At 72.2% G+C, this 230,686-nt stretch carries 202 protein-coding genes, 1 pseudogene and 2 riboswitches (2 of these 205 cut by a window edge); of the genes and pseudogenes, 119 read left to right on the top strand and 84 right to left on the bottom strand.

The window, feature by feature from the left end:
- The 3 genes from OG552_RS09130 to OG552_RS09120 form a co-directional block, all read right to left on the bottom strand.
- On the bottom strand, positions 1 to 139 hold the beginning of the coding sequence (locus tag OG552_RS09130) for a sugar ABC transporter permease (protein ID WP_443070896.1). It extends 776 nt beyond the left edge of the window; only the first 139 of its 915 coding nucleotides appear in the window; the start codon lies at positions 137 to 139; its stop codon lies off the left edge, out of view.
- 11 nt (positions 140 to 150) lie between these two features.
- Positions 151 to 1,143 (bottom strand): carbohydrate ABC transporter permease, encoded by a 993-nt coding sequence (locus OG552_RS09125; RefSeq protein ID WP_329131088.1) that lies wholly within the window; start codon positions 1,141 to 1,143, stop codon positions 151 to 153.
- 159 nt (positions 1,144 to 1,302) lie between these two features.
- A complete protein-coding gene (locus OG552_RS09120; protein ID WP_329131086.1) occupies positions 1,303 to 2,601 on the bottom strand; it encodes an extracellular solute-binding protein in 1,299 nt (432 codons plus the stop codon).
- Positions 2,602 to 2,976: 375 nt separating this feature from the next.
- Here OG552_RS09120 and pulA point away from each other — a divergent pair, with 375 nt between their 5' ends.
- A complete protein-coding gene (gene pulA / locus OG552_RS09115) occupies positions 2,977 to 8,472 on the top strand; it encodes a pullulanase-type alpha-1,6-glucosidase (RefSeq protein ID WP_329131084.1) in 5,496 nt (1,831 codons plus the stop codon).
- 146 nt (positions 8,473 to 8,618) lie between these two features.
- The gene (locus tag OG552_RS09110) at positions 8,619 to 9,107 is read left to right on the top strand and encodes a GNAT family N-acetyltransferase (RefSeq protein WP_329131082.1); all 489 of its coding nucleotides are present in this window, start codon (positions 8,619 to 8,621) and stop codon (positions 9,105 to 9,107) included.
- A 21-nt stretch (positions 9,108 to 9,128) separates the two neighbouring features.
- Here OG552_RS09110 and OG552_RS09105 read toward each other — a convergent pair whose 3' ends face one another.
- Both OG552_RS09105 and glnII read right to left on the bottom strand, forming a co-directional pair.
- Positions 9,129 to 11,081: a hypothetical protein gene (locus tag OG552_RS09105; RefSeq protein WP_329131079.1), complete on the bottom strand. Its 1,953-nt coding sequence runs from the start codon at positions 11,079 to 11,081 to the stop codon at positions 9,129 to 9,131.
- Between the two features lie 180 nt (positions 11,082 to 11,261).
- Positions 11,262 to 12,281 carry a glutamine synthetase gene (gene glnII / locus OG552_RS09100; RefSeq protein ID WP_329131077.1) on the bottom strand — a complete coding sequence of 340 codons (1,020 nt, stop codon included), beginning with the start codon at positions 12,279 to 12,281 and terminating at the stop codon, positions 11,262 to 11,264.
- Between the two features lie 250 nt (positions 12,282 to 12,531).
- Here glnII and OG552_RS09095 point away from each other — a divergent pair, with 250 nt between their 5' ends.
- The 4 genes from OG552_RS09095 (at position 12,532) to OG552_RS09080 (ending at position 15,413) form a co-directional block, all read left to right on the top strand.
- A complete protein-coding gene (locus tag OG552_RS09095; RefSeq protein ID WP_329131075.1) occupies positions 12,532 to 12,906 on the top strand; it encodes a 5-carboxymethyl-2-hydroxymuconate Delta-isomerase in 375 nt (124 codons plus the stop codon).
- 2 nt (positions 12,907 to 12,908) lie between these two features.
- On the top strand, positions 12,909 to 13,784 hold the full coding sequence (locus OG552_RS09090; RefSeq protein ID WP_329140683.1) for a Gfo/Idh/MocA family protein: 876 nt from the start codon (positions 12,909 to 12,911) through the stop codon (positions 13,782 to 13,784).
- Positions 13,785 to 13,907: 123 nt separating this feature from the next.
- Entirely contained in the window at positions 13,908 to 14,273 is a 366-nt protein-coding gene (locus tag OG552_RS09085; protein WP_329131072.1) for a hypothetical protein, read from the top strand.
- 132 nt (positions 14,274 to 14,405) lie between these two features.
- Positions 14,406 to 15,413 (top strand): NADPH:quinone reductase, encoded by a 1,008-nt coding sequence (locus OG552_RS09080; RefSeq protein WP_329131070.1) that lies wholly within the window; start codon positions 14,406 to 14,408, stop codon positions 15,411 to 15,413.
- A gap of 51 nt (positions 15,414 to 15,464) precedes the next feature.
- Here the strand turns inward: OG552_RS09080 and OG552_RS09075 are convergent, their stop codons facing one another.
- From OG552_RS09075 to OG552_RS09065, 3 genes are all read right to left on the bottom strand, one after another.
- Positions 15,465 to 15,932: a Clp protease N-terminal domain-containing protein gene (locus OG552_RS09075; RefSeq protein WP_329131068.1), complete on the bottom strand. Its 468-nt coding sequence runs from the start codon at positions 15,930 to 15,932 to the stop codon at positions 15,465 to 15,467.
- 8 nt (positions 15,933 to 15,940) lie between these two features.
- Positions 15,941 to 16,135, bottom strand: a complete 195-nt coding sequence (locus OG552_RS09070; RefSeq protein WP_329131066.1) for a helix-turn-helix domain-containing protein — start codon at positions 16,133 to 16,135, stop codon at positions 15,941 to 15,943.
- Positions 16,136 to 16,348: 213 nt separating this feature from the next.
- On the bottom strand, positions 16,349 to 17,593 hold the full coding sequence (locus OG552_RS09065) for a serine hydrolase (RefSeq protein ID WP_329131064.1): 1,245 nt from the start codon (positions 17,591 to 17,593) through the stop codon (positions 16,349 to 16,351).
- A gap of 248 nt (positions 17,594 to 17,841) precedes the next feature.
- Here OG552_RS09065 and OG552_RS09060 point away from each other — a divergent pair, with 248 nt between their 5' ends.
- On the top strand, positions 17,842 to 19,833 hold the full coding sequence (locus OG552_RS09060) for a galactose-binding domain-containing protein (RefSeq protein ID WP_329131062.1): 1,992 nt from the start codon (positions 17,842 to 17,844) through the stop codon (positions 19,831 to 19,833).
- Positions 19,834 to 19,974: 141 nt separating this feature from the next.
- Here the strand turns inward: OG552_RS09060 and OG552_RS09055 are convergent, their stop codons facing one another.
- Positions 19,975 to 22,299, bottom strand: coding sequence for a DEAD/DEAH box helicase (locus OG552_RS09055; protein ID WP_443071152.1), 2,325 nt, complete (start codon positions 22,297 to 22,299; stop codon positions 19,975 to 19,977).
- Between the two features lie 84 nt (positions 22,300 to 22,383).
- Positions 22,384 to 22,626, bottom strand: a complete 243-nt coding sequence (locus tag OG552_RS09050; protein ID WP_329131060.1) for a hypothetical protein — start codon at positions 22,624 to 22,626, stop codon at positions 22,384 to 22,386.
- A 150-nt stretch (positions 22,627 to 22,776) separates the two neighbouring features.
- On the opposite strand from OG552_RS09050, the gene OG552_RS09045 reads away from it, so the two are divergent.
- Positions 22,777 to 23,646 carry an NAD-dependent epimerase/dehydratase family protein gene (locus OG552_RS09045; RefSeq protein ID WP_329131058.1) on the top strand — a complete coding sequence of 290 codons (870 nt, stop codon included), beginning with the start codon at positions 22,777 to 22,779 and terminating at the stop codon, positions 23,644 to 23,646.
- Positions 23,647 to 23,795: 149 nt separating this feature from the next.
- Positions 23,796 to 24,194: a TOBE domain-containing protein gene (locus OG552_RS09040; protein WP_329131056.1), complete on the top strand. Its 399-nt coding sequence runs from the start codon at positions 23,796 to 23,798 to the stop codon at positions 24,192 to 24,194.
- A gap of 163 nt (positions 24,195 to 24,357) precedes the next feature.
- Here the strand turns inward: OG552_RS09040 and OG552_RS09035 are convergent, their stop codons facing one another.
- The 3 genes from OG552_RS09035 to OG552_RS09025 all read right to left on the bottom strand — a co-directional run bounded on the left by OG552_RS09035 (position 24,358) and on the right by OG552_RS09025 (position 26,372).
- The gene (locus OG552_RS09035) at positions 24,358 to 25,218 is read right to left on the bottom strand and encodes an Fpg/Nei family DNA glycosylase (protein WP_329131054.1); all 861 of its coding nucleotides are present in this window, start codon (positions 25,216 to 25,218) and stop codon (positions 24,358 to 24,360) included.
- Positions 25,219 to 25,281: 63 nt separating this feature from the next.
- Positions 25,282 to 26,001, bottom strand: coding sequence for a Fic family protein (locus OG552_RS09030; protein ID WP_329131052.1), 720 nt, complete (start codon positions 25,999 to 26,001; stop codon positions 25,282 to 25,284).
- Complete coding sequence (locus OG552_RS09025) at positions 25,998 to 26,372, bottom strand: hypothetical protein (protein WP_329131050.1); 375 nt, start codon at positions 26,370 to 26,372, stop codon at positions 25,998 to 26,000. Before OG552_RS09025 ends, OG552_RS09030 begins: the two co-directional genes overlap by 4 nt.
- 133 nt (positions 26,373 to 26,505) lie before the next feature.
- Between OG552_RS09025 and OG552_RS09020 the strand changes: the two genes are divergently transcribed.
- Positions 26,506 to 27,096, top strand: coding sequence for a flavoprotein (locus OG552_RS09020; protein WP_329140679.1), 591 nt, complete (start codon positions 26,506 to 26,508; stop codon positions 27,094 to 27,096).
- 138 nt (positions 27,097 to 27,234) lie between these two features.
- On the opposite strand, the gene glnA is transcribed toward OG552_RS09020, so the two are convergent.
- The gene (gene glnA, locus OG552_RS09015; RefSeq protein ID WP_329131048.1) at positions 27,235 to 28,644 is read right to left on the bottom strand and encodes a type I glutamate--ammonia ligase; all 1,410 of its coding nucleotides are present in this window, start codon (positions 28,642 to 28,644) and stop codon (positions 27,235 to 27,237) included.
- Positions 28,645 to 28,840: 196 nt separating this feature from the next.
- On the opposite strand from glnA, the gene OG552_RS09010 reads away from it, so the two are divergent.
- Entirely contained in the window at positions 28,841 to 29,308 is a 468-nt protein-coding gene (locus tag OG552_RS09010; protein ID WP_329131046.1) for an RDD family protein, read from the top strand.
- A gap of 188 nt (positions 29,309 to 29,496) precedes the next feature.
- On the opposite strand, the gene OG552_RS09005 is transcribed toward OG552_RS09010, so the two are convergent.
- From OG552_RS09005 to lipB, 4 genes are all read right to left on the bottom strand, one after another.
- The gene (locus tag OG552_RS09005; RefSeq protein ID WP_329131043.1) at positions 29,497 to 30,174 is read right to left on the bottom strand and encodes a DUF4191 domain-containing protein; all 678 of its coding nucleotides are present in this window, start codon (positions 30,172 to 30,174) and stop codon (positions 29,497 to 29,499) included.
- Positions 30,175 to 30,256: 82 nt separating this feature from the next.
- On the bottom strand, positions 30,257 to 30,484 hold the full coding sequence (locus OG552_RS09000) for a hypothetical protein (protein ID WP_329131041.1): 228 nt from the start codon (positions 30,482 to 30,484) through the stop codon (positions 30,257 to 30,259).
- A gap of 116 nt (positions 30,485 to 30,600) precedes the next feature.
- The gene (gene lipA / locus OG552_RS08995; RefSeq protein WP_329131039.1) at positions 30,601 to 31,557 is read right to left on the bottom strand and encodes a lipoyl synthase; all 957 of its coding nucleotides are present in this window, start codon (positions 31,555 to 31,557) and stop codon (positions 30,601 to 30,603) included.
- Positions 31,558 to 31,704: 147 nt separating this feature from the next.
- Complete coding sequence (gene lipB / locus OG552_RS08990) at positions 31,705 to 32,484, bottom strand: lipoyl(octanoyl) transferase LipB (protein WP_329131037.1); 780 nt, start codon at positions 32,482 to 32,484, stop codon at positions 31,705 to 31,707.
- A gap of 396 nt (positions 32,485 to 32,880) precedes the next feature.
- Between lipB and OG552_RS08985 the strand changes: the two genes are divergently transcribed.
- Positions 32,881 to 34,362 carry a regulator gene (locus OG552_RS08985; RefSeq protein WP_329131035.1) on the top strand — a complete coding sequence of 494 codons (1,482 nt, stop codon included), beginning with the start codon at positions 32,881 to 32,883 and terminating at the stop codon, positions 34,360 to 34,362.
- 373 nt (positions 34,363 to 34,735) lie between these two features.
- Here OG552_RS08985 and OG552_RS08980 read toward each other — a convergent pair whose 3' ends face one another.
- From OG552_RS08980 to OG552_RS08915, 14 genes are all read right to left on the bottom strand, one after another.
- Positions 34,736 to 36,031, bottom strand: coding sequence for an NAD(P)/FAD-dependent oxidoreductase (locus tag OG552_RS08980; RefSeq protein ID WP_329131033.1), 1,296 nt, complete (start codon positions 36,029 to 36,031; stop codon positions 34,736 to 34,738).
- Positions 36,032 to 36,237: 206 nt separating this feature from the next.
- Complete coding sequence (locus OG552_RS08975) at positions 36,238 to 37,140, bottom strand: TIGR01777 family oxidoreductase (RefSeq protein ID WP_329131031.1); 903 nt, start codon at positions 37,138 to 37,140, stop codon at positions 36,238 to 36,240.
- Between the two features lie 558 nt (positions 37,141 to 37,698).
- Positions 37,699 to 38,211 (bottom strand): DUF4240 domain-containing protein, encoded by a 513-nt coding sequence (locus tag OG552_RS08970; RefSeq protein ID WP_329140677.1) that lies wholly within the window; start codon positions 38,209 to 38,211, stop codon positions 37,699 to 37,701.
- Between the two features lie 118 nt (positions 38,212 to 38,329).
- The gene (locus tag OG552_RS08965; RefSeq protein WP_329131029.1) at positions 38,330 to 39,325 is read right to left on the bottom strand and encodes a GNAT family N-acetyltransferase; all 996 of its coding nucleotides are present in this window, start codon (positions 39,323 to 39,325) and stop codon (positions 38,330 to 38,332) included.
- A gap of 275 nt (positions 39,326 to 39,600) precedes the next feature.
- Positions 39,601 to 42,291, bottom strand: coding sequence for a pyruvate dehydrogenase (acetyl-transferring), homodimeric type (gene aceE, locus OG552_RS08960; RefSeq protein WP_329131027.1), 2,691 nt, complete (start codon positions 42,289 to 42,291; stop codon positions 39,601 to 39,603).
- A gap of 497 nt (positions 42,292 to 42,788) precedes the next feature.
- A complete protein-coding gene (locus OG552_RS08955) occupies positions 42,789 to 43,430 on the bottom strand; it encodes a GntR family transcriptional regulator (RefSeq protein WP_329131025.1) in 642 nt (213 codons plus the stop codon).
- A gap of 155 nt (positions 43,431 to 43,585) precedes the next feature.
- Entirely contained in the window at positions 43,586 to 45,427 is a 1,842-nt protein-coding gene (gene sucB / locus OG552_RS08950) for a 2-oxoglutarate dehydrogenase, E2 component, dihydrolipoamide succinyltransferase (protein WP_329131024.1), read from the bottom strand.
- Positions 45,428 to 45,479: 52 nt separating this feature from the next.
- Positions 45,480 to 46,868 (bottom strand): dihydrolipoyl dehydrogenase, encoded by a 1,389-nt coding sequence (gene lpdA / locus OG552_RS08945; protein WP_329131022.1) that lies wholly within the window; start codon positions 46,866 to 46,868, stop codon positions 45,480 to 45,482.
- Between the two features lie 236 nt (positions 46,869 to 47,104).
- Positions 47,105 to 48,613 (bottom strand): leucyl aminopeptidase, encoded by a 1,509-nt coding sequence (locus OG552_RS08940; RefSeq protein WP_329131020.1) that lies wholly within the window; start codon positions 48,611 to 48,613, stop codon positions 47,105 to 47,107.
- Positions 48,614 to 48,761: 148 nt separating this feature from the next.
- Positions 48,762 to 49,517 (bottom strand): adenosylcobinamide-GDP ribazoletransferase, encoded by a 756-nt coding sequence (locus tag OG552_RS08935; protein ID WP_329131019.1) that lies wholly within the window; start codon positions 49,515 to 49,517, stop codon positions 48,762 to 48,764.
- 143 nt (positions 49,518 to 49,660) lie between these two features.
- Positions 49,661 to 50,308, bottom strand: coding sequence for a hypothetical protein (locus OG552_RS08930; protein ID WP_329131017.1), 648 nt, complete (start codon positions 50,306 to 50,308; stop codon positions 49,661 to 49,663).
- Positions 50,309 to 50,369: 61 nt separating this feature from the next.
- Complete coding sequence (locus tag OG552_RS08925; RefSeq protein ID WP_329131015.1) at positions 50,370 to 52,103, bottom strand: phosphatidylglycerol lysyltransferase domain-containing protein; 1,734 nt, start codon at positions 52,101 to 52,103, stop codon at positions 50,370 to 50,372.
- 63 nt (positions 52,104 to 52,166) lie between these two features.
- Positions 52,167 to 53,246 carry a nicotinate-nucleotide--dimethylbenzimidazole phosphoribosyltransferase gene (locus OG552_RS08920; RefSeq protein WP_329131013.1) on the bottom strand — a complete coding sequence of 360 codons (1,080 nt, stop codon included), beginning with the start codon at positions 53,244 to 53,246 and terminating at the stop codon, positions 52,167 to 52,169.
- 186 nt (positions 53,247 to 53,432) lie between these two features.
- Positions 53,433 to 54,626, bottom strand: a complete 1,194-nt coding sequence (locus OG552_RS08915; protein ID WP_329131011.1) for a bifunctional adenosylcobinamide kinase/adenosylcobinamide-phosphate guanylyltransferase — start codon at positions 54,624 to 54,626, stop codon at positions 53,433 to 53,435.
- A 135-nt stretch (positions 54,627 to 54,761) separates the two neighbouring features.
- Here OG552_RS08915 and OG552_RS08910 point away from each other — a divergent pair, with 135 nt between their 5' ends.
- Positions 54,762 to 55,019: a hypothetical protein gene (locus OG552_RS08910; protein WP_329131009.1), complete on the top strand. Its 258-nt coding sequence runs from the start codon at positions 54,762 to 54,764 to the stop codon at positions 55,017 to 55,019.
- A gap of 151 nt (positions 55,020 to 55,170) precedes the next feature.
- Here the strand turns inward: OG552_RS08910 and OG552_RS08905 are convergent, their stop codons facing one another.
- The 3 genes from OG552_RS08905 to OG552_RS08895 form a co-directional block, all read right to left on the bottom strand.
- Positions 55,171 to 56,271 (bottom strand): S1C family serine protease, encoded by a 1,101-nt coding sequence (locus OG552_RS08905; RefSeq protein WP_329131007.1) that lies wholly within the window; start codon positions 56,269 to 56,271, stop codon positions 55,171 to 55,173.
- A gap of 423 nt (positions 56,272 to 56,694) precedes the next feature.
- The gene (locus OG552_RS08900; RefSeq protein ID WP_443071151.1) at positions 56,695 to 57,426 is read right to left on the bottom strand and encodes a class I SAM-dependent methyltransferase; all 732 of its coding nucleotides are present in this window, start codon (positions 57,424 to 57,426) and stop codon (positions 56,695 to 56,697) included.
- A 338-nt stretch (positions 57,427 to 57,764) separates the two neighbouring features.
- On the bottom strand, positions 57,765 to 58,358 hold the full coding sequence (locus tag OG552_RS08895) for a DUF3043 domain-containing protein (protein ID WP_443070895.1): 594 nt from the start codon (positions 58,356 to 58,358) through the stop codon (positions 57,765 to 57,767).
- 195 nt (positions 58,359 to 58,553) lie between these two features.
- Between OG552_RS08895 and OG552_RS08890 the strand changes: the two genes are divergently transcribed.
- From OG552_RS08890 to OG552_RS08875, 4 genes are all read left to right on the top strand, one after another.
- On the top strand, positions 58,554 to 59,345 hold the full coding sequence (locus OG552_RS08890; protein ID WP_329131003.1) for a PspA/IM30 family protein: 792 nt from the start codon (positions 58,554 to 58,556) through the stop codon (positions 59,343 to 59,345).
- A gap of 207 nt (positions 59,346 to 59,552) precedes the next feature.
- Complete coding sequence (gene pspAA, locus OG552_RS08885; protein WP_329131001.1) at positions 59,553 to 59,831, top strand: PspA-associated protein PspAA; 279 nt, start codon at positions 59,553 to 59,555, stop codon at positions 59,829 to 59,831.
- A 75-nt stretch (positions 59,832 to 59,906) separates the two neighbouring features.
- Positions 59,907 to 61,175 (top strand): sensor histidine kinase, encoded by a 1,269-nt coding sequence (locus OG552_RS08880; protein WP_329131000.1) that lies wholly within the window; start codon positions 59,907 to 59,909, stop codon positions 61,173 to 61,175.
- Between the two features lie 121 nt (positions 61,176 to 61,296).
- A complete protein-coding gene (locus OG552_RS08875) occupies positions 61,297 to 62,010 on the top strand; it encodes a response regulator transcription factor (protein ID WP_329130998.1) in 714 nt (237 codons plus the stop codon).
- Here OG552_RS08875 and OG552_RS08870 read toward each other — a convergent pair.
- Positions 61,974 to 62,465: an ATP-binding protein gene (locus tag OG552_RS08870; protein ID WP_329130997.1), complete on the bottom strand. Its 492-nt coding sequence runs from the start codon at positions 62,463 to 62,465 to the stop codon at positions 61,974 to 61,976. The genes OG552_RS08875 and OG552_RS08870 overlap by 37 nt on opposite strands.
- Before the next feature lie 51 nt (positions 62,466 to 62,516).
- Positions 62,517 to 62,903 (bottom strand): hypothetical protein, encoded by a 387-nt coding sequence (locus OG552_RS08865; RefSeq protein WP_329130995.1) that lies wholly within the window; start codon positions 62,901 to 62,903, stop codon positions 62,517 to 62,519.
- A 308-nt stretch (positions 62,904 to 63,211) separates the two neighbouring features.
- Between OG552_RS08865 and OG552_RS08860 the strand changes: the two genes are divergently transcribed.
- On the top strand, positions 63,212 to 64,096 hold the full coding sequence (locus tag OG552_RS08860) for a helix-turn-helix domain-containing protein (protein ID WP_329130993.1): 885 nt from the start codon (positions 63,212 to 63,214) through the stop codon (positions 64,094 to 64,096).
- 5 nt (positions 64,097 to 64,101) lie between these two features.
- A complete protein-coding gene (locus OG552_RS08855; RefSeq protein ID WP_329130991.1) occupies positions 64,102 to 64,317 on the top strand; it encodes a DUF397 domain-containing protein in 216 nt (71 codons plus the stop codon).
- A 92-nt stretch (positions 64,318 to 64,409) separates the two neighbouring features.
- On the opposite strand, the gene OG552_RS08850 is transcribed toward OG552_RS08855, so the two are convergent.
- Positions 64,410 to 64,994 (bottom strand): RBBP9/YdeN family alpha/beta hydrolase, encoded by a 585-nt coding sequence (locus tag OG552_RS08850; protein ID WP_329130989.1) that lies wholly within the window; start codon positions 64,992 to 64,994, stop codon positions 64,410 to 64,412.
- Positions 64,995 to 65,198: 204 nt separating this feature from the next.
- Here OG552_RS08850 and OG552_RS08845 point away from each other — a divergent pair, with 204 nt between their 5' ends.
- On the top strand, positions 65,199 to 66,089 hold the full coding sequence (locus tag OG552_RS08845) for a hypothetical protein (RefSeq protein WP_329130988.1): 891 nt from the start codon (positions 65,199 to 65,201) through the stop codon (positions 66,087 to 66,089).
- 123 nt (positions 66,090 to 66,212) lie between these two features.
- On the opposite strand, the gene OG552_RS08840 is transcribed toward OG552_RS08845, so the two are convergent.
- The 3 genes from OG552_RS08840 to OG552_RS08830 are packed head-to-tail and all read right to left on the bottom strand — an operon-like array spanning position 66,213 to position 68,235.
- Positions 66,213 to 66,911 (bottom strand): hypothetical protein, encoded by a 699-nt coding sequence (locus OG552_RS08840; protein ID WP_329130986.1) that lies wholly within the window; start codon positions 66,909 to 66,911, stop codon positions 66,213 to 66,215.
- A complete protein-coding gene (locus OG552_RS08835) occupies positions 66,911 to 67,846 on the bottom strand; it encodes an ABC transporter ATP-binding protein (RefSeq protein WP_329130984.1) in 936 nt (311 codons plus the stop codon). Before OG552_RS08835 ends, OG552_RS08840 begins: the two co-directional genes overlap by 1 nt.
- Entirely contained in the window at positions 67,843 to 68,235 is a 393-nt protein-coding gene (locus tag OG552_RS08830) for a GntR family transcriptional regulator (protein WP_329130982.1), read from the bottom strand. The genes OG552_RS08835 and OG552_RS08830 overlap by 4 nt, the downstream gene beginning before the upstream one ends.
- 461 nt (positions 68,236 to 68,696) lie before the next feature.
- Between OG552_RS08830 and OG552_RS08825 the strand changes: the two genes are divergently transcribed.
- Complete coding sequence (locus OG552_RS08825; protein WP_329130980.1) at positions 68,697 to 68,984, top strand: hypothetical protein; 288 nt, start codon at positions 68,697 to 68,699, stop codon at positions 68,982 to 68,984.
- Between the two features lie 104 nt (positions 68,985 to 69,088).
- Here OG552_RS08825 and OG552_RS08820 read toward each other — a convergent pair whose 3' ends face one another.
- A complete protein-coding gene (locus tag OG552_RS08820; RefSeq protein WP_329130978.1) occupies positions 69,089 to 70,021 on the bottom strand; it encodes a GNAT family N-acetyltransferase in 933 nt (310 codons plus the stop codon).
- A 181-nt stretch (positions 70,022 to 70,202) separates the two neighbouring features.
- A complete protein-coding gene (nadA, locus tag OG552_RS08815) occupies positions 70,203 to 71,375 on the bottom strand; it encodes a quinolinate synthase NadA (RefSeq protein WP_329130977.1) in 1,173 nt (390 codons plus the stop codon).
- A gap of 395 nt (positions 71,376 to 71,770) precedes the next feature.
- Between nadA and OG552_RS08810 the strand changes: the two genes are divergently transcribed.
- Positions 71,771 to 72,124 carry a HesB/IscA family protein gene (locus tag OG552_RS08810; RefSeq protein ID WP_329130975.1) on the top strand — a complete coding sequence of 118 codons (354 nt, stop codon included), beginning with the start codon at positions 71,771 to 71,773 and terminating at the stop codon, positions 72,122 to 72,124.
- A gap of 108 nt (positions 72,125 to 72,232) precedes the next feature.
- Here the strand turns inward: OG552_RS08810 and OG552_RS08805 are convergent, their stop codons facing one another.
- Both OG552_RS08805 and OG552_RS08800 read right to left on the bottom strand, forming a co-directional pair.
- The gene (locus tag OG552_RS08805) at positions 72,233 to 73,807 is read right to left on the bottom strand and encodes a hypothetical protein (protein ID WP_329130974.1); all 1,575 of its coding nucleotides are present in this window, start codon (positions 73,805 to 73,807) and stop codon (positions 72,233 to 72,235) included.
- Between the two features lie 98 nt (positions 73,808 to 73,905).
- Entirely contained in the window at positions 73,906 to 74,121 is a 216-nt protein-coding gene (locus OG552_RS08800) for a hypothetical protein (RefSeq protein ID WP_329130972.1), read from the bottom strand.
- 95 nt (positions 74,122 to 74,216) lie between these two features.
- Here OG552_RS08800 and OG552_RS08795 point away from each other — a divergent pair, with 95 nt between their 5' ends.
- Complete coding sequence (locus OG552_RS08795) at positions 74,217 to 75,194, top strand: carbohydrate kinase family protein (RefSeq protein WP_329130970.1); 978 nt, start codon at positions 74,217 to 74,219, stop codon at positions 75,192 to 75,194.
- Between the two features lie 26 nt (positions 75,195 to 75,220).
- Here OG552_RS08795 and OG552_RS08790 read toward each other — a convergent pair whose 3' ends face one another.
- A complete protein-coding gene (locus tag OG552_RS08790) occupies positions 75,221 to 76,609 on the bottom strand; it encodes a cysteine desulfurase/sulfurtransferase TusA family protein (protein ID WP_329130968.1) in 1,389 nt (462 codons plus the stop codon).
- 261 nt (positions 76,610 to 76,870) lie between these two features.
- On the opposite strand from OG552_RS08790, the gene ctaC reads away from it, so the two are divergent.
- The 4 genes from ctaC to OG552_RS08770 all read left to right on the top strand — a co-directional run bounded on the left by ctaC (position 76,871) and on the right by OG552_RS08770 (position 81,393).
- Positions 76,871 to 77,830: an aa3-type cytochrome oxidase subunit II gene (gene ctaC / locus OG552_RS08785; RefSeq protein ID WP_329130966.1), complete on the top strand. Its 960-nt coding sequence runs from the start codon at positions 76,871 to 76,873 to the stop codon at positions 77,828 to 77,830.
- Positions 77,827 to 79,566 carry an aa3-type cytochrome oxidase subunit I gene (gene ctaD / locus OG552_RS08780; protein WP_329130964.1) on the top strand — a complete coding sequence of 580 codons (1,740 nt, stop codon included), beginning with the start codon at positions 77,827 to 77,829 and terminating at the stop codon, positions 79,564 to 79,566. The genes ctaC and ctaD overlap by 4 nt, the downstream gene beginning before the upstream one ends.
- Positions 79,563 to 79,961, top strand: a complete 399-nt coding sequence (locus tag OG552_RS08775) for a cytochrome c oxidase subunit 4 (protein ID WP_329130962.1) — start codon at positions 79,563 to 79,565, stop codon at positions 79,959 to 79,961. Before ctaD ends, OG552_RS08775 begins: the two co-directional genes overlap by 4 nt.
- A gap of 145 nt (positions 79,962 to 80,106) precedes the next feature.
- Positions 80,107 to 81,393: a L,D-transpeptidase gene (locus tag OG552_RS08770; protein WP_329130960.1), complete on the top strand. Its 1,287-nt coding sequence runs from the start codon at positions 80,107 to 80,109 to the stop codon at positions 81,391 to 81,393.
- Positions 81,394 to 81,447: 54 nt separating this feature from the next.
- On the opposite strand, the gene OG552_RS08765 is transcribed toward OG552_RS08770, so the two are convergent.
- Entirely contained in the window at positions 81,448 to 81,867 is a 420-nt protein-coding gene (locus tag OG552_RS08765; protein ID WP_329130958.1) for a hypothetical protein, read from the bottom strand.
- Positions 81,868 to 82,044: 177 nt separating this feature from the next.
- On the opposite strand from OG552_RS08765, the gene ctaE reads away from it, so the two are divergent.
- The 6 genes from ctaE (at position 82,045) to OG552_RS08735 (ending at position 89,127) form a co-directional block, all read left to right on the top strand.
- Positions 82,045 to 82,665 carry an aa3-type cytochrome oxidase subunit III gene (ctaE, locus tag OG552_RS08760; protein WP_329130956.1) on the top strand — a complete coding sequence of 207 codons (621 nt, stop codon included), beginning with the start codon at positions 82,045 to 82,047 and terminating at the stop codon, positions 82,663 to 82,665.
- 87 nt (positions 82,666 to 82,752) lie between these two features.
- Complete coding sequence (qcrC, locus tag OG552_RS08755; protein ID WP_329130954.1) at positions 82,753 to 83,562, top strand: cytochrome bc1 complex diheme cytochrome c subunit; 810 nt, start codon at positions 82,753 to 82,755, stop codon at positions 83,560 to 83,562.
- Complete coding sequence (gene qcrA, locus OG552_RS08750; RefSeq protein ID WP_329130952.1) at positions 83,559 to 84,617, top strand: cytochrome bc1 complex Rieske iron-sulfur subunit; 1,059 nt, start codon at positions 83,559 to 83,561, stop codon at positions 84,615 to 84,617. The genes qcrC and qcrA overlap by 4 nt, the downstream gene beginning before the upstream one ends.
- Positions 84,617 to 86,251, top strand: a complete 1,635-nt coding sequence (gene qcrB, locus OG552_RS08745; protein ID WP_329130950.1) for a cytochrome bc1 complex cytochrome b subunit — start codon at positions 84,617 to 84,619, stop codon at positions 86,249 to 86,251. Before qcrA ends, qcrB begins: the two co-directional genes overlap by 1 nt.
- 207 nt (positions 86,252 to 86,458) lie before the next feature.
- Complete coding sequence (gene trpD, locus OG552_RS08740; RefSeq protein ID WP_329130948.1) at positions 86,459 to 87,511, top strand: anthranilate phosphoribosyltransferase; 1,053 nt, start codon at positions 86,459 to 86,461, stop codon at positions 87,509 to 87,511.
- An 87-nt stretch (positions 87,512 to 87,598) separates the two neighbouring features.
- Positions 87,599 to 87,716: riboswitch (SAM riboswitch) on the top strand.
- 13 nt (positions 87,717 to 87,729) lie between these two features.
- Positions 87,730 to 89,127 carry an aminotransferase class V-fold PLP-dependent enzyme gene (locus OG552_RS08735; RefSeq protein ID WP_329130946.1) on the top strand — a complete coding sequence of 466 codons (1,398 nt, stop codon included), beginning with the start codon at positions 87,730 to 87,732 and terminating at the stop codon, positions 89,125 to 89,127.
- Between the two features lie 101 nt (positions 89,128 to 89,228).
- On the opposite strand, the gene OG552_RS08730 is transcribed toward OG552_RS08735, so the two are convergent.
- Both OG552_RS08730 and OG552_RS08725 read right to left on the bottom strand, forming a co-directional pair.
- Positions 89,229 to 89,510 (bottom strand): Lrp/AsnC family transcriptional regulator, encoded by a 282-nt coding sequence (locus OG552_RS08730; protein WP_329130944.1) that lies wholly within the window; start codon positions 89,508 to 89,510, stop codon positions 89,229 to 89,231.
- Positions 89,507 to 90,286 carry a rhomboid family intramembrane serine protease gene (locus tag OG552_RS08725; protein WP_329130942.1) on the bottom strand — a complete coding sequence of 260 codons (780 nt, stop codon included), beginning with the start codon at positions 90,284 to 90,286 and terminating at the stop codon, positions 89,507 to 89,509. Before OG552_RS08725 ends, OG552_RS08730 begins: the two co-directional genes overlap by 4 nt.
- A 239-nt stretch (positions 90,287 to 90,525) precedes the next feature.
- Between OG552_RS08725 and OG552_RS08720 the strand changes: the two genes are divergently transcribed.
- The 5 genes from OG552_RS08720 (at position 90,526) to OG552_RS08700 (ending at position 97,010) form a co-directional block, all read left to right on the top strand.
- Complete coding sequence (locus tag OG552_RS08720) at positions 90,526 to 91,902, top strand: NYN domain-containing protein (RefSeq protein WP_329140674.1); 1,377 nt, start codon at positions 90,526 to 90,528, stop codon at positions 91,900 to 91,902.
- A 327-nt stretch (positions 91,903 to 92,229) separates the two neighbouring features.
- On the top strand, positions 92,230 to 93,261 hold the full coding sequence (locus tag OG552_RS08715) for a C40 family peptidase (protein ID WP_329130940.1): 1,032 nt from the start codon (positions 92,230 to 92,232) through the stop codon (positions 93,259 to 93,261).
- Between the two features lie 250 nt (positions 93,262 to 93,511).
- Positions 93,512 to 94,573, top strand: coding sequence for a C40 family peptidase (locus OG552_RS08710; protein ID WP_329130938.1), 1,062 nt, complete (start codon positions 93,512 to 93,514; stop codon positions 94,571 to 94,573).
- Positions 94,574 to 94,608: 35 nt separating this feature from the next.
- Positions 94,609 to 95,871, top strand: coding sequence for a hypothetical protein (locus OG552_RS08705; RefSeq protein ID WP_329130936.1), 1,263 nt, complete (start codon positions 94,609 to 94,611; stop codon positions 95,869 to 95,871).
- Positions 95,868 to 97,010 carry a M48 family metalloprotease gene (locus OG552_RS08700; RefSeq protein WP_329130934.1) on the top strand — a complete coding sequence of 381 codons (1,143 nt, stop codon included), beginning with the start codon at positions 95,868 to 95,870 and terminating at the stop codon, positions 97,008 to 97,010. The genes OG552_RS08705 and OG552_RS08700 overlap by 4 nt, the downstream gene beginning before the upstream one ends.
- 85 nt (positions 97,011 to 97,095) lie before the next feature.
- Here the strand turns inward: OG552_RS08700 and OG552_RS08695 are convergent, their stop codons facing one another.
- Complete coding sequence (locus tag OG552_RS08695; protein WP_443070894.1) at positions 97,096 to 98,346, bottom strand: glycosyltransferase 87 family protein; 1,251 nt, start codon at positions 98,344 to 98,346, stop codon at positions 97,096 to 97,098.
- Positions 98,347 to 98,444: 98 nt separating this feature from the next.
- Between OG552_RS08695 and OG552_RS08690 the strand changes: the two genes are divergently transcribed.
- On the top strand, positions 98,445 to 99,575 hold the full coding sequence (locus OG552_RS08690) for a glycosyltransferase family 4 protein (protein WP_329130929.1): 1,131 nt from the start codon (positions 98,445 to 98,447) through the stop codon (positions 99,573 to 99,575).
- A 96-nt stretch (positions 99,576 to 99,671) separates the two neighbouring features.
- On the opposite strand, the gene OG552_RS08685 is transcribed toward OG552_RS08690, so the two are convergent.
- Entirely contained in the window at positions 99,672 to 101,468 is a 1,797-nt protein-coding gene (locus OG552_RS08685) for an AMP-dependent synthetase/ligase (RefSeq protein WP_329130927.1), read from the bottom strand.
- 224 nt (positions 101,469 to 101,692) lie between these two features.
- Between OG552_RS08685 and OG552_RS08680 the strand changes: the two genes are divergently transcribed.
- The 6 genes from OG552_RS08680 to OG552_RS08655 all read left to right on the top strand — a co-directional run bounded on the left by OG552_RS08680 (position 101,693) and on the right by OG552_RS08655 (position 106,507).
- Positions 101,693 to 102,454 carry a metallophosphoesterase family protein gene (locus tag OG552_RS08680; RefSeq protein WP_329130925.1) on the top strand — a complete coding sequence of 254 codons (762 nt, stop codon included), beginning with the start codon at positions 101,693 to 101,695 and terminating at the stop codon, positions 102,452 to 102,454.
- Positions 102,455 to 102,540: 86 nt separating this feature from the next.
- Positions 102,541 to 103,032 carry an SRPBCC family protein gene (locus OG552_RS08675; protein ID WP_329130924.1) on the top strand — a complete coding sequence of 164 codons (492 nt, stop codon included), beginning with the start codon at positions 102,541 to 102,543 and terminating at the stop codon, positions 103,030 to 103,032.
- 3 nt (positions 103,033 to 103,035) lie between these two features.
- Positions 103,036 to 104,238, top strand: a complete 1,203-nt coding sequence (locus OG552_RS08670; protein WP_329130922.1) for an ArsA family ATPase — start codon at positions 103,036 to 103,038, stop codon at positions 104,236 to 104,238.
- A gap of 92 nt (positions 104,239 to 104,330) precedes the next feature.
- Positions 104,331 to 104,735 (top strand): DUF5304 family protein, encoded by a 405-nt coding sequence (locus tag OG552_RS08665; protein ID WP_329130920.1) that lies wholly within the window; start codon positions 104,331 to 104,333, stop codon positions 104,733 to 104,735.
- 54 nt (positions 104,736 to 104,789) lie between these two features.
- Positions 104,790 to 105,731: an ROK family glucokinase gene (locus OG552_RS08660; protein WP_329130918.1), complete on the top strand. Its 942-nt coding sequence runs from the start codon at positions 104,790 to 104,792 to the stop codon at positions 105,729 to 105,731.
- 23 nt (positions 105,732 to 105,754) lie between these two features.
- Positions 105,755 to 106,507 (top strand): endonuclease/exonuclease/phosphatase family protein, encoded by a 753-nt coding sequence (locus OG552_RS08655; protein ID WP_329130916.1) that lies wholly within the window; start codon positions 105,755 to 105,757, stop codon positions 106,505 to 106,507.
- Between the two features lie 57 nt (positions 106,508 to 106,564).
- On the opposite strand, the gene OG552_RS08650 is transcribed toward OG552_RS08655, so the two are convergent.
- Both OG552_RS08650 and OG552_RS08645 read right to left on the bottom strand, forming a co-directional pair.
- On the bottom strand, positions 106,565 to 107,080 hold the full coding sequence (locus OG552_RS08650) for a hypothetical protein (protein ID WP_329130914.1): 516 nt from the start codon (positions 107,078 to 107,080) through the stop codon (positions 106,565 to 106,567).
- Entirely contained in the window at positions 107,073 to 107,858 is a 786-nt protein-coding gene (locus OG552_RS08645) for an alpha/beta hydrolase (RefSeq protein ID WP_329130912.1), read from the bottom strand. Before OG552_RS08645 ends, OG552_RS08650 begins: the two co-directional genes overlap by 8 nt.
- A 268-nt stretch (positions 107,859 to 108,126) precedes the next feature.
- Between OG552_RS08645 and OG552_RS08640 the strand changes: the two genes are divergently transcribed.
- The 5 genes from OG552_RS08640 to OG552_RS08620 all read left to right on the top strand — a co-directional run bounded on the left by OG552_RS08640 (position 108,127) and on the right by OG552_RS08620 (position 112,771).
- Positions 108,127 to 108,870: a lysophospholipid acyltransferase family protein gene (locus OG552_RS08640; protein WP_329130910.1), complete on the top strand. Its 744-nt coding sequence runs from the start codon at positions 108,127 to 108,129 to the stop codon at positions 108,868 to 108,870.
- A gap of 26 nt (positions 108,871 to 108,896) precedes the next feature.
- Positions 108,897 to 110,120 (top strand): MacS family sensor histidine kinase, encoded by a 1,224-nt coding sequence (gene macS / locus OG552_RS08635; RefSeq protein ID WP_443070893.1) that lies wholly within the window; start codon positions 108,897 to 108,899, stop codon positions 110,118 to 110,120.
- Entirely contained in the window at positions 110,117 to 110,860 is a 744-nt protein-coding gene (locus OG552_RS08630; RefSeq protein ID WP_329130908.1) for a response regulator transcription factor, read from the top strand. The genes macS and OG552_RS08630 overlap by 4 nt, the downstream gene beginning before the upstream one ends.
- Before the next feature lie 69 nt (positions 110,861 to 110,929).
- Positions 110,930 to 111,958: a 6-phosphofructokinase gene (locus tag OG552_RS08625; protein WP_329130906.1), complete on the top strand. Its 1,029-nt coding sequence runs from the start codon at positions 110,930 to 110,932 to the stop codon at positions 111,956 to 111,958.
- Between the two features lie 207 nt (positions 111,959 to 112,165).
- Positions 112,166 to 112,771 (top strand): uridine kinase family protein, encoded by a 606-nt coding sequence (locus tag OG552_RS08620; protein WP_329130904.1) that lies wholly within the window; start codon positions 112,166 to 112,168, stop codon positions 112,769 to 112,771.
- A 68-nt stretch (positions 112,772 to 112,839) separates the two neighbouring features.
- Here the strand turns inward: OG552_RS08620 and OG552_RS08615 are convergent, their stop codons facing one another.
- Together OG552_RS08615 and OG552_RS08610 are read right to left on the bottom strand one after the other, a co-directional pair.
- Entirely contained in the window at positions 112,840 to 114,747 is a 1,908-nt protein-coding gene (locus OG552_RS08615) for an anthranilate synthase family protein (RefSeq protein ID WP_329130902.1), read from the bottom strand.
- A gap of 219 nt (positions 114,748 to 114,966) precedes the next feature.
- Complete coding sequence (locus OG552_RS08610; RefSeq protein ID WP_329130900.1) at positions 114,967 to 117,042, bottom strand: N-acetylmuramoyl-L-alanine amidase; 2,076 nt, start codon at positions 117,040 to 117,042, stop codon at positions 114,967 to 114,969.
- Between the two features lie 218 nt (positions 117,043 to 117,260).
- Here OG552_RS08610 and OG552_RS08605 point away from each other — a divergent pair, with 218 nt between their 5' ends.
- On the top strand, positions 117,261 to 118,610 hold the full coding sequence (locus tag OG552_RS08605) for a class II 3-deoxy-7-phosphoheptulonate synthase (RefSeq protein ID WP_329130898.1): 1,350 nt from the start codon (positions 117,261 to 117,263) through the stop codon (positions 118,608 to 118,610).
- 162 nt (positions 118,611 to 118,772) lie between these two features.
- Positions 118,773 to 119,036, top strand: a complete 264-nt coding sequence (locus OG552_RS08600; RefSeq protein WP_329130896.1) for a (2Fe-2S)-binding protein — start codon at positions 118,773 to 118,775, stop codon at positions 119,034 to 119,036.
- Positions 119,037 to 119,063: 27 nt separating this feature from the next.
- On the opposite strand, the gene bfr is transcribed toward OG552_RS08600, so the two are convergent.
- Positions 119,064 to 119,555 carry a bacterioferritin gene (gene bfr, locus OG552_RS08595; protein WP_329130894.1) on the bottom strand — a complete coding sequence of 164 codons (492 nt, stop codon included), beginning with the start codon at positions 119,553 to 119,555 and terminating at the stop codon, positions 119,064 to 119,066.
- Between the two features lie 171 nt (positions 119,556 to 119,726).
- On the opposite strand from bfr, the gene OG552_RS08590 reads away from it, so the two are divergent.
- A complete protein-coding gene (locus OG552_RS08590; RefSeq protein ID WP_329130892.1) occupies positions 119,727 to 120,341 on the top strand; it encodes a sulfite oxidase-like oxidoreductase in 615 nt (204 codons plus the stop codon).
- Positions 120,342 to 120,344: 3 nt separating this feature from the next.
- On the opposite strand, the gene OG552_RS08585 is transcribed toward OG552_RS08590, so the two are convergent.
- Entirely contained in the window at positions 120,345 to 121,199 is an 855-nt protein-coding gene (locus OG552_RS08585) for a deoxyribonuclease IV (RefSeq protein WP_329140669.1), read from the bottom strand.
- 12 nt (positions 121,200 to 121,211) lie between these two features.
- Entirely contained in the window at positions 121,212 to 123,134 is a 1,923-nt protein-coding gene (pknB, locus tag OG552_RS08580; protein WP_329130890.1) for a Stk1 family PASTA domain-containing Ser/Thr kinase, read from the bottom strand.
- Between the two features lie 162 nt (positions 123,135 to 123,296).
- Between pknB and OG552_RS08575 the strand changes: the two genes are divergently transcribed.
- Positions 123,297 to 124,580 (top strand): amidase, encoded by a 1,284-nt coding sequence (locus tag OG552_RS08575; protein WP_329130888.1) that lies wholly within the window; start codon positions 123,297 to 123,299, stop codon positions 124,578 to 124,580.
- A gap of 7 nt (positions 124,581 to 124,587) precedes the next feature.
- Here the strand turns inward: OG552_RS08575 and OG552_RS08570 are convergent, their stop codons facing one another.
- From OG552_RS08570 to thiO, 3 genes are all read right to left on the bottom strand, one after another.
- A complete protein-coding gene (locus OG552_RS08570) occupies positions 124,588 to 125,328 on the bottom strand; it encodes a thiazole synthase (protein WP_443071150.1) in 741 nt (246 codons plus the stop codon).
- Positions 125,329 to 125,406: 78 nt separating this feature from the next.
- Entirely contained in the window at positions 125,407 to 125,613 is a 207-nt protein-coding gene (thiS, locus tag OG552_RS08565) for a sulfur carrier protein ThiS (protein ID WP_443070892.1), read from the bottom strand.
- A complete protein-coding gene (gene thiO / locus OG552_RS08560; RefSeq protein ID WP_329130886.1) occupies positions 125,610 to 126,779 on the bottom strand; it encodes a glycine oxidase ThiO in 1,170 nt (389 codons plus the stop codon). Before thiO ends, thiS begins: the two co-directional genes overlap by 4 nt.
- A 10-nt stretch (positions 126,780 to 126,789) precedes the next feature.
- A riboswitch (TPP riboswitch) is annotated at positions 126,790 to 126,877 on the bottom strand.
- Positions 126,878 to 127,207: 330 nt separating this feature from the next.
- Here thiO and OG552_RS08555 point away from each other — a divergent pair.
- The 5 genes from OG552_RS08555 (at position 127,208) to OG552_RS08535 (ending at position 131,897) form a co-directional block, all read left to right on the top strand.
- Positions 127,208 to 128,377, top strand: a complete 1,170-nt coding sequence (locus OG552_RS08555) for an NAD(P)/FAD-dependent oxidoreductase (protein WP_443071149.1) — start codon at positions 127,208 to 127,210, stop codon at positions 128,375 to 128,377.
- Positions 128,378 to 128,446: 69 nt separating this feature from the next.
- Positions 128,447 to 128,821: an Rv2175c family DNA-binding protein gene (locus OG552_RS08550; protein ID WP_329130881.1), complete on the top strand. Its 375-nt coding sequence runs from the start codon at positions 128,447 to 128,449 to the stop codon at positions 128,819 to 128,821.
- Between the two features lie 57 nt (positions 128,822 to 128,878).
- Positions 128,879 to 129,526: a thiamine phosphate synthase gene (gene thiE, locus OG552_RS08545; protein ID WP_329130879.1), complete on the top strand. Its 648-nt coding sequence runs from the start codon at positions 128,879 to 128,881 to the stop codon at positions 129,524 to 129,526.
- Positions 129,527 to 129,900: 374 nt separating this feature from the next.
- Entirely contained in the window at positions 129,901 to 130,821 is a 921-nt protein-coding gene (gene metF, locus OG552_RS08540) for a methylenetetrahydrofolate reductase [NAD(P)H] (RefSeq protein ID WP_329130877.1), read from the top strand.
- A gap of 26 nt (positions 130,822 to 130,847) precedes the next feature.
- Positions 130,848 to 131,897, top strand: a complete 1,050-nt coding sequence (locus OG552_RS08535) for a hypothetical protein (RefSeq protein ID WP_329130875.1) — start codon at positions 130,848 to 130,850, stop codon at positions 131,895 to 131,897.
- A 28-nt stretch (positions 131,898 to 131,925) separates the two neighbouring features.
- Here the strand turns inward: OG552_RS08535 and OG552_RS08530 are convergent, their stop codons facing one another.
- The 4 genes from OG552_RS08530 to OG552_RS08515 form a co-directional block, all read right to left on the bottom strand.
- Positions 131,926 to 134,193, bottom strand: coding sequence for a terpene synthase family protein (locus OG552_RS08530; RefSeq protein ID WP_329130873.1), 2,268 nt, complete (start codon positions 134,191 to 134,193; stop codon positions 131,926 to 131,928).
- A gap of 225 nt (positions 134,194 to 134,418) precedes the next feature.
- The gene (locus OG552_RS08525; protein WP_329130871.1) at positions 134,419 to 135,933 is read right to left on the bottom strand and encodes a phytoene desaturase family protein; all 1,515 of its coding nucleotides are present in this window, start codon (positions 135,931 to 135,933) and stop codon (positions 134,419 to 134,421) included.
- Positions 135,934 to 135,962: 29 nt separating this feature from the next.
- Positions 135,963 to 136,568, bottom strand: coding sequence for a DUF4126 domain-containing protein (locus tag OG552_RS08520; protein WP_329130868.1), 606 nt, complete (start codon positions 136,566 to 136,568; stop codon positions 135,963 to 135,965).
- 227 nt (positions 136,569 to 136,795) lie between these two features.
- On the bottom strand, positions 136,796 to 137,422 hold the full coding sequence (locus OG552_RS08515; RefSeq protein WP_329130866.1) for a TetR/AcrR family transcriptional regulator: 627 nt from the start codon (positions 137,420 to 137,422) through the stop codon (positions 136,796 to 136,798).
- Positions 137,423 to 137,588: 166 nt separating this feature from the next.
- On the opposite strand from OG552_RS08515, the gene OG552_RS08510 reads away from it, so the two are divergent.
- The 3 genes from OG552_RS08510 to OG552_RS08500 all read left to right on the top strand — a co-directional run bounded on the left by OG552_RS08510 (position 137,589) and on the right by OG552_RS08500 (position 139,493).
- Positions 137,589 to 138,041: an SAV_6107 family HEPN domain-containing protein gene (locus OG552_RS08510; protein ID WP_329130864.1), complete on the top strand. Its 453-nt coding sequence runs from the start codon at positions 137,589 to 137,591 to the stop codon at positions 138,039 to 138,041.
- A gap of 58 nt (positions 138,042 to 138,099) precedes the next feature.
- Complete coding sequence (locus tag OG552_RS08505; protein WP_329130862.1) at positions 138,100 to 138,870, top strand: methyltransferase; 771 nt, start codon at positions 138,100 to 138,102, stop codon at positions 138,868 to 138,870.
- A 212-nt stretch (positions 138,871 to 139,082) separates the two neighbouring features.
- Positions 139,083 to 139,493, top strand: coding sequence for a DUF3040 domain-containing protein (locus OG552_RS08500; protein ID WP_329130860.1), 411 nt, complete (start codon positions 139,083 to 139,085; stop codon positions 139,491 to 139,493).
- Positions 139,494 to 139,624: 131 nt separating this feature from the next.
- Here OG552_RS08500 and OG552_RS08495 read toward each other — a convergent pair whose 3' ends face one another.
- The 4 genes from OG552_RS08495 to OG552_RS08480 form a co-directional block, all read right to left on the bottom strand.
- On the bottom strand, positions 139,625 to 142,126 hold the full coding sequence (locus OG552_RS08495; RefSeq protein ID WP_329130858.1) for a transglutaminase TgpA family protein: 2,502 nt from the start codon (positions 142,124 to 142,126) through the stop codon (positions 139,625 to 139,627).
- Positions 142,123 to 143,571 (bottom strand): DUF58 domain-containing protein, encoded by a 1,449-nt coding sequence (locus tag OG552_RS08490; RefSeq protein WP_329130856.1) that lies wholly within the window; start codon positions 143,569 to 143,571, stop codon positions 142,123 to 142,125. The genes OG552_RS08495 and OG552_RS08490 overlap by 4 nt, the downstream gene beginning before the upstream one ends.
- The gene (locus OG552_RS08485) at positions 143,571 to 144,599 is read right to left on the bottom strand and encodes an AAA family ATPase (RefSeq protein ID WP_329130854.1); all 1,029 of its coding nucleotides are present in this window, start codon (positions 144,597 to 144,599) and stop codon (positions 143,571 to 143,573) included. Before OG552_RS08485 ends, OG552_RS08490 begins: the two co-directional genes overlap by 1 nt.
- Positions 144,600 to 144,739: 140 nt before the next feature.
- On the bottom strand, positions 144,740 to 145,306 hold the full coding sequence (locus tag OG552_RS08480) for a beta-class carbonic anhydrase (RefSeq protein WP_329130852.1): 567 nt from the start codon (positions 145,304 to 145,306) through the stop codon (positions 144,740 to 144,742).
- A 127-nt stretch (positions 145,307 to 145,433) separates the two neighbouring features.
- Here OG552_RS08480 and mraZ point away from each other — a divergent pair, with 127 nt between their 5' ends.
- The 17 genes from mraZ (at position 145,434) to OG552_RS08395 (ending at position 164,644) form a co-directional block, all read left to right on the top strand.
- Positions 145,434 to 145,865 carry a division/cell wall cluster transcriptional repressor MraZ gene (gene mraZ / locus OG552_RS08475; RefSeq protein WP_329130851.1) on the top strand — a complete coding sequence of 144 codons (432 nt, stop codon included), beginning with the start codon at positions 145,434 to 145,436 and terminating at the stop codon, positions 145,863 to 145,865.
- 187 nt (positions 145,866 to 146,052) lie between these two features.
- Positions 146,053 to 147,027, top strand: coding sequence for a 16S rRNA (cytosine(1402)-N(4))-methyltransferase RsmH (gene rsmH / locus OG552_RS08470; protein ID WP_329130848.1), 975 nt, complete (start codon positions 146,053 to 146,055; stop codon positions 147,025 to 147,027).
- 464 nt (positions 147,028 to 147,491) lie between these two features.
- The gene (locus OG552_RS08465) at positions 147,492 to 147,857 is read left to right on the top strand and encodes a hypothetical protein (RefSeq protein WP_443070891.1); all 366 of its coding nucleotides are present in this window, start codon (positions 147,492 to 147,494) and stop codon (positions 147,855 to 147,857) included.
- A gap of 56 nt (positions 147,858 to 147,913) precedes the next feature.
- The gene (locus tag OG552_RS08460; protein WP_443070890.1) at positions 147,914 to 149,890 is read left to right on the top strand and encodes a peptidoglycan D,D-transpeptidase FtsI family protein; all 1,977 of its coding nucleotides are present in this window, start codon (positions 147,914 to 147,916) and stop codon (positions 149,888 to 149,890) included.
- Between the two features lie 2 nt (positions 149,891 to 149,892).
- Positions 149,893 to 151,578, top strand: coding sequence for a UDP-N-acetylmuramoyl-L-alanyl-D-glutamate--2,6-diaminopimelate ligase (locus OG552_RS08455; RefSeq protein WP_329130846.1), 1,686 nt, complete (start codon positions 149,893 to 149,895; stop codon positions 151,576 to 151,578).
- Positions 151,575 to 153,026 (top strand): UDP-N-acetylmuramoyl-tripeptide--D-alanyl-D-alanine ligase, encoded by a 1,452-nt coding sequence (locus OG552_RS08450; protein WP_329130844.1) that lies wholly within the window; start codon positions 151,575 to 151,577, stop codon positions 153,024 to 153,026. Before OG552_RS08455 ends, OG552_RS08450 begins: the two co-directional genes overlap by 4 nt.
- Positions 153,023 to 154,087, top strand: a complete 1,065-nt coding sequence (mraY, locus tag OG552_RS08445; protein WP_329130842.1) for a phospho-N-acetylmuramoyl-pentapeptide-transferase — start codon at positions 153,023 to 153,025, stop codon at positions 154,085 to 154,087. Before OG552_RS08450 ends, mraY begins: the two co-directional genes overlap by 4 nt.
- Entirely contained in the window at positions 154,084 to 155,514 is a 1,431-nt protein-coding gene (gene murD, locus OG552_RS08440; protein ID WP_329130840.1) for a UDP-N-acetylmuramoyl-L-alanine--D-glutamate ligase, read from the top strand. Before mraY ends, murD begins: the two co-directional genes overlap by 4 nt.
- A 415-nt stretch (positions 155,515 to 155,929) precedes the next feature.
- Positions 155,930 to 157,396 (top strand): putative lipid II flippase FtsW, encoded by a 1,467-nt coding sequence (ftsW, locus tag OG552_RS08435; RefSeq protein WP_329130838.1) that lies wholly within the window; start codon positions 155,930 to 155,932, stop codon positions 157,394 to 157,396.
- A gap of 6 nt (positions 157,397 to 157,402) precedes the next feature.
- Entirely contained in the window at positions 157,403 to 158,497 is a 1,095-nt protein-coding gene (murG, locus tag OG552_RS08430; RefSeq protein WP_329130835.1) for an undecaprenyldiphospho-muramoylpentapeptide beta-N-acetylglucosaminyltransferase, read from the top strand.
- Positions 158,498 to 158,566: 69 nt separating this feature from the next.
- A complete protein-coding gene (locus tag OG552_RS08425; RefSeq protein WP_329130833.1) occupies positions 158,567 to 159,352 on the top strand; it encodes a cell division protein FtsQ/DivIB in 786 nt (261 codons plus the stop codon).
- A gap of 260 nt (positions 159,353 to 159,612) precedes the next feature.
- On the top strand, positions 159,613 to 160,833 hold the full coding sequence (gene ftsZ / locus OG552_RS08420) for a cell division protein FtsZ (protein ID WP_329130831.1): 1,221 nt from the start codon (positions 159,613 to 159,615) through the stop codon (positions 160,831 to 160,833).
- 10 nt (positions 160,834 to 160,843) lie between these two features.
- Positions 160,844 to 161,581 carry a peptidoglycan editing factor PgeF gene (pgeF, locus tag OG552_RS08415; protein ID WP_329130829.1) on the top strand — a complete coding sequence of 246 codons (738 nt, stop codon included), beginning with the start codon at positions 160,844 to 160,846 and terminating at the stop codon, positions 161,579 to 161,581.
- Entirely contained in the window at positions 161,578 to 162,309 is a 732-nt protein-coding gene (locus tag OG552_RS08410; protein ID WP_329130827.1) for a YggS family pyridoxal phosphate-dependent enzyme, read from the top strand. The genes pgeF and OG552_RS08410 overlap by 4 nt, the downstream gene beginning before the upstream one ends.
- 94 nt (positions 162,310 to 162,403) lie before the next feature.
- Positions 162,404 to 163,018, top strand: coding sequence for a cell division protein SepF (locus OG552_RS08405; RefSeq protein WP_329130825.1), 615 nt, complete (start codon positions 162,404 to 162,406; stop codon positions 163,016 to 163,018).
- A 59-nt stretch (positions 163,019 to 163,077) separates the two neighbouring features.
- Entirely contained in the window at positions 163,078 to 163,368 is a 291-nt protein-coding gene (locus OG552_RS08400; protein WP_329130823.1) for a YggT family protein, read from the top strand.
- A 46-nt stretch (positions 163,369 to 163,414) separates the two neighbouring features.
- Positions 163,415 to 164,644: a DivIVA domain-containing protein gene (locus OG552_RS08395; protein WP_329130821.1), complete on the top strand. Its 1,230-nt coding sequence runs from the start codon at positions 163,415 to 163,417 to the stop codon at positions 164,642 to 164,644.
- 81 nt (positions 164,645 to 164,725) lie between these two features.
- Here the strand turns inward: OG552_RS08395 and ileS are convergent, their stop codons facing one another.
- Positions 164,726 to 167,872 (bottom strand): isoleucine--tRNA ligase, encoded by a 3,147-nt coding sequence (ileS, locus tag OG552_RS08390; RefSeq protein ID WP_329130819.1) that lies wholly within the window; start codon positions 167,870 to 167,872, stop codon positions 164,726 to 164,728.
- 557 nt (positions 167,873 to 168,429) lie between these two features.
- Between ileS and OG552_RS08385 the strand changes: the two genes are divergently transcribed.
- From OG552_RS08385 to OG552_RS08365, 5 genes are all read left to right on the top strand, one after another.
- A complete protein-coding gene (locus OG552_RS08385) occupies positions 168,430 to 169,227 on the top strand; it encodes a TraR/DksA family transcriptional regulator (RefSeq protein WP_329130817.1) in 798 nt (265 codons plus the stop codon).
- Between the two features lie 98 nt (positions 169,228 to 169,325).
- Positions 169,326 to 170,129: a signal peptidase II gene (gene lspA / locus OG552_RS08380; RefSeq protein ID WP_329130815.1), complete on the top strand. Its 804-nt coding sequence runs from the start codon at positions 169,326 to 169,328 to the stop codon at positions 170,127 to 170,129.
- Between the two features lie 18 nt (positions 170,130 to 170,147).
- Positions 170,148 to 171,089 (top strand): RluA family pseudouridine synthase, encoded by a 942-nt coding sequence (locus tag OG552_RS08375; protein WP_329130813.1) that lies wholly within the window; start codon positions 170,148 to 170,150, stop codon positions 171,087 to 171,089.
- A gap of 50 nt (positions 171,090 to 171,139) precedes the next feature.
- On the top strand, positions 171,140 to 171,622 hold the full coding sequence (locus tag OG552_RS08370; RefSeq protein WP_329140660.1) for a GNAT family N-acetyltransferase: 483 nt from the start codon (positions 171,140 to 171,142) through the stop codon (positions 171,620 to 171,622).
- Positions 171,623 to 171,679: 57 nt separating this feature from the next.
- A complete protein-coding gene (locus OG552_RS08365; RefSeq protein ID WP_329130811.1) occupies positions 171,680 to 173,272 on the top strand; it encodes a Na+/H+ antiporter in 1,593 nt (530 codons plus the stop codon).
- Positions 173,273 to 173,324: 52 nt separating this feature from the next.
- Here OG552_RS08365 and OG552_RS08360 read toward each other — a convergent pair whose 3' ends face one another.
- Positions 173,325 to 174,434 (bottom strand): mechanosensitive ion channel family protein, encoded by a 1,110-nt coding sequence (locus tag OG552_RS08360; RefSeq protein ID WP_329130809.1) that lies wholly within the window; start codon positions 174,432 to 174,434, stop codon positions 173,325 to 173,327.
- A 47-nt stretch (positions 174,435 to 174,481) separates the two neighbouring features.
- Between OG552_RS08360 and OG552_RS08355 the strand changes: the two genes are divergently transcribed.
- Entirely contained in the window at positions 174,482 to 175,102 is a 621-nt protein-coding gene (locus tag OG552_RS08355) for a dienelactone hydrolase family protein (protein WP_329130807.1), read from the top strand.
- A 30-nt stretch (positions 175,103 to 175,132) separates the two neighbouring features.
- Here the strand turns inward: OG552_RS08355 and OG552_RS08350 are convergent, their stop codons facing one another.
- The 3 genes and pseudogenes from OG552_RS08350 to OG552_RS08340 all read right to left on the bottom strand — a co-directional run bounded on the left by OG552_RS08350 (position 175,133) and on the right by OG552_RS08340 (position 178,118).
- A complete protein-coding gene (locus tag OG552_RS08350) occupies positions 175,133 to 175,930 on the bottom strand; it encodes a thioredoxin domain-containing protein (RefSeq protein ID WP_329130805.1) in 798 nt (265 codons plus the stop codon).
- A 54-nt stretch (positions 175,931 to 175,984) separates the two neighbouring features.
- Positions 175,985 to 176,665: a hypothetical protein gene (locus OG552_RS08345; protein WP_329130803.1), complete on the bottom strand. Its 681-nt coding sequence runs from the start codon at positions 176,663 to 176,665 to the stop codon at positions 175,985 to 175,987.
- Between the two features lie 104 nt (positions 176,666 to 176,769).
- Positions 176,770 to 178,118 (bottom strand): annotated as a pseudogene (locus tag OG552_RS08340) (DUF2252 domain-containing protein).
- Between the two features lie 143 nt (positions 178,119 to 178,261).
- On the opposite strand from OG552_RS08340, the gene OG552_RS08335 reads away from it, so the two are divergent.
- Positions 178,262 to 178,705, top strand: a complete 444-nt coding sequence (locus tag OG552_RS08335) for a universal stress protein (protein ID WP_329130801.1) — start codon at positions 178,262 to 178,264, stop codon at positions 178,703 to 178,705.
- A gap of 82 nt (positions 178,706 to 178,787) precedes the next feature.
- Here the strand turns inward: OG552_RS08335 and dnaE are convergent, their stop codons facing one another.
- Positions 178,788 to 182,348, bottom strand: a complete 3,561-nt coding sequence (gene dnaE / locus OG552_RS08330; RefSeq protein WP_329130799.1) for a DNA polymerase III subunit alpha — start codon at positions 182,346 to 182,348, stop codon at positions 178,788 to 178,790.
- 244 nt (positions 182,349 to 182,592) lie between these two features.
- Positions 182,593 to 182,769, bottom strand: coding sequence for a hypothetical protein (locus OG552_RS08325; RefSeq protein ID WP_329130797.1), 177 nt, complete (start codon positions 182,767 to 182,769; stop codon positions 182,593 to 182,595).
- Positions 182,770 to 183,037: 268 nt separating this feature from the next.
- On the opposite strand from OG552_RS08325, the gene OG552_RS08320 reads away from it, so the two are divergent.
- The 4 genes from OG552_RS08320 to OG552_RS08305 all read left to right on the top strand — a co-directional run bounded on the left by OG552_RS08320 (position 183,038) and on the right by OG552_RS08305 (position 186,901).
- Entirely contained in the window at positions 183,038 to 184,285 is a 1,248-nt protein-coding gene (locus OG552_RS08320) for an NYN domain-containing protein (RefSeq protein ID WP_329130795.1), read from the top strand.
- Positions 184,286 to 184,399: 114 nt separating this feature from the next.
- Positions 184,400 to 185,443, top strand: coding sequence for an ABC transporter ATP-binding protein (locus OG552_RS08315; RefSeq protein WP_329130793.1), 1,044 nt, complete (start codon positions 184,400 to 184,402; stop codon positions 185,441 to 185,443).
- A complete protein-coding gene (locus OG552_RS08310) occupies positions 185,440 to 186,258 on the top strand; it encodes an ABC transporter permease (protein WP_443070889.1) in 819 nt (272 codons plus the stop codon). The genes OG552_RS08315 and OG552_RS08310 overlap by 4 nt, the downstream gene beginning before the upstream one ends.
- Before the next feature lie 34 nt (positions 186,259 to 186,292).
- On the top strand, positions 186,293 to 186,901 hold the full coding sequence (locus OG552_RS08305) for an ABC transporter permease (protein ID WP_329130791.1): 609 nt from the start codon (positions 186,293 to 186,295) through the stop codon (positions 186,899 to 186,901).
- A gap of 77 nt (positions 186,902 to 186,978) precedes the next feature.
- Here the strand turns inward: OG552_RS08305 and ybaK are convergent, their stop codons facing one another.
- The 3 genes from ybaK to OG552_RS08290 form a co-directional block, all read right to left on the bottom strand.
- Positions 186,979 to 187,479: a Cys-tRNA(Pro) deacylase gene (gene ybaK / locus OG552_RS08300; RefSeq protein WP_329130789.1), complete on the bottom strand. Its 501-nt coding sequence runs from the start codon at positions 187,477 to 187,479 to the stop codon at positions 186,979 to 186,981.
- The gene (locus tag OG552_RS08295) at positions 187,479 to 188,198 is read right to left on the bottom strand and encodes an LON peptidase substrate-binding domain-containing protein (protein WP_329130786.1); all 720 of its coding nucleotides are present in this window, start codon (positions 188,196 to 188,198) and stop codon (positions 187,479 to 187,481) included. Before OG552_RS08295 ends, ybaK begins: the two co-directional genes overlap by 1 nt.
- 99 nt (positions 188,199 to 188,297) lie before the next feature.
- Positions 188,298 to 189,821: an oxidoreductase gene (locus OG552_RS08290; protein ID WP_329140656.1), complete on the bottom strand. Its 1,524-nt coding sequence runs from the start codon at positions 189,819 to 189,821 to the stop codon at positions 188,298 to 188,300.
- Between the two features lie 296 nt (positions 189,822 to 190,117).
- Here OG552_RS08290 and hisD point away from each other — a divergent pair, with 296 nt between their 5' ends.
- The 8 genes from hisD to hisF all read left to right on the top strand — a co-directional run bounded on the left by hisD (position 190,118) and on the right by hisF (position 196,029).
- Positions 190,118 to 191,428: a histidinol dehydrogenase gene (gene hisD / locus OG552_RS08285; RefSeq protein ID WP_329130784.1), complete on the top strand. Its 1,311-nt coding sequence runs from the start codon at positions 190,118 to 190,120 to the stop codon at positions 191,426 to 191,428.
- Positions 191,425 to 192,594 carry a histidinol-phosphate transaminase gene (locus tag OG552_RS08280; protein WP_329130782.1) on the top strand — a complete coding sequence of 390 codons (1,170 nt, stop codon included), beginning with the start codon at positions 191,425 to 191,427 and terminating at the stop codon, positions 192,592 to 192,594. The genes hisD and OG552_RS08280 overlap by 4 nt, the downstream gene beginning before the upstream one ends.
- On the top strand, positions 192,591 to 193,184 hold the full coding sequence (gene hisB, locus OG552_RS08275; protein WP_329130780.1) for an imidazoleglycerol-phosphate dehydratase HisB: 594 nt from the start codon (positions 192,591 to 192,593) through the stop codon (positions 193,182 to 193,184). Before OG552_RS08280 ends, hisB begins: the two co-directional genes overlap by 4 nt.
- Before the next feature lie 85 nt (positions 193,185 to 193,269).
- Entirely contained in the window at positions 193,270 to 193,422 is a 153-nt protein-coding gene (locus OG552_RS08270) for a hypothetical protein (RefSeq protein WP_329130778.1), read from the top strand.
- 13 nt (positions 193,423 to 193,435) lie between these two features.
- A complete protein-coding gene (gene hisH / locus OG552_RS08265) occupies positions 193,436 to 194,071 on the top strand; it encodes an imidazole glycerol phosphate synthase subunit HisH (RefSeq protein WP_329130776.1) in 636 nt (211 codons plus the stop codon).
- A gap of 58 nt (positions 194,072 to 194,129) precedes the next feature.
- Positions 194,130 to 194,855 carry a bifunctional 1-(5-phosphoribosyl)-5-((5-phosphoribosylamino)methylideneamino)imidazole-4-carboxamide isomerase/phosphoribosylanthranilate isomerase PriA gene (gene priA, locus OG552_RS08260; protein ID WP_329130774.1) on the top strand — a complete coding sequence of 242 codons (726 nt, stop codon included), beginning with the start codon at positions 194,130 to 194,132 and terminating at the stop codon, positions 194,853 to 194,855.
- Positions 194,852 to 195,277: a Rid family hydrolase gene (locus OG552_RS08255; protein ID WP_329130772.1), complete on the top strand. Its 426-nt coding sequence runs from the start codon at positions 194,852 to 194,854 to the stop codon at positions 195,275 to 195,277. Before priA ends, OG552_RS08255 begins: the two co-directional genes overlap by 4 nt.
- The gene (gene hisF / locus OG552_RS08250) at positions 195,274 to 196,029 is read left to right on the top strand and encodes an imidazole glycerol phosphate synthase subunit HisF (protein ID WP_329130770.1); all 756 of its coding nucleotides are present in this window, start codon (positions 195,274 to 195,276) and stop codon (positions 196,027 to 196,029) included. Before OG552_RS08255 ends, hisF begins: the two co-directional genes overlap by 4 nt.
- Before the next feature lie 139 nt (positions 196,030 to 196,168).
- On the opposite strand, the gene OG552_RS08245 is transcribed toward hisF, so the two are convergent.
- Both OG552_RS08245 and OG552_RS08240 read right to left on the bottom strand, forming a co-directional pair.
- Entirely contained in the window at positions 196,169 to 196,801 is a 633-nt protein-coding gene (locus OG552_RS08245) for a TIGR03085 family metal-binding protein (RefSeq protein ID WP_329130768.1), read from the bottom strand.
- Positions 196,802 to 196,855: 54 nt separating this feature from the next.
- Positions 196,856 to 197,851 (bottom strand): hypothetical protein, encoded by a 996-nt coding sequence (locus OG552_RS08240; protein WP_329130766.1) that lies wholly within the window; start codon positions 197,849 to 197,851, stop codon positions 196,856 to 196,858.
- 125 nt (positions 197,852 to 197,976) lie between these two features.
- On the opposite strand from OG552_RS08240, the gene hisI reads away from it, so the two are divergent.
- A complete protein-coding gene (gene hisI, locus OG552_RS08235; RefSeq protein ID WP_329130765.1) occupies positions 197,977 to 198,342 on the top strand; it encodes a phosphoribosyl-AMP cyclohydrolase in 366 nt (121 codons plus the stop codon).
- Between the two features lie 141 nt (positions 198,343 to 198,483).
- Positions 198,484 to 200,019: an anthranilate synthase component I gene (locus tag OG552_RS08230; RefSeq protein WP_329130764.1), complete on the top strand. Its 1,536-nt coding sequence runs from the start codon at positions 198,484 to 198,486 to the stop codon at positions 200,017 to 200,019.
- 97 nt (positions 200,020 to 200,116) lie between these two features.
- Here the strand turns inward: OG552_RS08230 and OG552_RS08225 are convergent, their stop codons facing one another.
- Positions 200,117 to 201,340, bottom strand: coding sequence for a S53 family peptidase (locus OG552_RS08225; RefSeq protein ID WP_329130763.1), 1,224 nt, complete (start codon positions 201,338 to 201,340; stop codon positions 200,117 to 200,119).
- 439 nt (positions 201,341 to 201,779) lie between these two features.
- On the opposite strand from OG552_RS08225, the gene OG552_RS08220 reads away from it, so the two are divergent.
- The 12 genes from OG552_RS08220 (at position 201,780) to OG552_RS08165 (ending at position 216,636) form a co-directional block, all read left to right on the top strand.
- Positions 201,780 to 202,373: a TIGR02234 family membrane protein gene (locus OG552_RS08220; RefSeq protein ID WP_329140655.1), complete on the top strand. Its 594-nt coding sequence runs from the start codon at positions 201,780 to 201,782 to the stop codon at positions 202,371 to 202,373.
- A gap of 139 nt (positions 202,374 to 202,512) precedes the next feature.
- Positions 202,513 to 202,782, top strand: coding sequence for an HGxxPAAW family protein (locus OG552_RS08215; protein WP_329130761.1), 270 nt, complete (start codon positions 202,513 to 202,515; stop codon positions 202,780 to 202,782).
- A gap of 82 nt (positions 202,783 to 202,864) precedes the next feature.
- Positions 202,865 to 203,332, top strand: a complete 468-nt coding sequence (locus OG552_RS08210) for a DUF2752 domain-containing protein (RefSeq protein ID WP_443071148.1) — start codon at positions 202,865 to 202,867, stop codon at positions 203,330 to 203,332.
- A 171-nt stretch (positions 203,333 to 203,503) separates the two neighbouring features.
- The gene (gene trpC / locus OG552_RS08205; RefSeq protein WP_329130759.1) at positions 203,504 to 204,313 is read left to right on the top strand and encodes an indole-3-glycerol phosphate synthase TrpC; all 810 of its coding nucleotides are present in this window, start codon (positions 203,504 to 203,506) and stop codon (positions 204,311 to 204,313) included.
- Between the two features lie 539 nt (positions 204,314 to 204,852).
- Positions 204,853 to 204,996 carry a tryptophan biosynthesis modulator TrpM gene (gene trpM, locus OG552_RS08200; protein ID WP_329130757.1) on the top strand — a complete coding sequence of 48 codons (144 nt, stop codon included), beginning with the start codon at positions 204,853 to 204,855 and terminating at the stop codon, positions 204,994 to 204,996.
- Positions 204,997 to 205,108: 112 nt separating this feature from the next.
- Entirely contained in the window at positions 205,109 to 206,380 is a 1,272-nt protein-coding gene (trpB, locus tag OG552_RS08195) for a tryptophan synthase subunit beta (RefSeq protein ID WP_329130755.1), read from the top strand.
- Positions 206,377 to 207,195: a tryptophan synthase subunit alpha gene (gene trpA / locus OG552_RS08190; RefSeq protein ID WP_329130754.1), complete on the top strand. Its 819-nt coding sequence runs from the start codon at positions 206,377 to 206,379 to the stop codon at positions 207,193 to 207,195. Before trpB ends, trpA begins: the two co-directional genes overlap by 4 nt.
- Positions 207,196 to 207,353: 158 nt before the next feature.
- The gene (locus OG552_RS08185) at positions 207,354 to 208,178 is read left to right on the top strand and encodes a DsbA family protein (protein ID WP_329130752.1); all 825 of its coding nucleotides are present in this window, start codon (positions 207,354 to 207,356) and stop codon (positions 208,176 to 208,178) included.
- 219 nt (positions 208,179 to 208,397) lie between these two features.
- Complete coding sequence (gene lgt / locus OG552_RS08180; RefSeq protein ID WP_329130750.1) at positions 208,398 to 209,426, top strand: prolipoprotein diacylglyceryl transferase; 1,029 nt, start codon at positions 208,398 to 208,400, stop codon at positions 209,424 to 209,426.
- Between the two features lie 143 nt (positions 209,427 to 209,569).
- Positions 209,570 to 210,316, top strand: coding sequence for a VIT1/CCC1 transporter family protein (locus tag OG552_RS08175; protein ID WP_329130748.1), 747 nt, complete (start codon positions 209,570 to 209,572; stop codon positions 210,314 to 210,316).
- Positions 210,317 to 210,632: 316 nt separating this feature from the next.
- Complete coding sequence (gene gltB, locus OG552_RS08170) at positions 210,633 to 215,180, top strand: glutamate synthase large subunit (RefSeq protein ID WP_329130746.1); 4,548 nt, start codon at positions 210,633 to 210,635, stop codon at positions 215,178 to 215,180.
- On the top strand, positions 215,173 to 216,636 hold the full coding sequence (locus tag OG552_RS08165; protein WP_329130744.1) for a glutamate synthase subunit beta: 1,464 nt from the start codon (positions 215,173 to 215,175) through the stop codon (positions 216,634 to 216,636). The genes gltB and OG552_RS08165 overlap by 8 nt, the downstream gene beginning before the upstream one ends.
- A 138-nt stretch (positions 216,637 to 216,774) precedes the next feature.
- Here OG552_RS08165 and OG552_RS08160 read toward each other — a convergent pair whose 3' ends face one another.
- On the bottom strand, positions 216,775 to 217,707 hold the full coding sequence (locus OG552_RS08160) for a hypothetical protein (protein ID WP_329130742.1): 933 nt from the start codon (positions 217,705 to 217,707) through the stop codon (positions 216,775 to 216,777).
- A gap of 183 nt (positions 217,708 to 217,890) precedes the next feature.
- Here OG552_RS08160 and pepN point away from each other — a divergent pair, with 183 nt between their 5' ends.
- The 3 genes from pepN to OG552_RS08145 all read left to right on the top strand — a co-directional run bounded on the left by pepN (position 217,891) and on the right by OG552_RS08145 (position 223,568).
- Positions 217,891 to 220,395 (top strand): aminopeptidase N, encoded by a 2,505-nt coding sequence (pepN, locus tag OG552_RS08155; protein WP_329130740.1) that lies wholly within the window; start codon positions 217,891 to 217,893, stop codon positions 220,393 to 220,395.
- 171 nt (positions 220,396 to 220,566) lie between these two features.
- Positions 220,567 to 221,952 carry a pyridoxal phosphate-dependent decarboxylase family protein gene (locus OG552_RS08150; protein ID WP_329130737.1) on the top strand — a complete coding sequence of 462 codons (1,386 nt, stop codon included), beginning with the start codon at positions 220,567 to 220,569 and terminating at the stop codon, positions 221,950 to 221,952.
- Entirely contained in the window at positions 221,949 to 223,568 is a 1,620-nt protein-coding gene (locus OG552_RS08145) for a lysine N(6)-hydroxylase/L-ornithine N(5)-oxygenase family protein (protein WP_329130735.1), read from the top strand. Before OG552_RS08150 ends, OG552_RS08145 begins: the two co-directional genes overlap by 4 nt.
- On the opposite strand, the gene OG552_RS08140 is transcribed toward OG552_RS08145, so the two are convergent.
- Positions 223,537 to 225,366, bottom strand: a complete 1,830-nt coding sequence (locus OG552_RS08140) for a bifunctional metallophosphatase/5'-nucleotidase (protein ID WP_329130733.1) — start codon at positions 225,364 to 225,366, stop codon at positions 223,537 to 223,539. The two genes, OG552_RS08145 and OG552_RS08140, sit on opposite strands and share 32 nt — an antisense overlap.
- A 267-nt stretch (positions 225,367 to 225,633) precedes the next feature.
- Here OG552_RS08140 and pyk point away from each other — a divergent pair, with 267 nt between their 5' ends.
- The 4 genes from pyk to OG552_RS08120 all read left to right on the top strand — a co-directional run.
- Positions 225,634 to 227,070 carry a pyruvate kinase gene (gene pyk / locus OG552_RS08135; RefSeq protein WP_329130731.1) on the top strand — a complete coding sequence of 479 codons (1,437 nt, stop codon included), beginning with the start codon at positions 225,634 to 225,636 and terminating at the stop codon, positions 227,068 to 227,070.
- 550 nt (positions 227,071 to 227,620) lie between these two features.
- Positions 227,621 to 228,862 carry a branched-chain amino acid ABC transporter substrate-binding protein gene (locus OG552_RS08130; RefSeq protein ID WP_329140650.1) on the top strand — a complete coding sequence of 414 codons (1,242 nt, stop codon included), beginning with the start codon at positions 227,621 to 227,623 and terminating at the stop codon, positions 228,860 to 228,862.
- 149 nt (positions 228,863 to 229,011) lie between these two features.
- On the top strand, positions 229,012 to 229,941 hold the full coding sequence (locus OG552_RS08125; RefSeq protein WP_329130729.1) for a branched-chain amino acid ABC transporter permease: 930 nt from the start codon (positions 229,012 to 229,014) through the stop codon (positions 229,939 to 229,941).
- Between the two features lie 5 nt (positions 229,942 to 229,946).
- Positions 229,947 to 230,686, top strand: partial view of a branched-chain amino acid ABC transporter permease gene (locus OG552_RS08120; protein WP_443071147.1) — the 5' portion only. The gene runs 1,141 nt beyond the window's last position; 740 of the gene's 1,881 nt are visible here — the first part of the coding sequence; its start codon is at positions 229,947 to 229,949; the stop codon falls past the right edge of the window.

Raw genomic sequence — 230,686 nt, 5'->3', positions numbered from 1 at the left:
TCAAGGTGGCGTGCAGGGCGACCGACATGCCGGGGCTGCGCCGGCCGCGGCCGCGGTAGGCCCGCCGCCCGGTCCGCCGGGCGGTGGGCGCGGTGCTACGGGGGCGGGCGGCGGAGCCGCTTTCTGTGGTGGCGCTCATGGCGGCGGCTCCTAGTCCTGCGTCTTCAACTGGCGGCGGTAGAACGTGGAGAAGGCCACCAGGATCAGAAGAATGACGATGCCGTAGGTGGCGGCCCCGGAGTAGTCGGACACTCCCGTGAAAGCCTTCGTGTAGGCGAAGGTCACCAGAATGTCGGTGTCGCCCGTGGTGTTGTTGCCGAGCAGCAAGAAAATGATCGGGAACATATTGAATGTCCACACGGTGCTCAGCAGCACGACCGTGCTGGTGACCGGCCGTACCCCGGGCAGCGTCACGTTGAGGAAGCGCTGGAGCGGGGAGGCGCCGTCCATCTCGGCCGCCTCGAAGAGCTCGCCGGGGATCGACTGCAGCCCGCCGAGCAGCGCCACCATCATGAACGGCACCCCGCACCAGACGTTCACGATGATCACCGCGACCTTCTGGGCGAAGGGCGTGCCCAGCCAGTCCTGGGCGGGCAGCCCGACGCTGGTGACGATGTCGTTGAAGACGCCGTACTGCGAGTTGAACATCAGCCGCCAGGCGAAGACCCCGATGAAGGCGGGCACCGCCCAGGGGAGGATCAGCGCCAGCCGGTAGAAGAGCCGGAACTTCACCGGGCGGTTGAGCAGCATCGCCATGCCGAGGCCGATGGCATAGGTGATCGCCACGCAGGAGACCGTCCACACCACCGTCCACTCCAGGCGCGGGTAGAAGTCCCCGTCCTGGCCGGAGATGATCTGCCAGTAGTTGTGCAGGCCCACGAAGTGGTAGCCGGCGCCGATGTGGACCGGGCCGATGTCCTTGGCGACGTTGAGTTCGGTGGCGTCGGTGAACGACAAGTACAGGCCGTATCCCAGCGGGTACAGCACCAGCACGCCGATCACGATGACCACCGGGGCGACCATCGCCCAGGCGTACCAGTGCCTGTCCCACGACCGCCTGATCGACGTCACCGGACCGGGCCGTGGAGCGCGCGGCGGGCGGGCCGTGCGCCGGGCGGGTTCGTCCATGGTTGCGGTGGTCATCGCTCCTCGGCTCTTCTCGTCTCTGATCGTCGTACGGCGGGTGCCGGCCGCCTGGGCCGGTGGGCCGCACGGGGCGGGCTGACCGGACCGGCCGGCCGGGCGCGTGGGCCCCGGGTGTACGGGGACCCCGGCCGGCCGGTCCGGAACTGGCGGGGGCGGCTACTGCACGGTGAAGCCGGGCAGCAGCTTGCCGAACTCCTTCGCGGCGGCGTCGAGCCCGGCCTGCACCGTGACCTGGCCCTGGAGGATCTTGATGTACTGCTGCTGCAGCGGCGTGAAGAGGCTGCCGACCTGGGGGAGCGCGACCCGCGGCCGGGCGGTGTCCATGATCGGCTTGAAGCCGGCGATGGTCTGGTTCTTCAGCACCGCGTCGGTGTAGGCGGAGGTACGGGTGGGCAGCGTGCCGTTCTTCAGCGCGATCTGCTGCTGCGCCTGTGAGGACGTCATGAACTGCGTGAACAGATAGGCGGCGTCGATGTTCTTGGAGCCCTGGTAGACCGCGAGGTCGTGGCCGCCGGTGGGCGCCAGCGCCTTGCCGGAGGAGCCGGCCGGCACCGGCGCGTACCCGAGGTTGTCCGCCTTGCCCTGGAAGGCGGAGCCGGTCAGGTCGTCCCCCACCGACCAGGGGCCCTGGATGAGCATGGCGACCTTGCCGGTCCGGAACGACGTCTGCATGTTGTCGTAGGCGCTGGCGAAGTCCACCTTCAGCGAGGAGGTGTCGTAGATCTTCTTCGCCTCGGTCACCGCCTTGACCGCCTCGGGGGAGTTGACGGTGACCTTCTTGCCGGCCGGGTCGGCGAGGTCGGCGTTCTCCCCGAAGAGCAGCGGCAGCAGGAAGTACGCGTCCGGGTTGACGTAAGTGCCCGTGACGCCCGGCACCTTGGCCTTGATGGTGGCGGCGTCCGCGATCAGTTCGTCCCAGGTGGCCGGCGGTGTGCTGATCCCCGCCTTGCTGAAGATGTCCTTGTTGTAGAGGAGCGCCAGGGTGTCGGTGACCGACGGGACGCCGTAGGTCTTCCCGTCGTATTTGGTGGTGTCCAGCGGGCCCGGCACGAAGTCCTGCGTGTCCTGCAGCGCCGCGGTCCCGTCCAGCGGGGCGATGTAGTGCAGGCTCGCGTACTCCGGGATCAGCCCGACGTCGGTGCGGATCACGTCCGGCGCGCCCTTCCCGCTCTGCGCCGACGCCTTGAACTTCTGCTCCACGGTGGTGAAGTCCACGTTCTGGTAATTGACCTTGATCTTCGGGTACTTCGCCTCGAAGTCCTTGACGAGTGCCTGATACGCCGGAGCCTCGTTCTTGGCGTCGGAGGTGTCCCAGTACGTGAGGGTCCCCGAGACCGCCTGCGGGTCCTTGGCCGCCCCGGCCTTGTCACCCTTGCTGTCACTGCCGCCACCACAAGCGGTGACTCCGAGAACGACGGCCGCGGCCATCGCCACGGCGGATATGCCGCGTCGCATACCTGTGCTCCTTGAAGAGGGAAGTGCCCGTTGGCCCTGTTCCTGCTGTTTCGGCTCGGGCTGGGGAGGACCGTAACAGCGATGCAACAGCTTGCGAAAGTGGTTGCAAGAAACTTTCCTCAGGACCCGTCAAACAGCCCTGTGAGCGCACCTGTTGCGGCGGCACGGAGTGCCGGGGCGCTGTGGCACCGGGGGACACGGCCGCCCTGGAAACCCTTACAACATCTTGCTGAAATCCGCCCGGGAGGGATACCGTCCCGGTCAACTCCGGCACCGACGCCGGAGCGGCACCCGGTTTCCAGGCGCGTGGGTCCGGGCGCGAGGCCTCCCCTTCTCCGTCGCCCCGGCGGCGGACAGCCGCAAGGAGAACCGCCCGTGGCCCAGCAGCTCAGGCTGCCCCCGCCGCCTTCCCCCCGGCGCCGCCGCGCCGCCGCCGTCACCGCACTCACCGCGCTGGTGGCCCTGCTGGGGCCGAACGCGTCCGCGCACGGCGCGCCCCGGAATCCGCCGCCGCCCCCGTCCGACAAGGCGCTCGCCGCGCAGCCCGCGCGGCACGACGACACGCGCGAACAGTTCTACTTCGTCATGCCGGACCGGTTCGCCGACGGCGACCCGTCCAACGACCGGGGCGGGCTGACCGGGAGCCGGCTGACGACCGGTTACGACCCCACCGACAAGGGGTTCTACCAGGGCGGCGACCTCAAGGGGCTGACGCGGAAGCTGGATTACATCAAGGGCCTGGGCACCACCGCCATCTGGATGGCGCCGATCTTCAAGAACCAGCCGGTGCAGGGGACGGGTACCGACGCCTCGGCGGGCTACCACGGCTACTGGATAACCGACTTCACCCAGGTCGACCCGCACTTCGGCACCAACGACGACCTGAGAAGACTGATCGCGACCGCCCACGCCAAGGGCATGAAGATCTTCTTCGACGTCATCACCAACCACACCGCGGACGTGGTCGGCAACACCGCCGCCACCTACGACTACCTCTCCAAGGGCGCTTTCCCGTACCTCGACAAGGACGGCACCCCCTTCGACGACGACGCCTACGCCGACGGCAGCCGCCCCTTCCCGGCCGTCACCACCGCCTCCTTCCCGCGCACCCCGACCGTGCCCGCGGACCGGAAGGACGCCAAGGTCCCGGCGTGGCTCAACGACCCGGCGATGTACCACAACCGGGGCGACTCGGCCTTCGCCGGCGAGAGCGCCGACCAGGGCGACTTCAGCGGGCTCGACGACCTGTGGACACAGCGGCCCGAGGTCGTGCGCGGCATGGAGAGGATCTACCAGAAGTGGGTCGCGGACTACGCCGTCGACGGCTTCCGGATCGACACCGTCAAGAACGTCGACCTGCCGTTCTGGACCCAGTGGGCCACCGCACTCGACACCTACGCGGCCCGGCACGGCCGGAAGAACTTCTTCATGTTCGGTGAGACGTACGACGCCGACCCGGCCGTCACCTCGCCGTACGTCACCCAGGGGCGGCTGGACGCGACCCTCGACTTCCCGTTCCAGGACGCGGCCCGCGCCTACGCCTCACAGGGCGCACCGCCGAGCCGGCTCGCCAACGTCTACGGGCAGGACTACCGCTACACCACCGACAAGGCCAACGCGTACGAGGAGGTCACCTTCCTCGGCAACCACGACATGGGCCGGATCGGCTCCTTCCTCCGGCAGGACAACCCGCACGCGGACGACGCCGAACTCCTGCGCCGCGACCAGTTCGCCGACGAGGTGATGTTCCTCGGCCGCGGCAACCCGGTGGTCTACTACGGCGACGAGCAGGGCTTCACCGGCGCGGGCGGCGACAAGGACGCCCGGCAGACGATGTTCGCCTCGCAGGTGCCCGACTACCTCGACGACGACGAGATCGGCACGGACCGCACGGCGGCCAGGGACGCGTACGACCCCACCCACCCGCTCTACCGGACCATCGCCGCCCTGTCGAAGCTCACCAAGGACCACCCGGCGCTCCGGGACGGCGTACAGACCGAGCGGTACACCGCACCCGGCACCGCCGCGGGCGTCTACGCCTACTCGCGCACCGACCCGCGTACCCGCGACGACTACCTGGTGGCCGTCAACAACGCCACCACCGCGCGGACCGTCACCGTGCCGACCGGCAACAAGGGCGTCTACCGCGGCATTTACGGCGCCGGCGGTTCGCTGAATGCCACCGGTGGCACCGTGACGATCACAGTGCCGCCCCTGCGAGCCGTCGTCTACCAGGCCACCACGCCCCTGCCCGTGGCACCGTCCGGGCCCGCGATCACCCTGACCGCCCCCGCCCCCGGGGCGACCGGCACCACCGTCATCGGCGCGGACGTGACCGGCGGCGGCCTCAACCGGGTGGTCTTCGCCGCCCAGACCGGCAACGCGCCCTGGCAGGTGCTGGGTTCGGCCGACCACGCCCCCTACCGGGTCACCCAGGTCCTCACGGCCCCGGCCGGAACACCCGTACGGTACAAGGCCGTTGTCGTCGACTCGGCCGGCCGCACGGCAGCCGCCACCGCCGCCACGGTGGCCGGCGCCCCGCCGGTCACCACGCCGCCCACCGCGGTCAGCCGCGACTACGCGGTCGTGCACTACCAGCGCGGCGACGGCGCCTACGCCGACTGGAACCTGTACGCCTGGGGCGACCTCGCCGACGGCGAAGCCACCACCTTCCCGGCCGGCCACCCCTTCACCGGCCGCGACGCCTACGGGGCCTTCGCCTATGTGAAGCTGAAGCCCGGCGCCACCGGGGCCGGCTTCCTCGTGGTCGACAAGAACGGCGTGAAGGACACCGCCGCCGACCGCACCATCGACCTCTCCGCCACCGGCGAGGTCTGGATCAAGCAGGGCAGCCCGGACGTCGCCACCACCCCACCGGACGGCGCCTACCCGCCGCAGGACCCCGCCAAGGCGGTGATCCACTACCACCGGGCCGACGGCGACTACACCGGCTGGGGCCTGCACGTGTGGGCCGGCGCCGCCGAGCCGACCGAGTGGACGGCGCCGCTGCGGCCGACCAGAATCGACCCGTACGGCGCCGAGTTCGACGTACCGCTGGCCGCCGGGGCCACCGCGCTCAGTTACATCATCCACAACGGCGACACCAAGGACCTGCCCAGCGACCAGTCGCTGGACCTCACCGGCACCGGTCACGAGGTGTGGCTGCTGGACGGCACGGCCAACCACCTGCTGCCGCAACCCAAGGGACCGGAAGCCGACGTGGACCTCTCCACGTCCGCGGCCCAGTGGATCGACCGGAACACCGTCGCCTGGCGGACCGCCGTCCCCTCCGCCTCCCAGCAGCTCGTCTACGCCCCCGACGGCGGCATCACCGTCAAGGACGGCGCCCTGTCCGGCGAAGGCCACTGGCTGCGGCTGGCGAAGACCGACCTCACCGCGGCGCAACTCGCCAGGTTCCCGCAGCTGAAGGGCTACACCGCCTTCACCGTCGACCCCCGCGACCGCGGCAGGACCGACGACGCGCTGCGCGGCCAGCTGATCGCCACCCGGCGCGCCGCCAACGGCGCGCTGCTGGCCGCCACCGGCGTACAGACCCAGGGCGTCCTCGACGACCTCTACGCGGGCAAGGCCCAGCACGCGGCTCTCGGGCCGGTGTTCCGGCACGGCACCCCCAGCCTGTCGCTGTGGGCGCCGACCGCCCGCACCGTCTCGGTGGAGATCGCCGGCCGGACCGTGCCGATGCGGCGGGATCCGGCGAGCGGCGTCTGGTCGGTGACCGGTCCCACGTCCTGGACGGGGAAGGCGTATCTCTACGACGTGACCGTCTGGGCGCCCAGCGCCGGGCAGTTGGTGGTCAACAAGGTCACCGATCCGTACGCGGTCGCGCTGACCGCCGACTCGCGGCAGAGCCTGCTGGTGGACCTGGACGACCCGGAACTCGCCCCCGCGGGCTGGGCGCGGCAGCGTAAACCCGCGGCCGTGCCGATCAGCCGGGCCCAGATCCAGGAGCTGCACATCCGGGACTTCTCGATCGCCGACGCCACCGTCCCGGCGCCGGACCGCGGCAAGTACACCGCGTTCACCGCCACCCACTCGGCCGGCATGACCCATCTGACCGACCTCGCCAAGGCCGGCATCACCCATGTCCACCTGCTGCCCGCCTTCGACTTCTCCAGCGTCCCCGAACAGGCGAAGGACCAGAGCGCCCCCGACTGCGACCTGGCCTCCTACGCCCCCGACAGCGACCGGCAACAGGCGTGCGTGGCCTGGACCAAGGCCACCGACGCGTACAACTGGGGCTACGACCCCTTCCACTACACCGTCCCCGAGGGCTCGTACGCCAAGGACCCCGAAGGGGCCGGCCGGACGGTGGAGTTCCGGCAGATGGTGCAGGGGCTCAACAACGCCGGGCTGCGTGTGGTGATGGACGTGGTCTACAACCACACCGCGGCCAGTGGCCAGGACGGCGCCTCCGTGCTCGACAAGATCGTGCCCGGCTACTACCAGCGGCTCATGCCCGACGGTTCGGTGGCCACCGGCACCTGCTGCTCCGACACCGCGCCCGAGAACACGATGATGGGCAAGCTCGTGGTCGACTCGATCGTCACCTGGGCAAGGGAGTACAAGGTCGACGGCTTCCGGTTCGACCTGATGGGCTTCCACCCGAAGGAGAACATCCTCGCCGTCCGCAGGGCGCTCGACGCCCTCACCGTCGCCCAGGACGGAGTCGACGGCAAGAACATCATCCTTTACGGCGAGGGCTGGAACTTCGGCGAAGTCGCCGACGACGCCCGCTTCGTCCAGGCCACCCAGGCCAACATGGCCGGCACCGGCGTCGCCACCTTCTCCGACCGGGCCCGCGACGCGGTGCGCGGCGGCAGCCCCTTCGATGCCGACCCGGGCGTCCAGGGCTTCGGCTCCGGCCTCTACACCGACCCCAACTCCTCGGCCGCCAACGGCACTCCGGCGGAGCAGAAGGCGCGCCTGCTGCACTACCAGGATCTGATCAAAGTCGGCCTCACCGGCAATCTGAGCCGCTTCACCTTCACCGGCTCCGACGGCCGACAGGTCACCGGCGCCGAGGTCGACTACAACGGCGCCCCCGCCGGCTACGCCGACGCGCCAGGCGACGCCCTCGCCTATGTGGACGCGCACGACAACGAAACCCTCTACGACGCCCTCACCTACAAACTCCCGGCCGCCACCTCAGCCGCCGACCGGGCCAGGATGCAGGTCGTCGCCGAGTCCACCGCCGCCCTCTCCCAGGGCCCCGCGCTCTACCAGGCGGGCTCCGACCTGCTGCGCTCCAAGTCGCTCGACCGCAACTCCTACGAGTCGGGCGACTGGTTCAACGCCATCCACTGGACCTGCGACCAGGGCAACGGCTTCGGCCGGGGTCTGCCCCCGGCCGCCGACAACCAGGACAAGTGGCCCTACGCCAGGCCCTTGTTGACCAATCCCACCGCCACCCCCGGCTGCGCGCAGATCAACGCCGCCTCGGCCGCGTACCAGGACCTGCTGCGGATCCGCACCGCCGAGCCCGCGTTCCACCTCAGTACGTCGGCCGAGGTCCAGCGGCAGCTCTCCTTCCCGCTGTCCGGCACCGGCGAGACGCCCGGCGTGATCACCATGAAGACCGGTGACCTCGTCGTCGTCATCAACGCCACCCCGCAGCGCCAGGACCAGCGGATCGCCTCCCTGGCCGGCACGCGCTACGCCCTGCACCCGGTGCAGGCGCACGGGGCCGACCCGGTGGTGAGGACCGCCGGCTACGCCCCCTCGTCCGGCACCTTCACGGTGCCCGCGCGTACGGTGGCGGTATTCCAACAGGGTGTTCAAGACGGCGTTCGAGGCGGCGTTCAACTCGGCGTTCAACTCGGCGTTCACGACGGCCGGACGACCTCCGGCTGATCCGCGGCGGGCCGGTCCGGGTCCTGACCCCCGGTCCGGCCCGCCGCGGGTCCCTTCCGCCGGCGACCGGTTACCCAAACGGTGAGAAGCGTCACTTCCGGCCACTTCCGGGGAACTGAATCGCCGCCCTGGGCGTCCATGTACCCATGAGCAAATCGCCCGTCGTGATCCGGCCCGCCCTCATCGAGGACCTGGACGCCATCTGCGACGTCCACGCCCGGGCCCGGGCGACGTACTACCGGGGCCACCTGCCGCCCGAGGCGTACAGCGGCCCCGAGGAACTCGAACGGCAGCGCGTCGGCACCCAGCAGGCGATCACCTCGCGGGAGCGGACCGTACTCTGCGCGGTCCGCGACGACCACGTGGTGGGCTTCGCCGTCCTCGGCGCCCGCTTCGACGGCGACAAGCTCTTCCACTTCCACATCGACCCCGAGGTGTGGCGCACCGGCACCGGCACCGCCCTGCACCGCGCCTGCGTCGAGGTGTGGCGGGCCGCCAAGCTCGCGGTCGCCAGTCTGGACGTCTTCGCGCCGAACGCCAGGGCCCGGGCCTTCTACGCCAGTCAGGGCTGGGACGAGGACACCCGGGAGGGTGACAACGTGACGATGGTGCTGCGGCTGCGGACCGGAGAGTGAGCGCTCCGCCCGCCGGCCGGGTCAGTCCCCGGTCAGCGGGGAGAGCGTGCCGCCGCTCTTCAGCCTGGCGCTGAGCGCCGGACGGCTCCCGGGCGGCGCCGGGGTGGCGAGAAACGGTCCGTCCGCGGTGGCGTCCACCCCGTCGGAAGCGGTGATCCGGGTGACGTCCCGGCTGCCGGCGGCGAGCAGATACCAGTGCCCGGCCGGGGACTTCCACATCACCCCGGCCATCACCTCCCGCCCGAAGGGGCCGCACGCGCGCCCGCCGGTCTGCTGACCGGCCACCGTGCCGGGCGCGGTCGCCGCGACGTCCGGGGGTACGAACCGCACCGTCGCCTGCCCCGGGCCGCGCCAGGTGTCGGCGCGGTCGCAGGTCCAGGCCGCGTCGCCGCGGCCTTCGGGCAGCGGGGTCCTGGCGAACTCCCACGCGTCGACCGACCGCACGCCCTGCCCGCGCAAGCCGCCCAGCCGGCATGCGCCGTGCGCCCAGCTCTCCAGCGCCTGCGTGCCGGTGACCTCCCCCGGCTGCCCGGCGGGCACCCCGGCGGTGGGCGGCGGGCTGAAGGTGAGGTGGACGGGGGTGAGGTCACCGAGGTCGGTGAGGAGGAACGTCTGCCGCTGGGCGACCTCGGGGGAGGAGCGCAGCCGCATCACCGGCCACGCCGTGCCGCAGCTCCCGGCCGGCGCGCCCGCACCGGGCATCGCCACCGGGTCGGTCACCCCGTCCGCCGAGCGGTGCAGCGCGGTTCCCCGCCGGTCCGGCCGGAGCAGGTCGCGGTACTGCGCGTCCGCCACCCAGGGCGCGGTCAGGAAGCGGGCGTTGCCGTCCACCCGGTTGACCACGACCGCGGCCGCGGTGGTGATGTCCGCGTCCTGCACCTGGGCGAAGTCCAGCGCGGCCCGGCCGTTGCCGCTGCGCGGCTGGGCGAAGCGGACCAGCCGCAGACCGTCGTGGAACAGGACCACGGTCGCGTTGTCGACGTCGCCCGCGAAGAGCAGCTGGGGCGGCCGGGCGGGTCCGGTACGCGGGGTGCCGGGCGTGGCGCTGACGTCCACATCCGGCCCCGGGTTCGCCCAGACCGCCAACGCCCGTGCCAGCAGCGCCTTGTCGGAGGTGCGGCCGCCGCGGGCCGGCCAGGCGGTGAAGTCCATCCGGTCCGTTCTCGTCCAGGCGTCCGGCGCCACCCGGACCAGCGCCGCCGGGTCGGTGTCGTACGAGGCGCCCGCGGGCGTACCGGCGGCGGCCGTGTACTGGGGTGTGCTCCCGTCGCTCCACACCGACATGAGCAGCCCGCCGGCCACCACCATCACGACCGCCGCGAGCCCGATCCGCACCCGCTGCCTGCGGCGGAGCAGGTCCGTCGGGCGGGCCTGGACCGTGGCGGGGTCGAACTCCGCCGATGCCAGCAGCCGTTGCACATCAGGTACGGCCGCCACCGCGGCCGCAGCGCGCAGCGCGCCCGGCGGGTCGGCCGCCCCCGCCGCCGCCAGCAGTGCCCGGGCGTGCGCCGCGTCCAGCCGCTCGGCCGTCCGCAGCGCGAAGGCCGCCCGGGCCTCGGGCCGCAGCGCGGACAGCGCGCGGTCCAGGGCGAGTTCGCCGTCGTCCCCGACCCGGGGGTGCACCCGGAGCCCCAGCACCTGCGGCGGCCGTACCGCTTCCAGCGCCGTACGCCACCGGCCGTACGCCCCGAACTCCAGTGCCCCGCGGAGCACTTCGCGGCGCAGGAGGCCGTACGCCCCGCCCGCGACGGGTGCCGGGGTGCCGGACCGGGGCAGCGCCCGCTGCACGAGGCGGTGTGCCACCAGCACTCTGCGGTGCTTGCCGAGGCCGGCCGGCAGGGTCAGATACGCCAGCCGTACCAGCCGCGGATAGTGCTCGACCAGCGCGGCTTCCGCCTCTTCCACCGCGACGGGACGGGAGCCGGCGGGAATCCCGGAGGCGGACGTGGTGGCTTGTTGTGGTCGCGTGTTCACGCGGTGTCAAACGAGTGGTTCATCCGATGGTCACTCGAAACGGCGCCGGGCGGCACCGGAAGGGCGGAGCACACAGGAAGGGCGCCCACCTCCCGGCGGGCGCCCTTCCTGTCACAACTGCTCTGTCACGACTGCCGTGTCAGCACTGCCGTGTCACAACTGCCGTACGGAACCGACCGGTCAGACCAGTCCGGCCTTCTCCAGGGCCGTGCCGCAGGTGTCCACGATCAGCCGGGTGACGACGTACGGGTCCATGTTGGCGTTCGGGCGGCGGTCCTCGATGTAGCCCTTCTGGTCCACCTCGACCTGCCACGGGATACGGACCGAGGCGCCGCGGTTGGAGACGCCGTAGCTGTACTCGTTCCACGGCGCGGTCTCGTGCGCACCGGTCAGCCGGGCCTCGACACCGGAGCCGTAGTGCTTGATGTGCTCCAGCGGCTTCTCGTCGCGGCCGAGCGACTCGGCGGCCTCGATGATCGCCGCGTAGTTCTCGCGCATCGCCTTGGTGGAGAAGTTGGTGTGCGCGCCCGCGCCGTTCCAGTCGCCCTTGGCCGGCTTGGCGTCCAGGGTGGCGGAGACGCCGAACTCCTCGGCGGTGCGGTAGAGCAGCCAACGGGCCACCCACAGCTGGTCGGAGACGTCCAGCGGGCTGAGCGGGCCGACCTGGAACTCCCACTGGCCGGGCATGACCTCGGCGTTGATGCCGGAGATGCCGAGCCCCGCGGTCAGGCAGTTGTCGAGGTGCTTCTCGACGATCTCGCGGCCGAAGATCTCGTCGGCGCCGACACCGCAGTAGTAGCCGCCCTGCGGGGCGGGGAAGCCGCCCTCGGGGAAGCCGAGCGGGCGCGAGCCCTTGAAGAAGGTGTACTCCTGCTCGATGCCGAACAGCGACTCCTGCCCGGCGAACTTCTCCGCGACATCGCGCAGCGCGGCGCGGGTGTTGGACTCGTGCGGGGTGCCGTCGATGTTGAAGACCTCACACATCACCAGCACGTCGTTCTCGCCGCGGAACGGGTCCTTGTAGGAAGCCACCGGCTTGAGTACGCGGTCCGAGGCGTGACCCTCGGCCTGGTTGGTGCTGGAACCGTCGAAGCCCCAGATGGGGAGCTCGGCGCCATCGGCGAGGATCCTCGTCTTTGAGCGCAGCTTCGCGGTCGGCTCGGTGCCGTCTATCCAGATGTACTCAGCCTTGTAGGTCACGGTGAAGCCATCCTTAACGAACGTGATCGCGGGTGCGGGCCGGGCTGCCGAGCGGCACTGATCGGCCGGGTGCAGCGTCGCAAGTCCGCTTTTCCCGGCTGTTGCCCGGCCGTTAACCACGTGTGAACGCGGACCCGGCACCACCAGGGTGACCAGCGGGTACGGCTCAACCGCAACTTGCGGTCACGTGCGTCACCCGGTGAACGTACCGGCGGCGGGCCGCATCCGGGCGGGCGGCACAATGGGCGGCATGCCGCACATCACCGTCGTGTACTCCGGGACCGTCGCCGACGCCTTCGACCGCCCCGCCTTCGCCAAGGATCTGCACGAGACGCTGGTCACTGTCGCCGGGGGCCGCCTCCAGGGCTGCAAGACCCGCTTCCTGCGGCTGGAGGAGACCTGGATCGCCGACGGCTCGCCGTACTACGCGATGATCCATGCCGAACTGGCCCTGCTGGCCGGCCGCACCGCGGAGGTCAAGCGCGAGACGACCGGGGCGGTGCTCGCCCTGCTGCGGCGGCACACCGCCGTGATCCCCGCGGTGGAAGTGCAGTTCTCCGTCGAGTGGCGGGATGTGGACGGCGACTCCTATGCCAGGCACGACGAGCCCAAGGTGACCTCATGACGATCCGTTTCGGCCTGCTCGGCACCGGCCCTTGGGCCTCGATGACCCACGGCCCCGCGCTCGCCGCCCACCCCGGGGTGGAATTCGCCGGGGTGTGGGGCCGCAGGCCCGAGGCGGCAGCCGAGGTCGCGGGCGCCTTCGGGGTGCGGGCCTATGACGACGTGGAAGCCCTGATCGCGGACGTCGACGCGGTGGCGGTCGCCCTGCCGCCCGCGTTCCAGGCGCCGCTCGCGGTCAGGGCGGCGAAGGCCGGCCGTCATCTGCTGCTGGACAAGCCGCTGGCGGCGACCGTCGATGACGCGCACGCGGTGGCCGACGCGGTAACCGGGAGCGGGGTGGCCTCCGTGGTCTTCTTCACCCTGCGCTTCGACCCGGCCTCCGCCCGGTGGATCGACCAGCAGGCGGCGACCGGCGACTGGTACCTCGGCCGCGCCGACTGGTACGGGTCGGTGTTCGGCGACGGCGCGAGCCCGTTCGCCGACTCGCCCTGGCGCCGGGAGAAAGGCGGCCTGTGGGACGTGGGCCCGCACGCGCTGTCCGTCCTGCTGCCGGTGCTCGGCGACGTCACCGAGGTGCACAGCGCCCGCGGGGCGGGCGACACCACGCATCTGACGCTTCGTCATGAGAGCGGCGCGTCGAGTACCGCGGTGCTCACCCTGACCGCGCCGCGAGCCGGCGCCGGCGTGGCGATCGAGTTCCGCGGCACGCACGGGGTCGCCACCTACCCGGAGGGCGTCAGCGGGCCTGCCACCGAATCCTTCGGCCACGCGATCGACACGCTGATCGCGGCGGTCGCCGGCGGCCCCAACCCGTGCGACGCGCGGTTCGGTGCGCGGGTCACCGAGATCCTCGCGGCGGCGGAGGCGGGCTTGCGGTAACCAGGGGGAGCGGGAGCGTGCCCTGGCGGGAAACCACCGCAAACCTGACGTACGTAAAAGATCAGGCCAAGGGCGCGCTCTCACCCCTTCCGGTCGCCGGGACCGGTGTCTATGGTCGTTGGCATGAAGGCTGCGGACTGGTGGTCGATAGAGATCCTGGACGCCGAACACGCGGTGATCCCGGCCGCGTCCTGGCGTGACGCGTACGCGCAGACGCTCGCCGAGTCGCTGGTGACCAATGGCGCGGCAGGCTGGAAATGGTTCGAGCACAGCTGGGGTGTGGTGCTCGAAGTGGCGTTCACCAAGGAACGCGACTGGCTCCTGTGGAAGTCACTGCCCGGCACCCAGGCCGCCCTGGACGCGGTCCCCGATCCGCTCTCCGGCCTGCTCATCCACCGCGGCCACGGCGGCGCCTCGGGGACGTACGTCCCCCGCGTGCCGCGGATCGCACCGGCCGCCGACCGGGTCGCGCTGCCGGAACCGTCCTGAGCACCGGGCCGGTGTGACGCCGGCTCAGCCCGTCCGTCCGGGGCGTGCGGCGGGGCGGATGCCGCGGACGGCGCACCGAACGGAGCAGCGGAGTCCGGGAAGAATCGCGCCTGCCGGTACCTTGTACGGCTCATGAAGGCGATCATCTACACCACCAGTGGCAGCAGCGACGTGCTCTCCCTCGCCGACCGGCCGCAGCCGGAGCCGGGGCCGGGCGAAGTGCGCGTGCGGGTATGGCTCTCCGGCGTCAATCCGACCGACTGGAAGGTCCGGCAGAACGCGTCCCCGGACGCGGAGCAGGTCCCGAACCAGGACGGCGCCGGGGTGATCGACGCCGTCGGCCCCGGCGTCCCGGAGAACCGGATCGGCGAGCGGGTCTGGATCTGGGAGGCGGCGTACAAAAGGGCGGGCGGCACCGCCCAGGAGTATGTGACGCTGCCCTCCCGGCAGGCCGTCGCGCTGCCGGAGCACGCCTCCTTCGAACTCGGCGCGAGCCTCGGCATCCCGGCGCTCACCGCCCACCGGCTGCTGACCGTCGCGGACGGCGGGCCGCAGCGGCTCGCGGTCGGCGCGCTCGACGGCCGTACGGTGCTGGTGGCCGGCGGCGCGGGCGCGGTCGGCAACGCGGCGATCCAGCTCGCGCGCTGGGCCGGCGCCACCGTGATCACGACGGTGAGCAGCGCCGAGAAGGCGGCGCTCGCCACCGCGGCCGGCGCGCACCACGTCGTCAACTACCGGGAGCGGGACGCCGCCGCCGAGATCCGCCGGATCGCCCCCGACGGTGTGCACATCGTGGCCGAGGTCGCCCCCGGCGCCAACGCCGCACTCGATGTCGCGGTGACCGCCCCTGACGCGGTCGTCGCCTTCTACGCCGACGACAGCGGCACGATGACCGTTCCGGTCCGGCCTTCGATGTTCACCAACATCCGCTGGCAGGGTGTCCTGGTCTACACGGTGCCGCGGACCGCCAAGGACCACGCGGTGGCCGCGGTGACGGCGGCGGTCGCCGACGGGGCGGTCCGGGTCGGCGAGGAGGCGGGGCTGCCGCTGCACCGCTTCCCGCTGGCGAGGACCGGGGACGCGCACGCGGCGGTCGAGGCCGGGGCGGTCGGCAAGGTGCTGGTGGAGGTGGCGGAGTAGTGGTCTGCGCCCGTGCGCCGCACCGGCGTCCGGGCGGCCGTACGCCGCGGATCAGCAGCCCGCGAGCCGTTCGCGTACCGCGGGACCGCGCAGATTCAGCGCGGAGAGCAGGTCGGCGGCCGGGTCGGGATGGCGGGCGTTGAGGAGCGCGAGCAGCAGGTGCCGGGGCTCGATCCGGCGGCCCCTGCGCTCGTGCTCCGCCTCGTGCTTGGCGGCGCCGATCGCCGTGCGGGCCGCGGAGTTGAAGGGCAGGCGGCGCTGGCCGCGCACCGGGGGCGGCGCCAACGGGCCGTCCAGCCGGATGCCGAGCGAGGCCAGCGCGCCGCGGTCCAGCGACTCCAGGGCGTCCCGCCCCTCGGTGAGCGTGACACCGAGCGCGCGGGCCGGCGGGGCGGCGGGGTCGTGCAGCAGCGCGAGCAGCAGGTGATCGGTGCCGATCCGGCGGTCCCCCCGCAGGTTCGCCTCCTCCCTGGCCAGGTCGAGTACGGGCTTGAGACGGGTGGTGGCGGTGTCCGGCATGAGCGGCCTCACTTTCCGTACTTCGCGTGTACCGACTGGCGCGACACCCCGAGGGCGTCACCGATCTGCTCCCACGACCACCCCTGCCGGCGGGCCAGCGCCACATGCGCCGCCTCCACCTGCTCGGCGAGCCGGTGCAGCGCTCCGACGGCGCGCAGGCCGACGGCGGGATCGTCCGTATGCATGACCGCAGTGAGGTCCATAACTGTCAATCTAGACTGACAAGCGGAGGGCTGTCAATCCAGACTGACGGATGTCGTACGGTCCGGGCACCATGGCCGGGTGACCTTCTCCGCGCTCCCCGTCGTGCTCACGCTCCACGGTGCGCGGCTGCCCGGCCGCTCCTGCGCCGCCCCTCCCGGCTTCCCCGGCCATGACGGCATCCACGTCACGGCCCGGCCCCGGTCATGGCCGGATCACGACAGGCCGGCCACGAAGGACGTAGCCGCCGCGCTCGCCGCGTCCTCCACCAGATCGATGCCCTTCTGCTCCGAGCGCTGCCCCGACGACAGCACGCAGATCAGCAGCCGGTGGCCGTGATAGGTCACCAGGCCGATGCTGTTGATATCCCACAGCCCGGTGGCGGTGCGCTGCAGCCAGCCGTTCTTCAGGGCGAAGCCGGCGCCGTCGGAGTCGGCGGCCGAGACGCCCCAGCGCTGCCCGGCCGACACCGAGGTCATCAGCGACTTCACATAGCTGCGCGAGGCGGCCGACAGCGGTGAGCCGGAGCTGCCGAAGACCGCCCGAAGCAGGGCGAGTTGATCGACCGCGGTGGTCTGGGTGAGGCCCCACAGATCACCCGGGCCGCCCACGGTGTGGTGCAGCCCGAGGGTGGCGTTGCCGGCGGCGAGCCCTGATGCACCGCCGATGGTCTCCCACAGTTCCTCGGCCGCGTCGTTGTCGCTCACCTCGATCATCGACGTGGCCAGATTCCGCTCCCCGGCGCTCAGCGACGTTCCCCTGCGCTGGTGCCGGAGCAGCAGCGTGGCGAGGATGTCGACCTTGACGATGCTGGCGGTGTCGTACGCGCGGTCGTCGCGGTCGCTGTCGTACGTGGCGCTCGCGGTGCCGTCCAGGTCGGCGACGCCCACCGACATCGTGCCGCTGCCGCCGAGGTCCTTGACCGCCCGGGACAGGGACGTGCGCGGGTCGGCCGTGGTGGCGGAGGGGGACGGCGACGGGGCCGCGGGTGTTGTGGCCGGGGGCGGCGTGGTGGCCGGGGTCCGGCTCGGCGCCGGGCTGGACACCGGTGACTCGGCGGCCGGGGCGGGCGCTCGCGCGGCCTGGGTGAGTTCGGCGGCCGGCTTGGCATCTTCCGTACCGGGCCCGGGTGTTGACGAGTGGGCCGGCGACTGGACGATCGTGGTCAGGGTCAGCGCGGCCATCACGGCCAGGGCGCTGACCGACAGGACCATCTGCCGGGACCACAGCCGCTCCCGCCCGTCGCTGCCCGGGGTCTGCGCGTCGTCGTCCGCCGACGGGACCAGGCGGTCCGGCGTGGTTATGCCGTCCGGCGGGACCAGGCGGTCCGGCGTGGTTATGCCGTCCGGCGGGACCAGGCGGTCCGGCGTGGTTATGCCGTCCGGCGGGGCTGTGCCGCCCTCGCTGTCCCCACTGTCCCCGCCGTCCGCGCTGGTGTCCGGCGACCGTTCCTGGCTCATGGGGAGCACCGTATGAACGAATTCTTTGCCTGCGCTGAGATCCCGGTCTCAATCGTGTGAATCCCGTGCGAGACCGCCATCTGGGCGCTTCTTGCGCGACTTCTGTCAATTATTTCGCCTTACGTTCGATCTATTGCGCGAACGTAACCCCTTCGTTACGATCCCCCGCACCAGACTTCCGATCCGCTGCCGATCCCCCCATCAGCCGCGCACCGGCGGGAGTCGACGCCGATCGGAGGAGAGTCCAGATGGGTGTGTCACGTCGTATGTTCCTGGGCACGGCGGCCGGAGGTTCGGCCGCTGTGGGTCTGGCCGCGCTGGGTGTGGTCGGTCCGGTGTCGTCGGCCGGTGCGGCGCCGGCGGCGAGTGGTCCGGGTGATGTCGTCGGCAAGGTCTCGGTCGGGTATCAGGGGTGGTTCGCGTGCCCGGGTGACGGTGCGCCGATCAACTCCTGGTGGCATTACAGTGCGAACGGCGGGCAGCCGCCGGCGCCGTCGAACACCACGATCGTGGCGTGGCCGGATGTGCGGGAGTTCAGCCGGACGTATCACTCGGGGTACGCGAATCTCGGCAACGGGCAGCCGGCGGACCTCTTCTCCTCCTACGACCAGCAGACCGTGGACACGCATTTCCTGTGGATGCAGCAGAACGGCATCGACACCGCGGCGCTGCAGCGGTTCAACCCGGTGGGCGGTGAGGGGCCGACGCGGGACGCGATGGCGGCCAAGGTGCGCAGTGCGGCGGAGTCGCACGGCCGGAAGTTCTACATCATGTACGACGTGACCGACTGGACGACCATGCAGTCGGAGATCAAGAACGACTGGACCGCCAAGATGAAGGCGCACACCGCGTCGTCGGCGTATGCCACGCAGAACGGCAAGCCGGTGGTGTGTATCTGGGGCTTCGGCTTCAGTGACGACAAGCGGCCGTTCGCGCCGGCGCCGTGTCTGGATGTCGTCAACTGGTTCAAGGACCAGGGGTGTTATGTGATCGGCGGGGTGCCGACCTGGTGGCGTACCGGTGACCGTGATTCCCGTCCCGGGTTCATCGATGTCTACCACGCCTTCCACGCGCTGTCGCCGTGGCTGGTGGGCCGGATCGGGAATGTCGGGGACGCGGACAACTTCTACAACGTGGCGACGGTTCCGGATCTGGCGGACTGTGCGGCGCACGGCATCGACTATCTGCCGTGTGTGCTGCCGGGTGCGGTGACGCTGCGGCAGCGGGCGCACGGGGATTTCATGTGGCGGCAGTTCTACAACATGAAGCGGGCGGGGGTGCAGGGGATCTACATCTCGATGTTCGACGAGTTCAACGAGGGCAATCAGATCGCCAAGACCGCGGAGTCCGCGGCGTGGCTGCCCACTGATTCGGGGATGCTGGCGCTGGACGAGGACGGTACGGCGTGCTCGTCGGACTACTATCTGCGGCTGACCGGGGACGGTGGCCGGATGCTCAAGGGACAGATCGCGCTGACCGCGACCCGCCCCACCCAGCCCGTCGTCACCGGCGGCGACACCGTACCGCCGACCGCGCCCGGCAACCTCCGCGTCACCGCGCACACCAGCAACTCCGTCTCCCTGGCCTGGAACGCCGCGACCGACAATGTCGCCGTCACCGGCTACCGGGTGATGAGCGTCACTGGCGCCTCCACCACCCCGGTCGGCAGCACCGCGGGCAACGTCACCGCCTTCACGGTCACCGGCCTGACCCCGTCCACCTCCTACACCTACGACGTACAGGCCCTGGACGCCGCCGGCGACATCTCGCAGCCCTCCAACCAGGTCACCGTCACCACCGACGCCGGTGCCCCGCCGGCCGGCAACCTCGCGGCGGGCAAGGCCATTTCGGCCAGCAGCCAGACCCAGGTGTACTTCCCGGGCAACGCCAACGACGGCAACCCCAGCACCTACTGGGAATCGGCCAACAACGCGTTCCCGCAGTGGCTCCAGGTCGACCTCGGCGGTTCCCCCTACCCGGTCAAGCGGCTGGTGCTGAAGCTGCCGCCGGCCACCGCCTGGGCCACCCGTACCCAGACCATCTCCGTCCAGGCCGGCACCTCACTGCCGCCGGCCACCCAACTGCCCAACGCCGCCTACACGTTCGACCCGGCGTCCGGCAACACCGTGACGATCAGCCTGCCGGCCACGGTCAGCGCCCGCTACATCCGGCTCAACTTCACCGCCAACACCGGCTGGCCCGCCGCCCAGATCGCCGAGTTCGAGGTCTACAGCACCTGACCGGCGGTCCTCTCACCCCGGCCACGTGCGGTGCGGTGTCTCGCGTCGTCGCCGCCCCGCACGTGGCCGGCCCAGCGGGTGCCGTTGTCCGTACCCGGTCCATCAGCGCGCTGCCGGGTGCCCCGCCGGCCGCCGGCCCGATCACCGCCCGCCCGGCTGCCCGGAGGTCTCGGCGGGTTCGGCGGGCTCGGTGCTCCCGGCGGTCTCCCTGGCCTCGGGGGCTTCCGCCGCGCCGACGGCGTTCGCGGCCTTCGTCAGGCTCACCCGGTCCCCGGCGGGAGCCACTTCGCCGGACAGCCGCAGCTGTTCCGCCTCCACGACCAGACGGGCCAGCGACTGCTCCGATATGTCGAGGGCCTCCGGCGCCGAGTCGGCGGTGTCACTGAGCCGGGCATACGCGTCGAACGCACGGCTCTTGCCTGCCAGGATCTCCAGCATCCGCTGATCCACACTGTCCGCGCCGAGCAGCCGGTGCACCTGCACCCGGCGGACCTGGCCCATCCGGTGCGCCCTGGCGATCGCCTGCTCCTCCATCGTCGGCTTGATCTGCGGCTCGCAGAGCACCACCACCGAGGCCGCCTGCAGATTGAGCCCGACCCCGCCGGCCTGGATCTGCGCGACCAGCACCGCGTGGCCGGGGGAGGAGGCGAACGCGTCGGCCAGCCGCTGCCGTTCGGTCGCGGGCGTACTGCCGGTGATCGTGCCGGCCACCGCACCGCCGAGTGCCGCGGTCACCGTCTCCAGCACCTCGCGGAAGTAGGAGAAGACCACCACCTTCAGCCCGTTCTCGGCGGCCTCCTTCACGACCTCCCGCAACCGCGTCAGCTTCGCCGACCGGACCGGATCGGCGTACGCGGCCCGCCGCATCGCCATGAAGTTCCCGGCCGCGACCGCCTGCCGGTAGGCCGCCAGATCGGCCCTGGAGAGGTCCTCCCACTCGTCCACCCGGACCAGCTCGGGGAGTTCGCTGAGCACATCGACCTGATTGCGCCGCAGATACGCCGGACCGACCGCCTTGCGGAACGCCTGCGGTCCGGCCGCCGCCAGGCTCCGGCGGACCTGCGGCAGCAGCTCGGGCGAGACATAACCGACCAGATTGCGGAACTCCTCGACGCGGTTCTCCATCGGGGTGCCGGTGAGCAGCAGCACCCGGTCCGCCCGCGTCATCCAGGCCGCCAGCGCCACCGACCTGCGCGCCTCGGGGTTCTTGACGTAGTGCGCCTCGTCGGCGACGAGCATGCCCAGCGGCTCGCCCGGCGCGTCCCGCACCGGATCCAGCGCCCGCAGCGCCTCGTAGGTGGTCACCGCCACATCACCCGCCGACAGCCACTCCTTGAGCGCGAGCGCCCGGTCGGGGCCGTGCACCCGGTAGGCGCGCAGGGTGCTGCGGGACTCGATCTCGCGCAGCCAGTTCACCAGCACGCTCGCCGGGCAGACCACCAGGAAGTGCGTCCGCCCCTCCGCCTTGAGATGCGCCAGCGCCGCGACGGCCTGCACCGTCTTGCCCAGGCCCATCTCGTCACCGAGCACCACCCGCCGCTGGGCCAGCGCGAAGCGGGCCCCGAACGCCTGATACCCGCGCAGCGACACCCGGCGGTGCGTGTCGTCCAGCGGCTGCGCCCGTACCCGGTCGGCCAGTTCGGTGGGCAGGAAGCCCTGTGCCGCGGCGGCGTCCGGCGCCGGACCGCCGAACTCGCCCAGCAGCCCGTGGTATTCGGGGGCGCGCAGTTCGAAGTCGATCCACGCCTCGGTGGCGGCGTCCGGTCCCGAGCCCGACGCCCGCATCAGGTCCACCGACGCCTGCGTGAACATCAGCGCGAGGTCGTCCTTCTCCGCCGCCCGCAGCGTCGCGTCCAGTTCGGCCAGCGCCGTGCGGGCCACTTCCCGGCGCTCGCGCCCGGCCAGCAGCATGCTCAGCCGCCCCCGGGCCGGCCGGGCCGACGTCGCCAGTGCGAGCAGCCGCTGCTCCGTACGCCCCGCGGTCTCCCGCGCCCTGACCGTCTCCGGGCCCGCTTCCACCAGCCGGTGCAGGCGTACCACCAGCGCCCCGGTGAGTTCGTCCTCGCGGAGCTCCACGTCCAGCGGGACCGACACGGTCTCCTGCACGGCAAGCGCCAGTTGGGTGGCGGCGGCCCGCGCCTGCGCGACGGTGGTGGGACCGACCCCGGGAAGCCGGCTCAGCTCGTAAGGGCTCGCGTCGAAAACCTGCCCGACGCTGTCGTACCCGGCCTTCTCCAGCGCGGTGATCCGCAGCCGCCCCTCGGTGGCGTCGGCCAGCCGTCCGACGGGCATCGCGGCCAGCTCGCGGCGCACCAGCCTCATCCGGATCGGCGCGAGCGCCTCCTCGACCGCCGCGCGCGCCGCGTCGTACTCCGTGACGACGTGCCGCGCGGTCCCGCGCAGCCGCGCCGCCCGCGCGAACAGGGCGGTGGCTTCGCGCCCGACCCCGACACCCTCGTCCACGATCCCCTCCCTCGACCCCCCTCAGACTACGGGGACCCCCCGACACCGGGGCCCGGGTTCACCCGTCCCCGTCCCCGTCGCGGACCGTCACTTCGCCGGCGACGGCCGGCAGAGCACCGGGTTGGCCGGCTCCGCGCAGGGGCGGTCGCCGTGGGAGCGGATGATGTCCTGGCCGACCGAGTTGGTGAGGTAGCGCAGGAAAGCGGCAGCCGGCGAACCGGCCCGCGGATCGCCGTAGGTGTACGCGTACTCGGTCGCCCAGAACGGGTACGCGTCGTTGCCGGGAGTTGTCCACAGGGGGCGAAACGGGCGGGCGGACGGCTGTGGCAAGCTGTTGGAGCCGCGCCGGTCGAACGGCGGGGGCCGCCTGAACAGGGCGGATCGGTCGGGCGTCGAACGGCCGGGAGCAGTCGGTACGCAGAAGAAGATCCGCACGCACGCACGCGAAGCCAGCGCAAGAGAGAAGCACGGAGCCCGCTCATGAGCAGCAGCACAGTCGCCGTCACCGGAGCCAGCGGTAAGACCGGCCGCGTCGTCGTGGCAGATCTGCTGGCGCACGGCCACGAGGTCCTCGCCGTGGACATCGTGGCCGGCCCGGGCGACCGGGAACGGATGGCGGAGCTGGGGGCCCCGCTGCTCTGCGCCGACCTCACCGACTACGGGCAGACGGTCGACGCGCTGCAGGACGCCGACACGGTGATCCACCTCGCCAACATCCCGGCGCCCGGCCTCTTCCCTGCGGCCCACACCCTCAACGCCAACCTGGCGATGAACAACAACGTCTTCCTGGCCGCCGCCCAGAACAAGCTGAGCCGGGTGGTCTGGGCGTCCAGCGAGACCACGCTGGGCCTGCCCTTCGACACCCCGCCCCGCTACGCGCCGGTCGACGAGGACCACTACCCGTACCCCACCTCGACCTATGCCCTGTCCAAGACGGCAAGCGAGACCACGGCGGGGCACATAGCCGACTGGTCCGGCATCCCCTTCGTCGCCCTGCGGCTCTCCAACGTCCACGTCGAGCGGGACTACCGCTTCGTCCCCGGCTACTGGGGCGACGCGCAGCTGCGCAAGTGGAACCTGTGGGGTTACGTGGACGCGCGCGATGTGGCGCTGGCCTGCCGGCTCGCTCTGAACGCGCCGCTCACCGGCGCCCCGTCCTTTGTCATCGCGGCGGCGGACACGATCATGAACCGCCCCTCCGCGGAGCTTCTGGCGGAGGTCTTTCCCGAGGTCGAACTCACCCGGAAGATAGGCGAGTTCGAGACGCTGCTCAGCATCGAGCGGGCCCGCGAGGCCCTTGGCTACGTTCCCGAGCACTCCTGGCGGGACATCCTCCAGCAGGGGGCCTGACCCCTGGCCGCCGGGGATGCGGGGGCGTCCCTGCCTGTGTCCCTGCTGTGCCGGTGGCCGTGACCGTGCCGCGTCCTCGCGGCGTGTGTGCGGCGTCCTTCCGGCGTCCGTGCGGCTTTTCCGCGGCGGCCTGGGCCTAGGGTGGCGGCATGCAGTCGTACACCATCGGGCAGGCCGCCCGCCTGCTGGGCGTCAGCCCGGACACCGCCCGCCGCTGGGCCGACGCGGGTCGCGTCGCCACGCACCGCGACGAGGCCGGCCGGCGCCTCATCGACGGACGTGACCTGGCCGCCTTCTCGGTGGAACTCGCCCAGTCGCCCGGTGACTCCGACCCCGAGTCCTCCCGCACCACGGTCCGCAACGCCTTCCCCGGCATCGTGACCGCGGTCAAACTCGGTGACGTCGCCGCGCAGGTGGAGATCCAGGCCGGCCCGCACCGCCTGGTCTCCCTGGTCACCCGCGAGGCAGTGGAGGAGCTGGGCCTGGAGGTGGGCGCGGAGGCGATCGCCCGGGTCAAGTCGACAAACGTCCATATCGACCGCGTCTGACCGCTTGTGCGTGACCTACGTCACGGGTGCGGGGGGCGGGTGTGCCCCGGCCTTCGCGTGCCGCGGTGCCCTGCCGTTGCGTGTGGCGGGGGTGCGGGCGTGCATGCGGCCGGGTGTCGCCCGGGAGCGCGGGCCGGCGGCGGGCGTACGGGGGCGGCGGGCGCTACTTCAGCAGCCGGGACATCCGCCGGTCGGCCAGCGGTTTGCCGCCGGTCTGGCAGGTGGGGCAGTACTGGAGCGCGGAGTCGCTGAACGACACCTCGCGGATGGTGTCTCCGCAGACCGGGCACGCCTCGCCCTTGCGTCCGTGCACCCGCAGCCCGCTCTTCTTCTCGGCCTTCAGATCACGCAGCGGCAGCCCCCGGGACCGTTCCACGGCCTCGCCGAGTGTCGTCCCGATGGCCTCGTACAGCCGCCGGGTCTCCTCCTCGGAGAGCTTGGCGGCCAGCTTGAACGGGGACATCCGGGCCGCGTGCAGGATCTCGTCCGAGTACGCGTTCCCGATGCCGGCGATCACCCCCTGGTCCCGGAGCACGCCCTTGATCTGGCGCCGCTCGCCGGTCAGCATCCCCGTGAAGACCTCCAGCGTGAACGCCTCGTCGAACGGATCGGGACCCAGCCGCGCCACCCCCGGCACCTCCTGCGGATCCCGCACCACATAGACGGCCAGCCGCTTCTGCGTCCCGGCCTCGGTCACATCGAACCCGGCGCCGCCCTCCAGCCGGACCCGCAGCGCCAGTGGCCCCTTCCCCGGCCGCGGCGCCCCCTCCGCCAGCTCCTCACTCCACCGCACCCACCCCGCCCGGGCCAGGTGCATCACCAGATACAGCCCCCCGCCCCGCAACCCCAGGAACTTCCCGTACCGCTCCACCCCATCGAAGGTGACCCCTTCAAAAGCGGTCACCGCCGGCTCATAGGTCTTCAGCGCGTGCACCGCCACCGGCCACACCCGCTCAACACTCCTCCCGACAACTCTCTCCCCCAAAAACCCCCGCAGGGCCTCCACCTCCGGCAATTCAGGCATACCCCCAGTCTGCCCCACCCCTCCCCCCACCCCCCAGCTCCCGCCCCCCGACGCCCGGCGGGCTCACCGCGCGTACGGATCCGCCAGCGTCATGGGAGTGCGGGCGATCTCCAGGGAAGTCCCGGGGAACCGGTCGCCGGCCGTGTAGTACCGGGCCCGGGTGCGGCCGACCGGCTCAAGGACGTGTGCCGTCACGAGCTCGCGGAGGTCACGCTGGGCCTGCTGTGTGCTGAGACCCTCGGCATGCTCGTAGCGACTGCGGCGGACCCGCCCTGCCATGGCCACGTCGTGCAGCGCGGCCACCGTGCGCTCGTCGAAGCCGCTGCTCTCCGCGAATTCCGTGAGTGTCTCCCACACCCGCCCCGAACGGTGGAGCCGCCCTCGGACCGTCTGGGTCTGCTGGTGGTAGGCGGTCAGATTGAAGCGGATCCAGCTGGAGACGTCCTGGTCGGGGAGGTATTCGGCGCCGCGGTTCTGGAGTTCGCGGTAATACTCCCAGGTGTTGCCGGGCCGTCCCAGCCACGCCTCGACAGAGGAGAACTCCGGGGCGAGGACGCCCTCCCGGGCGATCAGGAGCGTCTGCAGCGAGCGGGACATCCGGCCGTTGCCGTCGGCCCACGGGTGGATGGAGACGAGATGCAGGTGTGCCATGGCAGCGCGCACGAGCGGGTGCGACCCGTCGTCGGTGTTGAGCCAGTCCACGAGTTGCCGCATGAGGTCCGGGACGCCTTCCGCGTCCGGTGCGGTGTACGCGGCGATGCTGGGATCGCGGGCGTCCGTCACATAGACCGGACCCCGGCGCCACTGGCCGGCCGGCGCACGCTGTGGCGGTGCCCTTGCAGCATCCAGTGCATCCCGTTGAGCAGGCCCTTGCTGTAACCGAAGTCCTCGACGTCATGGAGCGTCTGCACGTAGGTCATCATCCGCTGGTACGCGAGGGTCTCCTCACGGTTCTCCTCGGACACGTCGACCTCGTGCTCGCCCTCCATCAGGTCCTCCACGTCGACCGTGGAGACCTTGAACCCCTCGATCGAGTTCGACGCGGCCACCGCGTCGGCGGTGAGGAACTTCCGCAGCCGCGCGACCCACCTGGCCGGCGTTGCGCGCACCTGATGCCGCAGTGCCCGGCGCATCTGCTCAACGTCGCCGAGCACGCGCTCATCGTCTGGCCGCAGAGAAGGGGTGGGGAAGAGCATGCGGCAACGATGGTTTGACGTAATCACTGCGTCAAACTTTCGCCCGGGTGCGGCCGGCGGGATCAAGGGCAACAATGCGGGGGTGCGGGAGATGGTGCGGGACGGGGCGAGGGCGGGGCGGGGGGTGCTGGGGGTTGTGGGGGCGGCTGCCGGTGGGGTGGAGGGGCTGCGGACGGGGCTGGTGGAGCCCGCGATCGGGCGCGGCTGGCGGGTCGCCGTCACGCTGACGCCCACCGCGGGGACCTGGCTCCGGGCGATCGGCGAGGTCGAGCGGCTGGCGGAGGTGACCGGGCTGCCCGTGCGCGACCAGGGGAGGTTCCCCGGCGAACCCCGGCCGCACCCGCCCGTGGACTGCTACGTCGTCGCTCCGGCGAGCGCCAACACCGTCGCCAAACTCGCCACCGGCATCGCGGACAACCAGGCCCTCACCCAGCTCTGCGAGGCGCTCGGCATGCCCGACGTACCGGTCGTGGTCTTCCCGCAGGTGAACGCGGCCCACGCCCGCCACCCCGCCTGGGCCCACCACCTGGAGGTCCTGCGCCAGGCCGGCGTACACCTCGTCCAGGGCCCCGACGTCTGGCCGCTCCACGAACCCCGCGAGGCCCCCGCGGACCGCCCCCTCCCCTGGCCGGCCATCCTCGCCACCGCCGACCAGGCCGCCGACCACGCCACCGGCCACTGAGCCGGCCGTGCGGTCGCCGCCGCACCATCCCGCGGAGCCACCCGAACACAAGGCCGTGGGCCGCAACCTCGCGAGGAGGTGCGGCCCACGGCCTGCAGAGGGCCCGGGAGAGCGGGGGAGCGCTCGGGGCCGGGGAATTTAGATGTCGAAGTAGAGCTCGAACTCGTGCGGGTGCGGGCGCAGCTGGATCGGGGCGATTTCGTTGGTGCGCTTGAAATCGATCCACGTCTCGATCAGGTCCGCGGTGAAGACGCCGCCGGCCTGCAGGTAGTCGTTGTCCTCCTCCAGCGCGGTGAGAACGGCCGGGAGGGACGTCGGGACCTGGGGGACGCTCGCGTGCTCTTCCGGGGCGAGCTCGTAGAGGTCCTTGTCGATCGGCTCGGCCGGCTCGATCTTGTTCTTGACGCCGTCCAGGCCGGCCAGCAGCAGGGCGGAGAAGGCGAGGTACGGGTTCGAGGACGGGTCAGGGGCGCGGAACTCGACCCGCTTGGCCTTCGGGTTGGACCCGGTGATCGGGATCCGCATCGCGGCCGAGCGGTTGCGCTGCGAGTAGACCAGGTTGACCGGGGCCTCGAAGCCGGGGACCAGGCGGTGGTAGGAGTTCACCGTCGGGTTGGTGAAGGCGAGCAGCGAGGGCGCGTGCTTGAGGATGCCGCCGATGTAGTAGCGCGCGGTGTCCGACAGACCCGCGTAACCGGCCTCGTCGTAGAAGAGCGGGTTGCCGCCCTGCCAGAGCGACTGGTGGACGTGCATACCGGAGCCGTTGTCACCGAAGATCGGCTTGGGCATGAAGGTCGCGGTCTTGCCGTTGCGCCAGGCGACGTTCTTCACGATGTACTTGAAGAGCATCAGGTCGTCGGCCGCGGCCAGCAGCGTGTTGAACTTGTAGTTGATCTCCGCCTGGCCGGCGGTGCCGACCTCGTGGTGCTGGCGCTCGACCTGCAGGCCGCCCGCCTCCAGCTCCAGGGAGATCTCCGCGCGCAGGTCGGCGAAGTGGTCGACCGGGGGCGTCGGGAAGTAGCCGCCCTTGTAGCGGACCTTGTAGCCGCGGTTGTCCTCCAGCGCACCGGTGTTCCAGGCGCCCGCCTCGGAGTCGATGTGGTAGAAGGACTCGTTCGCCCGGGTCGCGAAGCGCGCGCTGTCGAAGACGTAGAACTCGGCCTCGGGGCCGAAGTACGCGGTGTCGGCGATGCCGGTGGAGGCCAGGTACGTCTCGGCCTTCTTCGCCACGTTCCGCGGGTCACGGCTGTACTGCTCGCCGGTGATCGGGTCGTGGATGAAGAAGTTGATGTTGAGCGTCTTGTCCTTGCGGAACGGGTCGACGCGGGCCGTGGAGAGGTCGGCGCGCAGCGCCATGTCCGACTCGTGGATGGCCTGGAAGCCGCGGATGGACGAACCGTCGAAGGCAAGCTCGTCGGTCGGGTCGAACGACGACACCGGCACCGTGAAGTGCTGCATCACACCGGGCAGGTCACAGAATCGGACGTCGACGAACTTGACGCCCTCGTCCGAGATGAACTTGTTGACGTCGTCGGCGTTCTGGAACATCCAACTCCTCCTAGGCCCGGCCCCTCGGGTCGGGTTGGCGATCGAGATGCGGCCAGTGCGGTGGCGCACACTGCCCCGACCATAGGGATCAGGGATTTCTCCAGCATGACCCATTTGTTTCTGAGGTGTTAACCGCTACGCCGAGGGGTACGCACCCGCGCGGTTCCGTGCGCCGTACGGGGGATACCGTGGACGCGTGGACAACAGGGAAGTCATCGGATCGTGGCTCTCGGGGCCCCGCGCGGCCGCCGAAGAGATGGGCGTCGAGTTCGGCTATCGCGGCGAACGGCTGGGGCTGCCCGAGGAGGGCCCCGGGTCGATCGCGCCGGTCGGCCGGCGGCTGGCGGCGGTCTTCGTCGACTGGATTCTGTGCGTGCTGATCGCATACGGCCTGATCGCACACGGTGACTACAACGCGTCCAATCCGTGGGCACTGGTTGTCTTCGCCGTGCTGAGCCTGGTGGGTCTGTCCCTCGTAGGGAGTACGCCCGGCAAGCTGCTGCTGCGCCTGCGGGTGACGCGGCTCGACGGCGGCCGGCTGTCGCCGCTCGCGGTGCTGATCCGTACGGTGCTGCTGCTGCTCGTCATCCCCGCCGTCGTCTGGGACCGCGACACCCGCGGCCTGCACGACAAGGCGGCCAAGTCGGTCGAGATCCGCCTGTGACGGCCACGTCCACGTAACGGCGGCGTTCTTCAGGCGAGGCGACGTTCACGCGACGGCCGCGGCCACGCGACGGCCGCAGCAGCACGCCGAGCGGGCCGGCACGGCCGGGAGCACAGCGACGCGCGGGGGGTCCGGGGGTGCGTCACCCCCGGACCCCCCGCGCGTCGCGTTTCCCGTGCGGGAAGGGCTCAGCGGCCCCTCGGCATCCGCATGCCCCGCGGCATCGGACCCTTCGGAATCGGCATGTTGCTCATCAGATCGCCCAGCGCCCGCATCCGGTCGTTGACCTCGGTGGTCTTCGCACCGCTCAGCGGCCGCGGCAGCCGCATCAGCGTGGCACGCAGCTTCTTCAGCGGCAGCTCGTCCTCGCCGGTGCCGACGATGAAGGTGTTCACGGGCACGTCGTAGACGACCCGGGCGACCCTCTTCTTCTCATTGGCCAGCAGGCTCTTCACCCGGTTCGGGTTGCCCTCGCCGACCAGCACGATGCCGGCCTTGCCGACCGCCCGGTGGACGACGTCCTGGCTCTTGTTCATCGCCACCGCGGGGGTGACGGTCCAGCCGCGTACGTTCTGCAGTACCGCAGCGGCGGCACCCGGCTTGCCCTCGAGCTGTCCGAACGCGGCCCGCTCGGCGCGGCGGCCGAAGACGACCGCCATGGCGAGAACAGCCAGCAGGAAGCCGAGGATGCCGGCGTAGATGGGGTGACCGATCAAGAAGCCGAGGGCGAGGATGACACCAAAGGTGACGATTCCCACAGCCGCAAGGACAAGGCCGATCGTGCTGTCGGCCTGCCTGGTCATCTTGTAGGTCTGGACGATCTGCTGCAGACGTCCAGGGTTCTCGGATGTTTCCTTCCTCGCCATGCGGAAAGGATACGTGGCCTGTCGGTACGCCGTCACCGCGGGCGGCGGGAAAGCGGCAGCGGACCGGCCGGCCGGCGCGGCTTCAGCGCGGGCCCCGCACCCCGTCCATCAGAGCGGCCATCTCGTGCTCCGCCTCCCGGCGGTCCCTGGCGCGCTGCCGGTCGGCGACGACCGCGGCCCAGGCGTTGCGCCGGGCGGTCTGCTGCCCACCGCTGAGCAGGAACGACTCGACAGCCCGCAGCGCCCCGGACATCGGGACGGGCGGCCGTACGACGGGCAGACGGACGACGTGCACGGACCTGGACGACATGGCCTGCGTCCCTCTCGAAAGGTCAGCCGATACGGCTGTGCGATGAACCCACCCTCGCCACTATGTGTTACCAGCCGGTGACCACTCGGTCAAACTCATATGAAAAGCCGCAAGCGTCAGACCGCCGCCTGCGCCGCCCGCCGGTCGATCGCCTGCTGGAAGAGCCGTCCGGCCCGGTACGACGAGCGGACCAGCGGCCCGGACATCACGCCGGCGAAGCCGATCTCCTCGGCCTCCTCCTTCAGCTCCACGAACTCCGCGGGCTTCACCCAGCGCTCCACCGGGTGGTGCCGCACCGACGGCCGCAGGTACTGGGTGATGGTGATCAGCTCGCACCCGGCGTCGTGCAGATCCTGCAGCGCCTGGCTGATCTCGGCGCGCTCCTCGCCCATCCCCAGGATCAGGTTGGACTTGGTGACCAGACCGGCCTCGCGGGCGCGGGTGATCACGTCGAGCGAGCGCTCGTACCGGAAGCCCGGGCGGATCCGCTTGAAGATCCGCGGCACCGTCTCGACGTTGTGCGCGAGTACCTCGGGGCGGGCGGAGAAGACCTCGGCGAGCTGGGCCGGCTCGGCGTTGAAGTCGGGGATCAGCAGCTCGACCTTGGTACCGCCGGCCGGCCGGTCCGCGGTCATCGCGTGGATCTGCCGGACCGTCTCGGCGTACAGCCAGGAGCCGCCGTCCTCCAGGTCGTCGCGGGCGACGCCGGTGATGGTGGCGTAGTTGAGGTCCATGGTGAGCACGGACTCGCCGACGCGGCGGGGTTCGTCACGGTCGAGCGCCTGCGGCTTGCCGGTGTCGATCTGGCAGAAGTCACAGCGCCTGGTGCACTGGTCGCCGCCGATGAGGAAGGTCGCCTCGCGGTCCTCCCAGCACTCGTAGATGTTGGGGCAGCCGGCTTCCTGGCACACGGTGTGCAGGCCCTCGGACTTCACGAGTTTCTGCATCTGCGTGTACTCGGGGCCCATCTTCGCCCGGGTTTTGATCCACTCGGGCTTGCGCTCGATGGGGGTCTGGCTGTTGCGGACCTCAAGGCGCAGCATCTTGCGTCCGTCGGGTGCGACTGCGGACACGACCGGCTCCCTACAGCTTCGATTCTTCGGCGAACACCAGCGTACGCCCGTGATTCATATGGTTCCGCAACGAACTAACCAGCGGCCTCGCAGGCGCATTCCCAGCTCTCCGGGGAGGGCCTTCCGGCGGTACGCCCACCGGGGAGGTCATACCGCGCGCGGCAGCGGGACCGCGGTGGCCAGTACGCCGGTCAGGTGCTTCTCGACCACCGGCAGCACCTCGCTGACGGGGACGTCCCGGCCCAGTTCGGCGGAGAGCGAGGTGACGCCCGCGTCGCGGATGCCGCACGGCACGATCCGGTCGAACCAGGTGTTGTCCGGGTCGCAGTTGAGCGAGAAGCCGTGCATCGTCACGCCCTTGGCGATGCGGATGCCGATGGCGGCGAGCTTGCGGTCCTCGCGGCGCTGGCCGGCGTTGGAGGGGGCATACTCCGGGCCGTTCAGCCGCGGATCGAACTCCTCGTCGGCGAGCCGCGGGTCGAAGTCGAGGGTCAGACCGCCGGCCTGCCGCTCGGCCACCGGGTCGCCCAGCACCCACACACCGCTGCGGCCCTCCACCCGGGTGGTCTCCAGGCCGAAGTCGGCGGCGGTACGGATCAGCGCCTCCTCCAGCCGCCGTACGTGGGCGATGACGTCGACCGGACGGGGAAGCTTCACGATCGGGTAGCCGACCAGCTGGCCGGGGCCGTGCCAGGTGATCTTGCCGCCGCGGTCCACGTCGACCACCGGGGTGCCGTCCAGCGGGCGCTCGTTGTCGGCGGTGCGGCGGCCCGCGGTGTAGACCGGCGGGTGTTCGAGCAGCAGGCAGGTGTCCGGGATCTCGTCCGCGAAGCGCGCCGCGTGGACGCGCCGCTGCTCCTGCCACGCCTCCCGGTACTCAACGGCGTCCGCGCCGAACCCCAGGTGAACGAAGTGCAGCTCACTCACGACGACTCCTCTGCTGTGCCTTCGGCTGCGCCGGCTGTGGGTCTCACAAGGCGCTCACATCACTGTACGGCGGGGGCTGCGGCGGTCGGCGGGCCGGTCGGTACGGGGTCGGGGGCGCGGCTGGAAGGCGGCCGGCCGGCGCGGTCCGGACGCGGTCGGCCCGGGGTCGGCACGGGGTCGGCCGACGGTGCGGAAGGCGGTGCGGAAGGCGGTGCGGAAGGCGGTGCGGAAGGGGGGCGCGGGGCCGGCGGGACGCACTACGGCAGGCGAACGGGCGGCCCCGCCCGGGTGTAGCCCGTTCGGGCGAATATGTCGTTCTTACGGTGAGCTTTCCGGCACTGACCGTTACATTCACGCCGATCCTGAGACTCCCAGCGGAAGTGGACCGCACTGCCGATGACGGACCGTGCCACGCAGCGAAGCCAGAACCGCCCGAACCCCCCGAACAGTTCGACGCGGCCGAACAGCCGGCTCGCCGCGCTGATCGCCGAAGCCGGTTTCTCCCACGCCGGGCTCGCCCGCCGGGTGGACCAGCTCGGCATCGAGCACGGCCTCGACCTGCGCTACGACAAGACCTCCGTCACCCGGTGGCTGCGGGGCCAGCAGCCGCGCGGGACCACGCCCGCGCTGATCGCGGAGGTTTTCACCCAGCGGCTGGGCCGGCGGCTGTCCGCCCAGGACCTCGGTCTTGACGCGGGCGCGCCGGTGTACGCCGGGCTGGAGTACGCGGCCACCCCCGTCGAGGCGGTGGACATCGTCAGCGGGCTGTGGCGCAAGGACACCGGGAACCAGACGGAGCTGCGGAAGATCGCGTTCACCCCGGCGGGGCTCGTCGTGCCGAGCCGGGACTGGCTGATCGGGCGGGCGGACGACAGTGTGGCGTCGGCGGGGACGGTCCCGGAGGTACGGGTGCCGCCGCAGCGCGGGCGGCCCACCGGTCTCGAACGGCTCCGCGCGGCGGACGGGCCACGGCCGCGGATCGGGGCGGGGGACATCGCGGCGGTCCGCGCGGTCTGCGACCTCTTCCGCGGGCTGGACCAGGCGTACGGCGGAGGGCACGCCCGGCAGGCGCTCGTGCGCTATCTGGAGCACGAGGCGGAGCCGATGCTGCGGGGCAGCTACGGCGAGGCGCAGGGGCGGCGGCTCTTCGCGTCCGTGGCGGACCTCACCAGGCTCGCCGGGTGGACGTCGTACGACATCGGGGCGCACGGGCTGGCGCAGCGGTACTTCGTCCAGGCGCTGCGGCTGGCCCAGGCGGCGGGGGACCGGGTGTACGGCGGGTACGTGCTGATCACCATGAGCCGGCAGGCGGTGTACCTCGGGCACGGGCGGGAGGCGATCCAGCTGGCCCGTGTCGCGCAGCAGGGCGTCGGTACGGGGGCGCCGGCCGTCGTGCAGGCGCTGCTGCACGCGGCGGAGGCGCGCGGGCACGGGCTGGTGGGGGAGGCCAGGGCGTGCACGGCGGCGCTCGCCAGGGCCGAGCGGGCGCTGGCCGCGGCGCGGGGCGGGGACGAGGTGCCGGGGTGGGCGCGCTTCTTCGACGAGGCGCAGCTCGCGGACGAGTTCGGGCACTGCCACCGGGACCTCCAGCAGTGGCGGGTGGCGGCGCAGCACGCGGAGCGGTCCTTGCAGTTACGGTCGCCCGCGTACGCCCGCAGCCGGCTGTTCGCCCGTACGGTGCTGGCGTGCGCCCGCCTGGGCCTGGGCGAGGTGGACGTCGCCTGCTCGCACGGGCTCGACGCGGCGAAGCAGGCGGCGGACATGAGGTCGCTCCGGGCGGCGGAGTACGTGCGGGACTTCGGGCGGCGGCTGGAACCGTACCGGGACACGGCGGCGGCGCGTGCCTTCCACGACCGAGCGGCGCTGCTCCCGCACTGACCGTAAATCGGGCACCCTGCCCGCCCCACTGCCCTCAGTCGCCGGGCGGGCTCATGGGCGGCTGGTCGTCGGTGGTGCGGTCCTGGGTGCGGCCGGCAGGTTCCGCTGCCCTCAGTCGCCGGGCGGGCTCAAGGGTGCTGGACGTCGGCGGTGCGGTCCTGGGTGCGGCCGGCAGGCTCCGCTGCCCTCAATCGCCGGGCGGGCTCATCTTGGTGAGGGCTTGATGGACGCGGGCGGTGTCGGAGGGGGTGGTGCGCCAGTTGGGCGCGCTGCCGCTGCCGCTGCCGCTGCCGCTGCCGCTGCCGCTGCCGCTGCCGCTTCCGCTGCCGCAGCTGTCGCGGTCCGGTCGCCCGCTGGTGGGCCGTGACGGCCGTCAGGCGGCCTCCTCGCCGGGTGCCGCGGCTGCGGGCGCCGCCAGGTCCCTGAGGACGCTGCAGGCGGCTCTGCGGCCCGACAGCAGGGCACCCTGGACGGTGGAGGTGTCACGGTGGTCGCCGCAGACGTAGAGACCCGCCAGCAGCCGCACCGGGCGGCGCAGGTCGTGCGGCGCGGGCATGGCGGGGACCGCGTCGGGGTCGGAGTACCGCGCGAGCAGCTCCCACCGGTCGGTCGGGGTGTCGTAGAGCTCCGCGAGATGGGCCCTGATCGCCTTGTCACCGCCGTCCGGGGGCGGCCCGAGGACGACGGAGGTGATCAGGGTGCGGCCGGCTGGGGCCCGGGCCGGGTCGACGGCGCCGGCCGGCAGGGAGTGTGAGACCGGACCGGAACGGTCGGCGTCCAGCACGAGGACGGGATCGCGCAGCGGGTTCACCGGCGCCGCGTGGTGGACGACGGTGACCTGGTGGAAGGCCGGCACCCGTAGCCCCGGCAGCAGCACCCCGGCGGCGCGGGCGTCGGTGGCCACCACCACCGCCCGGCAGGGGAGTTCGGCGCCGTCGGCGGTGAACACCGCGTTGGCCGCCACCTGTTCCGCCCGCGCGCCGAACCGGAGGGTCCCCGGCGGCAGTCCGGCGGCCAGCCGGTCCGGCAGCCGCGCGGCCCCGCCGGCCGGCAGGCAGGCCCGGCCGCGGGCGAAGCCGCGCAGCACGAGGTCCGCGACCCGGCTTGAGGTGGTCAGCTCCGGGTCGCAGAGCAGCGCGGACAGCAGTGGCCGCAGGAAACCCTCGACGGTGCGCGGGGCGAAGCCGCGGGCGGTGAGCGCTTGCGCCGCGGTCGTCTCGGGGCGGGCCGCGATACGGGAAGTGGGCGTGGTGGCAAGGCGGTTGAGGGTGGCGCCGAGCCGCGCCCTGTCGAGCGCGGAGCCGATCGGGGCGCGCGCCGAGCCGAACACCGCCCGGCGCCCGCGCGGGTCGCCGACCCGGTAGCCGCGCCCGCCCGCCCGGACCAGCGCGCCGGGCGCCACGGGGGCCAGCGGCATGGACCGGAAGGCCGGCAGCCGCAGCAGTTCGGGGTACGAGGTGTTGAGGAGCTGGGGTCCGCGGTCCAGCCGGAAGCCGTCCACCGTCTCGGTGACCATCCGGCCGCCGGCGCGCTCCGCGGCCTCCAGGACGGTGACGGTCAGACCCGCGTGGGCCAGATGGTGGGCGGCGGAGAGACCGGCGAGTCCCGCGCCGATCACGATCACGTCCGCGGTGCCGGCCACAGGCTGCCGGCGCGCTGGCAAGAGCACGATGCCCCTCCCGGAGATCGGGTCCGTTCCCCGCTGCGCCGGGCGGAAACGGGCGCACGTCCGAGGAACGGGCCGCGCACCACGCCGAACGCTGGAGGGGTCATGCCCTCATCAAAACCAAACGATGCGGGGGGAAGGGGTCAGATCCGGTCGTTCCGGGGCACCCGAGCGGGCTCCGGCCGGCCGCCGCCGGCCGTGGATCCGGTTCAGTCCTCGAGCGCCGCCCCGATGGCCTGGTCGATCTCCGGGAAGGCGAAGGTGAAGCCGGAATCCAGCAGCCGCCGGGGCCGTACCCGCTGGCTGCCCAGCACGTCACCGGCGAACTCACCCAGCGCGAGCCGTAGCGCGGTCGCGGGGACGGTGGCGAGCGTCGGGCGGTGCAGGGCGCGGCCCATCGCGGCGGTGATCTCGCGGTTGGTGAGCGGGTCGGGCGCGGTCAGGTTGACCGGGCCGGAGAGTTCGCCGGTGGCGATGATGTGCCGCAGGGCGGCGATCTCGTCCCGCAGGGCGATGAAGCTCCAGAACTGCCGGCCGCTGCCGAGCCGCCCGCCGAGGCCGGCCTTGAAGATCGGGAAGAGCCGGCCCCAGGCACCGCCCCGCTGCGAGACCACCAGGCCGGTACGGGCGTGGGCGGTACGGATGCCGGCCTCCCGGGCGGGTTCTGCGGCGGCCTCCCACTGCTGGACCAGGTCGGCGAGGAAGCCGTCGCCCGCGGGGCTGTCCTCGTCGGCCCAGGAGTCACCGGTGTCGCCGTAGTAGCCGATGGCGCTGCCGCACACCAGCACGCGGGGCGGGGTGGCCAGGGCGGCGGCGGCCCGGGCGATCGCGTCGGTGCCGCGGACCCGGCTGGCCAGCAGCTCCTTCTTCCGGGCGGCGGTCCACCGCTTGTCGCCGACGCCGGCGCCGGCCAGGTGGACGATGGCTTCGCAGCCGGCGAGGCGGTCGGTGTCGACGGTGCCGCGGTGCGGGTCCCATCGCACCTGGTCCGGTCCGTCCAGTGCGTGGCGCACCAGCCGCAGGACGTCGTCGCCCTCTTCGGTGAGTGCGGTGACGAGGGCGGAGCCGATCAGGCCGGAGGCGCCGGTGACTGCGATACGCATGCGGTTCATTCTGCCCCGGGGTAGTGGGCACCGCCCCCGTTCGCCCCGCGCCGCCCCGCGGAGTGCCTGTGCCCCGTCACGTGCGCGTGCCTCCCCACGGAGTGCCTGTGCCCCGAAGGGGCGCTGGGGGTACCCCCGGACGGAGTCTGGGGGAGGAACTGCGCGGGCAAACCGGCCGCCGGCCGGTTTGCCGGGTGCGGCAGTGACTGCCCCTTTGGGCCGGTGACGGGGTGCGGCGCCGTCGTGGCCGTTCGCGCAGTTCCCCGCGCCCCTGGGGGAGCCGCCTGCCGCGTAGGCACCCTGTGCCCCGTCACGGGTGCGCGGGGTGCCTGTGCCCCGGACGGAGTCTGGGGGAGGAACTGCGCGGGCAACCGGCCGCCGGCCGGTGGGCCGGGTGCGGCAGTGACTGCCCCTTTGGGCCGGTGACGGGGTGCGGCGCCGTCGTGGCCGTTCGCGCAGTTCCCCGCGCCCCTGGTGGGCACCGTCTCGCGCGGTCGCGCCCACGCGGCGGCAGCCGCACATGAGGTGCAGCCCCGCCGCCGGGCGGGAGGTGAAGCGGGGGTGGGGTTAGGCGAAGCGTTGCCAGAGGTGGGGGTAGCGGTCCGCCATGACGTGCTCGTCGTCCATGTTGATCCGCTCGCCCTCGGGCGACCCCGGCTCCGGCAGCCCAAGATCCGGCAGCCGCACCCCGGTGAGCTGCTCGTATGCCTCGTCCGCCGCGTAACCGACATCCTCCGCGTCGCCGTCCGTGTCCGGATCGAAGTCGGCGACGAGGTCCGCGAGGTCGTCCGGCGCGGCCAGGGCGCCCTCGAAGACGTGGCGGCCCTGGGCGATCAGCCAGCAGCGGAAGTAGTCGAAGGACTCCTCGTCCGCACCGCCCAGCATGATGTCCGCGGCGCCCCACAGGTCCCAGCGGAAGGCCCGCGCGAAGCGGGTCTCGAAGTGCCGCGCGAAGTCCAGTACGGAGTCCGGGTCGAGCTGGGCCAGCCGCTCCACCAGCAGGTCGGCGTGCTCCTCCGGATCGCCGTCCGCGGCTTCGCGGGTACTGTCGACGATCTCCCAGAACTCCGTCTCGTCCATCACGCGTCCAGCTTCCCGGTTGCCGCGCCGGCACGCACGCGGAGCGCCCCGGGTACACCCGTGTCGTTACGATCCCCCGGTGCGCGACCGGCGGCCCGGAGCGTACGTCCGGAGCGCGTCAGCGTACCCGCAGCTTCAGCTGGTAGATCACCGTACGCCGCCGGGGCCGGTACCCCAGCGCGGTGTTCACCGCCAGCATGTGCCGGTTGTCCTCGGCGTTGTTCGTGCTGATCTCGGTCAGTTCCGGCCCGGCCGCCCGCAGCCGGCGCAGCATCTCCGCCTTGAGCCACAGGCCGAGACCCTGGCCGCGGTGGTCAGGCAGCACCGCGGTGTCGTTCTGCTCCGCGCGGGTCGAGCCGTCACCGGGGAGGACCACCCGGGTCCAGCCGGCGACCGAGCCGTCCGCCTCGCTGACCGCCGCGACGGTCAGCAGCCGGTCGCCGCGCCGGGCGCTCAGCTCGGCGACGTCGGCGAGCCCCTCCAGATCCCACCGCACCTTGCTGACGCCGGTCCGGCCGACCGGCAGCCCGGCCATGGCCTGCCGGGCGGCCTCGAAGGCGCCGGCGAGCGGATCGGGCGGCACACCCTCCCACGCCGTCAACCGGTAGCCGGGACGGGGGACTTCTGGCAGCTTGCGGATGCGCTCGGGGATCTCGTCCAGCGCCAGCCGCAGCCAGGTCAGCCGCAGCGCGGGGGTGAAGTCACGGGTGGCGAGGAACCCTTCGGCCGACGTGCCCGCCACCACCTCCGAGGCCAGTGTCCGGCAGCCCGCCTCGATGGCCGCCTCGGTGACGGTGGCCAGCAGCCGCGACCCGGTGCCCATCCGGCGGTGCGCCGGGTGCACGGTCAGATAGACCCGGGCGTGCGGGCTCCGGTCGGGCTGGGTGAACAGCCGCAGCGCCGCGGTGGCCACCGGCTCGTCGCCGGAGCCGCGGACCAGCCACAGCACCAGCCGGCTCCGGTCCCCGGTAGGCGTCAACCCCGCCTGGACAGCCGCCGGCGAGGGCAGTGGCTCGTCCGGCCGGTCGTGCGCGAGCGCGGCCGTGTGCACCCGGTGCCAGGCACGGAAGTCATCGGCGGTGGGAGCCGTCAGCGGGCTTGGGTTGGAAGCCATCCGGGGGACCGTAACCGTTGCGCCCAATCAGCCGCAATCCCTTTCGGGCGGGCATGTTCCCCGTAACCGGCCGGATCGGCCCCTTTTCTCCGGCGCACCACGGGCCACAGAAGGGCTCGATAGCGGGCCCCTGCACGTTTCTGTGGCGGTCGGCACCGGCACCCAGTGCCCGCCGGCTGCCCGGCACCGGAAGAGCGCAGGGCGGTGCGCGGCGGACCGGCCGGTCCGCCGCGCACCGCCCCACGGACGCTCGCCGCGTCCGCGCGGGCCCGGCCCTAGAGGCCGTACCGCTCGGCGGCCTCCTTGACCGTCTCCGGCTTGATGTCCCCGCGCCGGGCCAGCGCCGCGAGCGTCTGCACCACCAGCGACTGCGGGTCGACCCCGAAGTGGCGGCGGGCCGCCTCCCGGGTGTCCGACAGGCCGAAGCCGTCGGTGCCCACCGAGGTCCAGTCCTGCTCGACCCACGGTGCGATCTGGTCGGGCACCGCCCGCATCCAGTCGCTGAACGCGACCACAGGACCGGGCGCGCCGGCCAGCGCGCGGGTCACGTACGGCACCCGCTCCTCGCCGTGCAGCCGGGCCGCGTCGCACTCCAGCGCGTCACGGCGCAGCTCGGTCCAGGACGGCGCGGACCACACGTCGGCGGCCACTCCCCACTCCTCGGCGAGCAGCTTCTGGGTCTCCAGCGCCCAGTGGATGGCGGTGCCGGAGGCCAGCAGCTGCGCCCGGGGCGCGTCCTGCTTGACCTGGGCCGCGTCCTCGGCCCGCTGATAGCGGTACAGGCCCTTGAGGATGCCCTCCTCGACACCCGCCGGCATGGCCGGCTGGACCTTCGGCTCGTTGTAGACCGTCAGGTAGTAGAAGACGTCCTCGGCCTGCGGGCCGTACATCCGCCGCAGGCCCTCCCGGACGATCACCGCGACCTCGTAGGCGAACGCCGGGTCGTAGGAGACCGCCGCCGGGTTGGTGGAGGCGATCAGGTGCGAGTGGCCGTCCGCGTGCTGGAGGCCCTCGCCGGTCATCGTGGTGCGGCCGGCCGTGGCGCCGACCACGAAGCCCCGGCCCAGCTGGTCGGCGAGCGCCCAGAACTGGTCGGCGGTCCGCTGGAACCCGAACATCGAGTAGAAGATGTAGAACGGGATCATCGGTTCGCCGTGGGTGGCGTACGCGGTGGCCGCCGCGGTGAAGTCGGCGAGCGAACCGGCCTCGGTGATCCCCTCGTTGAGGATCTGGCCGTCCTTCGACTCCTTGTAGTACAGCAGCTGGTCGCGGTCGACCGGGTCGTACGTCTGCCCCTTGGGCGAGTACAGCCCCGCCGACGGGAAGAGCGACTCCATGCCGAAGGTACGGGCCTCGTCGGGCACCACCGGCACCCAGCGGCGGCCGGTCTCCTTCTCCCGCATCAGGTCCTTGACCAGCCGGACGAACGCCATGGTGGTGGCGATCTCCTGGCTGCCGGACCCCTGCTCCAGCGCCTTGAACGGCTTGTCCGCGGGCATCGGCAGCGGTTTGGCGACCACCTTGCGGGCGGGGGCCGGGCCGCCGAGCGCGGCACGCCGCTCCCGCAGGTAGCGCATCTCGGGGGAGTTCTCACCGGGGTGCCAGTACGGGACCAGGTCCGCCGCGAGCGCGCTGTCCGGGATGGGCAGCTCCAGCAGGTCGCGCATGGTGCGGAACTGCGCGCCGGTGAGCTTCTTCATCTGGTGGTTGGCGTTGCGGGACTCGAAGCCGGCGCCGAGCGTGTAGCCCTTCACCGTCTGCGCGAGGATCACCGTCGGGGAGCCCTTGTGCTCCACGGCGGCGCGGTAGGCCGCGTACACCTTGCGCGGCTCGTGCCCGGCCCGGGAGGTCTGGAAGAGCTCCAGCACCTTGGCGTCGCTGAGCCCGGCGCCGATCGTGCGGAGCGCCTGGTCCGCGCCGAAGAAGTGCTCGCGCACATAGGCGGCGTCGCGGGTGGCGTACGTCTGGAACTGCGCGTCGGGGACCTCGCCGAGCCGCTTGAGCAGCGAGCCGTCGAAGTCCTGCGCCAGCACCTCGTCCCAGGCGGCGCCCCACAGCGCCTTGACCACGTTCCAGCCGGCGGCGCGGAACTGCGCCTCCAGCTCCTGCACGATCTTGAAGTTGGGGCGGACCGGGCCGTCGAGCCGCTGCAGGTTGCAGTTGATGACGAAGGTCAGGTTGTCCAGGCCCTCGCGGCCGGCCAGCGCCAGGGCGGCGGTCGACTCCGGCTCGTCCATCTCGCCGTCACCGAGGAACGCCCACACGTGGGAGTCCGAGGTGTCCTTGATGCCGCGGTGCTCCAGGTAGCGGTTGAAGCGGGCCTGGTAGATCGCGGAGAGCGGGCCGAGGCCCATGGAGACGGTCGGGAACTCCCACAGCCACGGCAGCCGCCGGGGGTGCGGGTACGAGGGCAGGCCGTCGCCGCCGGCCTCCTGGCGGAAGCGGTCCAGCTGCGCCTCGGAGAGGCGTCCGTCGAGGAAGGCGCGGGCGTATATGCCGGGGGAGGCGTGGCCCTGCAGATAGAGCTGGTCGCCGGAGCCGCCTTCCTTGCCGCGGAAGAAGTGCTGGAAGCCGGTCTCGTAGAGCCAGGCCGCCGAGGCGAAGGTGGCGATGTGGCCGCCCAGGCCGAGCTTGCTGCCGCGGGTCACCATGGCGGCGGCGTTCCACCGGTTCCAGGCGGTGATCCGGGCTTCCAGTGCCTCGTCACCCGGGTAGGCGGGTTCTGCGGCGGTGGGGATGGTGTTGATGTACGGCGTTTCCAGCAGGGTGGGCAGTGCTGGGACGCCGGTGCCCGTGTCCGCCGCGCTCTCCAGGGTGCGGCTCATCAGGTACGCGGCCCGGTGCGGGCCGGCGGCCTTGGTGACGGCCGCGAGGGAGGCACGCCACTCGGCGGTCTCCTCCGGATCGCGGTCCGGGATCTGGTCCAGCTGACTCGGCCGGGTTCGGCGTACGTCGTCGTCGGGCATGGGGTGCCGCCTTCCGAACGGAGGGAGGGGTGGAGAGTGCGAGTTCTTGGGTCGGCATGACAGGGCTCGCCCCTCCGTGCTTCGACTGTACGACGCCGATCGATGATCGATCAATGGGGAGTGGGGTGCGAATCGTAAGTCGGCACGGGGTGCCATTCTTTAGGGCACCGGGTGTCAAAACGGTGCGGCCTTCGAAACGACGGCCCGCCCCTGCGGGGTGCCCTGCCTGATGCGGTGCCGTCCCCTGCGGGTGCCCTACCGGGCGGGTGCCCTTGCGGGCGGCGGTTGCTTTTCAGGGGCGCGAGGAACTGCGCGAGCAACCGGCCACCGGCCGGTGGTCCGGAAACGACAGCGACTGCCCCTTTGGGCCGGTGACGGAGTGCGGCGCCGTCGTGGCCGGTCGCGCAGTTCCCCGCGCCCCTGGGGGGTGCCGCCGCCCGCAAGGGCACCGCTTAGGTCCGCACCGCGGTAGGGCGCCGGTCGGCGCGAGGGCGCCGTCAGACTTGGGGGGCGCAGCTGAGGACGTGGGACTTGATGAGGGAAGAAATGTCCGGGTCGTGACGGAGAAACGCGTCGACGATCTCCTGGTGCTCCGCCGCGTACGCCCGCCGTGCCGGGCTGAGCCAGCGAATGGAGAGCGTCGTCCACACCTCGATCCCCAGCGACTCCCACGCGTGGAGCAGCACCGCGTTCCCCGCCGCCCGCACCAGCTCATGGTGGAACGCGACCGTGTGCCGTACCTGCGCCTCGTCGTCACGCCCCGCGTCCGCCGCCCGGAGCGCGGCGACCTCCCGTTCCAGGGCGGTCGGGTCCGCGGCCAGCGCGCCGGCCGCCAGCTCGGCCGCCACCATCTCCAGACCGGCCCGCACCGGATAGCTCTCCTTGAGGTCGGCAGCCGTGAGGTTGCGGACCCGCACCCCCTTGTTCGGCGCCGACTCGATCAGCCGCAGCGTCTCCAGCTCGCGCAGCGCCTCGCGTACCGGCGTCTGGCTGACCTGGAGTTCCACCGCGACCTTGCGCTCCACGATCCGCTCGCCGGGCTGCCAGCGTCCGCTGACGATCCCTTCGAGGATGTGTTCGCGGATCTGCTCGCGCAGGCTGTGCACGACCAGGTGCCGGGTCTCGGCGGCAGCGACCATCGAGTGCGCTCCTTCCGGTGGGCGTGGCATAGACGATACGACCAGGAGGCAACCGTGCCTCCACCCGTACCGCGGGTGTCGAGCGGCGGACCCGCCACGAGGACGACGGCGCCCCCGTCCCGGGGCCGGGACGGGGGCGCCGAGGGGCAGACGCCTTACAGGCCCAGTTCGACCTCGAACTCGCCCGCTTCCAGGATCTCCTTGACCGCGGTCAGGTAACGGGCCGCGTCGGCACCGTCCACCAGCCGGTGGTCGTAGGAGAGCGCCAGGTACGTCATGTCCCGGACGCCGATGACCGTGCCCTCGGGGGTCTCGATGACCACCGGGCGCTTGACGGTCGCGCCGATGCCCAGGATCGCGGCCTGGTTCGGCGGCACGATGACCGTGTCGAAGAGCGCGCCGCGCGAACCGGTGTTGCTGATCGTGAAGGTGGCACCCGCCAGATCGTCCGGGGTGATCTTGCTGGCCCGGACGTTGGCCGCCAGTTCGGCGGTCTTCTTGGCGATACCGGCGATGTTCAGGTCGCCGGCGCCCTTGATGACCGGGGTCATCAGGCCCTTCTCGGAGTCCACCGCGATACCGATGTTCTCGGTGTCGAAGTAGGTGATCGTGCCCTCGTCCTCGTTGATCCGGGCGTTGATCACCGGGTGCGCCTTGAGCGCCTGGGCGGCGGCCTTGACGAAGAACGGCATCGGGGACAGCTTCACGCCCTCACGGGCGGCGAAGGCCTCCTTGGCCTGGTTCCGCAGCCGGATGATCCGCGTGACGTCGACCTCGACCACGCTGGTCAGCTGCGCCTGCGAGTGCAGGGCCTTCATCATGTTGTCGCCGATGACCTTGCGCATCCGGGTCATCTTGACGGTCTGGCCACGCAGCGGCGAGGGCACCAGTGCGGTCTTCTGCTTGGCCGGTGCGGCAGCCGCGGGTGCGGCGGCGGCCTTCGCGGCCTCGGCCGCGGCGAGCACGTCCTGCTTGCGGATGCGCCCGCCGACGCCGCTGCCGCGCAGCGAGCCGAGGTTCACCCCGTTCTCGGCGGCGAGCTTGCGGACCAGCGGGGTGACGTAGGCGCCGTCGTCACCGGCACCGGCGGGAGCCGGCGCGGGGGCGGCCGGAGCCTGCTGGGCCGGCGCGGGCGCCGGAGCGGCCGGGGCCACGGGGGCCTGCGGCTGCGGGGCCGGGGCCGGGGCGGCCGGAGCCTGCGGGGCAGGAGCCTGCGGGGCAGGAGCCGGGGCGGGGGCGGGAGCGGCTGCGGCCGGCGCGGGGGCCGGAGCAGCGGGCGCCGGAGCCGGGGCGGGCGCGGGCGCCGGGGCAGGAGCCGCCGGAGCGGGAGCAGGTGCGGCGGGCGCCGGAGCGGGCGCCGGGGCGGCACCGGCCGCGCCGACCACCGCGAGGCGCGCACCGACCTCGGCCGTCTCGTCCTCCTGGACCAGGATCTGCAGCAGGGTGCCCGACACGGGCGAGGGGATCTCGGTGTCGACCTTGTCGGTCGAGACCTCGAGCAGCGGCTCGTCGGCCTCGACGCTCTCGCCGACCTGCTTCAGCCAGCGGGTGACGGTGCCCTCGGTGACGCTCTCACCGAGGGCCGGCAGCGTGACATCGGTGCCGGCCGGGCTGCCGCCGCCGTTGGCCGCTTCGGCCGTCGGTGCGGGCGCCGGGGTCTGGACCTCGGTGGACGGGGTGGCCTGCGGCGCCACCGGGGCGGGCTCCGGCTCCGGCTGCGGCTCGGCGGCCGGGGCGGGAGCGGGCGCGGGGGCACCGGTGCCGTCGTCGATGACGGCCAGCTCGGCGCCGACCTCGACCGTCTCGTCCTCGGCGACCTTGATGGACGCGAGCACACCCGACGCGGGGGAGGGGATCTCGGTGTCGACCTTGTCGGTCGAGACCTCGAGCAGCGGCTCGTCGGCCTCGACGCGCTCACCCTCGGCCTTCAGCCAGCGGGTGACGGTGCCCTCGGTCACGCTCTCACCGAGCGCCGGCAGGGTTACGGAAACCGCCATGGTTGCGGTTGCTCCTCACGGATCTGTACGGATGGGGTGGCGTGGATGAGGGTCAGTCGTGCGAGTGCAGCGGCTTGCCCGCGAGGGCCAGGTGGGCCTCGCCGAGCGCTTCGCTCTGCGTCGGGTGGGCGTGGATCAGCTGGGCGACCTCGGCGGGCAGCGCCTCCCAGTTGTAGATCAGCTGGGCTTCACCGACCTGCTCACCCATCCGGTCACCGACCATGTGGATGCCGACCACGGCACCGTCGCGGACCTGGACGAGCTTGACCTCGCCCGAGGTCTTGAGGATCTTGCTCTTGCCGTTGCCCGCCAGGTTGTACTTGAGGGTGACGACCTTGTCGGCACCGTACAGTTCCTTGGCCTTGGCCTCGGTGATGCCCATGGAGGCGACCTCGGGGTGGCAGTACGTCACCCGCGGCACCCCGTCGTAGTCGATCGGCACGGTTTTCAGCCCCGCGACGCGCTCCGCGACGAGGATGCCCTCGGCGAAGCCGACGTGCGCGAGCTGGAGGGTGGGGACGAGGTCGCCGACGGCCGAGATGGTCGGCACGTTGGTGCGCATGTACTCGTCCACCAGGACGTAACCGCGGTCCGTCGCGACGCCCTGCTCCTCGTACCCCAGGTTCTGCGAGACCGGGCCGCGGCCGATCGCGACCAGCAGCACCTCCGCTTCGAAGGTCTTGCCGTCCGCCAGCGTCACCCGCACGCCGTCCGCGGTGTACTCCGCGCTCTGGAAGAAAGTGCCGAGGTTGAACTTGATGCCGCGCTTGCGGAACGCGCGCTCCAGCAGCTTCGAGCTGTTCTCGTCCTCGACCGGCACCAGGTGGGGCAGGCCCTCGACGATGGTCACGTCGGTGCCGAAGGACTTCCACGCCGAGGCGAACTCGACGCCGATGACGCCGCCGCCCAGGATGATCGCCGACTTCGGCACCCGGTCCAGGACCAGGGCGTGGTCGGAGGAGATGATGCGGTTGCCGTCGATGGTCAGACCCGGCAGCGAGCGCGGTACGGACCCGGTGGCCAGCACCACGTGCCGGCCCTCGATCCGCTGGCCGTTCACGTCGACCGAGGTGGGCGAGGAGAGCCGCCCCTCACCCTCGATGTACGTCACCTTGCGCGAGGCCACCAGGCCCTGCAGGCCCTTGTAGAGGCCCGAGACCACGTCGTCCTTGTACTTGTGGACGGCCGCGATGTCGATGCCCTCGAAGGTGGCCTTCACGCCGAACTGCTCGCTCTCGCGAGCCTGGTCGGCAATCTCACCGGCGTGCAGAAGCGCCTTGGTGGGAATGCATCCCTGGTGCAGACAGGTGCCCCCGAGCTTGTTCTTCTCGATCAGGGCGACGTCCAGTCCCAGCTGCGCGGCACGCAGGGCGGCCGCGTAACCTCCGCTGCCACCGCCAAGGATCACTAGGTCGAAAACAGTGCTGGCGTCGTTCGCCACGTCACGTCCTCCATGCATGGGTACGCCGGAGCCGGTCCACCATGACCGGGCGGCGGCTTTGGTTCGGCCGCTTTGTCTCAAAGGGGGCCCTGTCGTGCCGAGACAACATCTTCGCACTTCTCGGGGGCCGACGGGCCACCGGCCCCAGCACTGGGAACACGCGATACGGCCCCGGGCATGTCGTCCGGGGCCGTACGTGACCGATCTCACCAGTGTCTCACCGGATTCTCACCCGATCAGAGCAGGTTCCCGTCCGCCGCCTGACCCGCCAGGCTCACCAGGGTGCGGACCGCGGCGCCGGTGCCGCCCTTCGGGGTGTAGCCGAACGGGGCACCCTCGTGGAAGGCGGGACCGGCGATGTCCAGGTGCGCCCAGGTGATGCCCTCGCCGACGAACTCCTTCAGGAACAGCCCGGCGATCAGACCGCCGCCCATCCGCACCCCCATGTTGGCGATGTCCGCGGTGGGGGAGTCAAAGGTCTTGCGCAGGGCCGGCGGCAGCGGCATCGGCCAGGAGTCCTCGCCCGCGGCCAGCGCGGTGGTGTGGATGGCGGTGCGGAAGTCGTCGTTGTTCGACATGATGCCGAACCGGCCCTCGCCCAGCGCCAGGACCATCGCGCCGGTCAGCGTCGCGACGTCCACGATCGCGTCCGGGTGCTCCTCCGAGGCGCGGGCCAGCGCGTCGCCCAGCACCAGGCGGCCCTCGGCGTCGGTGTTCAGCACCTCGACGGTCTTGCCGCTGTACATCTTCAGCACGTCACCGGGGCGGGTGGCGTTGCCGCCCGGCATGTTCTCGGCGAGCGCGAGCCAGCCGGTGATGTTGACCTCCAGGCCGAGCTTGGCGGCGGCCACGACCGCGGCGAACACCGCGGCGGCGCCGCTCATGTCGCACTTCATGGTCTCGTTGTGGCCGGCCGGCTTCAGCGAGATGCCGCCCGAGTCGTACGTGATGCCCTTGCCGACGAAGGCGAGGGTGCGGGTGGCCTTGGCGTGCGTGTACGCGACCCGGACCAGCCGGGGCGGGGTCGCCGAGCCGCGGCCCACGCCGATGATGCCGCCGTAGCCGCCCTTGGCGAGCGCCTTCTCGTCGAGCACCTCGACCTTCAGGCCGAACTCCTTGCCTGCCGCCTGCACGGCGGCGGCGAACGCCTTCGGGTCCAGGTCGTTGGAGGGGGTGTTGATCAGGTCGCGGGCCCGGTTCACCTCGACGCCCACCGCGGTGGCGCGCTCGGCGGCGGCCTTGTGCTCCTTGTCGCGCGGCTTGGCGCCGGTGATGGCGACCTCGGCGAGCGGGGCCTTTCCGCCGTCCTTCGCCTGATAGGCGGTGAACGCGTACGCGCCCAGCAGCGCGCCGGTGCCGACGGCTTCGACGGACACGGCGTCGGTGGCGGGCAGCGCGAACGCGGCCTTCTTCGACCCGGCGAGCGTGCGGGCCGCGACACCCGCGGCCTTGCGCAGCGCCTCGGCGTCGAAGGGCTCGCCGTCCTCCGGGGCCTCGCCGAGACCGACCGCGACGACGACCGCCGCCTTCACCCCGGCGGGGGACGGCAGCTTGGTGACCTCGCCCTCGGCGCCCGCGGCACCCAGGGTCTCCAGCGTGGCGGTGAGCTTGCCGTCGAACGCGGAGTCCACCGCTTCGGCGCCCGGCGCCAGTCGCGGGCCCTTGGGACCCTTGGCCACGCCGATGACGACGGCGTCCGCACGCAGCGCTGCGGCGGAGGAGGTGCTGAGTGTCAGTGCAGTCACGGTGGATGAGGTCCTATTCGTCGAGGTCCTGTCAGGGCCGGTGGGTGGCCCGGCCCGGCCTCCGGCATCGTATTGCGCCACCTCAGCGGGGCGGAGGGGGGTGCGTGGGGCCGAAGGGCCTTCTGAGCGTACGCCGGGTGCGGGCGGGTCAGCGCAAGGCCAGGACGAGGAGGGCCGTGGTGACCGAGGTTTCGCACAGCGCGCCGAAGACGTCGCCGGTCACGCCGCCGAAGCGGTGCCGGCAGCGGCGGAGCAGCGCCTCGGCGGCGAGCAGGGCGCAGGACCAGGCGACGGCGGTCCGCACCCAGGTGAGCCCGCCGAACGGCACGGTCACGGCGACGGCGAGCGCCCCGCAGAGCACGGCGACACCGCAGGCGGTACGGGGGCGCAGCACGCCGGCGACCGCGGCGCCGAGTCCCTCCGGGCGGGCGGGGGGTACGCCGTCGCGGCACGCCAGCGTGATGGCGGTACGTCCGGCCACCGCCGCGACCACGGCGGCGGTGCCGCCGTACACCCAGCCGTGCCCGTAACACGCCGTCAGGGCGCCCACCTGTCCGAGCAGCACGAGGACGAGGGTGACCACGCCGAAGGGGCCGATGTCGGACTGCTTCATGATCCGCAGCGCGTCCTCGGCGGGTTTTCCGCTGCCCAGGCCGTCGGCGGTGTCGGCGAGCCCGTCCAGGTGCAGGCCTCGGGTCAGCACCGCGGTCACGGCGACGGCTGCCACGGCGGCGAGCAGCGCGCTTGCGCCGGCCGCGGTGAGCACCCCGCCGGCCACGGCGGCCCCGAGCCCGAGCACGGCACCCACGACCGGCGCGGCCACCATCCCCCCACGCGCCGCCGCCCGGTCCCACTGCCCCACCCGCACCGGCACGACGCTCAACACCCCGAACGCGAACCGCACGCGCCCCCCTCTCCTCCCACCCGAGGCTATCCCCCACCCCCCACCCGGCCCGGCGCCCGGGCACCCGACCGGGCACCCGACCGGGCACCCGACCGGGCACCCGACCGGGCACCCGACCGGGCACCCGACCGGGACCGCGCCGGCTAGGCGGGGTGGGGCTCGCGGCAGCGCTCCGCCGCGGTGAGGGTGAGGATGGCCGCGACGCCCGCGAGGTGTTCGTAACCCGCGAGATTGGGAACGCAGAGGACCTCGACCACCATGGCCGCGGCCACCCCCGCCGCGGTCCACCACGCCCGGTAGCGGCACGCCGTGTACACCCCGAGGGCGACCACCGCCGCGGACGGCCCGGTGTCGCGGACGTGCAGGGTATGCACGGGCAGGCCGAGGAAGCCGGAGGGCCCGACCCACAGGGAGTAGCGCGCGAACCCCGTGCCGGCCAGCGTGGCGAGCAGCGCGACCGCGAGCGTCCGCGGCCCCCGCAGCGTCGTCTCCGCGATGCCGAAGACGACCACGATCTGCAGCACCAGTCCCCACACCGGCAGCGAGGGATCCGGTACGACGAGCGAGAGCGGCGTCCGCAGCAGCTCCTGCCACCACGGCAGCGTCACGTACACCCCGCCCAGCCGGTCCACCCACGCACTGGTCCGCGGCGAGTGCTGGAGCACCTGCAGGACGAGCACCCCCACGCATGCCGCCAGCGTCAGCGGCACCGCCCGCGGCCCGGCCCCCCGCAGCCGCCGCCACACGTCGGGGAAGACCGTCCCCCACTCCCCGGCCGCGAACCCCCGCACCCTCCCCACCGCACCGGAACCCGCACCGGAACCCGCACCGGAACCCGCACCGGAACCCCCCTCACCCGCCGCCCCGCCGAAGCGGCCTCGGCAACCGGGGCACCCCGAGGAACCCCTCCGCGCGGGCCCCCGCGATCCCGATCCTGGGCAGTTCGCTGGACTTGCCGAAAAGCACATAGCGCGGCTCCCAGATCGGCCGGAACTTGGCGTTGGCGCGGTACAGCGACTCGATCTGCCACCACCGCGAGAAGAACGTCAGCAAGGAGTGCCACAACCGCAGCACCGGCCCCGCCCCGAGCCGCGACCCCCGCTCGAAGACCGAACGGAACATCGCGAAGTTCAGCGAGACCTGCTCGACCCCCACCTCCGGCGCCCGCCGGATCAGCTCGATCACCATGAACTCGATCAGCCCGTTGTCCGCCCCCCGGTCCCGCCGCATCACATCGAGCGACAGCCCGTTCGGACCCCACGGCACAAAGCTCAGCAGCGCCCGCGGCGACCCGGTCCCGTCCTGGCACTCCACCATCACGCAGTCGCCGTCCGCCGGATCGCCGAGCCGCCCCAGCGCCATCGAGAAACCCCGCTCCGTACCGCCGTCCCGCCAGTGGCCGGCCCGCTCCACCAGCGCCTCCAGCTCGTCCGGCGGGATGTCGCGGTGCCGCCGGACGCGTACCGTGCAGCCGGAGCGCCGGACCCGGTTGTACGCCTGCCGGACCGTCCGCATCGCCCGTCCGTCGAGGGTGAAGCCGGCGGTCTCCACGATCGCCTCGTCGCCGAGTTCGAGGGCGTCGAGCCCGTGCCGCGCGTACACCCTGCCGCCCTCCTCGCTCGCGCCCATCACGGCCGGCACCCACGCGTGCTCCTTCGCCTCCGTGAGCCACGCGTCGATCGCCCCCGGCCACGCCTCGGGGTCGCCGAGCGGATCGCCGGACGCCAGCGTCACACCGCCCAGCACCCGGTAGGCGATGGCCGACTTGCCGCTCGGCGACCAGATGACGCTCTTGTCGCGGCGCAGCGCGAAGTAGCCGAGCGAGTCGCGGCCGCCGTACCTGCCGAGCAGGCCGCGCAGCCGCTCCTCGTCGGCGGGACACAGGAGTTCGCGGCCCCGCGGGGAACGGAAGGCGACGAAGAGCACCAGCAGGAAGAGCAGCGTGCTCAGCACATTGACCACCACGTCCACCCAGCCGGGGGTGGTGATGGAGACGAAGTCGGTGTCCGCAGGCACCAGCGAGACCAGCCGGACCACCGCGTAGCCGACGACGTCGCCGAAACCCGCGCCGCGCTCGGAGTTGGTGGCGGCGACCAGCCCGGTGCCGATGAGGGCGGCCACCGCCAGGCCGATCACCGCGGTGAGCCCCGCCGCCCGGGGGTTGGCCCGGTCACCCTTGGCCCGGAACTCGCGCCGGCCCGCCAGCAGGGCGGCCAGGAAGAGGGTGGTCAGGCCGAGCGAGACCCAGTTCTGCGCGTGGCGGTGGATCCGCGGCCACACCATGCTCAGCGCGAGCGCGGCGGAGAAGAGACCGCAGAGCACGAGGTTGAGGATCCAGGCCGCGCGCTTGCGGCGTCGCATTGTCACCGCGAGGAAGAGCGCGAAGGCGCCGGTGGTGAAGCCGGCGGTGAGCAGGTACGGGGTGAAGTAGTCCTCGGCGTTGTGCCGGCGGATGTCGGCGCCGAGGCTGACCCAGACCGCGCCGAGCAGATTCACCGCGGCGACGGCCCGCAGGTACCAGACGGTGAGGGACGCCGCTCGGCGCGCCCGCAGGACATGTCGCCCGGCCCCGATGCCCGTTCCCATGGTCGGGGAGTTTACGGGCTAATGTCCGATTTTCGGTTGAGCGGGGCCGTGCGCGGGAGCGGCCTACAGGTCCTCGGTGTCCTCAAGGTCCTGCGGCTTCTCCGGCTCCTCGGGGAGTTCGGCGGCGAGCAGTGACGCCGCCTGGAGCAGCGGCAGGGCGAGCAGGGCGCCCGTGCCGCCGCCGGCCGCGATGCCCTGGTCGACCAGGGGTTCCAGCGAGATCCGGTCCAGTGCCTTGTCCTGGCCGGCCTCGCCGCTGGCGTTGCCCGCCACCCACCAGTCCGGTGCCCGGAAGGCGACCCGCTGGGCGACCAGGCCGCAGGCGGCGCTGACCACGCCGTCGAGCACGACCGGCAGCTTGCGTACCGCCGCCTGCAGCAGGAAGCCGGTGATCGCGGCGAAGTCGGCGCCGCCGACCGCGGCGAGCAGGGCGAGCTGGTCACCGAGTACGGGGCGGGCCCGGCGCAGCGCGTCCCGGATCGCGGCGCACTTGCGCATCCAGGTCAGGTCGTCGATGCCGGAGCCGCGGCCGGTGACCACGGAGGCGTCGGTGCCGCACAGGGCGGCGATGAGGACGGCGGCGGTGGTCGTACCGCCCACGCTGAGATCGCCGAGCAGGACGAGGCCGGTGCCCGCGTCGGCCTCGGCGTCCGCGATGGTCATCCCGGCGCGGAAGGCCTGTTCGGCCTCTTCCTGGGTGAGGGCGTCCTCGATGTCGATCCGGCCGGAGCCGCGGCGGACCCGATGGGCCGTCACGGCCTCGGGGAGTTCGGCGGGGTCGCAGTCCAGGGCCATGTCGATGACCTGTACGGAGGCGCCGTACTGACGGCCCAGCACGTTCGCCGGCGCGGAGCCGGCGACGGCGGCCTTGGCGAGTTCACTCGCGGTTCCCGCCTCGCGGGCCGACACCCCGAGCCGCGCCACACCATGGTCGGCCGCGAAGAGCAACACCTTGGGTCCGGTGATCGGCCGCGCGGGCGCCTGGCCCTGCACCGCGGCCAGCCAGTCCGCCAGTTCGGCGAGTTTCCCCAGCCCGCCGGCCGGCTTGACCACCCGCCCCCACCGCTCCGCCGAATCCCGCCGCACCCCGGCGTCCGGCCGCTCGACCAGGGCCCCGAACCCATCCATCTCGATCCCGCTCACGGCCCGAACAGTACAGCCCCGCCACCGCGGAGGCTTGACGGCCCTCCCCGCCGCCCGGCCGCGCCGGGCGCTGCGCCGCGCGGTGAACTCCCCGTGCCCGGACGGTCTCCTGCCGCTTTTTCCGCTGCCGCGGCGGGAAGCCAGGCGTTCTGGCGGCGCCGGGGTTCCGCCGGGCGCGGGAGAGGGTCAGCCGCGCAGACGGACGGCCTGGCCGGCGACGACGAGGAGGACATGCTCCGACTCCGCGGCCAGCGCGGCGTTGAGGCGGCCGAGCTCGTCACGGAAGAGGCGGCCCGCCGGGGTCGGGGGGACGACGCCGGAGCCGACCTCGTTGGAGACCGCCACGACCGTGCGGCGGGTGGCGCGCCACCCGGCGACGAGTCCGGCGGTGGCCGCGTGCACGGCCGGCAGGCCCGCCGCAGGAGACGTCCACGCGTCGGCCGCGTCGAGGGTGTGGGTGAGCCAGAGCGAGAGGCAGTCGATGAGCAGCGGCGGCCCCCCGGCGTCGGCGAGGAGCGGCAGGAGGTCGCAGGTCTCCTCCGTACGCCACCCGGCCGGCCGGCGCTCCCGGTGCACGGCGACCCGCGCCGCCCACTCCGCGTCCCCCGCCCGGCTCCCCCCGGTGGCCACGTAGACGACCCCCGGGAAAGCCGAGAGCCGCCGCTCCGCCTCCAGCGACTTGCCCGACCGGGCCCCGCCGAGCACCAGCGTGCGCCGCGGCACATCCGGCACTTCCTGGTAGTCACCGGCCACCAGCGTCGTACCGTCCGGCACCGCCCGCGCCCCGAGCGCCGCCAGCCGCCGCGTCAACTCCGGCTCGGGCGGCGCCTCGTGATCGAGATGTACGGCGACCACATCGGTCGTCGAGATGACCGCGCCCACCTCCCGCAGCCGGGCCAGCCCGTCCGGGCGCCCCACCACGTCGAGCAGCACCAGGTCGTACGGCGGCCCGCCGGCCGAGACCCCCGCGGGTCCGCACCCCGGCGGCAGATACAGCACCCGGAAGCCGTCCGGCGACTCGACCGCGTACCCCGTACCGGGCGCGTCCACCGCCACCGCCTCCACCCGGTGCCCGGTGGTCAGCGGCAGCCGTTCCCCGTCCGGCAGCCGGACCGGCGCCGGCAGCCCGGCCGGGACCTCCACCGGGGGCCCGTCGTGCGGGTGGGACAACAGCACCATCCGCAGGCCCCCGAGCGGCTGCCCGGCCCGGGCCGCGGCCATCGCCACCCCCGGGGTCAGGTCCAGCAGCACCAGGCCGTCCACCACCACCGCGGTCGCCGCCCGCGCCCCGGCGCCGACGGCGACCGCGCAAGCGGCACAGGGACAGTCGGGCAGCGGCAGGCCCTCGGGGCCGCCGGTGCCGAGCAGAGTCAGTTCCACGGCACGATCGTCTCGCGTCCGCCGTGCCGCGGCGCGCGGGGCCCCGCCAAGCGGAGACCACCCTTACGAGCGGCCCACATGCAGATACGCTGCGACGGAAGACGGCAGCCCGACCCCGGACCGAGGGAGAAGCACATGGCGTGGACGTGGCGGTTCGAGAAGGCCGACGGCACCGAGGTGCCGCCCGCGGTGCAGCCGGAGGAGTTCACCACGCAGGGGGACGCCGAGTCCTGGGTGGGCGAGGTCTGGAAGGACCTCCTCGAAGGCGGCGCCGATCAGGTCGTCCTCTTCGACGGCGAGACCCGCATCTACGGCCCGATGAGCCTGCACGGTGAGTCCGCCGAATCCGCCGAGTCTGCTGAATCCGCCGAACCTGCCGCCGAGGAAGCCTGACCGGAGGCAGACAGAGGCGTCACGGGCCCGCCGGCTTCCCCGGCGGGCCCGCCGCCGTTTTCCCGGGCCTGAGCGGTCCGGGCCGGGCCTGAGGACGCCGGGCCGGCCCTGAGAAAGTCCGGGCCGGCCCGGAAGCCGCCCGGACCTCCGCCTACAGCGACCCCAGCGTCGCCTCCACCGACCGCGTCGCCCCGTTCCGCGTGAACGTGACCTTCACCTTCTGCCCCGGCTTGAAGTCCGTCAGCGCCTCCGTCAGCGACTGCACCGTGGTGATCGGATCGCCGCCCACCTCGGTGATGACGTCCCCGGCCCGCAGCCCCGCCTTCGCCGCGGCCCCGTTCTTCGCCACGGCCACCACCGCCACCCCGGCGGGCTGGAAGTTCTGGCCGACCACCCCGCGGACGGTGACGCCGAGCGCGGCTCGCCCGGAGTCGGTGACCTTGCCGTGCTTGATGATCTGGTCGGCGATCCGCTTCACCGCGCTGGACGGGATCGCGAAACCGATCCCGGGCGCCGCCCCACTGCCGAGCTGCGGGTCGGTCGCGGCCAGCGTCGGGATGCCGATCACCTCGTTGTCGAGGTCGACCAGCGCGCCGCCGCTGTTGCCGGGGTTGATCGCCGCCGACGTCTGCACCAGGTCGGGAATGGTGGCGCCGGTTCCGCCGCCCGACTCGTCCGAGCTCTCGCTGACCGTACGGTCGGTCGCCGAGACGATGCCCTGCGTGACACTGCTGGACAGACCCAGCGGGTTGCCCATGGCCAGCACGATCTGGCCGACGGACACCTTGGAGGAGTCGGCGAACTTCGCCGGCTTGAGGTCGCCGGGCGGGGACGTCAGCCGGATCACCGCGAGGTCGTTCGCCGGGAAGGAGGAGATCAGCCTGGCGGCGAGCGGGCTGCCGCCGGTGGCCAGCGACACCTGGAAGGTGGTGGCGTTCCCGACGACGTGCGCGTTGGTGACGATGTCGCCCTTGTCGTCGTAGACGACGCCGGAGCCGAGATCCGACTTGGTGGTGATCTGGACCACCGACGGCAGTACGTTCCTGACCGTGTCCTGGTACGCGCTCTGCAGGGCGTCGCCGCCATTGGACGCGGCAGCCGCCGGGGCCACCTGGTTCGGCGCGTCGGTCGGGGCACCGGAGGCGCCGGAGTCGGAGTCCGAGCTGCAACCGGCGGCCAGCAGCGCCGCGGCGCAGACGCCGGCGGCGCCGGACAGCAGGAGACGGGTACGGGACGGGTGCGATCGACTCATGTCCGCATTGTCACTTTCGCGGCGCCCCGGTACCCGCCCCGGACCGCCAATCGGGTCCCCACGCCCCGGCGCGGCAAGCGAACCGACCGCCCCGGGCGGGCCGAGGGCGCCGGATATGCGGGCCGCCGCACCTGCCCCGGCCGGGTGGGCCGGCGTGCGGTTCCTTGGGGCCCTGCCCGGACCGCCGATCGGGTCCCTGCGAACCGGAGCCGCGAGAGGGCCGAGGGGGCCGGATATGCGGGCCGCCGCACCTGCCCCGCCCGGGCAGGCAGGCGTGCCGTTCCTTGGGGCCCTGCCCGGAGGGTCCCTGCGGACCGGAGCCGTGTGCGGGCCGAGGGGGCCGGATTCGCGGGCCGCCGCACGTGCGCCGACCGGGTGGGCCGGCGTACTGCCCGGACCGTACGGCCGGCCGGGCCCGCGGCCTCAGCCGCGTACCCCGCACAGGTGCAGCAGCGCCGCCACCGAGCGGTAGGGATCTGTTCGGCCGGCGCGTTCCTCCGCGGCCAGCAGCAGGCCCAGTTCCTGTACGTCCTGCGGTGCCCGCGCCTGGTCCGGGGCGGTGTCGGTGAAGATCCGCACGCCGTACCAGGAGTGCAGCGGCACCCCGATCCCGGCCAGCGTCGCGGTCAGCGGTTCCAGGCGGTCGGCCCGCGTCGCCAGCCCCAGCCGGTTGGTGTAGCCCGTGGCGCCGAAAGCGTCGAGCGCCCCGACCCAGTTGGCCAGGAGCCCAGGCCGCATCGCGAGCGCGTCGCCGTTCCGTACCAGCAGCGACAGCAGCCCGCCGGGCGCGAGCACCCGGGCCAGCGCCGCCAGCATCGGCTCCGGGTCGGGCACGTACATCAGCACGCCGTGGCAGAGCACCACGTCGAAGCAGGCGGGACCGAAGTGCCTCCCGGTCTCCCGGCCGTCGCCCTGGAGGACGACGAGACGCCCGCGGACCTCGTCCGGCTCGCCCGCCACCGCGGCCCGCAGCACCGCGAGCATCGCCGGGTCGGCTTCCAGGCCGGTGACCAGGTGGCCGGCCCGGGCCAGCCGCAGCGCCTGCGTGCCCTGTCCGGGGCCGATGTCGAGCACCCGCAGCCGGCGCCGGGCGTGCGCGCCCGCGGGCTGCGGGAAGTGGAGGGTCAGCTGCTCGTCCAGCTGCCGGGTGACCAGTTCCTGGCGGACCGTGTTCCGCAGTCCGCCGAGTCCGGCCTGCCAGTTCTCCGCGGCGCCGTCGAAACCGCCGCCGAAACCCCCGCCGAAATCGCTGTCGGATCCGCCGCCGGCATAGCCCCCGCCGCCCGCGCCGCTCCCGCCGCCATAGCCCCCACGGGGGCCGAAGCCACCGGGCGCCATCGGCGGCAGCCCGGCCGGCACCGGGTCCATGCCCGAGCGCGCTCCCAGGATGTGCGGCGGATTCTCCGGCATCGGCGGGGGAAGGGGCATCGGGGCCGGCAGCCCCGCGGGGTCAGGGGCGGCGTCGCCGCCGGGGCCGCCCGTGAACCCGCCGTTCAGAGCTTGGTGCCGCGCTCGACCTGCGGCTTCGGCAACCGCAGCCGGCGCATCTGGAGCGTCCGCATCAGGGCGTACGCCACCGCACCCTTGACGTTCTTGTCCGCGAAGCGCGTCCGCAGCTGGCGCCGCAGCCGCAGGCCCGTGACGACGGAATCGACCACGATCGCCACGATCACCACCAGCCACAGCAGCAGCGAGAGGTTCTGCAGGGAGCCGATCCGCACGATGCTCAGCACCAGGATCACGACCGCCACCGGCAGGAAGAACTCCGCCACCCGCATCCGCGCGTCGACGTAGTCCCGCGCGAACTTCCGCACCGGGCCGCGGTCACGGGCCGGCAGATGGCGCTCGTCACCACCGGCCAGCGCCTGGCGCTGCTTGGCCAGGTCGGCGCGGCGGGCCTCGCGGGCCTGCCTGGCCGCGGCCTTGCGGTCCTTGGGCGCGACCACCGCCTTGCGCCGCTGGCTCTGAGCCTCGCTGCGCTTGGGAGTGGGGCGGCCCTTGGGAGCCTGCGGGTCGCGGGACTGGTCCTCGAGCACGGCAGTACCGGTGGTGGAGGACAGCTCATCTGGAGAACGGCGTCGGAACACATCTCCCAGGTTACGTGCTCCGGGCGCCGCACCCCAGCCCCTCACCTACTCCCTTGGCCCGAGGTGGCCGAACCGTGATCGTCCTTGGGGATGACCGCATCCGCGACCGAACAGTGCGGTAATGGAACCAGGGCCCGTAGGCTTGGGTCTGTACAGGTGCCGGAGCAGTTGCCGAGAAGGGGGCGCGCGAGGCCCATGAGCGGTGTCATGAAGCGGATGGGACTGATTTTCCGCGCGAAGGCGAACAAGGCCCTGGACCGGGCCGAGGACCCGCGCGAGACGCTCGACTACTCGTACCAGAAGCAGCTGGAACTGCTGCAGAAGGTACGCAGGGGCGTGGCGGACGTCGCCACCTCCCGCAAGCGGCTCGAACTGCAGCTCACCGAGCTGCAGCGGAAGTCGACCACCTACGAGGACCAGGGCCGCAAGGCGCTGGCGCTCGGCCGTGAGGACCTGGCCCGGGAGGCGCTCTCCCGTAGGGCGGCCCTCCAGCAGCAGGTCAGCGACCTGGAGGTGCAGCACACGCAGCTCCAGGGCGAGGAGGAGAAGCTCACGGTCGCCTCCCAGCGGCTGCAGGCCAAGGTGGACGCCTTCCGGACGAAGAAGGAGACCATCAAGGCCACCTACACCGCCGCCCAGGCGCAGACCCAGATCGGCGAGGCCTTCTCGGGCATCTCCGAGGAGATGGGCGACGTCGGCCTGGCGGTCCAGCGGGCCGAGGACAAGACCGAGCAGCTGCGCGCCCGGGCCGGTGCCCTGGACGAGCTGCTGGCCTCCGGCGCCCTGGACGACCCGAGCGGCCTGGCCAAGGACGACATCCAGGCGGAGCTCGACCGGCTCTCCGGCGGCAGCGACGTCGAGCTGGAACTGCAGAAGATGAAGGCGGAGCTGGCGGGCGGCAGCCCCCAGCAGGCGATCGAGGGTGGCAAGCCCGGCCAGACCTCGCAGAGCCAGCCGCAGGACACCCCGCGGTTCGACAAGCAGTAGCGCTGTGAACGGCGGGCGGTGCCCGCCGTTCACAGACACCCGCCGGTCGGGTACTGCCGGTCCCCGGCACCGCTGCTCTCAGGCACCGCCGGTCTCAGGCAGCGCCGTTCACCGGCCGTCGCCGATCGCAGGCACCGCCGATCGCAGGCACCGCCGGTCCCCGGCATCAGCACCAGGCGCCCGTACGGGCTTACGGAGGAGGCCGTCATGATCGTCAGGATCATGGGGGAGGGCCAGGTGGAGCTGGACAACGCCCGCTTCACCGAACTCAACACGCTGGACGACCAGTTGCTCGCCGCGATCCAGGCAGGCGACGAGGAGGGCTTCCGCCGCACCTTGGACGCCTTGCTCGACGCCGTCAGGCGGCTCGGTGAGCCGCTGCCCGACGACTCCCTGGAGCCGTCGGAACTCATCCTGCCGTCCCCGGACGCGACCCTCGAAGAGGTCCGCGCGATGCTCCGCGACGACGGCCTCATCCCGGGCTGAAGCGGCCCTCCCGTGCGCGGCCCGGTCCGTCCCCGTGGCGTCGCTGCGCCCCACTCACCGGTAACCTGGACTCCCGTGCCGTATCCGCGCAGCAGAGCCTTCGCCGTGCCGTGCCGGTGGCTGCGGGCCCATCAGGGGACCGCGGACGCCGTGCTGGCGGCCGTGTTCTTCGCGCTGATCCTGCTCGGCACGGTGGCCGGCGTCGACCGCTACCGGCTGGGCGGCGTGGACACCGCCCTGGTCGCGGTGGCCTGCGGGTCGCTGGCGCTGCGCCGCCGGGCGCCCTGGGCGGTGCTCGGCTTCACCTGTCTGCTCACCGCGCTCTTCATCGTGCTGCGCCAGACGGACGGCCGTAATCCGGTGATCCTGACCGCGGCCGTCGCGCTGTGCACGGTCGCCGCCCGTACCGACCGCCCCACCACCCGTGCCACCGGCCTCGCCGTCTGCGTCGGACTGACCGCGCTCGCCATGATCTTCGGCCCCCGCCCCTGGTACTGCGAGGCCAACTTCGCGGTGTTCGCCTGGACCGGGATGGCCGCCGCGGCCGGTGACGCGGTACGCAGCCGCAAGGCGTACGTGGCCGCGGTCGAGGAGCGTGCGGTGCGTGCCGAACGGTCCAGGGAGGAAGAGGCGAAGCGGCGCGTCGCCGAGGAACGGATGCGGATCGCCCGGGAGTTGCACGACGTCGTGGCCCACCACATCGCGCTGGTCAACGTCCAGGCCGGAGTCGCCGCCCACGTCATGGACAGCCGGCCCGACCAGGCCAAGCAGGCCCTGGCCCATGTGCGCGAGGCGAGCCGCTCCGCACTGGACGAACTCCGCGCCACCGTAGGGCTGTTGCGTCAGCACGGTGAACCCGAGGCGCCGATGGAACCCGCCCCCGGCCTCGGCGTGCTCGACCAACTCATCGACGGTTTCCGCCGGGCGGGCCTGAAGGTGACCGTGGAGTGCCGTTGCGGTACGCCCGCCGCCCTCCCGGCGAGCGTCGACCTCACCGCGTACCGGGTGATCCAGGAGTCGCTCACCAACGTCCAGAAGCACGCGGGTCCGGACGCCGGGGCGGTGATACGGATCAGCCGCGACCCGGGCGCCCTCGAAGTCGTGGTGGACGATGACGGTGCCGCCGCGCCTGTTCCCCCGCAGCCTGCGACCGCCCCCGCCGGCGTGATGGGCGGCCATGGCCTGCTCGGCATGCACGAACGCGCCAGCGCCCTGGGGGGCGTCTGCCGCGCCGGGGCCCGCCCCGGGGGCGGCTTCCGCGTCTTCGTCCGCCTGCCGCTGTCGGTGCCGCCGCGCACCGGGCCGCTCCTGATGCCGCATCCCGCGGACGGGACGACGGGCTGAGCGGTTGGCCGGCTACGGATGCGGCTACGGATGCGGCTAAGGCTCGGTGCCGGCGCGGGGTGGGGTGGCACGGGTCGGCACGGGGCGGCACGGGCCGCCCGGCCGACCTACGCTGGTGCCCATGACCGCGCGGCCTCCCGGGAACCCCGACGTCCGATCGCTGAGAGTGCTGCTCGCCGACGACCAGGCGCTGATGCGGGGGGCGTTGCGGGTGCTGGTCGAGTCGGAGGCGGACCTGGAGGTGGTCGGCGAGGCGGCCGACGGGGCCGAGGCGGTGGCGCTTGCCAGGGCCGAGCGGCCGGACGTGGTGCTGATGGACATCCGGATGCCCGGCACCGACGGCATCGCCGCCACCCGGGAGATCACCGCCGATCCGGCGCTGGCGCGGACCGCCGTCCTGGTGCTGACCACGTTCGACGCCGACGAGTACGTGGTGCGGGCGATCACCGCGGGGGCCGCCGGTTTCCTCGGCAAGGGCGCGGAACCCGGTGAACTGCTGGGCGCCATCCGTACGGTGGCCGCCGGGGACGCCCTGCTCTCGCCGTCCGCCACCAAGAGCCTGATCGCCCGGTTCGTGGCCCAGCAGCAGAAGGAGCTCGCCGAGCCGCCCCGCCCGGTCCCCGGACTCGACTCCCTCACCGGCCGCGAACGCGAGGTCCTGATCGAGGTGGCCGGCGGCCTCTCCAACGACGCGATCGCGGCCCGCCTCGGCGTCAGCCCGCTCACCGTCAAGACCCACATCAACCACACGATGGCGAAACTCGCCGCCCGCGACCGAGCCCAACTCGTCGTAGCCGCCTACGAATCGGGCCTGGTCCGCCCCCACCCCCGCTGACCCCCGGCCCACCAGCGCAGTTCAGCCCACACGGCGGTACCGTCCGACGGCTCAACCCCGGCGCAGCGATGCCCCCACCGGTCCGCCAGCGCCTCGACGAGGAACAGCCCGCGGCCGTTCTCGTCGTCGGGCCCCGCCTCGGCGGCCGGCGGCAGCGGCCGGTACGGGGCGCCGTCCGACACGGTGATCGTGACGCTCGCCGGGCGAACGGTCACCCCGACCCGCACCATCCTGGCCTGCCCGTACGTGACGCTGTTCGTGACGAGTTCGCTCGTGACGACCTCGGCCGCCTCCGCGACCTCCTGCGCCGTACCCAGCCGGTACAGCACCGCGAGCACGTAACGCCGTGCCTGGCGCGGGGCGTTGGAGTCCCGCACCAGTACGGCCTCGGTATCCGCGAGGACGTCGTCCGTCGTCACGGTGTCGCGCTCGTGTTCTACGGCGGGCTGACGCATCGGCCCGACCTCCTCGTTGGTCTCGGTTCGCGGTACGCGGTACGCGGTGCGTCAGGCGGGCGTGGCGGTCCACGGGTTCTCCAACTGCCAACTGTGTGCGCCTGGATGACCCGCGAATTCCCCGCACGCCTCCATCCCGTCCACCGACGCGGCGTCGCAGTCCGCGAGCACGACGACAGCGGCCGGCGCGGTACCGGTCCGCCACCGCGCCCACACGGACCCGGTGTCCACACCGTCGAGGTCCATGACCAGCCCGTGGTGCGGCCCGGCGTGGTCGCACTCCACCACGCAGCGCAACTCCCGCTGCAGGCGGTCTTGTTGACGGAACTCCGCCGGGGCGAGCTTCGCGACGAGCGGTACGAGTGCCGCGGGCAGCTCGGCGCGAGCGTCACACTCCGGGCGTGGGAGGGAGGTCAGGGGAGTAGGGCAGTCCGTCATCGTTCGGCTCTTTCGCTTCTCGCGGGGGATGTGAAGGCGGCGCGGCAGGGCACGCGCGGCGCGCTGCTTCACCACCGGTGGTGGGAGCGGGTGGCTCGCAATGTGAGCAACTTGTCTGCAAGCGTGGCAGGAAGAGAGCTACGGTGATACCCGGTAGCCGAATTCTGGCCACTAATCTTCTGCGGCTGCTTTCACGTCCGGGCAGCGGGTGCACCCGTCTTTCAGTTGTCTCCCGCTGTGGCGCAGAAAGTTCCTTGCAGGAGCGGAACACACCCCGACACACTGGACCCTGCGCGGAGGAGAAACAGATGATCACGGACGTGGAAGCGGCAACGCCTGCCTTGTGCCGTCTCCAACTCGGCAGCGAGTTACGCCAACTCCGCCTGAACGCCGGCATCACGGGCGCTCGGGTGGTCAAGAAGCTGATCTGGAGCCCCTCCAAGCTCACCCGGCTGGAGACGGGAGAAAACTCAACCGTCGAACCGGCCGACGCGGTTGCTCTGTGCTCCATCTACGAAGCGGACGCCGAGACCACGGCTCGTTTGCGAGGCTACGCGGCCGTCACCAAAACGAAGCGTGACTGGTGGCTGTCGCCGGAGTATCGCCCGGTCATCCCTCCCGGCCTCAAGGCGTTTCTCGACCTGGAGGCGACGGCGGTCGGACTTCAGAACTACCAGGCCGAGTTCGTTCCCGGACTGCTCCAGACCGAGGCGTACGTCCGTGCGATCAATCAATGGGGCCCTCAGAAGCCCTCGGACGAGGACGCCGGCCGGATCGCCGCCATCCGCACCAAGCGGCAGGAAGTTCTCAGCCGCCCCGATTCCCCGCTGAAGTTCACGGCGATCATCAACGAGGCTGTGCTGCGTCGCCCCGTGGGGGAACCACCGGTCATGCGTGACCAGCTCACCCACATTGTCGACGTGGTGGAGTCGCTGCCCAATGTGCGTGTGCAGGTCGTGCCGTTCCGTGTAGGCGTTCATTCGGGAATGGACGGGTCGTTCGTCGTCATCCAGTTCCCCGACAAGCTCGGGCTGAAGCCGATGGTTTATCTGGAGGGGCTGGTCGACGCCTGGGTCAAGCGCAGCGACAGCGACGTGGAGCGTTACGCGGAGGCGATCTCCGACCTGCAAGCCCTTGCTCCGGGACCGAAGGAGTCCCTGAGCATGATCAAGGAAGCGATCAAGGAGCATTGATACCGATGACCACCAAGGCCGACATCCTGCGCTCCGCCGCCTGGTTCAAGTCGAGCTACAGCAACGCCCAGGGCGAATGCGTCGAGGGTGCCCGCCTTGCGGGCGGGGCCATGGCGGTCCGTGATGCGAAGGACCCTCAGGGTCCCGCCCTGGTCTTCTCCGGTGCCGCCTGGTCCGCCTTCACGGCAGCCGTACGCGACGGCGAACTGCCCATGGCCTGAGCGCCACAACGCCTCCCGGCCCCGCCCGCCCACCCCGGCAGGCGGGGCCGGGGCGTATTCAGAGCTGACGACCACGCCGGGCCGGCGGCCGGTTACCCGTTCACCGTGAGGCGGGTGGTGGGGTCGAGGCACCAGTTCCGGGCGGAAGGCCAGGGGCCGTAGCCGTCGGCCGGGGTTATGTGACCCGCTCCGCTGAGGAGGTCGATGTCGCAGCGCAGAGGCTCGCCGTAGATGGTGGCGGCGTCCTCCGAGCAGTAGGGGTCGTTGTCGGAGTACGCCAACCGGGGTGGCTGTGCGGCGAGTCGGAGCCCGGCGAGTTCAAGGGATGCGGGGGCGAACCCCGCGATGACGTCCCACGTGAAGGTGGAGGGCCCGGGCGGGCTCACCAGCAGCAGACGGTCGGCGGCCGGGGCCTCGCGGTTGGCCGCGGCGAGGTGGAACCATGCCGCGCACGCCAGGCTGTGGCAGATCACGACCCGCTCGCCGCGCATCTTCTCCAGCTCCGCCTCGATCGCCCCGACCCACGCGGTGAGCGACGGCCCGTCGGCATCGGGGAGTTGCGGGTAGAGGACCTGTTCCCCGTCCTCCCGCAACCGCTGCACCAACTCGTACTGCCAGTGCCCGGCCGGCCGGTGGTTCTCGACACCGTGCAGCACCAGAAAGCTCCGCGTCTCCATACCCCGCACCTTACGCAGGCACCGAGCCGTGTCGACCGCCGCTACGGCCCTCCGCCCGCAGTCGATCACCGATCCGAGCAAAAAGGGAGCCATATCAGAGCCGTGAGGGAGCCACAAGGGCACGCCCGAAAGTGGGTCCGATGGAATGAATATGCCGTAGGTATATCGTTTCTGCACGCAATGGGGGCACTACGTTCTGTGCTCATGGTCAGCTCATCACATGAGGCGATGCACCGGATCTTCCAGGAAGACCCCGGCATCTTCACCCGGACCTTCGAACGGCTCGGGATCCCTTTCCCCGACGCGGTCGCGGTCTCCTTCCCGCCCACCGATCTCACCGAGATCAAGCCGCTGGAACGGCGGCTGGACACGCTGCTCCAGTTCGACACGGCCGACGGCAGGAGCTATCTGCTGGCCGTGGAGGCCCAGGGGAAGAAGGACACGGAGAAGCACAGCAGTTGGGCGTATTACATGTCCTACCTCTACGCGAAGTACCGCATGCCGCCGCTCCTTCTGGTCGTCTGCCAGGACGAGGCAACGTCCCAGTGGGCCGACAGGCCCTTCCACATCGGCATAGCCGGCTGGCAGACCCTCACCGTCCGTCCGCTCGTCCTCGGACCCGGCAAGGTCCCCGTCATCACCGACCCGGCGGCCGCGGCCGAAGACATCCCGCTGGCCGCGTTCGCTGCGATCACCCACAGTAAGAACCGCCAGGCGGATATCATTCTCAAAGCGCTGTCCCACGCTCTGAGGACCACCGACGCCGAAACCGCCGACCTCTTCAAGGAACTCACCGAACTCGGCCTGGGGACCACCCCGGCAGCTCAGATCTGGAGGGATCTCATGGCCATCCCCACGCACTTCTTCCGCTCCGAGACCGCGGAGAAGGTCCGCGACGAGGGCCGCGTCGAAGGTCGCGTTGAGGGGCGAGTGAAGGACATCGTGATGCTGCTGGGGCTTCGTGGTGTGGAGGTCACGGATACCGTCCGGGAGCGGGTCGCTGAGGCGTCGGACGAGGCGACGCTCGACTTGTGGTTCCGGCGGGCGCTGACCGTGGACCGGGCCGAGGACATCTTCGCCGACCCGGCCGACTAGCGTCCACGCTCGTCGGCAAGGCGTACGCGTTCCGAGCCTGTCGCCCGCGGAGGTCGTGCGGCCGACCGGGCGACCGGCAGCGCCGGTGGGGCCGCACCCGGGGGTGCCGGGTGCGGCGGTGGGTCAGACGGTCAGGCGGCGGATGGTGGCGAAGGCGCCGGCGAGCAGGACGGCGACCGCGGCGGCGAGGACGCCGGTGACGCCCGTGGCGGTGAGGGCCGTGAAGAAGTGGCCGATGTGCGTCCAGCCGTGCACCCACGTGGCGATGACCGCGGCCAGGGCCAGCACGCCGAGTTGGGCGGCGCCGAAGACCATGGTGCCGGGCACCCCCGCACGGCGGTAGACCAGGCCGTACCACATCCCGTAGACGAACAAGAGGATGAGCGTGGTCGTCGCGGTGAGCCACGACAGGTACCACGCGCCGTCGAGAAGGTACGGGACGCGGAAGTAGGCCATGTGCATGCCCCATCCGCCGGTCGCGCGCTCGATGGTCTGGCCGACCGCGACGACGAGCCCGAAGGACACGGCCAGGGCGAGGGCCAGCGAGATCGCACCGCGGAAGTACGTGCGCCGGCTGACCCCGAGCGTGAGGGCGAACGGCAGGGCGCGCGCGACGGACTGCACGCCCACCACGAACATCACGAGGAAGACCGCGGCCAGTCCGCCGACCCAGCGGTCCTCGGTGTGGCCGGCCGGGGTGAGGCGCAGGATCACCACGTCGAGGAGGAAGCCGAAGGCCGCCCAGACCCAGGGCAGGACGAGATACGTGACGCGGTCGAGGAGCAGGTAACGGGCCACGGTCACGATCGGGGTGGGGCGCATCAGGATGCCCTCGCTGAGGTGAGTCCGGACGGGTCGGCGTGCCCGTTGTGCTCGGCGTGCTCGTTGCGCTCGGCCTGCTCGGCCGCGTGGACCGCGAGCTGCTGGAGGGTGACCCCCTCCAGGCGCAGATGCAGATGCCCGGCGAGTTCGCGGTCGCGCTCGTCGAGCCGGCCGACCATCACCGCCCTGGTCTGCGTACCCATCGTGCGCCGGCTCAGCGTCGTACGGCCGGCCACGAACCGCTCCACGCCGCTCACCGGCCCGGTGACGGTGGTGGCGGTGCCGCGCAGGTCGTCGGTGAGCGCGTCGAGGACCAGCCGGCCGTGATCGATGACCAGGACCCGGTCGAGGAGTTCGGCGGCCTCGTCGATGAGGTGGGTCGAGAGCACGATGCACCGCGGGTGGGCGGTGTAGTCGGCCAGCAGCTGGTCGTAGAAGAGCGTGCGGGCGACCGCGTCCAGGCCCGCGTACGGCTCGTCGAACAGGGTGAGTTCGGCCCGGGCGGCCAGTCCGACGATGATGCCGAGCGCGGTCCGCATGCCGCGCGACAGCTTCTTGATCGGCCGGGCCGGCGGCAGCTCGTACGCGTCCAGCAGTGTGCCGGCCAGCTCGGCGTCCCAGTTCGGGTAGAGCAGCGACGCGGCCGTGATCGCGTGCCGCACCCGCAGGTCGGGGTAGGTCTGGTCCTCCCGTACGAGGATCATCCGGCGCAGCACCGCGTCGTTCTCCAGCGGCCCGGCCCCGAATACGTGCACCCGTCCGGCGGTGGCGAACTCCTGACCGGCCAGGATGCGCAGCAGCGTGGTCTTCCCGGCGCCGTTGCGGCCCACCAGTCCGGTGATGCACGGCGTGCCGATCTCGAAGGTGACATCGGTCAGTGCCTGGTGGCCGCGGTAGTGGCGCCCGACCCCGGTGACCGCGACGGCCGGCGTCATGCCGCTCCTCCCGTCGTCACCTCGACCGAGGCCAGTTCGTCGCGAACCAGCCCGAGCAGTTCGTCCGCCCCGATGCCGAGCCGTGCCGCCTCGACCACCAGCGGCCGTACGTAACGGTCGGCGAAGCGCTGCCGCCGGGCATCCACCAGCCGCTCCCGCGCCCCCTTGGCGACGAACATGCCGACGCCGCGCCGCTTCTCCACCAGGCCCTCGTCCGAGAGCACGGTGAGACTGCGCGCGGCCGTGGCCGGGTTGACCCGGTAGAAGGCGGCGAGTTCGTTGCTGGACGCGACGCGTTCTCCCTCACCGACTGTTCCGTCGGCGATCTGGTTCGCCAGCTCGGCGGCGATCTGGGCGAAGATCGGCCCGCCGTCATCGAGGAGTGACATTATGCCTCCGTTGCTCAACTGGTTCACCATCTTACTAATGAACCAGTGGACTGGGCAAGTAGGGGTCGGAGGTGCGGGGTGGAGGAGCCGGCGTCCGGCGAGGTCGCAGCACGGTGCCGGGCCTCGGAAGGGTCCCGGCACGGCCCGAAGGGTGTCAGTGGGGGTCGGTACATTCGGCGCATGAGCGCCCCGCCCGCTTCCCCGCCCGCTTCCTGGTCCGTGCGGACCATCCCGCGTACGAACCGGCCGACGTCGTCCGCGTCGCGTACGGCACGGCGCTGGTGCACGGGAACGACCTCGCCACGGTGATCGCCGAGGCCGCACGAGCCGTACCGCGCCCTCCTGGCCGGTATGGAACGCAGACCAGGCCCCACTCCCACGGCACGTGCGGCCGGCCCCGCGCGTGCTTTCACCGAACCCGGTCCGGGGACGCCCCGGCCGCTCAGACCCGAAGGGACCTCATGCCCATCCCCACCTGGTTCTTCCGCTCCGAGACCGCCGAGAAGCTCCGCGAGGAAGGGCGCCGGGAAGGCCGGGTGAGAAACATCCTGCTCCTGCTGCAACTCCGCGATGTCGAGGTCACGGACGCCGTCCGGGAGCGGATGGCCGCGCCGGTGGACGACGCCACCCGTGACCTGTGGTTCAGCCGTGCACTGATCGTGGACCGCGCCGAGGACATCTTCACCGCCCCGGGCAGGTTGTCGCCTTGGAGGATGCGCCGCAATACGCCCCCGGGATCCCGTACGTGAAGAGGTCGAAGATCCCGACAGCGAGGGTCATGCCCGCCAGTCCTCCTCGTGGAAGGGCCAAGTACGAGTGACGGTAGGGGAGGCGGACCCTCTCCGGCGGCGCGCTATGGCAAGGACGTGGAGAGCAGGGAGAGTTCTGGGGGGCGCATGCCGCGGAGGGCTATGAAGCCGGCGGGGTGGATGGACAGGCCCGCGGTGACCGCGACGTCGACCGCCCATTGGGCCTCGGCGGTGACGTGGGTGACGCGGACCGGTTCGTCCGGGGGTGCGGCCAGGAGGGCCGCGGTGAGGAGGCGGGTGGCCAGGCGGCGCGACGTGGCCGCGAGGGTGACGATCCGGCCGCCGCGCGCGTAGCAGTAGCCGCTGCCGGCCAGGTCGTCGACGACGAAGAGCTGATGCTGCCGCAGGAGTTCCTCGTGGTCGGCGCGGTGCGCCCCGCCCCGGGTGCGGCGGTCGACGGAGTCCATCAGGTCACGGTGCCGCTCGGTGCCCGCGTGCACCGGGCCGTCCGGCGGGTCCAGCCGGCCGGCGTCGGCGAGCCCGGTGAGCCGCATCGAGGGGTGCAGATGGAACCCGGCCCGCCGGAACGTCCGCGCCGCCACCGGATCGTCCGGTACGCAGATCACCCCGCGCAGACAGGCCCGCCCGTGCACCAGCGCCCGGGCGAGCAGCGCCTTCCCGACGCCCTTGCCCTGCGCGCCGGGCGCCACCGCGAGCAGCGACAGCGCCCAGGTGCCCTCGCGCCGCGACGACAGCACCGCCCCCACCGGCCCGGCCGCCTGGTCCTCGATCAGCCAGCAGCCGCCGGGGTCGGTACGGGCCAGGTGCCGGGTACGGCCGTGGTGGCGGGCGATCCGCTCGGCCGGCCAGTCCCCGGGGCCTGGCGCGCCCCACACCGCTCCGGGCCCGGCCTCGAAACGGGCGCCGACCCCGTGCAGCACCGGCGGCAGCGCCCGCGAAGCGCCGAAAGCCGCCGCCTCGATCTCCCGGACGACCTCGGCGTCCTCTTCGTCGTCACGGACGGGTCGAAGAATCACCCGCCCATCATTGCCCCGGGCCCCGCGTCCGGGCCAGCGCCTTACGACCACGGGAGCCACGGCGGCCGACCTTTTACGGCCGCGACATGTGCCCACGCCCGCACCCGGTTCACGCGCCCACCCGTTGACGCACCCAGCCGGATCACGTGCCCACCCGCCCACGCGGCCCCCCGCCCACCCGCTACGGCAGCGCCAGCATCTGCTCCAGCGCCAGCTTCGCGAAGTGCTCCGTCTCCGCGTCCACCTGGATCCGGTTGACCAGCTTCCCGTCCGCCAGCGACTCCAGCGTCCACACCAGGTGCGGCAGGTCGATCCGGTTCATGGTCGAGCAGAAGCACACCGTCTTGTCCAGGAAGACGATCTGCTTGTCGGGGTGCGCCTTCGCCAGCCGCCGGACCAGGTTCAGCTCGGTGCCGATCGCCCACGCGGAACCGGCCGGCGCCTCGTCCAGCTTCTTGATGATGTACTCCGTCGAGCCGACGTAGTCCGCCGCCGAGACGACCTCGTGCTTGCACTCGGGGTGCACCAGCACATTGACCCCGGGGATACGGGCCCTGACGTCCTCCACCGAGTCCAGCGAGAAGCGGCCGTGCACCGAGCAGTGGCCGCGCCACAGGATCATCTTCGCGTCGCGCAGCTGCTCGGCGGTGAGGCCGCCGTTCGGCTTGTGCGGGTTGTAGACGACGCACTCCTCCAGCGGGATGCCCAGATCGCGCACCGCGGTGTTCCGCCCGAGGTGCTGGTCCGGCAGGAAGAGCACCTTCTCGCCCTTGCCGAACGCCCACTCCAGCGCGCGCTCGGCGTTGGAGGAGGTGCAGATCGTGCCGCCGTGCCGCCCGGTGAACGCCTTGATGTCCGCCGAGGAGTTCATGTACGAGACCGGAACCGTGACATCGGCCACCCCGGCGTCGGTGAGCACGTCCCAGCACTCGGCGACCTGCTCGGCGCTGGCCATGTCGGCCATCGAGCAGCCGGCCGCCAGGTCGGGGAGGATCACCTGCTGCCGCTCCGAGGTGAGGATGTCCGCGGACTCGGCCATGAAGTGCACACCGCAGAAGACGATGTACTCCGCTTCCGGCCGGTCCGCCGCGTCCCGGGCGAGCTTGAAGGAGTCCCCGGTCACGTCGGCGAACTCGATCACCTCGTCGCGCTGGTAGTGGTGACCGAGGATGAAGACCTTGCTGCCGAGGCGGGCCTTGGCCGCCCGGGCGCGCTCCACCAGGTCCGGGTCCGACGGCGCGGGCAGGTCCCCGGGGCAGTCCACCCCGCGCTCGCTGCGGGGGTCGGACTCGCGGCCGAGCAGGAGCAGCGCGAGCGGCGTGGGCGTTACGTCCAGCGTTTCTGTGGTGGTCACGGGCTCGTAGCCCTTTCTTTGCGACGTAGACCTTTTCGTCTACTTGACGCTATCTATCATAACCCGTTTGCGTCAGATTGACGATGGGGGTCGCGTCAATGTGACGCATTCGCCGGGACGGCCGGACGGCCGCACCGGACCCGCCGGACGGCCCGCACCGGGACGGCCGGACGCCCACGCCGGACCCGCCGGACGGCCCGCACCGCGACCGCCGGCCGCGCACCGCCCGGCCACGCCCCAGGGGCACGGGACGAGGCCGGGCCGCCCCGCAGGGGTGTGTGCGAGCATGGAGGGGAATAAGTCGGAGCGGACACCCGAAACACGGGGAATGAAACCGAAAGGGCACCGGTTGCCCATCGGTAGCCAGCTGTCCGTACAACCCGGGAGAGAAGCACATGACGGTTCAGGACGAGACCACCACGAGCACGGGCATCCTCCTGTCCGACGCCGCCGCTGCCAAGGTGAAGAGCCTGCTGGAGCAGGAAGGCCGCGAGGATCTGGCGCTGCGGGTCGCGGTCCAGCCCGGCGGCTGCTCCGGCCTGCGCTACCAGCTCTTCTTCGACGAGCGCGCGCTCGACGGCGACGTCACCAAGGACTTCGGCGGCGTGAAGGTCGTCACCGACCGGATGAGCGCTCCCTACCTGGGCGGTGCCTCGATCGACTTCGTGGACACGATCGAGAAGCAGGGCTTCACGATCGACAACCCGAACGCCACGGGCTCCTGCGCCTGCGGCGACTCCTTCCACTGAGGTCCCAACTGGGGCCAGGCACCCGGCGGTCACCCACCGCACGGACCTGAGGGCGTAAGAAAGCGGCGGCACCCCCACCAGGTGCCGCCGCTTTCGTATGGCAACCGGTCACTGTCCCTTGACCAGTTGCCCGTCCGAGGCGTCCACGACGGTCCGGTCGCCCAGCGGCTGCCGCAGCTCCACCTTCAGGGTGAAGCTGCGGGCGATCATCGGACACATCTGCTGCTTGCCCTTCGGCACGGCCGTCACCGTCACCCGCACCTGCGTCGCCGACTCCTGGGCGCTCGCGCTGTACGTACTGCACAGCCCGCCGTAGAAGGTGACCGCCAGGGTGCTGCCGGTCGCCTGCACCCCGGTCAGCTTCACCTTCTGCGACGCGCCCGGCGCCGGCGGGTTCGGCGGCTGGGCCGGCACCCCGGTCTTCCCCGGGCCGCCCGGCTTCATCGGACCGCCCGGGTCGACCGGGACGGCCGGCCCGCTCGGCGGCACGCTGCCGGGCTCGCCGTCCCGCAGGTAGGACGGGTCCACGGCCGGCTCCGCCACCACCGAGGTGGTGGTCACCCCGGCCGGCGCCGTCGCGAAGAGCCACGAGGGGACGAGCGTGCGCACCCCGGAGACGAACTGCAGCGACAGCCCGAAGGCCGCGCCGCGCACCTGCACCGGGTGTCCGTTCCCCGGCACGCACGGCAGCGAGCGCGGCAGCGTCTTGTCCTGGCCCGGCACGGTCGGCGTGGCCGACGGCGCCGGCACCGGACAGGACGCGACACCATGGTCCGGATGCGCGACCGATGTGGCGTTCAGCTGCTTGAGGGCGGTCTGCGCGGACCCCACCGGATAAGTGGCGCCCTTGGTGAGCGCGGAGAGCGAACCACTCGCCATCGCCGGCTTCCCGTCGGGCCCGATGGTCAGCGTGGTGCTCCAGCCGTGGGTCGGCAGGCCGCCCACCACCGGTTCCGCGGTGACCAGCCGCTCGGCCCCTACCGTCTGCGCCGCGTCGATCCGCGCCCCGGACAGGTCCAGCGCGCTGAACACCGGAGCGGCGGCCGCCTCGGCCCGCTGTACGGACACTGGCGCCGTCGCACCGTCCGTGGCGCCGTCCGAGGCACCGCCACCGCTCGTGCCCGCGGACACGCCGGGGCTGGGAAGCAGCGTCGCCGTGCTCGAACCGGCGCCGTCGGTCCGGCCCGGCACCGCGGCAGGCCCGGACCGGGTGTACGTCCAGGTCCCCGGCGCCGCCCGGCCCACCAGCAGTGCGGGCCCGCTGCCGATCCGGCCGACCTGCCACGACGTACCGTCCGTGCTCACCTGACCGGACAGTCCGAGCACCCCGGCCAGCCGCTGGACCTGGGCCTTGGTCGGCCCGCCGGCCGCCGCGTACACAGCCGCGGACTTCGGACCGTCCGGCAGGGTGCCGGTCAGCTGGTAGACGGCGTTGCCGTCCGACGTCGAGCCGCTGCCCGGGGAGCCCTTGCCGGGTACGTCCAGGCCGTCGATCCGCAGCGGGGCGGGCTTCGCGCCGGCCGCGTCATCACCCCCGCCGGCCGCCGCCGCCCAGCAGGCCCCGCCGACACCCGCGAGCAGTACGGCCGCGGCCACCACCCCCACCGTCAGCCGCGTCCTGCGGTCCGACCTGCGGGGGGCCGGCTCCGGCCCCTGGTTGTTGTCGTCGCGTACGGTGCTCACCGCGTACTCCTTCGGCTCCGAATACCGTCAGGTGCCGATGTGACGCGACGCACCCCGATCCGGTTCCCCGGCGGCGGTGGAGCGGCGGGAGCCGGAAGTCAATCGCCGAATTCCGCCATCCCGTCCACCACATGGACCGAGGAGGGTGGCACAGTGATGCCGTGCAAACCGGCCGGGCCGATCTTTTCCCCGGTCTTCGCGGCCGGGGTTTTCCAGTGCTGTGCCATGTGCCGGCAGTCACCGATCAACTGCTCCAGCGAGTCGGGTTCGGCGAGCGAGGAGGAGGGCAGGACGACTGGCGGGTCGATGCTCATACCTCGACCCTAGGCATGTGGTACGGCAGGAGAAAGCCCTACTATCAGGTAGTTTCGCCGTGTCGTACGATTCCCCGCCTACAGGAGCTCCCGCCGTGCGCATCGCCGTCACCGGATCCATCGCCACCGACCATTTGATGACCTTCCCCGGCCGGTTCTCCGACCAGCTGGTCGCCGATCAGCTGCACACGGTGTCGCTCTCCTTCCTCGTCGACGCGCTCGACGTGCGGCGCGGCGGGGTCGGCGCCAACATCTGCTTCGGCATGGGGCAGCTCGGCACCCGGCCGATCCTGGTCGGCGCGGCCGGCAACGACTTCGGCGAGTACCGGGCCTGGCTGGACCGGCACGGCGTGGACACCTCCTCGGTGCGCATCTCCGAGGTGCTGCACACCGCCCGCTTCATCTGCACCACCGACAGCGACCACAACCAGATCGGCTCCTTCTACACCGGCGCCATGAGCGAAGCCCGGCAGATCGAGCTGCAGGCGGTCGCCGAGCGGGTCGGCGGCCTCGACCTGGTCTCCATCGGCGCCGACGACCCGGAGGCGATGCTCCGGCACACCGAGGAGTGCCGCTCCCGGGGCATCCCCTTCGCCGCCGACTTCTCCCAGCAGATCGCCCGGATGGACGGCGAGGACATCCGGATACTGGTCGACGGCGCCGCGTACCTGTTCAACAACGAGTACGAGAAGGGCCTGATCGAGAGCAAGACCGGCTGGTCCGCCGAGGAGATCCTGGACCGGGTGGAGACCCGCGTCACCACGCTGGGCGCGCAGGGCGTGCGCATCGAGCGCAAGGGCGAGCCGGCCATCGAGGTCGGCTGCGCCGAGGAAGAGGCCAAGGTCGACCCGACCGGCGTCGGCGACGGCTTCCGGGCCGGCTTCCTGTCCGGCCTGGCCTGGGGCGTCGGCCTGGAGCGCGCCGCGCAGGTCGGCTGCATGCTGGCCACCCTCGTCATCGAGACGCTGGGCACCCAGGAGTACGAGCTGCGCCGCGGCCACTTCATGGAGCGCTTCACCAAGGCGTACGGCGACGAGGCCGCGGACGAGGTCCGCCTGCACCTGCGCGGCTGACCCTGAGCGCCGGACGACGCCCTGCTTCAGACGCGGCGCCGCACCACATAGGCGGTGCCGCGTTCGGCCGGCCGCTCGCCCACGTACTCCTGGTCGCGCATCGCGCACCACGCCGGGATGTCCAGCCGGGCGGCCTCGTCGTCGGACAGTACGGTGACCAGGCCGCCGACCGGCACATCGCCGATCACCCGGGCCAGGTCGATCACCGGGATCGGGCAGAGCTTGCCGAGCGAGTCCACCAGCAGACCCTCGCCCGGGCCCTCGCCGCGGTCCGCGGCCGCCGCGGGGCCCGGCTCCCCGGCCGGCGCGCCCAGCCGCCCGCGTACCTCCGCGACCACCCCCGGCAGCACCGCCAGGAAACGGTCCACCTCCTCCTCGGTGGTGCCGGCCGGCAGTGAGACCCGCACATTGCCCTCCGAGAGCACGCCCATCGCCTTGAGCACATGGCTCGGGGTGAGCGTGCTCGACGTGCACGACGAACCCGACGACACCGAGAAGCCGGCCCGGTCGAGCCCGGTCAGCAGCGCCTCACCGTCCACGTAGAGGCAGGAGAAGGTGACCATGTGCGGCAGCCGCAGCCGCTCGTGCCCCACCACCTCGACGTCGGGGACGAGTTGCGGCACCCGGGCCCTGATCCGCTCCACCAGCGCGGACAGCCGGGCCGCCTCCGCCTCCGCCCCCTCCCGTACCGCTCGCAGCGAAGCCGCCGCGGCCACCACGGCCGGCAGGTTCTCAAAGCCCGGCGACCGTCCCGACTCCCGCTCGTCCGCGGGCTCCTGGGGCGCGTACCGGGTCCCCTTGCGGACCACCAGCAGTCCCACCCCTGGCGGCCCGCCCCACTTGTGCGCGCTCCCCGCCAGCAGTGACCAGCCGCCGTCCACCGGACCCCAGGCCAGTGACTGCGCCGCGTCCACCAGCAGCGGCACCCCCGCCGCCCGGCACGCCTCGGCCACCTCGGCGACCGGCTGCACCGTACCCACCTCGTGGTTGGCGGACTGCAGGCACGCCAGCGCGGTGTCGGCCCGCAGCGCGGCGGCGAACGCACCCGGATCGACGCGGCCGGTGCGGTCCACCCCCACCTGTGCTGTGTCGAACGGCTCGGCGGCGTGCAGCACCGCGGAGTGCTCCACCGCGGAGAGCACGACATGGCGGCCGGTACGGCGGCGGCCGGCGGCGGCGCCGGCCACCGCGGAGTGCAGCGCCCGGGTCCCCGAAGGAGTGAACACCAACTCGTCGGGGCGGCAGCCCACCGCCTCGGCGGCGGCCTCCCGGGCCGCGTCCAGCAGCAGCCGGGCCCGCCGGCCCTCGCGGTAGAGCCGCGCCGGGTCCGCCCACCCCTCGTCCAGGGCCGCGACCAGAGCCTGGCGTGCCACCGGATGCAGCTCAGCGGCCGAAGCCGTGTCGAAGTAGGGCATGCCGAAACGCTACAACCCGGACCAGGACGGAGCGGAACACCCCTCGGCGCGGTGTCAGATGACCTGCGGAGCGCGGGATTCCACCCCTTCGGGGTGAGCCCCGGCGCGTTGGACCCCCTCCCCGCGTGACCCCAAATAGCGTCCAGTAGGGTTTGGTCCGCATAAACATCCACACCTCATTTGCCCGCGCGCGGGCCGACCGACCAGCAGACGGCCGGAACACTCTTCAGCGCGCGGCCGAGACTCTCGGGAAGGCGCTACGTGAGTCCCAACGGCTCCGACCGCTCGTCGCGGCGCCCGATGCGGCGATGGCTGCCGCAGGCGCTGGCCGCGGGCCTGGTCCTTGCGACCGCCACGGGTTGCTCTTACAAGGACTACCCCCGCCTCGGCATGCCCAGCCCGGCCACGGAACAGGCACCCAGGATCCTCGCCCTGTGGCAGGGCTCCTGGGCCGCCGCACTGGTGACGGGCGCGCTCGTCTGGGGCTTGATCCTGTGGAGTGTGATCTTCCACCGGCGCAGCCGGACCAAGATCGAGGTCCCTCCGCAGACCCGCTACAACATGCCGCTCGAGGCGCTCTACACCATCGTTCCGATCATCGTGATCGCGGTGCTCTTCTACTTCACCGCCCGCGACGAGTCGAAGCTGCTGGACACGTCGAAGAAGCCGCAGCACATCATCAACGTGGTCGGCTTCCAGTGGAGCTGGGGCTTCAACTACGTCGAGAACGTGGACGGCGACCCGGCGACCGGCGCGAACGTGCCGCCGAACCTGTCCCAGATCCCGACGAACAAGCTGCTCTTCCCGGCCGGTGCCGAGGGTGTCTACGACGTCGGCACTCCGGCGACCAAGGACCCGGACACCGGTGACCCGGGCCCGACGCTCTGGCTGCCCGAGGGCCAGACAGTGCGCTTCGTGCTCACCTCGCGGGACGTCATCCACTCGTTCTGGGTGATCCCGTTCCTGATGAAGATGGACGTCATCCCCGGCCACACCAACGTCTTCCAGGTGACGCCGGACAAGCTCGGCACCTTCCGCGGCAAGTGCGCGGAGCTCTGCGGTGTCGACCACTCCCGGATGCTCTTCAACGTGCATGTCGTGACGCCCGAGCAGTACCAGCAGCACCTCAAGGACCTGGCGGCGGAGGGCCAGACCGGGTACATCCCGGCGGGCGTCGCCACCACGGGCAACGCGAAGAACTCGGAGCCCAAGACGACATGAGCATTCTCAACGAACCCGCGGGGGCGGCCCCCGTCGAGGACGACTCCTACGCGGACGAACTCCCGGTCAAGCCGAGGAAGCCCGGGTCGGTGGTGATCACCTGGCTGACCACCACGGACCACAAGACCATCGGCAGCCTGTACCTGATCACGTCGTTCGTCTTCTTCCTCATCGGCGGCGTGCTGGCGCTGCTGATGCGCGCCGAACTGGCCCGGCCGGGCAATCAGTTCCTGTCGAACGAGCAGTACAACCAGGCCTTCACGATGCACGGCACCGTGATGCTGCTGATGTTCGCGACTCCGCTCTTCGCCGGCTTCACCAACTGGATCATGCCGCTGCAGATCGGCGCGCCCGACGTGGCGTTCCCGCGGCTGAACATGTTCGCCTACTGGCTCTACCTGTTCGGCTCGCTGATCGCGGTCGGCGGCTTCGTCACCCCGCAGGGCGCCGCCGACTTCGGCTGGTTCGCGTACTCCCCGCTCTCCAACGTCGTGCACTCGCCCGGCGTCGGCAGCGACATGTGGATCATGGGTCTGGCGCTTTCCGGCTTCGGCACCATCCTCGGCGCGGTCAACTTCATCACTACGATCATCTGCATGCGCGCCCCCGGCATGACGATGTTCCGGATGCCGATCTTCTGCTGGAACGTGCTGCTGACCGCCGTCCTGGTGCTGCTCGCCTTCCCGGTGCTGGCCGCCGCGCTGCTCGCGCTCGAAGCCGACCGAAAATTCGGCGCCCACATCTTCGACTCGGCCAACGGCGGAGCGTTGCTGTGGCAGCACCTCTTCTGGTTCTTCGGACACCCAGAGGTGTACATCATCGCGCTGCCGTTCTTCGGCATCATCTCCGAGGTCATTCCGGTATTCAGCCGCAAGCCGATGTTCGGTTACATCGGTCTGGTCGCGGCGACCATTTCCATCGCCGGTCTGTCGGTGACCGTGTGGGCGCACCACATGTACGTCACCGGCGGAGTGCTGCTGCCGTTCTTCTCCTTCATGACGTTCCTCATCGCGGTGCCCACCGGGGTGAAGTTCTTCAACTGGATCGGCACGATGTGGAAGGGCTCACTGAGTTTCGAGACACCGATGCTCTGGGCCATCGGCTTCCTGATCACCTTCGCCTTCGGTGGTCTGACCGGTGTCATCCTGGCCGCCCCACCGCTGGACTTCCACGTCTCCGACTCGTACTTCGTGGTGGCGCACTTCCACTACGTGGTCTTCGGCACGGTGGTCTTCGCGATGTTCGCCGGCTTCCACTTCTGGTGGCCGAAGATGACCGGCAAGATGCTGGACGAGCGGCTCGGCAAGATCACCTTCTGGACGCTCTTCTTCGGCTTCCACGGCACCTTCCTGGTCCAGCACTGGCTGGGCGCGGAGGGCATGCCCCGCCGGTACGCGGACTATCTGGCCGCTGACGGGTTCACCACGCTGAACACCGTCTCGACGATCAGCTCGTTCCTGCTCGGCCTGTCGATCCTGCCGTTCCTCTACAACGTGTGGAAGACGGCGAAGTACGGCAAGAAGGTCGAGGTCGACGACCCGTGGGGTTACGGCCGTTCGCTGGAGTGGGCGACCTCCTGCCCGCCGCCGCGGCACAACTTCCTCACCCTGCCGCGGATCCGCTCCGAATCCCCGGCGTTCGACCTGCACCACCCGGAGATCGCGGCGGCCGAGCTGCTGGCGCACACCCCGGACAAGGCGCTCGCCGGCGCGGAGAGCTCGGAGGAGGGCAAGTGAAGATCCAGGGCAAGATGTTCCTCGGCCTGGCCGTCTTCATGCTGGCCTCGGCCATCGTCTACGGCCTGTGGTCCAAGGAGACCGTCGGTACCACGGCGCTCTTCCTGTCCTTCGGGCTGACCACGATGATCGGCTTCTACCTGTCCTTCACCGCCCGCCGGGCGGACAACGGAGCACAGGACCGCGAGGACGCGGACGTCGCCGACGACGCCGGTGAGGTGGGCTTCTTCAGCCCGCACAGCTGGCAGCCGCTCTTCCTGGCGGGCGGCGGGGCGCTCGGCTTCCTCGGCATCATCTTCGGCTGGTGGCTGTTCTTCTTCGCGCTGCCGTTCGCGCTGATGGGCATCTTCGGCTGGACCTTCGAGTACTACCGGGGCGAGGACCGCACGCAGTAGACCGCGCTCACTCCTGCCGGAGGGCCCCGACACCGTACGGTGCCGGGGCCCTTCCGCGCGTCCAGCGCAAGCGACACGCTCAAAGCCCCACTCGTTTGCACGCGCTCCCCGCGCGCATCACCAGTGGCGTTCATAGCGTGATCGCATGAACCACTTTCGCTTGAGCCTCAAACCCCGGCGCCGTACGGCGCTGAGCTGCGCGCTTCTCATAGCGCCCCTCGCGGTGGGGCTCACCGCGTGCAGTGGAGGCGGGAACCCGCTGGCCGCCTCGCCCTACGACGCCCCCGCCAAGGTCGCGTTCACCGCGGCCAAGGGCGGCAAAGCGGACCCGAACAAGCCACTGGAAGTATCCGTCAAGGACGACGGCGGCCGGATCACCGATGTCACGGCCACCGACGCCGCAGGACGCTACCTGCGCGGTGAACTCAGCGCCGACGGACTGCGCTGGCACTCCACGACGGCACTGGCGGCAGGAGCGCACTACACGGTGCGGGTCAGCACCGAGGACTCCGACGGCCACCCCGGCCGCAAGACCATGGAGTTCGACACCACCCCGGCCGACGCCGGACTCCACGTGACCTTCGGCCCGGACGCCGGTACGTACGGCGTCGGACAGCCGGTCACCGCGGAACTCAGCCGGCCGGTCAAGGACCGCGCCGCCCGCGCCGTGGTCGAGGGCAACCTGCACGTGAGCGCGTCGCCGCAGGCCGCGCCCGGCTCCTGGTACTGGGTCGACGACAAGACCCTCCACTACCGCCCGCGCACCTACTGGCCGGCCGACGCCAAGATCGACGTCACCAGCAACCTCAGCGGGGTACGGGTCCAGGACGGGCTGTACGGCGGCGCCGACAAGTCGCTGACGCTGCACACCGGGGACCGGATCGAGGCGCTCACCGACGCCGGCACCGACCAGATGACGTTCAAGGACAACGGCAAGGTGATCAAGACCCTGCCGGTCACCACCGGAAAGCCGGGCTTCGACACCCGCAACGGCATCAAGGTGGTGCTGGGCAAGGAGTCGTTCGTCCGGATGACCAGCCAGAGCATCGGCATAGCCGCCGGCAGCTCGGAGTCCTACGATCTGCCGGTCTACTGGGCCACCCGGGTGACCTGGAGCGGTGAGTACGTGCACGCCGCGCCGTGGTCCGAGGGTTCGCAGGGATCGGCCAACGTCAGCCACGGATGCACCGGTATGAGCACGGACAACGCGCACTGGTTCTTCGACCATGTGCGCCAGGGCGACATCGTCCAGGTCGTCAACAGCCAGGGCCCCACCATGACGCCGTTCGACAACGGCTTCGGTGACTGGAACCTCGACTGGGCCCAGTGGCAGAAGGGCAGCGCCCTCGGCGCGGGCAGCAGCGGCACACAGGCCGACGCGGTCAAGACCCCCGCCTCCGACCCCGCCCGCCTCCGCCCCGAGACCGCCTGAATCCCCGCCTCCGCCGCCGGCCGCCCAGGCCCGCTGCCGACGGGAGCCCGGGTCCTACCGGCTCGCGACCGCCGCTCCGGCCGGGGTGATCCGGCGGCGGAGGAGGGTGGCGAGGGTGTCGCTGAGGTTCACCGGGTCCACCGGGTGGGTCACCGCGGCATCCGCGCGGCTCCAGGTGGCCAGCCACGCGTCCTGCGGGCGGCCGATCAGCACCAGCACCGGCGGGCAGCGGAAGATCTCGTCCTTGATCTGCCGGCACACGCCCATGCCGCCGGCCGGATTGGCCTCGCCGTCCAGCACGCACACATCGATGCCGCCGCGTTCCAGCTGTTCGAGGACCGCGGGGAGCGTCGCGCACTCCACGTACTCCACCGCGGGCAGGTCCGAGGCCGGCTTGCGGCCGACGGCGAGCCGGACCTGCTCCCGGGTGTTCGCGTCGTCGCTGTAGACCAGCACGGTGGCGGTCGCCTGCATCCTGGTGCCTCCTCGTGAACGCATTCTCAAGTGACTGGGATGCTACTCCCGCCAGCGCCTTTCCCAGAAGGGTTACCCCGTTCGGGTGGCGCCCGGATCCCGACTCGCGCGCACTGCCGGGGCCTTGACACACCGAAGGGGACCCCCGCAGTGAGCGCCGGATAAGGGACCGACATAATGTCGGACGTGGCGACAGCAACAGCAGTAGAAACCGGGCACGCGCACCCGTCGGTCAACCGGCCGAACCTCACCAGCGTCGGAACCATCATCTGGTTGAGCTCCGAGCTGATGTTCTTCGCGGCCCTCTTCGCGATGTACTTCACCCTTCGGTCGGTCACGGGTGCCGACTTCTGGAAGGAACACGCGCACGCGCTGAACGTGCCGTTCTCGGCGACGAACACCACGATCCTGGTGCTCTCGTCCTTCACCTGCCAGATGGGCGTGTTCGCCGCGGAGCGCGGCGACGTGAAGAAGCTCCGCTCGTGGTTCATCGTGACCTTCATCATGGGCGCGGTCTTCGTCGGCGGACAGATCTTCGAGTACACGAACCTGGTCAAGAAGGACGGGATCTCGCTCAGCTCGGACCCGTACGGCTCCGCGTTCTACCTGACCACCGGGTTCCACGGGTTGCACGTGACCGCCGGACTGATCGCGTTCCTGCTGGTACTCGGCCGCACCTACGCGGCCAAGCGGTTCACTCACCAGCAGGCCACCGCTGCCATCGTCGTGTCCTACTACTGGCACTTCGTCGATGTGGTCTGGATCGGCCTCTTCGCCACGATCTACCTGATCAAGTAGCCGGTCCCGGGCTCCGGGACAGACCGGGTGGGCCCAGCCAGACACAGTCAAAGCATCGACAAGAGATCCTGACACTCGGGGTAATCCGTGAAAAAGCTCTCCGCACGACGGCGCCACCCGCTGGCGGCGCTTGTCGTCCTATTCTTCGCGCTCGCGGCCACCGGGGGGCTGTACGCGGCGCTCGCGCCGGCACCGCAGGCACACGCCGATGACTCGGCGCAGTCGCTGGCCATCGAGCAGGGCAAGAAGCTGTACTCCGTGGGCTGCGCAAGCTGCCACGGCACCTCGGGGCAGGGCAGTTCCGACGGCCCGACGCTGGTCGGTGTCGGCAGCGCCGCCGTGGACTTCCAGGTCGGCACCGGCCGCATGCCGGCCCAGCAGCCCGGTGCCCAGATCGAGAAGCACCCGGTCATCTACACCCAGGCCCAGATCGACCAGCTGGCGGCGTACATCGCCTCGTTCGGTCCCGGCCCGGTCATCCCGACCAAGGACCAGTACAGCCCGAGCGGCGCCGACGCCGCCAAGGGCGGTGAACTGTTCCGCACCAACTGCTCCCAGTGCCACAACTTCGTGGGCAAGGGCGGCGCGCTGACCGACGGCAAGTTCGCGCCGAGCCTGAAGGGTGTCGACCCCAAGCACGTCTACGAGGCCATGCAGACCGGCCCGCAGAACATGCCGTCCTTCCCCGACAGCACCATGCCGTCGGACTCCAAGGCCGACATCATCGCCTACCTCAAGGCGGTCGACAGCGCGAACAGCCCCAACCCGGGCGGCTTCACCCTCGGCAGCATCGGCCCGGTCTCCGAGGGCCTGTTCGCCTGGGTCTTCGGCCTCGGCACGCTGATCGCCATCGCCACGTGGGTCGCCGCCCGGACCACTAAGGCCAAGAAGTCATGAGCGAGACTGGATCTCACAACGACGTGTCAGAGAACCTGCCGAGCGAACACGGCGCCCCCGAGGGCGGCGTAGCGGTCAAGACCGACCCGTTCGCCAATCCCGGGCTGCCGCCCCACGAGCACCGCCGCCAGGACATCGACGACAAGGCGGCCAAGCACTCCGAGCGAGTGGTGGCCGGCCTCTTCACCCTGTCGATGCTCGGCACCATCGCGTTCATCGCCTGCTTCGTGATCTTCCCGGTCGACAAGATCGTCTACATCTTCCCGTTCGGCCATGTGAGCGCGCTGAACTTCTCGCTCGGGCTGACGCTGGGCGTGGCGCTCTTCTGCATCGGCGCGGGCGCCATCCACTGGGCCCGCACGCTGATGTCCGACGAGGAGATCGCCGACGAGCGCCACCGGGTGGACGCCGACGACGAGCTGCGCGAGAACGTCCGCCAGCAGTGGATCACCGGTGCCAAGGAGAGCGGCTTCGGCCGCCGCAAGCTGATCCGGAACACCATGTTCGGCGCGCTGACCCTGGTGCCGCTCTCCGGCCTGGTGATCCTGCGCGACCTCGGCCCGCTGCCGGAGGACAAGCTCCAGCACACGCTGTGGGCCAAGGGCAAGGTGCTGATCAACTCCAACACCAACGAGCCGCTGCGGCCCGAGGACGTGGTGGTCGGCTCGCTGACCTTCGCCCAGCCGCAGGGCCTGGAGGAGTCGGCCGAGGACTTCCAGCAGCAGATCGCCAAGGCCGCCCTGATGATCGTCCGGCTCAAGCCGGAGGACATCAAGGACAAGCGCGAGGCCAACTGGGGCCACGAGGGCATCGTGGCGTTCTCCAAGATCTGCACCCACGTCGGCTGCCCGATCAGCCTGTACGAGCAGCAGACGCACCATGTGCTCTGCCCGTGCCACCAGTCGACGTTCGACCTGTCCGACGGTGCCCGGGTGCTCTTCGGCCCCGCGGGACACCCGCTGCCGCAGCTTCGGATCAGCGTCAACGGTGAGGGCAACCTCATCGCGCTTGGCGACTTCGAGGCGCCCGTCGGCCCGGCTTTCTGGGAGCGCTGATGAGTACAACCACCGAAACCCCCACCCGGCGCCGGCCGACCAACCCCGGTGAGCGCGTCGCGGAGTGGACCGACGGACGGCTCGGGCTGTACAAGCTCGCCAAGTCCAACCTGCGCAAGATCTTCCCGGACCACTGGTCCTTCATGCTGGGCGAGGTCTGCCTCTACAGCTTCACGATCCTCATCCTCACGGGTGTCTATCTGACGCTGTTCTTCCACCCGAGCATGAGCGAGGTCGTCTACCACGGCCCGTACGCGCCGCTGCAGGGTGTGCGGATGTCCGACGCGTACGCCTCCACGATGCACATCAGCTTCGAGGTCCGCGGCGGTCTGCTGATCCGGCAGATCCACCACTGGGCCGCGCTGATCTTCATCGCGGCGATGATCGTGCACATGATGCGCGTCTTCTTCACCGGCGCCTTCCGCCGGCCGCGCGAGGTCAACTGGCTCTTCGGCTGGTCGCTGCTCTTCCTGGGCATGTTCACCGGCTTCACCGGCTACTCGCTCCCCGACGACCTGCTCTCCGGCACCGGTGTGCGGTTCATGGAGGGCGCGGTCCTCTCCACGCCGATCGTCGGCACGTATCTGTCGATGTTCCTCTTCGGCGGCGAGTTCCCCGGCCACGACTTCGTGTCGCGGTTCTACTCGGTGCACATCCTGCTGCTGCCAGGTCTGATGGCCGGCCTGCTGGTCGCCCACCTGATCCTGGTCTTCTTCCACAAGCACACCCAGTTCCCGGGTGCCGGCAAGACCGAGAAGAACGTCGTCGGCACCCCGCTGCTGCCGATCTACATGGCCAAGGCGGGCGGCTTCTTCTTCGTGGTCTTCGGTGTCATCGCCGCCATCGCGGCGGTCGCCACCATCAACCCGATCTGGACGATGGGCCCGTACCGGCCGGACCAGGTGTCCACCGGAGCACAGCCCGACTGGTACATGGGCTTCTCCGAGGGCCTGATCCGGGTGATGCCCGGCTGGGAGATCAGAGGCTGGGGCCACACGCTGGTCCTCGGCGTCTTCATCCCGCTGATGATCTTCCCGCTGGTGATGGTGGCCATCGCGGTCTACCCGTTCATCGAGTCGTGGGTGACCGGCGACAAGCGGGAGCACCATCTGCTGGACCGGCCGCGGAACCGCCCGGTGCGGACCGGCTTCGGTGTGGCCTGGCTGACGGTCTACTTCGTGCTGCTGATCGGTGGTGGCAACGACCTGTTCGCCACGCACTTCCACTTGTCGATCAACGCGATCACCTGGTTCGTCCGGGTCGGCTTCTTCGTGCTGCCGGTACTGGCGTTCTGGGTCACCAAGCGGATCTGTCTGGGGCTGCAGCGGCGCGACCGCGACAAGGTGCTGCACGGGCGGGAGACCGGCATCATCAAGCGGCTGCCGCACGGTGAGTTCATCGAGGTGCACGAGCCGCTGTCGCAGCAGCAGTTGCACGTGCTCACCGCCCACGTCCAGCCGAAGCCGATCGACCCAGGACCCGAGGTCGACGAGAACGGGGTGGAGCGCAAGCTCAGCCCGGTCGCCAAGGCGCAGGCGAAGCTTTCCAAGGGGTTCTACGGGGAGCACAGCCAGATTCCGAAGCCGACGGCCGAGGAGTACGAGGAGATCACCTCGGGGCACGGTCACCACTAGCGTTCCCGCCCCACCCGTAAGGGCCCCGTCCGACCCTCGGACGGGGCCCTTACGTTCCGGGGGGCGGTGCGGGAACGTGCCCCGAAGGGGCGCGGGGAACTGCGCGGCCGGCCACGACGCAGCGGCACCGAGTCACCGGTTGGACGGGGCTGCCGCCCCGATAGGCTGCACCCTGCCAGAGGGTGACCCTTTTCCAGGAGCGTGACCATGAGCACTGAGACCCCCGCCGGAGGCCCCCGCTCCTGGCCCGACGTGCTGAGCTCCCTGCTGGCCGGCGAGGATCTGACCGCGGGGGACACCGCCTGGGCGATGGACCGGATCATGCGCGGCGAAGCCACCGACGTGCAGATCGCCGGGTTCGCCATCGCCCTGCGGGCCAAGGGCGAGACCGTGGACGAGGTCATCGGCATGGTGCGGGCGATGTACGAGCACGCCAACACCATCGAGGTCCCCGGCCCCAGCGTGGACATCGTCGGCACCGGCGGCGACCGGGCCAAGACGGTCAACATCTCCACCATGTCCGCGATCGTGGTGGCCGGCACCGGCGCCAAGGTCGTCAAGCACGGCAACCGCGCCGCCTCCTCCGCCAGCGGCGCCTCCGACGTGCTGGAGAAGCTCGGCGTCAATCTGCAGCTCACTCCGGAGCGCGTCGCCGAGGTGGCCGCCGAGGCCGGCATCACCTTCTGCTTCGCGGTGAAGTTCCACCCGGCGCTGCGTCATGTGGCCACCGCCCGGGCCGAGTTGGGCGTCGCCACCACCTTCAACTTCCTCGGCCCGCTGACCAACCCGGCCCGGGTACGGGCCCAGGCCACCGGGGTCGCCGACCCGCGGATGGCACCGATCCTCGCCGGCGTGCTCGCCGAACGCGGCTCCTCCGCCCTGGTGTTCCGCGGCGACGACGGCCTGGACGAGCTGACCACCACCGCCACCTCCCAGGTGTGGGTGGTCCGCGACGGCAAGGTCGAGCAGCGCGCCTTCGACCCCCGCGACGTCGGCATCGGCCTGGTGCCGGTGGAGGCGCTGCGGGGCGCCGACGCGGCCTACAACGCCGATGTGGCCCGCCGGCTGCTCGCCGGGGAGACCGGGCCGGTACGGGACGCGGTGCTGCTCAACTCGGCCGCCGCGCTGGTGGCGCTGAACCCGGGGCAGGGCACGCTGGAGGAGCAGATCGCGGCCCGCCTCGAACAGGCCGCGCACTCCATCGACTCGGGCGAGGCCGCCGCGGCGCTCGACCGCTGGGTGGCCGCGAGCAACGTCTGAGCCGAGCCGGTATCAGGTGTGCGGGACGCCGTCCGCTTGATGGACGGCGTCTTGCGCGTTCGCGCGTCTGTGGCAGAATTCTCCGCAGGTCACGAGTGACAGCGTCAAGGCCCCGGCTCGCTGTCCGGCAACCCTCCGTCCGTGGTGGGGTGCCCCGGGTGAGGACCAGGCTGTGAGCAAGCAAGGCTCTCAGCAAGCCGGACTTCGGGAGCTCTGTCATGACAGTGATCAGCCCTGCCACCGCCACTGCCGCCGTCACCCCCTCCGCCGAGGCGGACGTGTGTACGCCGCTGCCGGTGCTGGGACGGGACGTTCGGGTCCCGCTGGTGACGGGCGGCGAGGTCACGTATGCGGCCCTTGACTACGCGGCGAGCGCACCGGCGCTCCAGCGGGTGTGGGACGACGTGGCCGCGTACGCGCCCTACTACGGCAGTGTGCACCGCGGTGCGGGCTATCTGTCGCAGCTGTCCACCGACCTCTTCGAGCAGAGCCGGGCGACCGTCGCGGAGTTCCTCGGCTGTCGCCCCGACGACGAGGTCATCTTCACCCGCTCCACCACCGACTCGCTCAACCTGCTGGCGTCGGTGCTGCCGGCCGGAACGCAGGTCTACGTCTTCGACACCGAGCACCACGCGTCGCTGCTCCCGTGGCAGCGGGCGGAAGGCGCTCAGGTCACCTGGCTGGCGGCGCCGCGGACTCCCGAGCAGGCGGTCGCCGCGCTCGATGTGGCCCTGCACGGCGCCCCCAAGGGGCCCAAGCTGGTGTGCGTCACCGGGGCGTCCAATGTGACCGGCGAGGTGTGGCCGGTGCGGAAGCTGGCCGCCGCCGCGCACCGGCACGGCGCCCGGATCGTGCTCGACGCGGCGCAGCTCGCTCCGCACCACCCGGTCGACATCGCCGCGCTCGACGTGGACTGGGTCGCCTTCTCCGGGCACAAGCTCTACGCGCCCTTCGGCGCCGGTGTGCTGGCCGGGCGCCCGGACTGGCTGCGCGAGGCCGAGCCGTACCTGGCGGGCGGCGGCGCCACCCGGAAGGTCGCCCGGCGGGCCGACGGCACGCTGGACGTCGAGTGGCACACCTCGGTCGCCGCCCGGCACGAGGCCGGGTCGCCCAATGTGATCGGCGCCTACGCGATCGCGGCCGCCTGCCGGGCCCTCACCGAGGCGGGCTTCGACCGTCTGGTGGCCCGGGAGCGGCAGTTGCTCGGCCGGCTGCGGGAAGGGCTCGCGGGCATCCCCGAGGTGCGGGTCCTGTCGCTCTTCGGTGAGCACTCCGAGCGGGTCGGCGTCCTCTCCTTCGTCGTCCAGGGCTGGAACAGCTCGCACTTCGCCGCGGCGCTCTCCGCGGAGTACGGCATCGGGGTCCGCGACGGGCTCTTCTGCGCGCACCCGCTGGTCCGCACCCTCCTCGACGCCGAGCCCGACGAGCCGGGTGCCTGCGGCGCCCCCGACGCGGCCCCCGGCGAGCGTGCGCTCAACGCCATCCGCGTCAGCTTCGGCGCCGGCACCCCGGACGAGCACATCACCCGGTTCCTCGCGGCGGTCACCACCCTCGTCCGCACCGGCGCCCAGTGGACCTACCGCACCGAGAACGGCCGCTGCGTACCGGCCCGGTAGGACACCCCGGTAGGACACGGGGAACACGTGAAAGACGGACCCGCCCGGCGATCGGGACAGCCGGGCGGGAAGGGGACCGGCTCTCCCGGCCGCGCTGCGGGCTACGCGTCCAGCCCGATGGCGAACGCGGCCTCCAGGTCGTGCTGGGAGTAGGTGCGGAAGGCGACATGCGTATCGGTCACCCGCACGCCCGGGATCTTGGAGATCCGCCCCGGGATGATGTCGGCCAGGTCGTCGTGGCGGGCCACCCGCACCAGCGCGACGAGGTCGTAGTTGCCGGTCACCGAGTAGACCTCGCTGACGTTGTCGAGCGCGGCGATCGACTCGGCGATCTCCGGGATGCGGTCGACAGACGTCTTGATGAGCACGATCGCGGTGATCACGGCTGAATGTCTCCCTGGGTCGGCGTGATGACGAGCCTCACCTTACGCCGGGGCCGGTAGCAGACCCACGCGCAGAGGAAGCCGAAGGCGAAGCCCACCACGTGGGCGAGATAGGCCACACCGGGACCCCCCTGGGCGGTCTGCGCGGCGAGCCACTGCAGCACGAACCAGAAGCCGAGCACCATCCACGCGGGGAAGCGCAGCGGGATGAAGAACAGGAACGGGAAGAGACTGGTGACCCGGGACTTCGGATAGAGGTAGAGGTAGGCCCCGAGCGCGCCGGAGATGGCTCCCGAGGCTCCCACCAGGCTCTGTGCGTCGTCGCTGTGTCCGAAGGCGAAGCCGTACGTGGCCAGGTAGCCGGCCGTCACGTAGAAGAGGGCGAAGCGGACCCGGCCCATGCGGTTCTCGACGTTGTCGCCGAAGACCCACAGGAAGAGCATGTTGCCGACAAGGTGCACCCAGCCGCCGTGCAGGAAGAGCGCGGTGAGCACGGAGAGGAACGGCGACTTCCCGTAGCCGTGCGGGACCGGGCAGCCGGCCGGCAGGTCGAGCCGGCCCGGTGGCAGCTTGCCATGGAAGAGCTCGGCCGGGATGACACCCCAGCGGTTGAAGTAGAGCGCCTGTTCGCAGACCAGCCGGTGGCCGCCGCCGTAGGCCGGGGTGAAGCCGGAGAGCGGGCCCAGCAGGAACACCGCGGTGCACAGGCCGATCAGCGTGTACGTCACGACCGGCGTGCGGTGGACCGGGTTCTTGTCGTACACCGGGATGACCATGGACCGATGATGACGGAACGGGCGTACCGGACAAAGGTCGCCTCGCCGCAGCGCGCCGGACCGCCGAGGCCGTAGGGTGACCCGGACACGCCCGTGCCGACCGGCCGCCCAGCCGTTGCCGAACCGCGAACGAGGTACTTACCGGATTCACCTCCGCAACGGGGACAATGGATACAGCAGACGGCGGCCGAGGGATCGAAGGGGGCCGGGAGGGCGCCGAGGAAACCGGACGGGAGTGACTGGTGGACGGTAGCGGCGGCGTTCCGGACGCCGGGGCGAGCGAGGGCGGTGCGGGCGAGCCCGCGCTCGACCGACCGCTGCCCGAGGGCGTACGGCATCGCGTCGTCGCCATCGCGGCCGACGCCTTCGGCGGTTTCACCTACGCCGATCTGCCGGTGTCGCTGCGGCCCTATGCCCGCTTCACCCCGTCCAGACGTGTGAAGTACGCGGCCACCGCGCTGGCCGCCGCTCTGGAGTCGGACGCCGGCTTCCGGCTGAAGGTCGCGGGCAAGCTGCGCGAGGTCCAGCCGGAGCTGACCGAGGCGCTGGACGGCGGCACCCCGCCGCCCGCCGCGGACCCGCTCGACGTGGCCGCCGCTGCCTACCTGCTGCGGCCGGCCGGCTGGGCGAAGCTGGTCGCCACCGCGGGGGAGGAGGCGCAGCGGGCGGACGCCGAGCGCGCCGACGAGGAGACGCTCGCCGAGCTGGCCCGGCTGCGCGAGGAGGTCGACGAGCTGCGTGCCCAGGCCCGCACCGAGGCCATCCGGGCGCGCAGCGAGCTGGAGACGGTCCGCAAGGAGAGCGACGCCCTGCACCGCAAGCTGCGCGCCGCGCACAGCGACGTCAAGCGGGCGGAGGCCGCCCAGCGGAAGCTGCAGAACGAGGTGGACGACGTACGCGCCGCCGCCGAACGCGACCGGGCCGCCGCCGAGGCCGAGGCGCGCCGGCTGCGGACCCGGCTGACCGAGGCCGAAGCGGTGATGGAGGCCGGCCGGCGGGCGGTGCGCGAGGGGCGCAGCGTCGAGGACGTACGGCTGCGGCTGCTGCTCGACACCGTGCTGGACGCCGCCGCCGGGCTGCGCCGCGAACTCGCGCTGCCGCCCCGGGACACGATCGGCGTCCGGCCCGCCGACACGGTGGAGGCGGTGGCGCCCGGCCAGTTCAGCGCGCACGACATCGCCACGCGGGCGCTGTCCGCGACGGATCCGCAGCTGCTCGACCAGTTGCTCGCGCTGCCGCAGGCGCATCTGGTGGTGGACGGCTACAACGTCACCAAGACCGGCTATCCGTCGCTGCCGCTGGAGAAGCAGCGGCTGCGGCTGCTCGGCGGCCTGGCGGCGCTGGCCGCGCAGAGCGGCGCGGAGGTCACCTGCGTCTTCGACGGCGCCGATCTCGACATGCCGGTGCTGCTCGCGCCGCCGCGCGGGGTGCGGGTGCTCTTCAGCAAGGCCGGGGAGACGGCGGACGAGCTGATCCGCCGCCTGGTGCGCGCGGAACCGCCGGGCCGCCAGATCGTGGTGGTCTCCGCCGACCGTGAGGTGGCCGACGGCGTCGCCAAGGCCGGCGCCCGCCCGGTGGCCTCCACCCTGCTGCTCAAGCGCCTCGCCCGCGTCTGACCCCCGGTCCGCGTCTGACCTCCGGTCCGTGCCGGTCCGCCGCCTTCCGCCGCCCCGCCCTGTCCGGCTCAACCCGCTTGCGCCGCAGGGTTGTTCGGGCGTGTTCGAGCAACTCAGCGTCGCGTGGCCCTCACCGCTGGTGCGACTGACGTAAAGAATGTGCGAACCGGTCGAGATTTTGCCTACAAAGATTTGATCCGATCACAGGAAGGTCACTAAGGTCAGGCGTCGAACCTCCGCGCAGTCGATCATCCAACCCGGATGGCGCTCGGGGGCCGCCCGCCAGCTGAACCGGTAGGCGGCTGAAGGAAGAAGGAGCTCGCCTTCGTGGCGTCCCACCGTCGACCCAAGCCGGCAACCCGCACGCGTGTGACCGTGCTGACCGCGACCGCCGCAGCCGCGGTCGCCCTCTCCGCGCAAGCTGCGAACGCCGCCCCCGCAAAGCCCACCGTCAAGGACGCCAAGGCCAAGGTCGACGCCCTTTACACCCAGGCGGAGCAGGCCACCGAGAAGCTCGACGCCGCCAGCGAGAAGTTGACTACCCTCCAGAAGGACGCCTCAAGCCTTCAGGACCAGGTCGCCCGGCAGCAGCAGCACCTCAACCAGCTCCGGGACGGCCTCGGCACCCTCGCCGCCTCCCAGTACCGCAACGGCGGCATCGACCCGATGCTCCAGCTCTTCTTGTCGGCCAACCCGGACACGTATTTGCAGCAGGCCACCACCATGGACCAGCTCAGTTCGCTCCAGGTCGGCGCGCTCGACCAACTCCAGGACGCCAAGCGGACCCTGGACCAGTCCCGCGCCGAGGCCACCAGCAAGCTCGCCGAACTCCAGAGCACCCGCGCGGAGTTGGCGAAGCGCAAGAACGAGGCCAAGGAGAAGCTCTCCCAGGCGCAGGCGGTGCTCAACTCGCTCACCGCCCAGCAGCGCGCGCAGATCGCCCAGCAGGACGCCCTCGCCGCCAGCCGGGCCAGCTCCCGGGTCAACCTCGGCAACGCCGTGCCGGCCACCCAGCGGGCCGGCGCCGCCTTCGCCGCCGCGCAGAACGAACTCGGCAAGCCGTACGTCTACGGCGCCACCGGCCCCGGCTCCTTCGACTGCTCCGGCCTCACCTCCTACGCCTACGCGCAGGCCGGTGTCTCCATACCCCGGACCTCCCAGGAGCAGGCCAACGCCGGCACCCGGATCTACTCCGCCTCCCAGCTGGGCGTCGGCGACCTGGTGATCTTCTACGGCGACTACCACCACGTCGGCCTCTACGCGGGCAACGGCCTGGTGCTGCACGCCCCGAAGCCGGGCGCTGTGGTGCGGTACGAGTCGATGAACGACATGCCCTTCGAGTTCGGCGTCCGTATCTGACCCACCCCCTGGTGTCCGACCCGGCGCGACGGACGCGGTGGGCACATCGGACGCGGTGGACCCGGTGGACCCGGTGGACAGGGCCGAGGCGGCAACCCCGGCCGCTCCCCGCGTACGGCGTTCGGGTGACCGCTGCCGGGCCCGGTGACCGCTCCTGGCCGTGTGACCTGCGGCGCGGCGCCGGAGTGTTCATATGTACGGGCGGCAGCCCTTTGTACTCTCCGCCACCATGTGGTTACTGTCTGCCGCTGTGGCTTCCCATCGACGCTTTCCGCAGCCGGGCCTGGCCGCCCGTACCACCCGCGTCACCGTGCTCTCCGCGGCTGCCGCGGCCACCGCGGCCCTCTCCGGCGGCGCCGCGCAGATGGCCAGTGCGGACCCGTCGGGCGGCGCCCAGGACCACGCGTCGCAGCTGGACCGGCTCGACCGGCTCTACCAGCAGGCCGAACAGGCCACCCAGCAGTACGACGCCTCCCAGGAACGCACCAAGCGGCTGCGGGACGAGCTGACTTCGCTCCAGGACCGGGCCGCCAAGGGCCAGCAGCGGGTCAACGAACTCCGCGACGAGATCGGCACCCTGGCCGCCTCGCAGTACCGCGAGGGCGGCATCGACCCCGCGCTCGCGCTGCTGCTCTCCGACACCCCCGCCGACTATCTCGGCCGCGTGGCCACCATCAGCCGGATCGGCGACCAGCAGGCCGGGCGGCTGAAGCAACTCCAGAACGCCGAGCGGACGCTGGTGCAGCAGCGCGGCGAGGCCGCCGACAAGCTGGCCGAACTGCGGCAGTCCGGCGCCCTGCTGGCCCAGCGGAAGAAAGCGGTGCAGAAGTCGCTGGCCGCCGCCCAGCGCATCCTCAACGTGCTGCCCGCCGCCCAGCGGGCCGCCTACACCCCCGGGATGAGCGAACGCGCCTCCCGGGACCGTACGACACCGGGCATCGCCCCGCTGCCCGCCTCCTCCGGCCGGGCCGCCGTCGCGGTGGCCGCCGCCCGCGGGCTGGTCGGGTCGCCCTATGTGTGGGGCGCCGCGGGGCCCCACGCCTTCGACTGTTCCGGCCTGATGGTCTACGCCTACCAGCAGGCCGGCGTCTCGCTGCCCCGCACCTCCCAGGAGCAGGCCAACGCCGGCACCCGGGTCCCGCTGGACCAGGCCCGCCCCGGCGATCTGGTGATCTACCGCGGTGACGCCAGTCACGTCGGCATGTACGTCGGCGGCGGCCAGGTCATCCACGCCCCCTACCCGGGCGCCCGGGTCAGGTACGACCCGGTCGGCATGATGCCGGTCACCGCAGTGACCCGTCCCACCGGCTGACCCCGGGCGGCCCGCGGGGCCGTACGATCGGGCGCGTGCCCACCGTGACCGCAGCACGCCCCCGGGCCGCCGTCCGCTCCTGGGCGGCGGCTCTCGCCGTGCTGGCGGTGCTGGCCGGCGGCTGCTCCACGGGCTCCCGCGAGGCCCCCGCGAACGCCACCGAGACCGCGGCCCGGCAGCTGCTCGGCCGGCAGGCCGCGGCCGTGCTCCACCACGACAAGGCGGCCTTCCTCGCCGGGATCGACCCGCGGGCCACGGCGTTCCGGGCCCGGCAGAGCGCGATGTTCAGCAACCTGGCGGACGTTCCGCTGGCCGCCTGGTCGTACACCGTGGTCCGCACCGGCGCCTTCGCGCTGCCCGACGCCGCCTCCGCGGACGGCACCCGGCGGGCCGCGGTCGAGGTCCGGCTCGGTTACCGGCTGCGCGGCTACGACACCGAGCCGGTGGTCTCCACCGCGTATCTGACGCTCGCCGAGCACGGCGGGCGGTGGTACGTCGCCGCCGACTCCGACGGAGCGGTGAGCGGCCACCGCACCGCCGTACAGCTGTGGGACCAGGGGGCGGTCCAAGTGGTGCGCGGTACTCACAGCCTGGTGCTCGGGCTCGGCGACCGGGCGGTGCTGCGCGGCTACGCGGACGACGCCGACCAGGCGGTGCCCGAGGTGACCCACGCGTGGGGCACCGGCTGGCCCGGCAAGGTGGTGGTCGAGGCGCCCGCCACGCTCGGGCAACTGGGCGCGCTGCTGGGCGCGGACCCGGCCGGCTACCGCGACATCGCGGCCGTCACCACCGGCGAACTCGGCGCCAACGCCGCCGCCCCCGCCGACCGGGTGATCGTCAACCCCGAGGCGTTCGCGGACCTTTCCGCCTTCGGCCGGCAGGTCGTGTTCACCCACGAGACCACGCACGTCGCCACCCGGCTGGCCACCGGCGCCGGCACCCCGCTGTGGCTCTCGGAGGGCATCGCCGACTGGGTCGCCTACCGCGACTCCGGGCGGACCGCGCCGGAGATCGCACCGGAGCTGACCAAGGACGTCGCGGCGGGCCGGGTGCCCGGCGCGCTGCCGTCCGACGCGGACTTCGCGGCGACCGCGGCGCGGCTGCCGCAGGCGTACGAAGGGGGCTGGCTGGCCTGCCGGATGATCGCCGACCAGTGGTCGCCCGCGACGCTCACCGCCTTCTACCGGGCAGTGGCCAGGGGCGGCAGCCTGGACACCCGGCTGCGGGCGGCGGTCGGGCTGAGCCTGCCGGCCTTCACCGCCCGCTGGCGGAGCTACGTGGAAGGGGAGCTGGGATGAGCGGCAGCGCCGATGCCGGCACCGCGGACTTCACGCCGGAGCACATCGCCAGGGCCCGGGCGCTGCGGCGCGGGGTGCTGCCGGCGGTGGCCGGTTCGTGGGCGGTGTCCACGGCGCTGCTGCTCGCGCTCGGCCTGACCTCCGGCGGGGCGCGGCTGATCGGAGCGTTCGGGGACGCGTGGGCGCTGCGGGTCCTGGGCGCCGCGGTGTCCCTCGTCGTGCTGCCGCAGCTGCTGACACTGCCGTTCGCGGCACGCGGACGGGTGGTGCGGGCCCGGTTCGGACTGGTCACCCAGGGGTGGGGCGGCTGGGCGCTGGACCAGGCACGCGGGCTGCTGGTGTCGCTGCCGCTGGCTCTCGGGGCGCTCTTCGCGGTCTACGCGCTCGCCGGGACGACCCGCTGGTGGTGGGCGTGGGCGGCGGGCGGGGCGGCGGCGGTGACCTTCCTGCTCTCCTTTGTGGCCCCGCTGGTCTTCGAGCCGCTCTTCAGCACCTTCACGCCGATGGAACCCGGCCCGCTGCGGGACGCGCTGCTCGCGCTCGCCGCCCGGGACGGTGTCCGGGTCCGTGACGTGCTGGTCGCCGACGCGTCCCGGCGGACCACCGCGCTCAACGCGTATGTCTCCGGATACGGCCGCACCCGGCGGATCGTCGCCTACGACACGCTGCTCGGCACGGCGTCCGCCCGGGAGGTGGAACTCGTCGTCGCCCATGAACTCGGGCACGTCGTCCACCGCGATGTGCCGCGCGGCACGGCGTTCGGCGCGCTGGGCGCGGCGCTCGGCGTCTGCGTGCTCGCGGCCGTCGTCAGCTGGGGACCGCTGCTGTCGACGGCCGGCGTCCAGCACTTCGCCGACCCCCGCTCGGCCTTCCTGCTCGCCGCCGTCGCCTCGCTCGGCGGCACCCTCGTCTCCCCGCTCGGGCACGCGCTGTCCCGCCGTATCGAGCACCGCGCCGATCTGCACGCACTGGCGCTCACCGGGGACCCGGCGGAGTTCATCGCGATGCAGCGCCGCCTGACGGTCACCAATGTCTCCGACCCGGCTCCGCCGGCTCTCCTGCACCTCCTGCTGGGCACCCACCCGACGCCGGCTTCCCGCATCGCCACGGCCAGGGCCTGGCACCCGCAAGGGGCGTGAAGGACCGGGACCCGGTCACCTGACCCCGGCACCCGGTCACCTGCCGCCGGCACCCGGTCACGGCACCCGGTCACCGGGCCGGCCGTCAGGAACGGACCGTCTGCGGGACCTGGGCGGCACGCCCGGTCCGCTCGGCGGCGAGTCCCCGGCGCGGCACCGTGGCCAGCCAGAGACGGCGGCAGGCGATCAGCGAGGCGGCCACCAGCAGACCGTTGCGGACCGAGAGCAGCAGCAGGCCCCAGAGGTCACTGCGGGTCACGTGGCTGAAGAAGACGGGGAACTCCAGGGTCGTGAAGAGCGTCGCCAGCAAGGTGAGCTGGACCGGCAGCCGCTGGACGGTGCCCCGCAGGGTGACGCAGACCGCGCCGGCCCCGATCAGCCACACCATGTACTGCGGGCTGATCACCCGGGAGGTCGTGGTGAAGAGCAGCAGCGCCGCGAACGCCGCGTCGTACGGGGTGGACGGCGTGAACGTGACGGCCCGCAGCCGCCACCACAGCAGCCAGCCGAAGGCCAGCACGCTCAGCCCCAGCGCCGCCGCGCTCACCAGATGGACGTGCGGGCCGAGGAACTCCACCGAGCCGTAGTGCATCGTGGACCGGCCGTGCCAGCCGAGGTGCCGCCCCACGTGGAAGACCATCGCCCCCAGCGACTCCACCTCCGTGCCCCGGTCGCGCTGGAAGGTGAGGAAGGAGAAGGCCCCCGGCATGGTCGCGGCGAAGAGCGCGGTGCCCAGGCCCACCGTGGCCGCCCCCGACAGCCAGGCGCGCCGCACCGCCCGCCCCCGCGGCGCCCCGATCAGCAGCAGCACCGGCCACACCTTGAGCAGCGCGCCCACCCCCGCGAGCACCCCCGCGACCGCCGGGCGGCGCCGCAGGAGGAGCAGTGCCGCCACGCCCACCGCGGTCACCATCACGTCGTAGCGGGCATAGACGATCGGACCGCCGACGGCCACACCGGCGACCCACACCCACACCCCGGTCAGCCGCCCCGACCCCCGCGCGTCCCGCAGCAGCGCGCCCAGCACCACCGCGTCCGCGAGCAGCGCCAGGCAGAAGAACGCCGAGGTGTATCCGAGGAAGGGCACCGCGCCCGGCGCCACCATCACCGCGGCCGCCCCGGGCGGGTACTGCCAGGTCACGTCGTGCGCCGGAAAGGCACCCCCGCGCAGTACGGGATACCAGCTCTCGTACACGTCGGAGACGTCGTGCAGGATCACCTGCCCGGGGAAGCGGGCCACCTGGAAGACGAAGAGCAGCAGTACGCCACGGGTGACGGCCCACACGGCAAGAGCCGAGACCGGGTTGCTGATATGGGTGCTTTTCACACTATTCATCATGATGCCAACGGTCGCCCGACCGGCGGACGGACGCGACCCGCGCCGCCACCCGGGTGAACGCCGCCCACCGGCCCGCGGGGGTACTGTCGGCGTCGATGGACAAGACCCTGATCGTGACCAACGACTTCCCGCCCCGCCCCGGCGGCATCCAGTCCTTCGTGCACAGCATGGCGCTGCGGCTGGACCCGGGGCAGGTCGTGGTCTACGCCTCCACCTGGCGGGACGGCACCGAGGTCGCCCGCTTCGACGCCGAGCAGCCGTTCCCGGTGGTCCGTGACCGTACGAAGATGCTGCTGCCCACCCCGCGGGTGACCCGCCGGGCCGCGGAACTGCTGCGGGAACACGGGTGCACCTCGGTGTGGTTCGGGGCCGCCGCCCCGCTCGGCCTGATGGCGCCGGCCCTGCGGAAGGCGGGCGCCCGTCGGCTGGTCGGCACGACCCACGGCCACGAGGCCGGCTGGGCGCGGCTGCCGGCGAGCCGCGCGCTGCTGCGCCGGATCGGCGAGGGCACCGACACCCTCACCTATCTGGGGGAGTACACCCGCTCCCGGATCGCCCCCGCGCTGACCGCGCAGGCCGCCGCCCGGATGGTCCAACTGCCGCCAGGCGTCGACGAGAAGACCTTCCACCCCGGGTCGGGCGGCGCGGTGGTACGGGCCCGGCTCGGCCTCGCCGACCGGCCGGTGGTGGTGTGCGTCTCGCGGCTGGTGCCACGGAAGGGCCAGGACACCCTGATCCTGGCGATGCCGCGGATCCTGCGGGAGTTCCCGGACGCGGCGCTGCTGATCGTCGGCGACGGGCCGTACCGCGGCGAACTGGAGAAGCTCGCGGAGCACACCGGGGTGATGTCGGCGGTCCGCTTCACCGGGGCCGTCCCCTGGTCGGAACTCCCCGCGCACCACGGCGCCGGTGACGTCTTCGCGATGCCCTGCAGGACCCGGCGCGGCGGTCTGGACGTGGAGGGGCTCGGCATCGTCTACCTGGAGGCGTCCGCGACGGGTCTGCCGGTGGTGGCGGGTGACTCCGGCGGGGCGCCCGACGCGGTGCTCGACGGGGAGACGGGGTGGGTGGTGCGGGGCGGGTCGCCCGGGCAGGCGGCGGACCGCATCCGCACGCTGCTCCGGGATCCGGAGCTGCGCGCGCGCATGGGGCGCCGCGGGCGGCTGTGGGTGGAGGAGTCCTGGCGCTGGGATCTGCTGGCCGAGCGGCTGAAGGGGCTGCTCTGACGCGGCGCCCGAGGGGGCCGGGGGCCGTCCGCGGTCACCGGGCCGCGGGCGGCCACCGCGGGAAGGGGGCGGCAGGTGCCCCGCCCCGCGCCCCGCTCAGCGCGCGTACAGCGCGTCGATCTCGGGGGCGAAGTCCTTCAGGACGACATTGCGCTTGAGCTTCAGCGACGGGGTGAGGTGGCCCGACTCCTCGGTGAACTGGGTCGGCAGGATACGGAACTTGCGGACCGACTCGGCCTGCGAGACCGCCGCGTTGCCCTCGTCCACCGCGTGCTGGACGGCGGCCAGCAGATCGGGGTCGCCGGCGAGTTCGGCCACCGTGCGGCCGGACTTGCCGTGCTGCTCCGCCCAGTGCGGCAGGAACTCCTCGTCCAGCGTGATCAGCGCGGCCACGAACGGCCGCCCGTCACCGACCACCATCGCCTCGGCGATCAGCGCCTGCGCCCGGATCCGGTCCTCGATCACCGCGGGGGCGACGTTCTTGCCGCCGGCCGTCACGATGATCTCCTTCTTCCGGCCGGTGATGGTCAGATAGCCGTCCTCGTCCAGCGCGCCGATGTCGCCGGTGTGGAACCAGCCGTGCGCCTTGGCCTCCGCTGTCGCCGCGTCGTTGTTCCAGTAGCCGGTGAACAGGTGCTCGCCGTAGAGCAGCACCTCGCCGTCGTCGGCGATCCGGACCGTGGAGCCGGGCAGCGGCTGGCCGACCGTGCCGATCTTGGTACGGTCCCAGGGGTTGAAGGCGGCGGCCGCGCAGGACTCGGTGAGGCCGTACCCCTCCAGCACCGTGAAGCCGATGCCGCGGTAGAAGTGGCCCAGCCGCGCGCCCAGCGGGGCGCCGCCGGAGATCGCGTGGGTGGCCCGGCCGCCGAGCACCGCGCGCAGCTTGCTGTAGACCAGCCGGTCGAAGACGCGGTGGGTCAGCTTGAGCCGTATCGAGGGACCTGACGGGGTGTCCAGCGCCTTGCTGTACGCGATGGCGGTGTCCGCCGCCCGGTCGAAGATCCTGCCCTTGCCGCCCGCCTGGGCGGTGGCCCGCGCGGTGTTGTAGACCTTCTCGAAGACCCGCGGCACCCCGAGGATCAGCGTCGGCCGGAACGACTGCAGGTCGCCGGTGAGGTTCTTGATGTCGGGTACGTGGCCGAGCCGGATCGGTGCCATCATCGCGGCCACCTCCACCAGCCGGCCGAAGACATGGGCCAGCGGCAGGAAGAGCAGCACCGAGTTCTCGCCGGTGGTGAAGAGCGGACCGAGCCGCTCCACCACGTTGCCGCACTCGGCGAAGAAGCTGCGGTGGCTGAGCACACAGCCCTTGGGGCGGCCGGTGGTGCCCGAGGTGTAGACGATGGTGGCAGGCGAGTCGGCGCCGGCGTACCCGGAACGCTCGTCGAGCACCGCGTCCGAGATGTCGGTGCCGCTCTCCCGCAGCGCCTCCACCGCCCCGGCATCGATCCGCCACACGTGCTTGAGCTGCGGCAGCCGGACCCGTACCGACTCCACCAGCCGCTCGTGCGGCTCCGCCTCGACCACCACGGCCACCGCGCCCGAGTCGCCGAGGATCCACTCCACCTGGGACGCCGACGACGTCTCGTACACCGGGACGGTGACCGCCCCGGCGCTCCAGATCGCGAAGTCCAGCAGCGTCCACTCGTAGCGGGTCCTGGACATCAGGGCCACCCGGTCGCCCGGCTGCACGCCGGAGGCGATCAGGCCGCGCGCGGCGGAGCGCACCTCGGCCAGGAAACGGGCCGCGGTGACGTCCTCCCAGCGGCCCGAGGCGTCCTTGCGGCCGATGACGGGGATGTCCGGATGATGGGCGGCGTTGCGGCGGATCAAGTCCGTCAGATTGCCGTCCGCGGGGACCTCGTACAGGGCCGGAAGGCTGAACTCACGCAAGGCGGCTACTCCTCATCGGTGCCACGGCGCACCCGGAGGGAAGGTGATGGACGGCGTGGACGTTACCCATCGGTAAAGCTCCGGCGATAGGGGACGACAACAGATGTTTTCAGCATCACACACCCGGCCGAGCCGCCGGAACAGCTGAACCCCCTTGGCGGGACCCCGGTTCGGCCGCCCGCCGTCCCCCTGGATCCCCGCCGGGCGGCGATAAAGTGGGGTTCATGCGGGTGCATGTGGTGAGTGACGTCCATGGTGCGAGCGAGGCGCTGGCCCGGGCCGGGGAGGGCGCCGACGCCCTGGTCTGCCTCGGTGACCTGGTGCTCTTCCTGGACTACGGCGACCACTCGCGGGGGATCTTCCCCGATCTGTTCGGCGTGGAGAACGCCGACCGGATGGTGGAGCTGCGCACCGCCCGCCGCTTCGACGAGGCCCGCGAACTCGACCGGGAACTCTGGAAAGGACTCGACCGCGGGACCCTCATCGAGGCCGCGGTCCGCCGGCAGTACGCCGAGCTCTTCGCCGCCTTCCCCACCCCGACCTACGCCACCTACGGCAATGTCGACATTCCCGGCCTCTGGGGGCAGTACGCCCAGCCGGGCACCACCGTGCTGGACGGCGCCACCGCCCGGATCGGCGACCGGCTCTTCGGCTTCGCCGGCGGCGGTCTGCGCACCCCGATGCGCACCCCGTACGAGGTCGACGACGCCGACTACGCCGCGAAGGTGGCGGCCCTCGGCCGGGTCGACGTGCTCTGCTCGCACATCCCGCCGGCCGTCCCGGAGCTGTGCTACGACACCACCGCCCGCCGCTTCGAGCGCGGCAGCGAGGCACTGCTCGACGCGATCCGCGCGACCCAGCCGAAGTACGCGCTCTTCGGCCATGTGCACCAGCCGCTGGTGCGCCGGACCCGGATCGGCCGCACCGAGTGCATCAACGTCGGCCACTTCAACCACACCCGCACGCCGTGGGTCCTGGAGTGGTGACCGGCGCCCGATCGGTGCGGGCACCCGGCTCCGGCCGCGATAGCCTTCACCCGCAGCCAGCAGCACCACATCGGAGGGCCACGGCGATGGCGGAACACACGAGGTCGAGCATCACGATCGAAGCGGCGCCGGAAGCCGTCATGGCGGTCATCGCCGACTTCGACCGCTACCCGGAATGGACCGGGGAGGTCAAAGAGGCGGAAGTGCTGGGCCGCGACGACGCGGGCCGCGCCGAACAGGTCCGGCTGGTGCTGGACGCCGGCGCGATCAAGGACGACCACACCCTGGCGTACCGCTGGATCGGCGCCAACGAGGTGCAGTGGTCGCTGGTGAAGTCCCAGATGCTGCGCGCCCTGGACGGCTCCTACGCGCTCGCCCCGGTCGACGGCGGAACCCGCACCGAGGTGACGTACCAGCTCACGGTGGACGTCAAGATCCCCATGCTCGGCATGATCAAGCGCAAGGCGGAGAAGGTCATCATCGACCGCGCGCTCGCCGGCCTGAAGAAGCGGGTGGAGTCGGACCCGGCGCCGGCCGCAGCGCCCGCCGTGCCGGACGACACCGGCACGTCGGCCTGACGCGTGACACCGGTACGCACCCTGCTGATCACCGGCACCTCCGGGGCCGGCCGGACGACGGTCGCCACGGCGACAGCGGTGGCCGCCGCCCGTACCGGCAGCCGCACCCTGCTGCTCACCCGTGACCGGCAGGACGTGGCGGAACTGCTGGCCGCCGCGGGTGCCGGGCCGCTCGCCGAGGAGGGCGCGGTACCCGGGACCGACGGGCTCTACCTCGCGCTCGCCGACCCCGCCACCGCCTTCCAGGACGGCCTGCTGGACCTCCAGGACCGGCTCGGCAGCCTGCTCGGCCTGCTCGGGGCCGCCCCGCTGGACCCCGAGGAGGTGACCCCGGTGCCCGGGGCCGGCGCGCTGGCGCTGCTCACGACGCTGCGGCGGGCCCAGGTCATCGGGGAGACCTCGGACTGGGACCTGGTCGTGGTGGACCTGCCGCCGGTCCGCGAGGCCGTCGGACTGCTCGCCCTGCCCGAGCAACTGCGCCGCTACCTCCGGCGGTTGCTGCCCGCCGACCGGCAGGCCGCCCGCGCGCTGCGCCCGGTGCTCGCCCAGCTCGCCGGCGTCCCGATGCCCGCCGAGTGGGCCTACGACGCCGCTGCCCGCGCCGACCGCGAACTCGCCGCCGTGCAGGCGGTGATCGAGCACCAGGACACCGCCGTGACCGTCGTCCTCGAACCCGGCCCGGCCGCGGCCCGGGCGCTGGCCACCGCCAGGACCGGCCTGGCGCTGTACGGCCACCGGCTGGCCGCCGTCACCGCCAACCGGCTGCTGCCGACCACCTCCCAGGACCCGTTCCTCGCCGGGCTCTCCGCCCACCAGCAGGACCACCTCAAAGCGCTCGCCGGCCAGTGCGCGGCCGACGGCGTACCGCTGCTCGAACTCCCGCACCTCGGCCGCGAACCGCACGACCCGGTGGAACTCGCGCTGCCCGTGCCGGAGACCGGGCCGCGGGCCGCCGAACCCTGGACGGTGGATGAACACCTCGCCGACCAGGGGCAGTTCATCTGGTCCCTGCCGCTGCCCGGCGCCGGCCGGGACAGCCTGGACCTGGTCCGCCGCGGCGACGAACTCGTGGTGGACGCGGGCGGCTTCCGCCGGATCGTGCCGCTGCCGTCCGCGCTGCGCCGCTGCACGGTGGCGGGCGCGGCGCTGCGGGACGGCGTCCTGCGGGTGCGGTTCACCCCCGATCCGGAGCTGTGGCCCCGCTGACCGGTCCGCCCGGCCGCTCTTCGGGGTACCGTCGGAAGGAGCCGAGGCAAAAACAGCGGCAAACACCCTCAGCGCCCCGTTTGGAGCCGATCATGAGCGAAGCCACGGACCGTCCCGACGCCGACGCGTGGGCCAAGGCCAGCGCCGAGGACATCCGCGCCGAGCACGCCCGCCGGCGGACCGAGGCGGGCCAGGGACCGGGCAGCGCGGGCGACGAGCTGCGCCGGCTCGCGGAGGCCGTCGGAGAGGCCGTCACGGACCGGCTGGCGACCTTGCGCAACCCCGCGGTGCAGATGGCCGCGCAGGGTGTCATCTCCCAGGTGCGTTCCGTTGTCGAACCCATCGTGGAGCGCAACCCCGACCTCTTCGATCATCTGAACGCGGCCGGGGCCGAATTGCTGGCCGCATACCGGTCCGCGGTGACCCAGGCCGAGGCACGCTGGACCTCCGGCGGAAGCTCCAAGCGTTCAACCGCTGAACACATCGACCTCGACTGACCCCTCCTCCGGTACGGTTCTCTTAGCGGGGATCGACCGAAAACTGAGGGACACATGGGACTCACCATCGGCGTCGACATCGGCGGCACCAAGATCGCGGCCGGGGTGGTCGACGAGGAAGGCTCGATTCTCGAGACCGTCAAGGTGCCTACTCCGTCGACTCCCGAAGGCGTCGTGGACGCGATCGTGGAGGCGGTACGCCAGGTCAGCACCGGTCACCAGATCGAGGCCGTCGGCATCGGCGCCGCCGGTTACGTCGACGACAAGCGCGCCACCGTCCTCTTCGCGCCGAACATCAACTGGCGGCACGAAGCGCTCAAGGACAAGGTCGAACAGCGCGTGGAACTCCCGGTGGTGGTGGAGAACGACGCCAACGCCGCGGCCTGGGGGGAGTACCGCTTCGGTGCCGGACAGGGCCACTCCGACGTGATCTGCATCACGCTGGGCACCGGCCTCGGCGGCGGCATCATCATCGGCAACAAGCTGCGCCGCGGCCGGTTCGGAGTCGCCGCCGAATTCGGTCATATCCGGGTGGTCCCGGACGGGCTGCTCTGCGGGTGCGGCAGCCAGGGCTGCTGGGAGCAGTACGCTTCCGGTCGTGCCCTGGTCCGCTACGCACGCCAGCGGGCCAACGCCACCCCGGAGAACGCCGAGGTGCTGCTCGCCCTCGGTGACGGCACCCCGGAAGGCATCGAAGGGCGGCATGTCAGCGCCGCCGCCCGGCAGGGCGACCCGGTGGCCGTCGACTCGTTCCGCGAGCTGGCCCGCTGGGCCGGCGCCGGCCTGGCCGACCTGGCATCGCTCTTCGACCCCTCCGCGTTCATCGTCGGCGGCGGGGTGTCGGACGAGGGCGAACTGGTCCTCGACCCGATCCGCAAGTCGTTCCGGCGCTGGCTGATCGGCGGGGAGTGGCGGCCGCACGCCCAGGTGCTCGCGGCCCAGCTGGGCGGCAAGGCAGGACTGGTCGGAGCGGCGGACCTGGCGCGGCAGGGCTGACGGGACGCGATGGAGCGGACGGGGTGACGGTGGAGGATCTGCCGGGTTCGGCGACCGAGCACGACGGCTCGGCGGTCGTTCGGGTACTGAGTTACAACATCCGCTCCATGCGGGACGACACGGCGGCGCTGGCCCGGGTGATCCGTGCCTGCGCCCCCGACCTGGTCCTGATCCAGGAGGCGCCGCGGTTCTTCCGCTGGCGCAAGGCGGCCGCGCGGCTCGCCGGGGCGACGGACCTCTTCCACGTCACCGGCGGGGCCACCACCGCGGGGCCGATGATCCTGTCGTCGCTGCGGGCCCACGTGGAGCGCACGGAGGACGTCCTCCTCCCGCACACCCCGGGGCTCCACCAGCGCGGTTTCGCCACCGCCGTCCTGCGGATCGGCGGTGCCCGGCTCTCGGTGCTCAGCGCCCACCTCAGTCTCAACGCAGCCGAGCGGTACGAACAGGCGGGGCTGCTGCTCGACCGGGTCACCGGGCTCGGCGAGCCGCACGCCGTGGCCGGCGGCGACCTCAACGACCGTCCCGAGGGCCGCGCGTTCTCGCGGGTGGCCGACCTGCTCCAGGACGCCTGGGCCACCAAGCCGTGGGGCGGTGAGTTCACCTCCTCCGCCCAGCGCCCCTATCAGCGCATCGACGCGGTGTTCGCCTCCCCGGGGATCGAAGTCCTCGGCGCGGGCGTGCCGCTGGCGCTTCCCGGGATCGACCGGGAGGACCTCACCGCCGCCACCGACCATCTCCCGGTGCTGGCCGCCCTCCGTATCCCGGCGTCCTAGCGTCCGGCCTTCCGTCCGCCGCCCCGGGCGGTGGGCGGTGGGCCCGGCGCGGGCCGCTCAGACGACCGCGCCGCCGCCGGGGAGGTCGTCGTCATCGTCCCCGGTACGCATCCGCGTGACGAGGGTGGCGAAGCCGCCGAGGAAGCCGCCGAGGCCCACCAGGATCGCCCACCAGGTGAGTTCGAGGCCGAAGAGGACGAAGGCGAGCAGCAGGAGCGGACCGCCGATGACCGCGATCCAGGCGAACTTCGTGGTGACGTCGGCCTCGGGCAGCGGGGGCGGCTCCGGCGGTACGAAGTGCGCGTCGTCCTCGTCGTCGACGAGTTCGTAGTTGCGCGGCCCGGAGATCACCGGATGGATGACGATGCTGCGATCCGGCGGCGGGGGCAGCTGGTTGACCGGTGCGGGGTCCTTGGGCGGCACGTTCTCCGCCTCCGGCCAGGCCGGTTCTGCGCCCGGCGCCGGCTCGTTGTCATAGCCGGCCACGAGCGCGGCCCAGGCCGCGTCCTCGTCCAGCGGCGGCCGGCCCGGCTCTTCCTGGGGTGCGGTGTTCTCGTCCTCGCGGTCAGCCACCGGCCGTACTCTCCTTGACCGTGTCGCCCGCCGGAGCGGACAGCCGTCGTACGAAGTCGTAGGACTCCGTGAAGATGCGCTCCGCGTCGTGGTCGAGCGTGGCCACGTGGTAGCTGCGCTCCAGCACGATCTCCGTGACGTCCGTGGACGACACCTTGCCGAGCACCACAGCCGAGTTGGACGGGTGCACCACGTGGTCCACCCGGCTGTGCAGCAGCAGGAGCGGCTGGGTCACCTGCGGCAGCGCGGCCCGTACGATCCCCCAGAACCTGCTGAGCGAGTGCACCGCGTGCAGCGGGGTCCGGTCGTACCCGAGCTCGGAGCCGCCCTCGGCCGCGATGTCGCTGGCGATGCCCGCCACCGACGGCACGAGATGCCGGAGCACCGGCACGGCCTTCAGCTGCACGCTGTCGCCCTTCACCGAGGGGTTCACCAGGATCACCCCGCTGACCGCGGTCCCGTGCTTCTCGGCCAGCCGCAGCGCCAGCGCGCCGCCCATCGACAGCCCGGCCACGAAGACCCGGGAGCAGCGTTCGGAGAGCGCCACCAGTTCCCGGTCGACCTCCGCGTACCAGTCCTGCCAGCCGGTGAGCTGCATGTCCTGCCAGCGGGTGCCGTGACCGGGCAGCAGCGGCAGCGACACGCTGAGCCCGCGCGCCGCCAGATATTCACCCCAGGGGCGCAGGGACTGCGGGGAGCCGGTGAAACCATGGCAGAGCAGCACGCCGGTCTCACCGCCGTCATGGCGGTACGGTTCGGCTCCGGACATGAGCGGCACCGTTGTCTCCTGTTCGGACGCGTGTTCGCGGGTAGGCGGGTACATGGGCACGTGGCCGCGCGGCTGCGTGCGTGCGCGGCCACCTGGATACGCGTGTGTGCGCGAGGCCGGGAGTTCAGCGTACGCGGACCCGATACCTGGCGGTAAGCCCCATCGGACGTGCCGGGCCGGGACCACCCGCGAGGCACGCCCTGCGGACCTCGCCCGGTGCGGACCGGGCGCCCGCCGGTGGCGTTAAGGTCAGTGCGTCGGCTCACAGGAGGATCGGTTGTTCTACGGCGCGATGAAGATCGTTCTCGGCCACCCCATCAAGGCTGTGTTCCGGCCCTGGGTGGAGGGCCTGGAGAATGTCCCCAGCGAGGGGCCGGCCATTCTGGCGAGCAATCACCTGTCGTTCTCCGACTCCTTCTTCCTTCCCTCGGTCCTGGACCGGCAGGTCACCTTCATCGCCAAGGCCGAGTACTTCACCGCGCCCGGCCTCAAGGGCAAGCTGACCGCGGCCTTCTTCAAGGGCGTCGGCCAGCTCCCGGTGGACCGCTCCGGCGCCCGCGGCGCCGGCGAGGCGGCGGTGAACAGCGGTGTCGCGGTGCTGGCCCGCGGTGAGCTCTTCGGTATCTACCCCGAGGGCACCCGGTCGCCCGACGGCCGGCTCTACCGCGGCAAACCGGGCGGTCTTGCCCGGGTCGCGCTGGCCTCCGGCGCTCCGGTGATCCCGGTCGCGATGATCGACACCGAGAAGCTCCAGCCGCCCGGCCAGGTGATCCCCAAGCTCAACCCCCGGCCCGGCATCCGGATCGGCAAGCCGCTCGACTTCAGCCGCTATCAGGGCATGGAGGGCGACCGCTTCATCCTGCGCTCGGTCACCGACGAGGTGATGTACGAGATCATGAAGCTCTCCGGCCAGGAGTACGTCGACATCTACGCCACCGCCGCCAAGCGCCAGATCGCCGAAGCCGCCAAAGCCGCGGCCGAGACGGCCGCCGGCAGACCGCAGGAGCAGGCCGGCAGCTGACCGTACGACGGGGGAGGGGGCCCGCCATGGCCATGAAGATGTCGGTGGAACAGCCACTGTGGCGCGCCCTCCTCGCGTACCGGGTCCTGACCTGCGGATACGCCGTCGCGCTCTATGTCCACGCGTACGGTGAGCTGCGGCACCCGCTGCCCGGCGGTGTCTACATGGCGGTCCTGACCGGCTGGACGCTCGCCACCCTCGGCCGGGTGAAGAACGCCGAACGCTGCACCCGCGGCTTCCTGGCCGCCGACCTCACGGTGGCCGTCGGCGGCATCCTGCTCACCGGCCTGGTGGACTCGCCGGCCCGGATCCAGGCCGGCGCCTTCACCCTGCCGTCGATATGGACCGCGGGCTCGGTGCTGGCCTACGCGGTCAAGGGCGGCTGGCGCTGGGCGGCCGTCGCCTCCTCGCTGGTCGCCGCCGCCGACCTGATCGAGCGCGGCACGCCCAGCCGGGACACCCTGCACAACCTGGTGCTGGTCTGGATCGCCAGCATCGCCATCGGTTACGTGGTGGAGGTCGCCCGCGCCAGCGAACGGACCCTGGCCCGCGCGCTGCAGATCGAGGCGGCCACCCGGGAGCGCGAGCGGCTGGCCCGCGACATCCACGACGGGGTGCTCCAGGTGCTGGCCATGGTCCAGCACCGCGGCAGCCAGGCCGGCGGTGAGGCCGCCGAGCTCGGCCGGCTGGCCGGCGAGCAGCAGGCCGCGCTGCGCACCCTGATCAGCGGCGCCCCGCCGCCCCGCCCCCCGGCCGGCGACACCACCGGTCCGCCGCACGACCTGCGCACCCTGCTCAACCCGCTGACCTCCGCCCGGATCACGCTGTCCGCACCCGGCACCCCGGTCCTCCTGGCCCCGGCCGCGGCCGCCGAACTGGCCGCCGCGGTCGCCGCCGCGCTGGACAACGTCCGCAAGCACGCCGGCGAGCGGGCGCAGGCGTGGATCCTGGTCGAGGACGAACCGGACGCGGTGCTGGTCACCGTGCGGGACGACGGGCCCGGCATCGCCGAGGGCAGGCTGGCCGCCGCCGCGGACGAAGGACGGCTCGGTGTCGCCCAGTCCATCCGCGGCCGGCTGCGCGACCTGGGCGGCAGCGCGGAACTGGTCTCCGTCCCGGGGCAGGGCACCGAGGTGGAACTGCGGCTGCCCAAGGAGGCGGCAGCGGCCAGGGCCGGGGCCAGGGGCGGAGCCGGCCTCCCGGCCCGTACCGAAGAACTCAGCGAAGCGAAGGGCGGCAGCACACGATGACGGTCGGAACCGCCGGAGACGTGGGTGGCGAGCAGTCGGTGACCGTGATGGTCGTGGACGACCACCCGATGTGGCGCGACGCGGTCGCCCGCGATCTCACCGAGGCCGGGCTGAAGGTGGTGGCGACGGCGGGCGACGGCCCCGAGGCGGTCCGCCGGGCCCGCGCCGCCCGCCCCCAGGTGCTCGTCCTCGACCTCAACCTGCCCGGGGCCTCCGGGGTGCAGGTCTGCAAGGAGGTGGTGGCCCACGACTCCGCCGTACGGGTACTGGTGCTCTCCGCCAGCGGCGAGCACACCGACGTGCTGGAGGCGGTGAAGTCCGGGGCGACCGGCTATCTGCTGAAGTCGGCCGGCCGCGAGGAACTGGTGGACGCGGTCCGGCGGACCGCCGTCGGGGACCCGGTGTTCACCCCGGGGCTGGCCGGACTCGTCCTCGGCGAGTACCGCAGACTCGCCGCCGCACCGGCGCCCGCCGCGGCCGGCGACGGCCCCGCCGCACCCCGGCTCACCGACCGCGAGACCGAGGTGCTGCGCCTGGTCGCCAAGGGCCTGAGCTACAAGCAGATCGCGCAGCGGCTCGTCATCTCGCACCGCACGGTCCAGAACCACGTGCAGAACACCCTCGGCAAACTCCAGCTCCACAACCGGGTCGAACTGGTCCGCTACGCGATCGAACGCGGGCTGGACGGCACGGCCCGGCCAGCCGACCGTACACAGGCGCGCACGGACGGCGACACGTGACCCAAGTCACGCTAGCTTGGCGGAGGTTGCACATCCGGCACAGCTGGCTTGCGACGAAGGGAAGAGTCCATGCGGGTCGGAGTTCTGACCGGTGGCGGGGACTGCCCCGGTCTCAACGCGGTCATCCGCGGCATCGTCCGTAAAGGCGTCCAGGAGTACGGCTACGACTTCACCGGGTTCCGGGACGGCTGGCGCGGGCCCCTGCAGGGGGACACGGTACCGCTCGACATCCCGGCCGTCCGCGGCATCCTGCCCCGCGGCGGCACCATCCTCGGGTCCTCACGGACCAATCCGCTCAAGGCCGAAGGCGGCGTCGACCGGGTCAGAGCGAACCTCGCGGAGAACGACGTCGAAGCGCTCATCGTGATCGGCGGCGAGGACACCCTCGGGGTCGCCGCGGAACTCCACGAGCAGCACGGCATCCCGTGCGTCGGCGTACCGAAGACCATCGACAACGACCTGTCGGCCACCGACTACACCTTCGGCTTCGACACCGCGGTCAACATCGCCACCGAGGCGATCGACCGCCTGCACACCACCGCCGAGTCCCATATGCGGGTGCTGGTCGTCGAGGTGATGGGCCGGCACGCCGGCTGGATCGCCCTGCACTCCGGGCTGGCCGGCGGCGCCAACGTCATCCTCATCCCCGAGCAGCGGTTCGACCTCGACCAGGTCTGCGCGTGGGTGGAGAGCCGGTTCAAGATCCGTTACGCGCCGATCGTGGTGGTCGCCGAGGGGGCGATGCCGCAGGACGGCGACCTGGTGCTCAAGGACGGCACGCTGGACTCCTTCGGCCATGTCCGGCTCTCCGGCATCGGCGAATGGCTCGCCACCCAGATCGAGAAGCGCACCGGCAAGGAGGCCAGGACCACCGTGCTCGGGCACGTCCAGCGCGGCGGCACACCCAGTGCCTTCGACCGCTGGCTCGCCACCCGCTTCGGGCTGCACGCGATCGAGGCGGTACGCGAGGGCGACTTCGGGAAGATGGTGGCGCTGCAGGGCACCCGGGTCGTGCGGGTGCCGATCAAGGACGCGATCGCCACCATCAAGACGGTGCCGGCGTCGCTCTACGAGGAGGTCCAGGTCTTCTTCGGCTGACCCCCGCCGCTTGCCAAGGTGCTCCCAGCCCTTCCCACGGACCTTCCTGCGGATCTTCCCGCGGACCCTCCCACGGGCCATCCGGTCCTGCTCGGCCGCGCCGTGACCGACATGTCTTGCCGTGGACGATCGCCGGGTCCTATCCTCCGTGCACCCGGCTTGTCCGGCCGCTTCGTTTTCCCTTGAGCACGTGAAGGAGCGCCCGGTATGGCGGGTGTGGCGAGCAGGCATTCGGTGCCTGTACTGGCGGTCGCAGGCGGCACCGCATCGGGCAAGTCCACCCTTGCCGACGCGCTGGCGCTGCACCACCCCGAGAGCGTCGGTCTGATCCATCTCGACGACTTCTACGACCCCCTGCGCGGGGTGCGTACCCGCAGTGCGTCCGGTGCGGAGATCCTCGACTGGAACCATCCCGGCTCCATCGACGAGGGCGCCGTCGCCGCGGCCGTGGACGCGATGACCTCGGGCGGGCGGTACCGGCTGGTCGTGGTGGAGGGGCTCTTCGCGCTCACCCTCGCCCCGGTGGTGGCCCGCGCGACCTGGCGGGTCTACGTGGACACCCCGGACGACATCCGGCTGGCCCGCAAGATCCTGCGCAAGATCGAGATCCAGCAGCAGGACCCGGCGCTGTCCCTGCGGAACTATCTGGCGAGCGGGAGGGAGCGGCACTTCGCCCATGTCGCCCCCTCCCGGGCCCTGGCGGATCTGGTGGTGGACGGTACAGCGGACGCGTACGCGATGATCGCCGCCGTCCTGATGCTGATCGACCCGATCCTCCCGCCCCCGCCCACCCCCACTCCCGAAATGGCCTGAACCGGCGCGGCACCGGCGCCCTCCGCCGGGCACCGGCCGGTCTCAGCGGCCGGTCTCAGGGGCCGGTCTCAGCGGACGGTGACCGGGGGCAGGAGGGAGGCGAGCAGAGCCGGGCCGTTGAGGGTGAGCACGGACTCCGGGTGGAACTGGACCCCCGCGAAACCGGGCGCACGCATCGCGTGGATGTCCCCGGTGACCGGGTCCCGGCTCAGCTCCACCCGGTGCATCGCCAGCTCCTCCGCCGTCGCCGCGTCGCACCGCGCGGTGAAGGTGTTGTAGAAGCCGACCGTCTCCGCCCGTCCGAAGAAGTCGATCCGCTCCTGGGCCCCCTGGGCCGGGTTCTCCTTGCGGACCAGGTCGAGCCCCAGCTCCGCGGCCAGCAGTTCATGGCCGAGGCAGACCCCGAGCACCCCGTGCCGGTGACCTGCCAGCAGGTCAGCCGCCAGCGCGCGGAGCAGCCGCATCTTGGGGTCCGCCGGGTCGGCGGGATCGCCGGGGCCGGGGCCGAGCACCACAGGACCCGGGTGCGCCGCGGCCGCCGCCCGCAGCCCCGGCTCGTCGTAGCGCCGTACCGTCACCGCGAGGCCCGCCGACCGCAGGACATGCGCCAGCATCGCCGTGAAGGTGTCCTCGCCGTCGACCACCAGCGCGTGGGCGGTCGCCGGCGGGTGCTCGGTCTGCATCCGCAGCCAGAAGGGCGCCAGGTCCGCCCGGCGGGCGTCCAGCGCCGTCCTGACCCTGATGTCCTCCGCCAGCCGCAGCCGGGGCGCGCCCGGGGCCCGTACCGGCGCCGGCCGCACCCCCAGCGCGGTCAGCACACCCGCCGCCTTGGCATGGGTCTCGGCCACCTCGGAGCCGGGGTCGGAGTGCCGCACCAGCGTCGCCCCGACCGGCACCTTCAGCTCGCCGTCCGGCGAGATGTCGGCGGTACGGATCAGGATCGGCGAGTCCAGTGTCTGCGCCCCGCCCGCGTCCCGGCCGATCAGCGCCAGCGCGCCCGCGTAGTAGCCGCGGCCCCCGGGTTCGTACCGCTCGATGACCCGGCAGGCGTTCTGCACCGGGGACCCGGTCACCGTCGCGGCGAACATCGTCTCGCGCAGCACCTCCCGTACGTCCATCGTGGACCGGCCGCGCAACTCGTACTCGGTGTGCGCCAGGTGCGCCATCTCCTTCAGCCGCGGGCCCACCACGACCCCGCCGAGGTCGCCGACGGTGCACATCATCTTCAGTTCCTCGTCCACCACCATCGTCAGCTCCTCGACCTCCTTGGGGTCGCGGAGGAACGCCAGCAGCCCCTCGGCGGACGGGCCCTGCTCGGGGTAGCGGTAGGTGCCGCTGATCGGGTTCATCACCACCGTCCCGCCGGCCATCCGCACATGCACCTCGGGGCTGGCGCCGACCAGGGTCCGCTCCGGGGTATGCACGACATAGGTCCAGTACGCGCCGCGTTCGCCGCGCAGCAGCCGCGCGAACAGCGCCAGCGCGGCGTCAGGACCGTACTCCCGCACGGTGCCGCGGAAGGTGCGCCGGATCACGAAGTTGGCGCCCTCACCGCGGCCGATCTCGTCCTCGATGACCCGCCGCACGATGCCCGCGTAGACCTCGTCGGCGACGTCGAAGGCGCCGCCCGTCACCCGCACGTCCCGGTCGGGCAGCGCGGCCGGCAGAGCGGCGAGCGGGAGTTCGTACCGCTCCCGCACCCGCAGGACGGCCAGCGGGGTGCCGTCGTCGCGGACGTCGAAGCCGCGTTCACGGATCTGGCAGAACGGGACCAGGGCGAGCACGTCGGTGGCCGCGGCGCCGGGGGCACCGGTGGGCAGCGGGATGTCGGTGAGCCGCGCATGCTCCTCGACCGGGCCGAGCAGCACCTCGACGACCCCCTCGGGGCGGCCGGGGGTGTGGCGGTGCAGCAGGGCGAACGGCGGGCAGCCGGGGGCGAGCAGGCGTGCTGTCAGCTGGGCGGGGGTCGGGTGCACGGCGGGGGTCCTTCCAGGGGGTGGGTCCTGGGGGCGGCCGGCCCGGGAAACGCCGAAGGCCGCCCCTGCGAGGGCGGCCTTCGCGAAGTGAGTACGCGCGATGTTCAGCGGGCCGCCCGGGAAGCGGTCCACCACCAGTTCTGGTTGAGCGTCTGGTGCATCGGCGAGGTCATGCGGCCGAGCCTATCGCATGCCCGCCGGGCGGGCGGCGGTGTCCGCTCAGGAGGCCGCGCCGGTGATCCGCTGGACGTCGGACGCCTTCACGTACGCCAGCCGGTGGTTGTACCGGATCGGGTAGTACGTGGTGTTCCCGGTGACCAGGGTGTGGTCGCCGGGAGCGCTGTTGTCGATGTTCTGGGCGTAGAAGTAGTCGCCGGTGACCGCGGGACCGGCCGCGACGTAACGCTGCCCGGCCGGGAGCGCGTACCGGGTCAGCGCTTTGTCGTTGTCGGTCTGCACCGGCACGCCCGTGCCCGCGTAGGCGGCGGTCTCCGGGTAGCCGCGCCCGTACACCGGGACCGAGTCGCGGCCGGTCGCTGGGGTGAGCACGATGGTGTCGGCGGCGTCGTCCACGGCGGCGTTGGAGCCGCCCGGGTCGGCGAACCAGCCCTTCTTGCCGCCGTACCAGATCGCGGTCCAGTCGCCGGACTGCTCCGCGACCACGAACCGCTGTCCGGCGACCGCCTTGTCGCCCCAGTCCGGTCCGTCGGAGGTGCCCGCGGTCCCGCTGTGCAGATAGGGGTCGCCGAGCCGGGCGGAGGTCAGGGAGGGCGAGGTGTGGAGGTAGACGAAGTTCGCCGGGTGGGGGGCCTGGGCCTTGCCGCCGTAGGTGACCTCCGGCTGGTTGCCGGTGGTGTACGGCGGCACCACGCTGATCACCTGGCCGGCCTTGGGCACGGTGCCGGTGCGGTCCGAACCGTCGGGCGCCAGGATCAGCGCCATGTAGTGGTTCCAGTCCCAGTACGGGCCGGGGTCCCAGTGCATGCCGCCGGCGTAGGAGTCCAGCGGTCCCGGGACGTCGTCGTGGCCGATGATGTGCTCACGGTCACGGGGGATGCCGTACGTCGCGCAGAGCCAGCGCACCAGCAGGGCGGAGGAGCTGTACTCGGTCTCGGAGTACCAGCTGCCGGCCTTGATCGCATAGCCCTCGTGCTCGACGCCGATCGAGTGCATGTTGACGGTCTTGTTGCCGGCGTGCCAGGCGGTGTCCTTGTCGGCCACCATCTGGGTGACCTGGCCGTCGGAGGCCCGGATCACATAGTGGGCGCTGGCGTACGCCGTCGGGTTCTGGAAGCTGGAGACCGTGCCCGCGTAAGTGCCCTCGGTGTCGTGGATGACGATCGAGGTGATCCGCTGCCCGTCGGCGGGCCGGTCGGTGACGTCGTAGTTGCCGTAGTCGGCCTTGTCCGCGCTGTTCTGCCGGAACGCGGCGGCGGCGACGTCGCAGCGCAGGGTGGCCGGGCACTGCGGGGTCACCGCGTCGTCGGCCTTGACCGCCGGCCCCGCGGCGGCGGGCGTCAGCGGGATCCTGCCGGTCCTGACCGGCGACACCTGCGGCGAGGCGGGCAGGACGACCCGCTGGCCGTCGTCGGTGACCGCGCGCTGCCCGCTGCGGACCGTGGCGAAGACGCTGTCGGCGAACTGCCGGGCACCTGAGGCGTCGGGGGACTGGCTGTAACGGGCGACCGCCGCGTACCAGCGGCCCACGTCGGCAGGCAGCGAGCCGACCGCCGCCTTCTCGTACCGGGCGAGCAGCGCGGCGGCGCCCCGGACGCTCTGCGCGCTGTCGGTCCGCAGGCTGCCGGCGGGGCGGCCGATCAGCTTGGCCGCGAGGTCCAGGGTGTGCAGCCGCGGGTCGCCGGTGTCGACCGCGCCGGCTCCCCGCAGCGTGCGCAGGGCGGCGTCCGGGTGGAAGCGCGCGCTGCGGCGCGGGTCGCCGCTCTGGTTCAGCCCGTCGGTGGCACCTGCCGGGCGGGCGGCCAGATCACCGGGGTCGACCTGGGTCAGCCCCATCACGTTGTAGTTGCCGGTGGTGCTCGGCAGGCCGCCGTGCGCGTTCCAGCGGGTCTGCCGGTACGCCACCGCCATCAGGACATTCTGCGGGACTTTGAACTCCCCGGCGGCCGACGCGAAGGACTCCTGCAGGGCGCGGGTGCCGGCGGGCGGCTCGGCGGGTCCTTCCCCGGGCGGCGCCGCCATGGCGACGGTGCCGTACGCGGCCGAGGCGGCCAGGACGGCCGCGGCGACGCGGCGGGCGAGCGGTGCGTTTCCTTTGCGGTGTCTGCTCCGTGGCAACGTGTCGGCCCTCGGCTCCGGGACGCGCTGCGGCGCCCTGCTCTCGGCGTTCGTCTCCGGCGGAGACCGCCCGAAGCGGGACGCTAACAGCGCCGATGGCCCTTCCCGCGCTGATCACGGGTACCGCGCCGTCACTCCCGCCCCGATTCACACGGACGCCATGTCTCACCCACTGGGCGAGCCGAAACCCGCCGGCGACGACCCCGTAATCTGGGGGAGTGACCGTGAACGCTGAACTCCACGCCGGTGGCAACACCTGGCACGCTCTTCCCGCGGCGCAGCAGCCTGAGTGGCCCGACCCCGAGGCTCTGCGCGATGTGATCGCCGACCTCGCCTCGTATCCGCCGCTCGTGTTCGCGGGGGAGTGCGACCAGCTGCGCAACCGCCTGGCCGCGGTGGCCAAGGGCGAGGCGTTCCTGCTCCAGGGCGGCGACTGCGCCGAGGCGTTCGACGCCGTCGGCGCCGACCAGATCCGCAACAAGCTCAAGACGCTGCTGCAGATGGGCGCGGTGCTCACCTACGCCGCCTCGGTGCCGGTGGTCAAGGTCGGGCGGATCGCGGGGCAGTACAGCAAGCCGCGCTCCAAGCCGACCGAGACCCGCGACGGGGTGACGCTGCCGACCTACCGGGGCGACTCGGTGAACGGCTTCGAGTTCACCCCCGAGGCCCGCATCCCCGACCCGGAACGGCTCAAGCGGATGTACCACGCCTCCGCCTCGACCCTGAACCTGGTGCGGGCCTTCACCACCGGCGGCTACGCCGATCTGCGCCAGGTGCACGCCTGGAACCAGGACTTCGTCAAGTCCTCGCCGTCCGGCCAGCGTTACGAAGCACTGGCCCGCGAGATCGACAACGCGCTGAACTTCATGGCGGCCTGCGGCACCGACCCGGCGGAGTTCCGCACGGTGGAGTTCTACGCCTCGCACGAGGCGTTGCTGCTGGACTACGAGACGGCGCTGACCCGTACCGACTCGCGGACCGGCAAGCTCTACGACGTGTCGGGCCACATGGTGTGGATCGGCGAGCGGACCCGGCAACTGGACGGGGCGCACATCGAGTTCGCCTCCCGGATCAGCAACCCGATCGGCATCAAGCTCGGCCCCGGCAGCACCCCGGAGGAGGCGCTGACCTACATCGACCGCCTCGACCCGGACCGCGAGCCCGGCCGGCTGACCTTCATCGTGCGGATGGGCGCCGACAAGGTACGCGACAAGCTGCCGACGCTGGTGGAGAAGGTCACCGCGTCCGGTGCGCAGGTGGCGTGGGTCAGCGACCCGATGCACGGCAACACCTTCGAGGCGGCCTCCGGCCACAAGACCCGGCGCTTCGACGACGTGCTCGACGAGGTGAAGGGTTTCTTCGAGGTCCATCACGGCCTCGGCACCCACCCCGGCGGCATCCACGTCGAGCTGACCGGTGACGACGTCACCGAGTGCGTCGGCGGCGGCGACGAGATCTTCGTGGACGACCTGCACCAGCGCTACGAGACGGCCTGCGACCCCCGCCTCAACCGCAGCCAGTCGCTGGACCTGGCCTTCCTGGTGGCCGAGATGTACCGGGGCCAGTAGCCGCCCGGCGGCCGGCAGCAGTCGAAGGGGCGCGGATCACACCGATCCGCGCCCCCCGCTGCTTTTGTCCGACTCGCACGCCGGGTAAGGTAAGCCTGACCTTAGATGAGGTTAGGCTTTCCTCAGTTTCTGCGGGGCATCTCCCGCGGGACCCGAACGGCGGTGCATCGCGTGTACGTCTGCTCCTGCTTCGGCATCACCGAGCAGCAGGTCAAGAAGCACGCCGGCGACGGCCGCTGCACCCCGCGGCAGATCGCCTCCGCCTGCAAGGCGGGCACCGACTGCGGTTCCTGCGTCAAGCGGATCCAGGCGCTGCTGGGCCGGGGCGCCGGCTGCGCCGGGCAGGGCCCGGTGGCCGCCGCGCAGCAGGCACCCGCGCTCCCCCCGGCGGTACTCGTCGAGGCCCGGGACCAGCAGGCCGCCTGAGGCCGCGGCCCCGGCCCGCGGCGCCGGTCAGTCGTTCGTGTCCGAGCTGGGCTGCTCGATCTGCTGCGCGATGTACAGCGGCTCCCCCAGCTTCTCGATCAGATCGAGCTGGGTGTCCAGGTAGTCGATGTGGTGCTCCTCGTCCGCCAGGATCGCCTCGAAGATGTTCGCCGAGGTGATGTCGCTCTTGCTGCGCATCAGCTCGATCCCGCGCCGCAGCCGGTCGATCGCCTCGACCTCCACCTGCTTGTCCGCCTGGAACATCTCGGTGACCGTCTGGCCGACCCGGACGTGGAAGAGCCGCTGGTAGTTGGGCAGGCCCTCCAGCAGCAGGATCCGGTCGGTGATGAGCTCGGCGTGCCGCATCTCGTCGAAGGACTCCGAGCGGGTGTATTTCGCGAGCTTCAGCCAGCCGAAGTTCTCCTGCATCTTCGCGTGCAGGAAGTACTGGTTGATGGCGGTCAGCTCGGCGGTCAGCTGTTCGTTGAGGAACTCGATGACCTCGGGGTCGCCCTGCATGGCAACGCCATCCTTCCCGTTCGGACTCGTCTGTCGCCCGCATCCTCGCACCCCGCCTCCCGCCGATCCAGTAAGCGCGGGCTTACCATCCGCGCCCGTATTGTCAGCAATCGGTACGGAATGGGGCAGGGCGGGTCGGAAGCACCCGGGCCGGTCTGTCACCATGGGGACATGGGTTCACCGCGGCATCGTGAGGGGGAGCTTCCCCCGGGGCAGCGGCTCCAGCGCGGCTGGCCGGTGACCCACTACGGGCCGGTGCCGCGCTTCAAGCCCGACCGCTGGGAGTTCCGGGTCTTCGGCGCCACCGCCGACGGCGACAAGACCTGCTGGAACCACGAGGAGTTCTCCGCCCTCCCCTATGCGACGGTCATCGCCGACTTCCACTGCGTCACCAAGTTCTCCATGCTCGGCGTCGAATGGGGCGGGGTCGCCACCGACACCGTGGTCAAGCTCGCCCCGCCCGCCCCCGACGTGACCCACGCGATGATCTGGGCCGAGTACGGCTACTCCGCGAATCTGCGGATCGAGGACTTCCTCGACGACAAGTCGATATTCGCCACCCGCCAGGGCGGCCAGCCGCTCACCGCCGAGCACGGCTTCCCGGTGCGGATGATCATCCCCGGGCTCTACGCCTGGAAGGGCCCCAAGTGGGTCCGCGGCGTGGAATACATGACAGCCGACCGCCGCGGCTTCTGGGAGGAACGCGGCTACCACAACGTCGGCGACCCCTGGCGTGAGCAGCGCTACTCGTACCAGGAAGAGCCGGCCGACGGGCCCGAGCTGTAGAGCTCACGCGTCCCGCAGCTCCTTGAGGAGCTTGACGTCCGCCGCGTGGCCCTCGGGACCGCCCGGGGTCTCGATCACCAGCGGCACGCCCTCGGTCGCCGGGTGGCGGAGCAGGTCCCCGAAAGGCGCGGCCGCGATGTGGCCGGCACCGATGTTCACATGCCGGTCCAGATGCGACCCGCAGCCCGCCTTCGAGTCGTTGGCGTGGATCAGCCGCAGCCGGCCGGGACCGGCCACCGCCTCGATCTCCGCCAGCGTCCGCGCCACCCCGCCCTCGGCCGCCAGATCGTGCCCGGCCGCGTAGATGTGGCACGTGTCCAGGCACAGCCCCACCCGCGGGTGACGGTCGAGCGCCGCCAGGTACGGGCCCAGGTCCTCGGCGAGCGAGCAGAGCGAGAAGCCCTGCCCGGCGGTCGGCTCCAGCAGCAGCCACGGGTCGTCGTCGTGCGTCAGCTCGTCGAGCAGCGGCCTGACCCGCTCCCCGACCTGCGCCAGGGCCACTTCCCGCGCCCGGCCGCCGGTCGCCGAACCGGTGTGCACCACCACCCCCAGCGCACCGATCTGCCGGGCCCGGCGCAGTGAGTGCCGCAGCGAGTCCACCGACAGGTCCACGGTCGCCTCGGTGTGCGAGCCGAAGTTGATCAGGTAGGGCGCGTGCACATAGGCCGGGATGCCCAGTTCCGCGCAGCGTGCCCGGAACTCCTCGTCCTGCCGCGGGTCGCCGGGCACGGTGGCCCAGCCCCGCGGGTTCGCCACGAAGACCTGCACCGCCTCAGCGCCGGTCCGGGCCGCGTACGCCAGCCCCTTCGTCGCCAGACCACCGGCGACCGGGAGATGCGCGCCGATCGGATTACGCAGCTCCCGCACCGGTCAGCGCACCCACAGCGTGATCGTGGCGCCCTTGGGCGCCTGGCCGCCGCCGTCCGGCGACTGGCTGAAGACGGTGCTGCCGAAGAAGAGGTTGATCACCCGCACCTCGAAGCCCGCGTCGGTCAGGATCTGCTTGGCGTCGTCGGTGTTCTTGCCGGTCACGTCCGGCACCGCGAAGGTCTGCTGGCCCTTGGAGACGGTGATCGTCACCGTGTCGCCGGTGCCGGCCTGGCCCGACGGCGAGACTCGCGCGACGGTGTCCTTGTCGGCCTCGTCGGAGAAGACCTGGTCGGGGGCGATCACCACCTTCAGCCCGGCGTCCGCCAGGTCCTGCTGGGCCTCGTCGACCGGCTTGCCGATCACATCCGGCACGTCGACGGCCGCGCCGCGCGAGACGGTGATCGCCACCGGGGTGCCAGGGGCCCGGTTGATGCCGCCCGCCGGGTCGGTGGAGATGACCTGGCCGTTCGGCACGTCGTCGCTGAACGTCCTGGTGACGGTGCCAGGGGCCAGCCCCGCGTCGGTGATCTCCTGCCGGGCGGTGGCCAGCGCGTGCCCGGTGACCCGGGGCACCGGCACCTGCTGCGGGCCCCTGGAGACGGTCAGGGTCACCGTGCCGTTGCTGCGGATCCGTTTGCCGGGGGCCGGGTCGGTGGAGATGACCGCGCCGCGCGGCACGTTCAGTGAGAAGTCCTGCTTCACCTTGGTGGCCAGGCCGGCCGACGACAGCTTCCGCTGGGCCTCGGCCTGGCTCAGCGAGAGCACCCCGGGCACGTGGGTGAACTGTCCGTCGCTGATGTACCAGACCCCCGCGCCGAGGCCGAGCACGGCGAGCAGCACCAGGACCAGGGCGATCGGACCGCGCCGGCCGCGCCGCGCCCGCGGCGCCGGCGGCCCGGCCGGGGGCGGCGGGGGCGGCGGAGGCATCACCAGCCGGCTCGTACGGTTCAGCTGCGCGGTGTCGTGCTCCGCGGCGGCCACCGGCGGCAGCGGTACGACGCTGGTCGGCTCCTCGGAACCTACCGGGGCCACCGTGAGCACCGCGTCGGCCGGCCGGCCGTCCAGCTGCTCCCCGGTGAGGACGGAGCGCACGGCCTGCACCTCGGCGAGCAGCTCCACCGCGTCGGCGGGCCGCTCCCGCGGATCGCGCGCGGTGGCCCGCGCCACCAGCCGGTCGAGCGCGGGAGCGAGGCCGGGGACGGCCGCCGACGGAGCGGGCATCGCCTCGTTGAGGTGCTGGAAGATCACCTGCGCCGGCGTACTGCCGCTGCGCGGCTTCTGCCCGGTCAGCATCTCGTAGAGCACCACACCGCACGCGTACACATCGGTGCGCTGGTCCACCGTGCCGTGCTCGATCTGCTCCGGTGCCAGATAGGAGACCGTGCCCAGCAGCGCGCCCGCGCCCGTCGCACTGGTCTCGGTGCCCACCGCCCGCACCAGGCCGAAGTCAGCGACCTTCACCCGGCCGTCGTCGCCTATCAGCACGTTCTCCGGCTTCATGTCCCGGTGGATCAGCTTCGCCCGGTGCGCGGCGCCCAGCGCGGCCAGCACCGGCTCCAGGATGTCCAGCGCGGCCCGGGGCTGCAGGGCGCCGCGCTCCCGGAGCACGTCGCGCAGCGTGCAGCCGGCCACATATTCCATCGCCAGATACACATAGGTGCCGTCCGTGCCCTGGTCGTAGACCCCGACCACATTGGGGTGGTCGAGCCGGGCGACCGCCTTCGCCTCCCGGATGAACCGCTCCACGAACTCCGCGTCGCCGGCCAGCCCCGGGTGCATCACCTTCAGCGCGAGCACCCTGTCCAGGCGGGTGTCCACGGCCCGGTAGACCGTGGCCATCCCGCCGACCGCGATGCGCCCCTCGACCAGATAACGCCCGTCGAGGATCTGTCCGAGAAGCGGGTCTTGCACGGTGCTGTCCACGACGCCCGATTCTACGATCCCCGGCGCGCCGCCTTACGGGCGTGGCCCCGCACTGTGTCCTGTCCGTGGCGTTCGGAACCGTTCTGTGACGTCGCCCGCGCCGCCGTGACCGGCCGCGGGGACGACGGACCCTGCCCGGCGGGAAGGAGTTCAGGCAGGCTGGTGGCCGTGGAAACCACCCCGGACGAAACGGCCGGCCCGGCGCCCGCCGCCATTGACGCGCTGTGCGACCGGATCGACGCGCTGGACCCCGGCATCCATGCCTTCGTCGCCGGCGCGGAGTCGGCCGGCGCCCGGCGGGCCCGCCTCCACGACGAGCTCAGGGCGCTCCACGGCCGCCGGCCGCTCCCGCCGCTCCACGGGGTCCCGGTCGGTGTGAAGGACATCATCCGGGTGGCCGGCCTGCCCACCCGCGGCGGTTCCCGGCTGCCCCCTGAGGTGTTCGACGGTCCCCAGGCGACGGTGGTTGACCGGCTCCGCGCGGCCGGCGCGCTGATCGCGGGGAAGACGGTCACGGCGGAGTTCGCCATCCTCGCGCCCGGCCCGACCCGTAATCCGCACGCCCCGGACCACACGCCCGGCGGCTCCAGCAGCGGATCGGCGGCGGCCGTCGCCGCGGGCATGGTGCCACTGGCGATCGGCACCCAGACGGTCGGTTCGGTGATCAGGCCCGCGGCCTACTGCGGTGTGGTCGGCTTCAAGCCGACCCTCCACCGCATCCCGTTCGACGGGGTGATCCCCAACGCCCCCTCGTACGACACGCTCGGGATCTTCGCCAGGACCGTCGCCGAGGTGGCGGCCGCGGCGGCCGTCCTGTGCGACGACTGGCAGCCGGCGGAGGAGGCCGCGCGGGGACGTCCGGTGCTCGGCGTGCCCGACGGCCCCTATCTGGAGCGGGCCGGTACGCAGGCGCGGGCCGTCTTCGAGGGTCAGGTGGCGGCGCTGGCCGGCGCCGGGTTCGCGGTCCGCCGCGTCCCGCTCTTCGCGGACTTCGCCCGTGACGTGGCCGACCTGTTCACGGTGAACCGCTACGAGGCCGCCCGCAGCCACGCCGCGTGGTTCCCCCGGTACGGCGCGCTCTACCGCGAGCAGTCCGCCGCCACGGTCCGGCAGGGCCAGGCGATCACCCGGGAGGGTTACCAGCGGGGGCTGCGGGCCCGGGAAGCCTTCCGGGACCGCCTGACGCGTGCCACCGAGGAGGCGGGCGTCGATGTGTGGATCAGCCCGGCGGCCACCGGTCCCGCCCCGTACGGGCTCGACAGCACCGGCGACTCCATCATGTGCCTGCCCTGGAGCAACGCCGGCTGGCCCGCGCTGACGGTCCCGGCCGGCCGGGCCGCGAACGGGCTGCCGCTCGGCCTGCAGTGCGTCAGCCGGGCCGGGAGCGACGAGCGGCTGCCGGGATGGGCGGCGGCCGTCGCCGAAGGAGTCCGCACGGAGGGATGAACACCGCTCAGAACGCCGGGCGTTCGGGGTCGAGGGCGGGCAGGCCGTCGGCCGGGGTGGAGGGCAGGGCGTGATGGCGGCGGGGGATCCGGCCCGCGCGGTGCGCCAGCCGGCCCGCCTCGACGGCGTGCCGCATGGCGGCGGCCATCACCGCCGGGTGCCGGGCGCGGGTGACGGCGGAGGCCAGCATGACGGCGGCGCAGCCGAGCTCCATCGCCTGGGCGACGTCGGAGGCGGTGCCGGCGCCCGCGTCCAGGATCACCGGGACGGTGGCGCGTTCGGTGATCAGCTGGAAATTGTGCGGGTTGCGGATGCCGAGACCGGAGCCGATCGGCGAGCCCAGCGGCATGATCGCCGCGCAGCCCACGTCCTCCAGCTTGCGGGCCAGCACCGGGTCGTCACTGGTGTACGGCAGCACGGTGAAGCCGTCGTCCACCAAGGTCTCGGCAGCGTCGAGGAGTTCGACCGGGTCGGGCAGCAAGGTGTGCTCGTCCGCGATGACTTCCAGCTTCACCCAGTCGGTGCCCAGCGCCTCCCGCGCCAGCCGCGCGGTCAGCACCGCCTCACCCGCGGTGAAGCACCCCGCGGTGTTCGGCAGCACCCGGATCCCGTGCCGGGCCAGCACCGACAGCACCGAGCCCTTCGTCGTCGGGTCCAGGCGCCGCATCGCCACCGTCGTCAGCTCGGTGCCGGACGCCAGCAGCGCCTGTTCCAGCACGTCGAGACTGGGCGCCCCGCCGGTCCCCATGATCAGCCGGGAGCCGAAGACGGCGTCGCCGATGGCAAGGGAGTCGGAGATCTTCTCGCCGGTGGAGACGGACACGGTTCACCCCCCCTGTACCGCGGTCAGGATCTCGACGCGGTCGCCGTCCGCGAGGACGGTGTCGGGCCAGCGGGTCCGCGGCACCACCGTCTCGTTGAGCGCGGCGGCGACGCCCGAGTGGGCGGTGGTGAGGGTCGCCACGAGGGCGGCCAGGGCGCACGGTTCGGCCAGCTCACGGGGTTCACCGTTGAGCCGTACGGTGATCGTCATGCCGGCTGCTCCTGCCGTACGCACCGGGCCGCGGTGAACGGCCGCGCGTACTCCGGGAGTTCACCGCGGGCCAGCACCTCGGCCATGATGTCGCCGGTGACCGGGGTGAGCAGGACGCCGTTGCGGTGGTGCCCGGTGGCCAGCAGCAGCCCGTCCAGGGCGGTGGGGCCGAGCAGCGGAGCGTTGTCGGGGGAGCCGGGGCGCAGCCCGGCGAGCATCTCGGTGAGCGGGAGTTCGGTGATGCCCGGCACCAGCTCATGCGCGTCGCGGAGCAGTCCGTAGACGCCGCCGGCGGTGACCGTGGTGTCCCAGCCGAACTCCTCGCTGGTGGCGCCGAGTACCAGCTCGCCGTTCTCCCGCGGCACCAGATAGACATGGCTGCCGCGTACCACCGCCCGGACCGTACGGGAGAGGAAGGGCGCGTGCGTGGCCGGGATCCGCAGCCGCAGGATCTGGCCCTTCACCGGGCGGACCGGCGGCAGCGCCTCCTCCGGCAGCCCGGCGATCCGGCCGCTCTCGCTGCCCGCGGCCAGCACGGTGCGGCCGGCGGCCGGTTCGCTGCCGTCGGCCAGTACCGCACCGGTGACGCGGTCACCGGTACGGGCGATACGGGTCACCGCGGAGCGCAGGAACGTCACCCCGGCGAGTTCTGCGGCCCGCAGCAGGGCGGCGACCAGGCGCCGCGGGTCCACCTGGTGATCGCCGTCCACCCGCAGTCCGCCGCGCACTCCCGGGGCGAGCAGCGGTTCGAGGCGGCGGCAGTCCCGCCCGCTGAGCCACTGCGACTCCAGGCCGAGCGAGGTCTGGAAGGCGTGCAGGTCCCGCAGATCGGCGCGGTCGTCGGCGTCCAGGGCGACGGCGAGGGTGCCGCAGGGGCGGTAACCGGTGTCGAGGCCGGTGAGTTCGGTGAGTTCCGCGGTGAAGGCGGGGTAGCGGGCGGCCGAGGCGAGGTTCAGGTCGAGCAGGGTCTGCTCGCCGTACTGCAGCTCGGTGACCGCGGCGAGCATACCGGCCGCGGCATGCGCGGCTCCGCCGCCGGGGGCGGGGTCGGCAAGGGCGGTGGCCAGGCCCTGCTGGGCGGACCGCCAGGCGGTGACGAGGCCGATGAGGCCGCCGCCGACCACCAGGACGTCGTGGGCCCTGGGCCCGTTCACGGGTAGGGGCATCGTGCTCGGTCTCCCTTCGCCGGCATGACCCGGATCAGGTTCTTACGGTCGGCGGCCGGTCAGCCGCCCTCTCAGCCCAGTCCGTCCGGGCTCCCGCGCTTTCCCCGGCACCCTATCCCCGCCGGGCGGCCCACCGGTACGGGGCGGGGTCTTTCCCGCCCGCGCGGACCGCCGCCGGACGACGGGCCGCGTGGTGCGTTCAGGCCGCCGCCGGCGGCCTTCCGCCCGGGGGCGGTCCGGCCGGGCGCCGAAGGACCGTTCCGCCGGAGAACCACTCGCACGGATGGCGCGGGCGGGAGCCGGGGAGCGGGTGGGACGGCGGGAACAGCTCCGGGCGGCGGGGCACGGGTACCGGCAGCCGCCCGCGCGGGGCACCGCGGGCTACGGTAACCCCCGTGGAGCGGAACGTGGTGATCGTCGGGGCCGGGATGGCCGGAGTGCAGACCGCGGTGGAACTGAGGGGGCAGGGCTGGCGAGGCGGCATCACGCTGCTCGGCGACGAGCGGCACCCTCCGTACGACCGCCCGCCGCTGTCGAAGGCGGTCCTGCTGGGCGACGCGGAAGCCCCCGTCGACGTCCGCTTCGACGTCGACTTCGCCGCCCTGGACGTCGAACTGCGCCTCGGCGTAAGGGCCGAGGCGCTGCACGCCGAGACCAAGCAGGTCGTCACCGGCGCCGGCACCGTGCCGTACGACCACCTCGTGCTCGCCACCGGCGCCTACGCCGTCGGCCTGCCCGGCACGGCCGGCCTCCCCGGCGTCTTCCCGCTCCGTACGCTCGACGACGCCGCCGCCCTGCGCCCCGTCCTGCTGGCGCGGCAGCGCGTCGTCGTGGTGGGGGCCGGCTGGATCGGCGCCGAGTTCGCCACCGCGGCCCGCCAGGCCGGCTGCCCGGTGACCGTGGTGGAGGCCGCCGACCGCCCGCTGGCCGGCGTACTGCCCGCGTCCGTCACCGACCACATGCGCGGCTGGTACGACGAGGCCGGGGTGGAACTGCGCACCGGCACCGCGGTCGCCGCCGTCGAACCGGGCGCCGTGGTGCTCTCCGACGGCAGCCGGCTGTCCGCCGCGGCCGTCGTGGTCGGCATCGGCGCCCGCGCCGCCAACGGCTGGCTCGGCGACTCGGCCGTCGCCCTCGACCCCCACGGCGCGGTGCTCGCCGACGACCGGCTGCGTACCACCGCCGAGGACGTCTACGCGGTCGGGGACTGCGCGTCCTTCCCGTCCGCCCGCTACGGCCGGCGGCTGCTCATCCACCACTGGGACAACGCGGTGCAGGGCCCGCGGACCGCCGCCGCCAACCTGATGGGCGGGGACGCGCGGTACGACCCGGTGCCGTACTTCTGGTCCGAGCAGTTCGGCCGGTTCGTGCAGTACGCGGGCCACCACAGCGAGGCCGACACGATGCTGCCGCGCGGCGACCCGGCGGACCCGGCGTGGTCGGTGCTCTGGCTGCGGGACGGGCGGCTGGTGGCGCTGCTCGCGGTGGGCAGGCCGCGGGACATGGCGCAGGCCAGGAAGCTGATCGCGAAGTCCGCCGTGGTGGACCCGGAGCTCGCCGCCGACCCGGGGGTGCCGCTCAAGTCCGTGGTCAGATGAGCGCGGGGCGCGTAGCCCGGTCGGCGGCGTGCCGCAGCGGTTGTCGGCGGCAGGTGGCACGCTTGTCCTGTGACTGTTTTCTCGTCGGTTGACGCACACATTGACGCTCTCGTCCCTTCCTGGCTCACGCTGCCGGAGGTCGCCGAGCGTCTCGGTCTCGAAGTGACCCGGATCCGGCCGCTGATCAAGGAGGGTCAGCTGATCGCGGTCCGGCGGGGTGAGAACAAGGTGCTGATGGTGCCCAGCGACTTCCTCGGTGAGGGGAAGATCATCAAGGGCCTGTCCGGCACCCTGACCGTCCTCAAGGACGACGGGTTCTCGGACGAAGAGGCCCTGGAGTGGCTCTTCACGCCCGACCCGACCCTGCCCGGCACCCCCGCACAGGCGCTGCGGGAGAATCGGGGGACCGAGGTGAAGCGCCGGGCCCAGGCGCTCGCCGTGTAGCCGCGAACCGCGCCCCGGGGGACCCTGAGCCCGCCGGGGCGCTCACGGGGGAGCCAGATGACCACCGCAGCCCACCGGCAGCTCGCCGACGCCCGCCTCTACCTCTGCACCGACGCCCGCACCGCGCGCGGCGACCTCGCGGAGTTCGCGGACGCCGCGCTCGGCGGCGGGGTGGACATCATCCAGCTCCGCGACAAGGGCATCGAGGCCCGCGAGGAGCTGGCCGCGCTCGCCGTGCTCGCGGCGGCCTGCCGCCGGCACGGCAAGCTCCTCGCGGTCAACGACCGCGCCGATGTGGCGCACGCGGCCGGGGCGGACGTACTCCACCTCGGACAGGGCGACCTCCCGGTCCCGGCGGCGCGTGCCCTGCTCGGCGACGACGTACTGATCGGGCGGTCCTGCCACGCGGAGGCGGAGGTGGCGGCGGCCTGCGGGGAGCCAGGCGCGGACTATTTCTGCACCGGGCCGGTCTGGCCCACCCCCACCAAGCCGGGGCGGCCGGCGCCCGGCCTCGGCCTCGTGCGGTACGCCGCGGGGCTCGGTACGGAGCGGCCGTGGTTCGCGATCGGCGGGATCGGTCTGTCCAACCTCCACGAGGTGCTGGACGCGGGGGCCCGGCGTGTGGTGGTCGTCCGTGCGATCACCCAGGCCCCGGACCCCGCGTCCGCCGCCGCTGCCTTCACCAAGACCCTCCGGGCCCTGTAACCCGTGCCCCGCCAGGGGCACCCAGTCCCTCCGGGCCCGCGGACCCGCGCCCCAAAGGGGCGCGGGGAACTGCGCGAGCAACCACCCACCGGCCGGTGGTCCGGACACGACAGCAACAGCCCCTTTGGGCCGGTGACGGGGTGCGGCCCCGTCGTGGCCGTTCGCGCAGTTCCTCCCCCAGACTTCGTCCGGGGGTACCCCCAGCGCCCCTGAAAAACGAGGTGCCGCCCGCCCGCAAGGGCACCCCGCGGGAGGCGGGGCGGAGGTACTTCCGAGGGGGCGGGTACTTCCGGGGGGAACGTAAAAACGTATGGAGGCGGGCATAACGTCCGGTGAGGTCACGCACGGTCGCCAGACCGGGCTAGCCTGCATGCATGGCCATGGGCACACCCTCCACCCGCACCAACCGAGCCCTCACGATCCGCGAGCTCCTCGCCCGCGGCGAGCGCTCGTACTCGTTCGAGTTCGCCGCGCCCAGGACCGCGAAGGGCGAGCGGACGCTGTGGAACGCGATCCGCCGGATCGAGGCGGTGGGCCCCACCTTCGTCTCGGTCACCTACGGAGCCGGCGGCTCCTCCCGCGACGGCACCATCCGCGCCACCGACCGGATCGTCTCGGACACCACGCTCACCCCCTGTGCCCACCTCACCGCGGTGAATCACTCCGTCGCCGAGCTGCGCAACATCATCGGGCAGTACGCCGACGCCGGGATCCGCAACATCCTCGCGGTGCGGGGCGACCCGCCCGGTGACCCGCTGGCCGAGTGGGTGGCGCATCCCCAGGGTCTCCACTACGCCGCCGACCTGGTCCGGCTGATCAAGGAGTCGGGCGATTTCTGTGTGGGCGTGGCCGCCTTCACCGAGATGCACCCGCGCTCCACCGACCCGGCCGAGGACACCCGCCACTTCATCGACAAGTGCCGGGCCGGCGCCGACTTCGCGATCACCCAGATGTTCTTCGACGCCGACGACTACCTGCGGCTGCGGGACCGGGTGGACGCGGCGGGCTGCACCGTCCCTATCATTCCCGAAGTGATGCCGGTCACCAACGTCCGGCAGATCGAACGTTTCGCCCAGCTCGGCAACGCTCCTTTCCCGCCCGACCTGGCCCGGCGCATCCTGGCGGTGCAGGACGACCCGGCCGCGGTCCGGGCGATCGGCATCGAGTTCACCACCGAGATGTGCCGGCGTCTGATGGCCGAGGACATTCCGGGGCTCCACTTCATTACTCTTAACCACTCCACCGCCTCGCTGGAGATCTACGAGAACCTCGGGCTGCACCAGCGGGCGGCGTGACACCCCCTAGGTGAGGAAGTGGGCACATGGGCTACTCGGTGCTCTACATCGCGTTTGGCATCGTCGCGCTGTGGCTGCTCGGCGAGGTCCTGCTGCAGTACAAGGCCCGGCTGCGCTGGCGGCTGCTCGCCTTCGCGGGGTTCATGGGTGTGGTGGCCGGCGTGGCGACGCGTCAGGTGGTCCTGATCGTGCTGGGCGCGCTCGCGTTCGGCGCCGGACAGGCCTTCGTCACGCTCTCCTACAAGCGGGGATTCTCCACCGGCTGGGCGCTGGGCGGCCGGCCCGGCTCCAGCCGCCGGCGCAGGGGCGCGGGACGGCCGGCCGAGCCGGTCCTCGAAGTCACCCCGGTCGAACCTGACGGGTACGAAGGCGCGGCGCCGGCCCGGGGCGCGGACGCCGATGTGCTCGCCGGCCAGGACGAGTTCGGCGACGACGGCGAGACCTCGGTCTTCCAGCCGGTGCCGATGCACGACGACAGCGGCGAATACCCGCTCTACGACGGCCAGTCCTCGTACACGCCGGACCCGTACACCAGCGGCGGCTACGAGGGCTACGGCGCTCAGGGCTACGAGAGCTGGAACGGTGAGCCGCACCCGGCGGCGGCCGGTTACGACGGCGCCTACGGCTACGACCCGCAGCAGACCGGCTGGGGCAGCGGCCAGGCCTACGGTTTCGAGCAGGCCGGCTACCAGGAGCAGCAGCCCGCGGCGGCCTCCTACAACGGGACCAACGGGGGCAATGGCGGCAACGGGACCAACGGGGGCGGCGGATACGACGCTTACGGCACCGGCGGCTACGCGGGGTACGACACCTACGGCGCCCAGGCCGCCGGAACCGGGGACTGGACGCCGCAGCAGCACCCGCAGCACGCGGAGGCGCCGTACCAGGGCCAGCAGCCGCCCGCCGACCCGTACGCCGGCCAGGGGCAGGGGTACGGCTACGACCCGCAGGCGCAGCCCTACATCCCGCACCAGCAGCAGCAGTCGCCGTACGACCAGCAGCACCAGCCGCAGTACACCGCCGAGCCGTCCGAGCCGTACGAGTACACCGACCCGTACGACCCGTACCGCTACTGACCCGCCGGCGCCCCCGTTCGCACCCGGTTCACCGGCCGGCCGCCAGCAGGGACGGCAGCCGGGCGGCGAAGGTGCCAAGGCCGCCCGGCGCGGTCCAGGGCGCCGGAGCGCCGGCCGGCCCGGGGGACACCGCCGCCGCCACGTGCGGGAAGTCGCGCAGCAGGGTCTGCTCCTTGTAGCGGTCGCAGCCCTCGTGCCAGGTGAGGATGCCCGAGAGCCAGTCGCGCAGTTCCCCCGCGTAGCCGGCGAGTACCGTACGGGCCGCCGGGTCCAGGTCGAACTCGTCGAAGAGCGCGGGCAGTTGGGTCTCGGTGATGTGCTGGAACTCCTGCATCCTGGCGGCCATCAGATCCCCGACCACGTCCATGGCCTCCTGCGGCCCGCAGTCCAGGAAGTTCTGGACCACCAGCACCGCGTTGTGGATCTCGCCCTCGAACTCGATCTCCTTCTGGTACGAGAACACGTCGTTGAGCAGGCAGGCGAAATCGGCGGCGGCGGCCTCCATCGCCTGGACCGGGCGGGAGCGGTAGATCTCCTCGGGCAGTGCGCTGCCGTGGCCGATCCGGGACAGACTCATCGTCAGGTCGGACCCGAAGGTCATCCGGCGCATCTCGATGTAGTCCACCGGGTCGGGCACCCGGTTCTGCCTCTGGTTGGCCACCTCCCACAGCCAGCTCTCGCACATGTCCTCGATCGACGTGCGGAACCTGCGCCGTGCCCCGGGGGTCATCGGGCCCGCGGTGCGGCGCCACAGGTCGCCCAGCGAGCGCTCCAGTACGGTCAGCGGCGGCGGCATCGAACCGGCGTCCGCGTCCAGCGGCATGAAGAGCTTGAAGCGTTCGGTGGCGATCCGGCCCGCCGACGCGTCGGCGCCGCGGCCGAAGACGACCGGGTAGTAGTCGTCACCATAAGTGCCCCAGGTCAGCCAGTCCGTGGTCAGGTCGAGGCCGTCCGGTTCCGCGTCCGGGTGGATGCCGGCCGCGCAGAGCGCGAAGTCGTAGCCGGTGAGCTTCTGCTCGTTCCACAGCCCGCCGGGCACCGGGAAACCGGGCTCGGGATCGAGCATGCCCATCCGTCGCGCCCACTCCAGGTTGTGCTTGCGGGAAGCGTCCAGATGCGGGCTGAGGGTGGTCGGGAACGGCATCGGGATCTCGGGCCGCCGTACCCAGCCGACCCGCTGGTGCGGGAGATGGGTGAAGGAGCGCACCCGCTGCGGCATCGTGGCGGCCAGCGAGGAGAGGATCTGCGCGGCGGAGGTGCCGAGCCCGGTGGGACCGGCGAGCACCGCGGGAGCGCCCTTGTCGTGCGCGCCGTTCATGTACCGGCTGGAGCGCAGGTGCCACTCGTGGCCGCCGGACTGCCAGTCCTGGAGCCCCTTGACGTAGGCGAAGACGTCCGCCCGCTCCTGCGGCCCGAGCCCGTACTGGTCGAAGAGCGGCTCCACTTCGCTGAACGCGGTGTGCTCGAACTGCTGGAGCCGTGAGGTGAGCAGGTCGTTGACCCGCTCGGCGGCCTCCTGGGGGCTCAGGCCGAGGAAGCGCTCCAGCACCAGTACGGCGTTGGCGAGTTCGCCCTCCTCCTCGGTTTCCCGCTGGTACGAGAACAGGTCGTTGCGCAGGTGCACGCCGTCGGAGAAGGTGTCGCGCAGCACCCGCATCGGCCGGCTGGCCGCGATCACGTCGGGGACCTCGGCGCCCGCCGCGTGCTCGATCAGATTGGCGGACCAGGGCGCGCCGCCCACCTTGCGGCGCATCTCGATGTACTCGATGGGGTTGGAGACCCGGCCGGCGCTGATGTTGTCCAGCTCCCAGAGGGACTCCTCCAGCAGGTGGTGGGTGCTCTCGTGGAAGCGGCGCCGCCAGCCCTCCGACATGGCCGGCACGGTACGCGCCCACAGGTCGGCCAGGCCCGCCTCCACCTGATTTGTCGGTTCGGGTACGGGGCGGCCTGGATCCACCGGCATGAAGGCGGTCAGCCGGTCCAGATACGCCTTGGCACCCGTCATGTCCTGAGTGCGCTTGAAGATGTCGAGGAAGTGGTCGTCGAAGAAGAAGACCCAGACATACCAGTCGGTGACCAGGTCGAGTTCCGGACCTGAGGCGTCCGGGTGGGTGTAGGCGCACAGCAGCGCGTAGTCGTGCGAGTCGAAGTCCGACTCGTCCCAGATACCGGAACCCTCGATCATCGTCATGGCGCGGGCCCAGGCTTTGGTGTGCTCGCGGGCCCCTTCCAGGTGGGGGTTGAGCCGTGCCGGGTACGGCACGTAGAACCGGGGCAGTTCAAAGGGCTGCGGCATGTGCGAGGGCCTTCCGCTCGGCGATCATCAGCCGACGAACACGCTAGGTCGCGGCCCGGGGAACGTGTCAGGGCGCAAAGGGCTTTTCCGCCCGATCGGTTGAATCCGGGCAGGCGGTCGATTAACGATCTTCGCAGCGGGTTCCGCGGTGGGTTCCGTGCTGGGTTCCGCGGCGGGCCCGGAGTTGCGTTCGGCGGCGGACCGAGCCGGCGCGGCGCCACCGGCTCAGCGGCTGCCGCCAGGACCGCCCGCGATCAGGTCGGCCACGATCGCCCCGGACATGCCCGCGTGCGGCAGGCCGCCGCCCGGATGGGCCCAGCCGCCGACGAAGTACAGGCCGGGGACGGCCGAGCGGTTGGCGGGCCTCAGCAGCGCGCCCCCGGCCCCGGCCAGCGCGGGCGCAGGGACCGAGCCGCCCGGCGCGCCCGTCTCCCGCCCGGTGTCGGCCGGCGTGCGGACCCTGCGCCACAACTCCCGCTCCCGCAGACCCGGTACGGCCGCCCCGGCGGCCGTGACCAGCCGCCCGGCGAAGTCCTCCGCGGTCCCGGTGGCGGTCCAGTCCACCGCTCCCTGCCGGGGCACGGTCGCCGTCAGCGTGACGGCCTCGTGCTCCTCGTCCGGCCGCAGCTCCGGGTCGTCGGGCCGCAGCACGGTCACGGTGACCGCAGCGGGAGCCGGCAGCGGGCCGGCCTGGCCGCCCCGGCCGCCGAAGACCCACCCCAGTTCCGCGTCCCGGTCAGCCGGGTGGACGACCGTACGGTGCGCGGTGCCGGCCGGGCGGGCGCCGCGCAGCGCCAAGTGGACGCTGAACCGGCCGGGTTCGCCGGCCGGCCCGAGATCCTGCCCGGCCGCGCCCGGCGGCAGCACCCGCTCGCCGTCCAGCGCGGGCAGCGGCGCCCCCGCGACCACCAGATCCGCCTCCGAGCGGCTGCCGTCGGCCAGTTCGACCCCCGCCGCCCGGCCGTCCTTCTCCAGCAGCCCGGTCACCGCCGCGCCGAACCGGAACTCCACCTTCCGGGCGAGGCACCGCCGGTACACCGCGTCGGCCAGCGCCCGCATCCCGCCGCGGACGTACCAGACCCCGAACGTCGCCTCCAGATACGGCAGTACGGCGGTGGCCCCCGGTGCCGTACGCGGATCGAGGCCGTGAGCCAGAGCGTGGCTCTCCAGCAGCGCGGCCAGCCGCGGGTCGCCCAGTTCGGCGGCGGCCACCCGGGCCAGTGCCGGGGCGCCGCGCCGGAACAGGCCGCGCCGGGCGAGCGCCGGATACGGGTCGCGGGCCAGCGCCGCCGGCTCGGTGAGCGCCTCCTCCAGCAGCGGGCGGCGGGTGACCTCCCACGCCTCCCGGGCCCTGACCAGCAGTTCGCTCCAGCGCTCGCCGCTGCCCCGGCCGAAGGCCGCGTCCAGGGCCTCGATCACCCCGGAACGGGAGGCGTTCGGCAGCGACACATCGGTGCCGTCGGCGAAGAGATGGCGGCTCGCCGGACGGACCTGCGTCAGAGCGACGGTGTCCTCCAGGCTCTCCCGGCCGGTCTTCACGAACAGATCCCGGTAGACGGCAGGCAGCAGCAGGAGCCCCGGGCCGGTGTCGAAGCCGAAGCCGCCCTCGCTCAGCCGCCCGACCCCGCCGCCGTACGTGGCCGCCCGCTCGTGCACCACCACCTGGTGGCCGCCGGTGGCCAGCCGGGCCGCCGCCGCCAGCGAACCCATACCCGCGCCGATCACCGCAATCCGTGCCATGGCACGGGACTCTAGCGGCGCGGGAGTCCTCAGGTGGGCGCCGGGGTGCCCTGTCCGCGCCCCGCCCGCCGTTCCCGGCGGCGGCGCAGGAACCGGCGGATCCGGGAGAACAGGAAGGCCACCGTCGTCAGCCCGCAGACCAGCAAAACACCCGCGACGATCGCGGCCGGCACCGGGTGGAAGAGCGCGAAGACCACGATCCCGGAGACACCCAGGTCCTCGGCGAGGCTGAGCACGATGTTGCTGAACGGCTCCGGCGAGGTGTTGACCGCCATCCGCGTCCCGGCCTTCACCAGATGACTGGCCAGCGCCGTCGAACCGCCCACCGCGCCCGCCGCCAGCTGCGGCAGCGAACCGCTCTGACCGGCCAGCAGCGCCGCCACCACGCCGCCGGACACCGGCCGGATCACCGTGTGCACGGTGTCCCACGCGGTGTCGACGTAGGGGATCTTGTCGGCGACCGTGTCGCACAGGAACAGCAGCGCCGCGACCGCCAGCACATCGGGGCGCTGCAGCGACTGCGGCACCTCCCCGGTCACCCCGGTGGCGCCCATGATCCCGAGCAGCAGGACCACGGCATAGGAGTTGATGCCGCTGGCCCAGCCGCTGGTGAAGACGAGTGGCAGTACCGGCATGGCCGGGACTTTAGCCGCCGGTGAGCGGGCGGCGGCGGCCTGTTACGGACCTGGTGCTGAGTACGTACATCTGAGTACCCGTCTGAGTACCGGCACGGATGGTCCGGTGCCGCCGGAACGGAACCATGGGGGCCACGCGAACGGGCCCGGCGCAGCACCGCCGACACGGGGCGGCGGTGCCGCCGGGACCGGACGTGACGGGGGCCGTCCGGGGCGGCGGAAGGCGCTCAGGGGCAGGTCGCGGCCCCGGCTCCGGCCGCTCCTGTCCTGCCCTGGACCAACCGGGAGAGCGCCGCGTGCACCTCGTCGATGCTCCGCTCCGGCTGGAACGCCTGCCAGTCGAGCGCGGCCACCAGCACCATCCCGAAGAGCGCGGACGCGGTCAGCGGCACGTCCGTCTCCCGGCTCAGCTCGCCCGCCGCGACCGCCTCGCCCAGCACCTTCTCCACCACCGCCACGGCCTCCTGGCGCACTCCCATCAAGGTGTCCTGCCAGGTGCGGTTGGTCCGCCACAGCTCGGCGACGTAGAGCTGGGTGAAGGACGGGTAGCGGACGATGAAGACCAGCCCGGCCCGGATCATCGCGTCCAGCGCCTCCACCCGGGAGCCGCCGTGCCCGGTCACGTCGTCCGCGGCCCGGCTCAGCGACGTGGTGAGCAGCCCCACGCCGTGTCTCAGCAACTCCTCGAACAGGTCGTTCTTGCTGGCGAAGTTGTAGTAGACGGTCCCCTTGGCGACCCCGGCCCGTTCGGCGATCTCGTCGACCGTGGTGGCGGAGAAGCCCTTCTCGGCGATGAGCGTGACGGCGGCGTCGTACAGCCTCTGCCGGGTGGCCTGACGTCGTGCGGTGGTCATGGCCCTGATTCTGCCTGCCCGGGCGGCACGTTCCCGGGGCAAGTTGCCCCAACGCCACGGCAGTCGGGCGGGCGAAGGGGCAGCCGGCGGGCATTTACGCAGGTCAGGGGTGATTGTCAGTGCCGACCGGCACTATTGGGGCAGAACGGAGACAAGGAGGTTCGTCATGGCAGCCCCGCTCAGCGACATCCATCCCGTACTGCGCCGCGTCGCCGCGTCGCCCGCCGCTCTCGACCTGCTCACCCAGGCGCACACCGGCCTCCAGGAGGCCGTCGTCCTGGAGCCTCCGCACGAGCGCTACGCCACCGCCCACCTCGCCGCGCTGCGCACCGCCGCCGCGGTGCTCGCGGTCCGCGGCCGGCCGGAGGAGACCCCGCGCAAACGCCGCCGGATCCGCAGCGCCTGGGAGGTGCTGCCCGAGATCGCCCCCGAACTCGCCGAGTGGGCCGCCCTGTTCGCGGCCGGCGCGGCCCGCAGGGCCCGGGCCGAGGCGGGCATAGCCGGCGCCGCCACCGCCCGGGACGCCGACGATCTGGTCCGCGACGCGTCGATGTTCCTGCGCCTGGTCGAGCGGATGCTGCTGCTCCGGCCGCCGCCCCAGGCCGGTTCGCCCCATTAGAGTTGGCACGTCCGACGCATCAGATGTGACCAGCCGTCCGCGAGGAGAACCGCCCGCCATGTCCCGTCGAGGAGGGGTGGACCCCTTGGGCCCCCGTGCCAGCCTGCGTACCGCCGTGGTGTGGGAAGTCCTGCGGGAGGTGCTCCAGCGGCGGGCCAAGGCCGCCGACCGGGAGGTGCTGGACGTCCTGGACACCGGCGGCGGCACCGGCAACTTCGCGGTGCCCGTCGCCCGGCTCGGCCACCGGGTCACCGTCGTGGACCCCAGCCCCGACGCGCTCTTCGGCCTGGAGCGCCGGGCCGCCGAGGCCGGCGTCACCGACCGGGTGCGGGGCGTGCAGGGCGACACCCACGGCCTGCTGGAGGTCGTCGAGCCCGGCAGCTACGACATGGTGCTCTGCCACGGCGTCCTGGAGTACGTGGACGACCCGGTCGAAGCGCTGCGGAACGTGGCCGGCGCGCTCCGCGAGGCCGGCGCCCTCAGCCTGCTCGCTGCGGGCCGCGGCGGCGCCGTACTGGCCCGCGCCCTGGCCGGGCACTTCGCGGAGGCCCAGCACGCCCTGGGCGACCAGGACGGCCGATGGGGCGAGGGCGACCCGCTGCCCCGCCGCTTCTCCGCGGACGAGCTGACCCGGCTGGTCGGCGAGGCGGCGCTGCGCACGGTCTCCGTCCACGGCGTACGGGTCTTCGCCGATCTGGTGCCCGGGGTGCTGGTGGACACCGAGCCGGGCGCGCTGGACGCGCTGCTCCGGCTGGAGCTGGCGGCGGCCGAGGAGCCGGGATTCCACTCGGTGGCGACCCAGCTCCACGTGCTGGCCGAGCGCGGCTGACGCCACGGTCCGCCCCGGCGCCGGCAGGGGAGTCCGTCACACGCCGCCCACGGCCCGTATTCCTGACCGTATGCTGGCATGACGTACCGGCGGACGGGGAATGAGTGCCCCGTCGGATTGGCGCGGTGGGCGGGTTTCACGGGGGCGATTCCCTGCCTATCCTGAAAGGGTCGGAACGGTCGTTCCCCGCGACCGACGAGTAGGAGGTCTCCGTGCCGCTCTCGGAGCACGAGCAGCGCATGCTCGAGCAGATGGAGCGAGCGCTGTACGCCGAAGATCCCAAGTTCGCGTCGGCGCTCGAGGGAAACGGGCTGCGCACGTACACCCGGCGTCGGGTCTATCTGGCGGTGGCGGGCTTCCTGACCGGGATCGGGCTGCTCATGGGCGGCATGATCGCGAAACAGCCGTGGATCAGTGTGGTCGGCTTCCTGGTGATGCTGATCTGTGCGGTGCTCGCGGTGACCGGGTGGCGTCGTGCGACCCGGCCCGGTGAGCAGCCGCCCGCCACGCCGCAGCCGGGCCGCAGGCTCGGCCGCCGCCAGCAGCATCCGCCGCGCCGCGGCAAGGTCATGGACCGCATCGAGGAGCGGTGGCAGCGCCGCCGCGACGAGCAGGGACAGTAGCCCCGCGACCGCCTCTTCTTTCCCGAAGGACCCGCACCCCACCCCAGGGGCCGGGTCCTTCGTCTTTCCCACGGGGGTGCCCCCGTGGGCAGCGGTGGGGCACCGCCGCCCGCGAGGGCACCCGCGCCAGGTCAGCCCCGGGACGGCAGGCCACGGCGCAGCGGCGCCGTGGCCCGCTGCCCCGCGAGCGTGAGACGGTCCGTGGCGGCCGTCCACCGCGCCGACAGCGACCAGACGAGGCGGGCCGACGAGCGGGGCAGCAGCAGCGCCCGCAGCCGCGTCGCACGGCTCGCCGATTCCCGCAACCCCGCCCGTACCCGGTGCACCTCCGCCGCCAGCCCCGGCACCGGCCGCGGCTCGGGGGCGTACAGCGTCTGCTCGACCGCGGTCGCCACCGCACTCGTCGCCCGCGCCGCCTCCTCGTTCAGCCCGCCCTCCTTGATCAGCCGGGCCGCCGCCTTCCGCGGTGTCTCCGACTCGTCCGGCAGGATGCCGTAGTCCCACGCGCTGTCGACCACCTCGCGCCACGCCGACAGCGCCAGGCCCTCGGCCCGTGGCCGCCCGCCCGGTGGCCGCGCAGCCGCTCCCGGGCCGCCGCCGGACTCCTCCACCGCGGAGCGCCACGCCTTCAGCGCGGCCCCGTCCGCCATGGTCTGCCGGCCGCCGAGCCGGCTCGCCCGCATCCGCGTCCGCCAGAACAGCGGCTCCGCAAGCAGCAGCAGGAAGACGAGCGCCCCGCCTCCGATCAGCGAGTTCCGCAGCAGATGGCTGCCGCCGTCGTGCGGGCCGCCGCCACCGCCGGCCGCCACCCCGGCGCAGGCACCGGTCGGCGCCCGGTTCTCCGGGGCGCAGCTCGGGCCGGTGGTCGGCCCGGTGGTCGGGGTGCTCTCGGTGCCGTGCGGCGCCGTGTCCGGCGTGTCACTGCCGGGGGTGGTCGGGGCGTCCTGGGTGTACGACGGCGCCGAGCCGCGGTACGGCGTCGGCTCGAACCGGGTCCACCCGATGCCCTCGAAGTACAGCTCGGGCCACGCGTGCGCGTCCTTGAGCCCCACCGACATCTCACCCGACGCGTCCTGCGTGCCCGGGGTGAAACCGATCGCCACCCGCGCCGGGATGTTCAGCGTGCGGGCCATCGCCGCCATGGTGAAGGCGAAGTGGACACAGAAGCCCTCCTTCGTCTGCAGGAAGCGCGCTATGGCGTCGACCCCGGTACCGGCCTTCGCCTGGGTGTTGTAGACGAACTGCCCGGAGGTGAAGTACTGCTGGAGCAGCAGCGCCCGCTGGTAGTCGTTGACCGCCGACTTGGTGACCGACAGCGCGGTCTGCTTGACCACCGGCGGCAGCGAACCCGGCACCTTGGTGTACTGCGCGGCGATCCGCCCGGTGGCCGGCGGCGCGGCCGCCAACTGAGCCGCGGTCGGCTGCAGTTGCATGCTGGTGACGGTGTACTGCTCGCCGGACACGGTCTGTCCGCCGCGCCCTATCACCATCCGGCCCTCCGGCTGGAACTTCCAGTTGCCCGGTGCCTGCACGCTCAGCGCCGGGAAGGGCATCGGCAGCAGCTCCTGCCGGTAACTGTCGTCCGCCTTCACCGTCGTGGTCACCGGCTTGTACTTCACCTCCGCCGACTGACCCTGCGGCTGCGGCAGGACGTTGGGGATGGTCTCGGTGTCCTGGTCGGACGGCGACCACTCGGCGCCGTCGAACTTGTCCAGCGCCGCGATCCGCAGGTACATGCCGGTGACGTCGCTGGCGTTGGTGCGGTACGTCAGCACTTCGTGGTCGTCGGGCTGGTTGAGGTTGTCCTGGAGCGCGGCCACCAGGTTCACCGCGCTGCCGCCACGGCCCCCGCCGCCCCCGGTGCCCGAGCCGTGCCCGGTGGTGTCCAGCAGGCCGTCGCCCAGAGACGGCAGGACGGCGGGGGCGATCAGCGCGATGCCCAGCGCCATCGCCCCGATCCGGCGCCCGGTCCTGACCGGCGCCGACGGCGCCCGGCCGGCCGACGCGGGACCGCCGGCCCAGCCGCCCGGCGCCGGACTGGCGCCGAAGACGCGTCCCCAGCGCGAGAGCCGGTCGCGGCCCTCGGCGAGCAGCAGCAGCAGATAACCGGCCGCCGCCACCAGGAAGTACAGCCACTGGGTGCCGCCGTCGGAGAGCCCGGCGGCCACCGAGTACAGGGCCAGCAGCGGGAGTCCGGCCGGGGCGGCGCTGTTGTAGGTGACGGCTGTCGCGTCGACCGCGAGGGCCACCACCAGCACCCCGCCGACCAGCAGGATCCGGATACCGGGAGTGACCGGCGCCGGGATGGCGAAGTTGCTGACGTCGTTCATCCCGTCGGTCACCAGGGTGCCGAGCTGCCGCAGCGCCGCCGGGCCGGGGACGATGCCGCCCAGCGCCTGGTGGGTGGCGAACATCACGGTCAGCACCAGCAGCGAGACCAGCGCCTGCGCCAGCACGGTCAGCGGCCGGGCCAGCGGCACCCGGCGGCCGGCCGCGCCGACCGCGGCCTGCAGGCACACGCACAGCAGTGCGCGGAAGATCCAGCCCACCGGGCTGGCCAGCGGCAGCAGCGAACAGGCGGCCATCATCGAGGCCGCCGTCGCGCACAGAGTCAGCCGTGCCTGCCCGCTCATGACCGTGCCCCCGCCTCGCGCCGTTCCTGCTGCTGGGATTCCTCCCGGGACCGGTACCGGTCCGCCTGCTGCCACAGCTCCGGCAGCGACTCGCCGGCGTCCACCGCGACGACCGTCCAGCCGGTCTCGCGCAGCAGCCTGATCGCCGCCTGGGTGCCGTCCTGCTCCTCCGGCGCGGCCGGCGGCGGTGGCGACCCGGTGACCGGAGCCGTCGCCTGCGCCGCCACCGGGGCGGCCGGCCCGGCGGTCCGTACCCCGGGCTCCCTGGCCAGCCAGGCGTCGCTGTCCAGGACGAAGGCGATCGCCCCGCCCGCCCGCTGCCGCATCCGCCCGACGCCGGCCGCGTCTTTGAGGTCCATGTCGCCGAGGAACGCCACCAGCAGTCCCTCGCTGCCCGACCGGAGCACCTCGTACGCCGCCGCCAGGTCCTCGCCGTCGGAGTGCTCGACCACCGCGAGGGTGTCGAGCAGCACGCCGGCCATGTCGCTGGAGTCACCGGTGAAGCCGGCCGCCCCGTCCGGGCCCGGTACGCAGCTGCCGGTGTCGGTGAGCAGCCGGACCGCGTAGCCGCGCTCCAGCATGTGGGTGGCGACCGAGGCGGCCCCGGCGACCGCCCACTCGAACGCCGAGTCCGGTCCCGAGCCGTAGTAGGCGACCGCCCGGGTGTCCAGCAGTACGGTGCAGCGGGCCCGGTTCGGCTGCTCCTCGCGGCGCACCATCAGCTCGCCGTACTTGGCGGTGGAGCGCCAGTGCACCCGGCGCAGGTCGTCGCCGTGCCGGTAACCGCGCGGGATGGCGTCGTCGTCACCGGCCAGCGCCAGCGCCCGGTTGCGGCTCTCGCCGTACCCCGACGACTCGCCGGCGAGCCGGACGGCCGGCAGCGGTTCCACCTTGGGCACCACGGTCAGGGTGTCGAACTGGCTGAACGAGCGCGTCAGTTCGCACATCCCGAACGGGTCGGAGAGCCGCAGCTGGAGCGGGCCGAGCGGGTAGCGGCCGCGCAGGTCGGAGCGGACCCGGTAGGACACCTCGCGGTGGCCGCCCGGCTCCACCCGGTCCAGGACGAACCGGGGCCGCGGGCCGAGCACGTACGGCACCCGGTCCTGGAGCATCAGCAGTCCGGTGGGGATGCGGGAGACATTGTCCACCCGCAGGTGCACCCGGGCCTCGGACATCGCGGGCACCCGGGACGGCGCCAGCCGGCGGCTGCCCGCGACCCGGTAGCGGGTCCGGTAGAGCACGGCCACGCAGACCAGCGGGAGCGCGGCCAGCAGCAGTCCGACCCGCAGCAGGTCGGACTGGCCGAGTACGTAACTGCATATCGCTGCGGCCACCCCCGCGGCCACGAACGACCGGCCGCGGGTGGTGAGGCCGGCCAGCGCGGCACGGAAACCGCCGCCCCGCCCCGGGGCGGCCGGCGAAGCGGGAGGCTGCGGCGCGGTCATCACAGACCCCGGCTGCCCGGTGCCTGCGGCGGACGGCCCGGCTGCTGTGGCCAGTTGCCGGACGACGGGTCGGGCACCGCCACCCGCTGCACGATCTCGGCCACCACCTGCTCCGGCGTACGCCGGTTCAACTGCGCCTGCGCGGTGGGCAGCAGCCGGTGCGCGAGCACCGAGGAGGCCAGGCCCTGCACGTCGTCGGGCAGGACGTAGTCCCGGCCGTCGAGCGCGGCGGACGCCCGGGCCGCCCGGATCAGGTGCAAGGTCGCGCGCGGTGAGGCGCCGAGCCGCAGATCCGCGTGGCTGCGGGTGGCGCCGACCAGGGTCACCGCGTACCGGCGGACCGGGTCGGAGACGTACACCTGCCGTACCGCCTCGATGAGTTTGACGATCTCGTGCGCGTGCGCGACCGGCTGCAGGTCGTCCAGCGGGGAGACCCCGCCGTGCATCTCCAGCATCTTCAACTCGGCCTCCGGGCTCGGATAGCCGATCGAGACCCGGGCAGTGAAGCGGTCCCGCTGGGCTTCGGGCAGCGGGTAGGTGCCCTCCATCTCCACCGGGTTCTGCGTGGCGATCACCATGAAGGGGCTGGGCAGTTCATAGGTGGTGCCGTCGACCGTGACCTGGCGCTCCTCCATGGACTCCAGGAGCGCGGACTGGGTCTTGGGGGAGGCACGGTTGATCTCGTCGCCCACCACGATCTGCGCGAAGATCGCGCCCGGCTTGAACTCGAAGTCGCGCTGCTGCTGGTCGAAGACGCTCACGCCGGTGATGTCCGAGGGCAGCAGGTCCGGCGTGAACTGGATACGCCGGACCGAGCAGTCGATGGAGCGTGCCAGCGCCTTGGAGAGCATGGTCTTGCCGACGCCCGGCACGTCCTCGATCAGCAGATGTCCCTCGGCGAGCAGGACGGTCAGCGCGATGCGTACGACCTCCGGCTTGCCCTCGATCACGTTCTCCACGCTGCGGCGCACCCGATCCGCAGTCGTGGTGAGATCGCTGAGGCTTGCTCGTGGGTCAATGGTCGTCACCCGGTACTCCTCGGCCTGTTCCTCGGGACACGGTCATCCCTGGACCGGCCCTCCCCGCATTGGGCAACGTCCGCTAAGGGCGAGACGTGCCGCACGATGCATTCTTCCCTTACACAGCGGTTCACGTCACTCGGCGGCTGTTACTTGTTCGTGATTTCCCGCAGCAGACCGGTGTGCACGTCGAAGACAAATCCGCGCACGTCGTCCGTGTGGGCGAGGAACGGTGAGGTCCTGACCCGGGCCATCGACTGCCGGACGTCCTGGTCGACGTCGGAGAAGGCCTCCACCGCCCAGGTCGGCCGCTGTCCCACTTCGCGCTCCAGTTCCGTACGGAAATCCTCCGTGATGTTCTGCAGGCCGCAGCCGGTGTGATGGATCAGTACCACCGACCGGGTGCCCAGGGCACGCTGGCTGATGGTGAGTGAACGGATGGTGTCGTCGGTGACCACACCGCCGGCGTTGCGGATGGTGTGGCAGTCACCCAATTCGAGACCGAGCGCCCGGTGCAGGTCGATACGGGCGTCCATACAGGCGACGACCGCGACTTTCAGGACCGGCTGGGCGTCCATGCCCGGGTCCTGGAACGCGGCGGCGTACTCCTGATTGGCGTTGACCAGCCTGTCGGTGACGGACGGGGCCACGGCGGCTCCGGCATACGTCGGTATGGGCTCGGTGGGGCCGGTACGGCCGCTGGCAGATATCGACATGTCAATGACGGTAGCGCCTGCCCGGCCGCCGTGGTGGCGCGCCCGCCTGGGATTTCGTTGACCGTGGGGCAGGGTGGAGTAAAGTGGCGCGAAGTGGTGCTGTCTGCGGGAGGAGGGCCGGGTCCTCATGTTCCTCGGGACCTACACCCCGCGGCTGGACGACAAGAACCGGCTCGTGCTGCCCGCCCGCTTCCGGGAGCCGTTCGCCGACGGCCTGGTGATCACCCGCGGACAGGAGCGCTGCCTGTGCGTGTGGTCGGTCGAGGGCTTCAAGGCGGCCACCGAACAGCTCTCGGCGGCCCCGCTGACCTCCAAGTCCGCCCGTGACTACCTGCGGGTGCTCTTCGCCGGGGCGCACGACGAGGTGCCCGACAAGCAGGGGCGGGTGACGGTGCCGCAGCCTTTGCGGGAGTATGCCGGGCTGGTCCGGGACTGCGCGGTCATCGGCGCCAACACGCGGGTGGAGATCTGGTCGGCAGAGGCCTGGGACCGCTATCTCGCGGCGCAGGAAGACACCTTTTCGGCCCTGTCAGAGGAGGTTCCGCCCGGATTACTGTGAGTGCGGCCCCGCACCCCCGCGTGCGCCGGCGCACCTCCCCCCGGGACGTACGGCTCGGCCTCCTCCCGCTCTCCGGTTCGCTTCCGCCGGCACCACTTCCCCGGTGTCGGGGGAACGTTTCTTCCGAGCGGGCGGGGACCAGGTTCTACGTCCACCGCCCGGCCGCACCACGTCAGAAAAGGCCCTCATGAGCGACCCCTCCCCGCCCGCCCAGCCACGGCACGTCCCGGTGATGCTGCGGCGCTGCCTCGACATGCTGGCGCCCGCGCTGGCCGAGCCGGGTGCGGTGGTGGTGGACGCCACGCTGGGCCTCGGCGGCCACAGCGAGGCGCTGCTCGGCACCTTCCCCTCGGCCCGGCTGATCGCCATCGACCGCGACCCGGAGGCGCTCAAACTCTCCGCCGAGCGGCTCGCCCCTTTCGGTGAACGCGCCACCTTGGTCCACGCGGTCTACGACGAGCTGCCGGAGGTCCTCCAGAGCCTGGAGGTGCCGCGGGTGCAGGGCGTGCTCTTCGACCTCGGCGTCTCTTCCATGCAGCTCGACGAGGCCGGCCGCGGCTTCGCCTACGCGCAGGACGCGCCGCTCGACATGCGGATGGACCAGTCGACCGGGATCAGCGCGGCCGAGGTGCTCAACACCTACCCGCCCGGGGAGCTGGTGCGGATCCTGCGGGCGTACGGCGAGGAGAAGTTCGCCCGGAAGATCGTGGACGCGGTGGTACGGGAACGGGACCGGGAGCCCTTCACCACCAGCGCGCGGCTGGTCGAACTGATCCGGGACGCGCTGCCGCAGGCGGCCAAGCGGACCGGGGGCAATCCCGCGAAGCGGACCTTCCAGGCGCTGCGGATCGAGGTCAACGGCGAGCTCTCGGTGCTGGAGCGGGCGATCCCGGCGGCGGTCGGCGCGCTGGCGGTCGGCGGCCGGATCGCGGTCCTGTCCTACCAGTCGCTGGAGGACCGCCTGGTCAAGCAGGTCCTGGCGGCCGGCGCGGCCACCACCGCCCCACCCGGCCTCCCGGTCGTCCCCGAGCAGTACCAGCCCCGCCTCAGACTCCTCACCCGCGGTGCGGAACTCCCCACGGAGGACGAGATCTCCGAGAACCGCCGGGCGGCTCCGGCCCGGCTCCGCGGCGCGGAGCGCATCCGCGAGGACACCCGATGAGCGGGCCCGGCCGGCCCGGCCCGCCGCCGGACGACCGCCCGCGCGGCGGCGGCTCCCGCCGGGGCCCTGACCCCGAGTCCGCGGGGCGCCGGGAGGGCCGGTCCGGGCGGCCAGGGTCCGGTACCGGCCGGCGGTCCGACGACGGCAGTGGTGAAGCGCGCCGGGGCCCCGGCCCGGACTCCGCGGGGCGCCGGGAGAGCCGGTCCGGGCGGCCAGGGTCCGGTACCGGCCGGCAGTCCGACGACCCGGGGCGCGGCGGCCGGCCCGGGCGGGCGAGTGGTTCCGAGCCGCCCGGCGGCGGCCAGGCGCGGGTGCCCGGGGCCGCGCGGCGCGGCGCCGGGGCCGATCCGGCCCGTGCCGCGGTGCCCGCCCCGGCGGGCGGCTCTCCGGCCCGCCGGGAACGCGGCGCCGCCGCCGGCCCCGGACGGTGGGCGACCATCGGGGGGCGGCTCACCGCGGGCCGGGTGGGCACCAGCGCAACCGCGGCCCGTACCCCGTTCGTCGTACTGGTCGTGTCGCTGCTCGCCGGTGGCCTGATCACGCTGCTGCTGCTCAACTCCGCGGTCAACCGGGACTCCTTCCAGCTGAACAAGCTGGAGAAGGACACCACGGGGTACACGGACGAACAGCAGCAGCTCCAGCAGGAGGTGGACGGCTACTCCGCGCCGGGGGAGCTCCAGCGCCGTGCTCAGGAGCTCGGCATGGTCCCCGGCGGCAACCCGGCCTTCCTCAACCCCGACGGGAGCGTCCGCGGCACCCCGGACGCGGCCACCGCCCCGCCCGGCACCCCGGCAGCGCCTCCCACCGACCCGACGGCCCCGACCCCCTGACAGGTGACCGACGTGAACCGCCAGCTCCCGCAGGCCCGCGCCCGGAGGACCGCACTGTGACAGAACCGCCCCGCCGCCCCGGCCCGCCGCGCGGCGGCGCCCCCCGCCCCGCCGCCGGACGGCCGGTGCGGCGGCCGAGCGGGGCGCCGGGGGCGCCACGGCGGGGCCCGGCCGGCCCCAAGGTGGTACGGCTCGGACGGCCGCGGCCCCGGCTGCGCATGGTGGGCGTCGCACTCACCCTGGTGCTGGCCGCCTTCGTCGTACGGCTGCTGCAGGTGCAGGCGGTCGACGCGTCCTCGTACGCCTCCAAGGCCGCGGTCAACCGGTGGGTCACCCACGAGGTCATCGCCGACCGCGGCACCATCACCGACCGGTCAGGCGTCGACCTCGCCACCACCGTCGACGCCTTCGACATCACCGCCGACCCGTATCTCTTCACCCGCGCCCAGACCAAGGTCGCCGACGCACCCCAGCAGGCGGCCCAGCTGCTCGCGCCCATCGTCGGCGGCGACGCCACCAAGATCGCCCAGCAGCTCGCCACCCCGGGCTCCCGCTACCAGGTGATCGCCCGCGCCCAGTCCCCGCAGGTCTGGAACCAGATCAAGGACCTCAAGTCCGCGTTCGCCGACAAGGCCGCCGACGGCGAGGGCGCCGACGTGATGGCCGGCATCTTCGACGAGCCGCACACCAAGCGGGTCTATCCGGCCGGCGACCTCGCGGCCGGCGTCATCGGCTTCGTCAACGCCGAGGGCCAGGGCGCCGGCGGCCTGGAGTCGATGTTCAACAAGCAGCTCTCCGGCACCAACGGCAAGATCCGGTACGCCCAGTCCAACGGCCGCCAGGTCCCCACCGCCGGCAGCCAGGAGCAGCCCGCGGTCCCCGGCTCCGACGTCGAACTCACCCTGGACCGGGACATCCAGTGGGAGGCCCAGCAGGCCATCACCGCCCAGGTGCGCAAGTCCAGGGCCGACCGCGGCTACGTCATCGTGCAGGACTCCCGCACCGGCCAGGTGCTGGCGATGGCCGACGCCCCCGGCTTCGACCCCGGCGACCTCTCCCACGCCGCCCCCGGCACCCTCGGCAACGCGGCGATGCAGGACGCCTACGAACCCGGCAGTGTCAGCAAGCTGATGTCCATGGCCGCGATCCTGGACACCGGCACCGCCACGCCCACCACCCATGTCACCGTCCCCGGCACCCTGCCCCGCGCCGACCGGGTCTTCCACGACGACGTGGACCACGGCACCTGGTACCTGACCCTCAACGGTGTGCTCGCCAAGTCCAGCAACATCGGCACCATCCTGGCCAGCGGCCAGCTCGGCGCCACCCAGCCGCAGGCCAACCAGGTCCTCTACTCGTATCTGAAGAAGTTCGGCATCGGCTCCCCGACCGGCATCGGCTTCCCCGGCGAGACCCCCGGCATCCTCGCCAGACCGCAGGACTGGAACGCCTCCCAGCAGTACACGATCCCCTTCGGCCAGGGTCTGTCGGTCAACGCCCTGCAGGCCACCTCGGTCTACTCGACCATCGCCAACGGCGGGGTCCGGGTCGAGCCGTCGCTGATCCGCGGCATCACAGGACCGGACGGCCGCTTCGTGCCCGCGGACCCGCCGAAGAAGACCCGGGTGGTCAGCACCCAAACCGCCAAGACTCTCTCCACCATGCTGGAGTCGGTGGTCGGCAGCGAGGAGGGCACCGGTATGAACGCCCGTATCGACGGCTACCGGGTGGCGGGCAAGACCGGTACAGCCAACCGGGTGGACCCCGAGACCGGCCGCTACAAGGGCTACACCTCGTCCTTCCTGGGCTTCGCGCCCGCCGACAACCCGCGGGTCACCGTCTCCTGCGTGATCCAGAACCCGACGAAGGGCAGTTACTTCGGCGGCGACATCTGCGGCCCGGTCTTCCAGAAGGTGATGACCTTCGCCCTCAAGAGCCTCGACGTGCCGCCCTCCGGCATCCCGGCCCCGAAGCTGCCGATCGAGTTCAATCCCGGTCAGCCGCCCGCCGCCACCAGCCCCAAGGGACACTGATCATGCGCCACCACGACCCTGACCAGCACGGAGCCACCGCGACCGGCGACCGCGACCCGCGCCCGCGCCCCCCGGGCCGTTTTGGCCCGGAGCCCGGAAGGCCCGGTAACCTCACCGCCGTGCCCACAGCTGACCAGCCCACCCTCACCCAGCCGCCGGGCGCGCCGCGCCCGGCGCGCGTGCGCCCCAAACCGCTCGCGGACCTCGCCGGACGGCTCGGAACACCGGCGCCGGACGGTCCGGAAAGCGCCGCCATGATCACCGGCATCACCCACGACTCGCGTGCGGTCCGCCCCGGCGACCTGTACGCGGCGCTGCCCGGTGCCCGCTTCCATGGCGCCGACTTCGCCGGCCAGGCCGCCACCGCCGGCGCCGCCGCCGTACTGACCGATCCGGCCGGCGCCGAGCGCGCCGCCGCCACCGGGCTGCCGGTGCTCACCGTCGCCGACCCCCGGGCGGTGATGGGCGAACTGGCGGCCGCGGTCTACGACGAGCCCGGTGAGGGCATGCTGCGGATCGGCATCACCGGCACCTCCGGCAAGACCACCACCTCGTACCTCGTGGAGGGCGGCCTGCGGGCCACCCGGCACGGCGCCACCGGCCTGATCGGCACGGTGGAGACCCGGATCGGCGACGAGCGGCTCAAGAGCGAGCGCACCACCCCGGAGGCCACCGACCTGCAGGCGCTCTTCGCGGTGATGCGCGAACGCGGCGTCGAGTCGGTGGTGATGGAGGTCTCCAGCCACGCGCTGGTCCTCGGCCGGGTGGACGGTGCCGTCTTCGACGTGGCCGTCTTCAACAACCTCAGCCCGGAGCACATGGAGTTCCACTCCGGCATGGAGGACTACTTCCAGGCCAAGGCGCAGCTCTTCACCCCGCGCCGCAGCCGGCTCGGCGTGGTCAACCTGGACGACGAGTACGGCCGCCGGCTGGTCGCCGAGGCCACCGTCCCCCTGGTGACGTTCTCCGCCGAGGGCCGCCTGGACGCCGACTGGCGGGCCGAGGAGATCACCGCGGGCCTGCTGGACAGCCGCTTCACCGTGCTCGGCCCCAAGGGCGAGCGGGTGCACGCCGTGGCGCCGCTGCCCGGCCCCTTCAACGTGGCCAACACCCTGGCCGCGATCACCGCGCTGGCCGCGGCCGGGCTCGACCCGCAGACCGCCGCCGACGGCGTCGCAGCCGTGCCGGGGGTCCCCGGCCGCCTGGAGCGGGTCGACGCCGGCCAGCCCTACCTCGCGGTGGTCGACTACGCGCACAAGACCGACGCCGTGGAGTCGGTGCTGCGGGCGCTGCGCGCCACCACCGACGGCCGGATCCACGCCGTGCTCGGCTGCGGCGGCGACCGTGACCGGACCAAGCGCGGGCCGATGGGCGCGGCTGTCGCCCGGCTCGCCGACACCGCCGTACTGACCTCGGACAACCCGCGCTCGGAGGACCCGCTGGCGATCCTCGCCGCGATGCTGAACGGAGCCGTCGAAGTCCCCGCCGACCAGCGCGGACACGTCATCGTCGAGCCCGACCGGGCCGCCGCCGTCGCCACCGCCGTCGCCCAGGCGCGGCCAGGTGACATCGTGGTGGTCGCCGGCAAGGGCCATGAGCAGGGCCAGGACATCGCCGGAGAGGTACGCCCCTTCGACGACCGTGAGGTGCTGCGCGCCGCGATCCAGAAGGACCAGAAACAACCGTGATCCCCCTTTCCCTCGCCGAGGTCGCACGCGCGGTCGGCGGGAGTACGCACGACATACCGGACAGCGATGTCCAGGTCACCGGGCCCGTGGTCCGCGATTCCCGCGAGGTGGTGCCCGGCTCGCTCTTCGTGGCCTTCGCCGGGGAGCGGGTGGACGGCCACGACTTCGCCGCCAAGGCCGTCGCCGACGGCGCGGTCGCGGTGCTGGCCGCCCGCCCGGTCGGCGCACCCGCGATCGTGGTGGACGACGTCCAGACGGCGCTCGGCGCGCTCGCCCAGCACGTCATCGAGCGCCTCGGCGTCACCGTGGTGGCCCTCACCGGCTCGGCCGGCAAGACCAGCACCAAGGACCTCATCGCCCAACTGCTGCAGCAGGCCGCGCCCACCGTGTGGACCCCCGGGTCGCTCAACAACGAGATCGGGCTGCCGCTCACCGCGCTCACCGCCGACCAGGACACCAGGCACCTGGTGCTGGAGATGGGCGCCCGTGGCATCGGCCACATCCGCTACCTGACCGGGCTGACCCCGCCGCGGATCGGCCTGGTGCTCAATGTGGGCTCCGCGCACATCGGCGAATTCGGCGGCAAGGAGCAGATCGCCCAGGCCAAGGGCGAACTCGTCGAAGCGCTGCCGGCCGCCGCGGACGGCGGCATCGCGGTGCTCAACGCCGACGACCCGCTGGTGATCGCGATGCGCGAGCGCACCCGGGCCCGGGTGGTGACCTTCGGAGAGAGCGCAGAAGCCGACTATCAGGGACAGAATGTCCGGCTCAGCGACCGGGGACAGGCGATCTTCAGCCTGCGAACACCCACCGGGTGCGCCGACGTGACCTTGCGCCTGTACGGTGAGCATCACGTGTCGAACGCGCTCGCCGCGGCCGCCGTTGCCGGTGAACTAGGCATGCCTGTCGGGGAGATCGCCTCCGCGCTCTCCCGGGCCGGCTCGCTCTCGCACTGGCGGATGGAGGTCACCGAGCGGCCCGACGGCGTGACGGTCGTCAACGACGCCTACAACGCGAACCCCGAATCCATGAGGGCTGCTCTGCGCGCACTGGCCGCGATGGGCCGGCCCGCCCAGGCTCGGGGGGGCCGTACGTGGGCGGTGCTGGGCAAGATGGCCGAACTCGGCGAGCAAGCGCTCACCGAGCACGACGCGGTGGGGCGGCTGGCCGTCCGGCTCAACGTCAGCAAGCTCGTGGCCGTGGGCGGTACTGAAGCCGCCTGGCTGCAAATGGGCGCCTATAACGAGGGTTCGTGGGGTGAGGAGTCGGTGCACGTGTCCGACGCGGAGGCGGCGATCGACCTGTTGCGCAGCGAGGTGCGCCCGGGCGATGTCGTTCTGGTCAAGGCATCGAGGTCGGTCGGGCTGGAGTCCGTCGCCTTGGCGCTGATCGAGGCGGCCCCCGGTGGCGACCTCGGCGGAACGGGCCGCGAGGGTGCCGTCCGATGAAGCAGATCCTCGTCTCCGGCGTCCTGGGACTCTTCCTCTCCTTGATCGGCACACCGCTGCTGATCCGCCTGCTGGCCCGCAAGGGCTACGGGCAGATGATCCGGGACGACGGCCCGAAGGCCCACCACAGCAAGCGCGGCACCCCCACCATGGGCGGGATCGCGTTCATCCTGGCCACCCTGATCGCCTACGCGGCGACCAAGCTGATCACCGGCGACAAGCCGACGATGTCCGGGGTGCTGGTGCTGTTCCTCACCGCCGGCCTCGGCCTGGTGGGCTTCCTGGACGACTACATCAAGATCGTGAAGCAGCGCAGCCTCGGCCTGCGGGCCAAGGCGAAGATGGCAGGCCAGCTGATCGTCGGCATCACCTTCGCGATCCTGGCGCTGAACTTCCACGACTCCCGCGGCCAGACCCCGGCGTCGACGAAGCTCTCCTTCACCACGGACTTCGGCTGGTCGATCGGCCCGGTGATCTTCGTGATCTGGGCGCTGTTCATGATCCTGGCCATGTCCAACGGCGTGAACCTCACCGACGGCCTGGACGGCCTGGCCACCGGCGCCTCGGTGATGGTCTTCGCCGCGTACACGGTCATCGGCGTGTGGCAGTACGGCCAGTGGTGCGGCGCCCCGGTCAGCGCCAACGGCGCCTGTTACGAGGTACGCAACCCGCTCGACCTGGCGGTGGTCGCCGCGGCACTGATGGGTGCCTGCTTCGGCTTCCTGTGGTGGAACACCTCACCGGCCAAGATCTTCATGGGCGACACCGGGTCGCTGGCGCTGGGCGGCGCGCTCGCCGGCCTGGCGATCTGCTCCCGCACCGAGATGCTGCTGGCCATCCTCGGCGGCCTCTTCGTCCTGATCACCATGTCCGTGATCATCCAGGTCGGCTCCTTCCGGCTCACCGGCAAGCGGGTCTTCCGGATGGCGCCACTCCAGCACCACTTCGAACTCAAGGGGTGGAGCGAGGTCCTGGTGGTGGTCCGCTTCTGGATCGTCCAGGGCATGTGCATGGCCGTGGGCCTGGGCATCTTCTACGCCGGGTGGGTGGCCGCCTCATGACGGCGGCGCAGCGACTGAAGGGCACCGCGGTCACCGTCGCCGGCCTCGGCGTCTCCGGGGTGCCCGCGGCGAAGGCGCTGCACGCCCTGGGTGCCCACGTCACGGTGGTCAACGGCACCGCGGGGGAGAAGCAGCAGGCCGAGGCGGCGCAACTGGAAGCCCTCGGCATCGCCGTACGCCTCGGTGACGGCGACTCCTGGCCGGACGGTACGGAGCTGGTCGTCACCAGCCCCGGCTGGCGGCCGGACAGCCCGCTGTTCACCGCCGCCGCCGAGCGGGGCGTCGAGATCTGGGGCGACGTCGAACTGGCCTGGCGGCTGCGCGGCCCGGCCGCGGCGCCGTGGCTCGCGGTCACCGGCACCAACGGCAAGACCACCACCACCCGGATGCTCGCCGCCATCCTGACCGCCGCCGGGCTGCGGACCGCCGCGGTCGGCAACATCGGCGTCTCGCTGCTCGACGCGGTGCTCGGCGAGCAGGAGTACGACGTGCTCGCCGTCGAGCTCTCCAGCTACCAGCTGCACTGGGCGCCCAGCATCCGCCCGCACTCCGCGGCGGTGCTCAACCTCGCGCCCGACCACCTGGACTGGCACGGCTCGATGGCGGCGTACGCGGCCGACAAGGGCCGGATCTACCACGGCAACCAAGTCGCCTGCGTCTACAACACCGCGGACCCGGAGACCGAGCGGCTGGTCCGCGAAGCCGACGTGGAAGAGGGCTGCCGGGCGATCGGCTTCACCCTCGAAGCGCCCCGGGTCTCCGAACTCGGCGTGGTGGACGGCCTGCTGGTGGACCGGGCGTTCGTCCCGGACCGGCAGGGCACCGCCCAGGAGCTGGCCGGGACCGGCGACGTCCAGCCGCCGGCACCGCACAACATCGCCAACGCGCTGGCCGCGGCGGCCCTCGCCCGCGCCTACGGGGTCGAACCGGCCGCCGTGCGCGAGGGACTGCGGGCCTTCCGCCCCGACGCGCACCGCATCGCCGAGGTCGCGGTGGTGGACGGGGTGACCTACGTGGACGACTCCAAGGCCACCAACACCCATGCCGCTCAGGCGTCACTGGCCGCGTACGACTCCGTCGTCTGGCTGGCCGGCGGCCTCGCCAAGGGCGCCGAGTTCGACGAACTCGCCGCCCGGGCCGCGGACCGGCTGCGCGGGGTGGTCCTCTTCGGTGCGGACCGGGCACTGATCCGGGAAGCCCTGGCGCGACACGCCCCGCAGGTGCCGGTCGTCGAGCTGGAACGGACCGACACTGGGGCGATGTCCGCCGCCGTCACCGCGGCCCGGGAGCTGGCCCGGCCGGGCGACACCGTACTGCTCGCCCCGGCCTGTGCGTCGATGGACATGTTCACCAACTACAACCAGCGCGGGGATCTTTTCGCGGCGGCGGTCCAGACCCTCTCGGTCCCGACCGACCAGCCCCGCTAGCCGGGCCTCCGCGCGGGCGCCGGCACAGCGCACCGATGGAGGGGATCATGACGGCACACCGCCCCGCCGCCCGCCCGGCGGCACCGGCACCACCACCCCCGGCGCCCGGCCCCACGAGGCCGCATACGCCCCAGCCGGGCGCATACGGCCGGGCGCGGTGCTCGCGCACCCAGCCGGGTGCATGTGGCCGGGCGTGGTGTTCCCGCACCCAGCCGGATGCATGCGGCCGAGCCTGGTGTTCCCGCACCCAGCCGGGCGCGTACGACCCAGCGCGGTGCTCACGGCCGGGCGGTGGACGGGCGGCGGGTCCGCTTGCCCAGGTCTTCCTGCCGGCGGCGGTCTTGCCGGGCGGACGCCGGGTGCGGAGCGGCTCACCCGGACCGGTGGGGGCACCGTGGGGCGGGGGGAGAGGCGTATGAGCGCGGACCGGCCCGCGGCGGGCGGGCGGCCGGGAGCCGCGTCCGGCAGCCCGGCCCGGCGCCGCCCGGCGGACGTGCAGGCCGCCGGACGGGCCGCGCCCGGGGTGGCGCGCCCGCCCGCGGACAGGGCACCGGCGGGCCGCGCCGGGGCGCGGGCCGTGCCCGGGCTGTCGCTGCCCGGCCGGAAAGCCGCCCCGCGGGGCAGCGCGCGGCGCGGCGCCGCCCGCCTTCCGCAGCGGCTGCGCGAGGCATGGGACCGGCCGCTGACCGCCTACTACGTGATCCTCGGCGCCGGACTGCTGATCACCGTGCTGGGCCTGGTGATGGTCTACTCCGCCTCCCAGATCGTCGCACTGCAGAACGGACTGCCCTCCACGTTCTACTTCCGCAAGCAACTCCTCGCGGTGGCCATCGGCGCCGTACTGCTCTGGGCCGCCGCCCGGCTGCCGGTCAAGCTGCACCGCGCGCTGGCCTACCCACTGCTGCTCGGCGCGGTGTTCTTGATGGTGCTCGTACAGGTGCCGGGAATCGGGCAGACGGTCAACGGCAACACCAACTGGATCTCCATCGGCGGCCCCTTCCAGCTCCAGCCGAGCGAGTTCGGCAAACTCGCCCTCGCCATGTGGGGCGCCGACCTGCTGGCCCGCAAGGGCGACAAGAACCTGCTGGTCCAGTGGAAGCACCTGCTCGTCCCGCTGGTCCCGGTCGCCGTCCTGCTGCTCGGCCTGATCATGCTCGGCGGCGACATGGGCACCGCCATGATCCTCACCGCCGTCCTGTTCGGCATGCTCTGGCTGGCCGGCGCCCCCACCCGGCTCTTCTCCGGCGTACTGGCCGGCGCCGCCGCGCTGGGCGCCCTGGCCATCGGCACCAACTCCAACCGGATGAGCCGGCTGCACTGCATCGCCGCCACCGACCCCGACCACGGCTGCTGGCAGGCCGTGCACGGCATCTACGCCCTCGCGTCCGGCGGCTGGTTCGGCTCCGGCCTCGGGGCCAGTGTGGAGAAATGGGGTGAACTCCCGGAACCGCACACCGACTTCATCTTCGCCGTGACCGGGGAGGAACTGGGCCTTGCGGGGACACTGTCGGTCCTGGCCCTCTTCGCGGCACTAGGCTACGCGGGTATCCGCGTGGCCGGTCGTACGGAGGACCCCTTCGTCAGGTTCGCAGCGGGTGGCGTGACCACCTGGATCACGGTGCAGGCCGTGATCAACATCGGTGCGGTGCTCGGCCTGCTGCCGATCGCCGGAGTCCCGCTCCCGCTGTTCTCCTACGGAGGCTCCGCCATCCTGCCGACCATGTTCGCGATCGGGCTGCTGATCTCCTTCGCCAGGAGCGAGCCCGCGGCGCGAGCGGCACTCGCCGTGCGGGGGCGGAAGAGGCGGACCAACCCCCTGACCGGGGCTGTGAGAAGGACGATGCGACGGCACGCCGGAAGGCGGCCGTCCGGAGAGCGGTGAATTTCGGTGCATGTCGTACTCGCCGGTGGGGGGACCGCCGGCCACATCGAGCCGGCGCTCGCGCTCGCCGATGCCCTGCGCAGGCAGGACCCGACGGTGGGAATCACCGCACTGGGCACCGAACGCGGCCTGGAGACCAGGCTGGTGCCCGAACGCGGCTATGAACTCGCCCTGATCCCCGCCGTTCCGCTGCCACGCCGGCCGACCCCCGAACTGATCACCGTGCCGGGCCGGTTGCGCGGCACCATCAAGGCCGCCGAGCAGATCCTGGAACGCACCAAGGCCGACTGCCTGGTCGGCTTCGGCGGTTACGTGGCGCTGCCCGGCTATCTGGCGGCCAAGCGGCTCGGCGTGCCGATCGTGGTGCACGAGGCGAACGCCCGCCCCGGCCTGGCCAACAAGATCGGCTCCCGGTACGCGCACGCGGTGGCCGTCTCCACCCCGGACAGCAAGCTGCGCGACGCCCGCTACATCGGCATCCCGCTGCGGCGCACCATCGCCACCCTGGACCGGGCCGCGGCCCGCCCGGAGGCCCGGCATGTCCTCGGACTCGACCAGAACCTGCCCACCCTGCTGGTCTCCGGGGGCTCCCAGGGCGCCCGCCGGCTCAACGAGGTGGTCACCACGGTCGCCCCGCGGCTCCAGCAGTCCGGCGTCCAGATCCTGCACGCGGTCGGCCCGAAGAACGAACTGCCGCAGTCCGACAACATGCCCGGTATGCCGCCGTACCGCCCGGTGCCGTACCTGGACCGGATGGATCTCGCGTACGCCGCCGCCGACATGATGCTCTGCCGGGCCGGCGCCATGACCGTCGCCGAACTCTCCGCGGTCGGCCTGCCCGCCGCGTACGTGCCGCTGCCGATCGGCAACGGCGAACAGCGGCTCAACGCGCAGCCGGTGGTCAAGGCCGGCGGCGGTCTGCTGGTGGACGACGCGGAGCTGACCCCCGACTGGGTGCTCGGCAATGTGCTGCCGGTGCTCACCGACCCGCACCGCCTGTACGACATGTCGCGCGCCGCCGCTGAGTTCGGCCGCCGTGACGCCGACGAGCTGCTGCTCGGCATGGTGTACGAGGCGGTCGCGGCCAACCGGGCACGATAGGGGACGACCGGACTCGACCGGAGCCGACGGCAACAGCCCCCCCGGGGCGTCAACACACGGGAGGCCGACGTGCCCCGACCAGCGACCGCAGCCCCCTCCGCCCGGTCCACCGCCCCGGCAGGGGCGGCCGGGACCGGGCGGCGGGGCGGGACACCGCGCGGACGGCTGGTGCTGGCCGGGCTCGTCGTGCTCAGCGTGCTGGTGGGCGGCGGCACCTGGGCGGTGTACGGCTCCTCGCTCTTCGCGGCCACCACCGTCTCGGTCAGCGGCAACCGCGAACTGACCACCGATCAGATCAAGCGGGCCGCCGCCGTACCGCTCGGCGGCCCGCTCTTCTCCGTCGACAACGGCGCGGTGCGCGAACGGCTGCTCAAGGCCCTGCCCCGGATCGGCGCCGTCCAGGTCGGGCACTCCTGGCCGCACACCGTGACGGTGAAAGTGACCGAGCGAACGCCTTCCGCGGTACTCCGAAGCGGCTCCGAGTTCACCGAAGTCGACCGTGCCGGAGTGCGATTCGCCACCGTCGGCCGGGCACCTGCCGGAGTACCGCTGGTGCAATTGACTCCGGTGCAGTCCGCGAGCCTTCTCCATTTCGGAACAACGCGCCTGCTGCAGTCGGCGATTGCGGTCGCCGGCGATCTTCCCGATTCGGTACGGGGCCAGGCGACGGCCATCCGGGTACGTTCCTACGACGGGATCACCGTCGAACTGAACCGCGGGCGCGAGGTGGTGTGGGGGAGCGCGCAGGAGGGATCGCGGAAGGCCGCCGTGCTCACAGCGCTGATGAAGGCCGAGCCGCACGCCGGCCACTACGACGTCAGTGCCCCCACCGCCCCTGCCGCGTCAGGGAGTTGACGCGTGGTCCGACGGGGTCCGCGAGGTGTGCGACCCTGGCTCGTCGGTCGATGGCGTGATCACATAGGGTGAAAAGAAAAACGGTAGGTTCGGCGTGTTCGTTGAACCGCTACCGCTTGTCGACTTAGTGTCCTGTCCCAAGAGAACACGTGGGACAGGCATACTGGTAACCCTAAACCTCACGGTTAGGGTTCAGAACGGCAACCGGCGGGCCATCGACCGTCCCACACGATTCGTAATCGAGGCGAGAGGGCTTCGACGTGGCAGCACCCCAGAACTACCTCGCAGTCATCAAGGTCGTCGGCATCGGCGGCGGTGGTGTCAACGCCATCAACCGGATGATCGAGGTCGGTCTCAAGGGCGTCGAGTTCATCGCGATCAATACCGATGCACAGGCCCTCCTGATGAGCGACGCCGACGTCAAGCTCGACGTCGGCCGTGAACTGACCCGTGGCCTCGGCGCGGGCGCCAACCCCGATGTCGGCCGCAAGGCCGCCGAAGACCACCGTGAGGAGATCGAAGAGGTGCTCAAGGGCGCCGACATGGTCTTCGTCACCGCGGGCGAAGGCGGCGGCACCGGCACCGGCGGCGCCCCGGTGGTCGCCAACATCGCCCGCTCACTGGGTGCGCTGACCATCGGTGTGGTCACCCGCCCCTTCACCTTCGAGGGCCGTCGCCGTGCCAACCAGGCCGAGGACGGTATCGCCGGACTGCGGGAGAATGTCGACACTCTGATCGTCATCCCCAACGACCGTCTGCTCTCCATCTCGGACCGCCAGGTCAGCGTGCTGGACGCGTTCCGCTCCGCCGACCAGGTGCTGCTCTCCGGTGTGCAGGGCATCACCGATCTGATCACCACCCCCGGTCTGATCAACCTGGACTTCGCCGACGTCAAGTCGGTGATGTCCGAGGCCGGTTCCGCGCTCATGGGCATCGGTTCGGCCCGCGGCGACGACCGGGCGGTGGCGGCCGCCGAGATGGCGATCTCCTCGCCGCTGCTCGAAGCGTCGATCGACGGCGCCCGCGGTGTCCTGCTCTCCATCTCCGGCGGCTCCGACCTCGGCCTGTTCGAGATCAACGAAGCCGCCCAACTGGTCAGCGAGGCCGCGCACCCCGAGGCCAACATCATCTTCGGCGCGGTCATCGACGACGCGCTCGGCGACGAGGTCCGGGTCACCGTCATCGCGGCCGGCTTCGACGGCGGGCAGCCGCCGCCGAAGGGCTCCCGGGACCGGGTGCTCAACCCGTACCCGGCCCGCGACGAGGCCGCCCCGGCCGGCGACGTACGGAACGACAGCCCGCGGCCGGCGCCCTCCTACCCGCGCATCGGCGACCTGCCGCTTGCCCCGGCCGAGCCGGAGCGGGAGACCGAGCCGGTCGCCGAGACCCCCACTCCGACGCACCAGCCCGTGGTGCCGCCGGCCCGCCCCTACCAGGACTCGGCCGCCGAGGAACTCGACGTCCCGGACTTCCTGAAGTGACCGCCCGGCAGTGATAGGGCACCGCACAGCAGTGGACGGCGCGCACTTCGCCTTCACCGACAGGTGGGGCGGGGTGAGCGCCGTTCCTCATGACAGCCTCAACCTCGGCGGCGCGGTCGGCGACGACCCGGCCGCCGTGCACGCCAACCGGGACCTCGCCGCCGGCGCGCTCGGCCGCGACCCCGCCCGGGTGGTGTGGATGAACCAGGTGCACGGCCGGGACGTCGCGGTGGTCGACGCCCCCTGGGGCACGGACCCGGTCCCCGCGGTGGACGCGCTCGTCACCCGCAGAACCGATCTCACCCTCGCGGTGCTCACCGCCGACTGCGTACCGGTGCTGCTCGCCGACCCGTCGGCCGGGGTGGCGGCCGCGGCGCACGCGGGGCGGCCGGGACTGGTCGCCGGGGTGGTACCCGCCGCCGTTGGGACGATGGTGGCGCAGGGCGCAGACCCGGCCCGGATCACCGCCGTGCTCGGCCCCGCGGTCTGCGGCAAGTGCTACGAAGTGCCCGCCGCGATGCGTGACGACGTGGCCGCCGTCGTACCCGAGGCGTACGCCGAGACGAGCCGGGGTACGCCCGCGGTCGACGTGAGCGCCGGCGTACGCGCTCAACTCGCGCGCTGCGGCGTGCGGGTGACACAGGCTCCGGCGGTCTGCACGCTGGAGTCCGCCGATCATTTCTCGTACCGCCGGGACCGTGCCACCGGCCGGCTCGCCGGCTATGTCTGGCTGGACGGACTCCGGTGAACGACCCCCGCGCTGCCCGGGCAGCGGAACTCGCCGCGCACCTGGCCCGGGTGGAGGAGCGGATCGCCACCGCCTGCGAAGCCGGCGGCCGGGACCGCAAGGACGTCACGCTGATCGTGGTCACCAAGACCTACCCGGCGAGCGACGTCCGGCTGCTGGCCGGCCTCGGCGTGCGCGAAGTGGCGGAGAACCGCGACCAGGAGGCCGCCCCCAAGGCGGCCGAGTGCGCCGATCTCCCGCTGGGCTGGCACTTCGTGGGCCAGTTGCAGACCAACAAGGCCCGTAGCGTGGTCGGATACGCTGATCATGTGCATTCCGTCGACCGGCTCCGGCTGGTCGGCGCCCTCTCCACCGCGGCCACCGCCGCGGGACGGGAGGTCGGCTGCCTGGTCCAGGTCGCCCTCGACGCCGGATCCGGCGAGCGGGGCGAACGCGGCGGGGTGGCACCCGACGCGGTCGGCGAACTCGCCGACGCCATCGCGGCCGCGGCCGGACTGCGCATCGACGGGGTGATGACGGTAGCACCGCTGGCCGGCGAGTACGCCGGGCAACCCCGAGCGGCATTCGATCGGTTGATGGATATCTCATCCCGGCTGCGGGAGACTCATCCGGCTGCGAACATGGTCTCGGCGGGGATGAGCCAGGACCTCGAGCACGCGGTGGCGGCCGGAGCGACACATGTACGCGTCGGTACGGCGGTGCTCGGAGTCCGTCCGCGGCTCCGGTAACGTCACCGAACAAGTCGGACCACAGCATAAATATGGTGTGGCGGCCGTCCCAACGGCGGCCCAGGACCGCAACCCCGCTGAGAGGACGCAGAGCATGGCCGGCGCGATGCGCAAAATGGCGGTCTACCTCGGCCTCGTGGAGGACGACGGATACGACGGACCGGGTTTCGACCCCGATGACGAGTTCGAACCGGAGATGGCGGCGCCGCCCAGCGGCCGAACCGTCCCCGAGCCCGAGCGCGTTCCTCGGCGTCAGCACGTCCCGGCGCCGGTCCAGCACCAGCCGCCGCAGGACGAGCCGCCCCGGCTCATTCACGCCCCGGCCCCCCGCGAACCGCGGATTGCCCCAGTGGCATCCATCACACCCGAACGTCACACCCTGGAGAAGAACGCACCGGTGATCATGCCCAAGGTCGTCTCAGAGCGAGAGCCCTACCGGATCACGACTCTCCACCCCCGGACCTACAACGAAGCCCGTACCATCGGGGAACACTTCCGTGAAGGTACGCCGGTGATCATGAACTTGACGGAGATGGACGATACGGACGCAAAGCGACTTGTCGACTTCGCGGCGGGTCTGGTCTTCGGTCTTCATGGGAGCATCGAGCGGGTGACGCAGAAGGTCTTTCTGCTCTCGCCTGCTAACGTCGATGTCACGGCGGAGGACAAAGCCCGGATCGCCGAGGGTGGGTTCTTCAACCAGAGCTGAACAGCACGCGACCGCAGGACCAGTCGGGAACGGCAACGATCAGGGGAGAGGGAAGCGCGATGGACATCGCACTCCAAGTGCTGTGGATCGCACTTGCGTGCTTCTTCGCTGTCCTGCTTTTCCGATTGGTGATGGATTACGTCTTCCAGTTCGCCCGTTCATGGCACCCTGGGAAGGCGATGGTCGTCGTCCTGGAGGGCACCTACACTGTCACGGACCCGCCACTCAAGCTTCTGCGGCGGTTCATCCCGCCGTTGCGTCTCGGGGGCGTGGCGCTCGATCTGTCCTTCTTTGTACTGATGATCATCGTGCTCATCCTGCTTCAAGTACTGGGGGGCTTGCGAGGATGACTGGTGCGGGCTACTGATATGTCGACGATCACGTTGAGGTGAAGAGATGCCGCTGACCCCCGAGGACGTTCGGAACAAGCAGTTCACGACCGTCCGCCTCCGAGAGGGCTATGACGAGGACGAGGTCGACGCCTTCCTCGACGAGGTGGAGGCGGAGCTGACCCGACTGCTCCGCGAGAACGAGGACCTGCGGGCCAAGCTGGCCGCCGCGACGCGAGCCGCCGCGCAGAACCAGCAGCAGGGCATGCGCAAGCCGGAACAACAGGACCGGCCGGTGCCCGCCGCCATATCCGGACCGCAGCCGGTGCAGCAGCAGATGCCGCAGCAGATGGGGCCGCCCCAGCTGCCCGGTGGTGCACCGCAGTTGCCGCCGGGGCCGAGCGGCCAGCAGGGTCCCGGTCCGATGGGCCAGCACCCGATGCAGCAGCAGGGTCACCCGATGCAGCAGGGCGGCATGGGCCCCGGTATGCAGCAGCAGGGGCCGATGGGCCAGCACCCGATGCAGCAGCAGGGTCATCCCATGCAGGGACCGCCCGGTATGCAGGGTCCCGGTCCGATGGGCCAGCACCCGATGCAGCAGCAGGGTCCCGGCCCCATGGGCCAGCACCCCATGCAGCAGCAGGGCCCCGGTGGCGACAGCGCCGCCCGCGTCCTGTCGCTCGCCCAGCAGACCGCGGACCAGGCCATCGCCGAGGCGCGGTCCGAGGCCAACAAGATCGTCGGTGAGGCGCGCAGCCGCGCGGAGGGCCTGGAGCGGGACGCCCGCGCCAAGGCGGACGCACTGGAGCGGGACGCGCAGGAGAAGCACCGCGTCGCGATGGGCTCGCTGGAGTCCGCTCGCGCGACCCTGGAGCGCAAGGTCGAGGATCTGCGCGGGTTCGAGCGGGAGTACCGGACGAGGCTGAAGTCCTACCTGGAGTCCCAGCTGCGCCAGCTGGAGAACCAGGCGGACGATTCGCTCGCCCCGCCGCGGACGACGCCGCCGCCGGCGCCGTCGCTGCCCTCCGCTTCTTCGATGACCGGTTCCATGGGGGGCAACTCCATGAGCGGGATGGCTCCCGCGGGTGCCGGGGCGATGGGGCACAACGGGTCGGGTCCGTCGTACGGCGGCGGTCAGGGCATGGGGCACGGCCCCGGGCCCACATACGGAGGGCAGCAGCAGATGTCCCCGGCGATGACGCAGCCGATGGCGCCGGTACGGCCGCAGGGGCCCGCGCCGCTGCAGCAGGCGCCGACCCCGATGCGGGGATTTCTGATCGACGAGGACGACAACTGACCGTTCGACCACGGTGCCGCCCGCACCACCCCAGCTGGGCCCCCCGGTTTCTCCCCGGGGGGCCCAGCTGCGTTCGGTGGATCAGGACTTGCGGAGGTGGAAGGTGAGGCCCAGCGGCTCGTCGGTGAAGGCGGGCCCGAAGTCCGGGGCGGGGGCGCCCTCGGCGAAGTCGGTGGCGAGGACCTCCTCGGCGATCAGGCCCGCGTGGGCCGACAGGGCCGACGCCAGCTCCGGGCTCGCCGCGCCGTAGCGCACCGCGATCCGGTCGGCTACGTCCAGCCCCGAGTTTTTCCGGGCCTCCTGGATCAGCCGGATCGCGTCGCGGGCCAGGCCCGCCAGGCGGAGGGCCGGGGTGATGTCCAGGTCGAGGGCGACCGTCGCGCCGGAGTCGGAGGCGACCGACCAGCCCTCGCGCGGGGTTTCGGTGATGATCACCTCGTCCGGTGTGAGAGTCACCACGTCCCCGTCGACGGTGACCGTCGCCTTGCCGTGTTCGCGCAGGTCCGCCGACAACGCCGCCGCGTCCGCCGCGGCCACCGCCGCGGCGACCGCCTGGACCCCCTTGCCGAACCGCTTCCCCAGCGCCCGGAAGTTCGCCTTCGCCGAGGTGTCGACGAGCGAACCGCCCACCTCGGAGAGCGAGGCCAGCGTGGAGACGTTCAGCTCCTCGGCGACCTGCGCCCGCAACTCCTCCGAGAGCTCCCCGAAGCCCGCCGCGGCGACCAGCGCCCGCGACAGCGGCTGCCGGGTCTTGACCCCGGACTCCGCCCGGGTCGCGCGGCCCAGTTCCACCAGCCGCCGCACCAAATGCATCCGTTCGGACAGCGCCGGGTCGATCCGGTCCGCCGCCACCTCGGGCCAGGAGGCCAGATGCACGGAGTCGGGCGCGTCCGGCACGACCGGGACCACCAGGTCCTGCCAGACCCGCTCGGTGATGAACGGCACCAGCGGCGCCATCAGCCGGGTCACCGTCTCGACCACGTCGTGCAGGGTCCGCAGCGCCGCCGCGTCCCCCTGCCAGAACCGCCGCCGGGACCTGCGCACGTACCAGTTGGAGAGGTCGTCCACGAAGGCGGAGAGCAGCTTGCCGGCGCGCTGGGTGTCGAAGGACTCCAGCGCCTGCGTGACGTCCCGCACCAGCACGTTGAGCTCACCGGCCAGCCAGCGGTCGAGCAGCGGGCGCTCCCCGAGCGCCGGGTCGGCCGCGCTCGGCGCCCAGCCCGCGGTGCGGGCGTACAGCGCCTGGAAGGCGACCGTGTTCCAGTAGGTGAGCAGGGTCTTGCGGACCACTTCCTGGATGGTGTTGTGGCCGACCCGGCGGGCCGCCCACGGGGAGCCGCCGGCCGCCATGAACCAGCGGACCGCGTCGGCCCCGTGCTGGTCCATCAGCGGGATCGGCTGCAGGATGTTGCCCAGGTGCTTGGACATCTTGCGGCCGTCCTCGGCGAGGATGTGGCCGAGGCAGACCACGTTCTCGTACGACGACCGGTCGAAGACCACCGTGCCAATCGCCATCAGCGTGTAGAACCAGCCGCGGGTCTGGTCGATCGCCTCGGAGATGAACTGCGCCGGGTACGTCCGCTCGAAGACGTCCTTGTTGCGGTACGGGTAGCCCCACTGCGCGAACGGCATCGAGCCCGAGTCGTACCAGGCGTCGATCACTTCGGGTACCCGGGTCGCGGTGGCCGAGCAGGTCGGGCAGGGGAAGGTGACCGCGTCGATGAAGGGGCGGTGCGGGTCGAGCCCGGACTGGTCGGCGCCGGTCAGCTCGGAGAGTTCGGTGAGCGAGCCGACGCAGGTCAGGTGGCCGTCGGCACAGCGCCAGATGGGCAGCGGGGTGCCCCAGTAGCGGTTGCGGGACAGCGCCCAGTCGACGTTGTTGTCGAGCCAGTCGCCGTAGCGGCCGTGCTTGACGTTCTCCGGGTACCAGTTGGTCCGCTCGTTCTCCCGCAGCAGCGCGTCCTTGACCGCGGTGGTCCTGATGTACCAGGACGGCTGGGCGTAGTAGAGCAGCGCGGTGTGGCAGCGCCAGCAGTGCGGGTAGCTGTGCTCGTAGGGCACGTGCCGGAAGAGCCGTCCGGTGGCCGCCAGCTCGGCGACCAGCGCCTCGTCGGCCTTCTTGAAGAAGACCCCGCCGACCAGCGGCACCTCGGGCTCGAAGGTGCCGTCCAGGCGCACCGGGTTGACCACCGGCAGGCCGTAGGCGCGGCAGGCTTTGAGGTCCTCCTCGCCGAAGGCGGGGGACTGGTGGACCAGACCGGTGCCGTCCTCGGTGGTGACGTACTCGGCGTTGAGCACATAGTGCGCGTCCGGGATGTCGACGAAGGCGAACGGCCGCTGGTATGTCCAGCGCTCCATCTCGCGCCCGGTGAAGGTCTGCCCGGTCGGCGTCCATCCTTCGCCCAGCGCCTTGCCGACCAGCTGCTCGGCGACGACCAGCTGCTCGGTGCCGTCGGTGGCGACGACGTAGGTGACGTCCGGGTGCGCGGCCACCGCGGTGTTGGAGACCAGCGTCCAGGGGGTGGTGGTCCACACCAGCAGTGCCGCTTGACCGGCCAGCGGGCCCGAGGTCAGCGGGAAGCGCACATAGACCGACGGGTCGACGATGTTCTCGTAGCCCTGCGCCAGCTCGTGGTCGGAGAGGCTGGTCTGGTCGCGGGGACACCAGGGGGCCACCCGGTAGTCCTGGACCAGCAGGCCCTTGCCGAAGATCTGCTGGAGCGACCACCACACGGACTCGATGTAGGAGGGGTCCATGGTCCGGTAGGCGTCCTCCAGGTCCACCCAGTAGCCCATGCGCTCGGTCAGCTCGGCGAAGGCGTCGGTGTGCCGGGTCACCGACTCGCGGCACTTCGCGTTGAACTCGGCGATGCCGTACGCCTCGATGTCCTGCTTGCCGGTGAAGCCCAGCTCCTTCTCCACGGCCAGCTCGACCGGCAGGCCGTGGCAGTCCCAGCCGGCCTTGCGGGTCACATGGTGTCCCTGCATCGTCTTGAAGCGCGGGAAGACGTCCTTGAAGACGCGGGCCTCGATGTGGTGGGCGCCGGGCATGCCGTTGGCGGTGGGCGGGCCCTCGTAGAAGACCCAGTCCGGCAGGCCCTCGGTCTGCTCGACCGAGCGGGCGAAGGTCTTGCGCTCGTTCCACAGCGCCAGCACCTCGTGTTCGAGGGCGGGCAGGTCGACCTGTGCGGGCACCTGGCGGTACTGCGGCTGGCTCGGGGTGTTCATCGGGACCTGATTCCTCCGGCGGACGCTTGTCGCTTGTCGCGTACTTCCGTCGGAGGGACGAGAGCGAGGTGCTCCCGCGGTACCACCCTCCTTGGCGGCGCTCGGTGTCCTCGCGGACGCGCGCCGCCCCCTCATTAGGGGCCGCGAAGCCGGTTCTACTCGCCCGGGGGCTTTCTTCCGGCGGCTCCGGGGTGATCTTCGCACCGCGCACACCCCCGGGCTTCCACCGTCCCCGGGTCGCTCTTGGCTGCGTGCGGCACTACTCGTCCCATCCATGCCTTTCGCTACGGGTCAGTGTACGGCGCCGGACGCGTCGCGGCCGACCGCTTGTCCGGCCGCCCGGGGTGGCCCGCAGACCCGAATGGCGGCTTTCCGGCATGGTCCGGGCGGCGGGCCGGAATACCTCACGGTGAGCTGGGCACAACGGATGGAGACCTGTCTGCCCCTGGGCGGCCGGGTCGGCCAGGCAGCGTGCCCCCGTTGCCGCGGGTCCACGGCCGATTTACCGTTCCGGCACGATTCGCGAACAAGATCACCGAGGTGAAGGGGTCGCCGCCATGGCCGCAGAGAAGACGGTGAGGGGCGCGACGAAGAAGAAGGCGCCGGCCGCGAAGGCGGCGCGGAAGAAACCCGCGGCGAACGCCGCGGGCGGGAAACCGGCGGGCAGGACCGCCGGGTCCGGCACGGAGGCCGAGGCCGCCGGGGCCGGACCGGCCGCCGACGGCTCGACGACGAGCCCGGCCGGCACCGGCGCGGGCCGGCGGAGTCCGGCCCGCAAGGACACGGCCAAGAAGGCCGTGAAGAAGGCGCCAGCGAAGAAGGCGCCGGCCAGGACGGCCGCGGCCGGGAAAGCCGCGGCCGCGAAGAAGACAGGAGCCCGCAAGGTGGCAGCGAAGAAGACCGTGGCCGACTCGGCCGCGACATCGGGGTCCCCGGTCCCCGCCGCCCGTATCGCGGCGCAACCGGGCACCCTGGCCGTCCTCCCCGGCGAGGACCCCTGGACGCCCGAGGAGGTGGAGGAGGCCAGGTCCGACCTGCTGGCCGAGGTCGAGCGGCTGAAGTCCGAGCTGGTCGCGTCCGAGGCAGCCGTCGCGGGCCTGATGCGGGACTCGGGGGACAGCACGGGTGACGAGGCCGACACCGGCAGCAAGAACATCACCCGCGAGTACGAGCTGGCGCTGGCCGCCAACACCCGCGAGACGCTGAGCCAGGCCGACCATGCCCTGCAGCGGCTCGACGAGGGCACGTACGGTCTCTGCGAGGTGTGCGGGAACCCGATCGGGAAGGCCAGGATGCAGGCGTTCCCGCGGGCCGTCCTCTGCCTGGACGACAAGCAGCGGCAGGAGCGCCGCTGAAACCCCGCGGGCGGACCCCCGGCGCGCCTGTGCCGTACCCTCGTCAGCAGTCAGGATTCGGCCTGGCGGGTACGGAGCACGACGGCTGAGGAACTCACGTGACGGAAGCGGAGCGCACCATCACCACACCGGGCACGCCGGACGAGGCGGCGGGGCGCACCGACCCGTCGCCGTACGCCGCCACTCCGGAAGCCGCCCCGGAAAGCGCTCCGGAACCCGCTCCGGAAAGCGCCTCGGAAGCCGCCGCACGGTCCGGGGCGGGCAGTCCGTCCGGAGCCGCCGGCGCGGACGCCGCGGGGGACGCCGCCGAGGACCCGTCCGAGAACGCCGGTTCGGACACCGCCGCGGGCACCGACGGAGGCGGCCTCGGGGCCGAGCAGGCCGCCGGCAGCGGCGCCCGCCGTGACCCGGCCGCCCGCCGGCGGCGGATCGCGGTCCTGATAGGGGTCGCCGCGCTCGCCTACCTCCTCGACCTGCTCTCCAAGCTCTGGGTCGTGCACAGCCTGGAGCACCACGACCCGATCGATGTCTTCGGGCACTACCTGCGCTTCGACGCGATCCGGAACGCCGGCGCCGCCTTCGGTCTCGGCCAGGGCATGACGATCGTCTTCACGGTGATCGCGGTCGGGGTCATCGCGGTCATCGTCCGGCTCTCCCGCCGCCTGTACAGCATGCCCTGGGCGGTCGCGCTCGGTCTGCTGCTCGGCGGCGCCTTCGGCAACCTCACCGACCGCGTCTTCCGCGCTCCCGGCGGCTTCCAGGGCCGGGTGGTGGACTTCATCGCGCCCGAGCACTTCGCGGTCTTCAACCTCGCGGACTCGGCGATCTGCTGCGGTGGTGTGCTGATCGTGCTGCTCTCCTTCCGCGGTGTGGACCCGGACGGCACCAAGCAGCACGGCTGAGGCGCCATACTCGATCAGGTGAGCACCGTTCCCGAAGTCCGTTCCCTGCCCGTTCCCGATGGCCTCGAAGGCGAGCGCGTCGACGCCGCCATCGCCCGTATGTTCGGTTTCTCGCGGACCAAAGCCGCCGAGCTGGCCGCTGCGGGCAAGGTCTCCATCGACGGCTCCGCCGCGGGCAAGTCCGAGCGGGTGCACGGCGGCGCGTGGCTCGAAGTCGAGATGCCCGCGCCGGCCGAACCGGTCCGGATCGTCGCCGAGCCGGTCGAGGGCATGGAGATCATCCACGACGACGACGACGTGGTCGTCGTGGTCAAGCCGGTCGGGGTCGCCGCCCACCCCAGCCCCGGCTGGACCGGCACCACCGTGATCGGCGGCCTGGCCGCGGCCGGCTACCGGATCTCCACCTCGGGCGCCGCCGAGCGCCAGGGCATCGTGCACCGACTGGACGTCGGCACCTCCGGGCTGATGGTGGTGGCCAAGTCGGAGCGGGCGTACACCCTGCTCAAGGCACAGTTCCGGGACCGGGTGGTGGACAAGCGCTACCACGCCCTGGTCCAGGGCCACCCCGACCCGATGAGCGGCACCATCGACGCGCCCGTCGGCCGGCACCCGCAGCACGACTACAAGTGGGCGGTCACCGCCGACGGCAAGCCCTCGGTCACCCACTACGACCTGATCGAGGCGTTCCGCTCGGCCAGCCTGCTCGACATCAAGCTGGAGACCGGCAGGACCCACCAGATCCGGGTGCACATGTCCGCCCACCGGCACCCGTGCGTCGGCGACCTCACCTACGGCGCCGACCCCACCATGGCCAAGCGGCTGGGCCTGACCCGGCAGTGGCTGCATGCGGTACGGCTCGGCTTCGAGCACCCCGCCGACGGCGAGTGGGTCGAGTTCGCCAGCGGCTATCCGGCCGACCTCCAGCACGCGCTGGACGTCGTGCGCGCGGACAGCGAGTGAGCGGCGGTTTTCCGGTGGTGCGGATCGTGCCGGCCGACGAGCCGGCCGGCATGGCCGAGGTGCACGCGATCCGGCACGAGGTCTTCGTGGTGGAGCAGGACGTACCCCCGGACCTGGAGTGGGACGGCAAGGACGACCGGGCCGTGCACGCGCTGGCCGAAGGCGCCGGCACCGGCCGGCTGCTGCTCGGCGAGGACGCCGCCGGGAAGAACGGCGGCGACCCGCGGCTGGCGGTGCTCGGCCGGCTCGCCGTGCTCAAGGCGGCCCGCGGCGGCGGTGTCGGCGCCCGGCTGGTGCGGGCCCTTGAGGAGGAGGCCGGCCGGCTCGGCCTTGCCGGGATCTACCTGGAGGCGCAGGTGCACGCCCTGCCGTTCTACGAGCGGCTCGGGTACACCGCCTACGGGCCGGAGTTCATGGACGCCGGGATCGTGCACCGGGCGATGCGGCGGGAGTTCAGCCGCGGCCCCGCGGACGGCCCGCAGCCGCGCTCCGGTACGAACCGGGACAGCGAAGCGACCGCCGCGACGAAATAGCCGTCCGTCCGGCGATTGACGGCCCCTCATCCGTAATGGACATGGCACCCTACGGGCGTGGATCAGCTCGCCCTGTTCTTTGTGCTCATGCTCGCGGCCATCGTCGTGGTGCCGCTCAGCGACCGGCTGAAACTGCCGGCGCCGGTGCTGATGACGCTGCTCGGCGGTGTGCTGGCGCTGATCCCGTTCGTGCCGAACGTACGGATCGACCCGGACCTGATCCTGCCGCTGTTGCTGCCCCCGCTGCTCTACGCGGCCGTACAGCGCACCTCCTGGCGGCAGTTCGCGGCCAACAAGCGGGCCATCCTCCTGCTCGCGGTGGGGCTGGTCTTCGTCACCACCGCGGCGGTGGCCGCGGTCGCCGACGCGGTGGTGCCCGGGATCTCGCTGGCCGCCGCCTGCGCGCTGGGCGCGCTCGTCGCGCCGCCCGACCCGGTGGCCGCCACCGCGGTGGCCGGCGCGCTGGGGCTGCCCCGCCGCATGATCTCGATCCTGGAGGGCGAGGGGCTCTTCAACGACGTCACCGCGATCGTGCTCTACCACGTGGCGGTCGCGGCGGCGGTCTCCGGCGAGTTCTCGCTGCCGCACGCGGCGCTTGAGCTGCTGCTGTCCGCGGTGGTCGCGGTCGCCGTCGGGCTGGCGCTCGGCTGGGCCGCCAACAAGCTGATGGGCGTGGTCGGCGACGCCACCTTGCAGATCGGCCTGTCGCTGCTGGTGCCGTTCGCCTCCTACGCGCTCGCCGAGGAGTTCCACGGCTCGGGGGTGCTGGCGGTGCTCACCACCGCGCTCTTCCTGGCCGAGCACGCCTTCGAGGCCGACGACGTCCAGGCCCGGCTGGTGGGCAACACCTTCTGGGAGATCGTGGACACCCTCATCACCGGTATCGCGTTCGGCCTGATCGGCCTGGAACTGCACACCGTCTTCAACGTCGGCGCCGGCTACCGGGGGGAGATGCTGCAGCACGCGGGCCTGGTGGTGGCCGTCGTGGTCGGGGTGCGGCTGCTCTATCTGCTGCCGGCCTCATGGGTGGCCAGACGGCTGCACACGCTCCGGGACATGGACGAGGACATCCCGATGACCTGGCGGGAGACCGTCATCATGTGGTGGTCGGGGATGCGCGGGGTGGCGTCGGTGGCGCTGGCGCTGGCGATCCCGCTCACCACCGACCACGACGGGCGCTTCCCGGCCCGCGAGGAACTGCTCTTCATCGCCTTCGCGGTGGTGCTCGCCACCCTCGTCGTGCAGGGGCTCACCCTGCCCTGGCTGGTCAAGCGGCTGGGCGTGCGCAGCGACATCGAGGCCGAGCACGACCTGGAACGGGCCCTGGCGGTACGGGCGATGACCGCTGCCAGGAGCAGGCTCAAGCAGATCGAGCGCGATGAGGAACTGGACGAGGAGCTGATCGAGATGCTCTACCGCCGGGCGCTGGAGGTCGGCGCCCGCATCTCGCCGGACATCGTGGACGAGGAGCGCCGCGGCAGTCACGCGCGGCGGCTGGCCCGGCTCAAGGCGCTGCGCCGCATCCAGGAGGACATGCTCTCCGCGGCCCGGCACGAGGTGCTGGCCGCCCGCAGCGAGCCGGGCAACGACCCGGAGATCGTCGACCGGGTGCTGCGGCACCTGGATCTGCGGTCGATGCGCGGACTGTAAGAACACCTGCGGCCCGTGGCCCGTGGTCCGGGTCGGGGCCCGCGCTCGTGGCTCAGCGGGCGCCGGGCCCCGGTCCCAGGTCCTTGGAGTCGGGCATCGGCGCCCGGCCCCGGTCCTGGCCCTCGTCCCTGCGGCCGGGCGCCGCCGCGGTGTTGATCCGGGGCAGCGCGTACGGGTGCTCGCAGCGCAGCCAGTCGATCAGCTGCTCCCGCACGATGCAGCGCAGGTTGAAGATGTCGTCGGCGTTCTTGGCGGTGGCCAGTGCCCGTATCTGGATGGTGGTCGGTGTGGTGTCGATCACCACCAGGCCCCACGCCCTGCGGTCCCACTCGTCGGCCTGCTCCAGGATCTCCAGCAGCCGCTTGCGCATCGCGTCCACCGGTGTGGAGTGGTCCAGGTGGAAGAAGACCGTGCCGGTCATCCGCGGGTCGCCGCGCGACCAGTTCTCGAACGGCTTGCTGGTGAAGTACGAGACCGGCATGGTGATCCGGCGCTCGTCCCAGGTGCGGACGCTCAGAAAGGTCAGGGTGATCTCCTCGACCACGCCCCACTCGCCCTCCACCACCACCGTGTCGCCGATCCGCACCATGTCGCCGAAGGCGATCTGCAGCCCGGCGAAGAGGTTGGCCAGCGTGGACTGGGCGGCCACACCGGCGACGATGCCGATGATGCCCGCAGAGGCCAGCACCGAGGCGCCCACGGTCCGCATCGCCGGGAAGGTGAAGAGCATCGAGGCGACCGCGATCACCATCACCACCGCGGTGAACACCCGCTGGATCAAGGTCAGCTGGGTCCGCAGCCGGCGGATCTTCGGCACGTCGTGCGAGATGGCCGCGTACCGGGCGTAGGAGGAGTCGATGACGGCGGCGGCGACCCGGATGACCAGCCAGGCCGAGGCGCCGATCAGCACCAGGACGAGGACCTGGCCGATGTCCGCCGCGTGGGCGTCGGCGAAGTGCGCGGAGCGGTAGCCGCCGCGCAGGATCGCGCTGAGGATCACCACCTGGAGCGGTATCCCGCAGCGGCGCAGCAGGTGCCACAGCGGTGTCTCCGGGTGCCGGGCGTCCACCCGGCGCAGGGAGCGGTCCACGACCCAGCCGGCGATCAGCGAGAACGCCACGGCCACGCTGACCACGAGCACCGGGCGCAGTGCGCCGTCCATCGTCACCTCGATCCGTCGACGTCAGCGTGTGCGGCACGCGGGGGTCCGTGCCTCACGGTAAGGCACCATGGACACGTACCCGAACGGATGCGAGGAAGCCTGTGACGATCGTCCTGTTCCACTCCGCCTACGGCCTCCGGCCTGCGGTGTACGCTGCCGCCGACCGGTTGCGGGAGGCCGGACACGAGGTCCGCGTACCCGATCTCTACGACGGGCGGACCGCGGAGACGGTCGAGGACGGCCTGGCGATCCGGGACGAGATCGGCCGGGACGAACTGCTGCGCCGGGCGGTGCTCGCCGCGGCCCCGTACAGCGAGCGGGGCCTGGTCTACGCGGGCTTCTCCTTCGGCGGCTCGGTGGCGCAGAATCTCGCCCTCGGCGACGAGCGGGCCCGCGGGCTGCTGCTCCTGCACGGCACCTCGGACATGACCGACGACGCGGCCACCGGCATCCCGGTGCAGCTGCACGTCGCGGAGCCGGACCCGTTCGAGACCGAGGACTGGCTGAACGCCTGGTACCTGCGGATGCGGAAGGCGGGCGCGGACGTGGAGATCCACCGCTACCACGGCGCCGGGCACCTCTACACCGACCCCGGCCTGCCGGACTACGACGCCCAGGCCGCGAAGCGGACCTGGGCGGTGGCGCTGGACTTCCTCCGGGACCTGTGACCCGGGGTCCCGGAGGAGTCCGCGGCGCGGCTACTTGGTGAGGTTCGCCTCGAAGGCGCTCATCACGTCGGCGGACGACAGGCCGGAGACCGCGACGTCCTTGCCGTTGACCTTGATGGTCGGCGTCTGGTTCACGCCACTGGCGTCGAAGGAGCTGCTCATCGTCAGCGCCCACTTGTCGAAGGTGCCCTTGTTCACCGCGTCGGAGAACTTGGCGTTGCCCTTCAGCGCCGGCACCTTCTGGGCCAGGTCGATCAGGTGCTGGGCGTTGTTGAACTCGTCCTTCTTCTCGTCCGGGTGGACGGCCTTGGAGTAGAGCAGCGTGTGGTACTGGTTGAACGCGTCGGTGGACACGTTCAGTGCGGCGCCGAGCGCGCTCAGTGCCTTCTTCGAACCGGAACCGCCGTTGCCGGCGTCCAGGAAGGTGCCGAAGGTGTACGTGATCTTGTACTTGCCGTCCTCGGCGCCCTTCAGCACCGCGTCGCCGGCCGCCTGCTCGTAGGCAGCGCAGACCGGGCAGCGCAGGTCCTCGAACTCGGCGACGGTGTTCTTGTTCTTCGGGTCGCCGATGGTGATGGTGGTTCCGTTGGTGCCCGTGGTGTTGGCCGGCTTGACCAGCGGGTCCTTCGCCGCGGCCGACCAGTAGCTGGGCTTGTTCGCCTGGTTGACGGCGACGGCCACACCGCCCGCCACCACCAGCAGCGCGACCACGCCGCCGCCGACCATCAACTGGCGGCGGATCTTGGCGCGCTTGGCTTCCTTCTCCCGCTGGATCCGCAGCCGCTCGCGGGCGGCTTCCTTGCTGGCCTTGCTGTTCCTGTTGCTCATGGCTGAGTTCTCCGTGGGTGTACGCGTCAGAGGTGGTGCCGGTCGTGGTGCGGACTACAGCGCGACCAGGACCGGCGGACCACGGCGTACGACGGCGTGCAGCAGCGGCCGGGCGGCGAGCGGGCCCGCGGCGGCGCGGCCGGCGGCCGGGGATATCCGGCGCGGCAGCGGCGCCACCGCGGCGCGGGCCGCGGCGGCGGCGAAGAGCAGCGGGCGGAAGGCGGCGGTGGCCATCGCGCCCAGCACCCGGTGCAGCGCGGCCTCACCGCGGCCGAGCCACCAGGCCGCCAGCAGGCCGACCGTGACATGCAGAGCGAGCAGCAGCCAGGGCAGGGCCACCGACGGCACCTGCTGGGCCGCGGCGGCGCCGCCCGGCACCGACGCCAGGCCGCCGCCGACCTCGCCGCCGTGGCAGAGCACCACTTCGTGGAAGGACCGCCAGGAGCCGGTCACCGGGCCGCCGGAGGGGCCGTAACAGGACTGCCGGCCGGAGGTGAACAAGGTGTCCACCGTCAGCTCCAGCGGCACCATCAGCGCCGCGATCGACCAGAAGCCGCGTTTGCGGCCGCCGAGCAGGTACGCCAGCGCGAAGACGGCGGCGAAGGCCCCGCCGACCACGGTCAGCGGCAGCGGGGCGTGCGCCATCAGCACATGGGAGGTGGAGGAGAGGGTGACGCAGAGTGCGGCGAAGAGGGCAGCGCGCAGCGCCCTCAGCCGCGGTCGTATCTCCTCCATGGCGCAGAGTGTGCCACGGGAGGGCGTAGGTGTGGCCTAAAGGCCGGGTAACGGATGGGAACAGCGGGCCGCGACGGGCCCGGTGGGCGCCCGGTGGGTCCGGTCTACAGGCCCGGGATACGGCCGTTGCGGAAGAGGTCCACGAAGATCTGGTGGTCCGCGCGGGCCCGGGCACCGTAGGCGTGGGCGAAGTCCACCAGCGTCGCGGCGAAGGCGGCCTCGTCGTCCGGGCCGGCGCCGATCGCCTCGTCGATCGCCGTCTCGGTGGAGAAGGGGACCAGGCCGTGGCCGCTCTCGTCGTCCGCCGCCGCGTGCATGGTGGGGTGGCGCGGCCCAGGTCGGCGACCACCGCCTCGATCTGTGCCACGTCGTCCAGGTCCGACCAGTCGAGGTCCACCGCGTACGGCGACACCTCGGCGACCAGCTGCCCGGCCCCGTCCAGCTCGGTCCAGCCCAGCCACGGGTCGGCGTGCGCCTGCAGGGCCCGCTGCGAGATCGCGGTGCGGTGCCCTTCGTGCCGGAAGTAGCCGCGGATCCGCGGGTCGGTGATGTGCCGGGCCACCGCCGGGGTCTGGCCCTGCTTGAGGTGGATCACCACGTCGTTCTCCAGGGCGTCGGTGGTGCCCTCGAGCAGCAGGTTGTACGAGGGCAGGCCGGCGCTGCCGATGCCGATCCCGCGCCGGCCCACCACGTCCTTGACCCGGTGGCTGTCCGGCCGGATCAGCGAGGACCCCGGGAGCGTCTCCAGATACGCGGCGAAGGCGGCGAGCACCTTGTCGCGGGTCGCCCCGTCCAGGGTGAACGCGCCGCCGCCGGGGGAGAACCGCCGGTCGTACTCCTCGATCTCGGTGACCGCGTCCAGCAGGCCCACCCGGGTCCTGGTCCTGGCGGTGTGCAGCGCGTCCAGCAGCGGGCCGCGCGCGGTGTCCAGGGTGAGCGGCGGCATCGCCTGGCCGCCGGCCAGCAGCCGGACGCGCTCGCGGTAGGCGGTCGCGTAGACCGTCACCAGGTGCGAGATCACGTCGTCGGCGAGGGCCTTGCCGTAGCCGATCAGCGCCACGGAGGCGGCGAAGCGCTGCAGGTCCCACAGGAACGGGCCGACGAACGCCTCGTCGAAGTCGTTGGCGTTGAAGATCAGCCGGCCGTTGGCGTCGAGGTAGGTGCCGAAGTTCTCGGCGTGCAGGTCGCCGTGGATCCACACCCGGGAGGTGCGGTCGGTCAGATAGCGGCCGGCGGATCCGGTGCCGACGCCCCGCTCGGCCAGGTCGGCGTAGTACAGGCACGCGGTTCCCCGGTAGAAGGCGAAGGCCGAGGCGGCCATCTTGCGGAACTTCACCCGGAACGCGGCGGGGTCAGCGGCCAGCAGGTCGCCGAACGCGGTGTCGAACACCGAGAGGATCCACCGGCCGCGGGACGCGTCACCGGGACCGGCCGCGGTGCTTTTGGTTGTGATGTCTGCCACATCAGGGAGACTACGGCGCCGGGAGTGACGATTTTCACTCCGCAACGGGGAACTGATCGCGGCCTGCCGGAGCTTGTCCTCTACGGCAGGGCGTCCGTCCGTGAGACCCCCCTTTGGACAAGGAAGTTGATCGCATGTACAAGAACATCCTCACCGCCGTCGATGGCTCGGCCCACGGCAGCGCGGTGCTGGACGAGGTGACGTCCCTTGCCAAGCTGACCGGGGCGGCCGTGCACGTCATCCACATCCGGCCGTCGCAGATCATCGCCGGCGGGCTCACCGGCGGCACCGTCTTCACGGTCGAGGAGGCCGCCGAGGCCCAGCAGGTCGTGGACGACGCGCTGGCCCGGCTGCGGGCGGCCGGCATCACCGCCGACGGCGAGGTGGACGAGGGCCTCAAGGAGGACCTCGCCGGGATCCTCGTGGAGCGTGCCGCGGCTCTCGGCAGCGACCTGATCGCGGTCGGCCCCGGCCACTACAGCGGCATCGCCGCTCTGCTGCACACCAGCGTGAGCCGCGGCGTGGCCAAGGCCGCCCCGGTCTCCGTCCTCCTGGTCCGCAGCGGCGCCACCGTCTGACGCCCCTCGCCGGCACGCCGGCGGGTGGTTGGCAGCGCATTCCCGGCGGGCGGGGCCACTACGGCCCCGCCCGCCGGTTGTCTCACGCGACGCCGAGCCAGGCTTCGGCGCCGAAGGACCCCTTGATGTCGGAGGCGACGGAGGTGGGGTCGACGAGGAAGCCCAGTTCGTAGACGGTGGTCTTGTCGGGGCTCTTGACCTGGACGCGGACCGGGCTTTCGCCGGGGTGGGCGACCAGGATCCGCTTGAGCTCCTTGATCAGGGGCTCGCGGACCTTGTGGGCGCGGAAGGCGAGCTGGACGGGCGGCTTGCCGCCGTGCTCGGCGGAGGTGACGTCCAGTTCGACCAGTTCCGAGCCGATGATGTTCATCGTGCCGTCGCGGTCCTGGGCGCGGCCGGTGATGGAGACGACGCTGTCGGGGACGAGGGCGTGCCCGACGAGCTGGTAGGTCGCGGGGAAGAAGCAGACCTCGATGGTGGCGTCACGGTCGGTGAACTGCACGGCCGCCCAGGTGTTGCCCTGCTTGGTGATCTTCCGGTCGACGCCGCTGATCAGTCCGGCGACCTTCACCGGCCGTTCCACCCCGCTGGAGAGCAGTTCCGCCAGGGTGGTGTCCCGGTTGCGGGACAGGATGTGCTCGGTGCCGTCCAGCGGGTGGGCGGAGACATAGAGGCCGAGCATGTCCCGTTCGATGGCGAGCAGTTGCTTGCGGGGCCATTCGTTCTCCGGGATGGCGAAGTCCAGGCCGAAGGCGGGTGCGTTGTCGTCCCCGCCGCCGAGGCCGGCGAAGAGGTCGTCCTGGCCGTACGCCTCGGCCTTCTTCACCGGGATGATCGCGTCGATCGCGTCCTCGAAGACCGCCGACAGTCCCATCCGGGTGTGGTTGAGGGAGTCGAAGGCGCCGGCCTTGATCAGGGATTCCACGGCCCGCTTGTTGAGCACCGGGATGTCGACCTTGTCGAGGAAATCGGGGAACGAGGTGAACTTCCCCTTGGATTTCCGGGCCGCGATCAGCGCCTCGATGACCCCGTCGCCCACATTGCGGACCGACTTCAGTCCGAACCGCACGTCCTCGCCGACGGCGGTGAACTCCGCGACGCTGGCGTTCACATCCGGCGGCAGGACGTTGACGCCGCTCTTGCGGGCGTCCGCCAGATAGATGGCGGCCTTGTCCTTGTCGTCACCGACCGAGGTGAGCAGGGCCGCCATGTACTCGGCCGGGTAGTTGGCCTTGAGGTACGCGGTCCAGTAGGAGACCAGCCCGTAGCCGGCGGTGTGGGACTTGTTGAACGCGTACCCGGAGAACGGGAGCATGACGTCCCACAGAGCCTTGATCGACTCTTCCGAGTAGCCGTTGTCCCGCATGCCGCCATGGAACTTCTCCCACTCGGCGGCCAGCACCTCCGGCTTCTTCTTGCCCATCGCGCGGCGCAGCAGGTCCGCGCCGCCGAGGGTGTAGTTGGCCAGCTGCCGGGCGATGGCCATGATCTGCTCTTGGTAGATGAGCAGGTGGAAGGTGTTGCCGAGGATCGGCTCCAGCGCGTCCTTGAGTTCGGGGTGGATCGGCTCGATCGTCTGGCGGCCGGTCTTGCGGTGCGCGTAGTTGGTGTGCGCGTTGGCCGCCATCGGGCCCGGCCGGTACAGCGCGAGCGCCGCCGCGATGTCCTCGAACCGGCTGGGCTCCATGAGCTTGAGCAGGGTCCGCATGCCGCCGCCGTCGAGCTGGAAGACACCGAAGGTGTCACCGCGGGCGAGCAGCGCGTAGGTGTTCTTGTCGTCCAGCGGGATGTTCTCGGTGGAGAGGTCGACCCCGCGGTTCTCCCGTACGTTCTGGATCGCCTGGTCGATGACGCCCAGGTTCCGCAGACCCAGGAAGTCCATCTTGACCAGGCCCATGTTCTCACATGAGGGGTAGTCGAAGCCGGTGATCTTCGCGCCGTCCTTGCGCATGTGCAAGGGGATGCGCTCGGTCAGCCGGGTCTTGGAGAGGATCACCGCGGCCGCGTGCACACCGGTGTTGCGGATCAGCCCCTCGACGCCCTTGGCGCCGTCGACGACCTTCTTGACATCCGGCTCGTTCTGGTAGAGCTGCCGGATCTCGCCGGCCTCGCCGTACCGCGGGTGCTCGGAGTTGAAGATGCCGTCGATGGGAATGCTCTTGCCCATCACGTCGGCCGGCAGCGCCTTGGTGATCCGCTCGCCGTGCGCGAAGGGGTACCCCAGGATGCGCGAGGTGTCCTTGATCGCGTTCTTGGCCTTCAGCTTGCCGAAGGTGTTCACCATCGCGGTGTACTCGTCGCCGTACTTGTCGACGACGTAGCGGACCATCTGGTCGCGCTTGCGGTCGTCGAAGTCGAGGTCGACGTCCGGCGGGTTGATGCGCTCGGGGTTGAGGAACCGCTCGAAGAGCAGGCCGTGTTCCAGCGGGCACAGCTCGGTGATCCGGGTGGCGTACGCGACGATCGAACCGGTCGCGGAACCACGGCCGGGGCCGACCGGGATCTTGTTGTCACGGGCGTACTTGCAGATGTCGGCGACCACCAGGAAGTAACTGGAGAAGCCCATCGGGCCGATGACCGTCATCTCGGTCTCGAACCGCTCCAGCACCTCGGCCGGGATCGGGTCGCCGTACCGCATCGCCAGGCCCTTGAGGCACTCCTTCCGCAGCCACGACTCCTGGGTCTCGCCCTCGGGGACGTCAGGGAACTGCGGCATCTCGTCCTTGAGGTTGAAGACCTCGTCGTACGGCTCGATGCGCTCGGCGATCAGCAGCGTGTTGTCGCACGCCTCCGGGAGCTCCGCGAACAGCTCCCGCATCTGCTCGGCGGTCTTGAGGTAGTAACCGGTGCCGTTGAACTTGAAGCGGGCCGGGTCGTCCTTGTTCTTGCCCACGCCGATGCACAGCAGGTTGTCGTGCGCGTCGGCGTGCTCTTCCAGCACGTAGTGGGCGTCGTTCGTCGCCAGCAGCGGGATGTCCAGGTCCTTGGCCAGCCGCAGCAGGTCGCCGCGGACGTTCCGCTCCAGGTCCAGGCCGTGGTCCATCAGCTCCAGGAAGTAGTTCTCCTTGCCGAAGATGTCCTGGTAGGACGCGGCGACCTTGCGCGCTTCGTCGTACTGGTTCAGCCGCAGCCGGGTCTGGATCGCGCCCGAGGGGCAGCCGGTGGTGGCGATGATCCCGTCCGCGTGCTCGGAGATCAGCTCCATGTCCATCCGGGGCTTGCCGGACGGGAACTGCCCGGTGTAGGACGCCTCGGTCGACAGGTAGAACAGGTTCCGCAGGCCCTGGACGTTCCGCGCCCACATCGTCATGTGGGTGAACCGGCCGCCGCCGGAGACGTCCTTGCTGCCCTCGCCGTCGTCCGACATCGCCCGCTGCCCGCCGGGGCCCCAGAACTCCTGCTTGCGGTAGCGCCGGGAGGAGGGCGCCACATACGCCTCGATGCCGATGATCGGCTTCACGCCCTCGAAGCCCTTGGCGACCTGCTGGAACTCGTACGCTCCGAACATGTTGCCGTGGTCGCTCATCGCGATGGCGGGCATCTTCTGCCGGGCCACCTCGGAGAACATCGGCTTGAGCCGCTGCGCACCGTCGAGCATCGAGTATTCGGTGTGATTGTGCAGGTGAACGAAGCTTTTGGACACCGGGAGATACCTCCAGGACGAGCTCGGCGAAGCCTCCACTCTAGTCCCAGACCACCCCCCTGCGAGGCGACGCCCCGCGGTCCGCGCCGGGCGGAAAACCCGGTCGCGGCCGGCAGCGCGCGTCAACGCGGCGAACCGCGCGCGGCGTTGCGTCGGGGCGGACGCGAACGCGGGGGCGCCCTGTGAAGGGCACCCCCGCGCGAACTGTCAGCCGATCCGCAGGAGCGGCAGAGCAGTTGTGGCCTCAGTTGTGGCCGAAGCGCTGCTTCTGCTTGCGCGGCGCCTGCGTGGCGGCCGGCATCCCGTGCTGCTCCTCGGTCATCATGCCGCGCTCGGTCTCCTGCGGCTCCGCGCCCTGGCCGCCGGACCGCTGCTCGCGCTGGTCACGCTGACGGTTCTGGTTGTTCTTGTTCTTCGCCACGGTCGTGCCTTCCTGGTGTGGGGGTGTTGAGGCCGACCGGCCGTTTGCGGGCCGATGGCCGCCATCAGATTCACACGGGACGGCAAACATCGCATTTCGGGCAATTCGCTCCGGGCGTCCCGGAGTCCCCGCGGAAATCGTGACCACCGCCACGCCGAAGATCGGGTTCGAGGTCATAACGTCCGAGCATTCGGGCAGACTCGGGGGACATCGCGGGGAGAGCCCTGGGTAGGACAAAGCGCCGGGGGGCGACTGGAAGAGGTGCAACATGGACCGCTGCGTCGTCCTGGTGGACGCCGGATACCTGCTGGGCGCAGCGGCGAGTCTGCTGGCAGGTGAGCCGTCGCGTTCCCGGATCCTGGTGGATCATGCCGGCGTAGTCGCCGGCCTGCGCAAACGCGCCGAAGCGGAGACCGGACAACCCCTGCTGCGGATCTACTGGTTCGACGGCGCACCCGACCGGGTTCCGCAACCGGAACACCGCAGACTGCGGGTGATGCCCCGGGTGACGGTACGGCTCGGCGCGCTCACCCGGACGGACGGCCGCTGGGCGCAGAAGGGCGTCGACGCTGCTATGCACGCCGAACTCTCGGAACTGGCCCGTAACCGGGCCTGCTCCGACGTCGTCCTCGTCACCGGTGACGGCGATCTGCTGCCCGGCATGATGTCCGCGAAGGAACACGGTGTCGCCGTCCACCTGTGGGCCGTCCAGGCCGCCGACGGCGACTACAACCAGTCGGAGGACCTGGTCGCCGAGGCGGACGAGCGGCGGGTGCTGGACCGGGAGTGGATCACCGCCGCGATCAGGGCCCGTGACATCAGCGGGGCGTGCCCGCCGCCCGGGCCGCGCCCCGACGTCCGCCCGGAGATCGCCGCGATCCTCTCCGCGCCGCTGCCCGAGTCGGCCGGGGCGCCTCCGGAGGAGCGGCACGCCCCGCACCCCGCGCAGCCCGACCCGTCGGTGAAGAACGGCTCGGGACCCGAGGCCGGCGCCACGCCCGTCCCGCTCCCCGGCAAGGCCGGCGCCGTACCGACCCCCAAGGACCTGGCCGGCCTCGGCCGGACCCATGCCGCCGCCCCGCCGCCCCCGCAGCCCGCGCCCAGCGCCACCCTGCGCTGGTCGTCCGACAAGGGCTGGACCGACCGGGGCACCGGCACCGACCTCCCCGACACCAGCGGCCTGCCCACGCTCGCGCAGGTCACCACCGCCGAGCAGCGCTGGGCCGACCGCGAGGCCGACATCACCGCGGTCAGCGGCGACCCGTACGAGGTCGGCCAGGTCTTCGCCCGCCGCTGGATCGCCCGCGTCAACGACCTGGCCCAACTCCAGCACCTGTCCACCCACTACCCGCGCGTCCCGCACCGCATCGACGGTGAACTCCTCCGCTACGCGGCCCGCTTCGGCCTGCTGGCCCACAAGGACGACCAGATCGACGAGCACGACCGGTACGCGATCCGGGCGGGCTTCTGGCGCGAGGTCGAAGGCCGTGCGCCCGCCGAGTCCGACTCCCCGTAGGCGCTGTCCGCGGCGGGCAGCGGGGAAGAACCGGGGAAGGGGCCAGGACCAGGTGGCCGGGCACGGACGACCCGCCCGGCCGGGCCCGGCCGATTGCGCGTAGGCTCGGGCCTCGTGAGTACGGGCACGGAGGAGACGGCGCCCCCGAGGGTGGACACGGCCCGCGATGCGGTGTGCGCCGTGCGCGGCCTCGTCAGGACGTACCCGGCCGGCTCAGGGGACCGGCGCGGACGCCGCCGCAAGGCCGCCTCCGCACCCCCCGTGCTGGCGAACGACGGCATCGACCTCGACGTCCACCGCGGCGAGATCTTCGGCATCCTCGGCCCCAACGGCGCCGGCAAGACCACCCTGGTCCGCCAGCTCACCGGGCTGCTCCGCCCCGACGCCGGCTCCATCGAACTCCTCGGCCACGACCTGGTCCGCCACCCCGACCGCGCCTCCCGGCTGATCGGCTACCTCGGCCAGGAGTCCACCGCCTTCGACGAGCTGACCGTGGCGCTCGCCGCCGAGACCACCGGCCGGCTGCGCGGCCTGGACGCCGCCACCGCCAAGGCCGCCCGGGACGCCGTACTGGACGAACTCGGCCTCGGCCCGCTGGCCGGCCGCCCGCTGAAGAAGCTCTCCGGGGGCCAGCGCCGCCTCGCCTGCTTCGCCGCGGCCCTGGTCGGCGACCGCCCGGTCCTGGTGCTCGACGAACCCACCACCGGCATGGACCCGGTCGCCCGCCGCGCCGTGTGGGCCGCCGTCGACCGCCGCCGCGGCGAACACGGCACCACCGTGCTGCTCGTCACCCACAACGTCATCGAGGCCGAGACCGTCCTCGACCGTGTCGCCGTCCTCGACCAGGGCCGGGTGATCGCCTCCGACACCCCCGCCGGGCTGCGCGCGCTGGTCGCCGACGACGTACGGCTCGACCTGGTCTGGCGGTACGACGCGCCCCTGGACCTGCCCGCGGTCGCCGCGCTGCGCCCGCTCGCCGAGATCTCCGGCCGCCGCTGGATCCTGCGCCTGCCGCAGGAGCGGGCCCGCGCGGCCGTCGCCGACATCACCGGCGGCGCGGCCTTCGCCGCACTGGACGACTTCACCTTGGCGGTGCCCAGCCTGGAAGATGTCTACCTGGCCCTGGGCGGCCGGGGAAAGGGGCTGGTCAAGCAGTGACGGTCATTCTGCGGCCGGTGCCCGGACGGATCGCCGTGGCGGAGGCCGCCGCGGCTCCGCTGGCACCACGGGCACGGTTGTGGCCCGCGTTCGGGGCCGTCTACCGGGCACAGCTGTCGCGGGCCCGGGTGGCACGGATCCCGCTGCTCTTCGTGGCCACCTTCCAGTCGGTGGGGATCATGGTCATGCTGCGCGGCGTCGTGCACGCCGGCGACGGCGAGGCGGCACGGGCCGTCGTGGCCGGCTCCAGCGTGCTCGTGGTGGCCTTCGTGGCGCTCAACCTGCTCGCCCAGTACTTCGGCCAGCTCCGCGCCTCCGGCGGCCTGGACACCTATGCCACGCTTCCCGTACCGCCGGCCGCCGTGGTGCTCGGCGCCGCCGCGGCCTACGCCTCCTTCACGGTGCCCGGCACGCTGGTCACCGCGGTCACCGGCTGCGTGCTGTTCCATCTGACCTTCGTGAACCTCTGGGTGCTGCTGGTGGTGATCCCGCTCGCCGGGGCCGCGCTCTCCGGCCTCGGCGCCGCTATGGGGCTGCTCGCGCCCCGGCAGGAGATCGCCACCCTGCTCGGTCAGCTCGGCATGTCGGCGGCGCTGCTGCTCGGCGTGCTGCCCGCCTCGCACATGCCCGCGCCCATCTCCTGGGTCCGTGACCTGCTGCCGTCCACATACGGCGTGGAAGCCCTCGCCCGCACCTTCGACGGCGGCGGTACGCACTGGGCCGCGGTCGGCGCGGATCTGTCGGTGTGCGCGGCCGTCGGCGTGGTCTCGCTGGCCGTCGCCACCTGGGCCTACCGCAGGGCGGCCTGCCGGTGACGCGCCCCGCGGCCACACCTGGCACGATGGGCGGGTGACAGCACCCCTGACTCCGCACGAGCCGCCTTTCCCGCCCTACCCCGGGGGCGAGCCCGCGCCCGGCGACGCCAGGGGCGGGCGCGAGCGGTTCGTCCGCGAACTCGGCAAGGGCGCGCTGATCGCGGTCCTCGTCACGCTCGGCGGAGTCGCGCTCGGGCTGCTGTGGCTGTGGCTCTCCCCCCGGATCCCGATGGTCTCCGACGGCCAGGCGGTCTACCTCAAGGACACCGAGGGAGAAGAGGCGATCGGCGGGGACGGCACCTTCGTGCTGATCTCGGCGGGGGTCGGGATCGTCAGCGCGCTGCTGGTCTTCTGGCGGTGCCGGACCGGCGGGATCGCGGTCGTGGTGGGCCTGGCGGCCGGCGCCGCGCTCGCCGCGGTGGTGGGGTGGCGGATCGGCGTATGGCTGGGACCGCCCACCGACATCGTCGCGCACGCCAAGCAGGTCGGGCCCAAGGTGGTGTTCGACGGGCCGCTGGAACTGCGGGCGAAGAGCGCCCTGGTGGCCCTTCCGGCGGCGGCGATGCTGGCGCACCTCTGCCTGACGTCCGCCTTCGGGCCGAAGGAGCCGGCGCCCGAGGCACCGCCCGCGCACTGGGGCTGACCTCCTGCGCGCCGGGCCCACCCCCCCCGCGCCGGGCCCACCCGCCCGCGCGCCGGTTGCCGCGGCTACTGCGTCCTCTACTGCGTCTTCGCGATCGCGGCCGTCGTCGCTCCGGTGAGCGTGGTCAGGTCCGCCGGGGCCAGTTCGAGTTCGAGGCCGCGCTTTCCCGCGGAGACGAAGACCGTGGGAAAGGCCGGGGCCGAGGCGTCGACGACCGTGGGGAGCCGGCGCCGCTGGCCGAGTGGGGAGATGCCGCCGAGGACGTAGCCGGTGGTGCGCTCGGCCGCTGCGGGGTCCGCCATGGCCGCGCGCTTGCCGCCCGCCGCGGCGGCGAGGGCCTTCAGGTCGAGGGTCGCCGAGACGGGGACGACCGCCACCGTCAGAGCGCCGTCCACCTCGGCGACGAGGGTCTTGAAGACCCGCTCCGGCGCCGTGCCCAGGGCGCGTGCCGCCTCCTCGCCGTAGGAAAGACCGGCGGCGGGATCGTGCTCGTAGGCGTGCACGGTGAAGGCCACGCCCGCCTTCTCCAGGGCCACCGTGGCCGGGGTACCGCCGCCCGCGCGGCTCTTCTTGGCCATCAGTTCGCACAGGTCGGCGCGGAGGTGAGCTCCACGGCCGGCAGCGAGGGCAGCTTCTCGATCAGTGCGGTCTCGTGCCGCAGCAGGCGCAGTTCCGCGGTGAGCCGGGCCGCGGTGTCGGTCGCCTCCAGCAACTGCTGCTTCACCGGGACCTCGGCGATCACCGCGGCGGCCACCAGATACGACAGGACACTCGGGTCGGTCGGGAGCTCCTGCGCCGCCAGGGTCCGCTCCCGCGCTCCGGCCAGCCGCTTCTGGTACGTGGCGAAGACCCGCATCACCTCCGCGGTGAGCGCGCCCGCGCCGCTGCCCGGCTCGTCCGGGATCTCCTCGATCTCGGCGGTCAGATACTCGCCGGAGGTGTCCACCGAGAGCAGCCGGAAGCGTACGGTGCCGGTCGCCACCAGCTCGTACCCGCCGCCCTCGTCGTGCTCGGCGATCCCGGCGGCCTCCGCGATGCACCCGTAGCCGTACAGCGCCGTCATCGGGTCGTCGCCGAGCCCCGCCATCGGGCCGGTGGCCAGGCCCTCCTGGCCGGTGGGCGACACCTCGCGCCCGTTCTTGATCGCCACCACGCCGAACCGCCGGGGCGCGTCCTCGGGCAGCGCCAGGAGGTCGCCGACGAGCGCGCGGTACCGCTCCTCGAAGACGTTCAGCGGCAGCACCAGCCCGGGAAACAGGGCGGAACCCAGCGGGAACAGCGGAAGGCGATCGTTCACAGTGAGCCAGGGTACGGGCACGGCACCCCGGTCCGTCACCCGCGCGGCCACCTGCGGTGCTCCCGGACCGGGCAGCCGCGGCCCGCGGGGTCCCGCCGCCTACGTCCCCCTGCGCAGGAGGCGGGACGCGCCCGCCGCCGCGGTGGTGGCGAGCATCCAGCCGATGAGGGTCATGGCCGAGGCCACCCACTGGCTGACGCCGGTCTCCCGCCAGGCGTTGTCCTGGCCGAGGTCGATGACCGGCAGCAGGAGGTCGAGGGCGTAGAGGGCAGGGCTCCAGTGCGGGTGGTAGCCGCCGCTGTCGGTGGGCGGCGGGGTGCGGTGGGCGGCGAAGTAGACCGCGCCCAGCGCCCACACGACGGCCATCCAGACGGCGGCCCGGCCGGGGCGGTAGCCGTAGCCGACGGTGACGTCCTGGAGGAAGCCCCAGACCCGCCCGGCCACCGGCAGCGACTCCCGCCGGCGGCGCTGCTTGGCCAGCAGCACCTCACGCGCCTCGGCGTCCTCACCGCCGGAGCGCAGGGCCGCCGCGAGGCGCTCGTAGGGACCCGGGCTGTACTCCGGGGTGGCCGCGTGCAGCCAGTCGATCCTGGCCCGCAGCGGGAAGTCGTCCGCCGAGTCCAGTTCGTCGTAGCCGAAGCCGGAGAGATCGAGCTGCCCGGCGGCCGGCCAGCTGTCGCGCCGGTCGACCAGCTTGCCGACCCGCGCGCCGGAGAGCATCACCGGTCCTTCCGGCGGTGCCCCCGGGGTGAACCGCAGCTCCGGGGTCTGCAGCCGGCGCAGTGACACCTGCTGCTCGTCCACCAGCCGGAAGCGGGCGCGGCTGATGATCACCGCGTTGCCGACCCGCCCGTCGTCCAGCCGCAGGCCGCCCTCGCAGACGAAGTCCCGCACCTCGGCGCCGGCCGGCGGGCGGGTGTCCCCGGCGCCGCCCTCCATGGTGTTCCAGCCCGCGCTGAGGTAGAGGGTGTGCTCGATGCTGACCCGGGCGGCGTTGAGCGCGTAGCGGCCGTAGGGATTGCGCAGCAGCGACCCCCGCAGGCTCAGCCGGCCGCCGATCCGCGCGCTGCGCAGGCTGAACTCGCCGGTGACGTCGATGAGTTCGGCGTCGACGTCCTGGCCGACGGTCAGCCCGTCGGCGGCCACCGCCCGGCTGTTGCGGTCCCGCCGCACGGTCAGCTGGTTCAGCAGCAGATCGGTGCCGATCTGCGCGTCGGTCATCCGGATGCCGCCGGTCACCACGCACTGCGGCAGGTGCAGGTCGCCGGTGACCTGCAGCCGGGCCGCCTCCAGCCGGGGCAGCAGGCAGCGCACCAGCCGCATGCTGCCGGCCCGGCACTCCTGCATCAGCACCTGTTCGTCGAAGCGGCAGTCGGTCAGCTGCACGTACGGCGTGACCGTGCCGCCGGCCAGCGAGAGCCGGCCGCTGACCCGCACCCCGGTGAGCTTCAGCGCGGCCACCCGGCCGGGCGCCGCCGGGGGCGGGTCCAGCAGCAGCTGGGCCACCGTCCTGGCCCGTACGGTCCGCGCCGCGGGCCAGGCCGGCCCCTCCAGCGGATCGTCCTCCGCGGGCCGACCGGTCCGCAGATCGCACGTCCGGCCCTCCCGGAAGGCCCGCCACATCCGCTGCTCGACCGCCGTCCACTCCGGCGGCGGCGCGTGCTCACCCGACTCGGCCACCTCGACCCTCCCCGTGTCGGGGCCACACGCTAGCGCCTGTCCGGCAACCGCCGTCCGGCAGGCAGGCGGTGCCCGGCACGCACGCCCGCCGCGCCGGCCCCGCCCGCCCGCCGCCCCGCCCGCCCCGCCCGCCGGGCGGGCGAGGACCTGCGCCGGGCAGGCGCCGGGCGGGCCGCACGGCGTATCACGGAGTGGGACCACGGAACGTCCGGCATGACCAGGTCTCTACACTTGGCAGCGTGATCTCCCGAATCGATCTGCGCGGTACCGCCTTCCCGGAGGGCGGGATCGACCGCGACCTGCTGCCCCGTGCCGAGTTCGACGTGGAAGCCGCCCTGGACACGGTGCGGCCCATCTGCGAGGACGTACGCCATCGCGGGACGCAGGCGGTCATCGACTACGGGGAGCAGTTCGACGGAGTGCGGCTCGACCGGCTCCGGGTGCCGGAGCAGGCTCTCCAGGACGCGCTGGCCGGCCTCGACCCCGAGGTGCGCGCGGCCCTGGAGGAGTCGATCCGCCGGACCCGCCTTGTCCACCGCGAGCAGCGCCGCACCGACATCACCACCGAGGTCGTCCCCGGCGGCACCGTCACCGAGCGCTGGGTGCCGGTCGGCCGGGTCGGGCTCTACGTGCCCGGCGGCCTCGCGGTCTACCCGTCCTCCGTGGTGATGAACGTGGTGCCCGCCCAGGAGGCCGGCGTGACCGGCATCGCGGTCGCCTCACCGCCGCAGAAGGACTTCGGCGGGGCACCGCACCCGGCCATCCTCGCCGCCTGCGCACTGCTCGGCGTGACCGAGGTGTACGCGGCCGGCGGCGCCCAGGCCATCGCCATGTTCGCCTACGGCACCGACGAGTGCCGCCCGGTCGACCTCGTCACCGGCCCCGGCAACATCTATGTCGCCGCCGCCAAGCGCCTGCTCAAGGGGCGGATCGGCATCGACGCCGAAGCCGGGCCCACCGAGATCGCGATCCTCGCCGACGCCACCGCCGACGCCGGTTTCGTCGCCGCCGACCTGATCAGCCAGGCCGAGCACGACCCGCTGGCCGCGGCCGTCCTGGTCACCACCTCCGTCGAGCTGGCGGACGCCGTCGACAAGGAACTGGCCTCCCAGGTCGCCGCCACCCGGCACCAGCAGCGGATCACCGCCGCCCTGTCCGGCCGCCAGTCCGCGGTCGTGCTGGTCGACAGCCTCGCCCAGGGCCTGGACGTGGTGGACGCCTACGCGGCCGAGCACCTGGAGATCCAGACCGAGGACGCACCCGAGGTCGCCGCGCAGGTACGGAACGCGGGCGCGGTCTTCGTCGGGCCGCACTCCCCGGTCTCGCTGGGCGACTACTGCGCCGGCTCCAACCACGTCCTGCCCACCGGCGGCTGCGCCTGCCACTCCTCGGGCCTGTCGGTGCAGTCCTTCCTGCGCGGCATCCACGTCGTGGACTACTCCCGCAACGCGCTGGCCGAGGTCGCCCACCACGTGGTGACCCTCGCCGGGGCCGAAGACCTGCCGGCGCACGGCGCCGCGGTCAGCATCAGGTTCGGGGGCCGGGCATGACCCGCATCGACGACCTCCCGATCCGCGCCGAGCTGCGCGGCCAGTCCCCGTACGGCGCCCCCCAGCTCGACGTGCCGGTGCTGCTGAACACCAACGAGAACCCCTACCCGCTGCCCGAGGAACTGGTCGCCCGGATCGCGGAGCGGGTCGCCGAGGCCGCCCGCCACCTCAACCGCTACCCGGACCGGGACGCGGTCGAGCTGCGCACCGGCCTGGCCGCGTATCTGAGCCGGACCGCGGGCCACACCGTGGGCATCGAGCAGGTGTGGGCCGCCAACGGCTCCAACGAGGTCATCCAGCAGCTGCTGCAGACCTTCGGCGGCCCCGGCCGTACCGCGATCGGCTTCGAGCCGTCGTACTCGATGCACGCGCTGATCTCCCGCGGCACCGGCACCGGCTGGCTCTCCGGGCCGCGCAACGCCGACTTCACCATCGACGGGGCGGCCGCCACCCGCGAGATCGCCGCGCACCGGCCCGACGTGGTCTTCATCTGCTCGCCGAACAACCCCACCGGCACGGCGGTCGCCGCCGAGACCGTCCTGGCGCTCTACGAGGCCGCGCAGGCCGCCGGGCCCTCGATGGTCGTCGTGGACGAGGCGTACGGCGAGTTCTCGCACCGGCCGTCGCTGCTGCCGCTGATCGAGGGCCGGCCGCACCTGGTGGTCACCCGGACCATGTCCAAGGCGTTCGGGGCGGCCGGACTGCGGCTCGGGTACCTCGCCGCGGACCCGGCGGTGGTCGACGCGGTCCAGCTGGTCCGGCTGCCCTACCACCTGTCGTCGGTCACCCAGGCGACTGCGCTGGCCGCTCTGGAGCACACCGAAACGCTGCTCGGCTACGTCCAGCAGCTGAAGAGCGAACGGGACCGGCTGGTCGCCGAGCTGGGCGCGACCGGCTACGACGTCACCGAGTCGGACGCGAACTTCGTGCAGTTCGGCCGGTTCGCCGACAGCCACGCCGGCTGGCAGGCGATCCTCGACCGCGGGGTGCTGGTCCGCGACAACGGCGTGCCGGGTTGGCTGCGGGTCTCCGCGGGCACTCCGGCGGAGAACGACGCCTTCCTGGACGCGGCCCGGACCGTCTTCAAGGAACTGCACGTCAACGAGCCGGGGACGGCGCCCGGCACTGAACCTGGCATTGAACCCGGCATTGAGGAGTCCGCATGACCCGCGTGGGCCGCGTGGAGCGCACCACCAAGGAGACGTCCACCGTCGTCGAGATCGACCTGGACGGCACGGGTCAGGTCGCGGTGTCGACCGGGGTCGGCTTCTACGACCACATGCTCGACCAGCTGGGCAGGCACGGGCTGTTCGACCTCAGTGTGAAGACCGAGGGCGACCTGCACATCGACACCCACCACACCATCGAGGACACCGCCCTCGCGCTCGGCGCCGCCTTCAAGCAGGCGCTCGGCGACAAGGTGGGCATCTACCGCTTCGGCAACTGCACGGTCCCGCTGGACGAATCGCTCGCCCAGGTGACCGTGGACCTGTCCGGCCGTCCGTATCTGGTGCACAACGAGCCGGAGAACATGGCGCCGATGATCGGGTCGTACGACACGACGATGACCCGGCACATCCTGGAGTCGTTCGTCGCGCAGGCGCAGATCGCGCTGCACGTCCACGTCCCCTACGGGCGCAACGCGCACCACATCGTGGAGTGCCAGTTCAAGGCGCTGGCCCGGGCGCTGCGGTACGCGAGCGAGCGCGACCCGCGCGCCGCCGGAATCCTGCCGTCGACGAAGGGCGCGCTGTGAGCGGCGCACGCAAGGCCACATGGCCGCAGTCAGGGCTCGGCGCGAGCGGTTGCCGCGCGGGCGGAGAAGCGAACGGACGACAACTGTGAGCAAGGGATCCACTCTTTTCATCCTGCTGGGGCTCTTCCTCCTCGGCGGGGTCTACTCCTTCTGGAAGCAGAAGCAGTCCAAGTCCCTGATCGCGATCCTGGCCATCGGGTCGGTGATGGCGATCGGCGCCGGGCTGCTCCAGCTGTAAGGGGCGTGCACGCATGACGAAGAGCGTGGTGGTGCTCGACTACGGGTTCGGCAACATCCGGTCCGCCGAGCGAGCCCTGGCCAGGGCCGGCGCCGACGTGGAGATCACCGCCGACTACGACCGGGCGATGAACGCCGACGGCCTGCTGGTGCCCGGCGTCGGCGCGTTCGCCGCCTGCATGGCCGGGCTGCGCTCGGTCCGCGGCGAGTGGATAGTCGGCCGCCGGCTGGCCGGCGGGCGCCCGGTGATGGGCATCTGCGTCGGCATGCAGATCCTCTTCGCCCGCGGCATCGAGCACGGGGTGCAGACCGAGGGCCTGGACGAGTGGCCCGGTACGGTGGAGCCGCTGCGCGCCCCGGTCGTACCGCACATGGGCTGGAACACCGTCAAGGCCCCCGAGGACTCCCGGCAGTTCGCCGGTCTTGACGACGACGCGCGCTTCTACTTCGTGCACTCCTACGCCGTACGCGACTGGGACCTCGCCACGCACAACAACTCCATCGCCGCCCCCAAGGTCGCCTGGACCACGCACGGCGAACCGTTCGTGGCCGCGGTGGAGAACGGCCCGTTGTGGGCCACCCAGTTCCACCCGGAGAAGTCCGGGGACGCGGGGGCACAACTGCTGGCCAACTGGCTCGGCACCCTCTAGTCCCGCACGCCGCCCGCCCGTCCGCACCTCTCTTCAGGACCGAGGAAACCGCATCCCGATGACCAAGCTCGAACTCCTCCCCGCCGTCGACGTCCGCGACGGCCAGGCCGTACGCCTGGTGCACGGCGAGTCCGGTTCCGAGACGTCGTACGGCGAGCCGCTCGCCGCCGCGCTGGCCTGGCAGCAGGCGGGTGCCGAGTGGCTGCATCTGGTGGACCTCGACGCGGCCTTCGGCACCGGCGACAACCGGAAGCTGATCGCCGAGGTGGCGCGGACCATGGACATCAAGGTGGAGCTCTCCGGCGGCATCCGGGACGACGACACCCTCGCCGCGGCCCTGGCCACCGGCTGCACCCGGGTCAACCTGGGCACCGCCGCGCTGGAGACCCCGCAGTGGGTGGCGAAGGTGATCGCCGAGCACGGCGACCGGATCGCGGTGGGCCTCGACGTACGCGGCACGACGCTGCGCGGCCGCGGCTGGACCCGTGACGGCGGCGACCTGTACGAGACGCTGGCCCGGCTCGACGCCGAGGGCTGCGCGCGGTACGTCGTCACCGACATCGCCAAGGACGGGACCCTGCAGGGGCCCAACCTCGATCTGCTGCGTAACGTGTGCGCGGCCACCGACAAGCCGGTCGTCGCCTCCGGCGGCGTCTCCAGCCTGGACGACCTGCGGGCCATCGCGGGTCTGGTCCCGGTGGGTGTGGAGGGTGCCATCGTCGGTAAGGCGCTCTATGCGAAGGCGTTCACCCTCGAAGAGGCCCTGGAGGCAGTGTCACGATGACCGGCAACCCTGGTGTGCGCCGTGAGCAGTCCGGCAGTTCGTGGGAAGAGGCGATCGGCTCGGCACGTGCGGTGGCGGCCGGGGACCGGGTGATCGTCGCCGGGATGATGCCGGACCCCGCGGACGGCGCGGTGCCCGGCGAGGACGAGCCGTACCAGCAGACGCTCAGCGCCTTCCGCAGCGCGATCGCGGCACTGGAGCCGTTCGGCCTGGGTGTGGAGAGCGTGATCCGCACCCGGATGTACCTCAGCCACGCCAGGGACGTGGACGAGGTCGGCCGGGCCCACCGGGAGCTGTTCGGGGCGGTACGGCCGGCCGCCACGATGGTGGTGGTCGCCGGGTTCAGCGACTCCCGGGTGGCGGTCGAGGTGGAGATCGAGGCGTATCGGGCGCCCTCCGGCGAGTCAGGAGCCGCACAGTGACCCTCGCGGTACGTGTCATCCCGTGCCTGGACGTGGACGCCGGGCGAGTGGTGAAGGGCGTCAACTTCCAGAATCTGCGCGACGCCGGTGACCCGGTGGAGATGGCCAAGCTCTACGACGCCGAGGGCGCGGACGAGCTGACCTTCCTGGACATCACCGCCTCCTCCGGCGACCGGGAGACCACGTACGACGTGGTCCGGCGCACCGCGGAGCAGGTCTTCATCCCGCTGACCGTCGGCGGCGGGGTGCGCAGCGCCGAGGACGTCGACAAGCTGCTGCGGGCCGGCGCCGACAAGGTGGGGGTCAACACCGCGGCCATCGCCAGGCCCGAGCTGATCCAGGAGATCGCCGAGCGGTTCGGCCGCCAGGTGCTGGTGCTGTCGGTGGACGCCCGCCGCACCCCGGCCGGCACCTTCGAGGTGACCACCCACGGCGGCCGGCAGGGCACCGGTATCGACGCGGTGGAGTGGGCGCACCGCGCGGCCGAGCTGGGTGCGGGGGAGATCCTGCTCAACTCGATGGACGCCGACGGCACCAAGGACGGCTACGACACCGAGATGATCGCCGCGGTGCGCAAGCATGTGACGGTCCCGGTGATCGCCTCCGGCGGCGCCGGCCGCCTCGCCGACTTCCCGCCCGCGGTGGCCGCGGGCGCCGACGCGGTCCTGGCCGCGTCGGTCTTCCACTTCGGCGATCTGCGGATCAGCGAGGTCAAGGCGGCCCTGCGGCAGGCCGGCCACCCGGTGCGCTAGAACTCCGCCGGGGGCCCGGGTGCGTCCCGCGCCGCCGCCTGCTCCGTCCGGTCCCTCAGGTGCGGCGGGCACAGATCAGCACCGCCAGGTCGTGCGCGAGCGGGACTTCGGCGGCACCCGGTCCGGCAGAGCCGGGCGCCTAGCCGGCCAGTTTGGCCGCGGTCAGTTTTGCCACCGCGTCCTCGTCGCCCTCGGTCTGCACTGTCGCGGCGGCCTGACGGCCGGACAGGAAGATGATCAGCTCGGAGGGTTCGCCGGTCACCGTCACCACCGGGGAGCCCTTGTGGGCCACCACCGTCTGGCCGTTCGGCCGGCGCAGTACCAGGCCCACCGGGGAGCGGCGCCCCATCAGCCGGGCGCCGCGCTCCAGCCGGCTCCACAGCACGTCGGCGAAGACCGGGTCGATCGAGCGCGGGGTCCAGTCCGGGGCGGCCCGCCGTACGTCCTCGGTGTGGACGTAGAACTCCACGGTGTTGGAGATCTCGTCCAGCTGCTTGACGGCGAAGGGCGACAGCCGCGGCGGCCCGGTCCTGATCAGCTGGATCAGTTCCTCGTACGGCTTGGCGGTGAACTCCTTCTGCACCCGCTCCAGCCGGCGCGCCAGCTGCGGGATCAGCTGTCCCGCCGCCGCGTCGCCGCGCCGCTCGCGCACCACCACGTGCGCCGCCAGGTCCCGGGTCCGCCACCCCTCGCACAGCGTCGGGGCGTCGGGCCCCGACCGCTCCAGCAGGTCGGCGAGGAGCAGACGTTCACGCTGCGCATGATTCGACATACCGCCAGGCTAGTTCCCCGGCGGCCCGGACGTCCGCTTCCCGCCGGAGAAGGTTCAGCCGAGCTTGCTGTAGAGCTTGACCCCGTTCTTGCCGTCGTTGCGGGTCAGCGAGCAGGTGACGGTCTTCTTCCCCTGGAGCTGATAGGTGACCAGCTTGGGGAAGAGCGCGTACGGGTAGTACTCCTTGCCGTCGGCCGGCAGGTGCTTGCGGGCGTCGGCGGTGCACAGGTCCAGCGCCTTGGTCTGGATGTCCAGGTCGCTGTCGAAGGTGCCGGTCAGCGTCTCGTTGGCGACCACCTGGGCGTCGTGCGCCGAGGAGCAGGAGCGGGTGGTGACCTTGTCCACCGTCTTCGTCAGCGTGGGCGCGTCGAAGCACTTGCCCGGCGCCAGTTCCACGTACGGGACCAGCTTCGTGCCGTCGGACGGCGTCGCGTCGTCGGTGGGCAGATCGGTCGGCAGGTCGAACGACGGGTCGTCCGAGGGTATGTCGAAGGACGGCGTCGGGAGCGAGGGCACGGAGAGGTCGGAGGGCAGGCCGCTGGGCAGCGTGGCGGACGCGCTGGGCTTGCCGTCGGCGGTGTCCTTCTTGTCGCTGCCGCCGGTGGCCGCGACCGCGCCGCCGATGATCGCGCCGACCACCACGATCACCGCGACCGCGATCCACACATTGCGCTTGGTGTGCTTCGGCGGCGGCGGGTAGCCGCCGGGGCCGCCCTGCTGCGGGTAGCCGTAGCCGTAGTCGGGCTGGCCGCCGTACGGTCCGGGCGGCGCCGGGGGGCCGGGCGGGCCGAAGCCGCCGCCCTGCTCCTGCGGGTAGCCGTAGTCCGGGTTCCCCTGCTGCGGATAGCCGTAGCCCTGGTCGCCCTGCGGCTGTCCGTAACCACCCTGCTGCGGCGGCCGGCCGTAGCCCTGACCGCCCGGCTGGGGCTGTCCGTAACCGCTGTCACCCTGCGGCGGGGGCGGGGGGCCGAAGCCCTGCGGCGGGCCGTAGCCGCCACCCTGGTCAGGAGGCGGCGGCGGACCATTCGGCGGCGGCGGAGGAAAACCCATGGAGGCAGGATGCCCCATACGGGTGACATCGGCGAGCGAACGCCGGATGACGGACAACTCTCTTGCCCCGTTTGGCAGTTAATGCGGCTTTTCTCGTTGGTGGAGATCGGCGGCAGAATGGTGACATGCCCGCACTCTCACTCGATCCCGCCATCGCCGCCCGCCTCCGGCGGAACCCCGACGGCCTGGTGCCCGCCATCGCCCAGCAGTACGACACCGGCGAGGTGCTGATGCTCGGCTGGATGGACGCCGAGGCACTGCACCGTACGCTCACCACCGGCCGCTGCACCTACTGGAGCCGCAGCCGCCAGGAGTACTGGGTGAAGGGCGACACCTCGGGCCACGTCCAGCACGTCAAGGCGGTCGCCCTGGACTGCGACGGCGACACCGTACTGGTCAAGGTCGACCAGGTCGGCGCGGCCTGCCACACCGGCGACCGGACCTGCTTCGACGCGGACGTGCTGCTCTCCCAGCCGGCCGGGGTCGCCTGACCCCTGCGGGCCCGCGCTGTCGCCGCCGCCGGGTGCGATTTGCCCGCCCACCGCCGAGCGCATCTGCCCACCCGCCGCCTGGCCGGGCAGCGCGCCGCGGCCGGCCGCGCGGCCCGGATAGTCTCAGCCACCATGGACGTCATGGACCTCGAAACCTTCCGCAAACTCGCGGTCGACCGCCGGGTCATCCCGGTCAGCCGGCGCCTCCTCGCGGACGGCGACACCCCCGTCGGCCTCTACCGCAAGCTCGCGGGCGAGCGGGAGGGCACCTTCCTGCTGGAATCGGCGGACGGCGGCTCCTCCCACACCGTGGGCGGCGGGGGAGGCAGGTCCTGGTCCCGTTACTCCTTCGTCGGCGTGCGGTCCGCCGCCACCTTGACCGTGCGGGACGGGCAGGCGCACTGGCTCGGCACCCCGCCGGCCGGCGTCCCGCTCGACGGCGACCCGCTGGCCGCGCTGCGCGCCACCGTCGAGGCCCTGCACACCCCGCGCGACCTGACGGCCGGCATGCCGCCCTTCACCGGCGGCATGGTCGGCTACCTCGGCTACGACATCGTGCGCCGGCTGGAACGGATCGGCGAGCACGGCCACGACGCCCTGCGGCTGCCCGAACTCACCATGCTGCTCACCTCGGACCTCGCGGTGCTCGACCACTGGGACGGCAGCGTGCTGCTGATCGCCAACGCGATCAACCACAACGACGAGGCGACCGGCGTCGACGAGGCGTACGCCGACGCGGTGGCCCGGCTCGACGCGATGGAGGCCGACCTCGCCAAGCCGGCCGCGATCGCCCCCGCCGCGCTCCCGGAGCCGGTGGACTTCCCGGTCACCTGGGGGTGGGGCGGCGACGACTTCAAGGCCGCCGTCGAGGACATCAAGGAGCGCATCCGGGCCGGTGAGGCCTTCCAGGTGGTGCCCTCGCAGCGGTTCGAGACCCCCTGCGAGGCGAGCGCGCTCGATGTCTACCGGGTGCTGCGGGCCACCAACCCCAGTCCGTACATGTATCTGCTGCGCTTCCCCGGCCAGGACGGCGGCAGCCCCTTCGATGTGGTGGGTTCCAGCCCCGAGGCGCTGGTCAAGGTCGAGGACGGCCGGGCCATGCTCCATCCGATCGCCGGCACCCGGCCGCGCGGCGCCACCCCGCAGGCCGACGCCGCGCTCGCCGGGGAACTGCTCGCCGACCCCAAGGAGCGCGCCGAACACCTGATGCTGGTCGACCTCGGCCGCAACGACCTGGGCCGGGTCTGCGAGCCGGGCAGCGTCGAGGTGGTGGACTTCATGTCGGTGGAGCGCTACTCGCACGTCATGCACATCGTCTCCACCGTCACCGGCACGGTCGCCGCCGGTCACACCGCCTTCGACGTGCTCACCGCGTGCTTCCCGGCCGGCACCCTGTCCGGTGCGCCCAAGCCGCGGGCCATGCAGATCATCGAGGAGCTGGAGCCGGTACGGCGCGGCCTGTACGGCGGCTGCGTCGGCTATCTGGACTTCGCCGGCGACTCCGACACCGCCATCGCGATCCGCACCGCGCTGCTGCGGGACGGGACCGCGTACGTCCAGGCGGGCGCGGGGATCGTCGCCGACTCCGACCCGGACGCGGAGGACGCCGAGTGCCGCAACAAGGCGGCGGCGGTGCTCAGGGCGGTGGCGACCGCCAACGCGATGAGCGGGAAGTAGCGGCAGCGCGCGGGCGGGCGGGGCGGCCACCGACGGCCGCCCCGCCCTGTTCCGGGCGGACGCTCCGGGCCCGGGTGGGGCCGGGCCCGGTTCCGGGTCAGCCCTGGAAGGCCGTCACACCGACGGGGCTGCCGAGGCCGGTCGGGCCGTCGTACCCCGCCGCCCCGGTGCACAGGTACGACCCCGCGCAGGACCCGTTCGAACCGCTGGTCACATCGGTGAGCGCGGTCGGGTGGGCGTACGGGAAGGACGCCGGGTAGGAGCCGCCGGACGGCGTGCCGGCCAGCGCGTAGACCGCGGCGACGATCGGCGAGGCCACGCTGGTGCCGCCGAAGACCTCCCAGCCCGGGTCGCCGCCGTAGGTGTCGTACACCGCGACGCCGGTCGCCGGGTCGGCGACCGCGGACACGTCGGAGACGGTCCGTCCCGAGCACTCGGAGTCCTGCTGCCAGGCCGGCTTCGGGTCGTACGCCGAGCAGCCGGAGCCGCTGCCGGTCCACGCCGACTCGCTCCAGCCGCTGCCCGCCCGGGTCAGCGAGGTGCCGCCGATCGAGGTGACGTACTGCGAGGCCGCCGGGTACTCCACGCCGTAACCGGCGTCACCCGCGCTGACGGTGATCGCCACCCCCGGGTGGTCGAAGTACTGGCTGTCGAAGGAGGGGTCGGAGGAGGACTCGCCGCCGCCGTAGCTGTTGGACACGTACTTCGCGCCCAGCGAGACGGCGGTGTTCACCGAGGTGCCCAGGTCGGCGATGGACGAGGAGGACGCCTCGACCAGCAGGATGTGGCACTGCGGGCAGACCGCGCTGACCATGTCCAGGTCGAGGGATATCTCCTCCGCCCAGCCCTGGTCGGGTGCCGGCAGCGAGGAGGCGCTGCCGTCCTGGCCGACCTTCTGGAAGCAGCCGTTGGCGGTACTGCACTCGGGCAGGCCGTAGTTGGCGCGGTACGTGGCCAGGTCCGCCTCGGCGCTGGGGTCGTCGTAGGCGTCGACGATGGCCACGGTCGCGCCCGCGCCGCCGTCGGCGGGGAGGCTGTAGGCACTGGCCAGGTCGGCCGGGCCGTAGCCGGAGGGGGCGGCCGCGGCACGTGAACCGGTCGATTTCGCCAGGGTGTTGGCGCCCGCGGTGACCTTCAGGGCCAGACACGCCATCGAGCCGGGCGTGCTGCTGACCGCGCAGGAGCGCTCGGTGCTGAGCCGGTGGGGGGTGGACTGGGCGCCCGCGGTGGGGGCCAGACTCAGGCCGGTGAGGGCGAGTCCTGCCGCCGCGGTGAGGGCGAGCCCGCTGCGGCGGGCTGCCGGGGAGAGGGTGAAACGCAAAACAACTGCCTCCTGTAGGTGGGGGGAAGTGGGGAGAGAAAAGGGGGATAGGAGGAGAGTGTGAAGGTGACGTGTGGGACCTGTGATCCTCCTGCTACGTGGAGTGACGAACGGGACGCCAGCGAACGTATGCTGACGAGCACACGACAACAAGGAGGGGTACCGGAATCTATACCTCCGCTTTACCTTCGGCCCCGCCGGAAGGCCCCGTCCCCGCAGGGGCGATGATGGAGCGGTGACCGGTATCCCCGATATCCCCGACACCCGCACGCTGACCGAGCAGCCCGCCGCGCAGCGCCTCGCCGAGCCGGGCACGGCCCCCGAGGGCGCCGGCGCAACCGCGGCGGAGCCGGCCGGCGGGGAAGCGGCGGTCACGGATGCCGGGACGCCGGCGCCGGCCGTCACCACGGACGGGCGGTCCGCCGCACGGCGCACGGCGATGCGGGCACTGGCACTCGCGCTGCCGGTGGGCGCCCTCGGCTCGGCACTCGTGCTCTTCGGCATGAGCAAGGCATGGACGCACGGCACCGCCGCCTTCGGCGGTCGCGGGGTGCCGGTGCACGCCACCGGGAGCCAGACCACCGCCCTGCCCGGCGCCCTCGCCCTGGTCGGACTCGCCGCACTGGTCGCGGTCTTCGCGGTCCGCAGCATCGGCCGGTACGCGGTCTCCGGGCTGCTCGCCCTCAGCGGCGCCGGTGTCATCGCGATCGCCGTCGCCCGCCGCGGCGACCACGGCGCCGTGAACTCCGCCGCGGCCCGCGCCACCGGCCTCACCCACGCCACCGCCGCCCACGTCACCACCACGTCCTGGCCGCTGGTCGCGGTGGCCGGCGGCCTCCTGCTGCTGATCGCCGGAGCGCTCGCGCTGCGCTACGGCCCCGCCTGGCCCGCCATGTCCAGCCGCTACGACCGCGGCGCCGGCCCCGCAGGACCGCGCCGCGCCGCCCCCGTGCCGGTGGACCCGGACCGCGCGGAGGACCTGTGGAAGGCCATCGACCGCGGCGAGGACCCCACCGAGCCGGCCGCCCGCTGACCCTCCCGCCACGCCATCCGGCCCGCCCCGCCGGACCACCCCCAGTGCGCGGGGCACCCGGCGCACGCGCAACAATGGAGGACGAAGCAGGCGGCGGAAGCCGTCTCCTACGACAGACCGAGAGCATCAGGGAGCACTCATGGCGGCCACGCACGACCACGGACACACGCCTGCCGCCTGGACCGGCGTGATCATCTCCTTCGTCGGTTTCTGCGCCGCGGGCGGTTTCATGGTCGCCGCGGAGCCGGTCCCCTTCTGGGTGAGCATGGGCGTCATCCTGCTCGGCCCCCTCGTGGGCGGCGTGATGAAGCTGATGGGCTTCGGCTCCAAGGAAGAGCCGTACATCAAGGCCGCCCGCGAGGACGCCGCGGCCCAGCAGCACGAGCCCCGCACCCCCGCGAACGCCTGACCGCCACCCGCTGACGCAACCCAGGGCGCAGCCGCAGGACCCCGCCGTCCGCGCGCTGCGCCTTCGCGCGTCCGCGGGCAGAATCAGCGGTGTGACCCCGCCCCCCGAGGCCGTGACCGCCGCCGCGGACCGGACCGCGCCCTGTGCGTACCGTGGCGCCCTGCGCCGTACCGCCGCGCCGCTCGCCCTGCTCGGCGGCGTCGTCGGCGCCTTCGGCTACGTCGCCGCGGTCGACCCGAACGCCCCGGGGCACTACCCGCTCTGCCCCTTGCGGTACTTCACCGGCCTGGACTGCCCCGGCTGCGGCGGTCTGCGCAGCGCGTACGCCTTCGCCCACGGCGACGTCATCACCGCACTGGGCTGTAACGCGCTCGCGGTGGCCGGATACCTGCTCTTCGCGGCCGGCTGGGCGGTCTGGTTCTGCCGGGCGGTGCGCGGCCGGCCCTTCGCGCCGGCGCTGCGGCCGGTGCACCGCCACGCGCTGGTCGCGCTGCTTGTCGTCTTCACCGTTGTCCGGAATCTGCCCTTCGGGGCGGCGCTCGCACCGTGAATCCGGGCCGTCCCCGGACGGCTACGCAGGGACGTATGTCCAGGTGGTGGGACCGCGATCGACCGGATGCGGGCACTTCGGCCACCGGCCGATACCATCGGGAGTGCCGGCGGGTTCCGCCGCTGGCTTGATCATTTCGCTGCTCGGCCCGGCCGGAAGGGGAGTTCTCGCGTGAGTGTGCTCGACGAGATCATCGACGGAGTCCGAGCCGACCTCGCCGAGCGGCAGACCCGGGTCAGCCTGGACGACCTCAAGGAACGGGCGGCCCGCGCCCGGGACGCCAAGGACGGGGTGGCCGCGCTGCGCGGCGAAGGCGTCACGGTGATCTGCGAGGTCAAGCGGTCCAGTCCGTCCAAGGGGGCGCTCGCGGCGATCGCCGACCCCGCGGGGCTCGCCGCCGACTACGAGGCGGGCGGGGCGGCCGCGATCAGCGTGCTCACCGAGCAGCGCCGGTTCGGCGGGTCGCTCGCCGACCTTGAGGCGGTACGGGCCAAGGTCGACATCCCGGTGCTCCGCAAGGACTTCATCGTCACCGCGTACCAGCTCTGGGAGGCCCGGGCGTACGGTGCGGATCTCGCGCTGCTGATCGTCGCGGCCCTGGACCAGCCGGCGCTGGTCTCGCTGATCGAGCGGGCGGAGTCGATCGGGCTCACCCCGCTGGTCGAGGTGCACGACGAGGAAGAGGTCGAGCGGGCGGTGGACGCGGGGGCGCGGGTCATCGGCGTCAACGCGCGCAACCTCAAGACGCTGGAGGTCGACCGCGGTACGTTCGCGCGGGTCGCGCCGGAGATTCCGGACCGTATCGTCAAGGTCGCGGAGTCCGGGGTCCGCGGGCCCCACGATCTCATCGCCTACGCGCATGACGGCGCGGACGCGGTCCTGGTGGGGGAGTCCCTCGTCACCGGCAAGGACCCCCGCACGGCCGTCGCCGACCTCGTAGCAGCCGGCGCCCACCCCGCCCTCCGCAACAGCCGCGACTAGCTTCTACCCCGGCCCCGAAGCACCCCACCTCTTCCTCCTGCCTTCCCCCCGCCGTGCCCCGACCCCCGCGGGGGCCCTCCGCGCCGTCTCGGCAGGCCGCGCAGTTCCCCGCGCCCCTAGTGGACACCGTCCCGGGAAAGGGCACCCCCCCAGGGGCGCGAGGAACTGCGCGACGAGCCATGACCCGGCGGCAGTCTGCAAACCCGCCCGAAGGGGCACCCCCCCAGGGGCGCGGGGAACTGCGCGACGAGCCATGACCCGGCGGCAGCATGCCAACCGTCCGGAGGGGGCACCCCCTCAGGGGCGCGGGGAACTGCGCGACGAGCCACGACCCGGCGGCAGCATGCCAACCGTCCGGAGGGGGCACCCCCTCAGGGGCGCGGGGAACTGCGCGACGAGCCACGACCCGGCGGCAGCATGCCAACCGTCCGGAGGGGGCACCCCCTCAGGGGCGCGGGGAACTGCGCGAGGGGGACGGGGTGGGGCACCCCGGGGAGGGCTGGTGCGGCCACCCCGCAGGGGCCCGTAGAATCACGCCCATGCCCATCTCCTCCCGCCTCGCCCCCGGCTGCCGCCCCCGCGGCTGCCGCGCGCCGGCGCGCCGGGTGCTCGGGCGGCGGGTGCGGTACGTGATCGGGTGCGAGCCCGGCCAGGTGAACGGCAGGCGATGGCGGCGCGGCTGACCCGCGACCACCGGCCGGCAGCGTACGTACAAGGCGAGAGCCGACGCCGTACGCCCCGCCGTGCCCTCCCCGTCCCCTCCCACCCACCTGCCAAGGGCAAAGGCACCACCCCATGTCAGAGAAACCCGATTTCTTCTTCCCCGACCCGGACGGCGTGATCCCGACCTCCGCGGGCTACTTCGGCGCCTTCGGCGGCAAGTTCATCCCCGAGGCGCTGGTCGCCGCCGTGGACGAGGTCGCCGTCGAGTACGAGAAGGCCAAGGCGGACCCCGCGTTCGCCGCCGAGCTCAACGACCTGATGGTCAACTACGCCGGCCGCCCCAGCGCCCTCACCGAGGTGCCCCGCTTCGCCGAGCAGGCCGGCGGCGCCCGGGTGTTCCTCAAGCGTGAGGACCTCAACCACACCGGCTCGCACAAGATCAACAACGTGCTCGGCCAGACCCTGCTCACCCGCCGGATGGGCAAGACCAGGGTCATCGCCGAGACCGGCGCCGGCCAGCACGGCGTCGCCACCGCCACCGCCTGCGCCCTGTTCGGCCTCGACTGCACCATCTACATGGGTGAGATCGACACCGAGCGGCAGGCCCTCAACGTCGCCCGGATGCGGATGCTCGGCGCCGAGGTCATCGCGGTGAAGTCCGGCAGCCGCACCCTCAAGGACGCCATCAACGAGGCGTTCCGCGACTGGGTGGCCAACGTCGACCACACCCACTACCTCTTCGGCACCGTGGCGGGCCCGCACCCCTTCCCCGCGCTGGTCCGCGACTTCCACCGGGTGATCGGCGTGGAAGCCCGCCGCCAGCTGCTGGAGCGCACCGGGCGGCTGCCCGACGCCGCGGTGGCGTGCGTCGGCGGCGGCTCCAACGCCATGGGGCTCTTCCACGCCTTCCTGCCCGACACCGGCGTGCGGCTGGTCGGCTGCGAGCCGGCCGGCCACGGCATCGGGACCGGCGAGCACGCCGCGACCCTCACGCAGGGCGAGCCCGGCATCCTGCACGGCTCCCGCTCCTACGTCCTGCAGGACGACGAGGGCCAGATCACCGAGCCGTACTCCATCTCGGCCGGCCTGGACTACCCCGGTGTGGGCCCGGAGCACTCCTACCTCAAGGACTCCGGCCGCGCCGAGTACCGCGCGATCACCGACGACGCGGCGATGCAGGCCCTGCGGCTGCTGTCGCGCACCGAGGGCATCATCCCCGCCATCGAGAGCGCCCACGCCCTGGCCGGCGCGCTGGAGATCGGCCGTGACCTGGGCCCCGAGGGCCTGGTCCTGGTCAACCTCTCCGGCCGTGGCGACAAGGACATGGACACCGCGGCCCGCTACTTCGGGCTGTACGAACCGACGGGCGACGTCGACGAGGAGCACGAGGTGGCGTCGGAATGACCGGGAACATCCAACTGCTCGACCAGAGCCTTGCCGCTGCCAGGGCCGAGGGCCGGGCCGCGCTCATCGCCTATCTGCCGGCCGGCTTCCCGACCATCGACGGCGGCGTGGAAGCCGTCCGGGCGGCCTTCGAGGGCGGCGCCGACATCGTCGAGGTCGGCCTGCCGCACAGCGACCCGGTGCTCGACGGCCCGGTGATCCAGACCGCCGACGACATCGCCTTCAAGAACGGCGTGCGGATCGTGGACGTGCTGCGCACCGTGCGCGAGGGGCACGCCGCGTCCGGCAAGCCGGTCCTGGTGATGACGTACTGGAACCCGGTGGACCGCTACGGTCCTGAGCGCTTCGCCGCCGAGCTCGCCGAGGCGGGCGGCGCGGGCTGCATCCTGCCCGACCTGCCGGTCGAGGAGTCCGAGCTGTGGCGGAAGGCGGCCGAGCAGCACGGGCTGGCCACCGTCTTCGTCGTCGCCCCCTCCAGCCGCGACGAGCGGCTGGCCAGGATCACCGCGGCCGGCTCCGGATTCGTCTACGCGGCCTCGCTGATGGGCGTCACCGGCACCCGTACCAGCGTCGGCGCGCAGGCCGCCGACCTGGTGCGGCGGACCCGCGCCACCACCGAACTGCCGGTCTGCGTGGGCCTGGGCGTCTCCAACGCGGCGCAGGCCGCCGAGGTGGCCGGCTTCGCCGACGGTGTGATCGTCGGCTCGGCCTTCGTCAAGCGGCTGCTCGACCACGGCGACGACCTGGCCGCCGGTGTCGCCGCGGTACGGGCGCTGGCCGCCGAACTCGCCGAGGGCGTCCGCAAGCGCGGCTGACGCTCCCGCCCCCGCTCCTCCACCACGGACCGCGCTCCTCCACCACGAATCCGTCCCCGGTCGCACGGCGTCACTCCGGGGACGGATTCTTGTCACCCCACAGGGCGAAAAACGGTGCGGGCAGACGCCCAGCGACTCCCCGCACCGTTGCCAGAGGCGTGAGCGAGAAGAACCGTGACAGGAAGCGCAGCGCCCGCGAGGCGCTCCAGGAACAGCGGGCGAAGGAGAAGAACCAGGCCAGACGGAAGCGGACCCTGGTCGTCGCGGGCGCGGTGGCCGGCGTGCTCGTCATCGGCGCCGTCATCGGCGTGGTGGTCGCCGACAACGACAGCGGCGGCAGCTCGGGCGATACCGACTCGGCGGGCGCGGTGAGCACGCCCAAGGGGGCCACCGGCAAGGACGGCCTGGTGATCCCGGTCGGCGCCGCCGACGCGCCCTCCACGCTGACGATCTACGAGGACTTCCGCTGCCCGGCCTGCGACGCCTTCGAGAAGGCCTTCACGCCGACGATCCACAGCCTGGAGAACGACGGGCAGCTGCGTACCGAGTACCACCTGGTCACGCTCATTGACGGCAACCTCGGCGGCTCCGGCTCGCTGACCGCCGCGAACGCCGCCGCGTGCGCCCAGGACCAGGGGAAGTTCCGCGCCTATCACGACGTCCTGTACAGCAACCAGCCCGACGAGCAGGACGACAAGTTCGCCGACAAGAACACCCTGCTGGACCTGGCCGGCCAGGTCCAGGGTCTCAAGACGCCCGCCTTCACCGCCTGCGTGAACAACGGCACCCACAACAGCTGGGTGAAGAAGTCCGACCAGGCGTTCAACTCCTCGGGCTTCAACTCCACCCCCACCGTGCTGCTCAACGGCAAGAACATCTACGGCAGCCAGAGCGCGGCACTCACCCCGGACTCGCTGAAGCAGATGGTGAAGCAGGCGAACAAGGGCAAGCAGCCGGGGAAGGTCACCGCCACCCCTTCCTGACGCCTCCTGAAGCGTTGCGGCACCTCAGAGCAGCTCAGAGCACCTCGGAGCAGCTCAGAGCAGCTCAGAGCGCCTCAGCGCACCTCAGGGCACGTCAGCGTGCCTCACACGGCTCTGCGGGGCCTTTCGTGGCACCTGCTGACAGTGACGGAAGTTATCCATACGTGGCCGGGCGGGTTGCCGATACACCCGCCCGGCAGGGTAGCGTCGGTCCTTGCCATGGACCTCGCATTCATTCCCAGCCCCTCGCAGGGTGTCGTCCACCTCGGACCGATCCCGCTGCGCGGCTACGCGTTCTGCATCATCATCGGCGTCTTCGTGGCCGTATGGCTCGGCGGCAGGCGCTGGATCGCCCGCGGCGGCAAAGCGGGGACGGTGGCGGACATCGCCGTCTGGGCGGTGCCGTTCGGCCTGGTCGGCGGCCGGCTTTACCACGTCATCACCGACTACGAGCTGTACTTCACCAGCGGCAAGGACTGGGTCGACGCCTTCAAGATCTGGCAGGGCGGCCTCGGCATCTGGGGCGCCATCGCCTTCGGCGCGCTCGGCGCGTGGATCGGCTGCCGCCGCCGGGGCATCGCACTGCCCGCGCACGCGGACGCCATCGCCCCGGGGATCGCCTTCGCGCAGGCGATCGGGCGCTGGGGGAACTGGTTCAACCAGGAGCTGTACGGGCGGCCCACCGACCTCCCGTGGGCGCTCAAGATCGACCCCGCACACCGGCCGGACGCGACACCGGACGTCGTCACGTACCACCCGACCTTCCTGTACGAGTCCCTGTGGTGCGTCGGCGTCGCGCTGCTCGTGCTCTGGGCGGACCGCCGCTTCCGGCTCGGCCACGGCCGTGCCTTCGCGCTGTACGTCGCCTCGTACACGGTGGGCCGGTTCTGGATCGAGTACATGCGGGTGGACGACGCCCACCACATCCTGGGTCTGCGGCTGAACGACTGGACGGCGATCGTCGTCTTCGCCGGGGCGGTCCTCTACTTCGTCCTCTCCGCCCGCCGCCACCCCGGCCGCGAGGAGACCGTGGAGCCGGACCCGGCAGTGCTGACCGCACCGGCCGGCGCCCCCGTCACCGCACCGGACGCTGTCCCGGACGATGCCGGGGACGGCAGCGCCACACCTCCGCCCGACCCGGACGAACCCCCGGCCGCGACGGAACCTGCCGCGTCGGCCGCCCCTGCGGGGGCCGGGCCCGCGGACGAACCCGCGGACGAACCCGAAGGCGCCTCCAAGAGCGTCTGAGCCCACGGAACGCCCCTCTTCGGAGGGGCGTTCTTGCAGGTCAGGGCAGCCTTTCCTTGCTGGCGGGGGCAGGAATTCGCGCGTACGGTCGAACCGTTCCACTGGAGCGGACGGCAACGTGCTGTCCGGGGGAGGGGTGCCACATGTCCACCGCGGTCGACGCAACCACAGCCACATCCGCGGCGGCGATCCCGTACCACGTGCCCCACCACGTCCACCGTGATGTGAGCGGCGGCTGGCTGCGGCCCGCCGTGTTCGGCGCGATGGACGGCCTGGTGTCGAACTTCGCCCTGATGACCGGCGTGGCCGGCGGTGACGTGTCGACCCGTACCGTCGTCGTGACGGGGCTGGCCGGGCTGGCGGCCGGTGCCTTCTCGATGGCGGCCGGCGAGTACACCTCGGTGGCCTCCCAGCGGGAGCTGGTGGAGGCCGAGCTCGCGGTCGAGCGGACCGAACTGCACCGGCACCCCGAGGACGAGCTGCGGGAGCTGGCCGCGCTCTATGTCTCGCGCGGGGTGGAGCCGGAGCTCGCGCACGAGGTGGCGCGGCAGCTGTCCGCCGACCCCGAGCAGGCGCTGGAGATCCACGCCCGCGAGGAGCTCGGCGTCGACCCGGCCGACCTGCCCTCCCCGGTGGTGGCCGCGGCCTCCTCCTTCGTGTCGTTCGCGCTGGGCGCGCTGCTGCCGCTGCTGCCGTATCTGCTGGGCGCCGGCACCCTGTGGCCCGCCGCGGTGCTGGCGCTGGCCGGCCTCTTCGGCTGCGGTGCGGCGGTGGCCCGGGTCACCGCCCGCTCCTGGTGGTACGGCGGACTGCGGCAGCTGGCCTTGGGTGCGGCGGCCGGCGGGGTTACCTTCGTACTGGGAGCCCTGATCGGTACTGCCGTCGGCTGACCGAGGTGATCCGGGGCGTGATCGAAGCCTCGTGTTTCCCGCTCGTTTCGGATACCCCCACACGGGGCATCACTCGGTAACGCGTCGGCAGAGCTGCCAGGCCGCGCCTCAGGAACCATCGCAACCCCCTCATGCATGCTGGCCTGAAATGACCCCCAGGATCTCCGGTATGTCCACATGCTGGAATCAGTTATCCGCTTCTCGAACACTCGGTCATCATGTAACCTGCACGAAATCGCAGAGGGCCAACGTCGTCCCTGTTGCGCATGCCTATGACAGGCGATGCATATCAGCCAAAGACGACGACGGGAGAGCCATGCGTTCGCGTTCCGCGTTCATGGACGGGCGCCCCGCCCCGCAGGGGATGTACGACCCCCGCAACGAGCACGACGCCTGTGGTGTCGGCTTCGTGGCCACCCTCACCGGTGAGGCGAGCCACGCGCTCGTCGACCGGGCGCTCACCGTCCTGCGCAACCTGGAGCACCGCGGTGCCACCGGTGCCGAGCCCGACTCGGGCGACGGCGCGGGCATCCTGCTCCAGGTCCCGGACGCCTTCCTGCAAGCCACTACGGCCTTCGACCTGCCGGCCGCCGGGCGGTACGCGGTCGGCCTCGCCTTCCTGCCGGTCGAGCCCGACGACCGCGCCAAGGCCGTGGACGCCATCGAGCGGATCGCCGGCGAAGAGGGCCTGACCGTCCTCGGCTGGCGCGAGGTCCCGGTCGACCCCGACCTGCTCGGCTCCACCTCCCGCTCCACCATGCCGTACTTCTCGCAGCTCTTCGTCGCCGACGCGGCCGGCGAGCGCTCCGGCATCGACCTCGACCGGCCCGCCTTCGTGCTGCGCAAGCGCGCCGAACGCGAGGCCGAGGTCTACTTCCCTTCGCTGTCCGCGCGGACCATCGTCTACAAGGGCATGCTCACCACCGGCCAGCTGGAGCCGTTCTTCCCCGACCTGTCCGACGAGCGGTTCGCCACCGCCATCGCGCTGGTCCACTCCCGCTTCTCCACCAACACCTTCCCGAGCTGGCCGCTGGCCCACCCGTACCGCTTCGTCGCGCACAACGGCGAGATCAACACCGTCAAGGGCAACCGCAACTGGATGCGGGCCCGCGAGTCGCAGCTGAGCAGTGAGCTCTTCGGCGGTGACCTGGAGCGGATCTTCCCGGTCTGCACGCCCGGCGCCTCCGACACCGCCTCCTTCGACGAGGTGCTGGAGCTGCTGCACCTCGGCGGCCGGTCCCTGCCGCACAGCGTGCTGATGATGATCCCCGAGGCGTGGGAGAACCACGCCTCCATGGACCCGGCCCGGCGCGCCTTCTACCAGTACCACTCCACCCTGATGGAGCCCTGGGACGGCCCGGCCTGCGTCACCTTCACCGACGGCTCCGTGGTCGGCGCGGTGCTCGACCGCAACGGTCTGCGCCCCGGCCGCTACTGGGTCACCGACGACGGCCTGGTCGTGCTCGCCTCCGAGTCCGGCGTGCTGCACGACATCGACCCGGCGAAGATCGTCCGCAAGGGCCGCCTGCAGCCCGGCCGGATGTTCCTGGTCGACACCGTCTCGCACCGCATCGTCGAGGACGACGAGATCAAGGCCGGCATCGCCGCGCAGAACCCGTACAGCGACTGGCTCGAAGCCGGCCTGATCGAACTCGCCGAGCTGCCCGAGCGCGAGCACATCGTGCACACCCACGCCTCGGTCACCCGCCGCCAGCAGACCTTCGGCTACACCGAGGAAGAACTGCGGGTGCTGCTCGCCCCGATGGCCAGGACCGGCGCCGAGCCGATCGGCTCGATGGGCACCGACTCGCCGATCGCCGCCCTGTCCGCACGCCCCCGGCTGCTCTTCGACTACTTCACCCAGCTCTTCGCGCAGGTCACCAACCCGCCGCTGGACGCCATCCGCGAGGAGCTCGTCACCTCGCTGATCTCCACCATCGGCCCGTCCGGGAACCTGCTGGAGCCCAGCCCGGCGTCCTGTCGCAACATCACCCTGCCCTTCCCGGTGATCGACAACGACGAGCTGGCCAAGCTCATCCACGTCAACGCCGACGGCGACATGCCCGGCATGAAGGCCGCGACCCTCTCCGGCCTCTACCGGGTGGCCGGCGGCGGCGAGGCACTGGCCGCCCGGCTCGCCGAGATCTGTACGGAGACCGACGCCGCCATAGAGGACGGCGCCCGCGTCATCGTGCTCTCCGACCGGCACTCCGACGCCGAGCACGCCCCGATCCCCTCGCTGCTGCTCACCTCCGCGGTGCACCACCATCTGATCCGCACCAAGCAGCGCACCCAGGTCGGCGTGATCGTCGAGGCCGGCGACGTCCGCGAGGTGCACCATGTCGCTCTGCTGATCGGGTACGGCGCGGCCGCCGTCAACCCCTACCTCGCCATGGAGTCCGTCGAGGACCTGGTGCGGGCCGGCACCTTCCTGCCCGGGGTGGAGTCCGAGACCGCGATCAAGAACCTGATCAAGGCGCTCGGCAAGGGCGTCCTGAAGGTCATGTCGAAGATGGGCATCTCCACCGTCGCCTCCTACCGCGGCGCCCAGGTCTTCGAGGCCGTCGGCCTCGACACCGAATTCGTGGACACCTACTTCCACGGCACCGACACCAAGATCGGCGGCGCCGGCATAGGAGTCATCGCCCAGGAGGTCGCCGCCCGGCACGCCAAGGCGTACCCCGTCTCCGGGATCGCCGCCGCGCACCGCCGGCTGGAGATCGGCGGCGAGTACCAGTGGCGCCGTGAGGGCGAACCGCACCTCTTCGACCCGGACACCGTCTTCCGGCTCCAGCACGCCACCCGCACCCGGCGCTACGACATCTTCAAGCAGTACACCTCCCGGGTGAACGAGCAGTCCGAGCGGCTGATGACGCTGCGTGGCCTGTTCGGGCTGAAGAACGACCGCCCCTCGATCCCGGTCGAGGAGGTCGAGCCGGTCAGCGAGATTGTCAAGCGCTTCTCCACCGGCGCGATGTCGTACGGCTCGATCTCCCGCGAGGCGCACGAGACGCTCGCCATCGCGATGAACCAGCTCGGCGGCAAGTCCAACACCGGCGAGGGCGGCGAGGACCCGGACCGGCTCTACGACCCGGCCCGGCGCAGCGCCATCAAGCAGGTCGCCTCCGGCCGGTTCGGCGTCACCAGCGAGTACCTGGTCAACGCCGACGACATCCAGATCAAGATGGCCCAGGGCGCCAAGCCCGGCGAGGGCGGCCAGCTGCCCGGCCACAAGGTCTACCCGTGGATCGCCGGCACCCGGCACTCCACCGCCGGCGTCGGCCTGATCTCGCCGCCGCCGCACCACGACATCTACTCCATCGAGGACCTCGCCCAGCTGATCCACGACCTGAAGAACGCCAACCCCAAGGCGCGGGTCCACGTCAAGCTGGTCTCCGAGGTCGGCGTCGGCACCGTCGCCGCGGGCGTCTCCAAGGCGCACGCCGACGTGGTGCTGATCTCCGGCCACGACGGCGGCACCGGCGCCTCCCCGCTCACCTCGCTCAAGCACGCCGGCGGACCCTGGGAGCTCGGCCTGGCCGAGACCCAGCAGACGCTGCTGCTCAACGGGCTGCGGGACCGGATCGTGGTGCAGACCGACGGCCAGCTCAAGACCGGCCGGGACGTGGTCATCGCCGCACTGCTCGGCGCCGAGGAGTTCGGCTTCGCCACCGCTCCGCTGGTGGTCTCCGGCTGCATCATGATGCGGGTCTGCCACCTGGACACCTGCCCGGTCGGTGTCGCCACCCAGAACCCGGTGCTGCGCGACCGCTTCAGCGGCAAGCCCGAGTTCGTGGTGAACTTCTTCGAGTTCATCGCCGAGGAGGTCCGCGAACTCCTCGCCGAGCTGGGCTTCCGCACCCTGGAGGAGGCCGTCGGCCACGCCGAGCTGATCGACGCCGGCCGCGCGGTCGACCACTGGAAGGCGCAGGGCCTGGACCTCGCCCCGCTGCTCTACGTGCCGGAACTGCCCGAAGGCGCGGCCCTGCACCGCATCACCGGCCAGGACCACGGCCTGGACCGGGCACTGGACAACGAGCTGATCCAGCTCGCCGCCGAGGCGCTGGAGACCGGCGCCCCGGTCCGCGCCCAGGTGCCGATCCGCAACGTCAACCGGACCGTCGGCACCATGCTCGGCCACGAGGTGACCAAGAAGTACGGTGGCGCCGGCCTGCCCGAAGGCACCATCGACATCACCTTCACCGGCTCGGCCGGCCAGTCCTTCGGCGCCTTCCTGCCCAGCGGCATCACCCTGCGGCTCGAAGGCGACGCCAACGACTACGTCGGCAAGGGCCTGTCCGGCGGCCGGGTCATCGTCCGCCCGGACCGCGGCGCCGACCACCTCGCCGAGGGTTCCACCATCGCCGGCAACACCATCGCCTACGGCGCCACCGGCGGCGAACTCTTCCTGCGCGGCCGTACCGGCGAGCGCTTCTGCGTCCGCAACTCCGGCGCCACCGTGGTCGCCGAAGGCGTCGGCGACCACGGCTGCGAGTACATGACCGGTGGCCGGGCCCTGGTGCTCGGCTCCACCGGGCGGAACTTCGCGGCCGGCATGTCCGGCGGCATCGCCTACGTCCTCGACCTGGACCCGGCGGCCGTCAACCCCGGCATGGTCGCGATCGAGCCGCTGGCCGCCGACGACATCACGTGGCTGCACGATGTGGTGCGCCGCCACCTGGAGGAGACCGGTTCCACCGTCGCCGAGCGGCTGCTCGCCGACTGGGGCGCCGCCCTCACCCGCTTCGGCAAGGTCATGCCGAGGGACTACAAGGCAGTGCTCGCCGCCAAGAACGCCGCCGAGCAGGCCGGACTCTCGGAGTCCGAGACCACCGCGAAGATGATGGAGGCGGCAAATGGCTGACCCCAAGGGCTTCCTCACCACCCCGCGTGAGAACAACCCGACCCGCCCGGTGGAGGAGCGCAGGCAGGACTGGAACGAGGTCTACGTTCCCGGCGGCCTGCTGCCGATCATCAGCGACCAGGCCGGCCGCTGCATGGACTGCGGCATCCCCTTCTGCCACAACGGCTGTCCGCTCGGGAACCTCATCCCCGAGTGGAACGACTACGCCTACCGCAAGGACTGGACCGCCGCCAGCGAGCGGCTGCACGCCACCAACAACTTCCCGGAGTTCACCGGGCGGCTCTGCCCGGCGCCCTGCGAGTCCGCGTGCGTGCTCGGCATCAACCAGCCGCCGGTGACCATCAAGAACGTCGAGGTCAGCATCATCGACCAGGCGTGGGACAACGGTGACGTGCGCCCGCAGCCGCCCGAGCGGCTCTCCGGCAAGACCGTCGCGGTCATCGGCTCCGGCCCCGCGGGCCTGGCCGCCGCCCAGCAGCTCACCCGGGCCGGCCACACCGTCGCGGTCTACGAGCGCGCCGACCGGATCGGCGGACTGCTGCGCTACGGCATCCCCGAGTTCAAGATGGAGAAGCGGCACGTCAACCGGCGTATCGAGCAGATGCGCGCGGAGGGCACCAAGTTCCGTACCGGTGTGCAGATCGGCACCGACCTGGACGCGGCGAAGCTCGCCAAGCGGTACGACGCGATCGTCATCGCGGCCGGCGCCACCACCTGGCGGGACCTGCCGGTCGAGGGCCGCGACCTCACCGGTGTGTACCAGGCGATGGAGTACCTGCCGCTCTCCAACAAGGTGCAGGAAGGCGACTTCGTGGCGCCGCCGGTCACCGCCGAGGGCAAGCACGTGGTGGTCATCGGCGGCGGCGACACCGGCGCGGACTGCGTCGGCACCGCCCACCGCCAGGGCGCGCTGTCCGTCACCCAGCTGGAGATCATGCCCCGCCCGTCCGACGACCGGCCGGCCCGCCAGCCGTGGCCGACGATGCCGATGGTCTACAAGGTCACCTCCGCGCACGAGGAGGGCGGCGAGCGGGTGTACGCGGTCAACACCGTCCGCTTCACCGGCGACGAGAACGGGCACGTGCGGGAACTGCACCTGGTCGAGGTGGTCTTCGAGGACGGCAGGTTCGTCCCGCAGGAGGGCACCGAGCGGATCATCCCCGCCGACCTGGTCACCCTCGCGATGGGCTTCACCGGCACCGACCAGTCCAACGGCATGATCGACCAGCTCGGCCTGGAGCTGGACGCCCGCGGCAACATCGCCCGCGACGCGTCCTTCGCCACCAACGTCGACGGTGTCTTCGTCGCCGGGGACGCCGGCCGCGGTCAGTCGCTCATCGTCTGGGCGATCGCCGAGGGCCGCAGCGCGGCCAAGGCCGTCGACACCTACCTGGTGGGTCTGCCCTCCGCGCTGCCCGCCCCGATCCGTCCGACGGACCGCCCGCTGACCGTCTGACCCCCAGATGTCCCGCACAAAGGCGTGCGGAACGCCGCAACACCCAGCGCCCGCCACTCCCCGACCAAGGAGGCGGGCGCTGTTCCCTTCCCCGGCCCGGGCAGCCCGTGCGCCACGCGCCCCCCGGGCAGGGGACCGTCAGGTGTCGACCCCGAACTCGGTCCTGCACAAAGCGCACCGCGCGCGCACCCGCCCCCGGCACGGCACCCGGATCCGCTGGAAACAGGTCGGGCACGGGAAGGACACCCGCAGGCCCGCCGGGGCGCGCTCGAACGAATAGTCCGCGCCGGAGGCACCCGCCCGGCGGTCCCGGGCGTAGCGCCGCCGCGCCGCCCACCCCGCCGCGGCGAGCGGCGGCCGGCGCAGATCCTGCTGCGCCCGCGCCAGCCCCGCCCGGTAGGCGTCCCGCGCCTGCGCCGACCTGAACCACGGCTCGGGGTCGTCGCCGAAGGCCACCGCCCGCTTCGCCAGCACGTACCCGAACTCCTCGGGCGTGAGATACCCCAGCTTGTACGCCGACATCATCAGCCGCTCGCCGCGGATCGCCGCCTCCTCGCGGTACGCGTCCAGCAGCAGCCACCCCGCCCCGAGATACGCGGTCACCGTGTCGGTGAGGATCTCGTTGTCCCGGGTGCCGGGAAACTCCAGGCCGAGCCGGTGCAGATAGACATGCATCACCTCGTGCGCCAGCGCCGCCCCCACATCGCGCCGGTCGGTCCTGAACCGCGCGTGCAGTTCGATGAAGTACTCAGGACCTGCCGCCAGCTCCACATTGCCCGCGTGCACCATGTCCCGGAAACCCACCACCATCCGGGCGTCCGGCAGCCGGAAGTGCTGCACCATCACCCGCGCCACCCGCTGCGCGCCCAGATAGAGGTCCTCGTCGTCGGGGAAGTCCACCAGCTCCGGACGGACGCTCGCCGCGAACCGCGCCACCCCGTCCGCCGACAGCCGCCGGTACAGCGCGGTCAGCGCCGCCCTGACCGTCTCCAGATGCGGAAAACCGTGCACGATCGGCCCGCCCGTGGCGGTCGGCGTACCGGACCCGGCAGGCTCAGCAGGCTCGGCCATGGACACCTCCCCGTGGTCATCGAGCGTACGCGTCCCGCCGAACCGTTGTCGCCGTACCGGCCGGTCCGCCCCCGCGCGACCGATCGAAGCAGCCCCCCACCTGCACTCCGCTGTCCGCGAAGATCCGCTTTCCGACCGGAAAGTTGTATCCGCGGACCGGTGTCGTGGGGCAGCATGAACAACATGCCTGCTCTCACCCGCGCCGAGGCGGAAACCCGCGCCCACGACCTGACCGTCCAGCACTACGCGATCGACCTCGACCTCACCAGGGGAGAGGAGATCTTCGGGTCGACCACCGTGATCCGGTTCACCGCCCGGCAGGACTGCGACACCTTCGCCGAGCTGAAGCCGGCCGCACTGCACCGGATCACCCTGGACGGCGCGGTACTCGACCCCGCGCTGCTGGACGACAACCGGCTGCCGCTGACCGGACTGGCCGCGGGGGAGCACGAACTGCGGGTCGAGGCCGACATGGGCTACTCGCACACCGGTGAGGGCATGCACCGCTTCACCGACCCGGCCGACGGCGAGGCGTACGTCTACACCCAGCTCTTCATGGACGACGTGCAGCGCGTCGCCGCCGCCTTCGACCAGCCGGACCTGAAGGCCGTCTTCGACGTCGAGGTGACCGCCCCCGAGGAGTGGACGGTGCTCGGCAACGGCATCGCGACCCGTACCGCGCCCGGCCGCTGGCGGCTGGCCACCACCCCGCCGCTGGCCACGTACTTCCTCGCGGTGGCCGCCGGGCCGTACCACTCGGTGCACACCGAGCACGCGGGCCTGCCGTTCGGCCTGCACTGCCGCCGCTCGCTCGCCGACGCCCTGGACCGGGAGGCGGAGGACCTCTTCGACCTCACCCGCCGCTGTTTCGACCACTACCACGAGATCTTCGACGAGCCCTACCCGTTCGACTCCTACGACCAGGCGTTCGTCCCCGAGTTCAACGCCGGCGCGATGGAGAACCCGGGCCTGGTCACCTTCCGCGACACCTTCGTCACCAACTCCGCTGTCACCCCCAAGGAAGCGACGTTCCGTGCGGTGGTCATCGCGCACGAGATGGCCCACATGTGGTTCGGCGACCTGGTGACGCTGCGCTGGTGGGACGACATCTGGCTGAACGAGTCCTTCGCCGAGTACATGGGCTACCAGGTGGTCTCCGAGGTGACCCGGTTCACCGGCACCTGGACCGACTTCGCCTCCTCCCGCAAGCCCTGGGGCACCGACGCCGACCAGCGCCCCTCCACCCACCCGGTCGCGCCCGACCCCGCCGCCGTCCCCGACACCGCGTCCGCGCTCACCAACTTCGACGGCATCTCGTACGCCAAGGGCGCCTCCGCGCTGCGGCAGCTGGTGACCTGGCTCGGCCGCAAGGACTTCCTGGCCGGAATCAACGAACACTTCGCCCGGCACCGCTTCGGCAACGCCACCCTCGCCGACTTCATCGACTCGCTGGCCGGCGCCACCGAACGCGACGTCCCGGCCTGGGCCGACGCCTGGCTGCGCACCTCCGGCATCGACACCCTCACCCCGGCCGCGTCCCCCGCCCCCGGTGGCTGGCGGCTCGAAGTCACCCACAGCGGCACCCGCCCGCACCGGGTGGACGTCGGGCTCTACGACCGGGCCACCGTCGACCCGCGGCGGCTCGTGCTGCGCGACCGGATCCCCTTCGACCTCACCGCGACCGCCGCCGTCGGCAAACGCGACCTGGCAGGTCCGCGGCCGGACGTGATCCTGCTCAACGACGGTGACCTGTCGTACACCAAGGTCCGTTTCGACGAGCACTCCTGGGAAGCCGTCACGCAGGCGCTGGGCTCCCTGCCCGACCCGCTCAGCCGCGCGGTGATCTGGCGGGCCGCCCGCGACCAGGTCCGTGACGCGCGCACCGCGCCCGCCGACTTCCTCACCCTGGTCGCCCGCCAGCTGGCCGCGGAGACCGACCCGTTCGTGGTCGAGAACGTGCTCACCTTCGCCCGCAACATCGTCGTCGACCGCTTCCTGGCCCCCGCCCTGCGGACCGAGGCCCTCACCTCGCTCGCCGCCACCAGCCGCGCGCTGCTCGCCGGCGGCTCCGAGGAGATCCGGCTACCGGCCACCCGCAGCCTCGTCGACGCCGCCATCACCCCCGACGACGCGGAGCGGCTGCGCCGCTGGTACACCGACGGGGCCATCCCCGACGGGGCCGCGCTCGACCCCGACCTGCGCTGGCGGCTGCTGCTGCGCCTGGCCGTCCTCGGCGCCGCCGGGCCGGCCGACATCGACGCCGAAGTCGCCCGCGACCCCAGCGCCAAGGGCCTGGAGGGCGCCGCCCGCTGCCGGGCCGCGCTGCCCGACCCCGCCGCCAAGGCCGCCGCCTGGGAGTCCCTCTACACCGGCGACTCGCTCTCCAACTACCTCTTCGCGGCGACCGCCCAGGGCTTCTGGCACCCCGAACAGGCCGAACTGGTCGCCGGGTTCGTGCCCCGCTTCTGGGCGGACGCCGCCGCGGTGGCCGCCCGCCGCGGTCCCGCCATCGCCGAGGCCGCGGGCCGGTACGCCTTCCCCGCCACCGCGGTGGACGCCGGCACCCTCGCCGCGGGGCGCGCGGCGCTCGGCGACCCCGACCTCACCCCGGCGCTGCACCGCTCGCTGGTGGACCGGCTCGACGAGCTGGAGCGGACCCTGCGGGTCCGGGCGGCCTTCGGCGGCTGACCCTCCGCCGGCGGCTGACGCGCCGTCAACACACGGGCCGGGCCCGCACCCCGCGCCCGGCCCGTCCCCATGGGCCGGTACGGGCGGTGTGCGACCGGTACGTACCCATTCGGCGCAATCGTCGTTGAGCAGGGCGAACCAGCGATACGCCGACCGGTGAGGACCGCCCAGATGCCGATGCCCGCTCTTGCCGGAGGACGCCACGGGGCGGAGGAGCTGCGGCCGCTGGTGGACGCCGTGCTCACCGCGCTGGGCGAGGGAGCGCGCAAGCGCGGCGGGGCGGCGCCGGCCGGGGGACCGGGGGCGGTGGCCGCCGCCGTCGCGGAGGCGGTGGGTGACGCGGTGCCCCGCGACGGGCGCGGCGAACGCGAAGCCCTGCACACCCTGGTGCGGCTGCTCGCCGAGGGCGCGACCGACCCGGCCGAGCCGTACTGCGCGGCCCACCTGCACTGCCCGCCGCTGGCCGTCGCGGTGGCCGCCGACCTGGCGGTGTCCGCGCTCAACCCGTCACTCGACTCCTGGGACCAGGCCCCCGCCGCCGGTGAGCTGGAGACCCGCGTCACCAGGGCACTGGCCGGCCTGGTCTTCCCCGACCTGCCGGCGCCCGACGCCCTGGTGACCACCGGCGGCACCGAGTCCAACCAGCTGGCGCTGCTGCTGGCCAGGGAGCGCGCCTCCGGCGGACCCCGGGTCCAGGTGGTCTGCGGCGCCGGCACCCACCACAGCGTGCAGCGCGCGGCCTGGCTGCTCGGCCTGCCGCGGCCGGTGGTGCTGGACACCCCCGCCGGCGTCCTCGACCCGGCGGCGGTGGACACCGCCCTGGACGAACTCCCGGTACGCGCCCTGGTGGTGGCCACCGCGGGCAGCACCGACACCGGGGCGATCGACCCGCTGCCCCAGATCGCCGCGGCTGCCGCCCGGCACCGCGCCGAACTCCACGTGGACGCCGCCTACGGCGGCCCGCTGCTCTTCAGCGAACGGGAGGCGGGCAAGCTCGACGGCCTGCAGTCCGCCGTGTCCGTCACCCTCGACCTGCACAAGCTCGGCTGGCAGCCGGTCGCCGCCGGGCTGCTGGCCGTACCCGACAGCGCCGCGCTGCGCCCGCTGGGGCACCGGGCCGAGTATCTGAACGCCGCCGACGACACCGAGGCCGGCCTGCCCGACCTGCTCGGCCGTTCGCTGCGCACCACCCGCCGCCCCGACATCCTCAAGGTCGCCGTCACCCTGCGCGCGGTCGGCCGGGAGGGCATGGCGGCGCTGGTGGACGCGGTGTGCGACCACGCGGTGGCGCTGGCCGCGAAGGTCGACCGGCACCCGGGCCTCGAACTGTACGGGCAGCCCACCATCAGCACGGTGCTGTTCCGCCCCCGGGGCGCCGACGACGAGCAGGTCGCCGAGCTGCGCAGGCGCCTGCTCTACGACGGCCGGGCAGTGCTCGGCCGGGCCAGGGCCGGCGGCCGGCTGTGGCTCAAGGCGACCCTGCTCAACCCGTATCTGCGGCCGGAAGACCTCGACGCGCTCCTGCAGTTCACAACGGAAGGCGGCAACGACCGATGAACGCCCCCACGCCCCCTCTGCCCGCCTCGCCCCCCGATCCGCTGCGCGCCGCGGCGCCGGTGACCGCGGCGCCGGTGACCGCTGTGACCGCGGTGACCGCACCCGCGGCCGTTCCGGTGACGCCCGTTCCGCTGGTGCCCGTGCCCCCGGCGCCGGCGTTCGCACCCCCACCGGCCGCCGTGCCCGCCGCCGCGCCCGAACCGGTGGAGCCGGCCCTGCCGGAGCCGGGGGCGGAGCTGCCCTACGACCTGCTCGGCATCGGCGTCGGGCCGTTCAACCTGTCCGTGGCCGCGCTCGCCGACGGCATCGGGGACCTCACCGCGGCCTTCTACGACCAGCGGCCCGCCTTCCACTGGCACCCGGGGCTGCTCATCGACGGCACCACGCTGCAAGTGCCCTTCCTCGCCGACCTGGTGACCCTCGCTGACCCGGGCAGCCGCTGGTCGTTCCTCAGCTGGCTCAAGACCCGCGAGCGCCTCTTCCCCTTCTACTTCGCCGAGCGCTTCCATGTGCATCGCGCCGAGTACGACGCCTACTGCCGCTGGGTCGCCGAGGCGCTGCCGAGCATCCACTTCGGGCAGCAGGTCGACTCGGTGCGGTGGAACGCGAGCAAGTCCCACTTCGAGGTCGACCACACCCAACTCGACGCGCGCGGCGAGGCCGAGGCGCTGGGCCGCACCTACGCCCGCCACCTGGTGGTCGGCATCGGCACCGAACCCTATGTGCCCGAGCCGCTGCGCCCGCTGGCCGAGGCGCCGACGGTGCCGGTGGTGCACTCCGCGCACTACCTCGACCAGCGTGAACGGCTGCTGGCCGCCGACCACATCACCGTCATCGGCTCGGGGCAGTCCGGCGCCGAGGTCTTCCTCGACCTGCTGCGGGCCCGCCCGGCCGGCCGGGAGCGGCTGACCTGGCTGGCCCGCACCCCCGCCTTCGCACCCATGGAGTACAGCCGGCTCGGCCTGGAGCACTTCACCCCCGACTACGCCCGCTACTTCCACGGCCTGCCCGAGCGGGTCCGCGACGCACTCGTGCCCCGGCAGTGGCAGCTGCACAAGGGCATCGACACCGAGACCATCACCGCGATCCACGACGAGCTGTACCGCCGCACCCTGGACGGCGGCTGGCCGGATGCCGTGCTCACCCCCGGCGTCACCGTCCGCACCGCCGGCCGGATCGGCACCCAGAGCATCGAACTCCACCTGGAACACACCGACCAGGGCACCCGTACCCGGCTGATCACCAGCGCCGTGGTGCTCGCCACCGGCTACCGGGAGCGGTCCCTGGACCGGCTGCTCAGCCAGCTGGACCCGTATCTGAAGCGGGACGCGGCCGACCGGCCGAGGGTCGACGCCCGGCACCGGCTCGAACTCGACCGGTCCGTCACCGGGCGGGTCTACGTACAGAACGCCGACCGGCACAGCCATGGCGTCGGCGCCCCCGACCTGGGCCTGGCGGCCTGGCGGTCCGCGGTGGTGCTCAACGACCTCACCGGTCTGCTGACCGGTGAGGAGCACTACCCGCTGCCCGCCAGGACCGCCTTCACCACCTTCGGCCTGGACGGCACCGCCGCCAGCGACGTGCCTACCCGAACAGCGGCACTCCGGCGCGGGTGAGCCGCCATTCGTCGCCGCCGAAGGTCGCCGGGTCGATGGTGCCGTGCGCCTGCACCCAGGCGATGATCGTGTTGCGGATCTCGTCGGAGTTGGACCACACCGACTGCGCGGCGGCGACATGCGGGTAGTTGCTGCCGCCGCTGGAACGGTAGTTGTTCACCGCAAGCACGAACTGCGCCGCCGGGTCGACGGGCGCGCCGCCGGCCGTCAGGTTCACGATCCGGGAGCCCACCGGCTGCGCGATGTCGATGTCGTAGGACACCCCGCTGAGCACGTCATAGCTGTAGTCGGGGGTGTTGTTGGCGTTGGTGATCTTCGTGATGTCGACCGGGGCGTCCGGCGCGGTCTGGACGAAGTAGGCCGCGGACCACTCCAGGTAGTCCTTCACCTGGGCGCCGGTGAGGATCTTGGCGTCCAGGGTGTTCTCGTAGACGTAGAGGCCGGCCACGTCCCGCAGCGACACCTGCCCGGCCGGGATGGCGGCGGTGCGGGAGAACGGCGACGCCTCGGAGAGCACCGGCAGCGCGGCGTACGCGGTGCCCGCGAGCGCCGCCTTCACGGTGTCGGACTGCACCACGTTGATGAAGTCGACGATCGCGGTGTCCTTGTACGTCGACTCGGCCGCCGACATCGCCTCGGCGCAGGTGCCGACCACCTGGTTGACGTAGTCGACCACCTTCTGGTGCTCGGCGCGCACCAGCCGGGCCACCGCCGGGTCCTCGGCGACGCTGTTGGCGTTGCGGACCTCCGCGGTGACCGAGGTGACGTGCCAGCGGCCCCGGTCCAGCTCCAGGTCGATGTCGAAGACGCTCAGCCGCATCCCCCACATCAGCGGCTCGGAGAGCACCACCGTCTTCCCGGTCGCCTCGTTGGTGACCAGCGTCTGCGGCCGCTCCACATGGGTGTGGCCGACCAGGATCGCGTCGATGCCGGGGACCTGGGCGGCCACCAGCGAGGAGGCGTTCTCCGGGTAGGGCACCGCGTCGCCGTAGGAGGTGCCGCCGTCCAGGCCGGAGTGGTCGGTACAGATCACCACGTCGCAGCCGAGCGAACGGAGCTTGGGCACGTAGATCTTCGCCTGCTCGACCAGGCCGGGGAACGCCATCCTGCCCTGCACATTGGCCTTGTCCCACACCGCGATGCCCGGGTTGGTCAGGCCCAGGATGCCGACCTTCACCGGCGGGCCGCCCGCCACGCGGAGCTCCTTGACGAGGTAGGGCGGGAACGCGGGCTTGAGCGTTGTGGCGTCCACCGCGTTGGCCGCCAGCAGCGGGAAGTCGCACTGGTCCTGGAAGGCGCGCAGCAGCGGGATGCCGTAGTTGAACTCGTGGTTGCCCAGCGCGGCGGCGTCGTACTTCATCTCGTTCATGGCCAGCGCCATGGGGTGGCGGGGGCCGCGGTGGGCGCCGGTGATCGGCTCGACGCGGGCGTAGTAGTAGGAGAGCTGGGTGCCCTGGATGATGTCGCCGGCGTCGATCAGCAGGGTGCGGTCGTGGCCCTTCTCGTGCCGGGCCTGGGCGACGAGGGTGGCGACCTTGGCGAGGCCGACGTCGTTGTGGGTGGCGTCGTCGTACTCGGCGTTGGTGAAGTAGTCCCAGTTCAGCGCGTGACCGTGCAGGTCGGTGGTGCCCAGGACCCGCAGGCTGAAGGTCTTCGGCGGGTGTCCGTGGCCGTGCCCGCGGTGGCGGTCGGCGGCTTCGGCGGGTTCCGCCGCCACCGCACCGGCCGCGCCGGCCAGCGCGACGCCCGCGCCGGTGGCGGCGGAGCGGTTGATGAAGTCCCTGCGGTTGAGGGGCATCTGGTCTCCCATGGAGGGTGTTGGGACGGAAGTCGTCATGACGCGCGTAGATTCTGGCCCACGCGGCCCCTGCGGCAACAGCCCCGTCGGCCGGCTCGTGCGCGGCGGCCCGGTAAGCCGCACACCCGGCCACCGAGGGTGACCGGAACGCTCATCGGAGCGGAGCCCCGCACACTTCGACACTTGTCAACAAGCGTTAACCCAGCCGTCGTTGGGCAGTTGCCGTCGCCGCGTTCCCTACCAACGAGTAAGTCATACGCTCGATACATGCGCCGAGCCAAAATTGTCTGCACCCTGGGACCCGCCACCGACTCGTACGACCAGATCAAGGCCCTGGTCGACGCCGGAATGGACGTGGCCCGCCTGAACCTGAGCCACGGGTCGTACGCCGAGCACGAGGACCGCTACCGAAGGGTCCGCAAGGCCTCCGACGAGACCGGACACAGCGTGGGCATCCTGGTCGACCTTCAGGGTCCGAAGATCCGGCTCGGTCGTTTCGCCGAAGGTCCGGTACTCCTTGAACGCGGGGACGAGTTCACCATCACCGTCGATGACATCGAGGGTGACCAGCAGATCTGCGGTACCACGTACAAGGGACTGCCCGCCGACGTCGCCCGCGGCGAGCGCATCCTGGTGGACGACGGCCGGGTCACCCTCGAAGTCACCGATGTCGAAGGGCCGCGGGTGCACACCATGTGCATCGAGGGCGGCATGATCTCCGACAACAAGGGGCTCAACCTCCCCGGCGTCGCCGTCTCGGTGCCGGCCCTGTCCGACAAGGACATCCGCGACCTGCGCTGGGGCCTGCGGATCGGGGCCGACGTCATCGCGCTCTCCTTCGTCCGCAGCGGACGGGACATCGAGGACGTGCACCGGATCATGGACGAGGAGGGCCGCCGGGTCCCGGTCATCGCCAAGGTCGAGAAGCCGCAGGCGGTGGAGAACCTCGAAGACATCGTGGACGCCTTCGACGGCATCATGGTCGCGCGCGGTGACCTCGGGGTGGAGATGCCGCTGGAGAAGGTGCCGCTGGTGCAGAAGCGCGCCGTCAAGCTGGCCCGCCGCAACGCCAAGCCGGTCATCGTGGCCACCCAGATGCTCGACTCGATGATCGACAACTCCCGGCCCACCCGCGCCGAGGCGAGCGACGTCGCCAACGCCGTCATCGACGGTACGGACGCGGTGATGCTCTCCGGCGAGACCAGCGTCGGCAAGCACGCGATCGAGACCGTGAAGGTCATGTCGCGGATCGTCTCGGCCGCCGAGGAGGACATCCTGGCGGCCGGCCTGCCCCCGCTCACCGAGCAGAACAAGCCGCGCACCCAGGGCGGCGCGGTGGCCCGGGCCGCCGCCGAGATGGGCGACTTCCTCGGCGCCCGCTTCCTGGTCGCCTTCACCCAGTCCGGCGACACCGTACGGCGGCTGTCCCGCTACCGCTCGCCGATCCCGGTGCTCGCCTTCACCCCGGAACCTGCCACCCGCTCCCAGCTCAACCTCACCTGGGGGGTGGAGAGCTTCCTCGGCCCGATGGTGCAGACCACCGACGAGATGGTGCAGCAGGTGGACGAGCAGCTGCTGCGGATCGGCCGCTGCAAGAAGGGCGACGTGGTGGTGATCACCGCCGGCTCGCCGCCCGGAATGCCCGGTACCACCAATATGGTGCGCGTTCACCACATCGGTGAGGACGATTCACCGAGGGCGTGAACGAAAGCGGACCGATGGCGCGTCATGCGTTATCCGAATTTTGGTCCTGACTCATCCGGTGCCCCCGTCCGGCTCTGCCGACGGGGGCACACCCATTTCTCATTTGATCCCACCGTCCCACCGCAATGAATTAACGCTCTGTAACCTCAGCGCAATATGGATTCAAAGATCCACCCCTGGTGCCGCCCGCCGGGGCACCGGTCCGGCCGGCAACCCCCAGTGATCCCACCGGCCCCGGCCCCGTCCCCGGTCGGGCCGCCTCCGCGCCAGGGCGGAAGTGCGCGTTCTCACCATACGGACAGCTGCGCAAAGCGCCCGAATTGCGACGCCACTCCCGGAGAAACCTCAGCAGAAGCTCAAGAGATTCCGATTGGCATAACAAGACAGTCACACTCTTCCCCGCACCTCTGCCTGACACCCCTTGACGCGCCTAGAGTCACGGCCAGTCACCGCGCCACCGGATTAGTCGGTCCGGGTTCCAGCGCGCGACTCGGCCGCTCATCAGAGACGGCCGCGCCAGGGGAAAGGACTGATCGTGCGACACCGTTCCTTGCTGATACTGACCTCCGTGCTTGCCACCGGAGCCCTCACCCTCACCGCATGTGGCTCCCGCAGCGACGACGACAAGGGCAGCGGGGACAGCAGCACCGGCGCCAGCGCCGCCAAGACCACCGTCGTCATCGGCGTCGACGCGCCGCTCACCGGCCAGAACTCCGCCACCGGCCTCGGCCTGCAGTACGGCGTGCAGATCGCCGCCGACGACGCCAACGCCAAGAACCTCGTGCCCGGCGTGACATTCAAGGTCAAGGCCCTCGACGACAAGGCGCTGCCGGCCACCGGCCAGCAGAACGCCACCGCGCTCGTCCAGGACAGCAGCGTCATCGCCACCGTCGGTCCGCTCAACTCCGGCGTCGCCACCTCGATGCAGCAGGTCTTCGCCAACGCCAGCATGGTGGAGATCTCGCCCGCCAACACCAACCCCGCGCTGACCCAGGGCCCCAACTGGAGCACCGGCAAGAAGGTCCGCCCCTTCAAGACCTACTTCCGTACCGCCACCACCGACGCCCTGCAGGGCGGCTTCGCCGCCGACTACGCGTACAACACGCTCAAGAAGAAGAGCGCGTTCGTCGTCGACGACAAGCAGACCTACGGCGCGGGCCTGGCCGCCATCTTCAAGGGCAAGTTCGCCGACCTCGGCGGCAAGATCGCCGGCACCGACCACGTCAACACCGGTGACACCGACTACTCCACCCTCGTCACCAAGATCAAGAACTCCAAGGCCGACCTGGTCTACTACGGCGGCCAGTACGACGAGTCCGAGCTGATCACCAAGCAGCTCAAGGCGGCCGGCGCCAACATCCCGCTCATGGGCGGCGACGGCATGTTCTCCGACACCTACATCAAGACCGCCGGCACCGCCTCCGAAGGCGACCTCGCCACCTCCGTCGGCGTCCCGGTCACCACGCTCCCCTCGGCCCAGGACTTCATCAAGACCTACAAGGCCAAGAAGTACCCCGGTGACTACGGCACCTACGGCGGCTACTCCTACGACGCCGCCACCGCCATCATCAAGGGCGTCAAGGAAGTCATGGACGCCAACGGCGGCAAGCTGCCGGCCATGAACGACGCGCGCTCCAAGCTCATCGACGCCGTCCAGAAGGCCGACTTCGACGGCATCGCCGGCCACGTCTCCTTCGACGAGTTCGGTGACACCACCAACAAGCAGCTCACCGTCTACCAGGTGAAGAGCGGCAAGTGGGCGGCCGTCAAGAGCGGCACCTACACCGGCTGATCAGCCGACAGCACCCCAGGGCCGCGCGGCCGGTCACCACTCCGGCCGCGCGGCCCGCCGCCTTACCGGTCCCGCCACGGTCCCGCCACGGCAGTCCCCCCCACCACGTTCCCCCGCTCACCTGCTCCCAGCGACATGGAGGCCATGCGGTGCACACCCTGCCGCAACAGCTGGCCAACGGGCTGTTCCTCGGCTCGATGTACGGGCTCATCGCCATCGGCTACACAATGGTGTACGGCATCGTCCAGCTGATCAACTTCGCCCACGGCGAGATCTTCATGACCGGCGCCTTCGGCGCACTCACGGTCTGGACCAATCTCCCCGACGGCACCAACATCTGGCTCGCGCTGCCACTGATGCTGGCCGGCGGCGCCATCGTGGCCGTGCTCATCGCGATGGCCGCCGAACGCTTCGCCTACCGGCCACTGCGCGGCGCCCCACGCCTGGCCCCGCTCATCACCGCCATCGGCCTCTCGCTGGCACTCCAGCAGGCGATCTTCGTCTGGTACCCCGGCGCCGACAACGCCAAGACCTTCCCCCAGCTCGGCACCCACCCGTACCACCTCGGATCCGTCAGCATCCAGCGCGGCGACATCTTCCTCATCTCCGCCGCCGTCATCTGCATGATCGGCCTCGCCGCCTTCGTCCGCACCAGCCGCACCGGCCGCGCCATGCAGGCCACCGCGCAGGACCCGGACACCGCGCAGCTCATGGGCATCGACACCAACCGCATCATCGTCATCGCCTTCGCCATCGGCGGCTTCTTCGCCGCTGTCGCGGGCCTGGCCTCCGGCCTCAAATACGGCCAGGTCAAATACGACATGGGCTTCCAGGCCGGCCTCAAGGCCTTCACCGCCGCCGTCCTCGGCGGTATCGGCAACATCTACGGCGCCATGCTGGGCGGCCTCGTCCTCGGCGTCGCGGAGTCCTGCGCCTCGGCGTATATCTCCAACATCCCCGGCATGCAGCAACTCGGCGGCGGCAGCTGGGCGAACGTCTGGGCCTTCGTCCTGCTCATCGTCGTCCTGCTGGTCCGGCCCCAGGGCCTGCTCGGCGAGCGCGTAGCGGACAGGGCGTGATCACCATGGCCAACGACATCACCAGCAACGTCATCACTGGCAACGAGACCGCCACCCACGAGATCAGCCCGCCCATCCCCATGCCGCTCACCGCGGCCCGGGCACTCACCGCCGTGGGCATCGTCGGCACCATCGCCTCGACCTTCCTGTCCTGGACCTACACCACCGAGTTCCCCGGCGACCTCACGGTCAGCGGCTACCCCGGCGGCCTCCAGGTGCTGACCCTCATCGGCGGCATCGTCACCGCCCTGTTCATGCTCGCCGCCTCCGGACTCAAAGGACTCGGCTGGCTCACCCCCAACCGGTCCGCCAACCCGGTGCTCTTCTTCAGCTTCGGCACCTTCGTCGTCACCTGGTACACGGTCATCGCCATCGCCCAGGAACTCGGCGGCATCGCCAACCTCGACCCCGGCGGCTTCGTCGCCGCCGTCGCCTCACTGGCCGGCGTCATCGGCGCACTCGCACTGCCGCTTGACCGCAAGACCAAGCAGGCACAGGCCCCCTGGGTCCACTGGGTCGCGCTCGTCATCCTCTTCCTGCTCGGCCTGCTCTGGCCGTACCTGCTCTACCGCTGGGTGCGCCCGGCCACCTCCGAACGCCGGCTCCCCCGGGCGACCGCACTCCCCGGCTGGGTCCAGCGCGCCATCATCACCCTGGTGGCCGCCATCGGCCTGGAGATCTTCACCTACGGCATCAGCACCGACTACACCGAGATCTTCGTCGGCTTCGTCATCGTCGTCGCCTT

This window comes from Streptomyces sp. NBC_01476 (genome assembly GCF_036227265.1).
Classification (GTDB): domain Bacteria; phylum Actinomycetota; class Actinomycetes; order Streptomycetales; family Streptomycetaceae; genus Actinacidiphila.
Note: the sequence above shows the minus strand (reverse complement) of the source record. Positions and strands in the feature narration are given on the sequence as shown.

Bases quoted from the DNA above. Each gene is read 5' to 3' on its own strand.
- OG552_RS08860 (WP_329130993.1), top strand. From the start codon at position 63,212: ATGATCACGGACGTGGAAGCGGCAACGCCTGCCTTGTGCCGTCTCCAA.
- OG552_RS09080 (WP_329131070.1), top strand. From the start codon at position 14,406: ATGAAGGCGATCATCTACACCACCAGTGGCAGCAGCGACGTGCTCTCC.
- OG552_RS08510 (WP_329130864.1), top strand. From the start codon at position 137,589: ATGGCAGCCCCGCTCAGCGACATCCATCCCGTACTGCGCCGCGTCGCC.
- OG552_RS08480 (WP_329130852.1), bottom strand. From the start codon at position 145,306: ATGTCGATATCTGCCAGCGGCCGTACCGGCCCCACCGAGCCCATACCG.
- OG552_RS08525 (WP_329130871.1), bottom strand. From the start codon at position 135,933: ATGGCACGGATTGCGGTGATCGGCGCGGGTATGGGTTCGCTGGCGGCG.
- OG552_RS08865 (WP_329130995.1), bottom strand. From the start codon at position 62,903: ATGACGGACTGCCCTACTCCCCTGACCTCCCTCCCACGCCCGGAGTGT.
- ctaD (WP_329130964.1), top strand. From the start codon at position 77,827: ATGAGCATTCTCAACGAACCCGCGGGGGCGGCCCCCGTCGAGGACGAC.
- OG552_RS08245 (WP_329130768.1), bottom strand. From the start codon at position 196,801: ATGTCGAATCATGCGCAGCGTGAACGTCTGCTCCTCGCCGACCTGCTG.
- OG552_RS09075 (WP_329131068.1), bottom strand. From the start codon at position 15,932: ATGCCGGACACCGCCACCACCCGTCTCAAGCCCGTACTCGACCTGGCC.
- OG552_RS09110 (WP_329131082.1), top strand. From the start codon at position 8,619: ATGAGCAAATCGCCCGTCGTGATCCGGCCCGCCCTCATCGAGGACCTG.
- OG552_RS08875 (WP_329130998.1), top strand. From the start codon at position 61,297: ATGACCGCGCGGCCTCCCGGGAACCCCGACGTCCGATCGCTGAGAGTG.
- qcrA (WP_329130952.1), top strand. From the start codon at position 83,559: ATGAGCGAGACTGGATCTCACAACGACGTGTCAGAGAACCTGCCGAGC.
- OG552_RS08230 (WP_329130764.1), top strand. From the start codon at position 198,484: ATGGACCTCGAAACCTTCCGCAAACTCGCGGTCGACCGCCGGGTCATC.
- OG552_RS08680 (WP_329130925.1), top strand. From the start codon at position 101,693: ATGCGGGTGCATGTGGTGAGTGACGTCCATGGTGCGAGCGAGGCGCTG.
- OG552_RS08140 (WP_329130733.1), bottom strand. From the start codon at position 225,366: ATGCCCCTCAACCGCAGGGACTTCATCAACCGCTCCGCCGCCACCGGC.
- OG552_RS08905 (WP_329131007.1), bottom strand. From the start codon at position 56,271: ATGAGTCGATCGCACCCGTCCCGTACCCGTCTCCTGCTGTCCGGCGCC.
- trpA (WP_329130754.1), top strand. From the start codon at position 206,377: ATGACCGGGAACATCCAACTGCTCGACCAGAGCCTTGCCGCTGCCAGG.
- OG552_RS08810 (WP_329130975.1), top strand. From the start codon at position 71,771: ATGACGGTTCAGGACGAGACCACCACGAGCACGGGCATCCTCCTGTCC.
- OG552_RS08360 (WP_329130809.1), bottom strand. From the start codon at position 174,434: ATGGACGGCGCACTGCGCCCGGTGCTCGTGGTCAGCGTGGCCGTGGCG.
- trpM (WP_329130757.1), top strand. From the start codon at position 204,853: ATGCCCATCTCCTCCCGCCTCGCCCCCGGCTGCCGCCCCCGCGGCTGC.
- OG552_RS08735 (WP_329130946.1), top strand. From the start codon at position 87,730: ATGACAGTGATCAGCCCTGCCACCGCCACTGCCGCCGTCACCCCCTCC.
- OG552_RS08490 (WP_329130856.1), bottom strand. From the start codon at position 143,571: ATGACCGCGCCGCAGCCTCCCGCTTCGCCGGCCGCCCCGGGGCGGGGC.
- priA (WP_329130774.1), top strand. From the start codon at position 194,130: ATGACCAAGCTCGAACTCCTCCCCGCCGTCGACGTCCGCGACGGCCAG.
- OG552_RS08845 (WP_329130988.1), top strand. From the start codon at position 65,199: ATGGTCAGCTCATCACATGAGGCGATGCACCGGATCTTCCAGGAAGAC.
- hisI (WP_329130765.1), top strand. From the start codon at position 197,977: ATGCCCGCACTCTCACTCGATCCCGCCATCGCCGCCCGCCTCCGGCGG.
- OG552_RS08175 (WP_329130748.1), top strand. From the start codon at position 209,570: ATGTCCACCGCGGTCGACGCAACCACAGCCACATCCGCGGCGGCGATC.
- ileS (WP_329130819.1), bottom strand. From the start codon at position 167,872: ATGAACACCCCGAGCCAGCCGCAGTACCGCCAGGTGCCCGCACAGGTC.
- OG552_RS09035 (WP_329131054.1), bottom strand. From the start codon at position 25,218: ATGCCTGAATTGCCGGAGGTGGAGGCCCTGCGGGGGTTTTTGGGGGAG.
- OG552_RS08630 (WP_329130908.1), top strand. From the start codon at position 110,117: ATGACGGTCGGAACCGCCGGAGACGTGGGTGGCGAGCAGTCGGTGACC.
- ftsW (WP_329130838.1), top strand. From the start codon at position 155,930: ATGAGCGCGGACCGGCCCGCGGCGGGCGGGCGGCCGGGAGCCGCGTCC.
- gltB (WP_329130746.1), top strand. From the start codon at position 210,633: ATGCGTTCGCGTTCCGCGTTCATGGACGGGCGCCCCGCCCCGCAGGGG.
- OG552_RS09060 (WP_329131062.1), top strand. From the start codon at position 17,842: ATGGGTGTGTCACGTCGTATGTTCCTGGGCACGGCGGCCGGAGGTTCG.
- OG552_RS08385 (WP_329130817.1), top strand. From the start codon at position 168,430: ATGGCCGCAGAGAAGACGGTGAGGGGCGCGACGAAGAAGAAGGCGCCG.
- ctaE (WP_329130956.1), top strand. From the start codon at position 82,045: ATGTCGGACGTGGCGACAGCAACAGCAGTAGAAACCGGGCACGCGCAC.
- thiO (WP_329130886.1), bottom strand. From the start codon at position 126,779: ATGCCCCTACCCGTGAACGGGCCCAGGGCCCACGACGTCCTGGTGGTC.
- OG552_RS08400 (WP_329130823.1), top strand. From the start codon at position 163,078: ATGGACATCGCACTCCAAGTGCTGTGGATCGCACTTGCGTGCTTCTTC.
- trpB (WP_329130755.1), top strand. From the start codon at position 205,109: ATGTCAGAGAAACCCGATTTCTTCTTCCCCGACCCGGACGGCGTGATC.
- OG552_RS08515 (WP_329130866.1), bottom strand. From the start codon at position 137,422: ATGACCACCGCACGACGTCAGGCCACCCGGCAGAGGCTGTACGACGCC.
- thiS (WP_443070892.1), bottom strand. From the start codon at position 125,613: ATGACGATCACCGTACGGCTCAACGGTGAACCCCGTGAGCTGGCCGAA.
- OG552_RS08215 (WP_329130761.1), top strand. From the start codon at position 202,513: ATGGCGGCCACGCACGACCACGGACACACGCCTGCCGCCTGGACCGGC.
- pepN (WP_329130740.1), top strand. From the start codon at position 217,891: ATGCCTGCTCTCACCCGCGCCGAGGCGGAAACCCGCGCCCACGACCTG.
- OG552_RS08840 (WP_329130986.1), bottom strand. From the start codon at position 66,911: ATGCGCCCCACCCCGATCGTGACCGTGGCCCGTTACCTGCTCCTCGAC.
- OG552_RS08855 (WP_329130991.1), top strand. From the start codon at position 64,102: ATGACCACCAAGGCCGACATCCTGCGCTCCGCCGCCTGGTTCAAGTCG.
- trpD (WP_329130948.1), top strand. From the start codon at position 86,459: ATGAGCACTGAGACCCCCGCCGGAGGCCCCCGCTCCTGGCCCGACGTG.
- OG552_RS08660 (WP_329130918.1), top strand. From the start codon at position 104,790: ATGGGACTCACCATCGGCGTCGACATCGGCGGCACCAAGATCGCGGCC.
- OG552_RS08220 (WP_329140655.1), top strand. From the start codon at position 201,780: ATGCGGGCACTGGCACTCGCGCTGCCGGTGGGCGCCCTCGGCTCGGCA.
- OG552_RS08830 (WP_329130982.1), bottom strand. From the start codon at position 68,235: ATGTCACTCCTCGATGACGGCGGGCCGATCTTCGCCCAGATCGCCGCC.
- murD (WP_329130840.1), top strand. From the start codon at position 154,084: ATGACGGCGGCGCAGCGACTGAAGGGCACCGCGGTCACCGTCGCCGGC.
- OG552_RS08620 (WP_329130904.1), top strand. From the start codon at position 112,166: ATGGCGGGTGTGGCGAGCAGGCATTCGGTGCCTGTACTGGCGGTCGCA.
- OG552_RS08280 (WP_329130782.1), top strand. From the start codon at position 191,425: ATGACCCGCATCGACGACCTCCCGATCCGCGCCGAGCTGCGCGGCCAG.
- OG552_RS08850 (WP_329130989.1), bottom strand. From the start codon at position 64,994: ATGGAGACGCGGAGCTTTCTGGTGCTGCACGGTGTCGAGAACCACCGG.
- OG552_RS08800 (WP_329130972.1), bottom strand. From the start codon at position 74,121: ATGAGCATCGACCCGCCAGTCGTCCTGCCCTCCTCCTCGCTCGCCGAA.
- OG552_RS08975 (WP_329131031.1), bottom strand. From the start codon at position 37,140: ATGAACCGCATGCGTATCGCAGTCACCGGCGCCTCCGGCCTGATCGGC.
- metF (WP_329130877.1), top strand. From the start codon at position 129,901: ATGGCCATGGGCACACCCTCCACCCGCACCAACCGAGCCCTCACGATC.
- hisB (WP_329130780.1), top strand. From the start codon at position 192,591: ATGACCCGCGTGGGCCGCGTGGAGCGCACCACCAAGGAGACGTCCACC.
- hisH (WP_329130776.1), top strand. From the start codon at position 193,436: ATGACGAAGAGCGTGGTGGTGCTCGACTACGGGTTCGGCAACATCCGG.
- OG552_RS08625 (WP_329130906.1), top strand. From the start codon at position 110,930: ATGCGGGTCGGAGTTCTGACCGGTGGCGGGGACTGCCCCGGTCTCAAC.
- OG552_RS08765 (WP_329130958.1), bottom strand. From the start codon at position 81,867: ATGCAGGCGACCGCCACCGTGCTGGTCTACAGCGACGACGCGAACACC.
- OG552_RS08345 (WP_329130803.1), bottom strand. From the start codon at position 176,665: ATGGAGGAGATACGACCGCGGCTGAGGGCGCTGCGCGCTGCCCTCTTC.
- OG552_RS08145 (WP_329130735.1), top strand. From the start codon at position 221,949: ATGAACGCCCCCACGCCCCCTCTGCCCGCCTCGCCCCCCGATCCGCTG.
- OG552_RS08255 (WP_329130772.1), top strand. From the start codon at position 194,852: ATGACCGGCAACCCTGGTGTGCGCCGTGAGCAGTCCGGCAGTTCGTGG.
- glnA (WP_329131048.1), bottom strand. From the start codon at position 28,644: ATGTTCCAGAACGCCGACGACGTCAACAAGTTCATCTCGGACGAGGGC.
- OG552_RS08405 (WP_329130825.1), top strand. From the start codon at position 162,404: ATGGCCGGCGCGATGCGCAAAATGGCGGTCTACCTCGGCCTCGTGGAG.
- OG552_RS08955 (WP_329131025.1), bottom strand. From the start codon at position 43,430: ATGGTCGCTGCCGCCGAGACCCGGCACCTGGTCGTGCACAGCCTGCGC.
- OG552_RS08570 (WP_443071150.1), bottom strand. From the start codon at position 125,328: ATGGGGACCGGCGGGGCGCCCAGTCTCGACGTGCTGGAACAGGCGCTG.
- ybaK (WP_329130789.1), bottom strand. From the start codon at position 187,479: ATGGCCAAGAAGAGCCGCGCGGGCGGCGGTACCCCGGCCACGGTGGCC.
- thiE (WP_329130879.1), top strand. From the start codon at position 128,879: ATGACCACCGCAGCCCACCGGCAGCTCGCCGACGCCCGCCTCTACCTC.
- OG552_RS09065 (WP_329131064.1), bottom strand. From the start codon at position 17,593: ATGAGCCAGGAACGGTCGCCGGACACCAGCGCGGACGGCGGGGACAGT.
- OG552_RS09040 (WP_329131056.1), top strand. From the start codon at position 23,796: ATGCAGTCGTACACCATCGGGCAGGCCGCCCGCCTGCTGGGCGTCAGC.
- OG552_RS08965 (WP_329131029.1), bottom strand. From the start codon at position 39,325: ATGGCTTCCAACCCAAGCCCGCTGACGGCTCCCACCGCCGATGACTTC.
- OG552_RS08665 (WP_329130920.1), top strand. From the start codon at position 104,331: ATGAGCGAAGCCACGGACCGTCCCGACGCCGACGCGTGGGCCAAGGCC.
- OG552_RS08370 (WP_329140660.1), top strand. From the start codon at position 171,140: ATGGCCGAGGTGCACGCGATCCGGCACGAGGTCTTCGTGGTGGAGCAG.
- OG552_RS09120 (WP_329131086.1), bottom strand. From the start codon at position 2,601: ATGCGACGCGGCATATCCGCCGTGGCGATGGCCGCGGCCGTCGTTCTC.
- OG552_RS08590 (WP_329130892.1), top strand. From the start codon at position 119,727: ATGGGTTCACCGCGGCATCGTGAGGGGGAGCTTCCCCCGGGGCAGCGG.
- OG552_RS08240 (WP_329130766.1), bottom strand. From the start codon at position 197,851: ATGGGTTTTCCTCCGCCGCCGCCGAATGGTCCGCCGCCGCCTCCTGAC.
- lgt (WP_329130750.1), top strand. From the start codon at position 208,398: ATGGACCTCGCATTCATTCCCAGCCCCTCGCAGGGTGTCGTCCACCTC.
- OG552_RS08770 (WP_329130960.1), top strand. From the start codon at position 80,107: ATGAACCACTTTCGCTTGAGCCTCAAACCCCGGCGCCGTACGGCGCTG.
- bfr (WP_329130894.1), bottom strand. From the start codon at position 119,555: ATGCAGGGCGACCCCGAGGTCATCGAGTTCCTCAACGAACAGCTGACC.
- OG552_RS08910 (WP_329131009.1), top strand. From the start codon at position 54,762: ATGGCGTGGACGTGGCGGTTCGAGAAGGCCGACGGCACCGAGGTGCCG.
- OG552_RS09005 (WP_329131043.1), bottom strand. From the start codon at position 30,174: ATGGCGAGGAAGGAAACATCCGAGAACCCTGGACGTCTGCAGCAGATC.
- OG552_RS08455 (WP_329130846.1), top strand. From the start codon at position 149,893: ATGCGCCACCACGACCCTGACCAGCACGGAGCCACCGCGACCGGCGAC.
- qcrB (WP_329130950.1), top strand. From the start codon at position 84,617: ATGAGTACAACCACCGAAACCCCCACCCGGCGCCGGCCGACCAACCCC.
- OG552_RS08505 (WP_329130862.1), top strand. From the start codon at position 138,100: ATGTCCCGTCGAGGAGGGGTGGACCCCTTGGGCCCCCGTGCCAGCCTG.
- OG552_RS09070 (WP_329131066.1), bottom strand. From the start codon at position 16,135: ATGGACCTCACTGCGGTCATGCATACGGACGATCCCGCCGTCGGCCTG.
- OG552_RS08690 (WP_329130929.1), top strand. From the start codon at position 98,445: ATGGACAAGACCCTGATCGTGACCAACGACTTCCCGCCCCGCCCCGGC.
- pspAA (WP_329131001.1), top strand. From the start codon at position 59,553: ATGATCGTCAGGATCATGGGGGAGGGCCAGGTGGAGCTGGACAACGCC.
- OG552_RS08700 (WP_329130934.1), top strand. From the start codon at position 95,868: ATGAGCGGCAGCGCCGATGCCGGCACCGCGGACTTCACGCCGGAGCAC.
- rsmH (WP_329130848.1), top strand. From the start codon at position 146,053: ATGAGCGACCCCTCCCCGCCCGCCCAGCCACGGCACGTCCCGGTGATG.
- OG552_RS09020 (WP_329140679.1), top strand. From the start codon at position 26,506: ATGGTGCGGGACGGGGCGAGGGCGGGGCGGGGGGTGCTGGGGGTTGTG.
- OG552_RS08825 (WP_329130980.1), top strand. From the start codon at position 68,697: ATGCCCATCCCCACCTGGTTCTTCCGCTCCGAGACCGCCGAGAAGCTC.
- OG552_RS09045 (WP_329131058.1), top strand. From the start codon at position 22,777: ATGAGCAGCAGCACAGTCGCCGTCACCGGAGCCAGCGGTAAGACCGGC.
- OG552_RS08320 (WP_329130795.1), top strand. From the start codon at position 183,038: ATGGACCGCTGCGTCGTCCTGGTGGACGCCGGATACCTGCTGGGCGCA.
- OG552_RS08290 (WP_329140656.1), bottom strand. From the start codon at position 189,821: ATGTGGCGGGCCTTCCGGGAGGGCCGGACGTGCGATCTGCGGACCGGT.
- OG552_RS08695 (WP_443070894.1), bottom strand. From the start codon at position 98,346: ATGAATAGTGTGAAAAGCACCCATATCAGCAACCCGGTCTCGGCTCTT.
- OG552_RS08535 (WP_329130875.1), top strand. From the start codon at position 130,848: ATGGGCTACTCGGTGCTCTACATCGCGTTTGGCATCGTCGCGCTGTGG.
- aceE (WP_329131027.1), bottom strand. From the start codon at position 42,291: ATGCCCGACGACGACGTACGCCGAACCCGGCCGAGTCAGCTGGACCAG.
- OG552_RS09000 (WP_329131041.1), bottom strand. From the start codon at position 30,484: ATGTCGTCCAGGTCCGTGCACGTCGTCCGTCTGCCCGTCGTACGGCCG.
- OG552_RS08150 (WP_329130737.1), top strand. From the start codon at position 220,567: ATGCCGATGCCCGCTCTTGCCGGAGGACGCCACGGGGCGGAGGAGCTG.
- sucB (WP_329131024.1), bottom strand. From the start codon at position 45,427: ATGGCGGTTTCCGTAACCCTGCCGGCGCTCGGTGAGAGCGTGACCGAG.
- OG552_RS08870 (WP_329130997.1), bottom strand. From the start codon at position 62,465: ATGCGTCAGCCCGCCGTAGAACACGAGCGCGACACCGTGACGACGGAC.
- OG552_RS08160 (WP_329130742.1), bottom strand. From the start codon at position 217,707: ATGGCCGAGCCTGCTGAGCCTGCCGGGTCCGGTACGCCGACCGCCACG.
- pyk (WP_329130731.1), top strand. From the start codon at position 225,634: ATGCGCCGAGCCAAAATTGTCTGCACCCTGGGACCCGCCACCGACTCG.
- OG552_RS09095 (WP_329131075.1), top strand. From the start codon at position 12,532: ATGCCGCACATCACCGTCGTGTACTCCGGGACCGTCGCCGACGCCTTC.
- OG552_RS08725 (WP_329130942.1), bottom strand. From the start codon at position 90,286: ATGGTCATCCCGGTGTACGACAAGAACCCGGTCCACCGCACGCCGGTC.
- OG552_RS08835 (WP_329130984.1), bottom strand. From the start codon at position 67,846: ATGACGCCGGCCGTCGCGGTCACCGGGGTCGGGCGCCACTACCGCGGC.
- OG552_RS08675 (WP_329130924.1), top strand. From the start codon at position 102,541: ATGGCGGAACACACGAGGTCGAGCATCACGATCGAAGCGGCGCCGGAA.
- OG552_RS08530 (WP_329130873.1), bottom strand. From the start codon at position 134,193: ATGCCGCAGCCCTTTGAACTGCCCCGGTTCTACGTGCCGTACCCGGCA.
- OG552_RS09125 (WP_329131088.1), bottom strand. From the start codon at position 1,143: ATGACCACCGCAACCATGGACGAACCCGCCCGGCGCACGGCCCGCCCG.
- OG552_RS08495 (WP_329130858.1), bottom strand. From the start codon at position 142,126: ATGAGCGGGCAGGCACGGCTGACTCTGTGCGCGACGGCGGCCTCGATG.
- OG552_RS08395 (WP_329130821.1), top strand. From the start codon at position 163,415: ATGCCGCTGACCCCCGAGGACGTTCGGAACAAGCAGTTCACGACCGTC.
- OG552_RS08350 (WP_329130805.1), bottom strand. From the start codon at position 175,930: ATGAGCAACAGGAACAGCAAGGCCAGCAAGGAAGCCGCCCGCGAGCGG.
- OG552_RS08790 (WP_329130968.1), bottom strand. From the start codon at position 76,609: ATGCCCTACTTCGACACGGCTTCGGCCGCTGAGCTGCATCCGGTGGCA.
- OG552_RS08520 (WP_329130868.1), bottom strand. From the start codon at position 136,568: ATGCCGGTACTGCCACTCGTCTTCACCAGCGGCTGGGCCAGCGGCATC.
- mraY (WP_329130842.1), top strand. From the start codon at position 153,023: ATGAAGCAGATCCTCGTCTCCGGCGTCCTGGGACTCTTCCTCTCCTTG.
- OG552_RS08890 (WP_329131003.1), top strand. From the start codon at position 58,554: ATGAGCGGTGTCATGAAGCGGATGGGACTGATTTTCCGCGCGAAGGCG.
- macS (WP_443070893.1), top strand. From the start codon at position 108,897: ATGGCCATGAAGATGTCGGTGGAACAGCCACTGTGGCGCGCCCTCCTC.
- OG552_RS08335 (WP_329130801.1), top strand. From the start codon at position 178,262: ATGTACAAGAACATCCTCACCGCCGTCGATGGCTCGGCCCACGGCAGC.
- OG552_RS08555 (WP_443071149.1), top strand. From the start codon at position 127,208: ATGGCCGGAGTGCAGACCGCGGTGGAACTGAGGGGGCAGGGCTGGCGA.
- OG552_RS08970 (WP_329140677.1), bottom strand. From the start codon at position 38,211: ATGGACGAGACGGAGTTCTGGGAGATCGTCGACAGTACCCGCGAAGCC.
- OG552_RS08165 (WP_329130744.1), top strand. From the start codon at position 215,173: ATGGCTGACCCCAAGGGCTTCCTCACCACCCCGCGTGAGAACAACCCG.
- OG552_RS09085 (WP_329131072.1), top strand. From the start codon at position 13,908: ATGAAGGCTGCGGACTGGTGGTCGATAGAGATCCTGGACGCCGAACAC.
- OG552_RS08925 (WP_329131015.1), bottom strand. From the start codon at position 52,103: ATGGGAACGGGCATCGGGGCCGGGCGACATGTCCTGCGGGCGCGCCGA.
- OG552_RS08985 (WP_329131035.1), top strand. From the start codon at position 32,881: ATGACGGACCGTGCCACGCAGCGAAGCCAGAACCGCCCGAACCCCCCG.
- mraZ (WP_329130851.1), top strand. From the start codon at position 145,434: ATGTTCCTCGGGACCTACACCCCGCGGCTGGACGACAAGAACCGGCTC.